General features: G+C 27.1%; 199 protein-coding genes, 3 tRNA genes, 3 pseudogenes and 1 riboswitch (1 of these 206 only partly in view). Of the genes and pseudogenes, 134 read left to right on the top strand and 71 right to left on the bottom strand.

The genetic code is table 11. The annotated features are described in order from the left end of the window. Positions 1–118, top strand: the end of a protein-coding gene (gene rsmH, locus BHYOB78_RS04680; RefSeq protein ID WP_020064368.1) for a 16S rRNA (cytosine(1402)-N(4))-methyltransferase RsmH. 785 nt of this gene lie to the left of the window's left edge; only the last 118 of its 903 coding nucleotides appear in the window; its start codon lies off the left edge, out of view; its stop codon occupies positions 116–118. A gap of 14 nt (positions 119–132) precedes the next feature. After that, the gene (locus tag BHYOB78_RS04685) at positions 133–474 is read left to right on the top strand and encodes a LapA family protein (protein ID WP_020064369.1); all 342 of its coding nucleotides are present in this window, start codon (positions 133–135) and stop codon (positions 472–474) included. On the opposite strand, the gene hprK is transcribed toward BHYOB78_RS04685, so the two are convergent. From hprK to mutL, 12 genes are all read right to left on the bottom strand, one after another. Further along, positions 468–1,433 (bottom strand): HPr(Ser) kinase/phosphatase, encoded by a 966-nt coding sequence (hprK, locus tag BHYOB78_RS04690; RefSeq protein WP_012669654.1) that lies wholly within the window; start codon positions 1,431–1,433, stop codon positions 468–470. The genes BHYOB78_RS04685 and hprK overlap by 7 nt on opposite strands. Next, entirely contained in the window at positions 1,433–1,897 is a 465-nt protein-coding gene (locus tag BHYOB78_RS04695; protein WP_020064370.1) for a PTS sugar transporter subunit IIA, read from the bottom strand. Before BHYOB78_RS04695 ends, hprK begins: the two co-directional genes overlap by 1 nt. 37 nt (positions 1,898–1,934) lie before the next feature. Next, positions 1,935–2,711: a ribosome hibernation-promoting factor, HPF/YfiA family gene (gene hpf / locus BHYOB78_RS04700; protein ID WP_020064371.1), complete on the bottom strand. Its 777-nt coding sequence runs from the start codon at positions 2,709–2,711 to the stop codon at positions 1,935–1,937. A gap of 16 nt (positions 2,712–2,727) precedes the next feature. Continuing rightward, the gene (gene rpoN / locus BHYOB78_RS04705; RefSeq protein WP_020064372.1) at positions 2,728–4,032 is read right to left on the bottom strand and encodes an RNA polymerase factor sigma-54; all 1,305 of its coding nucleotides are present in this window, start codon (positions 4,030–4,032) and stop codon (positions 2,728–2,730) included. Continuing rightward, positions 4,025–7,315 carry a DUF4132 domain-containing protein gene (locus tag BHYOB78_RS04710; protein WP_012669658.1) on the bottom strand — a complete coding sequence of 1,097 codons (3,291 nt, stop codon included), beginning with the start codon at positions 7,313–7,315 and terminating at the stop codon, positions 4,025–4,027. Before BHYOB78_RS04710 ends, rpoN begins: the two co-directional genes overlap by 8 nt. Positions 7,316–7,390: 75 nt before the next feature. Then, positions 7,391–8,227: a TP0624 family protein gene (locus tag BHYOB78_RS04715; protein WP_020064373.1), complete on the bottom strand. Its 837-nt coding sequence runs from the start codon at positions 8,225–8,227 to the stop codon at positions 7,391–7,393. A 67-nt stretch (positions 8,228–8,294) separates the two neighbouring features. Further along, positions 8,295–9,053 (bottom strand): ankyrin repeat domain-containing protein, encoded by a 759-nt coding sequence (locus tag BHYOB78_RS04720; RefSeq protein WP_028331322.1) that lies wholly within the window; start codon positions 9,051–9,053, stop codon positions 8,295–8,297. A 76-nt stretch (positions 9,054–9,129) separates the two neighbouring features. Further along, positions 9,130–9,879 (bottom strand): uracil-DNA glycosylase, encoded by a 750-nt coding sequence (locus BHYOB78_RS04725; protein ID WP_020064375.1) that lies wholly within the window; start codon positions 9,877–9,879, stop codon positions 9,130–9,132. A 311-nt stretch (positions 9,880–10,190) separates the two neighbouring features. Further along, positions 10,191–11,054, bottom strand: a complete 864-nt coding sequence (locus BHYOB78_RS04730; protein ID WP_012669662.1) for an Rpn family recombination-promoting nuclease/putative transposase — start codon at positions 11,052–11,054, stop codon at positions 10,191–10,193. Between the two features lie 57 nt (positions 11,055–11,111). Beyond that, complete coding sequence (locus BHYOB78_RS04735) at positions 11,112–12,617, bottom strand: ankyrin repeat domain-containing protein (RefSeq protein ID WP_012669663.1); 1,506 nt, start codon at positions 12,615–12,617, stop codon at positions 11,112–11,114. Positions 12,618–12,865: 248 nt separating this feature from the next. Next, complete coding sequence (locus BHYOB78_RS04740) at positions 12,866–13,771, bottom strand: Rpn family recombination-promoting nuclease/putative transposase (RefSeq protein ID WP_012669664.1); 906 nt, start codon at positions 13,769–13,771, stop codon at positions 12,866–12,868. Positions 13,772–13,875: 104 nt separating this feature from the next. Further along, complete coding sequence (gene mutL, locus BHYOB78_RS04745; protein WP_020064376.1) at positions 13,876–15,723, bottom strand: DNA mismatch repair endonuclease MutL; 1,848 nt, start codon at positions 15,721–15,723, stop codon at positions 13,876–13,878. Positions 15,724–16,003: 280 nt separating this feature from the next. Between mutL and BHYOB78_RS04750 the strand changes: the two genes are divergently transcribed. The 4 genes from BHYOB78_RS04750 (at position 16,004) to BHYOB78_RS04765 (ending at position 19,752) form a co-directional block, all read left to right on the top strand. Further along, positions 16,004–17,191, top strand: coding sequence for a thiolase family protein (locus tag BHYOB78_RS04750; RefSeq protein ID WP_020064377.1), 1,188 nt, complete (start codon positions 16,004–16,006; stop codon positions 17,189–17,191). Between the two features lie 176 nt (positions 17,192–17,367). Continuing rightward, positions 17,368–18,144 carry an enoyl-CoA hydratase-related protein gene (locus BHYOB78_RS04755; protein ID WP_012669667.1) on the top strand — a complete coding sequence of 259 codons (777 nt, stop codon included), beginning with the start codon at positions 17,368–17,370 and terminating at the stop codon, positions 18,142–18,144. 87 nt (positions 18,145–18,231) lie between these two features. Then, on the top strand, positions 18,232–19,074 hold the full coding sequence (locus tag BHYOB78_RS04760) for a 3-hydroxyacyl-CoA dehydrogenase family protein (RefSeq protein ID WP_012669668.1): 843 nt from the start codon (positions 18,232–18,234) through the stop codon (positions 19,072–19,074). Between the two features lie 303 nt (positions 19,075–19,377). Further along, entirely contained in the window at positions 19,378–19,752 is a 375-nt protein-coding gene (locus BHYOB78_RS04765; protein WP_020064378.1) for a group III truncated hemoglobin, read from the top strand. A gap of 51 nt (positions 19,753–19,803) precedes the next feature. Here the strand turns inward: BHYOB78_RS04765 and BHYOB78_RS04770 are convergent, their stop codons facing one another. Further along, a complete protein-coding gene (locus BHYOB78_RS04770) occupies positions 19,804–20,220 on the bottom strand; it encodes a MarR family winged helix-turn-helix transcriptional regulator (protein ID WP_313900606.1) in 417 nt (138 codons plus the stop codon). An 86-nt stretch (positions 20,221–20,306) separates the two neighbouring features. Continuing rightward, a complete protein-coding gene (locus tag BHYOB78_RS04775; RefSeq protein ID WP_020064379.1) occupies positions 20,307–21,149 on the bottom strand; it encodes an MBL fold metallo-hydrolase in 843 nt (280 codons plus the stop codon). Between the two features lie 170 nt (positions 21,150–21,319). On the opposite strand from BHYOB78_RS04775, the gene BHYOB78_RS04780 reads away from it, so the two are divergent. The 9 genes from BHYOB78_RS04780 to uvrC all read left to right on the top strand — a co-directional run bounded on the left by BHYOB78_RS04780 (position 21,320) and on the right by uvrC (position 33,130). Continuing rightward, entirely contained in the window at positions 21,320–22,468 is a 1,149-nt protein-coding gene (locus BHYOB78_RS04780) for an ankyrin repeat domain-containing protein (protein ID WP_020064380.1), read from the top strand. A 240-nt stretch (positions 22,469–22,708) separates the two neighbouring features. Beyond that, positions 22,709–23,596 (top strand): DUF58 domain-containing protein, encoded by an 888-nt coding sequence (locus tag BHYOB78_RS04785; protein ID WP_012669673.1) that lies wholly within the window; start codon positions 22,709–22,711, stop codon positions 23,594–23,596. Positions 23,597–23,611: 15 nt separating this feature from the next. Next, positions 23,612–24,952 carry an MATE family efflux transporter gene (locus tag BHYOB78_RS04790; protein ID WP_020064381.1) on the top strand — a complete coding sequence of 447 codons (1,341 nt, stop codon included), beginning with the start codon at positions 23,612–23,614 and terminating at the stop codon, positions 24,950–24,952. Between the two features lie 140 nt (positions 24,953–25,092). After that, positions 25,093–26,022, top strand: a complete 930-nt coding sequence (locus BHYOB78_RS04795) for an Rpn family recombination-promoting nuclease/putative transposase (RefSeq protein WP_020064382.1) — start codon at positions 25,093–25,095, stop codon at positions 26,020–26,022. Positions 26,023–26,162: 140 nt separating this feature from the next. Continuing rightward, on the top strand, positions 26,163–26,975 hold the full coding sequence (locus tag BHYOB78_RS04800; RefSeq protein ID WP_020064383.1) for a DUF4037 domain-containing protein: 813 nt from the start codon (positions 26,163–26,165) through the stop codon (positions 26,973–26,975). A gap of 112 nt (positions 26,976–27,087) precedes the next feature. Continuing rightward, on the top strand, positions 27,088–28,107 hold the full coding sequence (pheS, locus tag BHYOB78_RS04805) for a phenylalanine--tRNA ligase subunit alpha (protein ID WP_012669677.1): 1,020 nt from the start codon (positions 27,088–27,090) through the stop codon (positions 28,105–28,107). A gap of 172 nt (positions 28,108–28,279) precedes the next feature. Further along, positions 28,280–30,703: a phenylalanine--tRNA ligase subunit beta gene (pheT, locus tag BHYOB78_RS04810; protein WP_020064384.1), complete on the top strand. Its 2,424-nt coding sequence runs from the start codon at positions 28,280–28,282 to the stop codon at positions 30,701–30,703. Positions 30,704–30,729: 26 nt separating this feature from the next. Next, on the top strand, positions 30,730–31,128 hold the full coding sequence (locus tag BHYOB78_RS04815) for a phosphoribosyltransferase (RefSeq protein WP_012669679.1): 399 nt from the start codon (positions 30,730–30,732) through the stop codon (positions 31,126–31,128). Between the two features lie 160 nt (positions 31,129–31,288). Beyond that, entirely contained in the window at positions 31,289–33,130 is a 1,842-nt protein-coding gene (uvrC, locus tag BHYOB78_RS04820; protein ID WP_020064385.1) for an excinuclease ABC subunit UvrC, read from the top strand. An 18-nt stretch (positions 33,131–33,148) separates the two neighbouring features. Here uvrC and BHYOB78_RS04825 read toward each other — a convergent pair whose 3' ends face one another. Then, entirely contained in the window at positions 33,149–34,267 is a 1,119-nt protein-coding gene (locus tag BHYOB78_RS04825; RefSeq protein ID WP_012669681.1) for a radical SAM/SPASM domain-containing protein, read from the bottom strand. A 196-nt stretch (positions 34,268–34,463) separates the two neighbouring features. Here BHYOB78_RS04825 and BHYOB78_RS04830 point away from each other — a divergent pair, with 196 nt between their 5' ends. The 5 genes from BHYOB78_RS04830 to thiM all read left to right on the top strand — a co-directional run bounded on the left by BHYOB78_RS04830 (position 34,464) and on the right by thiM (position 39,777). Then, positions 34,464–35,357 (top strand): Rpn family recombination-promoting nuclease/putative transposase, encoded by an 894-nt coding sequence (locus BHYOB78_RS04830; RefSeq protein WP_020064386.1) that lies wholly within the window; start codon positions 34,464–34,466, stop codon positions 35,355–35,357. A 239-nt stretch (positions 35,358–35,596) separates the two neighbouring features. Then, on the top strand, positions 35,597–36,523 hold the full coding sequence (locus BHYOB78_RS04835; protein ID WP_020064387.1) for a helix-turn-helix domain-containing protein: 927 nt from the start codon (positions 35,597–35,599) through the stop codon (positions 36,521–36,523). Positions 36,524–36,589: 66 nt separating this feature from the next. Continuing rightward, a riboswitch (TPP riboswitch) is annotated at positions 36,590–36,692 on the top strand. Between the two features lie 96 nt (positions 36,693–36,788). After that, positions 36,789–38,141 (top strand): YjiH family protein, encoded by a 1,353-nt coding sequence (locus tag BHYOB78_RS04840; protein WP_020064388.1) that lies wholly within the window; start codon positions 36,789–36,791, stop codon positions 38,139–38,141. Between the two features lie 31 nt (positions 38,142–38,172). After that, the gene (locus tag BHYOB78_RS04845) at positions 38,173–38,964 is read left to right on the top strand and encodes a PhzF family phenazine biosynthesis protein (protein ID WP_020064389.1); all 792 of its coding nucleotides are present in this window, start codon (positions 38,173–38,175) and stop codon (positions 38,962–38,964) included. A gap of 18 nt (positions 38,965–38,982) precedes the next feature. Continuing rightward, the gene (gene thiM / locus BHYOB78_RS04850) at positions 38,983–39,777 is read left to right on the top strand and encodes a hydroxyethylthiazole kinase (RefSeq protein WP_020064390.1); all 795 of its coding nucleotides are present in this window, start codon (positions 38,983–38,985) and stop codon (positions 39,775–39,777) included. A 181-nt stretch (positions 39,778–39,958) separates the two neighbouring features. Here thiM and BHYOB78_RS04855 read toward each other — a convergent pair whose 3' ends face one another. The 3 genes from BHYOB78_RS04855 to ilvD all read right to left on the bottom strand — a co-directional run bounded on the left by BHYOB78_RS04855 (position 39,959) and on the right by ilvD (position 44,035). Further along, positions 39,959–40,897, bottom strand: coding sequence for a bile acid:sodium symporter family protein (locus tag BHYOB78_RS04855; RefSeq protein ID WP_028331323.1), 939 nt, complete (start codon positions 40,895–40,897; stop codon positions 39,959–39,961). Between the two features lie 31 nt (positions 40,898–40,928). Then, positions 40,929–42,017 carry an iron-containing alcohol dehydrogenase family protein gene (locus tag BHYOB78_RS04860; RefSeq protein ID WP_012669689.1) on the bottom strand — a complete coding sequence of 363 codons (1,089 nt, stop codon included), beginning with the start codon at positions 42,015–42,017 and terminating at the stop codon, positions 40,929–40,931. Between the two features lie 335 nt (positions 42,018–42,352). Continuing rightward, positions 42,353–44,035: a dihydroxy-acid dehydratase gene (ilvD, locus tag BHYOB78_RS04865; protein WP_012669690.1), complete on the bottom strand. Its 1,683-nt coding sequence runs from the start codon at positions 44,033–44,035 to the stop codon at positions 42,353–42,355. A 241-nt stretch (positions 44,036–44,276) separates the two neighbouring features. Between ilvD and BHYOB78_RS04870 the strand changes: the two are divergent. The 5 genes and pseudogenes from BHYOB78_RS04870 (at position 44,277) to BHYOB78_RS04890 (ending at position 49,607) form a co-directional block, all read left to right on the top strand. After that, positions 44,277–46,211, top strand: a pseudogene (locus BHYOB78_RS04870) (methyl-accepting chemotaxis protein). A gap of 149 nt (positions 46,212–46,360) precedes the next feature. After that, entirely contained in the window at positions 46,361–46,876 is a 516-nt protein-coding gene (locus BHYOB78_RS04875) for a ferritin (protein ID WP_012669692.1), read from the top strand. 267 nt (positions 46,877–47,143) lie between these two features. Continuing rightward, complete coding sequence (locus BHYOB78_RS04880) at positions 47,144–47,491, top strand: immunity 51 family protein (protein ID WP_020064392.1); 348 nt, start codon at positions 47,144–47,146, stop codon at positions 47,489–47,491. 24 nt (positions 47,492–47,515) lie between these two features. Beyond that, entirely contained in the window at positions 47,516–48,961 is a 1,446-nt protein-coding gene (locus tag BHYOB78_RS04885) for a tetratricopeptide repeat protein (protein ID WP_028331324.1), read from the top strand. A gap of 142 nt (positions 48,962–49,103) precedes the next feature. Next, a complete protein-coding gene (locus BHYOB78_RS04890) occupies positions 49,104–49,607 on the top strand; it encodes a flavin reductase family protein (protein WP_020064393.1) in 504 nt (167 codons plus the stop codon). Between the two features lie 152 nt (positions 49,608–49,759). Here BHYOB78_RS04890 and gdhA read toward each other — a convergent pair whose 3' ends face one another. Next, positions 49,760–51,112: an NADP-specific glutamate dehydrogenase gene (gdhA, locus tag BHYOB78_RS04895; RefSeq protein WP_020064394.1), complete on the bottom strand. Its 1,353-nt coding sequence runs from the start codon at positions 51,110–51,112 to the stop codon at positions 49,760–49,762. A gap of 292 nt (positions 51,113–51,404) precedes the next feature. Between gdhA and BHYOB78_RS04900 the strand changes: the two genes are divergently transcribed. From BHYOB78_RS04900 to BHYOB78_RS04920, 5 genes are all read left to right on the top strand, one after another. Next, positions 51,405–52,046, top strand: coding sequence for a GNAT family N-acetyltransferase (locus tag BHYOB78_RS04900; RefSeq protein ID WP_020064395.1), 642 nt, complete (start codon positions 51,405–51,407; stop codon positions 52,044–52,046). Positions 52,047–52,284: 238 nt separating this feature from the next. Further along, a complete protein-coding gene (locus tag BHYOB78_RS04905; protein ID WP_020064396.1) occupies positions 52,285–53,955 on the top strand; it encodes a Na/Pi cotransporter family protein in 1,671 nt (556 codons plus the stop codon). A gap of 21 nt (positions 53,956–53,976) precedes the next feature. Next, positions 53,977–54,909: a GDP-L-fucose synthase family protein gene (locus tag BHYOB78_RS04910; protein WP_020064397.1), complete on the top strand. Its 933-nt coding sequence runs from the start codon at positions 53,977–53,979 to the stop codon at positions 54,907–54,909. 15 nt (positions 54,910–54,924) lie between these two features. Further along, positions 54,925–55,926 (top strand): GDP-mannose 4,6-dehydratase, encoded by a 1,002-nt coding sequence (gene gmd / locus BHYOB78_RS04915; RefSeq protein WP_020064398.1) that lies wholly within the window; start codon positions 54,925–54,927, stop codon positions 55,924–55,926. A gap of 6 nt (positions 55,927–55,932) precedes the next feature. Then, the gene (locus BHYOB78_RS04920) at positions 55,933–57,033 is read left to right on the top strand and encodes a glycosyltransferase family 10 domain-containing protein (RefSeq protein WP_020064399.1); all 1,101 of its coding nucleotides are present in this window, start codon (positions 55,933–55,935) and stop codon (positions 57,031–57,033) included. A gap of 2 nt (positions 57,034–57,035) precedes the next feature. Here BHYOB78_RS04920 and BHYOB78_RS04925 read toward each other — a convergent pair whose 3' ends face one another. The 4 genes from BHYOB78_RS04925 to BHYOB78_RS04940 form a co-directional block, all read right to left on the bottom strand. Further along, complete coding sequence (locus tag BHYOB78_RS04925; protein ID WP_020064400.1) at positions 57,036–58,379, bottom strand: lytic transglycosylase domain-containing protein; 1,344 nt, start codon at positions 58,377–58,379, stop codon at positions 57,036–57,038. A 315-nt stretch (positions 58,380–58,694) separates the two neighbouring features. Continuing rightward, a complete protein-coding gene (locus BHYOB78_RS04930; protein ID WP_020064401.1) occupies positions 58,695–59,330 on the bottom strand; it encodes an NAD(P)-dependent oxidoreductase in 636 nt (211 codons plus the stop codon). 114 nt (positions 59,331–59,444) lie between these two features. Beyond that, entirely contained in the window at positions 59,445–60,296 is an 852-nt protein-coding gene (locus BHYOB78_RS04935) for an SIR2 family NAD-dependent protein deacylase (protein ID WP_020064402.1), read from the bottom strand. 14 nt (positions 60,297–60,310) lie between these two features. After that, positions 60,311–61,084 carry a protein-ADP-ribose hydrolase gene (locus BHYOB78_RS04940; RefSeq protein ID WP_020064403.1) on the bottom strand — a complete coding sequence of 258 codons (774 nt, stop codon included), beginning with the start codon at positions 61,082–61,084 and terminating at the stop codon, positions 60,311–60,313. A 145-nt stretch (positions 61,085–61,229) separates the two neighbouring features. Here BHYOB78_RS04940 and BHYOB78_RS04945 point away from each other — a divergent pair, with 145 nt between their 5' ends. The 5 genes from BHYOB78_RS04945 (at position 61,230) to BHYOB78_RS04965 (ending at position 65,280) form a co-directional block, all read left to right on the top strand. Beyond that, positions 61,230–61,649 (top strand): Rrf2 family transcriptional regulator, encoded by a 420-nt coding sequence (locus tag BHYOB78_RS04945; RefSeq protein ID WP_020064404.1) that lies wholly within the window; start codon positions 61,230–61,232, stop codon positions 61,647–61,649. A gap of 54 nt (positions 61,650–61,703) precedes the next feature. Continuing rightward, on the top strand, positions 61,704–63,269 hold the full coding sequence (locus BHYOB78_RS04950) for an AbgT family transporter (RefSeq protein ID WP_020064405.1): 1,566 nt from the start codon (positions 61,704–61,706) through the stop codon (positions 63,267–63,269). Between the two features lie 26 nt (positions 63,270–63,295). Further along, complete coding sequence (gene pepT / locus BHYOB78_RS04955; RefSeq protein WP_020064406.1) at positions 63,296–64,537, top strand: peptidase T; 1,242 nt, start codon at positions 63,296–63,298, stop codon at positions 64,535–64,537. Between the two features lie 205 nt (positions 64,538–64,742). Continuing rightward, positions 64,743–65,021, top strand: coding sequence for a type II toxin-antitoxin system RelB/DinJ family antitoxin (locus tag BHYOB78_RS04960; protein WP_012669707.1), 279 nt, complete (start codon positions 64,743–64,745; stop codon positions 65,019–65,021). Next, positions 65,014–65,280, top strand: a complete 267-nt coding sequence (locus BHYOB78_RS04965; protein ID WP_020064407.1) for a Txe/YoeB family addiction module toxin — start codon at positions 65,014–65,016, stop codon at positions 65,278–65,280. The genes BHYOB78_RS04960 and BHYOB78_RS04965 overlap by 8 nt, the downstream gene beginning before the upstream one ends. Positions 65,281–65,737: 457 nt before the next feature. On the opposite strand, the gene BHYOB78_RS04970 is transcribed toward BHYOB78_RS04965, so the two are convergent. Together BHYOB78_RS04970 and BHYOB78_RS04975 are read right to left on the bottom strand one after the other, a co-directional pair. Beyond that, positions 65,738–68,392, bottom strand: a complete 2,655-nt coding sequence (locus BHYOB78_RS04970) for a valine--tRNA ligase (RefSeq protein ID WP_020064408.1) — start codon at positions 68,390–68,392, stop codon at positions 65,738–65,740. A gap of 235 nt (positions 68,393–68,627) precedes the next feature. Further along, on the bottom strand, positions 68,628–69,602 hold the full coding sequence (locus BHYOB78_RS04975) for a class I SAM-dependent methyltransferase (protein ID WP_020064409.1): 975 nt from the start codon (positions 69,600–69,602) through the stop codon (positions 68,628–68,630). A gap of 412 nt (positions 69,603–70,014) precedes the next feature. Here BHYOB78_RS04975 and BHYOB78_RS04980 point away from each other — a divergent pair, with 412 nt between their 5' ends. Further along, positions 70,015–71,325, top strand: a complete 1,311-nt coding sequence (locus BHYOB78_RS04980; RefSeq protein WP_020064410.1) for a bifunctional folylpolyglutamate synthase/dihydrofolate synthase — start codon at positions 70,015–70,017, stop codon at positions 71,323–71,325. A 48-nt stretch (positions 71,326–71,373) separates the two neighbouring features. Here the strand turns inward: BHYOB78_RS04980 and BHYOB78_RS04985 are convergent, their stop codons facing one another. The 6 genes from BHYOB78_RS04985 to BHYOB78_RS05010 all read right to left on the bottom strand — a co-directional run bounded on the left by BHYOB78_RS04985 (position 71,374) and on the right by BHYOB78_RS05010 (position 77,187). Next, positions 71,374–72,078 carry a hypothetical protein gene (locus BHYOB78_RS04985; RefSeq protein ID WP_012669711.1) on the bottom strand — a complete coding sequence of 235 codons (705 nt, stop codon included), beginning with the start codon at positions 72,076–72,078 and terminating at the stop codon, positions 71,374–71,376. A 378-nt stretch (positions 72,079–72,456) separates the two neighbouring features. Beyond that, a complete protein-coding gene (locus tag BHYOB78_RS04990; protein WP_020064411.1) occupies positions 72,457–73,134 on the bottom strand; it encodes a hypothetical protein in 678 nt (225 codons plus the stop codon). A gap of 244 nt (positions 73,135–73,378) precedes the next feature. Then, positions 73,379–74,641, bottom strand: coding sequence for a 3-deoxy-D-manno-octulosonic acid transferase (locus tag BHYOB78_RS04995; protein WP_020064412.1), 1,263 nt, complete (start codon positions 74,639–74,641; stop codon positions 73,379–73,381). A gap of 17 nt (positions 74,642–74,658) precedes the next feature. After that, positions 74,659–74,943 (bottom strand): hypothetical protein, encoded by a 285-nt coding sequence (locus tag BHYOB78_RS05000; protein WP_012669714.1) that lies wholly within the window; start codon positions 74,941–74,943, stop codon positions 74,659–74,661. Between the two features lie 62 nt (positions 74,944–75,005). Next, positions 75,006–76,640, bottom strand: a complete 1,635-nt coding sequence (locus tag BHYOB78_RS05005) for a ComEC/Rec2 family competence protein (RefSeq protein WP_012669715.1) — start codon at positions 76,638–76,640, stop codon at positions 75,006–75,008. Beyond that, on the bottom strand, positions 76,618–77,187 hold the full coding sequence (locus tag BHYOB78_RS05010) for a TetR/AcrR family transcriptional regulator (RefSeq protein ID WP_012669716.1): 570 nt from the start codon (positions 77,185–77,187) through the stop codon (positions 76,618–76,620). Before BHYOB78_RS05010 ends, BHYOB78_RS05005 begins: the two co-directional genes overlap by 23 nt. A gap of 262 nt (positions 77,188–77,449) precedes the next feature. On the opposite strand from BHYOB78_RS05010, the gene BHYOB78_RS05015 reads away from it, so the two are divergent. The 5 genes from BHYOB78_RS05015 (at position 77,450) to groL (ending at position 80,649) form a co-directional block, all read left to right on the top strand. Further along, a complete protein-coding gene (locus BHYOB78_RS05015; RefSeq protein ID WP_390891805.1) occupies positions 77,450–78,361 on the top strand; it encodes a hypothetical protein in 912 nt (303 codons plus the stop codon). 59 nt (positions 78,362–78,420) lie between these two features. Continuing rightward, positions 78,421–78,493 (top strand) — tRNA-Met (locus tag BHYOB78_RS05020). Positions 78,494–78,522: 29 nt separating this feature from the next. Continuing rightward, a tRNA-Met gene (locus BHYOB78_RS05025) sits at positions 78,523–78,596 on the top strand. Positions 78,597–78,616: 20 nt separating this feature from the next. Continuing rightward, positions 78,617–78,835, top strand: coding sequence for a 30S ribosomal protein S21 (rpsU, locus tag BHYOB78_RS05030; RefSeq protein WP_012669718.1), 219 nt, complete (start codon positions 78,617–78,619; stop codon positions 78,833–78,835). Positions 78,836–79,017: 182 nt separating this feature from the next. After that, positions 79,018–80,649: a chaperonin GroEL gene (groL, locus tag BHYOB78_RS05035; protein ID WP_012669719.1), complete on the top strand. Its 1,632-nt coding sequence runs from the start codon at positions 79,018–79,020 to the stop codon at positions 80,647–80,649. Positions 80,650–80,743: 94 nt separating this feature from the next. On the opposite strand, the gene BHYOB78_RS05040 is transcribed toward groL, so the two are convergent. Beyond that, a complete protein-coding gene (locus BHYOB78_RS05040) occupies positions 80,744–82,573 on the bottom strand; it encodes a methyl-accepting chemotaxis protein (protein WP_020064414.1) in 1,830 nt (609 codons plus the stop codon). Positions 82,574–82,659: 86 nt separating this feature from the next. Then, complete coding sequence (locus BHYOB78_RS05045) at positions 82,660–84,429, bottom strand: YhjD/YihY/BrkB family envelope integrity protein (protein WP_020064415.1); 1,770 nt, start codon at positions 84,427–84,429, stop codon at positions 82,660–82,662. A 51-nt stretch (positions 84,430–84,480) separates the two neighbouring features. Between BHYOB78_RS05045 and BHYOB78_RS05050 the strand changes: the two genes are divergently transcribed. Further along, positions 84,481–84,561: transfer RNA gene (locus BHYOB78_RS05050), tRNA-Leu, on the top strand. A gap of 4 nt (positions 84,562–84,565) precedes the next feature. On the opposite strand, the gene BHYOB78_RS05055 is transcribed toward BHYOB78_RS05050, so the two are convergent. Together BHYOB78_RS05055 and BHYOB78_RS05060 are read right to left on the bottom strand one after the other, a co-directional pair. Then, on the bottom strand, positions 84,566–84,832 hold the full coding sequence (locus BHYOB78_RS05055; RefSeq protein WP_020064416.1) for a hypothetical protein: 267 nt from the start codon (positions 84,830–84,832) through the stop codon (positions 84,566–84,568). 36 nt (positions 84,833–84,868) lie between these two features. After that, positions 84,869–85,225: a hypothetical protein gene (locus tag BHYOB78_RS05060; protein WP_012669723.1), complete on the bottom strand. Its 357-nt coding sequence runs from the start codon at positions 85,223–85,225 to the stop codon at positions 84,869–84,871. 165 nt (positions 85,226–85,390) lie between these two features. Here BHYOB78_RS05060 and BHYOB78_RS05065 point away from each other — a divergent pair, with 165 nt between their 5' ends. The 6 genes from BHYOB78_RS05065 to BHYOB78_RS05090 all read left to right on the top strand — a co-directional run bounded on the left by BHYOB78_RS05065 (position 85,391) and on the right by BHYOB78_RS05090 (position 92,053). Beyond that, the gene (locus BHYOB78_RS05065; RefSeq protein ID WP_012669724.1) at positions 85,391–86,191 is read left to right on the top strand and encodes a thymidylate synthase; all 801 of its coding nucleotides are present in this window, start codon (positions 85,391–85,393) and stop codon (positions 86,189–86,191) included. Continuing rightward, the gene (locus BHYOB78_RS05070; RefSeq protein WP_012669725.1) at positions 86,188–86,688 is read left to right on the top strand and encodes a dihydrofolate reductase; all 501 of its coding nucleotides are present in this window, start codon (positions 86,188–86,190) and stop codon (positions 86,686–86,688) included. The genes BHYOB78_RS05065 and BHYOB78_RS05070 overlap by 4 nt, the downstream gene beginning before the upstream one ends. A 160-nt stretch (positions 86,689–86,848) precedes the next feature. Continuing rightward, entirely contained in the window at positions 86,849–87,922 is a 1,074-nt protein-coding gene (locus BHYOB78_RS05075) for a tetratricopeptide repeat protein (RefSeq protein ID WP_020064417.1), read from the top strand. 156 nt (positions 87,923–88,078) lie between these two features. Continuing rightward, the gene (locus BHYOB78_RS05080) at positions 88,079–89,371 is read left to right on the top strand and encodes an ABC transporter permease (RefSeq protein ID WP_012669727.1); all 1,293 of its coding nucleotides are present in this window, start codon (positions 88,079–88,081) and stop codon (positions 89,369–89,371) included. Next, on the top strand, positions 89,364–90,053 hold the full coding sequence (locus BHYOB78_RS05085) for an ABC transporter ATP-binding protein (protein ID WP_012669728.1): 690 nt from the start codon (positions 89,364–89,366) through the stop codon (positions 90,051–90,053). Before BHYOB78_RS05080 ends, BHYOB78_RS05085 begins: the two co-directional genes overlap by 8 nt. A 53-nt stretch (positions 90,054–90,106) precedes the next feature. Next, complete coding sequence (locus BHYOB78_RS05090; protein ID WP_012669729.1) at positions 90,107–92,053, top strand: ABC transporter ATP-binding protein; 1,947 nt, start codon at positions 90,107–90,109, stop codon at positions 92,051–92,053. A gap of 95 nt (positions 92,054–92,148) precedes the next feature. On the opposite strand, the gene BHYOB78_RS05095 is transcribed toward BHYOB78_RS05090, so the two are convergent. Then, complete coding sequence (locus BHYOB78_RS05095) at positions 92,149–92,559, bottom strand: ExbD/TolR family protein (protein WP_012669730.1); 411 nt, start codon at positions 92,557–92,559, stop codon at positions 92,149–92,151. A 23-nt stretch (positions 92,560–92,582) separates the two neighbouring features. Beyond that, entirely contained in the window at positions 92,583–93,356 is a 774-nt protein-coding gene (locus BHYOB78_RS05100; protein ID WP_012669731.1) for a CAP domain-containing protein, read from the bottom strand. A gap of 531 nt (positions 93,357–93,887) precedes the next feature. Here BHYOB78_RS05100 and BHYOB78_RS05105 point away from each other — a divergent pair. Then, on the top strand, positions 93,888–95,075 hold the full coding sequence (locus BHYOB78_RS05105; protein WP_012669733.1) for an acetate/propionate family kinase: 1,188 nt from the start codon (positions 93,888–93,890) through the stop codon (positions 95,073–95,075). Between the two features lie 146 nt (positions 95,076–95,221). Then, on the top strand, positions 95,222–96,847 hold the full coding sequence (locus BHYOB78_RS05110) for a peptide ABC transporter substrate-binding protein (protein WP_020064419.1): 1,626 nt from the start codon (positions 95,222–95,224) through the stop codon (positions 96,845–96,847). Positions 96,848–96,850: 3 nt separating this feature from the next. Here the strand turns inward: BHYOB78_RS05110 and BHYOB78_RS05115 are convergent, their stop codons facing one another. Continuing rightward, complete coding sequence (locus tag BHYOB78_RS05115; protein WP_028331325.1) at positions 96,851–97,363, bottom strand: DUF2147 domain-containing protein; 513 nt, start codon at positions 97,361–97,363, stop codon at positions 96,851–96,853. Positions 97,364–97,510: 147 nt separating this feature from the next. On the opposite strand from BHYOB78_RS05115, the gene BHYOB78_RS05120 reads away from it, so the two are divergent. The 6 genes from BHYOB78_RS05120 to ahpC all read left to right on the top strand — a co-directional run bounded on the left by BHYOB78_RS05120 (position 97,511) and on the right by ahpC (position 102,853). Next, positions 97,511–98,635 (top strand): aminopeptidase, encoded by a 1,125-nt coding sequence (locus BHYOB78_RS05120; protein ID WP_020064420.1) that lies wholly within the window; start codon positions 97,511–97,513, stop codon positions 98,633–98,635. A 16-nt stretch (positions 98,636–98,651) separates the two neighbouring features. Next, complete coding sequence (locus BHYOB78_RS05125) at positions 98,652–99,137, top strand: GNAT family N-acetyltransferase (protein WP_020064421.1); 486 nt, start codon at positions 98,652–98,654, stop codon at positions 99,135–99,137. Between the two features lie 43 nt (positions 99,138–99,180). Further along, positions 99,181–99,666 (top strand): GNAT family N-acetyltransferase, encoded by a 486-nt coding sequence (locus tag BHYOB78_RS05130; RefSeq protein ID WP_020064422.1) that lies wholly within the window; start codon positions 99,181–99,183, stop codon positions 99,664–99,666. A gap of 529 nt (positions 99,667–100,195) precedes the next feature. Then, positions 100,196–100,900 (top strand): UMP kinase, encoded by a 705-nt coding sequence (gene pyrH, locus BHYOB78_RS05135; protein ID WP_020064423.1) that lies wholly within the window; start codon positions 100,196–100,198, stop codon positions 100,898–100,900. Positions 100,901–100,920: 20 nt separating this feature from the next. After that, positions 100,921–101,940 carry a flotillin-like protein FloA gene (gene floA, locus BHYOB78_RS05140; RefSeq protein WP_020064424.1) on the top strand — a complete coding sequence of 340 codons (1,020 nt, stop codon included), beginning with the start codon at positions 100,921–100,923 and terminating at the stop codon, positions 101,938–101,940. Positions 101,941–102,289: 349 nt separating this feature from the next. Further along, positions 102,290–102,853 (top strand): alkyl hydroperoxide reductase subunit C, encoded by a 564-nt coding sequence (gene ahpC / locus BHYOB78_RS05145; protein ID WP_012669741.1) that lies wholly within the window; start codon positions 102,290–102,292, stop codon positions 102,851–102,853. 140 nt (positions 102,854–102,993) lie between these two features. Here ahpC and fabD read toward each other — a convergent pair whose 3' ends face one another. Beyond that, positions 102,994–103,908, bottom strand: a complete 915-nt coding sequence (gene fabD, locus BHYOB78_RS05150) for an ACP S-malonyltransferase (RefSeq protein ID WP_012669742.1) — start codon at positions 103,906–103,908, stop codon at positions 102,994–102,996. A 251-nt stretch (positions 103,909–104,159) separates the two neighbouring features. Here fabD and BHYOB78_RS05155 point away from each other — a divergent pair, with 251 nt between their 5' ends. From BHYOB78_RS05155 to BHYOB78_RS05180, 6 genes are all read left to right on the top strand, one after another. Further along, entirely contained in the window at positions 104,160–105,038 is an 879-nt protein-coding gene (locus BHYOB78_RS05155; RefSeq protein ID WP_020064425.1) for a cation diffusion facilitator family transporter, read from the top strand. 88 nt (positions 105,039–105,126) lie between these two features. Then, a complete protein-coding gene (locus BHYOB78_RS13725) occupies positions 105,127–105,381 on the top strand; it encodes a hypothetical protein (RefSeq protein ID WP_020064426.1) in 255 nt (84 codons plus the stop codon). Positions 105,382–105,595: 214 nt separating this feature from the next. After that, positions 105,596–106,387, top strand: coding sequence for a PhzF family phenazine biosynthesis protein (locus BHYOB78_RS05165; RefSeq protein WP_020064427.1), 792 nt, complete (start codon positions 105,596–105,598; stop codon positions 106,385–106,387). A 77-nt stretch (positions 106,388–106,464) separates the two neighbouring features. Beyond that, entirely contained in the window at positions 106,465–107,880 is a 1,416-nt protein-coding gene (murD, locus tag BHYOB78_RS05170; protein ID WP_020064428.1) for a UDP-N-acetylmuramoyl-L-alanine--D-glutamate ligase, read from the top strand. Positions 107,881–107,987: 107 nt separating this feature from the next. Further along, entirely contained in the window at positions 107,988–109,805 is a 1,818-nt protein-coding gene (locus tag BHYOB78_RS05175) for an ABC-F family ATP-binding cassette domain-containing protein (RefSeq protein WP_020064429.1), read from the top strand. A 19-nt stretch (positions 109,806–109,824) separates the two neighbouring features. Next, positions 109,825–111,405, top strand: coding sequence for an amidohydrolase (locus BHYOB78_RS05180; RefSeq protein ID WP_020064430.1), 1,581 nt, complete (start codon positions 109,825–109,827; stop codon positions 111,403–111,405). 203 nt (positions 111,406–111,608) lie between these two features. Here BHYOB78_RS05180 and BHYOB78_RS05185 read toward each other — a convergent pair whose 3' ends face one another. Genes BHYOB78_RS05185 through frr form a run of 3 tightly spaced genes read right to left on the bottom strand, consistent with a single transcriptional unit; the run spans position 111,609 to position 113,788 of the window. Beyond that, entirely contained in the window at positions 111,609–112,514 is a 906-nt protein-coding gene (locus BHYOB78_RS05185) for a phosphatidate cytidylyltransferase (RefSeq protein ID WP_012669749.1), read from the bottom strand. A 6-nt stretch (positions 112,515–112,520) separates the two neighbouring features. Beyond that, positions 112,521–113,243, bottom strand: a complete 723-nt coding sequence (gene uppS / locus BHYOB78_RS05190) for an undecaprenyl pyrophosphate synthase (protein ID WP_012669750.1) — start codon at positions 113,241–113,243, stop codon at positions 112,521–112,523. Continuing rightward, complete coding sequence (frr, locus tag BHYOB78_RS05195) at positions 113,240–113,788, bottom strand: ribosome recycling factor (protein WP_012669751.1); 549 nt, start codon at positions 113,786–113,788, stop codon at positions 113,240–113,242. The genes uppS and frr overlap by 4 nt, the downstream gene beginning before the upstream one ends. A 562-nt stretch (positions 113,789–114,350) precedes the next feature. Between frr and BHYOB78_RS05200 the strand changes: the two genes are divergently transcribed. The 10 genes and pseudogenes from BHYOB78_RS05200 to BHYOB78_RS05245 all read left to right on the top strand — a co-directional run bounded on the left by BHYOB78_RS05200 (position 114,351) and on the right by BHYOB78_RS05245 (position 129,987). Further along, a complete protein-coding gene (locus tag BHYOB78_RS05200; protein ID WP_020064431.1) occupies positions 114,351–115,328 on the top strand; it encodes a type I phosphomannose isomerase catalytic subunit in 978 nt (325 codons plus the stop codon). Between the two features lies 1 nt (position 115,329). After that, entirely contained in the window at positions 115,330–116,109 is a 780-nt protein-coding gene (locus tag BHYOB78_RS05205) for an ABC transporter ATP-binding protein (RefSeq protein ID WP_020064432.1), read from the top strand. A 58-nt stretch (positions 116,110–116,167) separates the two neighbouring features. Continuing rightward, on the top strand, positions 116,168–116,950 hold the full coding sequence (locus BHYOB78_RS05210) for an MlaD family protein (RefSeq protein ID WP_012669754.1): 783 nt from the start codon (positions 116,168–116,170) through the stop codon (positions 116,948–116,950). A 26-nt stretch (positions 116,951–116,976) separates the two neighbouring features. After that, complete coding sequence (locus tag BHYOB78_RS05215) at positions 116,977–117,870, top strand: inositol monophosphatase family protein (protein WP_012669755.1); 894 nt, start codon at positions 116,977–116,979, stop codon at positions 117,868–117,870. Between the two features lie 47 nt (positions 117,871–117,917). Further along, positions 117,918–119,330, top strand: a complete 1,413-nt coding sequence (gene atpD, locus BHYOB78_RS05220) for a F0F1 ATP synthase subunit beta (RefSeq protein WP_012669756.1) — start codon at positions 117,918–117,920, stop codon at positions 119,328–119,330. Positions 119,331–119,407: 77 nt separating this feature from the next. After that, positions 119,408–122,264, top strand: a pseudogene (locus tag BHYOB78_RS05225) (methyl-accepting chemotaxis protein). Between the two features lie 196 nt (positions 122,265–122,460). Next, a complete protein-coding gene (locus tag BHYOB78_RS05230; protein WP_012669758.1) occupies positions 122,461–125,316 on the top strand; it encodes a methyl-accepting chemotaxis protein in 2,856 nt (951 codons plus the stop codon). Between the two features lie 20 nt (positions 125,317–125,336). Next, positions 125,337–126,548, top strand: coding sequence for an OmpA family protein (locus BHYOB78_RS05235; RefSeq protein WP_020063417.1), 1,212 nt, complete (start codon positions 125,337–125,339; stop codon positions 126,546–126,548). Between the two features lie 534 nt (positions 126,549–127,082). Beyond that, positions 127,083–129,125 (top strand): GTPase ObgE, encoded by a 2,043-nt coding sequence (gene obgE, locus BHYOB78_RS05240; protein ID WP_020063418.1) that lies wholly within the window; start codon positions 127,083–127,085, stop codon positions 129,123–129,125. A 115-nt stretch (positions 129,126–129,240) separates the two neighbouring features. Next, positions 129,241–129,987 (top strand): ankyrin repeat domain-containing protein, encoded by a 747-nt coding sequence (locus tag BHYOB78_RS05245; protein ID WP_020063419.1) that lies wholly within the window; start codon positions 129,241–129,243, stop codon positions 129,985–129,987. 11 nt (positions 129,988–129,998) lie between these two features. Here BHYOB78_RS05245 and BHYOB78_RS05250 read toward each other — a convergent pair whose 3' ends face one another. After that, a complete protein-coding gene (locus BHYOB78_RS05250) occupies positions 129,999–131,279 on the bottom strand; it encodes an ankyrin repeat domain-containing protein (protein WP_020063420.1) in 1,281 nt (426 codons plus the stop codon). 176 nt (positions 131,280–131,455) lie between these two features. Between BHYOB78_RS05250 and BHYOB78_RS05255 the strand changes: the two genes are divergently transcribed. The 16 genes from BHYOB78_RS05255 to dnaJ all read left to right on the top strand — a co-directional run bounded on the left by BHYOB78_RS05255 (position 131,456) and on the right by dnaJ (position 144,539). After that, positions 131,456–132,028, top strand: coding sequence for an HD domain-containing protein (locus BHYOB78_RS05255; protein WP_012669763.1), 573 nt, complete (start codon positions 131,456–131,458; stop codon positions 132,026–132,028). A 25-nt stretch (positions 132,029–132,053) separates the two neighbouring features. Further along, positions 132,054–132,695: an isochorismatase family protein gene (locus BHYOB78_RS05260; RefSeq protein ID WP_012669764.1), complete on the top strand. Its 642-nt coding sequence runs from the start codon at positions 132,054–132,056 to the stop codon at positions 132,693–132,695. Further along, positions 132,692–133,228 carry a methylated-DNA--[protein]-cysteine S-methyltransferase gene (locus BHYOB78_RS05265; RefSeq protein WP_020063421.1) on the top strand — a complete coding sequence of 179 codons (537 nt, stop codon included), beginning with the start codon at positions 132,692–132,694 and terminating at the stop codon, positions 133,226–133,228. The genes BHYOB78_RS05260 and BHYOB78_RS05265 overlap by 4 nt, the downstream gene beginning before the upstream one ends. Positions 133,229–133,240: 12 nt before the next feature. Next, positions 133,241–133,795: a GNAT family N-acetyltransferase gene (locus BHYOB78_RS05270; RefSeq protein ID WP_012669766.1), complete on the top strand. Its 555-nt coding sequence runs from the start codon at positions 133,241–133,243 to the stop codon at positions 133,793–133,795. Positions 133,796–133,949: 154 nt separating this feature from the next. Then, complete coding sequence (locus BHYOB78_RS05275; protein WP_012669767.1) at positions 133,950–134,240, top strand: hypothetical protein; 291 nt, start codon at positions 133,950–133,952, stop codon at positions 134,238–134,240. Next, the gene (locus tag BHYOB78_RS05280) at positions 134,237–134,554 is read left to right on the top strand and encodes a hypothetical protein (protein WP_020063422.1); all 318 of its coding nucleotides are present in this window, start codon (positions 134,237–134,239) and stop codon (positions 134,552–134,554) included. The genes BHYOB78_RS05275 and BHYOB78_RS05280 overlap by 4 nt, the downstream gene beginning before the upstream one ends. 76 nt (positions 134,555–134,630) lie before the next feature. Then, positions 134,631–135,011 carry a YkvA family protein gene (locus BHYOB78_RS05285; RefSeq protein ID WP_012669769.1) on the top strand — a complete coding sequence of 127 codons (381 nt, stop codon included), beginning with the start codon at positions 134,631–134,633 and terminating at the stop codon, positions 135,009–135,011. A 91-nt stretch (positions 135,012–135,102) separates the two neighbouring features. After that, complete coding sequence (gene dnaA, locus BHYOB78_RS05290) at positions 135,103–136,488, top strand: chromosomal replication initiator protein DnaA (protein ID WP_012669770.1); 1,386 nt, start codon at positions 135,103–135,105, stop codon at positions 136,486–136,488. A 516-nt stretch (positions 136,489–137,004) separates the two neighbouring features. After that, on the top strand, positions 137,005–137,607 hold the full coding sequence (locus tag BHYOB78_RS05295; protein WP_012669771.1) for a nucleotide exchange factor GrpE: 603 nt from the start codon (positions 137,005–137,007) through the stop codon (positions 137,605–137,607). Between the two features lie 21 nt (positions 137,608–137,628). Next, the gene (locus BHYOB78_RS05300; RefSeq protein ID WP_020063423.1) at positions 137,629–137,838 is read left to right on the top strand and encodes a hypothetical protein; all 210 of its coding nucleotides are present in this window, start codon (positions 137,629–137,631) and stop codon (positions 137,836–137,838) included. A gap of 92 nt (positions 137,839–137,930) precedes the next feature. Beyond that, positions 137,931–139,853: a molecular chaperone DnaK gene (dnaK, locus tag BHYOB78_RS05305; RefSeq protein ID WP_020063424.1), complete on the top strand. Its 1,923-nt coding sequence runs from the start codon at positions 137,931–137,933 to the stop codon at positions 139,851–139,853. Between the two features lie 115 nt (positions 139,854–139,968). Beyond that, entirely contained in the window at positions 139,969–140,658 is a 690-nt protein-coding gene (locus BHYOB78_RS13410) for an ankyrin repeat domain-containing protein (protein WP_020063425.1), read from the top strand. A 238-nt stretch (positions 140,659–140,896) separates the two neighbouring features. Further along, positions 140,897–142,150 (top strand): ankyrin repeat domain-containing protein, encoded by a 1,254-nt coding sequence (locus BHYOB78_RS05315; protein ID WP_028331236.1) that lies wholly within the window; start codon positions 140,897–140,899, stop codon positions 142,148–142,150. 190 nt (positions 142,151–142,340) lie between these two features. Further along, positions 142,341–143,033, top strand: a complete 693-nt coding sequence (locus tag BHYOB78_RS05320) for a YoaK family protein (RefSeq protein WP_020063426.1) — start codon at positions 142,341–142,343, stop codon at positions 143,031–143,033. 39 nt (positions 143,034–143,072) lie between these two features. Further along, positions 143,073–143,363, top strand: coding sequence for a DnaJ domain-containing protein (locus tag BHYOB78_RS05325; protein ID WP_020063427.1), 291 nt, complete (start codon positions 143,073–143,075; stop codon positions 143,361–143,363). 45 nt (positions 143,364–143,408) lie between these two features. Beyond that, positions 143,409–144,539, top strand: a complete 1,131-nt coding sequence (dnaJ, locus tag BHYOB78_RS05330) for a molecular chaperone DnaJ (protein ID WP_012669777.1) — start codon at positions 143,409–143,411, stop codon at positions 144,537–144,539. A 44-nt stretch (positions 144,540–144,583) separates the two neighbouring features. On the opposite strand, the gene BHYOB78_RS05335 is transcribed toward dnaJ, so the two are convergent. Beyond that, a complete protein-coding gene (locus BHYOB78_RS05335; protein WP_020063428.1) occupies positions 144,584–145,663 on the bottom strand; it encodes a glycosyltransferase in 1,080 nt (359 codons plus the stop codon). A 70-nt stretch (positions 145,664–145,733) separates the two neighbouring features. Between BHYOB78_RS05335 and BHYOB78_RS05340 the strand changes: the two genes are divergently transcribed. Further along, positions 145,734–148,487 (top strand): tetratricopeptide repeat protein, encoded by a 2,754-nt coding sequence (locus BHYOB78_RS05340; protein WP_020063429.1) that lies wholly within the window; start codon positions 145,734–145,736, stop codon positions 148,485–148,487. Positions 148,488–148,871: 384 nt separating this feature from the next. Here the strand turns inward: BHYOB78_RS05340 and BHYOB78_RS05345 are convergent, their stop codons facing one another. The 4 genes from BHYOB78_RS05345 to BHYOB78_RS05360 form a co-directional block, all read right to left on the bottom strand. Beyond that, complete coding sequence (locus tag BHYOB78_RS05345; protein ID WP_020063430.1) at positions 148,872–149,681, bottom strand: pyridoxamine kinase; 810 nt, start codon at positions 149,679–149,681, stop codon at positions 148,872–148,874. 3 nt (positions 149,682–149,684) lie between these two features. Beyond that, a complete protein-coding gene (locus BHYOB78_RS05350) occupies positions 149,685–149,909 on the bottom strand; it encodes a hypothetical protein (RefSeq protein ID WP_012669781.1) in 225 nt (74 codons plus the stop codon). A 162-nt stretch (positions 149,910–150,071) separates the two neighbouring features. Beyond that, the gene (locus BHYOB78_RS05355; RefSeq protein WP_020063431.1) at positions 150,072–151,073 is read right to left on the bottom strand and encodes a hypothetical protein; all 1,002 of its coding nucleotides are present in this window, start codon (positions 151,071–151,073) and stop codon (positions 150,072–150,074) included. A 147-nt stretch (positions 151,074–151,220) separates the two neighbouring features. Next, positions 151,221–152,276 (bottom strand): hypothetical protein, encoded by a 1,056-nt coding sequence (locus tag BHYOB78_RS05360; protein WP_020063432.1) that lies wholly within the window; start codon positions 152,274–152,276, stop codon positions 151,221–151,223. Positions 152,277–152,821: 545 nt separating this feature from the next. Here BHYOB78_RS05360 and BHYOB78_RS05365 point away from each other — a divergent pair. From BHYOB78_RS05365 to BHYOB78_RS05385, 5 genes are all read left to right on the top strand, one after another. After that, the gene (locus BHYOB78_RS05365; RefSeq protein ID WP_020063433.1) at positions 152,822–155,458 is read left to right on the top strand and encodes a calcium-translocating P-type ATPase, PMCA-type; all 2,637 of its coding nucleotides are present in this window, start codon (positions 152,822–152,824) and stop codon (positions 155,456–155,458) included. Positions 155,459–155,557: 99 nt separating this feature from the next. Continuing rightward, on the top strand, positions 155,558–156,961 hold the full coding sequence (locus BHYOB78_RS05370) for a tetratricopeptide repeat protein (protein WP_012669785.1): 1,404 nt from the start codon (positions 155,558–155,560) through the stop codon (positions 156,959–156,961). A gap of 150 nt (positions 156,962–157,111) precedes the next feature. Beyond that, positions 157,112–157,693, top strand: coding sequence for an SAM-dependent methyltransferase (locus BHYOB78_RS05375; protein WP_020063434.1), 582 nt, complete (start codon positions 157,112–157,114; stop codon positions 157,691–157,693). A gap of 17 nt (positions 157,694–157,710) precedes the next feature. Further along, positions 157,711–158,133 carry a SoxR reducing system RseC family protein gene (locus tag BHYOB78_RS05380; protein ID WP_012669787.1) on the top strand — a complete coding sequence of 141 codons (423 nt, stop codon included), beginning with the start codon at positions 157,711–157,713 and terminating at the stop codon, positions 158,131–158,133. A gap of 11 nt (positions 158,134–158,144) precedes the next feature. Further along, positions 158,145–158,645 (top strand): hypothetical protein, encoded by a 501-nt coding sequence (locus tag BHYOB78_RS05385; RefSeq protein WP_020063435.1) that lies wholly within the window; start codon positions 158,145–158,147, stop codon positions 158,643–158,645. A 78-nt stretch (positions 158,646–158,723) separates the two neighbouring features. On the opposite strand, the gene BHYOB78_RS05390 is transcribed toward BHYOB78_RS05385, so the two are convergent. Continuing rightward, entirely contained in the window at positions 158,724–161,021 is a 2,298-nt protein-coding gene (locus BHYOB78_RS05390; protein ID WP_012669789.1) for a DUF3536 domain-containing protein, read from the bottom strand. Positions 161,022–161,218: 197 nt separating this feature from the next. Here BHYOB78_RS05390 and BHYOB78_RS05395 point away from each other — a divergent pair, with 197 nt between their 5' ends. Both BHYOB78_RS05395 and BHYOB78_RS05400 read left to right on the top strand, forming a co-directional pair. Continuing rightward, positions 161,219–162,730, top strand: coding sequence for a hypothetical protein (locus BHYOB78_RS05395; protein WP_020063436.1), 1,512 nt, complete (start codon positions 161,219–161,221; stop codon positions 162,728–162,730). A gap of 11 nt (positions 162,731–162,741) precedes the next feature. Beyond that, positions 162,742–163,464 carry a TlyA family RNA methyltransferase gene (locus BHYOB78_RS05400; RefSeq protein WP_012669791.1) on the top strand — a complete coding sequence of 241 codons (723 nt, stop codon included), beginning with the start codon at positions 162,742–162,744 and terminating at the stop codon, positions 163,462–163,464. Here BHYOB78_RS05400 and BHYOB78_RS05405 read toward each other — a convergent pair. The 7 genes from BHYOB78_RS05405 to BHYOB78_RS05435 all read right to left on the bottom strand — a co-directional run bounded on the left by BHYOB78_RS05405 (position 163,461) and on the right by BHYOB78_RS05435 (position 172,012). Then, on the bottom strand, positions 163,461–164,663 hold the full coding sequence (locus BHYOB78_RS05405) for a cyclic nucleotide-binding domain-containing protein (protein ID WP_012669792.1): 1,203 nt from the start codon (positions 164,661–164,663) through the stop codon (positions 163,461–163,463). The genes BHYOB78_RS05400 and BHYOB78_RS05405 overlap by 4 nt on opposite strands. A 50-nt stretch (positions 164,664–164,713) precedes the next feature. Continuing rightward, on the bottom strand, positions 164,714–165,871 hold the full coding sequence (locus tag BHYOB78_RS05410) for a Crp/Fnr family transcriptional regulator (protein WP_012669793.1): 1,158 nt from the start codon (positions 165,869–165,871) through the stop codon (positions 164,714–164,716). Between the two features lie 37 nt (positions 165,872–165,908). After that, on the bottom strand, positions 165,909–167,063 hold the full coding sequence (locus BHYOB78_RS05415; protein WP_012669794.1) for a cyclic nucleotide-binding domain-containing protein: 1,155 nt from the start codon (positions 167,061–167,063) through the stop codon (positions 165,909–165,911). Positions 167,064–167,129: 66 nt separating this feature from the next. Further along, positions 167,130–168,284, bottom strand: a complete 1,155-nt coding sequence (locus tag BHYOB78_RS05420) for a cyclic nucleotide-binding domain-containing protein (protein ID WP_012669795.1) — start codon at positions 168,282–168,284, stop codon at positions 167,130–167,132. Between the two features lie 33 nt (positions 168,285–168,317). Continuing rightward, entirely contained in the window at positions 168,318–169,478 is a 1,161-nt protein-coding gene (locus tag BHYOB78_RS05425; RefSeq protein ID WP_012669796.1) for a cyclic nucleotide-binding domain-containing protein, read from the bottom strand. A gap of 71 nt (positions 169,479–169,549) precedes the next feature. Next, a complete protein-coding gene (locus BHYOB78_RS05430; RefSeq protein WP_012669797.1) occupies positions 169,550–170,716 on the bottom strand; it encodes a cyclic nucleotide-binding domain-containing protein in 1,167 nt (388 codons plus the stop codon). A 108-nt stretch (positions 170,717–170,824) separates the two neighbouring features. Further along, the gene (locus BHYOB78_RS05435; protein ID WP_012669798.1) at positions 170,825–172,012 is read right to left on the bottom strand and encodes a cyclic nucleotide-binding domain-containing protein; all 1,188 of its coding nucleotides are present in this window, start codon (positions 172,010–172,012) and stop codon (positions 170,825–170,827) included. A gap of 308 nt (positions 172,013–172,320) precedes the next feature. Between BHYOB78_RS05435 and tyrS the strand changes: the two genes are divergently transcribed. The 10 genes from tyrS to BHYOB78_RS05485 all read left to right on the top strand — a co-directional run bounded on the left by tyrS (position 172,321) and on the right by BHYOB78_RS05485 (position 186,906). Then, positions 172,321–173,517: a tyrosine--tRNA ligase gene (gene tyrS / locus BHYOB78_RS05440; protein WP_012669799.1), complete on the top strand. Its 1,197-nt coding sequence runs from the start codon at positions 172,321–172,323 to the stop codon at positions 173,515–173,517. A gap of 27 nt (positions 173,518–173,544) precedes the next feature. Further along, entirely contained in the window at positions 173,545–176,487 is a 2,943-nt protein-coding gene (locus tag BHYOB78_RS05445; RefSeq protein ID WP_038369801.1) for an LPS-assembly protein LptD, read from the top strand. 33 nt (positions 176,488–176,520) lie between these two features. Further along, positions 176,521–177,903 carry an ankyrin repeat domain-containing protein gene (locus BHYOB78_RS05450; protein ID WP_020063438.1) on the top strand — a complete coding sequence of 461 codons (1,383 nt, stop codon included), beginning with the start codon at positions 176,521–176,523 and terminating at the stop codon, positions 177,901–177,903. A gap of 80 nt (positions 177,904–177,983) precedes the next feature. Continuing rightward, on the top strand, positions 177,984–180,620 hold the full coding sequence (locus BHYOB78_RS05455) for an ankyrin repeat domain-containing protein (RefSeq protein WP_020063439.1): 2,637 nt from the start codon (positions 177,984–177,986) through the stop codon (positions 180,618–180,620). A 167-nt stretch (positions 180,621–180,787) separates the two neighbouring features. After that, entirely contained in the window at positions 180,788–181,822 is a 1,035-nt protein-coding gene (locus BHYOB78_RS05460; protein ID WP_012669803.1) for an NADH:flavin oxidoreductase/NADH oxidase, read from the top strand. Between the two features lie 159 nt (positions 181,823–181,981). Then, positions 181,982–182,539 (top strand): flavodoxin domain-containing protein, encoded by a 558-nt coding sequence (locus tag BHYOB78_RS05465; RefSeq protein WP_012669804.1) that lies wholly within the window; start codon positions 181,982–181,984, stop codon positions 182,537–182,539. Positions 182,540–182,964: 425 nt separating this feature from the next. After that, positions 182,965–184,617, top strand: coding sequence for a phytoene desaturase family protein (locus BHYOB78_RS05470; RefSeq protein ID WP_145945201.1), 1,653 nt, complete (start codon positions 182,965–182,967; stop codon positions 184,615–184,617). Positions 184,618–184,733: 116 nt separating this feature from the next. Next, on the top strand, positions 184,734–185,234 hold the full coding sequence (locus tag BHYOB78_RS05475; protein WP_020063441.1) for a DUF2147 domain-containing protein: 501 nt from the start codon (positions 184,734–184,736) through the stop codon (positions 185,232–185,234). 121 nt (positions 185,235–185,355) lie between these two features. Next, complete coding sequence (locus tag BHYOB78_RS05480) at positions 185,356–186,264, top strand: hypothetical protein (RefSeq protein WP_020063442.1); 909 nt, start codon at positions 185,356–185,358, stop codon at positions 186,262–186,264. A gap of 132 nt (positions 186,265–186,396) precedes the next feature. Beyond that, positions 186,397–186,906 carry a DUF2147 domain-containing protein gene (locus BHYOB78_RS05485; RefSeq protein WP_020063443.1) on the top strand — a complete coding sequence of 170 codons (510 nt, stop codon included), beginning with the start codon at positions 186,397–186,399 and terminating at the stop codon, positions 186,904–186,906. A 68-nt stretch (positions 186,907–186,974) separates the two neighbouring features. Here BHYOB78_RS05485 and BHYOB78_RS05490 read toward each other — a convergent pair whose 3' ends face one another. The 3 genes from BHYOB78_RS05490 to BHYOB78_RS05500 all read right to left on the bottom strand — a co-directional run bounded on the left by BHYOB78_RS05490 (position 186,975) and on the right by BHYOB78_RS05500 (position 189,965). After that, the gene (locus BHYOB78_RS05490; protein ID WP_020063444.1) at positions 186,975–187,901 is read right to left on the bottom strand and encodes a DMT family transporter; all 927 of its coding nucleotides are present in this window, start codon (positions 187,899–187,901) and stop codon (positions 186,975–186,977) included. 67 nt (positions 187,902–187,968) lie between these two features. Continuing rightward, on the bottom strand, positions 187,969–189,114 hold the full coding sequence (locus tag BHYOB78_RS05495) for an MFS transporter (protein ID WP_020063445.1): 1,146 nt from the start codon (positions 189,112–189,114) through the stop codon (positions 187,969–187,971). An 80-nt stretch (positions 189,115–189,194) separates the two neighbouring features. Then, positions 189,195–189,965, bottom strand: a complete 771-nt coding sequence (locus tag BHYOB78_RS05500; RefSeq protein ID WP_020063446.1) for an HAD-IIA family hydrolase — start codon at positions 189,963–189,965, stop codon at positions 189,195–189,197. A gap of 250 nt (positions 189,966–190,215) precedes the next feature. Here BHYOB78_RS05500 and BHYOB78_RS05505 point away from each other — a divergent pair, with 250 nt between their 5' ends. Further along, complete coding sequence (locus BHYOB78_RS05505; RefSeq protein ID WP_020063447.1) at positions 190,216–192,171, top strand: hypothetical protein; 1,956 nt, start codon at positions 190,216–190,218, stop codon at positions 192,169–192,171. A 193-nt stretch (positions 192,172–192,364) separates the two neighbouring features. Here BHYOB78_RS05505 and BHYOB78_RS13905 read toward each other — a convergent pair whose 3' ends face one another. Next, positions 192,365–192,490 carry a hypothetical protein gene (locus tag BHYOB78_RS13905; protein ID WP_260846910.1) on the bottom strand — a complete coding sequence of 42 codons (126 nt, stop codon included), beginning with the start codon at positions 192,488–192,490 and terminating at the stop codon, positions 192,365–192,367. 898 nt (positions 192,491–193,388) lie between these two features. Here BHYOB78_RS13905 and BHYOB78_RS05515 point away from each other — a divergent pair. Both BHYOB78_RS05515 and BHYOB78_RS05520 read left to right on the top strand, forming a co-directional pair. Further along, positions 193,389–194,075 (top strand): hypothetical protein, encoded by a 687-nt coding sequence (locus BHYOB78_RS05515; protein WP_020063449.1) that lies wholly within the window; start codon positions 193,389–193,391, stop codon positions 194,073–194,075. Between the two features lie 8 nt (positions 194,076–194,083). Then, a complete protein-coding gene (locus BHYOB78_RS05520) occupies positions 194,084–194,761 on the top strand; it encodes a hypothetical protein (RefSeq protein WP_020063450.1) in 678 nt (225 codons plus the stop codon). Between the two features lie 94 nt (positions 194,762–194,855). On the opposite strand, the gene BHYOB78_RS05525 is transcribed toward BHYOB78_RS05520, so the two are convergent. Both BHYOB78_RS05525 and BHYOB78_RS05530 read right to left on the bottom strand, forming a co-directional pair. Next, positions 194,856–195,860: an aldose epimerase family protein gene (locus BHYOB78_RS05525; protein WP_020063451.1), complete on the bottom strand. Its 1,005-nt coding sequence runs from the start codon at positions 195,858–195,860 to the stop codon at positions 194,856–194,858. Positions 195,861–196,139: 279 nt separating this feature from the next. After that, a complete protein-coding gene (locus BHYOB78_RS05530; RefSeq protein ID WP_012669818.1) occupies positions 196,140–196,535 on the bottom strand; it encodes a secondary thiamine-phosphate synthase enzyme YjbQ in 396 nt (131 codons plus the stop codon). A gap of 95 nt (positions 196,536–196,630) precedes the next feature. On the opposite strand from BHYOB78_RS05530, the gene BHYOB78_RS05535 reads away from it, so the two are divergent. Genes BHYOB78_RS05535 through BHYOB78_RS05555 form a run of 5 tightly spaced genes read left to right on the top strand, consistent with a single transcriptional unit; the run spans position 196,631 to position 202,484 of the window. Then, positions 196,631–197,134, top strand: coding sequence for a pyridoxamine 5'-phosphate oxidase family protein (locus BHYOB78_RS05535; protein WP_038369804.1), 504 nt, complete (start codon positions 196,631–196,633; stop codon positions 197,132–197,134). 10 nt (positions 197,135–197,144) lie between these two features. Next, a complete protein-coding gene (locus BHYOB78_RS05540; RefSeq protein WP_020063453.1) occupies positions 197,145–198,533 on the top strand; it encodes a TldD/PmbA family protein in 1,389 nt (462 codons plus the stop codon). Then, the gene (locus BHYOB78_RS05545; protein WP_020063454.1) at positions 198,534–199,898 is read left to right on the top strand and encodes a TldD/PmbA family protein; all 1,365 of its coding nucleotides are present in this window, start codon (positions 198,534–198,536) and stop codon (positions 199,896–199,898) included. Between the two features lie 51 nt (positions 199,899–199,949). Beyond that, positions 199,950–201,131 carry a two-component system sensor histidine kinase NtrB gene (locus BHYOB78_RS05550; protein WP_012669822.1) on the top strand — a complete coding sequence of 394 codons (1,182 nt, stop codon included), beginning with the start codon at positions 199,950–199,952 and terminating at the stop codon, positions 201,129–201,131. A gap of 3 nt (positions 201,132–201,134) precedes the next feature. Further along, entirely contained in the window at positions 201,135–202,484 is a 1,350-nt protein-coding gene (locus tag BHYOB78_RS05555; RefSeq protein WP_012669823.1) for a sigma-54-dependent transcriptional regulator, read from the top strand. Between the two features lie 66 nt (positions 202,485–202,550). On the opposite strand, the gene BHYOB78_RS05560 is transcribed toward BHYOB78_RS05555, so the two are convergent. After that, positions 202,551–203,015 carry a PTS sugar transporter subunit IIA gene (locus BHYOB78_RS05560; RefSeq protein ID WP_012669824.1) on the bottom strand — a complete coding sequence of 155 codons (465 nt, stop codon included), beginning with the start codon at positions 203,013–203,015 and terminating at the stop codon, positions 202,551–202,553. 276 nt (positions 203,016–203,291) lie between these two features. On the opposite strand from BHYOB78_RS05560, the pseudogene nagE reads away from it, so the two are divergent. Then, positions 203,292–204,752 (top strand): annotated as a pseudogene (gene nagE, locus BHYOB78_RS13880) (N-acetylglucosamine-specific PTS transporter subunit IIBC). Between the two features lie 123 nt (positions 204,753–204,875). Further along, a complete protein-coding gene (locus BHYOB78_RS05570) occupies positions 204,876–205,862 on the top strand; it encodes a PTS sugar transporter subunit IIB (protein ID WP_012669826.1) in 987 nt (328 codons plus the stop codon). Positions 205,863–205,933: 71 nt separating this feature from the next. Here the strand turns inward: BHYOB78_RS05570 and BHYOB78_RS05575 are convergent, their stop codons facing one another. Next, a complete protein-coding gene (locus BHYOB78_RS05575; RefSeq protein ID WP_020063455.1) occupies positions 205,934–206,911 on the bottom strand; it encodes a tRNA dihydrouridine synthase in 978 nt (325 codons plus the stop codon). 155 nt (positions 206,912–207,066) lie between these two features. On the opposite strand from BHYOB78_RS05575, the gene BHYOB78_RS05580 reads away from it, so the two are divergent. The 3 genes from BHYOB78_RS05580 (at position 207,067) to BHYOB78_RS05590 (ending at position 211,570) form a co-directional block, all read left to right on the top strand. After that, entirely contained in the window at positions 207,067–208,842 is a 1,776-nt protein-coding gene (locus BHYOB78_RS05580; RefSeq protein WP_020063456.1) for a GAF domain-containing SpoIIE family protein phosphatase, read from the top strand. Between the two features lie 93 nt (positions 208,843–208,935). Further along, positions 208,936–209,934 carry a hypothetical protein gene (locus BHYOB78_RS05585; protein ID WP_020063457.1) on the top strand — a complete coding sequence of 333 codons (999 nt, stop codon included), beginning with the start codon at positions 208,936–208,938 and terminating at the stop codon, positions 209,932–209,934. Positions 209,935–210,079: 145 nt separating this feature from the next. After that, on the top strand, positions 210,080–211,570 hold the full coding sequence (locus BHYOB78_RS05590) for a hypothetical protein (RefSeq protein WP_020063458.1): 1,491 nt from the start codon (positions 210,080–210,082) through the stop codon (positions 211,568–211,570). Between the two features lie 101 nt (positions 211,571–211,671). Here BHYOB78_RS05590 and BHYOB78_RS05595 read toward each other — a convergent pair whose 3' ends face one another. The 6 genes from BHYOB78_RS05595 to BHYOB78_RS05620 all read right to left on the bottom strand — a co-directional run bounded on the left by BHYOB78_RS05595 (position 211,672) and on the right by BHYOB78_RS05620 (position 215,815). Beyond that, positions 211,672–212,118: a (R)-mandelonitrile lyase gene (locus tag BHYOB78_RS05595; RefSeq protein WP_020063459.1), complete on the bottom strand. Its 447-nt coding sequence runs from the start codon at positions 212,116–212,118 to the stop codon at positions 211,672–211,674. A gap of 30 nt (positions 212,119–212,148) precedes the next feature. Then, positions 212,149–212,652: a flavodoxin gene (locus BHYOB78_RS05600; protein ID WP_020063460.1), complete on the bottom strand. Its 504-nt coding sequence runs from the start codon at positions 212,650–212,652 to the stop codon at positions 212,149–212,151. A gap of 36 nt (positions 212,653–212,688) precedes the next feature. Beyond that, complete coding sequence (locus tag BHYOB78_RS05605; RefSeq protein ID WP_020063461.1) at positions 212,689–213,588, bottom strand: aldo/keto reductase; 900 nt, start codon at positions 213,586–213,588, stop codon at positions 212,689–212,691. Between the two features lie 404 nt (positions 213,589–213,992). After that, positions 213,993–214,838, bottom strand: a complete 846-nt coding sequence (locus tag BHYOB78_RS05610; protein WP_020063462.1) for an aldo/keto reductase — start codon at positions 214,836–214,838, stop codon at positions 213,993–213,995. 121 nt (positions 214,839–214,959) lie between these two features. Beyond that, positions 214,960–215,412 carry a cyclophilin-like fold protein gene (locus BHYOB78_RS05615; RefSeq protein WP_226989561.1) on the bottom strand — a complete coding sequence of 151 codons (453 nt, stop codon included), beginning with the start codon at positions 215,410–215,412 and terminating at the stop codon, positions 214,960–214,962. Positions 215,413–215,431: 19 nt separating this feature from the next. Then, on the bottom strand, positions 215,432–215,815 hold the full coding sequence (locus BHYOB78_RS05620; protein ID WP_012669836.1) for a MerR family transcriptional regulator: 384 nt from the start codon (positions 215,813–215,815) through the stop codon (positions 215,432–215,434). 252 nt (positions 215,816–216,067) lie between these two features. On the opposite strand from BHYOB78_RS05620, the gene BHYOB78_RS05625 reads away from it, so the two are divergent. The 13 genes from BHYOB78_RS05625 to BHYOB78_RS05685 all read left to right on the top strand — a co-directional run bounded on the left by BHYOB78_RS05625 (position 216,068) and on the right by BHYOB78_RS05685 (position 227,508). Further along, complete coding sequence (locus BHYOB78_RS05625; RefSeq protein WP_012669837.1) at positions 216,068–216,772, top strand: beta-ketoacyl synthase chain length factor; 705 nt, start codon at positions 216,068–216,070, stop codon at positions 216,770–216,772. A 49-nt stretch (positions 216,773–216,821) separates the two neighbouring features. After that, complete coding sequence (locus BHYOB78_RS05630) at positions 216,822–217,082, top strand: phosphopantetheine-binding protein (protein ID WP_012669838.1); 261 nt, start codon at positions 216,822–216,824, stop codon at positions 217,080–217,082. Between the two features lie 8 nt (positions 217,083–217,090). Continuing rightward, positions 217,091–218,437, top strand: a complete 1,347-nt coding sequence (locus BHYOB78_RS05635; protein WP_012669839.1) for an AMP-binding protein — start codon at positions 217,091–217,093, stop codon at positions 218,435–218,437. Between the two features lies 1 nt (position 218,438). After that, positions 218,439–218,771 (top strand): ApeI family dehydratase, encoded by a 333-nt coding sequence (locus BHYOB78_RS05640; RefSeq protein ID WP_020063464.1) that lies wholly within the window; start codon positions 218,439–218,441, stop codon positions 218,769–218,771. Positions 218,772–218,783: 12 nt separating this feature from the next. Further along, the gene (locus BHYOB78_RS05645) at positions 218,784–219,746 is read left to right on the top strand and encodes a lysophospholipid acyltransferase family protein (protein WP_012669841.1); all 963 of its coding nucleotides are present in this window, start codon (positions 218,784–218,786) and stop codon (positions 219,744–219,746) included. A gap of 3 nt (positions 219,747–219,749) precedes the next feature. After that, positions 219,750–220,175 (top strand): acyl-CoA thioesterase, encoded by a 426-nt coding sequence (locus BHYOB78_RS05650; protein WP_020063465.1) that lies wholly within the window; start codon positions 219,750–219,752, stop codon positions 220,173–220,175. A gap of 532 nt (positions 220,176–220,707) precedes the next feature. Continuing rightward, on the top strand, positions 220,708–221,277 hold the full coding sequence (locus BHYOB78_RS05655; RefSeq protein ID WP_020063466.1) for a LolA family protein: 570 nt from the start codon (positions 220,708–220,710) through the stop codon (positions 221,275–221,277). Then, complete coding sequence (locus tag BHYOB78_RS05660; RefSeq protein ID WP_020063467.1) at positions 221,270–223,579, top strand: MMPL family transporter; 2,310 nt, start codon at positions 221,270–221,272, stop codon at positions 223,577–223,579. Before BHYOB78_RS05655 ends, BHYOB78_RS05660 begins: the two co-directional genes overlap by 8 nt. Positions 223,580–223,630: 51 nt before the next feature. Then, the gene (locus BHYOB78_RS05665; RefSeq protein WP_012669845.1) at positions 223,631–224,803 is read left to right on the top strand and encodes a beta-ketoacyl synthase N-terminal-like domain-containing protein; all 1,173 of its coding nucleotides are present in this window, start codon (positions 223,631–223,633) and stop codon (positions 224,801–224,803) included. A gap of 18 nt (positions 224,804–224,821) precedes the next feature. Beyond that, a complete protein-coding gene (locus BHYOB78_RS05670) occupies positions 224,822–225,310 on the top strand; it encodes an ApeP family dehydratase (protein ID WP_020063468.1) in 489 nt (162 codons plus the stop codon). Between the two features lie 25 nt (positions 225,311–225,335). Next, on the top strand, positions 225,336–226,064 hold the full coding sequence (gene fabG / locus BHYOB78_RS05675; protein WP_020063469.1) for a 3-oxoacyl-ACP reductase FabG: 729 nt from the start codon (positions 225,336–225,338) through the stop codon (positions 226,062–226,064). 88 nt (positions 226,065–226,152) lie between these two features. Continuing rightward, the gene (locus tag BHYOB78_RS05680; RefSeq protein WP_020063470.1) at positions 226,153–226,821 is read left to right on the top strand and encodes an ankyrin repeat domain-containing protein; all 669 of its coding nucleotides are present in this window, start codon (positions 226,153–226,155) and stop codon (positions 226,819–226,821) included. 60 nt (positions 226,822–226,881) lie between these two features. Beyond that, positions 226,882–227,508, top strand: a complete 627-nt coding sequence (locus BHYOB78_RS05685) for a D-sedoheptulose-7-phosphate isomerase (protein WP_020063471.1) — start codon at positions 226,882–226,884, stop codon at positions 227,506–227,508. A 94-nt stretch (positions 227,509–227,602) separates the two neighbouring features. Here the strand turns inward: BHYOB78_RS05685 and BHYOB78_RS05690 are convergent, their stop codons facing one another. Next, positions 227,603–228,586: an ABC transporter substrate-binding protein gene (locus BHYOB78_RS05690; protein ID WP_020063472.1), complete on the bottom strand. Its 984-nt coding sequence runs from the start codon at positions 228,584–228,586 to the stop codon at positions 227,603–227,605. A 183-nt stretch (positions 228,587–228,769) separates the two neighbouring features. Here BHYOB78_RS05690 and BHYOB78_RS05695 point away from each other — a divergent pair, with 183 nt between their 5' ends. Together BHYOB78_RS05695 and BHYOB78_RS05700 are read left to right on the top strand one after the other, a co-directional pair. Further along, positions 228,770–229,813: a glycosyltransferase family 9 protein gene (locus BHYOB78_RS05695; protein WP_012669852.1), complete on the top strand. Its 1,044-nt coding sequence runs from the start codon at positions 228,770–228,772 to the stop codon at positions 229,811–229,813. A gap of 51 nt (positions 229,814–229,864) precedes the next feature. Then, positions 229,865–230,623: an MBL fold metallo-hydrolase gene (locus BHYOB78_RS05700; protein WP_012669853.1), complete on the top strand. Its 759-nt coding sequence runs from the start codon at positions 229,865–229,867 to the stop codon at positions 230,621–230,623. Positions 230,624–230,686: the final 63 nt, after the last annotated feature.

Consider the following 230,686-nt stretch of genomic DNA (forward strand, 5'->3'; position numbering starts at 1 on the left):
GAATAAAGATGGTATATTTAAACTTCTAAATAATAAAGTTAAACTTCCGACAAATGAAGAAATAAAATCTAATCCTGCTAGCAGAAGTGCTAAGATGAGAATAGCTCAAAAGGTATAATTTTGGAGATAAATATGCATGATAATAAGCAAAATATAGATAAAAAAGAAAAGAAAACTTACTCTATAGGTTCACTTTTTATAGCTATGATATTATTTGTAATAGTGATAAGTATTTTTACATTTGCAAGGAATGTTAAAGCTAATGAAATACTTATGGAATTATCAAAATTAGATAATGAAATAGAGCGTTTAGAAAAAGAAGTAAAAGTTCTTAGTGCTGAGGAAGCAGAATATTCATCTCCTAATAGATTTATAGAAACAGCTATAATAAATGGATTTACTTCTGTAAGCGGCGATAATAATGATATATTTTATTTAAAAATAGAAGATCAAAATAATAACAATGATCAATAACTATTTGCAGAATCAGTTTTCTTCTTTTCTATTTGTGCTATTAATGCTTTATCTAATTCTTTAGCACTATTATATCCCATCTGCTTCAATCTGTAATTTTTAGCAGCGGTTTCTATAAGTATGCATACATTTCTTCCGGAACGAACAGGAATTTTTTGATAAGGCACTTCAGTATTTAATATACTATAAGTTTTATCAAATAAGCCCATTCTGTCATATTGTTCATCATCTTTCCAGTGTTCAAGTTCTATTATTAAATCAAGCCTTTTTTTATCTCTAATAGCACTCATACCTGAAAGTCTGCTTATATCAACAACTCCTATTCCCCGTACTTCCATATTATGCTTTATATATTCATTTTTTCTTCCGATTATTCTGCCGTCTTTTAATTTTTTAAATTCAACTATGTCATCAGATATAAGTCTATGCCCTTTTGATATTAACTCTAGAGTAGCTTCACTCTTTCCAACACCGCTTTTACCTAAAATTAAAACTCCTACACCGAAAACTTCTACTAGTCCGCCATGTATAGTGAAAGATTCAACAAATTCTTCTTCTATTAATCCTTCTATACCTCTAATCATATCAGATGTTTTTAATTCGCTTATTATTACGCATATATTATTTTTTTTAGCAATTTCTATAAACGATTCAGGAGGATTTATATTGTAAGTGAATATGCATATTGGTATTTTATAACTAAGCATTTCTTCAAATACATCTATTTTATTTTCTTCATTTAAAGTGATGATATAATTAGCTTCTCCCTTTCCTAGTATTTGTATTCTTTGATATGCAAAATCCTTAAAATATTTAAACAATGCCATACCAGGCCTGTTTATATCATAGCCTATTATTTCATTTTCCATTCCTATGAGACCTGTTAAACGTCTTATTTTTAGGGTATTATTTTTCGCTTCATTAAGTTCTAAGAATTTAGATACGGTTATTTTAGGCATTATATTTTCATTTCCTCTTTAGCAATGAGTTCCATAATCTCTTCAGGTTTTTCAACATTTATCAGTTTTTCTAAGAAATGAAGATTGTCTCTTAATATTTTAGCTATTGCTGTAAGTACTTTTAAATTCTCGCTTGCTGAAGTTTTTGGAGCTAGAAGCATAAAAACGGCAAATACTTTTTTCTTATCAACAGATTTGTAATTAATTCCGTTTTTAATGGTTGCCACGCTAAGTACAATATTTTTTACAGCATCGGTTTTAGCATGAGGTATTGCAATACCATTGCCTACACCTGTACTCATTAATTGCTCTCTAGCCATTATAGCATGTTCAGCATCATTTTTATTGAGTAGTAATTTACATTCATCTAATCGCTCAACCATTTTAGAGAGAAGACGCTCTTTCTCTGTTTCCTGAACATCTATCATTATAGAATCTTTATTTATGTAATCTATCAAACTCATTATTACCCTCCAAAATGGTTAATTATAAATATATAAATTAAATATCAAACATTCTTATTAGAACAAATGAATTATCAGATTCTTTATACAAAGCTTCTGCTTGTTCTGTTATGCTGCTGATATAAACTACAAATTTTTTATCAGTGTTTTCTGTAAGATAATTTACAGCTTCACTTACATTGTATTCTTTTATTAAATAATTTTCACTTTTACTAGCATCTATATTGTTGTCGGGAGTTACGCTCACCTCATCAATATTCCAGTATTCTTCATTATTGTTATATACTTCAAATACTTTGTTATCATTACCTTTAAATAAGAATACAGGAAATTTTCCTATTTTTATACTGAATAAATCTGCTCCCTGTTTAATAGGTAAATAAGCCATATAAGGTTTTTTATCGCTATTAAAGTGTAATACAGCATCAAGCTCATCTAAAGGTTTTTCATATATTCCAACAGAGTTAATAGAATAAGCATTATCCTCCTCCTCTGCTTGTACAGATTTATCTACAACAGCTCTTTGACTTCTATCTATATTTCTTTCTTTTGATTTTCTTATTTCTCTTTCTATCTTTTGAAACATAGTATCTATTGCTACATATAGATCTTTTTCTTTTTCTTTATCATGAAATACTTTTTTACCGAAAGCTATAGTTCCTTGTACAGTATATTCACCATGCATATAGTCGCAAATAATATTGGCGTCTATTATTCTGTCAGCATGTATTTTGATATTTTGCATCTTATTTGCTATATGTTCTCTAACATTTTTAGTGATTCTAACGTTCTTTCCAATGATATTTTGATGCATAAAATCTCCTTTTGTTTTATCTGTTTCTTGATGAAAAAATATTCATACTTTTTCTGTATTTAGCTACGGTTCTTCTTGATATATCTATACCTTCGCTTTTTAGTATAAGTCTGATCTTTTCATCGCTTAATTTTGCCGGAGAGTTTTCTATAATTCTTTTTATAATTTCTTTAACGCCTCTAGAACCAAGCCCGCCATTAACAGCTCTAGAGAAAAAGTATTTTATAGAAAATGTACCCCAAACAGTGTTAAGATACTTACCATTAGCTATTCTGCTTATAGTGGATTCGCTTAAATTCACCTCCAAAGACATATCTTTTAAAGTTAATGGCTTCATAAACTCTTTTCCGTACTCAAAGAAATTTATCTGAAATTTAAGCAAAGCTTCGCCTATTTTTAATAAAGTTTTTTTTCTGTCATTAGATGCATTTATAAGGCTTTCAGCTTCTTTCTTTTTTTCTTTTAAAAAGTTTATGCTATCTTTACTTTCCTCTCTATCTAATAGTTTAATATATTTTTTGCTAATTTTCAAGTGGGGGATAAAAGTTTCATCTGTTTTTACAAACCAATTATCATTTTCCTTAAAAATAAATAATTCAGGAACTATATATTTTACAGAGGATGTATCATATTCTCTTGCTGGATAGGGTTCTAATGTTTGTATTAATTTTAAAGCTTTTAATACTGTATTAACTTCTATGTTTAAATTTAAAGCTATTTTATCATAATTCTTTTTTGATAATTCATCTAAATAATTTTCTACAATATTTATTGCTGTATCATATATTTTTTTTTCATCTGCTTCTTTTTTTTTCATCTTTAATTGTATAGAGAGGCATTCATTAATATTTTTTGCTCCAACTCCGTAAGGATCAAATGTTTTTATTATAGAAATTATTTTTTCTATTTGCTTTATATCAGCATTCAATATATTTGAAATCTCATCACTTTCAATGGTTAAATATCCGTCTTCATTTATAAAACTGCATATCTGTTCTGCAAGCTCTATTTCTTTTTTATCATTAAAAGTAATATCTATCTGACTTTTCAAATGAGAAAATAAACTTTCTTTATTATTTTCTACTGTGTTTTCTATTATAGAATTGATATCGCTTCCCGCTGATGATGGTTTTGAATAATTATCATTAAAATCATATTCTAAGAATGGATTTTCTTCCATTGCTTTTTCTATCTTTTCTTTAAGTTCTATGGCAGGCAATGCTATAACATCAAGCCATACTCTAGTTTGATAATTGAGTCTTAAATCATTTTTTATTGCAGTTCGTATTGAAGTATTTGCTGATAAAGAATTATTAATCATAAAAACCTATGGATAAATAATGAATCATTGTGCTGATAAATCTTTTTTCTATATCAAAAGGAGAAATTATTTTACCGAATTTATTATGCTTTTCTAATTCATAGAATTTTATACTTTCAATTACTATATCCTCATCATATGTATGACAGTTAATTTCGCATATAATTTTTAATACATTATCTGCCATATAGTAAGATACATATTCATCAAAATACTCTGTTTTCATATCTAATTCTTTAGATAAGTTTTCCATATATTCAAATGATAAATTTTGACCGTTAAAAGAAATTATAGCATCATTCTCTACATCATTATCTTTTAATTCATATCTTTTTATTTTTATTTGTTCAACAGGCTGATTTATTTCATAAAGCTCTAATTGATAAGTCCAAACTTTTTGATAGTCTTCATCATTATCAATAGGATGATATAAACTTATATAATATTTTATATTTTTAGGAAGTTCATATAAATCCTCATCTATTGAAATTAAAGATCCGTCTTCCATATATCTGAAGCACTCTATTAAATTATTGTCTTCATCATATACTCCCCAAACGAATGCAAGAGTGAAATACTGCATAACAGGGTTTTCTACAAACACTTCAAAAAAAGTTTCATAATCCCATTTTCTTGCATTAAACATTACCTTTTTTAGTTTATATTTTTGATATAAAATAATGGCTTTTAATGCATTTCTTATATATATTAAATCCTTTTTTGCTTCTATAACTTTTGCTTCATCATCGCCTTCTTCAGCATCTGGAAGCTCTTTTAATATTTTATGATTTTCATTATCTATTATTTCCAAATAAGAATCGCTTAATAATTGAAGCGTGAATTTTTGTTTGCCGTAATTTATAACTTTATTTCTTTCTACATTAAACCCTAAATTAGGAAGAACTTTATCAAATAAATTATCAATAGGTATATCTAAACATTCTGCTGCTTTTTCAAAAGAACCTATTGCAGCATTTTTTAAAATCTTATTTTTAGACATATAAATAATATTATTTATTATCATTAAAGCAAATTTCTCGCCGTTCATTGCTATAGCAGGTATTATATATGCCGCTAAAGATGATTGAAAATTATCATGCCAATATTCTATCTTATCATACAAATTAACTAACTGACTATAATCAGCATAAATACAGTAAGGCAGAATAATATTTTTTTTTCTTTCATCACAATTATTATCAGTCCAATATTTATATATATTTTCAAAAGTATTTCTAACAGAATCCATATCAAATAAATCTATCATTCTGTCTATGTCTTTTATTCTATATGGCTCTTTGAGAAGCATATATTCCAATAGTATATACTTTATGACTTTTACAGGAACTTTAGTGTTTTTATCATTTCTCAAAACAACATCAGATATTAAAGATTCATCTATAAAATCAATTAAAGATTCATAACTTTCTTCATAATAATCATCAATATACTGATTTATATCGTCCAAAGTTTTGAATTTAAATCCTTTTCTTCTGTAATTCCATTTTTTTATTATCTTTTTTAATTCAAACTGCACATCTTCTCTATAGGCATGTATGCTGTTTTCTACATAAGCTCTGGAATTATATTCATCTTCTTCTATTAAATCTAAAGCACATTTTATTATTTCTTTATTTTTTAAATGCAGCACATAACAGATAGCAGAATAATTTTTTAATGCTGCTTTATCTTTTTTATATAGAAGTTCTAAAAAATCTATTAGAGCATAGCTTTTATATGAGGCTGCTTTCAAAAATGTTTTGTCATGAAACATTTCTACTGTATAATCAGCGTTTTTGTTAACAAGCTTTAATATGTATTTTGTGCTGAAAATATAAATAGGGTAGGTGTATAGATATGTTATAATTAAATCTTTTAAATCTAAATCATACCCTTGCAAATAATCTAATATCTCTTTTAATTTTATATTATAAAATTCTTTTCTGTCTTTAATCATTAATGGTATAGTCAAATTATATGGTAATGATTTTAATAAAGCTCGAACAACCTTTCTTGCCTTTTCATTATAATCATACATAAGAACTATAATTTTTGTTGTAAATATTAATTCATTGCTGAGATTAACAGACAAATCGTATTTATCTATAATTTTATTTTCTAATAATTCAAATATATTTTCAGATTTTATATCATATATTTTTTCTAATTCTTTTTTTATATTTTCTATGAAATAATCTATACTATTGTCAAGTATAGATGAATCGGCATTATCATCTTTAGCATTTAAAAGAACACAATTTAATACTGCTTTTACTTCTATAATATATGGTATATCAACTTCTTTTAATATATTATAAAGTTTATAAAATGATTCTTTATCTTTGCTGTATAGATTTTTTATTCCTTCAAATACTTTATTTGAATTTATTGATAAATTTGTATCCAAATATTTTATAAGAAATATAAAATACTTTGGTATATTAAAATCAACAAGATCATGTATAAATTCATCGAAACTTTTATTTTCAAATTTTTCACTGTAATTCTTTCTTGTTAAGAAAAATAGTCTTATCATATATGCTAAGTTTATAAATAAATATTTATTTTCATTAAGCATATTATTTTCTATTAATTCTACGAATCTATTTGATATACTATTATCTATATTCAAAATAAGAAAAAGAGAAAGTATTGAATCCAAGTAATTTACTTTTTTTGAATATTCTAATATAGCAGATATTTTACTGTAATCTCCAAAATATATCTTTACAGTCAAAGCCATTAAAGCTATTAATGTATTATCACCATATTCTTCAATGATATCATCTATATTTGATGAGCATATATTTTCTATATATTCTTCCGTTTCTTTTGGAAAGTATTTTTTAGCATAATAATAATATATTAGTATATTAATTTTAGCATTCATTATTTCATTTGAAATATGATTTATATTGTATGAATACTTTTTGTATTCTTTATTCCAATCATTAATTTTTTTCATGGATATGCATTTCAATAATGCTTCTTTAATATTCATACCAGATATTATATTTATGACAAGCATTTCGAAAATGTATATATTTTCTATTTTTTGCATAGATATGATTTTAAATAATCTGATTAAACTATCATTTTGCTTATCATTCATATATAGATCTAACAGATTTGAATATATTGTATGGTTATTTGAAATAGGGTGATTTATTTCTTCGGTATCAAAATTTATATTATCAATTTCATTATTGACATACTTTTTTATATTATCTATATACGGATGATTTTTAAAAATATCATCTATATAACTTTCTATAATACTCATAAGAAATAACCCTAAAAATATAATAGATACTATATCATATTTTGAAAAAAAAATGAATAATAAAAGTATAATAAATTAGTCTATTATAAATACAACCTTACAGTTTTTTATAGCATTTTTAAGATTTGGGCTGCTCATAATTATACTAGCATCTTCATTTCCTATAACTAAATCGCTTGCAAATCTTCCTCTTGATCTCCATGCTACAATATTATAAGGTTTTTTTCCTATTGTATTTGTAATATTCTGATTTGTAAGGAAAGAATTTGTAGAATATGTAATATATCCATTTGTAGAAGCAATGGATTTATTTATATATGCTAAACTATATATTTCATTACCATCTTCATCATATACTGTAGGAAATAATGAAGGTATAAAACCTATATTTCTTGCATCTATAACAAGACTGTCGTAATCTGTACCAGCATCAAAATAAGTTACTATAGGTTCAGGTTTATACATATGTATATTATTTATTAAATCTGACATAAGATTATTTGTTATTATATCCAATGCCATAAGAACTTTAACGCTTGTTCTTGTAGGATATGATATACCTACTAATCTGGCATTATTTATAGAATTTACTACTTTTTCTTTCAAAAATCTATTTTCTTCTATTATGCTGTAAATATTATCTTCACTGTCTATAGGTATATTTCCCAATGTATCATATAATGTTTTCATTGTTTCTTCTTCAGCCTGCTGCTGTAATATTAATAATGCTTCAGGGTGTAAACGAGTATCTGTAACAAAATCGGCTGTTGCATCTGCATATATCGTATATGTAGTATAATCAACTCTTCCTTCACCTATATTAACTAATATGTTATTATTAGTCAAAGATAGATACTGAGGAAAAAGAAGCATATTTATAGTAATAAATAGTAAAATAACCTTGATATTCATATAAACTCCAATATACTGTAAATATTCTCGGTTTATAAAAAAAATACTTAAAGGTATTTTTTGTAAGTTATCTCCTTTTTTCTAACTTTTGCAAATAATTTGATACATTTATATAACCATTGTATTTCATAACTTCATAAGGTTTTAATCCTATTGAGTTAACATCTATATAATTTGCATCATTATAAATTAAATACCTTGCTATATCTATTTTTGTAGCATAAAACATAGCATTCTGACCCCAATCATCTTTTTCATTAATATCAACTTTCAAATCCTCTACCAAATATTTTATTAATAAAAGATGTTCATTTTCAACGGCATACATAAGAATAGTTTTTCCTAATATATCTTTTTTATTAATATCAGCGCCGCTCTTTATTAGAAGTTTTACTGAATATAAATCTCCGTACTCGCATGCATAATGAAGTGCTGTTTTGCCATTATTATCAGCAATGTTTATATCAGCATTATTGTTTATAAGAAGATTCATTATATAAGGATAATGTGCGGAAAGTATTAAAGCATTTTCTCCATTATTATTAGTTATAGATATATCTGCATTTTTTTCTACCAAATAATCGGCCAAATCATAATATCCTATGGCTACAGCTTCCATAAGAAGAGTATTGCCATTTTTATTTACAGCATTAATATCTCCATTATTGTCTAAATATTTATCTATTCTTTCTATAATATCAGATAATTCATTTTTATGATTTATATAATCAAATATAGTAGGTTTTTTTGGGATATTGGAATACTCTATATTTTCATAAGTTTCATATTCTGAGGCATCTACTATATTATCGAATGAATTAGGCATCAGACATTTGCATATTATTAACATTAAAATAAAATATTTCTTCAATAGCAAACTCCTATTATTAATAAAAATTATTTTAATTATTTTCAATTTTTTCTAATTCACTGAGCATAAACTCCAAATCGGCTATAACTTTATCTTCCTCTTTTTGATTTCTCAAAATATAAGCAGGATGATAAGTTGCTATTACAGGTACATCTTTTCCATTATTATTGTAGTAATGCACTTTATTTCTAGCTTTTCCGAAAGGAGTTTTCAAATCAAAATCTATTAAATTACCAAAACCATGACGTCCTAATGCACATATTATTTTAGGATTAAGTATTTTTAACTGATTTACAAAATAATCTCTGCAATTAGACTTTTCTTCAGGTAAAGGATCTCTGTTTTCAGGAGGACGGCATTTCAAAGCATTCATTATATAATATTTTTTATTATTGATATTCATTCTTTCAATCCATTTATCCAATAATTTTCCGCCTCTGCCTACAAATGGAAGTCCTTGTTTATCCTCATCAGCTCCCGGTGCCTCTCCGACAAATACTATATCAGGTTCTTCGTCTCCTCTTCCGAATACTACATTTAATCTGCTATTACATAGAGCCTCACATTTCATGCATTTTTCTACTTCACTATATATCTTTTTCAATTCTTCATTCTTTATTTCTTTCATTGATTCTATGCCTTTATCATTAATATCTTTTTCTTCTTTTTTTACTGCTTTTTTTGGATTTCTTAATATTATTTTTTTATCATGCTGAGAGCAAACTACATTTGAGAATTTTATTTTATTCTGCTGTAAAAAATAGCTTTCTATTTTGTTCATATTAATAAATCCTAAATATCATTTTTAAAACATTATTTGTATTATACAATAAAATGGAATTTATTAAAAATTTTTTATTTATTAATTAATTAACTTATAAACTGATTATGTATATATACTAAAGATTTTTTATTTTTAATAATTTTATGAATTTCTATATTAGACTTCAAATTTAACTATGCATATTGACTAATAGATAATATAAAAAATATTATGTATTTTTTATTTTTATTATAGGTTTTCTATTTCTTATTTATATTCATAAAAAAATTATTCGCTCAAAGGCTATGCTAAATAAATTTAGCATACGCTCATAATTTTTTTATTTCTTCTATACTCAAGCCTGTGTTTTCGCTTATAATTTTTATATCTATACCTGCATTTTTTAAGTTTTTAGCTATAGATATTGCTTTATTTTTTTCACCTTGTTCTAGACCTTGTTTAATTCCTTCTTCAATTCCTAATCTTCTTTCTTCTTCAAGTATTATTTGATTACCATATAGATATGCTTCTCTTTTATCGTACTCATTCATCATTAATCTATCTTTAATAAAGTTATTGTATCTTTTCTGTACTTCTTCCATTATAGGCTTTTCTTTTACTAAATCTGACATAATTTCCCCCTTATTATCTTTCTCTTTCATTGTGAAAAATTTTAGCCAGCAATTTAAATCTGGCTGCAATAAATCATATTTAAATTTTTTCAATTCTAATATGTGTATTTGAAGATGGTCGGTAAGTAATCTTTTGTTATTGGTATCATAAATCATATAACAGGAATGTACAGAGTCATTATCATCTAAATTGAAATTAAGTAAGTTAATACTTATGACAGGAGTTAAAGCATCATACTTTTCACCATGTTTCAAAAGTTTGCTATAATTTGAAGCCCAATAATATAATATGCGTTCTGGGAATCTTGAATTACCTTGTAACTGTATTTCTATAATGACAACTGTTCCATTTTGTGTAATACATTTAACATCAACTATAGTTTCTTTATCTTGATAATTTTCTTTGCAATTAAAAGGATTTAGAATTTCTACATCTCTAAATGTCTTCATATTAGAATCAAGCATTATAGAATTAATAAAGTCAAGCAGTATTAAATTACTGTCTGGTGATGAGAATAAATATCTCACAAAATAGTCATTCAAAACATTAATATTTCTCATAACTTTATTATACTAAATTAACTATAAATGTAAAGTTACAAGTTTAATCATCAAAATTTACTTTCTATTTCTTTGAGCTTTTTTTAGAATACCGGCAATTTTTCTAAGTTTAAGATTATTTGCTATATCTAAAGCAGTATCTCCATGTTCATCTTCTATATTTACATCGGCTCCTTTTTCTACTAGAAATTTAACATATGGTTCAGCAAACCTTGATCCTGATGATGCACAAGCCCAAATTAAAGAAGTGTATCCTTCATAATCTTGAGCATTAATATCTGCACCTTTTTCTAATAAAACCTCAGCTAATTTTATACGATATTCCTGAAAACTTTTATTGTTAAAATTACCTTCACCCATACCAAGATATATCAAAGGAGTATATTCTCGTTTATTCTTTATGTTTACATCAGCACCTTGCTCTATTAAAAAATGAGCTATTTCAAAGTCTAGTATATCAATACTTCCTTCATCTGAAGTATCAAGAGTTTTATTTAAAGCTGTGTCTCCTTTATTATCTTGTGCATTTATATTGGCTTTTTTTGAAACTAAATATTTTATTACATCTATATTTCTTTCATGACTATACTCACATGCTGATATTAAAGCAGTACTTCCTCCTTTATAAAAGTTTACATCTGCACCATTTTCCACTAATAATTTTACTGTTTCTAAATTATTTACACCATATATTAAGGCTGTATTTCCATAATTATTGAAAGCATTTATATCAGCCCCTTTTTGTATTAGAAGTTCTACCACTTTTATATTATGAAGTTTGGAAGCATACATTAAAGGTGTCTCTCCATGATTATTTTTTACATTTATATCAGCACCATTATTTATTAAAAATTCTGCAACAGATGAATTTTCATCATATCTAGATTCAATATGTTCATAATCTAATGAGAGTAATAGGGGAGTTACTACTGAGCTATATTCAGAATGTGTTTTGGCATTTACATCGGCACCTTTTTCAACTAAAAATTGAACCATATCATAGTCATTTCTTAAAGCTGCTATCATTAAAGGAGTATAATCATAATCTTCAGGATAATGCTCCCCAGCCTTTATTCTTGATTCTAAGTCAAAACCATTTTCTACTAATACTTTAAACATTTCTCTATTTTGTGCCAATGCTGTTGAAGCTCTATAAGATTTATTAAGAAGTGATGCTCCATCATTGTCTTTAGTATTTACATCAGCACCGTATTTTATTAATAAATTAAATATTTTTTTAGCATTTTCTAGTTTTTCTTCTTCTCCATAATGATCATAGTAAATATTATAATATAATACAGTGTTTCCATCATTGTCTTTAGTATTTATATTGGCACCATTTTCTAATAAAAATTTAACCATTTCATAATTTCCGCTTACAGCAGCGTACATTAATACTGTAATACCGTATTCATCTCGAGCATTTAGATTTGCTCCTTTAGATAAATATGATTTAACTTCTTCTATGTTATTATTTTCTACAGCTAAAAATAACGATTCATCTAAAGTCTGAGAATACAAAAGAATATTAAACAAGAATAATATAATAAATACTTTTTTCATATATACCCCCTAAGCATATACTGGATTATATATTAATTATTATACTTTGTCAATTAAAATAGGATTTATGAAATATGAAATTAATGAATTTGTTTTATGCTTTTTAATGATGTTTATTATAATAATAAATTTTTATTATAGTTTTATTTCTTATCTGTATTCATAAAAAATTATTCGCTCGCTATGCGTACCTTCGGTATAGTATATGATGCCTTAGGGGAATTCGTCATATGCTCATAATTTTTTTGTTATAGTTTTTCTACTTCTTCTATGCTCAATCCTGTGTTTTCGCTTATAATTTTTATATCTATTCCTGCATTTTTGAAGCTTTTAGCTATAGATATTGCTTTATTTTTTTCGCCTTGTTCTATTCCTTCTTCCTTAGCTTTCTTTAAATCCAATTCTATGCTTTTATCAAAGAAATATGCATCTACTTCGCGTTTTTTATATTTATCCATTACAGGAGTATTATTTACAAAAGTACGGCATTTCTTTTCAACTTCTTCAAATATAGTATTTTCTTTCATTAAAATAGACATATCTTCCCCCTTAAAAAATTTAACCCAAGAAATGAATTCTTTATGTATATTATCTAAACTTTCTATTGCAGAAATATTTTTTAAATTGAATTTAGGTAATTCTAGAAAATGTAATTGACAATGATCTGTAAGAATTTTATTATTATTCAATTCTTTTAATACATAACAGCTATGTACTTTATCTTCATTTGTTAGTATAAAGTTTGTAATATTAATACTTACAGTTGGTTTTAATTCATCATAAAAAGAACCTCTGTTTAAACTACTGCTGTAATTATAAGCCCAATAATATAAAGCTCTTTTTATAAAATCTTCATTACCTCTAGCCTGAATCTCTATTAATACAGTTATTCCGCTTTCTGTGATAGCCTTGATATCAACTATAGATTCTTTTTCATCATAATTTTCTGCTATGTTAAATGGATTTAATATTTCTATTTTCTTAAAAGTTTCAAAGCCTAAATCTTTAAATACAGCATTAATGAAATTTAATGCTATGTTTTCATTGCCTTCATGTGAAAATAAATAGCGTATAAAATAGTCATTAATTCTATTTAAATTGTTTATTGTAACTGTTTCATTTAATATTTGCTTTAATTTTTCTAAATCTTTCATAACTTTATTATACTAAAATAACTATAAATGTAAAGTTAGAGTTTTAATCATAAATTAACAAGATATTTTTTTATAAGTTTATTAGTAGTAAAATAAAAATCGTATTATCTAAAGAATTTTTTATCTAAATATTCTTTTGAGAGCCTTAATACAAAAGGTCTTCCATGAGGGCAGTTTGTAAGTATATTTTCTTCTTCAAGCAAATCAAGTAATGTCTGCATATCGCTGTTTGAGAGTTTATCTCCAGCCTTTGGAGAATATTTGCATGATATAGTAGAGCAGGTATGTTTTATAACTTTTTCTAAATTATTATTGTCTCCCTTTGAAATGTATATATCCAAAATGTCTTTTATGATTTTTTCAATTTTTTGATTTCTAGGAATGTATATTGGTATATCTTCTATTATAATGCTATGTTTTGAATTAGCTTCAAATTTTATTCCTAATGATTCTATTGATTCTTTTGATGCATTTAAAATATCAATTTCATAATCTCTGTACTCAATTTCGCAAGGTATAAGGAGTTTTTCATATTCTATTTTTTTTGACATAAGAGTTTTGTATATTCTTTCATAATTTAGTCTTTCATAAGCGGCATGCTGATCTATTATATACATTTCTCCTCCGCGTTCAGCTACTATATATGATGAAAATACCTGTCCTATAGCCCTTGTATACTCTCCGAATTCTATATTATTAGAGCTAAAATTATTGTTATTTAAATTTATTTCTTTATTAAGATTATTTTCTTCTATTATATTGCTATTTTCTAAATTTAAATCATCTTTATCATAATTATTATTTGAATAGCTTGTATTATCATATTTTATTTCATTTGATGATTGAGTATTATAATTTGAGGTATTATATGTATTATAATTATTATTCTGCTGTATAGGAAAAGTAGGGGTAATATCCTTATCAAGATCAACTTCTATATTAACAGAATCTAAATTGTTTCCAGAATTTATATTGTTTACTATAGTGTTATACAGTATTCCTGAAATCTCTCTTTCATTTTTTATTCTTACTTCTTTTTTACTAGGGTGAACATTTACATCTATTTTACTGCTGTCAATATTTATGTATAGGAAAAAGAAAGGGTATCTCTCTTTAGGTATGGCATTTGAATATGCATTTTTTATAGCATAAGCAAGAACTCTATTCTCTATAGGACGGTTATTTAAAAATATAAAATTATTCTTTCTCATAGATTGGCTTATTTTAGAATTTGAAAATAAACCGTATATTAATACATCATCTTTTTCTATTTCAACTTCTATCAAGTTTCTAAATATATTGCTGTCAGATATGTAATTTTCAATTCTTTCTTTCAGAGTATCAACTTTTATATATGAACTTACAACCTTGCCATTATTTTTAAGTTTCATAGATATTTTAGGCTGCACTAATGCTTCCATATCAAAAACTTCTTTAACTAAGAAAAACTCTCTTGAAATATGTTTTAAGAATTTATATCTGGCTGGAATATTAAAGAATAGATTTTTGGCTATGATTTTTGTACCTTGTGAAGCAGCAGCAGGTTTATGTTCTATTATTTTACCGCCTTCTACTACTATTTTTCCTCCATTGCTTTCTTCTACGCTTTTTGAAACTATTTCTAAATTTGTAACATCGGATATAGAAGCCAAAGCCTCACCCCTGAAGCCAAGAGTATATATTGAGTCTAAATCTTCTATAGAATGTATTTTACTTGTGGCATGATGAGTTATAGCTAAAGGAAGTTCATCAAAACGAATACCATTGCCGTCATCTTCTACTATCATAGATTTAATGCCTGCTTCTTCCACAGAAACTTCTATATTTGAAGCCCCTGAATCTATTGCATTTTCTAGTAATTCTTTTAGCATAGATGCCGGTCTTTCTATAACTTCTCCTGCAGCTATACGATTAGCTACTGATTGCGGTAATTTCATAATATTTTTAATCATAGTTATTATATTTTAACATAAAAATTAATAAAAAGATATAAATTATATAGCATATATATGTGTTAGTTTATAAATAGCAGTATTATTTTTTTTCATAATTATGTACTAGTTAGGTATTTATTTTGATTATTTTATGAACTAAATTTAATGGATAATATACTGTAGTTAGGTATTATAAAAAAAATATAAAGATTTAATTGAAATTGATAAAAAAATGTACTATACTAAAGGCAACACATGAATAGAAATGTGGAATTTAATAATTCTTTGGAGATTAAAAATGTCTAGAAAAATAGTAATAGCTAGTGCTTGCCGTACTGCAATAGGAAGTATGGGCGGATCTTTAAGTACAGTTCCAGCTGCAGAGTTGGGTGCAATAGTAATAAAAGAAGCATTGAACAGAGCTAAAGTAGCTCCTAATCAAGTTGATATGGTATATATGGGTTGTGTTATACAAGCATCACAAGGTCAGAACGTTGCTCGTCAAAGTTCTATAAAAGCAGGATTACCAGTAGAAGTACCTGCTATGACAATAAATGTTGTTTGCGGTTCAGGACTTGATGCTGTAAACATTGCTGCTAATATGATAGCTGCTGGAAATGCTGATATCGTGGTAGCAGGCGGTACTGAAAATATGTCATTAGCACCATATGCTCTTAAAAAAGCTCGTTATGGTTACAGACTTGGTAATGATACAGTAATAGATACTATGGTTAATGATGCTTTAACAGATGCATTCAATAATTACCATATGGGTATTACAGCAGAAAACGTTTGTGATGATTGGAAACTTACTCGTGAAGAATTAGATGCATTTGCTGCTAATTCTCAGCAGAAAGCAATTAAAGCTCAGGAAGCTGGTGCTTTCAAAAAAGAAATAGTACCTGTAACTATCAAAACTAAAAAAGGCGATATCGTATTTGATAAAGATGAAGGCCCTAGAGCTGGAACTACAGTAGAAAGCTTGGCTAAATTAAAACCAGCATTCAAACCAGATGGTGGAAGAGTAACAGCAGGTAACTCTTCTAGTATTAATGACGGAGCTGCTGCAGTAGTAGTAATGAGCGAAGAAAAAGCTAAAGAATTAGGTATTAAACCTATGGCTACTTGGATTGCAGGCGGTTTAGGCGGTGTTGAACCTAGAATTATGGGTATCGGACCAGTTGCAGCTACTAAAAAATTAATGGCTAAAACAGGATTAACTATTAAAGATTTCGATATCATTGAATCTAATGAAGCTTTCGCTGCTCAGTCAGTTGCAGTTGGTAAAGAATTAGGTATCGATGTAGAAAAACAACTTAACCCTAATGGCGGTGCTATAGCTTTAGGACACCCAGTAGGTGCTTCTGGATGTAGAATCCTTGTTACTTTACTTCATGAAATGGAAGCTAAAAATGCTAAGAGAGGACTTGCTACTCTTTGTATTGGCGGCGGTATGGGTTGTGCTACTATAGTGGAAAGAGAATAGTAGAATAGTACTTTTTAATAATAGATAGTGTTTAAGTCTGATTTATTTAATGAAATAACTTTTAACTAAGAAGGTTATTAAATACTAGCCTTTGTATTATTAAAATATAAAGGCTAGTATATAAAATATTAAAATTATGGTTAATAATAACAATTTTAATGTGATAAGGAGACAAAATGGAATTCATTAAATATGAAGAAAAAGGTATGATTGGTATTATCACTATAAGCAGAGAAAAAGCTCTTAATGCTCTTAATTCTCAGGTTTTAGATGAAATCGAAAAAACTTTTGATTCTGTAGATGTTAATAATATAAGATGTTTAATTTTAACAGGCGCAGGCGATAAATCTTTTGTTGCAGGTGCTGATATATCTCAAATGAGTACATCCAGCAAAGCAGAGGGAGAGGCTTTTGGTAAAAAAGGAAACGATGTATTTAGAAAAATAGAAACTTTCCCTATTCCTGTAATAGCAGCTATTAATGGATTCGCTTTAGGCGGAGGATGTGAAATAGCTATGAGCTGCGATATTCGTATTTGTTCTGACAATGCTGTATTCGGTCAGCCTGAAGTAGGATTAGGAATCACTCCTGGTTTCGGAGGTACTCAAAGACTTCCTAGAATCGTTGGTATGGGTATGGCTAAACAAATGATTTATGCCGGTAAAAATATTAAAGCTGATGAAGCATTAAGAATAGGACTTGTTAATGCAATTTATCCTCAGGCAGAACTTATGGGAGCTGCTGAAAAATTAGCTAATTCTATAGCTGCTGCTGCCCCTATAGCTGTACGTAATTGTAAAAAAGCTATTAATGAAGGCTTACAAGTAGATATGGATAAAGCTATTGTTATAGAAGAAAAATTATTCGGTGCTTGTTTTGAAACTGAAGATCAAAAAGAGGGCATGAAAGCTTTCTTAGAAAAAAGAAAAGTTGAAAAATTTGTTAATAAATAATAAAATATTTAAAGTTGTAAACTAGCTATTATTAATATAATAGCAGTTTATAACAAGTAATAATAATAAATTTTAAGGAGTTATAAAATGAAAGTAGGTGTAATTGGTGCAGGTGCTATGGGTTCTGGTATAGCACAAGCTTTTGCTCAAACAGAAGGCTATGAAGTTTATTTATGCGATATAAAAGAAGAATTTGCAGCAGGCGGTAAAGAGAAAATTGCTAAAGGTTTTGCTGGAAGAGTAGCTAAAGGTAAAATGCAGCAGGCTGATGCTGATAAAATTTTAGCTAAAATTACTACTGGTTTAAAAGAGATTTGTAAAGATGCAGATTTGATTATTGAAGCTGCTTTTGAAAATTTAGAAGTTAAAAAAACAACATTCTCTGAATTACATAAAATTTGTAAACCTGATTGTATATTCTCTTCTAACACTTCTTCTCTTTCTATTACAGAAATAAGTGCTGGTGTAGGCAGACCTGTTGTAGGTATGCACTTCTTTAACCCAGCTCCTGTTATGAAATTGGTTGAAGTTATTTCTGGACTTAACACTCCTAGAGATATCGTTGATAAAATTATTAAAATATCTGAAGAAATAGGAAAAACTCCTGTAGAAGTTAAAGAAACAGCTGGTTTCGTAGTTAACCGTATACTTGTTCCTATGATCAATGAAGCTATTGACTTATATGCTATGGGTATTGCTTCAGCTGAAGGTATTGACAATGCTATGAAATTAGGTGCTAATCACCCAATGGGACCTTTAGCTTTAGGAGACTTAATAGGACTTGATATCGTTCTTGCTATTATGGAAGTTCTACAAAAAGAAACTGGAGATCCTAAATACAGACCTAGCGCTTTACTTAGAAAAATGGTTAGAGGCGGTTTACTAGGACAAAAAACTGGAAAAGGTTTCTACGATTATACTAAGAAATAATATTATTTTTACTCATTTATATCTATAATAAAATGCGGGTAAGATATGTAAATTATCTTCCCGTATTTTTTTATAAAATATTGCAGAAATAAAAAAATAAAACATTTTTTATTATATATAATAAATTATTACAGTTCTATGGTATTATTATATATTGTGTAATTTTATGTCGTTTGTAAGTATTTTTTAATTTTTTTAATAAAATGATAAAAAATTTTATTATAAAAACTATAGAGTTTGATCATATTTAAATTTTTTATTATATTATATAACAAAATTATATTATAAAAGCGGGGATAAAATATGAAATACAATGAAATAAACAATGAAGGTGTAGAAAAATTAATGGATATATTCTATGCCAAAATTAGAACACATGAACAATTAGGTCCTATATTTAATGGGGCAGTTGGTATTGATGATGCTTCTTGGGAAAGACATAAAGAAAAAATAGCTAAATTTTGGAAAACTATGCTTTTGAATGAAAATTTATATATGGGAAATCCTGTACAGCCTCATATTAATTTACTTCCTTTCGATATTAAACTATTTGATATTTGGCTTGATTTATTTAAAGAATGTTTAGATCAAGTATTTGAAGAAAAAGCATCTGAACATTTTTATGAAGTTGCTTGTAATATTGCTAAAAATTTCAAAGCAGTATTATTTCAGCAATAAATAATATTTTAAGGCGGAGGATATTTTATAGTTATGAATTATCCTTTGCCTCTATAGATCTGATATATTTTTTCTAATTTTTTCTAATATTGATGCAAATTTATCTGTATCTTCTTCGCTTAATTCTTTTACTATATTTTCTAAAACTTTACTTTCATAAGTTTCCATAATTGGAAGCTTTTCTTTTGCTTTATCTGTTAGAAATAATGAAAAGGCTCTTTTATCAAGTTTATTTTCTTTTCTAATTATAAAAGATTTTAATTCCAATTTGTCTATCATGGCTTTTACTGTATTTTGATCTTTATCGAGTCTGAATGATAATTCTTTTTGGGATATACCTTCTTCTTTAGCAAGTTCTTTTAATACTATTAATTGTTCTGGGGTAATATCAAATTCATTTATTTGTTTTCCTATATACTGATATATTTTTCTAGCAGTATAACAAACATCATATCCTATATTTTTAATATTAAACTCCTAATAAAAAAATGCTATCATAAACTGTTATTATGATAGCATATATTTTATTTTTTGTTAATAATTGCTTTTGTTTTTTATTTATTTAATTCTTTTTCAGCTCTTTCTATTAAAGAGTTTAAATATTTCTCCATATTTTCTTTTGACATAATAAATGGATTTTGTTCATTTGCTTTTAGATTGCCTGCTTTTTCTAAATTAGCATATCCATTGTCAGCGAATAAATGTGCTGTTAATGATATAGATGCATTTCTTGATATAGCTTCTTTTTTAAAGTATTCAGCTGATTTTTTATATTTTGATACTAAATCTCTATCTTTTGGAAGTCCTGTTCCTCCCCAAAGTACAGCAGTATATTCTTTTCCTCTGAATTTAACAGGGAATATAAAAGAAGTACATCCTGCAGTATGTCCAGGAGTTTCTAATATAGTTATGCTTGTATCTCCTAGTTTTATTATATCTTTATCTTTTGAATATATATCAACTTTTGTTTTTGGAGAACGAGGAGAATTTGCTCCTGTATTTAGATTGTATATTAAATCAGTGTCTGTTTTTGTGAGTATAACTTTAGCTCCATATTTTTCTCTCAAATATTTAGCTCCGCCGTAATGATCTCCATGCCCATGGCTTAATATTATATATTTTAAATTTTTTGGGTCCAATCCGAAACCTTTAATACCATCCTCTATGAGTTTTGCATCTCTGTCATCCCACATAGAATCTATTAATATTAATCCGTCTGATGTAGTTATTACCCAAGCGACAACACTCACAGAACCTATACAATATACATTATCAAATACTTTAGTTGGTTTTAGAGGAGTATTATCGTTTAGGTAATCCATTGGAGTTTTTTCAGCTGCAAATACTGAAAAAGTTACTAAAAAATAAATGAAAAAAGTTTTTTGCCAAAATAACATCAATTCTAAACCTCCTTATTCAATTTACTTATAAATAATAATACGTATACGTACTATTGTCAATATGAATAATTCTTTTTTATTAAAAAAATTAAAAAATTACATATTAATGATTATAATAATATTTCATATATGTTATAATAACATAATACTATAATTTGGAAGTTATTATGTTAAGAAAGTTATCAATTGTAATTTTTCTTTTATCAGCATTTATTTTATACTCTCAGGAATCTCAGGAGCCTCCTGTAAGTATACCAATAATAAAAGCTATAGCTAATAATGATATTAAGACTTTACAAAAATTAATAAGAGATGGGGCAGATGTAAATGTTAAAGATGCAGAAGGCAATACACCTCTTATATGGGCTTCTCTTCTTGGTTTTGATAAAATAGTGGAGGAATTATTGTCAAATGGGGCTGATATTAATATGGGCAATAGTTTTGGCAATACTCCTGTTATGGCTGCGGTATTGGAGGGAAAAACTAGCACTATAAGGATTTTAATATCAAAAGGAGCTGATTTAAATTTAAAAAATAAAGACGGCTGGACTGCTGTAATGTGGGCTTGCGTCAATGGAAATTTGTCTGTTCTTAAAATGCTTGTAAATGCTAGAGCTGAAGTGAATATAAAAGATGTTAATGGAAGTACTCCTTTAATGGTAGCATCAGACAGCGGATATACTGATATTGTAAGAGAGCTTATAAAATTAGAAGTTAATGTTAATGAGAAAAATAATTATGGTGATACAGCAATAATGATGGGAGCTATTATTGGAGATGTAGGTATTGTTAAAGAATTAATAAAAGCCGGTGCAAATATAAATGAAAAAGGTTCTAATGGAGGATGTGCTTTAATATATGCAGCAAGATTTGGAAGAACAGATGTTGTAAGAGAATTATTAAAGAATAATGCTGATATTAATATAACAGCTGATGATGGTACTTCTCCTATATTAGCTGCTTGTATAGATGGCTACAGCGATATTGTGAAAGAATTAATAAAGAATAATGCTGATATTAATAAGCCTGATAATGTGGGATATCGTCCATTGATAGTTTCAGCTATAGAGGATCATATAGTAATAGTTGAAGCTTTATTAAATGCAGGTGCTGATATTGGAGCTACTACTAATGAAGGATATACTGCATTAATGGGAGCTGCTATTAAAGGAAATTTGGAAATGGCTCAGGTTTTACTAGATGCAGGAGCCGATATAAATCATAAAGCAGATAATGGAAAAACAGCATTGAGCATGGCAAAAGAAAAAGATCAGGAAGAAATGGTTAATTTTCTTAAAGCCAATGGTGCAAAATAGAAAAATACTTGAAACTCAAATATAAAAAATTTGATTAATGGCTATATAAAAAATAAAAATCGAGTTAGCTTATTGTAGCTATAATAATAACATATAGTCAATAATTTATTTGATGTTTATATATGATCCTTGCAGCAATAAAAATAATAATTTTTAATTATTCATTATGATTGATGGGTATTGTTTTTTTACTGATTAATAATATAATATTATTCACAATAAAAAATAATTAGGGTATTAATGTTTAAAGACAGCAATATAACAACTCAGGATTTACTTAGATCCGTAAGACAGATAGAGATAAAAACTTCAAGAATAGTTAACTCTTATTTTGCAGGACAGTATCATTCTGCTTTCAAAGGTCAAGGTATAGAGTTTGATGAAGTAAGAAAATATACTGTAGGCGATGATGTAAGGGCTATGGACTGGAAGGTTAGTGCTAGATATAATGAGCCTTTCATTAAACGATTCAGAGAGGAGAGAGAACTTAGCGTTGTAATACTTGCGGATTTTTCAGCCTCTACTGATTTCGGATTCACTAAAACAAAACATAATCTAATAGTAGAGCTTAGTGCATTGCTTAGCTTTTCTGCTTTAAAAAATAATGATAAAGTAGGGCTTTTAATATTTACTGATACAGTAGAGAAATTTATTCCTTTAAACAAGGGTAAAAATCATGTACTTAGAATAATAAGAGAGCTTATAGAATTTGATCCTAAAAGTACTCAGACTAATGTAGCTAATGCTTTAGAATATTTTAATAGAATACAAAAAAGAGACAGCATTACTTTTTTAATTACAGATGCCTGTTCTGAACTTCCAAAAAAAGAAATAGATATTACAAGAAAACGTCATGATTTTATAGTATGTTTGGTTAATGATAAACTAGAGTATCATCTTCCTAGTTTGGGAGGTACTTTAGTATTGTCTGATTTAGAAAATAATGATTATGTTTATTTTGATATGTCTAATAAAAAAATAAGAGAAGAATATTTTAATGAGCAGAATAGAATCATGGAAGAAAGACTTGATTTTTTGAAAAGAAATTCTATTGAGCGTATAATTCTTGATACTTCCAGTGATTATGTTAATGATGTAATGAAGTTTTTTGTCAAAAGAAGAAGATAAATTTTAGGATTTATTATGACAAAAGATATGACTGTCGGAAGTCCATTTAAAACTATAATATATTTCTCTATACCAATGCTTATAGGAGGAATATTTCAGCAGTTTTACGGCGTTGCAGATACTATTATCATAGGAAAATTTGCAGGTTCCAGAGCTTTAGCTTCTATAGGGGCAACAACTTCAACTATGTTTTTCTTTTTATCATTTGCAGTAGGTTTTACTAATGCTTTTTCTATAGTTATGGGACAGTTCTTCGGTGCTAAAAATGATAATATGCTTAGAAGAACTTTTTTAAACTCTATTTATGTAACATTAGGAAGTTCTTTAATACTTTTGATATTCGGTTTATTTTTTTCAAAGCCTTTGATGATTCTTTTGAAGACTCCTGATGATATAATAGAAAATTCTATAATTTATTTGAAAATATGTGTAGGCTTATCATTCGGACAGCTTTTTTATAATGGGGCAGCTAGTATATTAAGAGCATTGGGAGACAGTAAAACTCCTTTATATTTTTTGATACTTACAACTATACTTAATATTATATTGGATTTAATTTTTGTAGTTTTATTAAATATGAATGTTACCGGTGTCGCAATAGCCACTGTAATATCTCAAGTAATTTCAGCTTTTTTAAGCATACTCTATATTATAAAGAAATTTCCTATTTTGAAATTGAGTAAAAGTGATATGGTATTTGACTCTGATAATTTACTTATGATAATAAAAATAGGTGTTTCTATGAGTGTGCAGGCTATATTCTTATCAATAGGCGAGATGATTATAAGCGGTGTAGTTAATACTTTCGGTACTAATGTTGTGGCATCATACACTACAGGAAACAGAATAAATCAATTTGCTTCTATGGCATTTTTTGTTATTTCTGAGGCTTTTGCCGTATACACAGCACAAAATTTCGGAGCTGGTAAGATTGATAGAATAAAAGAAGGTTTTAAAAGCATAATATTACTTTCTTTATCATTGAGTATATTGGCCGCTGCTATAATATTTTTATTTGGTGATCATTTGGTGAGAATATTCATATCAAGTAAAGATGAATATATAGATATAATATCAGAAATATGTAAGGGTTATTTGAGAATATCTTCTGTATTCTATCCATTTTTAGGTATAATAGTTTTATATAATAATTCTGTAAGAGCCATAGGAAAGGCATTGATTCCATTAATTTCTGGTATAACTGAACTTGTTATAAAGGTAGGAGGTTCTGTATTTTTATCTATACCTTTTGGATATATAGGAGTATGGTTTGCAAATCCTGTAGGCTGGGCTATAGGTATAATTCCAACATGTATATATTTTCATAAATATGCTTTCAAAATTAAAAATAATTGAATATTGTTAAGATGATTATAAAAAATGTTGTTTTTTCAGAAATTTATATATTTCATTGATAATGTTATATTAGTTAGTATGTAAATTTTATTTTGTAGCTTTATTTTGACAAATTAAAATGTTTTTAGTATAATAAAAGTATGAAAGAGATTAACAGACTTAATGATTTATTTGTACGATATCTAATAGGTAAACAAGGCGATGAGGATATATTAGAAAATATTGTTAACGCTGTTCTAAATGATGCTGGTTTTGAGTCTGTAAGTAATCTTGAAATTATAAATCCTTATAACTTACCTGAAAATGAAAATTTAAAAGAGTCTATTCTTGACGTTAAAGCAAAAACTAAAGATGGTAAGAAGATACTTATTGAAATACAATTAGTTGGAAATAACAATTTTATAAAAAGAATATTATACTACATAGCTAAAAATATAGCTTCTGAATTAAAAGAAAGTAATTTATATATTAATATAAGTAAAATGATTAGTATTAGTTTCATAAATTTTAATTTAGATATAGGAAGTGAAACTGATATAAGAAAAGAACATAAATGTTTTACATTTGCAGATATTTATAATCCTACTCTTAGATTGGACGATTTTCAGATACATTTTATAGAGATTAAAAGATTTGCAGAAATATTAAAAAATACTAGTATAGATGACTATAATAAAAATAAACTTTTGTCTTGGATTGATTTTTTTACTACAAAAGATTTAGAAAAAGATATTGATAAACTTATAGGAGGTAATGATATAATGCCTAAAGTTATAGATAAATATAAAAGATTTGTAGCTGATGATAAGGAGATGTCAGCCTATAATGAAAGAGATACTTTTCTTTATGGACAGGCTGCCATGTTGCAATATGAAAGAGAAGCAGGAAAAAAAGAAGGTATAGAGATAGGATTTCAGAAAGGTATAGAACAAGGCATAGAACAAGGCATAGAACAAGGTGAAATAAACAGAGCAAAAATTATAGCATTGAATTTGAAAAATATGAATATGAATAATGAAGATATAAGCAGAATTACAGGTTTAACTATAGAAGAAATAAATAAACTATAATAAAAAATCTTATATAAGTATTTGGAAGTGTGTATATATTGTAAGTATAATATAACTGTTAGATCATGTTAATTATTTTAAATATAATAATTAATTCTTAAATATACAAATTATAAAGATATAAAAATTAGGATAAATTTATGAATTTAAATGATGTTAGTTATATTATAGATGATTATATAAAGATAATGACTAAGAATAATAATATTGATTCTATAGTTTTGTCTGGTTCAAGAAGCAGTTTAATTAATGATGATATGTCTGATTATGATATTTATGTTTATTCTAAAGGATTAACAAAGAATAAAGAAGATATAGAATCAAGAAAAGAATTTGCTTTGAAGTATGCATCTTACTCTGAAATAGGAAATGATTATTTTGAATATGGTGATGAGATTATACTTAAAGAAAGCGGTATATGTTTGGATTTTATGTATAGGGATTTATCTTGGATTGAAGGAGAGCTGGAATATGTATGGAGAGGATGCAATTCAAAGATAGGCTATACTACTGCTTTTTTATACAATATTAAGAACTCTAATATACTTTATGATAAAGAAGGAAAATTTAAAAAATTTCAAGATGAATTAAATTTGGAATATCCTGAAAAATTAAAAAACAATATAATAGAAAAGAATTTTAATGTTATGTATGGTAAAAAAACAGCATCTTTCTATGAACAATTAGAGAAAGCAGTAAAAAGAGGTGATATTGTTAGTATTAATCATAGAATAACTGCTATATTATCATCGTATTTTGATATTTTATTTGCTTTGAATAAAGAGCTTCATGTTGGAGAAAAGAAACTTGTGCAGTATGTATTAAAATTATGCAGTAAAATACCTGATAATTTTGAAAAAGATATAAAAAATGTTATATTTTATGAGCAGAATGATAAAAATATTTTAGAAAAAGTAAAAATTCTTATTGAAAATATTGAAAAAATTTTGTAAATTATTATTCATAAATTTCATTAATATATTATATCTTTTTTTTATTGTATTGAATATAATTTCATGATATAATATTGTGGTATTTTAATTTTGTATTTAATAGGAAAAATCAATGGAGAATCTAGAGGAGCTTCATAGCTTTTTAAAAAACAGCATAGAAAATGCTAATACTCAGTCAGAAATAGATGATATAAGAATTCGTTATTTAGGAAGAAAGGGAAAGATTACAGAACTTTTGAAAAGTTTATCTTCTATAGATAATATTGAGGAGAAGAAAGAGTTCGGAAAAAAAATTAATGAGATAAAGAATTACTGTGAGAATGCCTTATCAGAAAAGAAAAACTCAATATCCGAACAAGAATTTTTATCTTCTTTAGAAAAAAACAAAATAGATATAACAATGCCTGGAAGAAGGCCTAAATCTGCATCAATTAATCTTCTTACTAGAGTAGAAGAGGAAATAGTTTCTATTTTAACAGAAATAGGTTTCAGAGTTGTGGAAGGTAATGAAATAGAAGATGATTTCCATAATTTTGAGGCATTAAATATACCTTATTATCACCCTTCAAGAGACAGTCATGATTCTTTCTTTATATCTAAGGAGCATGTACTTAGAACACATACATCAGGTATGCAGATAAGAACTATGCTTGAAACTCCTCCGCCTATAGCTGTTGTTTCTCCTGGTAAATGTGCTAGAAGAGATGCTATAGATTCAAAACATTCTCCTGTATTCCATCAAGTTGAAGGACTTATGGTTGATAAAGGAATAAGTTTTAATGATTTGAAAGGTATATTAGAATTATTCTGCAAAAGAATGTTTGGAGATAAGACACAGATAAGATTAAGACCTGATTTTTTCCCATTCGTAGAGCCTGGTGCTGATTTGAGTGCTACTTGTGTAATATGCGGCGGAAGCGGATGTAAAACTTGCGGAGGCGAAGGCTGGCTTGAGCTTATGGGAGCCGGTATGATTCACCCTAATGTATTTAAACATGTAGGATATGATATAACTAAATATACAGGTTTTGCCTTTGGAATGGGTATAGAACGTGTAGCTATGATTAAGTATGGTATTACTGATATAAGAATGTTCTATGAAAATGATATAGATTTCTTAAAGCAATGGTAAAAGTAAGCCTAATAAGTAATATGTAATATATAGTGATAATAAAAAAATGAGCCTAGGCCAGCAAATAAAATTTATTTGCTTATTATAGGCAGTTAAGTAGGCACCCTTTAGGGTTGGCGAGCATATAGATAATAAAATATTTTTATAAGTGAATTAAATTAAGGATATAATAATGAGAGTTCCATTAAGTTGGCTAAAAGAATTTGTTAATTTAGACGGATTTAGTGTAGAGGAAATTGCCAAACAGATAACACTAGCAGGAAGTGAAATTTCATCAATAGAGACTACCGGAGGAGATATACCAGGAGTCATTATTGGTAAAATAATATCTGTTCATAAACACCCAGATGCAGATAAATTAAGTGTATGTAAGGTTGATGTTGGTGATGGAGATACACTCTCAATAGTATGCGGCGCTCCTAATGTAAAAGAAGGCATATATGTACCTATAGCAATGATTGGTTCTAAACTTCCAAACGGATTAACAATAAAAAAAGCTTCTATAAGAGGTTTTGAAAGTAATGGTATGATATGTTCAAGAACTGAATTGGGCTATGAAGAAGCTGAAGGCGTTTACGGAATTTGGATATTAGATGAAGATATAGAAAAAGTACATGCAGATAAAGACAGTATATTAGGTAATTCTCTTTCAACTATAGTAGGAAGTACAGATCATATATTCAATGTTGAAATCACAGCAAACAGAGGAGATTTAGTAAGTATTATAGGTTTTGCCAGAGAATGTTCTTTGGTTTTAGAAAGAAGAGTAAGCATACCTTCTGTTAATACTTATGATGCTGCAGGCGGTAATATAGATATAACTGTTGAAAATCAGGAAAGCTGTTATAAATATGTAGGAAGGCTTATAAAAGATATAACTGTAGGACCTTCTCCTGATTGGATGCAGAAAAGATTAAAAATGTGCGGAATCAATCCTATAAATAATATAGTAGATGTTACAAACTATGTTATGCTTGAATATGGACAGCCTTTGCATGCTTATGATTTCGATAAAATAAAAGATGGTAAAATAATAGTTAGAAATGCCAGAAGCGGAGAAAAAATTACTTTACTTGACGGCAGAGAAATAGATCTTACAGATGATGTTTTAGTTATAGCAGACAGTGAAAAGCCTATAGGTGTTGCTGGAGTTATGGGCGGTGATTCTACTAAAATTGAAAATGAAACTAAAAATATTTTAATAGAAAGTGCTTATTTCGATCATATAGCTGTAAAAAAATCTACAATAGCAACTAATACAAAAACAGATGCTTCATACAGATTTGAAAGAGATATAGACCATACTCTTACTCTTGCAGCTTTAAATAGAGTTGTTGATTTAATAGTTACATTAGATAATTCATGCAAAATAGCTTCAAGATCTAAAGAGGTTAATGTTAAACAGTTTGATGCTAATATAATAGTATTTGACTGCGGACTTGTAAAAAGATATTTAGGTCTTAATATGAATAAGATGGAAATATCTTCTATATTCAAAAGATACGGATTTAAAGCTGTAGCACTTGGAGAGAATAACCTAAAAGTAGAAATACCTTATTACAGACATGATTTATCTATAGCAGAGGATTTGATAGAGGAAATAGCTAGAGTTTACGGATATAATAATATAGATTCTAATGTACCTCATATCAAATGTAATCCTATAAATACAGACTATTCTGAAGTAAGCTTTGTTAAGCATAGAATGGCTTCTTACGGACTTTATGAAACTAAACAGTATTCTATGGGAGACAGTAATGTATTTAAGTCTTTAGGAATAGAAGAAGAAAAACTTATAAAAGTAGTAAATCCATTAACTAATGATATGGATGTTTTAAGACCTACAACTTTAGCTTCTCTTCTTAATAGTGTAGCTTATAATCAGAATCATAGACATAAAAACGGTGCTTTATTTGAAGTTGGAAATATTTTCTATAAAGAAAATGATAACTTTGTAGAAGAAAAGCATTTATCTGCTGTTATGTTCGGACTTTATCAGGAAAAGTTATGGAATAAGGATGCTAGAGCTTATGACTTCTTTGATATGAGCGGAGTTATTGAAGAGCTTTTAATAAAAGATTTAAAATGTACTGATTATAATTTGATACCTAAAGAACATAAATGGCTTATACCTACTATGTCTGGTGAGATTGTTATATTCGGGGAGAAAATAGGTATCATTGGAAGACTTCATCCTAAACTTCTTAAACTTTTTGATATAAGCGGTGAAGTTTATTTCTTGGATATTGATATTAGAAAGACTTTGAAATTAGTTAAAGAGAGAGTTAAAAAGCAGAAATTAAAAGATATAGGTAAATATCCTGCTGTATTTAGAGATTTAGCTTTGGTTTGCTCTAATAATATAGAGTTCAGCAAGGTTATTAAATCTATAAGTAAATTTAATAATATCATACAGAATGTTAATGTAGTTGATAGATATGTAGGTGAACAGGTTGAAGATGGAAAACAATCAATAGCAATATCTATAACATATTATGATCCTAATAAAACTTTAAGAGAAGAAGATATTAATAATGTGGAAAAATCTTTGCTTGAAATGCTTAAAACAAGATTTGATATAAATTTACGTGTTTAATTTATTAGTATTAAAGAGGTTTTATAATGGAATACGATATAATCACTTGGGAAAATATAGATGAAGCTATAGAAGTATTAGCAAAACAAATAGAAGATTCAAAGATTCATTATGAGGTTATTTATGGATTGGCAAGAGGAGGATTAGTTCCTGCTGTTATGCTTTCTCATAGACTTAAAATTCCTATGGTATTAAATATGGAAGAAGTTTGGAGATTGAAAGTAAAGAATAAAGCTGCTTTGATTGTTGATGATATATCTGATACAGGAGAAACTCTAAAATATTTTGATGATCAGAAATTTGATATTGCTACTTTATTTGTAAGAGAGCATACAAGCAAAATAAAGCCTAGATATAGTTATAAAAATATTAATCATGATAATTGGCTTTTATTTCCTTGGGAGACTAAAGCTTCTAGTAAATAATTGTAAGTATTTTACTTTAATAAATATAAAACAAACATTTTCTTATATTTTTATAGGATTATGTTTGTTTTTTTATATTTAAATACAAAGTAATATATAGTATACTTTTGCTTTGACAAAGTTTTTTATTTTATGTATAATTGATAAAAAGTTGATAATTATGAATCAGGACGTTAAAAGTTATATACATGATAAATTAAAACGTATTCCGGATAAGTCCGGAGTATATTTTATGAAGGATTCCAAATCCGAAATAATTTATATAGGTAAGGCAAAATCTCTAAAGAAAAGAGTATCATCATATTTTAATAATTCAAATAAAGATGCTAAGACAACAGCATTAGTTGAGCATATAAGAGATATTGAATATATACTTACAGAAAATGAAGTTGAGGCTTTGATATTAGAAGCTGAGATGATAAGAAAGCATAAGCCTCATTATAATATACTTCTTAAAGATCAGAAATCATTTCCATTTATAGCAATTACAAATGAGCATTTTCCAAGAGTTATAAAGGCTAGAAATGTAATAGATAAAGATAATGCCAGAAAATATAAAAAGTATTACGGACCTTATGTCGCTGCGGAAAGGGCGGATAATATAGTAAAGTTTATAATTGATAATTTCAAATTAAGAAGATGTAAATATGATTTTCCGCTTAAAAGAGCTATAAGACCATGCCTTTATCATCATATAGGAAAATGTACAGCTCCTTGTGCCGATTTAATCACTGAAGAAGAGTATGATAAAACTATAGATGATGCTGTAATGGTGCTTGAGGGCAATGTTGATGAATTGGTGGCTAGATTAAAACAGGAAATGTTTGTTCATGCTGAAAAGCTGGAGTTTGAAGCGGCTAAAGATTTGAGAGATAAAATTGATTTGCTTAAATATATAACAGTAGAGCAGAGTATTTATATTCCAGAAAGCGATGATATTGATATAATAGGAGCTTATGGAGAGAATGGCAATTATACTATAGTAATTTTATCGGTTAAAGGAGGCAAACTTGCAGACAGAAAAACTTTCAGTATGCAGTCTCCTAATGATGAAGATTATTATAATGAAAATGGTATGTCAAAATATTCTGAAATACTATCTGCATTCTTTACTCAATATTATACTCATGCCAATTTGATACCGGCTTCTATATCTACAGATTTTCCTCTTAATGATGTTGATATAATAAAGGATTATTTAAAGCAGGTTTCAGGAAGAGATGTTGATATAAAATTAGATAAAAGCAGAAAAGGTTTAATGGCAATAGCAAATGAAAATGCCAAACATTTATTCAAAGAAAAAGCATTGATAAGAGAAGTACCTTTAGGAATAACAAGACTTCAGGAAATATTCAAATTGAAAAAAGCTCCTAGCATAATAGAGTCTTTCGATATAGCACATATTCAGGGAAGCTATACTATGGCTGGAATGGTGAGATTTGTTAATGGAGTTTCTGACAATAAGAATTATAGAATATTCAATATGAAAACAGTTACAGGAATAGATGACTTCGCTTCAATAAAAGAGGCAGTTTACAGAAGATACAAAAGATTAAGAGATGAGAACCTTACTTTCCCAGACTTAATACTTATAGACGGAGGTAAAGGACAGCTTAATTCAGCTATAGAGGCATTGAAGGAACTTGATATAAAAGGTCAGCCTATAATGGCATTAGCTAAAAAGTTTGAGGAGATATATTTGCCAAATAGAAATGAACCTGTACAGCTTAGCGATAATGAGCCTGCAAGATTATTTTTACAGAAGGTAAGAGATGAAACTCACAGATGGGTTAACAGCAGTCATGGTAAGAAAAGAAGCAGAGAGATGGTCAGAAGCGAACTTGAAAGCATAGAGGGAATAGGTAAGAAAACTATAGAGAAATTATATTCTCATTTTATAAATATAGACAATATAAAAAATGCATCATTTGAAAGCATTAGAAATATACCTGGAATAAGCTATAAAGCAGCAAATAATATATATGATCATTTTCATAAATGAGTTATTTATTATAAAAAATTATCTTGATACCATCTTCCATACTATAGCCATATCATTTATAGCATAGTCAAGAAAATCTTTAAATCCGCAAAACTCTCCGCTTTCATCTATATACATATTGTTTTCCATTCTCTTGCATCCAGAGCTGCATACTCTTTGATATTTACAAGAACGGCATAATGCATATTTATCATCATTTATTCTGTTTGATTTTTCATTTATAAAGTCTTTTGCTTTGCTGCTTGAATAAATCTGCACTAAATCATCTTCAGCTATATTTCCTATTTTATAATCATCTAAACAATAAAAGTCGCAAGGAAAAACATCTCCATTGCTTTCTATTATTATTTGATTTGTGCATTTTCCGTTTATACCGCAAGTCATAGGAGGATAGCCTCCGAAAAATAATGGAATGATATTGTCAAAGAACTGTATGCTGTAATAATTATTATTAAAAAAATCTTCTTTCCATAATGAAAATATTTCTTTATAGAAGTTTGAAAATTCTTTAGGTTTTATAGAATATTCTGTACTATATGAATTCATTTCAGATAGGCAAGGTATGAACTGAGTATATTTTATATCAAGTTTTTTTATTTCCTCATATATGTCTTTAGGATATTTTGATAATTCGGATGTGAGAACTGTAAGTATATTGTATTCTACATTAAACGCATCGAATAGCTTTTTAGTTTCTAATACTCTGTTGTAAGTATCATTATTACTTTTATCTACTCTGTAATCATCATGTATATCTTTTATTATGTCGAAAGAAAGTCCTACCAAAAAATTATTTTCTTTGAATAATTCGCACCATTTATCATCTATCAATAAACCGTTAGTTTGTATGCTGTAATTTATATTGATATTTTTTTTATTGCTGATATTCACATAATCTACAAACGATTTAAAATATTCAAAACCGGTTACTGTAGGCTCTCCGCCCTGAAATGAAAACAATGCATTTTTATCAGCATTTTGAAGAACTTTATCTATTATAGCTTTCATAACTTTTTCAGTCATAATGCCGTTATTTTCTATTTTTCTGTTTTTGGCTTCATCTATATAAAAGCAGTATTTACAATTTATATTGCATAAAGATGATGATGGTTTGATTAGCACTGATACATTATTCATAAATTTTATCTTAATACATAATTTTATAAATTTCAATATTTATAATGGTTATATATTATATAAAAAATATAAGAGATTATAAGAGAATATACGCTATAATCTTTATATAGTGTCAAAAAATATATCTTTAATAATAAATCTTTAAACTAAATTATATACAACTTTACATTTATAATTAATTTAGTATAATAAAGCTATGAGTGAAATAAAAAATATTAATGTTTTAAATGATTATTTTATGCGTTATATGTTTGCCAAAGAAGGACATGAGCGTATTTTACTTAATTTAATTAATGCAGTAAGAACAGATTACAATCAAGAGCCTTTTGAGGAAGTGAAAGTACTTAATACTTTTAATTTAAAAGAAACTATTAATGATAAACAATCTATTGTAGATGTAAGGGCAGTTACAAAAAGCGGAGAAACTGTTTTAGTAGAAATACAGAGGATAGGAAATCAGTCATTTGTTTATAGAAGTTTATATTATTGGGCTAAATGTTATGTATCTAATTTAAGGAATAATGAAAAATATAATGATTTAAAACAGGTAATAGTGATTAATATTTTAGACTTTAATTTGTTAAAAGATATTGACAAAGAGCATAGCTGTTATGTAATAAAAGAGCTTGAAACCAATCATATACTTACTAATCATTTTGAAATGCATTTTCTTGAATTACAGAAATATTTATCTAGTAATTCAAATCTTAAAGAAGAATTAGATACTTGGTTTTATTTTTTGACAATTAAAGAAAAAATAGAAAAAATGGAGGAAATTATGGATATATTAGTTAAAAAAAATCCTATAATGAAAGAAGTTTATGATGAGTATAATAAGTTTGCAGATACAAAAGATTTATTTGAAAATTATGCAGAATATGAGAAGAATTATTTTGACATACTTGCATTAAGTGAAGAGAGAATAAGAGGAAGAGAAGAAGGAAGAGAAGAAGGTATAAAAGAAGGTATAAAAGAAGGTATAAAAGAAACGCAAATATCAATGGCTAGAAATATGAAAAATAAGAATATGGATATAAAGCTTATTAGTGAATTAACAGGATTAACTACAGAAGAAATAGAGAAGTTATAATAAAATTATTGAATTAAATTACTAATTATTGCTAGCGATAAACTTGCTTAAATGTAGCTTACAACTAAAGTTATCATCTGATCGTTTATCACTTCAAAAATTAATAACATAATTGGTATATAATTTTTATTGATAAAATATTATTAATAAAATCAAAAAGGCGTTAATATAAACTTATAATTCATTATATTTTTTGTATATAGTATAAAGTTTTTTTGTAGGATTAAATAGGATTAAATATGAAAGAAAGTAAAAACTATTATACTATAATACCTTCGGCTGTAAGATATGATAAGAGATTAAAGCCATTATCAAAATTAATTTACGGTGAAATTACAGCACTCACCAACGATAAAGGTTACTGCTGGGCTAATAATAATTACTTCGCTGAAATTTATTCTGTGAGTAAGGATACAATTTCAAGAGCCGTAAGACAGTTAGAAGAGTATGGTTATATAAAATGCATTTATGATAAGAGTAAGCAGAATAATGAAAAAAGAAAAATATATATAAAAAAATCTGTATCATCAAAAAAGTCTATACGGTATAGTAAAAATTCTACAGACGGCATAGACAAAAAAGTCGAAGATAATAATAAAAATAATAACTTAAATAATAAAGAAAGTGAATCAGATAATAAAAAAGATTCGCATAAAATAAATAAAACAGATAAAAAAATAAATTCTCCCTCTCATAGTTTTGATTCATTTGTTAATGAGCTTATTGATACTTTTAATTTTATTACAGGAAGCAAAGCGACTAAATTATATCAAGTACATTCTTTTAAAACTAAATACAAGCAGGAAGAAATAAAATCTATTTTCGATGATAGGAAATTTGATTGGAAGGATTGTATTAATTTAGCTAGGCAAAAAGTTAAGGATAAAGATAACTTATCGGGTATATGGCTTGATTTTTTGTCTTATTTAAAAATTTATTTGATTAAAGGCGACAGAGAAAACACTATTAAAAGATATTATACTAAAGAAGAACTGATAAAAAGAGAAGAGAAGCTTAAAGAAATAGAGTTAATTAAAATAAAAAGAGAGAAGGAGGAAAAATTAAAATTGCTTGAAGAAGAAAAAAGACTAGGTTTTGATAAGATGACTGAAGATGAGATTATAGAACTTACCAAAAGAAATTTGATGTTTTTGAAGCGTGCTTGATTATAATAAAATCTAAAAAATATCGTTAATAGTAATTGAAATAATTTTATTTTGTTATATAATATTATAAAAAATTAGGGGAGCTTAAAAGGCTGAGAGTAAGTTTAATAACTTAGACCCTTATAACCTGTTGGATAATGCCAGTGTAGGGAAATATTTTATTATCGAATAAGTTTTCTAAAATTATTTTCTTTTTAATTCTTATACACTCATTATTTTCATTAAGGTTTCTCTAAATTATGAATTTATATTTAAGGAAATTTTTATGGATAATGTTTCAAATTCTGAAAGTGTTTTAAGCAGTAATGATTTAGCTAATATTAAATATAGTAAATCAATTTATTTAAAATTTATTGTACTTAGTTTTATCGGCATATTTATGTTATTTATACCAATTAAGATAGGCGATGTTAAATCAATACCTATAGATCATTTAGTAAGTTTTATAAGAAAAATTCCTTTTGTAGATCCTTATTATGGTATTCTTATAACTATGTTCGGAGGTATATATCCTTTTATAAATAAGTCTTGGAATAAAAATAAAACTGAAATAGTATTTTCATTTATTAAACTTACATCGATACCATTTATAATAATGGCTTATTTTGGATTAGGACCTGATGATTTTCATAAACCTAATATGCTTCTTTTTTCTTATAATCTGCTCACTCAAATAGCATTGATTAATAGTATAGGTTTTATATTCTTATCATTTTTGGTAGATTACGGACTTATGTCATTTGCCGGTATATTTATGCGATGTATAATGAAGCCTATATGGAAAACTTCTGGAAGATCATCTTTGGATGCTATAGCCTCATTTGTAGGAAGTTATTCTATTGCTCTTTTGATGACAAGTAAAGTTTATAAGAAAGGTTTTTATTCTAAAAAAGAAGCCTGTATAATAGCTACAGGATTTTCTACAGTTTCGACTACTTTTATGATAGTTGTTGCTAAGATGTTTAATGTTATAGATAAATGGAATATATATTTTTTTGGTACTATGTTAATAACTTTTATAGTAACTGCTATAACTGTAAGACTTTATCCATTAAGAAATAAACCTAGCGACGGATATATGGATAAAGAAGTTGCTGAAGAGCCTATATATAGAGGCGGAAATATTTTTAAGCTGGCATTAAATGAAGCTGCTGAAGTTGCTAGTCATTCTGATAGTGTGCTAAATAGTGTTGTTAAGAATCTTAAAGAAGGACTTGTTGTTTCTATTTCAGTAATGCCTAACTTTATGGCTATAACATTTATAGGACTTTTAATAGTTAATTATACTCCTTTATTTGATGTTATAAGCTATATATTTTTACCTGTTACTAAATTACTTGGGCTTGGAGATGAGGCTTATATAGTGGCAAAGGCTTGTTCTGTTACATTAGTTGAAATGTCATGTTCTTCAAGTATTGTAATGTATGCTAGTCAATTTGCTAAGTCTGTAGTTGCTGTGGTATGCGTTACTGAGATTTTATATTTTGCTGCTCCTATACCTGTAATATTGGCTGTAGGAATACCTATAAAGATAAGAGATATGATGATAATATGGGTTGAGAGAATAATACTTTCATTGTTATTCGCTGTGCCTTTTGCATATTTCTTTCTTAGTTGATAATTAGTATATAATAAGTGGGAGATTAATTATGAAATACTATATTATAGATTCTTTTGCTGATGAGGTTTTCAAAGGTAATCCTACAGCCGTTTGTATATTAGAAAAAAATATTTCTCATGAACTTATGCAGAATATTGCTATGGAGAATAATATTTCAGAAACTGTTTTCACTATAAAGAATGGAAATAATTATGATGTGTATTGGTTTACTCCTAAATGCGAAATAGATTTCTGCGGACATGCTGTACTTGCTGTAGCTTATGCTATATTAAATTTCGCTGAAAAAGAATCTAATGAGGTGAGTTTAAATACTAAAGAGGGTATATTAACCATTAGAAAAAAAGATGATCTTTATGAAATGGATACTCCTAATTATGATTTAAAGCCTATAGAAATTACATCTGATATAATAGAAGCTATAGGAGGAATAAAACCTTTAGAAGCTTATATAGGAAGAGATATTGTATGTGTATTGGAAGATGAAAATCAGGTTATAAATGCAAAACCAAATTTAGAAACTATAAAAAAATTAGACGGGCTTTTATTTCATATAACATCTGATGTAAAAGATAAACAGAATAATCAATATGACAGCATTACTAGAACTTTCGGTCCGAAATTGGACGCAGATGAAGTTGATGTATGCGGTTCTGGGCATTGTCATATTATACCTTTGCTTTCCAAGAAATTGAATAAAGATTATTTTACTGCATTTCAGGCTTCTCCAAGAACAGGAGTACTATACTGCGATATTAAAAATAATAAATTAAAAATAGCCGGAAAGGCATGTTTATATTGTATTTCTGAGATTTTTATTTAAATTATAAGGAGTTATAAAATGAGTACATTACAAGAAGAAATATTTAATTCAATAAAAGAAATGAAAAGTAAAAGTCCATTAGTTCATAATATTACTAATTTTGTAGTTATGCAAATTACAGCTAATGCTTTGCTTGCAGTTGGAGCTTCTCCTGTGATGACATTCGAGAAAGAGGAGTTTGAAGATATGCTTTCTATTGCTTCATCGCTTGTTGTTAATATTGGAACATTGACTACAGTTTCTATTGAGGCTATGCATAAAGCTTGCGAGATAGCAAATAAAAAAAATGTTCCTTTTGTACTTGATCCAGTAGGAGCAGGTGCTACAAAATTGAGAACTAAAACAGCTATTGATTTGATAAAAAATTATAATCCGAAAGTTGTAAGAGGAAATGCTTCTGAGATAATGGTGCTTGCCGGAGAGAGCATAAAAACTAAAGGAGTAGACAGCACTGCTAATGTTAATATGGCGCTTGAGGCAGGTAAGCATTTAGCCAAGGAATATAATACAGTTGTAAGTATAAGCGGTGAAACTGATATTATAACAGATGGTAATAAAGTTTTATATGTTAGCGGAGGTTCTCCTTTAATGCCTGTTAATACAGGTATGGGCTGTACATCTACTGCTATAACAGGTGCTATGCTTGCTGTATCTAGTCCTTTAATAGCTGCTGCCTCTGCTATGTGTATAATGGCTTCAGCTGGAGAGAAAGCTTCAAAGAAATCTGAAGGTCCTGCTAGTTTTGCTGTTGCTTTTATAGATGAGCTTTATAAACTTGATATTAACGATGCTGCCAATAGGGTAAAGGAATAAATATAAATAATAGTGGGAGTTTTTTGATTAAGCAATGGGCTTGAATATTTATTTAAGTTCATTGCTTTTTCTTTTATAATTTATTTCAGTATATATAAATATTTAGAAATTATCATTATTAATGTATGAATATTATTTAAACAATGGAATTAATAAAATAACTCCATTGTTTATTTTTTATTTAGTCTTTAATTTTGGATGCCATTATATTGGCTACTATTGAACCTGATATATTATGCCATACACTAAATATTGCTCCAGGTACTGTTGCTAATGCCATTGATGCAAAATGAGTTGCTGCAAGTGAAGTAGCTAGTCCAGAGTTTTGCATTCCAACTTCTATTGATACAGCTTTACATTTAGCATTATTTAATCTGAATAATTTACCTAATAAATAACCAAGCAAATAACCCAAACAATTATGAAGTACAACTACTATTATAACTAAATAACCAACCTGCATTAATCTTTGTGAGTTTGCAGATACAACGGCTGCTACTATCGCCACAATAGCAAGTACTGATATTAAAGGCAGTATTTCTTTTATGCTGTTTGTAAACTTATAAAAGAATTTATTTATTATGAAACCCAAAGCTATAGGAAGTATAACAACCTGAACTATTGATACAAACATACTCACAGCATTAACATCAACCTTTTGTCCTGCATATAGTAAAGTGAGTAGGGGAGTAGCAAAAGGAGCAAGTATTGTTGATACAGAAGTCATACCCACAGATAAAGCTACATCTCCATTAGCTAAATATGTCATGACATTTGATGAAGTGCCTCCCGGACAAGTACCTACAAGTATCACTCCTACAGCAAGTTCAGGAGGAAGTTTAAAAGCTATGGAAAGTAAGAATGCAAGTAAAGGCATTATAGTGAATTGTGCTATAGCCCCTATTATTATGTCTTTAGGTCTTGTGAATACCACTTTAAAATCTTCTAATTTTAATGTAAGTCCCATACCGAACATTACTATCATTAAAAGATAGTTAACATAACTTGTTTTAATAAAGCTTACTGTTTTTGGAAAGAATAATGATACGGCTGCTACTATTAATACTATTACAGCCATATACTTACCAAAGAAATTACTTATTTGTTTTAATGTTTTCATTTTTATCATCCTTTTTATAAATTATTTTTTATCATTGTTTATTATTAAAATCTTCTAAATCTATTATAGCTTTTAATATCATTTCTTTATCAACTTTATACGGACTTATATTTAAGTCTTTACCGGCAAGGGCTACTTCCAAGGCATTATTAAGTTCTTCATCTTCTAAACTTGCTTTGTTTATTCCTATATCTTTTAAGCATGTTGGAAGAGATATAGATTTATTGAATCTGAAAATATTTTCTCTTTCTTCATATTGTTTATCCATAGTGAGAAGTAATAATATGCCATAAGATACCAATTCACCATGAAGCAAATTATCTCCTATTCTTTTTACTTTTGTAAGTCCATGATGCATGCCATGTGCTAAAGATATATGATAATCATCTTTTGCCATTACTGATGTTAAGCCTGTTGTATATATTATATGAAGTATTACTCTATTTAAAACATCAGTTACTTTCTTATTTTGAAAATCATTTATAGCTTCTGAATAATGTTTTAATATATCATTAGAACAGTTTTTTATTATCTCTACTGCTAAGAAATTTTTATAATTTAGATTTTCATTTCTTGTTGAAAATAATGCTTCATACTGTTTAGAAACTGCATTACCTATACCGGCTCTGAAATAATTTTCAGGTGAATTTAATATTATATCAGTATTTATAAAAGTATGCAAAGGAGGTCTTTTATCACTGAACATTTTTTTGAAGCTTCCATCATCATTATAAACAACAGAAATGCTAGTTACAGCGGCACAATTTGAAGCTAATGTTGGGAAAGTAAATATAGGCTTATTTATTGTATGTGCTAAAACTTTTGATGTGTCTAATGATTTTCCTCCTCCTACAGCAAATATCATATCAGCTTCCATTACAGCTTTTTTGTTTTTAAGTAAATCAACATTTTCAAAAGTTGATTTATTGCCGTAATGAAACATTCCTGTTATTGTTATATCTTTTGTATTATTTAATATTGATTCTATTGATGCCTGAAGAGATTTTTTACCGGATATTATAACAGCTTTTTTTCCATAATTTGAACATACATCATATATATCTTTATATGCATCGCTTCCTATACTAAAGTTAGGCAGAAATAAATTTTCTAAACTCATTTTTTTATCCTTTAATTAATATTATTTTTTTATTATTGTTGTTTGCTTTTTATTTAGTTTATATATTTATTATGTAAACACTTGAAACAAGTTTATTTTCAGAAATTAATTTTTAATAATCATACTTTTCTCCTTTAAAAAATTTTATTTAAACTAAATTTAGTCCAAGCTTATATCAGCTATAAACTAAACGATTTTTATCATGGCTTAAAAGATAGGTATTCAAGCAGTCTGTAATATTAATTTTTTATAATGACTTTTAGATTAATAGTGCTTATATGATGTTATATATATTATCATTAATTCTATAACATCAATTTATTTTTTAATTATAATTATTTCAATACAGCACCAGTATTAGCAGACTGAACAAGTTTTCTATATCTTCCAAGCCAGCCTCTAATTTCTTCTAAAGGTTTAATAGCAATCTCTTTTCTTCTTTTTTCCATTTCTTCATCAGAGATTTCTAAATTGATTTTATGATTAGGTATATCTATACTTATGATGTCATTTTCTTTTATGAAAGCTATTTCTCCGCCGCTTGCAGCTTCAGGTGAAACGTGTCCTATAGATGCACCTCTTGAAGCTCCTGAGAATCTTCCGTCAGTTATCAAAGCAACATCTTTATCTAATTTCATACCGGCAAGTGCAGAAGTAGGGTTTAACATCTCACGCATACCAGGTCCGCCTTTTGGTCCTTCATATCTTATAACAACAACATCGCCTTTATTTATTTTACCGGCATATATAGCAGCTATTGCAGATTCTTCAGAGTCAAATACTCTAGCAGGTCCTTTATGTACAAGCATTTCATCAGCAACGGCAGAACGTTTAACAACGCATCCGTCTTTAGCTATATTTCCCCAAAGTATTGCTATACCGCCTGTTTTACTATAAGGGTTTTCTATATTTCTTAAAACATTATTGTTTTTGTTAACAGCATCTTTTATATTTTCAGCTATTGTTTTACCTGTAGCAGTTAAAAGAGAAGTGTTTATAAATCCGCCTTTATCAAGCTCTTTCATAACAGCAGGTATTCCGCCAGCTTTGTATAAATCTTCTATATAGTTATGTCCTGCAGGTGCTAAATGACAAAGATTAGGAGTACGGTCGCTTACTTCATTTATTATTTTTAAATCTAATTCTATTCCTGCCTCATTAGCTATAGCAAGTAAGTGAAGTACGCTATTTGTAGAACATCCCAAAGCCATATCAACAGCAAGAGCATTTTTAAAAGATTCAGGAGTTATTATATCTAAAGGTTTTATATCTTTTTTTAATAATTCCATAACCTGCATACCGGCTTTTTTAGCAAGTAATGTTCTAGCAGAATAAACAGCAGGTATTGTTCCATTTCCTGGCAAAGCTATACCTAATGCCTCAGAAAGACAGTTCATACTATTAGCAGTGTACATACCGGCACAAGAACCGCAGCTAGGACAAGTGTTTTGAGCAAAATCTTCTAATTCAGCATCATTTATAAGATTAGCTTTTTTAGCTCCTACAGCCTCGAATATATTTGATAAGCTTACTCTGTCGTCTCCATGATCACCAGGAAGCATAGCTCCTCCGCTTATAACTATTCCAGGTATATTCATTCTTAAAAGTCCCATTATCATACCAGGAACTATTTTATCGCAGTTAGGTACAAGTACAACTCCGTCTAAACCATGAGCTATAACCATACTTTCAACAGAATCAGCTATTAATTCTCTTGAAGGAAGTGAATATTTCATTCCTAAATGTCCCATAGCTATTCCGTCGCAAACTCCTATTGCTGGTATAAGTATAGGAGTACCTCCTCCTATTAATACGCCGGCTTTAACAGCCTGAGAAAGTTTATCAAGATGTATATGTCCAGGTACAATTTCACTATATGCAGAAATAATTCCAATCAGAGGTCTTTTTAATTCTTCATCTGTATATCCCATAGAGTAGAATAATGATCTGTTTGGCGCTCTTTCATCGCCTTTTAATACTCTGTCGCTTCTTAAAGAACTATTTTCTCTGAAACTCATAATTATTTCTCCATTTAATAAAATTGTTTAAATAAATTTCTAAAAAATATACTTATGCATTCTATTAGTAGAATGATAAAAAATCAAGTATTTTTTTTATTTTTATAATAAATTTTTATATTGCTTGTATTTTTTATTTTTTATTATATATTAGTAGATGGTAGGGTTTAATTTTTTTATCCCTATTAAAATATCTTTATAAAATTTTTTTTTATATAAAGAATTTTAGTTGGAGTTGTTAATGTTTAAAAAAGTAGGTTTGAAATTTCAGATTACAGCCATTATATTAGTTCCTATTATGATAATTGTCATAGCGTCAAATACCATAGTTATGTTATATGTAGGTAAAATAACGAAAAATTTATCTTATAAAATTTTACAAGAAACCTCACATAAAGAAGCTAACAATATAAAATTCAATATAGAAAAACATTTATATAATGTCATGGGACTTAAAGTTAATATAGAAAATATCTATAACAGAGGAATAAGAGACAGAGCAACATATAAACAATTAACTTCAGTATTTTTTAATAGCCTTCCTGATGATATAAATGGTTTATCAATAGCCTTTGAACCTAATGCACTTGATAATGATGCAGATTATACAAATACAGAGTATAGACCTTCTAATGGAAGATTTAATTATTATATATCCCGTAATGGAGAATCTTATTTGGGAATAGACACTTTCAATATAGATTATTATACAGAACCTAAAAGAACAGGAGCTGTATATGTATCCGGAGTTTATAATTCTACAGTTAATGCTGATACAGTACTATTTACTTTATGTATACCTATAATGCCTCAAAATAAATTTTTAGGTGTTATTTATGTTGATATATTTGTTGATTCTGTTGTTGCTCTATTGGGAAATATTAATATATTTGAGGATACAACTGTTGCTTTATATGATCAAAATGGGCTTGTAGTGTATGATAGTTATAATATGGATAATGTATCTAAAAATATTTATGAAGTATATCCACATTATAAAAATTATAATGTTTTAGAGAATATTAAAAGCGGTAAATCATTGCTAGTAGAGGGATATAGTGGTGTTTCTAAGGAAAATCTTTTATATGCATTTACATCAATAGAAATATCCAAAGGAGTTTATTGGTGTTTATAATTAGCTTCTCCAAAAGATATAGTATTGAAAGACAGTAATGTTATGAGAAATGTTCTTCTTATAATTTTGCTTGTTATAATTATTATTCTTTTCTTAACTATACCAAATATAATAGGATCAAAGGTATCAAATATAATAAATGAATTATCAAAAGATATCTTAGCTATGGCTGAAGGTGATTTAACTAGAGAAATACCTAAAGGATTTGAAAAGAGAACTGATGAATGGGGAGATATAGCAAGAGGCTGGGATAAAGCTATGAAGAATTTTAACAATGTAATAAATACTGTTAAAAATTCTGCAGAGCAGGTTTCTACAGCAGCAAATGAAGTTTTGATTGGAAATAACGATTTATCTCAAAGAACAGAATCTCAAGCTTCTAGTTTGGAAGAAACAGCAGCATCAATGAATCAGATGGCTAGTGCTATTAAAGAATCTGCTGAAAATGTATCTACTAGTACAGGTATGGTATCAGAAGCTAAAGAACATTTAGTTAAAGCTGGTAATATAGTAGAAGAAAGTGTAAGTAAAATGAATGATGTTTATGAGTCTAGTAATAAAATTATGGATATTACTAAACTTATAGAAGGCATCGCATTCCAAACAAATATACTTGCTTTGAATGCCTCTGTAGAAGCAGCACGTGCCGGAGATCAGGGAAGAGGATTTGCGGTTGTTGCAAGTGAAGTAAGAAATCTAGCTCAGACTACTCAGGAATCAGTAAAAAATATTACTTCTTTAATAACAGACAGTAATGAAAAAATCAATTTAGCTGCTAAGAGTGTTAGAGAATCTAAAGAAATATTCGATGAAATTTCTGATAAGATGGATAAGGCTTCTTCTTTGATGGACAGAATAAATATAGCTGCTCAGGAACAAGAAAGAGGTATAGAACAAATCAATATAGCTATAAATAATATGGATAATGCTGTTCAGAAAAATGCCGCTTTAGTTACTGAGGCTACTTCTGCTTCTGAGTCATTACTCAGTGAGGCTAATGAGTTGGTTAAATCTATAGAGTATTTCAAATTAAAATTCTAATTTAAATATAATTGTTATATATGTTTCATAATATCCTAATGCTATATTAAAAAATATAACATTAGGATATTTTTATAATATAAATATATTGTTAAAAATGTTAGAGTGTTATAAAATAATGTTAGTTAAATCTAAAAAAGGAGTTTATTATGCCTATAATAAAAGAAGAAACAGTAAAATTATTAAATGATCATTTAAATGAGGAGCATTATTCAGCAAATCTTTATTTTAATATGGCGGGTTGGTGCGAGAAACAGGGACTTAAAGGATGCAGCAGATTTTTATATAATCATTCAGCAGAAGAGCATACACATTTGGAAAAATTTAGAGAGTATATTAATAAAGCAGGAGGACAGGCTATAATGGGAGAGATGAAAGCTCCTGAATGTAATTTTAATTCTGTGGCAGAGTTATTTGAGAAAGTAATTAAGCATGAAGAGTACATCACTAATTGTATTAATAAATTAGTCGGCATAGCAATGGATAGTAAGGATTATGTTACATTGAAATTTTTGGAATGGTTCGTTGAAGAGCAGCTTGAAGAAGAAGAGCTATTTAATGATATTATTAAAAAAATAAAGATTTTAGGAAATTTAGAAGGAAGAAATCTTTATACTTTTGATAAGTTTGTAGGCAATTTGGATGCACAAGAACATAACTCATGAGCTCTAATTAATATAGTACCTATTTCATGATTTATTATTATGAAATAGGTTTTTTTATTATATATTATAAGAGTCAACATGAATTATCAATACACTAATTTTTTTATTTTATAATAGTATATATTATTTTCTTCTAAAATATTTTTTATCAATAAAAGTCTTAATATTTATATTTTCTATAAACTCTAATATGATACTATCTTGTTTTAGGAAAAAAAGTTTATATAATTATAATATATCTAATAATTTAACCAAAAGGAAATGATAATGAGTAACAGCTTTGATGAAAAAATAAAACCTTTCTTTTTTGTAGAACATGAAAATACTGCTTCTCTTTGTCTTAATGTAGGAGAGTATAAAGCAGAAGTATTTGAAGAAAGAGAAGACGAAGGTTTTGAAGGCTGCGGTTATGATTGGCAGTCATTAGCTTTGGTATTTTTAAATGAAAAAGTTCCTGAATTAAAAGATGTTATCGATTTTGATTCTGAAGCAAGTATGTTTTGTGCTTACAGCAGTGATATTGAAGCATTAAAGAAATTTGCTTTATCTTTTAAAGATGCATGCGAGGATGATAAATTAATAAGAAATCTATTTTCAAGAGCTGAACTTGATTAATATATAGTTTTTAGAGGGGGTATTATGAGTATAATAGAAGAAATAAATAGATTGCATGAAGATGATGAGCATGAAAAAATTATTGAAATTATAACTTCAATCCCGGAAGATGAAAGAGATATAGAACTTTTTAGTTTACTTGCGAGAGCTTATAATAATACAGAAAACTATGATAAAGCATTAGATAATTTGATGTATATAAGAGAAGAAGGAATTGATGATGCTTTATGGAATTATAGGGTAGGTTATGCTTATTATTACAAAGGCGATAAAGAAAATGCAGAAATGTATTTTAAAAAAGCTTATGATTTAAATAATGAAGATGCAGATGCTTATAATTTTTATATGCTATGCTCTGAAGATAAAGATAATGGAATCAATTTTGAAGAGAGAGTAAATAGATTTTGGAAATGGTTTGAAGAAAATGAGAAAGTTATATCAGATTTTATAGATAAAAAATCTAATATGTCATCAGAAGAAATAATCGAATTTGTTTCTAATGGTGTATCTTTAATATCTAATGATTTGCAGTTTAATTTCGGCGGTGATTATGAGTTTACATTCACTATAGAGGGTAAGGAATATTTATTTTATCTTACTCCTAGAATAACAGCTGCTATGCCTGATAAATTAAAAAGTAAATGGAAATTTTCTCCTTATATGCAAAAACAAGATATAGAAGATTCTAATTTCAGAATGTATAATGAAGATTTGAGCTTTAAAGATATTTTAGTATACTCTGAATATGATGAAGATACTAATTTATTTAATTTTAAATTCTATAATAAAATCTTAAATCAATTAGATGAAAATTATGCATATAATGCTTTTTATATAATGCTTGAGCATGCTATAGGTGAGAATATATCAAGATTATATTTAGGAAACGTTGAAAAAAGCGATAAAAAACTTGATAGCATGATAGAGCTTACAAAACTTTATGACTTTATCATGAATATACTAAAAAGTAAAAATAAGGATATTATTTTAGATCCTATAAATAGATATACAGTTTATGAATGTAAACCTACAGATAATTTTTTCAGAGAAGATATATTTATTGGTAATACATGCTATATGGAACTTATTGATGATTATGCCAATTACAATATAGATGCTATTGTTAATATTTCAAAAATGGGAGCAAGGGCTGTATATTTGGCTTATGCATTTTCAGATAATAAAGATAATGATTTTAATGTTGAAGATATAAATAAAAAACTTCTTGAAGAGAGAAATAATATTACAGATGAGCTTGAAAGCGTAATGGGTGAGAGAGGAAGCGGTAAGGAAATAGGTGTAGTATTAGGCAGTGCTTTTGGTATGATAGGAGGATATATAGATTTACTTTTATACAATCAATATGATTTTATAAAGAGAGCTGAAGAAGTTCTTAAAAAATATAATTATAAATTTAGATTATTAAGATTCAGACAGTATTCTGAAATTATAAAAAGTTTTAATGATTAATTAAAAAATATAGTAATGTGATTTTTAGTGCATTGCTATTATTTTTAATAATTAATTGTATATTAGTTTATTACTTATAGTATGCACTTGTTTTTTTATATAAATTAATTATCATATTAAATATTTTTTATAGGAGTATTTCATGGAAAAAATAAATTTAGCAAAAGTATCAACAATCACTTCTCCAAATCCTGTGGCATTAGTATGCATTAAGAAGCCTGATGGAGATACTAATATTACCGCAGTATCTTGGTATACTTATTTATCTTATAATCCAAGTATGATAGCTTATGCAATGACTAAAGATTCATACGGTGGAGAGTTAGTTCGTGAAAATAAAAAAGTTATAATTACAATTCCTGGTGAGAATATTAAAGAAATTGTAATAGGATGCGGTATGTATAGCGGAAGAGATATTGATAAAATAAGAAACTTGGGTATAAAAATGCAGAGTATTCCTACAAGTGATATAAAAATTCCTTGTCATAGTGCTGCTGCTATTCAATGTAGTTTAAAAGAATTTATTGAAACAGGAGATCATAATTTATATATATGCGATGTTGAAGAAGTATATGCTGATTATAAAGAAAAAGCTGTATTTGCTTGGGAAGGTTATGCTAAAATAGCATCAGCTAAAGAGGTATAATAGATTATTTTGTTTGTATATTATTATGAAGTTATATAAATTTTATTATTATGTTATTAATGAAGCAATTATTTAATTAAAGCAATAATAAAGCCGTTAGCATATATGTAAATATGCTAGCGGCCTTTTTACTATAAAATGAGTATTGTATATTAAATCAAACCATAAGGAATCATTATATCAGCAACTTTAACAAATCCTGCTATATTAGCACCTTTCAAGTAATCGCCTTTACATCCGTACTCTTCAGCTGTATGATAGCAAGTATCATGGATATTAGTCATAATATTTTTAAGTTTACCGTCAGTATAATCAAAATCCCATTTATCCATAGAAGCATTTTGCTGCATCTCTAAAGCAGAAGTAGCAACACCTCCAGCATTTGTAGCTTTACCAGGAGCATAAAGAATACCAGCTTTTTGGAACACTTCAACAGCCTCAGGAGTAGCAGGCATATTAGCTCCTTCAGTAACAGATATACATCCGTTTTTAACTAATGTTTCAGCACTTTTAGCATCAAGTTCATTTTGAGTAGCACAAGGCAAAGCAATATCGCAGGCAATATCCCAAATATTTCCATTTTCCATATATTTAGCAGAAGAATGAGTATTAACATACTCTTTAATTCTTTTTCTTTCTACTTCTTTTAATCTTTTAACAGTGTCTAAATTGATACCGTTTTCATCGTAAACAACACCATTAGAGTCAGAACAAGCAACAACTTTAGCACCTAATTGAGTAGCTTTCTGCATAGCATATATAGCAACGTTACCAGAACCTGAAACTATTACTTTTTTACCTTCAAAACCATTTTTGCCGTTAGTTTTAAGCATAAGGTCAGTGAAGTATACAAGTCCGTAACCAGTAGCTTCAGTACGAGCTAAAGAACCGCCGTAGCCTAAGCCTTTACCTGTTAATACACCTGGTTCAAATCTATTTTTTAGTCTTTTATATTGACCGAATAAATATCCTATCTCTCTAGCACCAACTCCTATATCACCAGCAGGAACATCTATATCATATCCTATATGTCTTTGAAGTTCTGTCATAAAGCTTTGGCAGAAACGCATAACTTCATTATCACTTTTTCCTTTAGGATCGAAGTCAGAACCTCCTTTACCACCGCCTATAGGTAAGCCTGTTAAAGCATTTTTGAATATTTGTTCAAAACTTAAGAATTTGATAATACCTAAATAAACAGATGGGTGAAAACGAAGTCCGCCTTTGTATGGTCCTATAACGCTTGAGAACTGTACACGGAAACCTCTGTTTACATGTATTTCTCCTTTATCATCCATCCAAGGAACTCTGAACATAATTTGTCTTTCAGGTTCGCATATTCTTTCTATTATCTTCTGTTCAATATAATGAGGCTTTTTCTTCAATACAACTTCTAAGGTGCTTAACACTTCTTTCACTGCTTGGTGAAATTCTGCTTCACCAGGATTTCTTTTTACTATTTTGTTGTAAATGGCTTCTAATTGTTCGTTCATTTGAGAAGACATAAATTAATCTCCTTTTTTATTTTTTTTATTTGCTGAAAGCATTATATACTAAATAGTATTATTGTCAATAGTAATGTAACCGGTTTTTTGTTAATATTATTATTTTTTTTAATAAATTTATAATTTTTATATAAAAAATTGAAATATAGTTCAAAATGTTGTATTTTATAAAAAATAATTAAGTATATATTATGTATAAAGAAAAATATAAACCATAAGAAAAAGATGAATTAATATATTTAATAGAAAAAAGATAAAATTTAATATAATAGATATGGTCTAATAATAGATAATGAGTATAAAACTAGAAGATAGTAATTTATTTATGATGTGCAAATCAATTAATAAAAATGCATTATCAGATATTCCTAATGGTTATCATATAAGAAATTGTAAAAGAGATGAATTAAACTTATGGTTTGAATTTCCATTTGATAATGAAGAAGATAAGAAGAACTATAGAAGTTTTATGGAGCAATATTTTAAAGATGTATATGGAAGTAATGAAGGATTATTTTTTGAAAAATGCTTATTTATTTGTGATGAAAATGATACTCCTGTAGGAACATGCTTTGCTTGGAAGGCTTATAATCTTATAACTACAATACATTGGTTTAAAGTTAAAAAAGAATATGAAGGGCAGGGTATAGGAAGGGCTTTAATCTCTTATGTTATTAATTCTATAGATGAAAAAGACTTTCCAATATTTCTGCATACTCAGGCTGGAAGTTTTAGGGCTATTAAACTATATACTTATTTAGGATTTGTTTTGCTTACTGATGAAAAAATAGGATATAGAGAAAATCATTTAAATATTGCCTTGCCTTATTTGAAAAAACAAATGCCTTTAAAAGAATATAATAAATTAAAATTTGATAAAGCCAATAAAGAATTTTTGTATGTCGTAGAAACTTCTGAAATAAATCAATTTTAATTATCTACAATTCCATTAATTTTCAATATTCATAAAAATAAATAAGAAAACTTAAATATGCATATTTCTGCTATTTTATATTAAATATCATTAATTTGTAAATATATTGTATATTATTTTTATATAAAATGATATAAATGTTACAATTTGTTAACATAATAAATTATTTTGATTGACTTTTTAGCTATTTATGATATTCTAAGCACTCCTAGTTTTATAAAATTTATAGGATACAAATATGCTTCTAACATTATCTTTTTATTTAGTCGGCGGATTCGGACTTTTTATGTACGGTCTTAAAGTTTTTTCAGATGGTCTTCAGGAAAGTACAGAAAACGCATTAAAAGATATACTTCATAAAGTTACTCAAAATAAAATATTAGGAATATCTTTAGGTTTTCTTATAACTGCTATAGTTCAGTCTAGTAGTGCGGTTACAGTAATGACAGTAAGTTTCGTAAATGCTAATTTGCTTACTTTATCGCAGGCTATTAATATAATATTAGGTGCTAATATAGGTACTACAGTTACAGGTTGGATAATATCATTAAATATAGATGTTCTGGCATTACCTTCTCTTGGTATAGGTTCCATAATTGTAATATTCGGTTCAGAGAATAGAAAGCTAAGATTTTTCGGTGAAATACTGATGGGATTCGGTATGATATTCTACGGACTTATACTTATGAAAACAGCATTTGAAGGTGTAAGAGGTTCTGAAGATTTTGAAAAAGTGTTTTTAATGGCTAATGCTGACACAATGTATGGAAGATTCCTATGCGTAGTGATAGGTATGGTTGTAACAGCCATAATACAGTCTAGTAGTGCTGCTTTGGGTGTAACTATATCATTAGCTTCTGTTGGATTGATAGATTATCCTACAGGAGTGGCATTAATATTAGGACAAAACATAGGTACAACAATAACTGCTGTTTTAGCTACTCTTGGAGCTTCAACTAATGCTAAAAGAGCAGCTTTGGTACACTGTTTATTCAATATATTCGGTGTTGTTTATATGTTCTTCCTATTCCCATACTATATAAAATTAGTTGATGTGATTGTTGGTTTTATGAATATAGGTGACCCTAATCTTGTAGTAAACAATAAATATGTCAATATATCATTCTATATAGCAGCCGCACATACTATGTTTAATATTATAAACGTTATAGTATTTTACTTCTTAACAGAAAAATTAGAAAAAGTAGTTTGTATAATTATTAAAGATAAAGAAGATGAAAAACATGTTAGTGTTCTTTCTGATAAACTTCTTAATATGCCTGTTTCTGCTGAAATAGAAGTAAGAAAAGAAGTTACATATATGGGCGATATTGCTAAGAAGATGCTTTCTAGAATAGAACAATTATTTGATAATCCAAGTGAGAAACTTCTTACAAAGATAAGAGATCATGAAAAAATGCTGGATAATACGGATCAGGAAATTCATGCCTTTTTATTGAAGTTGCTAGGTAAGAATACTTTGAACTCAGCTAATATTGCTTCTCTTATAAATATAAGCACATATTATGAAAATTTAGGTGATAATTTAAAGGACTTGGGAAAAGCTATTATTAAAGGAAATGAAAAGAAAACATTATTTAGTGAAACTCAAAAAGAAGATATAATAAAAATGCTTCATAATAATAAAGATTTTATAGATTATTTATCAGGATTAATACTTCAATATTATTCTTTAAATAAAGAAAAAACTTATGATGAGGCTATGGAAAAATATCATCAGATTAAAGGTTTTTATTATGAAGCTAGAGAAAGACATTATGATAATGTTGATAAATCATTAATACCTGCTTTAAATGCTCACTTATACGGAGATGTATTAGTATATTTTAACCGTTCTATTGCCAATTTAGTTAATATAGTAGAGGCAATAACAGGAAAAGATAAATAAGATTTTTTTGGGGGCAGCATTGTGAAGAAGGTATATATAGCAGGACATAAAGGTTTGGTAGGAAGTGCTATAGACAGAGTTCTTACTAAAAATGGATATAATAATATATTAAGAAAAACACATTCAGAATTAGATTTAAGAAACAGAGAAGAAGTATTTAATTTCTTTGAACAAGAAAGGCCACAGTGGGTATTTTTATCAGCAGCTAAAGTAGGCGGAATATATGCGAATAATACCTATCCTGTTGATTTTTTATTATATAATTTGCAAATACAAAATAACATCATAGAAGCATCATATAAATATAATGTTGAAAAGTTAATGTTTTTAGGTTCTAGCTGTATATATCCTAAGGAATGTCCTCAGCCTATAAAAGAAGAATATTTGCTTTCAGGATATTTAGAAAGTACAAATAGGCCTTATGCCTTAGCTAAAATTGCAGGTATAGAATTATGCGATGCTTATAACAGACAATATAATACAGATTATATAGCCGTAATGCCATGTAATCTTTATGGTATAAATGATAATTATCATCCTGAAAATGCTCATGTTATACCAATGCTTATTAGAAGATTTCATGAGGCTAAGATAAATAATCTTAAAGAAACAACTATTTGGGGAAGCGGTACTCCTTTAAGAGAATTTATGTTTTCTGATGATTTAGCTGAAGCATGTCTTTATTTGATGGAAAATAAGAGTCATAAAGATATAGGAAAGTTTATAAACATAGGTTCAGGAAAAGAAGTTACTATAAAAGAATTAGCAGAGTTAATAAAAAAAGTAATAGGCTTTGAAGGAAATATAATATTGGATAGTTCTAAACCGGATGGTACTATGAGAAAATTGCTTGATGTATCAAAAATTAATTCATTAGGCTGGAAATATAGAATAGAACTTGAAGAAGGATTAAAAATAGCTTATAACGATTTTTTGAAAAATTATAATCAATAACATAGGAATACAAATATGAAGAAAGCACTTATCACAGGAATAACAGGACAGGATGGTTCTTATTTAACAGAACTTTTATTAGAAAAAGGTTATGAAGTACATGGAATTATTAGAAGAAGTTCATCTTTTAATACGGAAAGAATAGATCATCTTTATAGTGATCCGCATATTAATGATGTAAGAATGTTTCTTCATTATGGAGATTTATCAGACAGTTCTAATTTATCTAGAATATTAGAAAAGATACAGCCTGATGAAATATATAATTTGGCAGCGCAAAGCCATGTAAGAGTAAGTTTTGATATGCCTGAATATACTGCTGATGTTACAGGACTTGGTACAATAAGATTATTAGATGCTATTAAAGAAACTCAGATAAAAACAAAATTTTATCAAGCATCAACTAGTGAATTGTATGGAAAAGTTGTAGAAACACCTCAGACAGAAAAAACTCCTTTTTATCCTAGAAGTCCTTATGCTTGTGCTAAAGTGTATTCATATTGGATTACTGTTAATTATAGAGAAAGTTATGATATGTATGCTTGTAATGGTATACTATTTAATCATGAAAGTCCTAGAAGAGGAGAGACTTTTGTTACTAAAAAAATTACGCATGCCATTGCTAGAATACTAAATAAAGAACAAGATAAATTATATTTAGGTAATTTAGATTCTAAAAGAGACTGGGGATATGCTAAGGATTATGTTGAAGCTATGTGGCTTATGCTTCAGCAGGAAAAGGCTGATGATTATGTTATAGCTACAGGAGAGACACATTCTGTTAGAGAATTTTTAGATGAAGCTTTCGGACTTGTTGGGCTTGATTGGAAAAAATATGTAGAAATAGATCCTAGATATTACAGACCTGCAGAGGTTGATCTTTTATTAGGAGATCCTACAAAAGCAAAAGAAAAATTAGGATGGAAACCAAAAACTACATTTAAAGAATTAGTTAAAATAATGCTTGAATATGATTTGAAAACTGTAGGTTTAAGTTTAGATAAATTTAAAAATTAATTATTCATGAATAATAAATTATTTTTAAAAAAAAATTTGATTGAATATTTGGTATGGGCTATTCCTTTTAAAAAAATTAGAAATAGCATAAGAATCAATTCTGTATATTTAAAAGATTTAGGTTATAAAATAAATTATAATCATTATAAAAATAATATAGGAAATAAAATAACTTTTTTTGTAAGAAATGATTGGTCTGTAAATGAGAATGAGTTTACTAATAATTATTTTTATAATTTAATAAAAAATAATTATATTGATGATTTAGAAATAAGCTACAATCCTGATATAGAATTTTTTGCTCCTGTAGGTAAAAGATATTTTTTAGAAAACTCTAAAGCAAAAATTAAAATATTCTATACAGGAGAGTGCGTTTCAAAAGATGCAATAGATAAATCTTGGAGACAATATTATGATAATTGTGTTAATGATGTAGATTTATCTCTTGGTTTTGATAGGGTAGATGAGGATAAATATAAAAATTATGTACGATTTCCTATTTGGATATTTTATAATTTTCATGGACTTTTAGATAATAAAAACTACACTAAAGATAATATCAAGAAAATTATAGATGATATTAATAATGCTAAATCTAAAAAAAATAGATTTGCTTCATTGGTTGCTAGTCATGATGCCACTAATATAAGAACTCAAATGTATAATCAAATAAAAAAAATAGATTCTATAAGCTGTCCAAGTAAATTATTTCATAATGATGATACATTAAAACAAAACTTTAATGATGTAAAAACGGAATATTTAAAAGATTTTAAATTTAATATATGTCCTGAAAATACAATCAGTGACGGATATATCACAGAAAAACTTTTTGATGCTTTTAAATCAGGATGCATACCAATATACAATGGAGATGATAATATAGAACTTGATTTAGTTAATAAAAATGCATTATTATTCTTTAAAAAAGATGAAGATAATACAGAACTTATAAAAGAAATAGAAAAACTTCATAAAGATGATAAATTATTCGATGCTTTTCAAGAACAAATAAAAATATACGACTCTATGGTTGATTATCTTTGGGAGAGAAGAGTAAAAATATTAAATAGATTAGAAACTCTAATAAATGAGAGACTTAAATAATATTATTTATTTACAGGTATTCTTAAGAATATTTCTGTACCTATAGAAAGTACATTACTATTTAATTTATTCCAAGCTTTTATTTCTGCTATATCAATATGAAATCTTCTTGCAATAATCCAAAGCGTATCACCAGCTCTAACATGATACATTATATCTTTATACTCATAATCAGGAGGAGGCAAAGATTCAAAATAAACAAATTTACCTTCTCTTATTCTTTGCTGTTCTTCTTCATATTGAGCCAAATCAACCTGTTTAGCATTATCAAGACCTTGTATAGGAATCATTACCTGCTGACCTATATTAAGACTTCTTGATTTTAATTTATTAATTTCTACTATAGCATTTATAGGAACACCATAAAATTTAGAAAGGTGAGAAAGAGTTTCATTCATTTTTACTTCATGTCTTCTGAAAGTAACTCTTTCCGAAGCAGGTATTTTAGCGAAGGTTTCATTGAATTTATCTCCTAATCCTTCAGGAACTCTTAAAGGATATCTAACCATACCAGGAGGAGTTACTCCTCTTGCTAAATGAGGATTTAAAGCTTTCAAATCTTCAGTATCAACATCTATCATTTTAGCAATAACAGATAAATCAGCAGCATCATCAACATAAACTAAATCACCCTGAGGAAATACTACCTTAGGTTTATTCACTTTAAATCCAAATTTTTCAGGATTTTTTGCTATTATAACAGCAGCAACATATTTTGGTATATATTCTTCAGTTTCTTTAGGAAGAACTCCTGCCTTTAATAGATCCTCAAAATCATTACTTTTTACTTCTCTTATAGCTCTTGATATCCTTCCTCCTCCGGCATTATAAGCTATTAGAGCAATAACCCAAGATTTAAAATTTTTATCAAGTCTTACTAAGTGATCAGCAGCAGCTTTTGTTGATCTTTCAGGATCGAATCTGTCATCAGACCAATAATTAACTTTAAGATTGTATATAGCACCTGTCATAGGCATAAATTGCCAAAGTCCGGCAGCACCTGCATGAGAAACTGCCTGAGGATTGAAATCGCTTTCTATTATAGGTAGGTAAACTAAATCTTCAGGTACTCCTTTTTCAGCAAATACTTCCTTTATATAGGGTAGATATATTTGAGATCTGTCTATAATTTTCTGCATGTAAGGCTTCCAGCTTCCCTGATATCTATTTATATAGTAGGAAACTCTATCGCTTCTAAAGTTATTTACATCAAAACCTCTTAGCTCTACAACTTTTATATCGCGTCCAAGAGATTCTCCGAAAACACTAAGTTCATATAAATTTACACCATCTAATGCCTTTCTTATATACATATCGAAAGTATCGCAAGAGTTTGCAAATAACATTATTATTATGAGGAAAATAATTACTATATATTTTTTTATATTTTTAATAATAAACCTGCCTTAAAATTATTGATATATTTAACATTATTATTGAAAGATTTTCAAGTTATTTTTACATTTTAAAATCGGATATATTGCAAATAAATTTAATTTTATAAATATAGTGATATTTTTATATTTTTGTTATGATGCGTAACGTTTTATTATGATGTTGTTGTATAGTTTTTTACCATACTGTTTTATAATATAGAGTTATAGGAAGTTAATAGAGAATATAATTTTCTCTATTAACTCCACTAACTCCACTATTAATTATTATTTTGAGCAGAATGTTATTTGTTGATTTAAATATTTTTTATTCTGTATTTCATCAACAAAAGCTATGGCATAATCAGCATAACTAATAGCACTTTCACCTTTTGAGTTGAAAAGTAATTCATCATGTCCTATATTATATTGTCCTGTTTTTTCTCCGTCAGCTTGGAAATCAGCAGAAGGTGATATGTAAGTCCATAAAACATCTTTTTTACTTTTTAATATATCAAATGCCTTAATAGAACTTACAGCTACACCCATAAAAATATCTGGAAAATCAGGTGTATCTTTTAATATCATAGTATGCTCTTTATTTACATATAAACTTCCTGCACCTCCTATTACCATTAATCTAATATTGGTATTGGCAAGTATTTTACATAAATGCTCTATAACTAATGAATGCTTATCAAGCTCTTTTTCTTCCCATACTCCGAATGCACTTACTACAGTATCGAATTCTTTCAAATCATCTTTTGTCAAATCGAATAAATCTTTTTCTATAACTTTTGCTTTTGAATTATTTATTTTTGTTTTATCTCTTACTATGGCTGTAACATCTATCCCTCTTTCTAATGCCTCATTCATGATTAATTTTCCGGCTCTTCCGTTTGCTGCTATTATTGCAATTTTCATTTTAATTCTCCTTTTTATATAAAATATTTTCTTTAATTAAAGAGTTGTAATAGCTATTGTTACAATCATAATAACATGGTTTAGTTGTAATGTCAAGTATTACAACTAAAATTTTTAACTTTTTATATATTTTAAAACTTTAGATATATCATCATCTATACATATAGAACGATTTTCCAAACCAGATATAGCTAAACAGTTATTTAAATTAATAGAGGCATAAATTGAATTTTTATTTTTTAATGCCATTTCCCAAAAAGAATATTTTATGATACCCGGAGTATTAAATCCTACACCCAATTCTAAAAATAATATATTTTTGTTTTGGGAATTATTCAAAAAAGATTTATATTTATCTTTGGCTTTATACCAATTTTCATCTTGAACGAATGTATTATCGCTTCTTAAATTCATCGACATATTAGCACCGCAATGAGGACATTTAGGTATAAGTTCTGAAGGTATTTTCATGTTTTTTCTAGATTTAACCATTTCTCTGATATATTTTTCATTGTAAAAAGTTTCCTGTTTGCATGGTACAGAGCATTGAAAAAGAGAATAATCTCCTTGAACTTTAAATAGTCTTTCTTTATCAAAATTAGCTTCTTCAAATCTTCCATCAACATTTGTTGTAATGACAAAATAATTTTTATTTTTTACTATGTTTAAAAGGTTTAAATGTGTTTCATCTGCTTTTAAATCATATCTGTTAATATAAACAAATAGAGAGAAATATCCCCAAAATTCTTCTAAGCTAGGGTAGTTATAGAATCCGGCACTGTACATATCTGTTAAGCCATATTTTTCTTTGTATTCTTTGAAGTTATCATCAAATCTTTTTCCATCATACAGAAATCCGGCAGAAGATGAAAGTCCTGCACCAGCTCCTATTAATATATAATCTGATTTTTCTATAGCTGATTTTAACTTTTCTGTTGATTTAATATCATTTAGTTTTTCATTCATATTATTGCTCCTGATTAATTTAAAATATTATTATAAAGTTTGTAATCTAAATCTTTAAATACATTGAATACAATTTTGATATCATATTTAGTATTATTTAAAAAGTTGTTTACGGCTTTAACTGCTATATAGGCAGCTAATTCATTTGGAAATCTAAACTCTCCTGTAGATATGCAGCAAAATGCAATACTTTTTATATTATTATTTTTAGCTGTTTCCAAACATGATTTATAACATTTAGATAAAAGCTCTTCATCTTTTTTTGAAACTTCATTTTGTATTATTGGACCTACTGTATGTAAAATGTATTTACTAGGCAAATTAAATGCAGGTGTTATTATGCAGTTTCCGGTTTTTTCAAAATTTCCTTTCATAATTTCATTGCAGTAAAGTCTTAATCTAGTTCCTGATGCACTATGTATTGCATTATCTATACATTTATGAAGTGGCATAAAACATCCAAGCATAGCAGAATTAGCAGCATTTACTATTGCATCTATTTTTAAAGTTGTTATATCTCCCTGCCATATACATAAATTATTATTCATTGGTTTTATATCATCTATATTTGTTATTGTTTTATTTTTCAGTAGTTCTTGTAAATATTCATCTTCTATATTTAAATATTCTTCGCTTATACTGTTTGGACTTCTTATATTCATTAAATATCTGAAATAATTATGCAATACTGCTTCATTCTTTTCTTTTATGGCATTATTCAAATTTTCATCATATTTGTAATTACCTTCTTTCATTAAAAAATCTATTAAGAATAATAGTTTATTCATGAGTTTACTCCTTGTTGTAATGATAATTGTTACAATAATAGTATAATTTTATTGTAATGTCAAGTATTACAACTAAATCATGCTTTTATATTTGCATTAATAGTATAAATATATTATAATTTTAAATGATTTTGAGGATGAATGTATGAAAATTAGTTCGAGATTTACAATAGCAATTCACACATTACTTTGCATATTAAAATTTAAAGATGAGAAAATGACATCAAGTCTTATATCGGATAGTGTCAATGTTAATCCTGTAATAATAAGAAATATTTTAATACAGCTTCAAAAGGCAGATATTATTACTGTTAAAAGAGGAACAGGAGGAATTTCTTTAAATAGAAAAATAGAAAATATAAATTTACTTGATATATTCAATGCAGTAGAAAGTTTAGATAATAATAAACTTTTCAGCTTTCATGAAAATCCGAATAAAAAATGTCCTGTTGGAAGCAGGATTAATGATATACTTCAGCCTAAACTAGATGATGTGCAGAATGCTATGGAAAAAGAGCTTAAAAAAACTACATTAAAAGATATTTATGAAAAATTAAAAAATTAATATATTTTAGTATTTATTATATAATATTTAAAGTCTATATTGAGGATATATTTTATGAAGAAAGAAGAGATTAAATTAGAAAATACTACTAACAAATTTGAACATTTTCTAAAAGCAGTTGAATTTTTAGGTAATAAACTTCCTGATATAACTATTTTGTTTCTTATAGCTTTTTTTATAATGGTTATACTTTCATGGATATTATCACATTTTACATTTAATTATTTTCATCCTACAACAGGAGAACAAATAAAAATTATAAATATGCTTGCTCCTAATGAATTAGCAAAATTTATAACAAAAATGATAAGCAATTTTGTGAGCTTCCCTCCTCTTGGAATAACACTTGTTGGAACATTGGGTATAGGTGTAGCCAATGGCAGCGGATTTATTAGAATGATTATAATTAAAATATCAAGTGTTATACCGGAAAAAGCTGTAACTCCTGCTGTTATGTTTATATCTATATTAAGCCATATAAGTTCAGATTCTGCTTATGTTATATTAATGCCGGTAGCTGCTATGATGTTTTTTTCTTTTGGAAAGCATCCATTAGCAGGAATTGCTGCTTCATTTGCTGGTCTTGCAGGAGGACATTCTGCAAGTTATACTCCTTCAATAATAGATCCAATAATGCAGGGATTTACTCAAAATGCAGCAAGAATGATAGATCCAACTTACACTGTTAATGTTTTATGCAATTATTTCTTAAGTTTTTCATCAACATTTGCTGTAATTTTAGTAGGATGGTTTGTAACTGATAGAATAGTAGAGCCTTTTTTATGGAGAACTATGCCTATTGATAAAGATGCGGTAGTAGAAAATACTGATATATCTCTGGTAAGTAAAAAAGAAAATAAGGCTTTCAATATTGCTATATTAGTTTTAATATCTATGATTATTATTTTAATAGCCTTGCTTGTACCTAAAAACTCTTTATTAAGAGCTCCTGACGGACAGTTAACTACACCTGATGCACCTATTATGCAGGCAATAGTGCCAGTTATATTTTTGTTTTTGGTAATACCTGGATTTGTATATGGAAAATTAACTAATAAATTCAAAACATCAAGAGATTTCAGCGGTGCTATGGCTGATAGTATAAAAAATCTAGCATCATTTTTAACATTTGCTTTTTTCTGTTCTCAGTTTTTATATATGTTTGGAACTTCAAATGTAGGTACATTGATGGCTATATCAGGCGCTGAGTTTTTGAAATCTTTGAATATGCCTCCTCAGGTAACCATAGCTGGTATTATACTGCTTACAGGAGTATTAGATATATTAATAAGTTCTGCTTCATCTAAATGGGCTATAATGGCTCCGGTTCTTGTACCTATGCTTATGGCTGTTGGTATATCTCCGGAATTGACTCAAGCATCATACAGAGTAAGCGATTCTGCTATGAACATTGTAACTCCTATGTTTTCATTTTATCCTTTGATTATTTCTTACTGTCAAAAATATTGTAAGAAAACAGGAGTAGGCACATTATCTTCAATGATGATACCTTATAGTATAGGAATATTTATTGCATTGCTTATAATGCTTTATGGTTTCTGGGCATTGAATATACCTATAGGTTTTAATAGCGGATATGTTTATCCTCCTGTTCATTAATATGTTTTTATTATAAAGGTTTATAAATGATTAGTAATGAAGATATTAAAAAAATTCAAATAGATAGTTTTTTTAAATATGTAAAAATAGCAAGTCAGAGCAAGGGAGGTTCAAACACTATACCAAGTTCTGAAGGACAAATGAAACTTGCTGGTATTCTTGCTGACGATTTAAAAACTTTGGGATTAAAAAATATTGTATTGAATAATAATGCCATAGTTACAGCATTGCTTCCTAAAAATAAAGATAATGTATATTCTGTTGGCTTTGTGGCTCATCTTGATACTGTTGATATAGGACTTGATGGAAATGTTAATCCTCAAATATTAAATTTCAAAGGTGATGATTTTTATTTGAATAAAGAAAAAAATATAATATTCAAAGTATCAGAACATAATGAAATAAATAATTATATAGGTGAGGATATTATATTTTCAGATGGAACTAGCGTACTTGGTGCAGATAATAAAGCGGCAATAGCGACTATTATGTCGGCATTAAAATATATCATAGAAAATAATATAGAACATGGTGATATATACATAGCATTTGTACCTGATGAGGAGATTGGACTATTAGGTTCTAAGGAATTGGATTTGAATGTGTTTAAACCTGATTTTGCATACACAATAGATTCATGCGAAATAGGGGAGATTGTGTATGAAACATTTAATGCTGCTACTGCAATTATAAATATAGAAGGCGTAACTGCTCATCCTATGAGTGCAAAAAATGTATTGGTTAATCCTATATTAATAGCCATAGATATAGCCAATGAATTTGACAGAAAAGAAACTCCTGAATGTACAGAAAAAAAGGAAGGTTATATTTGGGTTCAGGGTATAAGCGGAAATCAGAGAAATGCATCTTTAAGATTGAGCATAAGAGATCATAATAAATCTCTTTATGAAAATAAAAAACTAAAGGTAAAAGAGGCTGTTGAAAAATATACAAAGTTAAACCCTAGAGCTAATATAGAATTAAATCTTCAAGATGTGTACAGCAATATATCAGACTCTATAAAAGATGATAGATTTGCAATAGATGTTATGTATGAGTCTATGAAAAATCTTAATATAGAGCCTAAAACTTTATCTATGAGAGGCGGCACTGATGGTTCTGTTTTATCATCGAAAGGTCTTCTTACTCCTAATTATTTCACCGGTGCTCATAATTTTCATTCTATATATGAGTTTCTGCCTATATCTTCATTTTATAAGAGTTTACAAACTACCATTGAAATAATAAAAATTATATCTTCTAAATGATTATGATTTCAAAATTTAATGTATTATTCTCTATCTAAAAAAGGAGCATTGATGTTTTAATTAGAGATTAATTATTTTTTAAGTCTATATAAACATATTTTGTATATACTTAATTTTTTAATTTGATAAACTAACAAAATAATATTGTATTTAATTAGTTTATAGATATAATAACATTATAATAAATATCTATGGGGCAATATAAATGTCAGAAATAACTATTAAAATTGATGATAAATTAAAAAATGAAGCTGATAAACTTTTTAATGATCTTGGCTTGGATTTTAATACAGCTATTAATATATTTTTGAGAACCTCTATAAATACTCAGTCTATTCCATTCAAAATAGAAAAAACTAAACAATTAGATATAAATAATGATGAAGATAATTTTTACAACGAAGAAAATATAAAATTTTTAAAAGAAGGATATTTGGAATTAAAATCTGGATTAGGGCATAAAAGAGAGTTATTAAATGAATAAAATTTTTTATGATAAAGCTTGGGAAGATTATCTTTATTTTCAAAAGAATGACAAAAAAATATTACAGAAAATTAATGATCTTATAAAAGATATAGAAAGAAATGGCTTATTAATTGGTATAGGAAAACCAGAGAGGTTAAAGGGTGAATTAAATGGATTGTATTCAAGGAGAATAAATTATGAGCATAGATTAGTATATTATATTGAAGATAATAATTTATTTATAGTTGGATGTAAAACTCATTATAAAAATAATTAAAATATTTAATAATTTCGATAATAAATTTCCATAACATTAAGTACTTTATAAAAAGCTTAGAAATTTCCTAATAAAAAACTCATTATAAAATTTGTATGATTAGTATTTGACTTTTTTGTCAATGGTTAATTAGTTAAAATAAAAAACTTGACTTACATTAATAAATATAAGCCAAGTTTTTATATTTAAATAATTATATTAGTAATTTTTTTATTGTTCTTTTTCCCGCCGCGGACTTCGTCAAAGAACCCTATATCCTCGATAAACTCAAATACGTTTCGCAAAAGTGCAAGTATAAAATTAGTACCAAATAATACTAAAATCGTTTTATATGTAAGATAATTTATTAAATTAAAGCCAAAATATAGCCTTTTTGCTTCTTTGTGGCAACAAAAGAAGTAGGGGGTTCGGGGACTAGTCCCCGAAAATAATAAAATATAAATTTAACAAACTAACATTATAGAGAAGATAAAACTTCTTCTATACCTTTTAATTTATCTTCAAACTCTTTTTTCTTTCTGTTTTCAGTGTCAATAGCTTCCTGTTTAGCTTTCTTCATAAAGTTTTCATTAGAAAGTTTTTTGTTTACAGCTTCTAAATCTTTTTTGTATCCTGCTGCTTCTTTTTCTAATCTTTTCTTCTCTGCTTCTAAATCTATTATGCCTACAAGATTAACATTTATCTCACCGCCTTCAAATACTTTAACGAATGAACCTTTATTTCTCTCGCTCTCTGCTGAAGAAACTATATTCAATGATTCTGTAAGTGAAAGTGCTGATATAATATCCTTATAGCTTTCTGCAGTATTTTTGAAATAGTCTGAAGTATAGCGAATTATTACATCAAGTTTTTTATTTGGAGGCAAATTAAATGATGAACGTGAATTTCTTATTCCTGAAACTATATCTTGAATCAAGTTGAAATCTTTTTCTATATCTTCAAATATATATTTAGCATTAGCTTTTGGATACTCTCTAATCATTAATGCTTTTGAATCAATATTATGCTTTGGTAAATTAGAATAAATTTCTTCTGTGATGAATGGCATAAATGGGTGAATCATAGCCATTGATTCTTCAAGTACATATAAAAGAACGGCAATAGTTTTTTCTTTCTTGCTTTCGTCTTTCAAATCGAATTTACTTATTTCTATGTACCAATCACAGAATTCATTCCAGTAGAATTTATAAATTGTTTGAGAAGCCTCATCAAATCTATACTCTTTTAATTTCTGAGTAGTTGATTCAATAGCTTTCTGAAGTCTTGATAATATCCATTTGTCTTTATTTTCAAGAGTGTAAGTATCTAAATCTTTTATATTAGCATTATCATCGATGTTACCAAAAATATATTTAGCACTGTTGTAGATTTTATTAGCAAACTTTCCTCCCATTTTGAAAAGTTCTCTGTCAAGCCAAATATCCTGACCGCCTAATGAAGTTATGAATGATAAAGTGAATCTGAATGCATCAGCTCCATGCTCATCAATTATTTCTATAGGGTCAATGCCGTTTCCTAAACTCTTAGACATTTTTCTTCCGATTTTATCTCTTATAAGTCCGTTAAGATAAACATCTTTGAAAGGCACATCATTCATAAAATGAGTTCCTGCCATAATCATTCTAGCAACCCAGAAAAATAATATATCATAACCTGTAACAAGTGCAGTAGTAGGGTAGAAGTATTTTAATTCTTCATTAACTTCAGGCCATCCGAAAGTAGAGAAAGGCCATAACCAAGAAGAAAACCAAGTATCAAGTACATCTTCATCCTGATGAATATTTTTAGATTTACACTTAGTACATTCTGTAATATCTGTTTTTGAAACCATCATCTCGCCGCAGTCATCACAGTACCAAACAGGAATTCTATGTCCCCACCATAATTGTCTGCTTATACACCAATCTCTGATATCAGTCATCCAGTGATTATAAGTGTTAATCCATCTTTCTGGATATATTTTTGTATTGCCGTCATTAACAGCCTTGTAAGCTTTTTCTGCTAAAGGCTTCATTTTTACAAACCATTGATCGCTGTAATAAGGCTCTACAACATTATGACATCTGTAACAGTGTCCTACTTGGTGTTTAATATTATCTTTTCCAACGAAAGCACCTATTTTTTCAAGTTCATGTATTATTAAAGCCCTTGCCTCTTTAACTATTTTACCCTGATAATTGGCAGGTGTATTTTCATTGAATGTACCATCTGCATTAAGTATATTTATTATTTCTAGATTATGTCTTTGAGCTATAGCAAAGTCATTAGGGTCATGGGCTGGAGTGATTTTTAAAGCTCCTGTACCAAACTCTTTATCAACATAAGTATCTTTTACTAATCTTAATTTTCTGCCTACTATAGGAAGTATTAAAATATCTTGTTCTGTAAGATGTGCATATCTTTCATCATCTGGGTGAACAGCAATAGCAACGTCAGCCAAAATAGTTTCAGGTCTTGTAGTGGCTATTTCAATATATTCATCTTTTCCTTCTATTTGGTATTTAACATGATATAAAGCACCAGCAACTTCTTCATGTTCTACTTCATCATTAGCCAAAGCAGTACCGCAGCTAGGACAATAGTTAATAAGATATTTTCCTCTATATATTAAACCTTGATTATAAAGCTCAACGAATACCTCTCTTACAGCATTGCTAAGTCCTTCATCAAGTGTAAATCTCTCTCTGTCCCAATCGCATGAACATCCTATTTTTTCTAACTGTTTTACTATTATAGAGTGATGTTCATTAGCAACTTCCCAAGTTTTTTTAACGAATGCCTCTCTTCCTAAATCATGTTTATTTTTTCCTTCAGCCTTTAATCTTCTTTCAACAACATTTTGAGTGGCAATACCTGCATGGTCGGTTCCCGGCATCCATAAAGTACATTTTCCAAGCATTCTATGGAATCTTATAAGTATATCCTGAAGCGTATTATTAAGGCCATGTCCCATATGAAGAACGCCTGTAACATTTGGAGGAGGTATGACTATAGAATATGGTTCTTTATTTTTATCCATAACAGCATGGAAAAATCCATTCTCTTTCCAGAAATTATATAATTTGTCCTCAATATTTTTAGGGGTGTATGCCCCTTCTAAAGTATGTTTCATATTCTTTTCCTCCAATCAGTCAATAATAATATTAAAAATTGATAATATATTTTATACTATATAGAATATTTTTCAATTATTAAAATAATGTTAATAAAGAAAAAACTATACAATTTAATTATAAAATTAGTGTATAGAATAATAAAATAATTTTAAATAAAATTTTATTTTATGATATATCTTTATTTTTAATTTATTGATAATATTATTTGCTATTAATCATTTTTGATTAAAATTATAGAAAAGTTTTATTATATATATCATCTTTTGTATTAAAAGAATCTTTATAAGATAATTCACTAATTAATGACAATTTCTTTACTCTAAAATCATTTCTTATTTTTTTTATTGGTATCCACCAAGCCTTTTTATTTACATTATCAATATAACTTTTTATAAAATTTTCTTTTTCTTCTTTAACTTTGAAATTAATATAATTTTTTACAGCAATTTTATTAAAAGTATCAACTATATTGCTATTATAATTTTTTTTGAAAATTTCAATTGCATATTTGATATCTATATCATTAGGCATATAATTCCAATTTTTTATCAATAATAGAATACAATTTTCTATAATGTCATTTATATTATCGTTTAATACTACAGCTCCTATTCCAGCATAATTAATGGCTTCTAGTTTATTACCTATATTAGGAGTAAATTTTTCTCCTTGTAATGTTTCAAATAATGATGAACAAGTATATGATATGAATATATCATGTATAATAATAACAGCATTTTTCTTTAGATAAGGTAAAACCATTAAAAAATCTAATATTTCTCCAGGATTTGAATGCATAGCATCTAAAATACAAACATCTATATCACCGCCTATATTATCTATAAATTTACCAACTACACCACCAGTATATAAATGACGTTTATAATTTAAATGGCTAAATTTTTCATCTATTATGAATCCAACTTTTTTATTGGCATCTCTGTAAAACATATCTAAATAATCTACAGAATATAAATTAGCATTATTAATATCTTTTATAGCATTTAAAATAATAGCTGAACTTCCTCCAGCAGCAACACCAATTTCTAAAATTTTTTTAGGTTTTAATTTTCTAATAATACCATTTAGAAACTTTCTTTCTATATAAAACATTTCACTAATTTTATTTCCATTTGTATCAATATCCAAAATATTATTTATTTCGTCTAAAATTTCAATGTCAAAATTTTCTATATTTACAAACATATATACTCCATTAAAATAATAAAAAAAATCCTATAAAGATATAGGACAATATATAATATGAAATTAATCTTATTGATTTAGATTGATTTGATTTATTTAACTTATATTGATAAGTCTTGTCTTGTCTTGTCTTGTCTTGTCTTGTCTTGTCTTGTCTTGTCATTTATTCACCTAATATAGTGATATACATTTTTATCTATATTATATATTATATAATTATAAATTCAAGTTATTTAACTATATAGAATATTTTTCAATTATTAATTTTTATTAACATTGATTTATTGATATTAAAATTAAATTATATTATTTATAAAAATGTAATAGATTTTTTACTTTTATATTGCAGTCTTTTTTAAAATATGATATTCTTATGCTTTTAAGAAACTATGTTAGATAATGGAAACAAATTATGGATAATATGAATGAAGCCTTAGACTATATATACTCATTTATGGGTAAAAAAACACTGCATAAAAATAGTTTTAATCATATAAACAATGTAAAAGGTATATTAAAAATTTTGGGATATAAACAGATTTTTAAAGTTATACATGTTACAGGAACAAAAGGAAAAGGATCTACTACATTAGTATTATCTAAAATGCTTTCATCTATAGGTTATAAGGCTGGAGCTTTCATATCCCCTCATATAATAAATGAAAGAGAAAGAATATCTATAAATGAAGAATGGATAAGTGAAGAAGATTTTATCAATATAACTAAAAAAATAAAGAATATTATAGATAATAATGAAATATATAGTAATACAACAGTATTTGAAATATTTACAATAATGGGTCTGTATTACTTTTTTATAAAGGGTGTTGATTATGCATGTATTGAAGTTGGTATAGGAGGAAAATTGGATTGTACTAATATAGTAGAATCTTATATAAGCATTCTCACATCAATATCTTATGATCATATGGAAATATTAGGATATACTATAGAAGAAATAACTACCCAAAAAGCAGGTATTATAAAACCTAATTCTGTTGTAATATCAGCATATCAGGAAAAAAATTCTATAAAGATAATAGAAGATATATCAAAAGAAAATAATAGCAAATTATATGTTTTTAAAAGAGATTTTGATGCAGAAATAATACTCAACAGCAATGAAAAATTAGAATTTAATTATTTGGAGAATGATAAAAAATATAATTTTTCAACTGTATTGCTTGGGGAACATCAGTCTGAAAATATATCTCTAGCTTTTAAAGCATTAAATATACTTCTTAAAGCAGATAATAATCACACGGAAAAAAATATTAATAAGGCAGTAAAGTCTTTAAAAGATTTTAGTATCAATGCAAGACTTACTTTTATGCATAAAAATCCTGATATAATAGTAGATGGTGCTCATAATTCAAAATCATTAGAAAGGATACTAAATACTATATATAAATGGTATGATGATATTATAATATTGTTTGCTCCTTTGAGTCAAAAAGATATAAAAAATATGTCTGATGTATTAAAAAGACATGCTTCATTGATAATACTAAGTTCACCGGATAATATATCGTATAAAGAAACAGACAGCTATAAAACTTATCAGTATTTTAAAGATAATACTAATGTTAAGCATATACCAAATTTTCATGATGCAGTTGAAAATTTAAAATCTATTAATAAAACCAATAAGCCAGTACTTGTAATAGGTTCACTATATGCTGCAAGTGAATTTATAAGTTTATATAAAAATAGGGATATATAAAAATATATCCCCAATATGTTATAAAACTTTTTCTATTATGATGATTTCTTAATATAAATATCTTTCTTCTTCTTCGTCTTCTTCTTCTCCGAATTTGTATATGTCTAAATGAATACCTAGCTGAACACCTATATCAACAGATCCTAATTTTCCAGGATAACTGTATCCTTCACCTAATGAAGCTAAATTATCTTTTATTTGATAATATGGTATATCAAAATTAACATATAAAGATAAACTTACAAGGAATAAATCTATACCAGTATAAAGTCTTACATAAGGTATAACAGTATTATTAAATCTAGCCGAGAAATTACCTGCGCTTAATGCTATGTTATTATTACCTTCCCAATATTTACCAGTGAAAGGAATTTTAACGCCTCCTCCTATACCTAATACAAATAGCATAGGGTTCCATCTGAAATTAATACCTGTCATAACAGTATCAAATTCATGTGTAAAGTTTTTTGAATCAGTTTGAAATTTAAATGTATCTCTATACCAACCAACATCTATACCTATAGATACATTATTAAGTTTATTTACATTAAAAGTAACTCTAGGGTTAAATATAACACCTACTTCAAATGATGTTTGAGGACTTATTGATGCAGTAGGATTTAAATTGTCTGTTTGATATAGGCTAGGAATACTTCCTCCTAATGGGATATAAAGTCCTACACCTAAAGCATGAGAGTAGGCTAATGCCGACACCATAGTAAATAAGCTGATAAGTATAATAATTTTTTTCATATTTTTCTCCTTAAAACTATTATGATATATATGATAGCAATATGAAATAATTTATAATATTTATTTTGCATTGAAGAATATAATAAAAGAATAAACGAATGTTTAAAATTTGAAAAGCTAAACAGGTAATTTTTGAAATATAAATTTAAATACTGCATAAATTAATTCCATAAAACTCCATAAACCTATTTTTAATGTAAATGTTTTTTATATAAAAGTCAATATGAAAATATGATATTTTACAATACTGTACCTTAGTATTCTTTTATCAAATTATAGTTATTTTATCAGTTTATATATAAATTAGGGATATATATAAATATATCCCCACTTGTTACAAAACTTTTTTATTATACTTATTCTTTAAGAGAATTCTGATTATTCATTTTCTCCAAATTTGAATATATCGAGATGTAAACCTATCTGAACACCTATATCAACAGATCCTAATTTTCCAGGATAACTGTATCCTTCACCTAATGAAGCTAAATTATCTTTTATTTGCATGTTTGGTATATCAAAATTAACATATAATGCTAAACTTATAAGAGATACATCTATACCTGTATAAAGTCTTATATAAGGTATAACAGTATTATTAAATCTAGCCGAGAAATTACCTGCACTCAATGCTATATTATTATTTCCTTCCCAATATTTACCTGTGAAAGGAAATTTAACACCACCTCCTATACCTAATACAAATAGAGAAGGACTCCATCTAAAATTAATACCTGTCATAACAGTATCAAATTCATGTGTGAAGTTTTTAGAACTTGTTTGGAATTTAAATGTGTCTCTATACCAGCCAACATCTACACCTATAGATATATCATTATATTTATCTATATTAAGTGTAACTCTAGGGTTAAATATAACACCTACTTCAAATGATGATTTTGGACTTAATGATAAATTAGGATTTAAATTGTCGGTTTGATATAGGCTAGGAATACTTCCTCCTAATGGGATATAAAGTCCCACACCTAAAGAGTGAGAGTAGGCTAATGCCGTTGTAATCAGAAATAAACTGATTAGTATAATACTTTTTTTCATATTTTCTCCTTAAAACGAATAAAAATGTTTAGGGATATGATAGAAACATGAAATAATTTAGAATATTCTCTTTAGATAAAAAATTGTGAAAGAATAAACGAACGTTTAACATTTGAGAACACAAACGTAGAATTTTTAAATATAGAAATTTAAATATTGCATAAATTAATTCCATAAAACTTTCATAAACCTATTATTAATGTAAATGTTTTTTATATAAAAGTCAATATGAAACTATATAATGCTATAGTATACCTTGGTATTTGTTGATAATATCTATGGTTTTTTTGGAAGCACCGTTATTTTGTATGAGTAAATTATATGCTTTATCTGCTAAACTATTTCTAAGCTCTTCATTTTGATATGCTTCTTTTATTGTATCAGCTAATTTTTCTTTATCATCGCATGTGAGTACAGCTTCTTTCATATACTCATATATTTCAATAAAATTATACATATACTTTCCAACTATAACAGGCTTTTTAAAATAAATAGCTTCTAATATATTATGTCCGCCCATAGTTCCCATAAAAGTACCGCCCATTATAACTAAGTCAGAAAGTTTATACCAATTTAATAATTCACCTATTGTATTAATAATTATTCCGTCTTCAGATGTTTTATCATAATCTGTATAAAGAGGCATCTCATAACCTAATTTGTTAGCTAGTTTCTGTATATCTTCTCCTCTATTTATATCTCTAGGTACTATAACCACATATACTTTATCTTTAATTCCTAGATCATTTATAGCTTTTAATATAAGCTCTTCCTCGCCTGCATGTGTACTTCCTGCTGTTATAACAAATTTATTTACAGGTATCATATTTTCTAAATCATCTATCTTTTTTTCATCTATATAATAATTTATATCATATTTCAAATTTCCTGTAACAGTTATAAGAGATTCCGGCATTCCTATATATATCATATTTTCTTTATCAACATTGCTTTGAGCTAATATTTTTGTATACATATTGAAATAAGGCTTAAAGAAGAATTTAAAATTTTTGTATCCTTTTATTTCTTTTTTACCTATTCTTCCATTAATCATATATAGAGGTATAAGTTTTTTATGAAGCGAATATATAAGAGTAGGCCATATTTCTATTTCTGCTATCATTACATATTCAGGTGAAATTAAATTTATAAGCTTATTAATCATATGAGGATAATCTAAAGTAAGATAGAATAGTTCTACTTTATCTCCGTAATTCTTTTTAGCTATATCATATCCACCTACTGTAGTAGTTGATAAATAAATTGTGTAGCCTTTTTCTATTAAAGTAAATACTATTTCTCTAACTGCTACTATTTCACCTACACTTACAGCATGTATCCATACAGCATTTTTATTATTTTCTTTAGGATATATAAAACCTAATCTTGATAAAGCACCTTTTCTAATGGATTTATTAAATATCATCATAATGGAAAAAACTATAAATATTACAGGATAAAAAACATATCCGAATATCGTATATACAGACATCAAAAATTTCTGCATTATTTATTTCCTCTAAATTATAAAATAGCTGCTATAGTCATTATAATAATAATTAAATATACAATAAAAGAAATTCCAGCCTTTACTAAAGCATGATGTTTTCTTGTTCCCCATTCACATTTGAAATACACTATTGTAAATGCAATAAATAATAATATTTCAATAGCATTCACCGTAATAAAAATAGCTTCATATATACCTGTTTTTATATTATTATGCTCTATTATATAGAAAGCTGCTATGGGGAAAAGCATAAATATAGAAGCATTAACTATTCTATGTATTAAAATATATTTATTCATGACTTAGATTATACTAAAATATATATAATTGTCAAAGTAAATTTTTAGTTTTATATTAATTTTTAAATTCTTGTTAAATCTTTTGTTAATAAAGTATTTGATTTATTAATTTTTATTCTTATTATGATTCCTATAAACACTATTATAAACGTTATAAATACTGCAAAATATAAGTTAAAATTTAATTCATATTTAAGAAAATTAATACTGCTGAATTTATTTGACAAATTTATTAAAAGTTCTGAGAAAAATTCGGCTGATGCTGATGGAAAAATTGATAATGGTTCATATATTTGATATGTTATTATTGTTATTAGAGATGATGATAGTATCATAAAAGATAGAGGTACAGCAAATATATTGGATATTATAGAAGTGATATTTATTATATGAAAATGATATACGCTTAATGGAAAAACAGTTATAAGTGCAAATATATTTATTGATAAAAATGCCAATAGTTTTATAGAAATATTTTTTACTAAGTTTGTAATTTTATTATTTGTATTTATTTTTATTATATTTTTTATTATATAGAAATTGAATATAGGATAATAAATAATTATTCCTAAAGTTGCTAAAAATGAAAATTGAAAACTTATATCTTTAATTGAATTTGGATTTAACAGTAATATAATTAATCCTGATAGAAATAATGCATTTATAGCATTTCTGTTTCTGTCAAAATAATATGATATAAGAAGACAAAATGCCATTATACTTGCTCTTATTATAGAAACTGAAAATAATGTCATAGGAGGATATATAATTATTGTAATTATTGTAGATATTAATATTCTGTTATAAAAGTTTATAGGAAAGAACGATAGTATTAAAAATAAAATTGAAAGTATCATTGAAATATGAAGTCCTGATATAGAAAGTATATGGGATATTCCAGCATCTATAAAGTATTGTCTTATATGATATGGTATTATATTTTTATCGCCTATCATTATTCCTTGTGCTATAGAGTAGGGTATAGCTTCCATATTTGAGCCTAATGATTTTTTTATTATGTTTCTTATTTTTATAGAATGGGCATTTATATAATTAATAATAGAAAATCCGTTTTTTTGAATTACAAAATTATTATATCTGTATATGCTTGCTGCGCCGTAAAGCATTCTGTCTGATAAAACTTCTATTATTATTTTAGAATTATAAATGTCATCGTTAGTTAATATATTTTTGTATAAATTTATTTTTGATGATACTGTTATTTCATCATTAATAAATAATGTTTTTGATGAATCATTATATAGTCTTATATTTCCTGCATAATTATACCAATTAGTGCCGTCATAAACTTTATCTACATAAGCAATATATCTTTCTCTGAAACCTATAACTCCATCATATGATAATATTTTTGCATTGTATGCTTCTATTGGTTTGTCAAAATTACTAAGCGGATTTTTTAATATATCATAATACCTTATAATTGTATAACTGTATCCAATGAATGAACATGAAAATATTAGCATTATTATAGAAATATTTAATTTATTTTTTAATGCTAATATTATTGATAAAACTATAAGTACTAAAGAAATTATAATTGAAATATAAAGAAAGTTATTAGTTTTGAATGCTAAAGCTATGCCAATTGAAAATGATAATGTAATGTATATTATATATGTAAGCGGATATAGAAAAAAAATGTTATTATTTTTAATTTCTTTTAACGATTCCATAGAAAATAATATTTATAATAGTATCCAAATCTTTTTCATAAACCTCTGAATTTTTATTTTTAGCCCATTCCAATTCAAAACCCTTTATTATGGCAAGAATAGCTTCAGTGGCAAGTCTTAAATCTATATTGAATAGCCCTTTTTTAACTCCGCTTCTTAATATCATTTTTATTGTATTATATTCTTCTTTATGATATTGTGCCCTCATATGTTCTATAAGAGTGAAGTCTTCAAATATTTCACTATGAAGTGCTTCATAAAGATTTGCAAGTTTTATATAACCTTTCTGTCTTGTAAGAATATATGCTCTTAATTTAGTTTCTGCTGTATCTTCTTTTTTTATCGCTTCATATAACTCTTTTTTTAGATCATTAGCTTCATTTTCTGCTATGGCAAAAAATATTTCTTCTTTACTATTGAAATAATGATAAATGCTGCTTTTTGATTTATGTACCATCAATGCTATATCACTCATAGATGCTTTTTTGAATCCGTACTTTTTAAATAGTCTTTTTCCAGCATTTACTATCTGTTCCCGAGGAGTCATTATGCCAACCTTTAACCCATATTTAATTATATTATATACTCTATTTTTTATTTGTCAAAGTTTATTAAAAATTAAAGAACATTAATAGTATGTATATATGAAAAATATTTGTGATTATAGTATTTTATTAAATAAATTTTTATTATAAAATGTTATATTATTAATATTATAATTAAGTATTTTTTTAATTATATAAATTAATATTGCTGTATAAATCTTTTTATGTTAATATAAAAATATGTGTAACAAGTTTGATACAAATATGTTTGATGATATTGATGTTTTAAAAGAACTTGCAAAGACTTGGCATGCTTATTATAATTTTAGAATGTCTTGTATTTCACTGAAAAATTCAGAGTATCTTTTAAGTATATTATCATTGATATTAAATCCTGCCAATCATTATGAATATAAGGATATAGGTATGATATCATATGGTATTTTAGAGGAATATCATTCTAAACATAAAGAATTTAGTATATTAAAAGAATTTTTAAACTCTGATTATAATTCTGCAGTTCTATCAAAGATAGTAAGTTTATTGGAAGGAAATGATATTATTATTGATAAAACTTATGATGAAGATATTAATTATATAGATGGTTTAGATTTAGATCCTATTTTAAAATTATTAGTTTATCAAAAAATATCTTATGAATATGTTAAAGATTATCATAGCAGTTTTATAATATGCCGTGTTATATTTAATATATATTCATATAAATTAAAATTGTTGGATACTCCAATATTGTATCCATATCAATTTTTTGAAGCTAGTATGAATAGCACATCAGATAAAGAATCTATAATAAGATATTTAAAGTTTTTAAGAGGAATATGTTTATATGCGGTAGATACTATTAGTTTTGTTCATAAGAATTTATTAGTATTAAAAAATAAATTACTGCTTAATAAAAATTTTAAGAAATTAACAGATTCTAATGTATTTTCTATTATATTTATTACTCCTTATGTAAGGATAGTTGATTTAATGGAGATGTTTGGATGGAAAAGAGATAAAGCTGCTAGATTATTATCAAAGTTAAGGGAAGAAGGATTATTTAGCGAAACTAAAGTAAAAAAAGAGAAAATATTTGTAAATAAATATATAATAGGGTTATTTGAGTCAGGAGAAAATGAAAAACCAGAAGAGTTTTTGGATAAGTTTATATAAAAGTGCTTGACATTTTTCTAAAAACATGTAAAATGCTTTAATATTTAATAATTAGACATCGCGGGGTGGAGCAGTTGGTAGCTCGTTGGGCTCATAACCCAAAGGCCGTAGGTTCAAGTCCTGCCCCCGCTAATAGCCAATAATAAAGGCTTATTTATTCTGGCGGCGTGGCTCAGGTGGTTAGAGCATGCGGCTCATATCCGCAGTGTCAGGGGTTCAAGTCCCTTCGCCGCTAATAATTTTATAAAAAGGCAGGTGAGTGAATTGGTAAGAGTATTCGCTAATGAAGGCGAACCAGTAGAAAGCGTTATTAAAAGATTCCGCAGAGCTTGTGAAAATGAAGGCATCTTACAGGATCTTAAAGAAAAACAATTCTATAAAAAACCTTCTCTTGAGAAAAAACTTCAAAGAGAAAAAGCTCTTAAGAGAATGAAGAGAAAAATCAAAAAAGAACGCAGACTTGGTTTGTTATGATTAATCTGTTTTTTTATTCAAAGCATTGATATTATGTATCAATGCTTTTTTTAATCTAATTAACATACACACTTGAAAATATTTATTATTTAATGTATAATGCTCACAATTTTAAAATGAAATAATTTTAAAATATTAATTAATGCTAATAATTTAATTTAATAATACTAAGGAGAAAATATATGGCAGCAAAACAGCTATTATTTGATGAAGAAGCTAGACGTGCCCTTATGAGAGGTGTAGATGCTTTAGCTAATGCCGTAAAGGTAACTTTAGGACCGCGTGGACGTAATGTTGTAATAGACAAAAAATTCGGTCCTCCTACTATAATAAATGATGGTGTAACTATCGCTAAAGAAATAGAATTAGAAGATCCATTTGAAAATATGGGTGCTCAAATAGTTAAAGAAGTAGCTACTAAAACTAATGATGTTGCTGGTGACGGTACTACTACTGCTACAGTTTTAGCTCAAGCTATGGTAAAAGAAGGTTTGAAAAATGTAACTAGCGGTGCTAATCCTATGCTTATTAAAAGAGGTATAGAAAAAGCTGTTAGTGAAATAGTTGCTCATATCAAATCTGAAGCTAAACAAATCAAAGGTAAAGAAGAGATCGCTCAAGTTGCTACTATTTCTGCTAATAATGATAAAGAAATTGGTTCTTTAATCAGTGATGCTATGGAAAAAGTTGGTAAAGAAGGTGTTATCACTGTTGAAGAAGCTAAATCTTTAGAAACTAGCCTTTCTTTAGTTGAAGGTATGCAGTTTGACAGAGGTTATATTTCTCCATATTTCGTAACTAATGGAGACAGCATGACTGCTGAATTAGAAGATGCTTTACTTCTTATTTATGACAAAAAAATCTCTAATATGAAAGAACTTCTTCCTATACTTGAGAAAATTGCTCAAACAGGAAAACCTTTCATTATTATTGCTGAAGATATTGAAAATGAAGCTTTAGCTACTTTAGTACTTAACAAAATGAGAGGAGTATTAAATGTATGTGCAGTTAAAGCTCCTGGTTTTGGTGATAGAAGAAAAGCTATGTTAGAAGATATAGCTATTCTTACTGGCGGTCAAGTTATCAGCGAAGATTTAGGTATGAAACTTGAAAATGCTGCTATCGAACAATTAGGAAGAGCTAAAAAAATCACTGTAGATAAAGAAAATACTACTATTGTTGAAGGTGCTGGAAGCAAAGAAGATGTTAAAAATAGAGTAGCTACTATTAAAAAACAAATAGAAGAAACTGACAGCGATTATGACAGAGAAAAATTACAAGAAAGATTAGCTAAACTTTCTGGCGGTGTTGCTGTTATCAATATAGGTGCTGCTACTGAAGTAGAAATGAAAGAGAAAAAAGCTAGAGTAGAAGATGCTTTATCTGCAACTCGTGCTGCTGTTGAAGAAGGTGTAATTCCTGGCGGCGGTATCACTTACTTACATGCTCAGCATAAATTAGAATCTTTAACTGTAGAAAACCCTGATGAACAAGTTGGTGTTAATATCGTTAAAAGAGCTATTGAAGAGCCTATAAGAATGATAGCTACAAATGCTGGTTTAGACGGTTCTGTTGTTGCTATTGAAGCTAAAAAACAAAAAGGCAATATGGGTTTCAATGCTCTTACTAATGAGTGGGTTGATATGTTAAAAGCTGGTATTATTGATCCTGCTAAAGTTTCAAGAAGTGCTTTACAAAATGCTGCTTCTATTGCTAGCCAAGTATTAACTGCTGAAGTTATTATTACTGATATACCTGAACCTGAAAAACCAATGCCTCCAATGCCTGGCGGTGGAATGGGCGGTATGTATTAATAAATAGCCTATAAAAATTATAATAATTAAGTTTATAATAAAAAAGCCTCAGTATTTTTTACTGGGGCTTTTATTTTATTAGGTTAATCTAATTTTATTTTAATGAAAAATATTCTAAATCTTTTACCATAGCTTCAGTTTTTTCTGAAACATTTTTACTGAGATTAGCACTTTCTTGAGCCATATAGGAATTCTCTTGAGTAATATCATTTAAAGAATTGACAGCCATTTTTATTTGTGTAATATTATCATCTTCTTCTATTATAGCATTTGTTATATTTGATAAATCTTCAGATACTTCAAATACAAAATTTTCTATATCACTTAATAGTTTAGCAGATAATTCTACAGCCTCATTTCCAACATTTATTTTATTTATTGTATCGGATGTAATATTTGTTATTTCATTTGCAGCATCATTAACATTTTGTGCCAATGTTCTTATTTCAGAAGCAACAACTGCAAATCCTCTTCCCTGTTCTCCAGCCCTTGCTGCTTCTACTGCGGCATTAAGTGCTAATATATTAGTTTGAAATGCTATAGATTGTATCATCTTTGTTATATCAGATATTTTTTTACTTGCTTCAGAAATATCCTGCATATCTTTTAATGTTCTGTTTGAAGCCTCCACTCCATTTTTTGTAGCCTCTGCTGCTTTAGCACTAACTTCTTTAGCCTTTGATGAGTTTATAGAGGTATCTCTTAAAGAATTTGATAATGCCTCTATTGAACTTGCTAATTCCTCCAAAGAAGCTGCCTGAGATGAAGTTCTATCCGATAAATGTATGCTTCCATTAGAAATTGTAGCTGCATCATTATTTATATTGTTAATCTCTTCTTTAAAATTTGATATTACTTCTGATATATGAGCTTGCATATCATTTATTGAGTTTACAACTCTTCCCATCTCATCTTTTCTTTTATTATATTTTTCATCAAATTTTATATGGAAATTACCTTCAGCCATTTTGGTCATATTGACTGCTACCAAATTTAAACTGTTTGATATAGGTCTTGCTATTAGCATAACTAATACAGTTTCTAAAAGTATTAGAAACAATATAACTAACAATAGTGAAATTTTAAAAAATCCTAATGATTTATTTAATTTTGTATTTTCACCGTAACTAGTACATATCCATGATACAGAAGGAATTTTCATACTTATTATCCAGTTCTTATTTTCTAAATTATAAAAAATTTCTTTTCCTGTAACATCATTAATATATTTTGAGAATAAATTATTTTTTAATAATGTATTTTCTTCACTAAGTAAATAGTTTTTATCTTTATGATTCAAGTATATTCCTTTATCTGTAACAACGTTAATAGTGGCATTATTTTCACTGCCATATTGATCAGATATAGTTTGCAAATTTTTTAATGATATATCCATACCTATAACACCTTTTAAAGCATTATTTGTATAAACAGCCTTAGCAAATGTTACAACAACTTCTCCTGTAGTTGCTGCTATGTATGGAGCACTTACATAAAAATTTGTAGTTTTTAATGCACCTTGAAACCATTCCCTTGTAGTTTGATCATAATCAGGAGGTAAGCTTGACTCTAAAAGATTTATGAATGAACCTCCATTTTTGAAAGGTATATCATTAGCAAAATATAAATCTACCATTCCAGGATCTTTTAGTATTTCTCCGAATGCTATTAACATATCCTCTTTAGATATTGGAGCAGTATTGTATGATTTGATAACTTCTATTTTAGAATTAAAATATAATAGCCAATTTGCTATATCCATCTGAACATTATTCATGAAATTTATATTTTCTCTCATAAACCTTTCTTTATATATAGGTTCATATATTAATATTATAATTATATATACTGTAAATAAAAAAGCAGAAAATGGAAATAAAAATTTAAACATTAAATTATTAATATGTTTTAAAATATTTTTCATAAATCTACCCTCAATAATTTATATAACTATTATAGTAATATAAATTATTCAAGTCAAATAATATTAGATTTTTTATAAGGTATTTTTTATTTATTATCTCTATAATGCAGTAGATTAAGGAAATTAGTATTATAATCTTTTCTAGAAATTTCTTTGTTTTTATATAATAAATTTTTATATTTATCGTCTGTCTTTATAGTTTTATTTCTAAATCCTCCTTCCATTCTAAGTGAGTATAAAACATCTCCTATAGTAATTGATTCGGGAGGACAGCCTAAAGAATATGATATATTTGGTCCATTAGATATTTTTATAACATACATTGATTTTTCTAATGGTTCAGATATTTCTGTAATAATTGTAGGTGCTGTTCTAAGCTCTTTAGCCAATTCATACATGGTTATAGCTTTTTTTCTCTTTATAAATCTATATGATATTATATGCATAAATTCTAATGCTATAAGTTCTTTTTCGGCAAATGATAATTTAATACTGTTTTTATCCACTCCATAAGATCTGAAATATTGTATAGAGTAGGTGAGTTCTGCTCCGAATAATATTATAAGCCATACTATATATAACAATAATAATAAAACAGGTATTTGAGCAAAAGAACTTGCAGAAGACAATTCTGCAGGCATTATACTTGTAAGCATATTATTTTCGCTGCTTATAGTAACTATATCATCTATTTGAAAATTATATTTTAATAATTGTTCTGTTACATTTGGGGAAAAAGTTAAAAATTCAAGCATATTAGTTTCTATAGGTTCTTTTTTATATGTAGTTCCCCCTAAGCCTGTTCCAGTATTTTGTATAATAATGTAGCTTATTCTTTCTATTTTTATGCTGGATATATTATCAACATCAATTTTTTGATTTTTTTGAAGCATATTTTTATTAGTATTTAGATAATCATTATTACTAATTGTTTCTACATTGTAATTTGTTTCTAAATTATTATTATTGTTATTTGTTATTATTGATTCTATTATATTATTTTGTTTGTCTGTAGTATTTATTTCTTTTACTAAGTATTCTATTTTATATTTATCATTATCAAATATTTGCTTATAATTTTTTACATCTATATTAAGTTTAAAATATACACTAAATAGAGTTATTATAGCCATTGCAACCAATACTGAAGATATAGTGGCATTAGACCAATTTACTTTAGTTTGAGGTACTAATACATACAAGAATAATACTAATAAAGAAGTAGATATTATAGGTGTAACCCAAGATAATAATATTTTAATTAATGCAGGAAGACTATGCAAACTTATAGATGTATATGTAATTAGAGTAAATGATATACCAATAAGTATGGGTATTAAAAATAATAATGCTATATAATTAGCTGCTACCCTTGGTATAGAAGTTTTTATTTTTACGCGCCATATTTTTATTAATGATCTTTGTATGCTATGAAGTATCAACGCAACACTTACTACAGTTGATATGATACCTATTATTCCAAAACTAGCCAAATCTGTGTTATCAGCTATATTAAGTATTTGCCTTACCATAGGTTCATAGAATGGAGCATTTTTTTCCATCCAATCGAATATAAATACAAATATATTCTGATATATATTAAATATTCTTAATATAAAAAGTCCTACTATTAATGTTGGTATGAAAGATAATGTTACAAGATATGTTAAAGCTGCTGCTCTTATTGTACAGTCATCTTTAAAGAAGTCTGTTACAGCAAAGACTATTATTCTATAAGAATTCAAAAAAAACTTTTGTATGGGATTGAATAATTTAGGATCTGTATAATATATCTCTTCATTGAAAAAAATCTTCAATTTTTTGAAAAAATTTTTAATTTTTTGAATTTTAGTCATATAACACTTCTTGCAAAAAAAATTATATAATGTATAATATATAAACATTAAGCGAGGGTGGCGGAACTGGCAGACGCACTAGACTTAGGATCTAGCGCCCTAGGCATGAGGGTTCGATTCCCTCCCCTCGTAATCTTTATACATTATCATCATTCTTTTTATCATTATCAACTTCTATAGAAAATTTACATTTATTACAAACTTTCTTGTATCCGGAAGATGTTTTTATAATTCTCATAGAATTTTTACAATTACAAAATGGACAATCCTCATGATTTCTAAATACTATCATTGATATGAAATCTATTATTTTACCTATACCTGACACAAAAAATAGTATTCCGAACATTAATATAAATATAAATATAATAGCTATAAAAAATATAATAACCAATAAATCCACTTTTATATATCCATTACTAGTTTTGCATATTATATCTTAAATATAAGATTTTTTAAAGAAGTCTGAGTATATTTTTATTGTATTTGTATTAATATACTTTATAGGAAAATTTGACCAGCTATCTAGAGCATTATTCCATAATCTATAATAATAACTGCTTCCTTCTTTTTTCCATTCATAAGTATAAACTTTTTTTTCCTGACCGTCATTATTTATATATTCTATTTTATTATTATTAAAAAAAGTATATATTTCATTGCCATTATTTAGTTGCCAGCTTCCAGTGAATCTATGGTCAACAACTCCTTTTTCTACACTTATAATTTCTTTTTTCTCACAAGAACCTATAATTATTGAAAAAGATAATATAATCATAATAAATATTTTATACATTGACAGTCCTTTAATTTAATCTAGTATCATATATAGTATCGTAATAATTATCATAAAATAAAAATTGTATATTACTAATTATACATATCAATATTGATAAAATATTTTAAACATATATAATAATGATTCTGTAACAATATAGATAAAATAATATTAGGATTATTTATGCAGAACTATTTAGACTTATTAAAGAAAGTATTAGAAGAAGGCGAAGAGACTAAAGATAGAACCGGAGTAGGTACAAGAAGGATATTTGGTCCGCAATTAAGATTTAAATTTGAAGGAAATAAAATACCAATAATAACAACAAAAAGAGTTTTTATGAAAGGTGTTATTATAGAATTACTTTGGTTTTTGCAAGGATCTACAAATATAAAATTCTTATTAGAAAATAATGTTCATATATGGGATGAGTGGGCTGATGATATGGGAGAGCTTGGACCTGTATATGGAAAACAGTGGAGAGCTTGGGAAACTAAAGAAGGAAATAAAATAGATCAAATATCAAATATAGTGAATACATTAAGAAATAATCCTGCAAGCAGAAGAATTATTTTAAATGCATGGAATGTGGGAGAGATTGATCAAATGCATCTTCCTCCATGCCATATGATGTGTCAGTTTTCAGTTAATAGCAAAGGAGGAATCATTACTCATTTATATCAAAGATCTGCCGATTTATTTTTGGGAGTTCCTTTTAATATAAGTTCTTATGCTATACTTACAAGGCTTTTAGCTATGCATAGCGGACTTCATGCTTCAGAATTAATAATGACATTCGGAGATGCACATATTTATAATAATCATATAGAGCAGGTTAAACTTCAGCTTTCAAGAGAGCCTTTAGAGCAGACAACAGAATTATTTATAGATAATCGTCCTAATATTTTTAGTCATGTTTATGAGGATTTCAAATTAGAAGGTTATAAATACTACCCAACTATAAAAGCGGAGGTAGCAGTTTGATAGTTTCATTAATTGCAGCAGTGGATTCTAAAAACGGCATAGGACTTAATGGTGTTATGCCTTGGGGACATATAAAAGAGGATATGCAGTTTTTTAGAAGCACAACTACAGGATATGCTGTTATTATGGGCAGAGTAACATTCGAGTCTTTAGGCTCTAAACCTCTTCCTAATAGAAAAAATATTGTTATATCTTCTAATGTAAATACAGAACTTTTGAATAAATATGATAATCTTTTTTATGAAAAATCTTTTGAAGATTCAATTTCAAAATTGCTTTTGGAAAAAAATAAGCAGATATTTATTATAGGAGGAGAATCTATTTATAAAAAGGCATTAGATTATGCAGATATGATATATCTTACTCATATAGATAAAGATTATCATTGCGATAGATTTTTTCCTGAAATAGATACTAATTTATTTCAATCTGATGAATTAAAAACATTTTTCTATAATGATATAAGCGTAAATATAATTAAATATACTAGAATTTAGATTAAATATAATTTAATAAAATAGTTGAAAAATATAAAAACTATTATACAATTTTTGCAGATATATATCTCTATTAAAAACCAATTCTTTCCGGCATTTATATATCTTTTTATTTATTAAGCTATGAACTATTTTGTAGCTTTAATATTTGGGGTTATTTATGAATAGTATAGATAATTTGTTGGAATTAGCCAATAAAGCTTTTAATAGTGCTGATTATAAGAAATCTTTAGAATATTTTGATCAATTAATTTTTTATTATGGAGATAGTGTTGAACTTTATAATAATAGAGGATTAGCTAAGAGCAGTTTGGGAATGTATGAAGAGTCCATTGATGATTTTCAAAAGGTTATTCATATTAATCCTCATTATGTAAATGCTTACAATAATATAGGTTTAGTTAAGCATAATTTAGGAATGTATGAGGAAGCTATTAATTTTTATAAAAAGGCTTTGGATATAGATAATAATTGTATTCAAGCTTGCAATAATATAGGATTAGCTAATCATAATTTAGGAATGTACGAGGAAGCTATTAAATATTATATAAAGGCTATAGAAATTTCTCCTAATGTTCATACCTATAATAATATAGGATTGATAAAAAATGATTTGGGAATGTATGAAGAAGCTATTGAATATTTTAATAAAGTTATACGATTAGATGATCATTATATAAAAGCATATTATAATATAGGACTTTCAAAATATAATCTAAAAAATTATGATGAAGCATTAGATTATTTTAATAAGGTTTTAGAATTAGATTCTAAAAATGTACATGCATATAATAATATTGGTATAATAAAGCAGGATTTGAAATTGCATAATGAAGCATTGGAATATTTTAATAGAGCTTTATTATTAGATAAAAATTATTCTAAAGCGTATTATAATAGAGGACTTTCATTATTAGAATTAGAATTATATGAATGTGCTTTAGCTGATTTTAATGGATGTTTAGAATTGGAGCCTAATTATTATCCTGCATACTGCAAAAGAGGCGAAGTTAAGTTAAAATTAAAAAATTATGAGGAAGCAGTTGAAGATTTTAATAAATATATAGAATATGGAAATCCTGATAGTAAAATATATTTCTATAGAGGTTATGCTGAATATAAATTGAAAGATTATAATAATGCTCTTAAAGATTTCAATATGTGTGATAATAATATAAAAACATTTATATTAAAAATTATATCGAAATTCAAACTTCTATTTGTAAAAAAATAATCATAAATTATTGTTCGTAATGTGATTTTAATATTATAAAAGTTTTATTACATTTAAATAAAATAGGTTTAAATTTATTGTATATAATATATAATATCTCAAACTGTATATTATATGATTTGTTTATTTTAAGGAGATAATTTGAGATTAGAATTAATGCTTGGCGTCAGATATTTAAGAGCCAAAAAGAAATTTTCATTTGTTTCAATAATAACTATTATATGTGTTCTTGGAATATTAGTTGGGGATATGGTAATGATTACTGTACTTTCAGTTATGAATGGCTTCCAAGATGATATAAGAGATAAAATACTTGGAATGAGGGCACATATAAATATCAGTGCTTATAGTGATCAGCCGCTTACAGATTATAAATATGTTGTTGATAACATAATGAACAATAAAGAAATAACAAGTGCTTATCCTTATATAGTTTTACCTTGTATAATGCGTTCATATGGTTTTACTACTCTTATAACAGTGCGTTCTTTTGAAGATAATATATTCACAACCGATAAAGACTTCATAAAATATTTTAATTTTGTTGAAGGCAATAATAAAGATATGAATACTAATGATGCTTTAATAGGATCTGAAATGGCAAAAGATTATGCTTTGTCTATTGGCGATACTATAGATATAATTTCAGCTTCAGGAAGTTTTGAAAGAGGATTTAAACCTCAGAAAACTACTTTCACTATTAAAGGTATTTATAAAACAGGGTATTATGAATATGACAGCAGAATGGTAATAGTTCCTCTTACTACAGGTCAGAAAATGGTTGGATATGATAATGCTGTTACAGGCGTTGCTGTTAAGGTGAGAAATTTTTTTGATGCTGATAAAGTTGCCAAAAAAATTGATACTGATTTAAAAGAGTTTTATAATGTTATGCCTTGGATGTTATTCGATAGAAATTTCTTTCAGGCTTTGCATACAGAAAAATTGATGCTTGCATTGATACTTTCTTTTATTATATTGATAGCAGCTTTAAATATAGCTTCAAGTCAGATAATATTTGTTAAAGATAAAAGGCGTGATATTGCTATAATAAAGACATTAGGTTTAAGGCCTTCAAATGTAGCTAAAGTTTTCTTTTTGGAAGGAGCTATAATTGGTTTAATAGGTACTGTGCTTGGTGTAATATTTGGCATATTACTTGCTAATTATGTAAATGAGGCATTAGACGGCATTAGAATAATACTTCAGGTAATAGTTAATATTATATGGTTTATACCTTCTAAAATAGGAGGATTATCAATACCTATAGTACCTGATTTCTTTCCTTCAGATATATATTATGTAAGCGGAGGACTTCCTTCTATAATACATGCTTCTCAGGTTATAATGGTTGCTAGTATTTCATTCTTGCTTTCAGTTTTATTTGCTATAATACCTGCTTATATAGCAAGCAGATATAAACCTGCGGAGGTATTGAGATATGAGTGATAATAAAGAGGTTTTAATTAATATAGAAAATTTAAAAAAGACTTATGCAGGACCTCCTAAAGTAGAAGTTTTAAAATCAATAAATTTAAAAGTTTATAAAAATGAAATACTTGCCATAACAGGAGAATCCGGCAGCGGAAAAACTACTCTTTTAAATTTAATTGGCGGTATAGATGATATTACAGAAGGCAGTATAGATATATTAGGTAATAACATTGGAAAAATGAATGAAGGTCAATTAGCTCATTTTAGAAATAGTTCTCTAGGTTATGTATTTCAGTTTCATAATTTGCTTGGCGAGTTTAGTGCTTTAGAAAATGTTATGATACCGTCTTTAATGCTTAAATATAATAAAAAGGAAGCCAGACAAAAAGCTGAGGTTTTGCTTGAAACAGTTGGTTTAAAAGATAGAATGGAGCATAGAATAGGAGAACTTTCAGGAGGTGAGGCACAGAGAGTTGCTATAGCCAGAGCTTTGATAAACAGACCTAGTGTAGTATTGGCTGATGAGCCTACTGGGAATTTGGATAAAAAAAATGCTGAAATGGTTAGAGAATTATTATGGAATATGACAAAACAAAGTAATGCTTCTCTGATAATAGTTACGCATTCTGTTTCTATTGCTAACATGGCTGATAGAAAATTGCGTTTGGAATATGGTGAGAATTTAATAGAATATTGAAATATAGTGTGTTTTACTATAAAATAAAAAAAATAATAATTTAGGTTTTTTAAATGATTAAACAAATAAAAGAATTTTTCAAAAAAAAAGAAGAACATAAAAAACTTCATGAAACTGCAAGAAGCGATATTCATATAGATAAATATTATTCTTCTGATGAAAAACATGTATATAGAAGAATGTTTAAATATGCATGGAAGCAAAAAGGATTATATTTTATACCATTTATACTTAGTTTATTATATACCGTAATAAATATACTTCCTCCTTTTTTCGGTCAAATGGCTATAGCACTTACAGGTGGAAAATCTGCACAGCTTGTAGATAGAATACCTTTTTTGAAAAAACTATTTGAAATAGATGCTAAATCAATACTTGGAGATGCTTTCAGTTCAGGAAATATTTTCAATGCTAATTTGCTTTTGCAATTTACTGCTGTAATAATAATAGGTATTGTTTATGTTATTTTAAGAGTTGGATTGGATTATTTTAAATCATTTTTATTCGGTTTTTGTTCTCAGGCAATAAACAGAGATGTTCAGGCTGATATGCTCAAGGCTGTATTAAATACTGATATTGGATATTTTAAGCAGGAAAGAGAAGGTACAATATTGGCTCGTATAGGTGAGGGAGGAGTGATATCAGGATTTGTTACAGGTACTTTTCCTAATATGATTACAATACCTTTAACTTTAATACTTACATTAGCAGTACTTTTCTTTTTGAATGTTAAGCTTACATTAGTTTGTTTGATAGCAAGTCCATTAATAGCTATAGGAACAGATAAAATATCAAAACTTATAAGACCTAGAATTTCTAAATCTCAGGAAATGAATGCTAATATGAGCGGTATAATGCAGGAGAATATGAGAGGTATAGAAGTTATAAAGATATTCTCTAAAGAAGATGTAGAAGTTAATAGATATATAAATTATAATAATGAAATAATAGATTATACAAGAAAGATGACTATGGTTTCAGCATTGAACAGACCATTAGTAGAACTCATTATGATAGTTGCTATGCTGCTTATATTGGCTTATGGCGGATATTTAGTATTTAATGGAGAAATGCCTTTTGAGTTTTTATGGGGATTTTTGCTTTATATGCTTAATATTTCTACTCCTGTAAGAGATTTATCAGGACTTTTTGTAGGTTTGCAGTCTACAAAAGTTATAGGTAAAAGAGTATTTCAAATAATGGATTTGCCTCAGGAAAAAGTTGATGATAAGTCAAAAATGGAGATGAAGCCTATAGAAAATTCTATAGAATTTAAAGATGTTGAATTCGAGTATCCTAGAAGAGGTAATGAAGAACCTTTCAAATTGGGACCTATTAATTTTAAAGTGAAAAAAGGTGATATTGTTGCTTTTGTAGGTAATTCAGGCGGAGGTAAAACTACACTTGTAACTTTAATACCTAAATTATTTTTACCTTCATCCGGACAAATTTTATTTGATGGAATAGATGCAAATGAAATAAATACTAGAAGTTTAAGGCAGCATATAGGAGTTGTATCACAGGAAAATATTTTATTTTATGGAAGCGTAAGAGATAATATTTTGTATGGCGATACTGAAGCTACAGATGATGATATGTTTAGAGCAGCAAAAATAGCACATGCTGATGAGTTTATATTGAAATTACCTAATGGTTATGATACACATATAGGTCCTAGAGGAATTATGCTTTCTGGCGGACAGCGTCAGAGAATAGCATTAGCTAGAGCTGTTTTAAGAAAGCCGTCAATACTTATTTTAGATGAGGCTACAAGTGCTTTAGATACCGAAAGTGAAATGTATGTTCAAAAAGCATTAAATGAAATTATTAATCTTCAAACTACATTTGTTATAGCTCACAGACTTTCAACTATTAAAAATGCTACTTATATATGTGTAGTAGAAGATGGTAAAATAATAGAATCTGGTACTCATGAAGAATTAATGAAGAAAGGCGGAAAGTATCAATATTTATATTCATTACAGTTTAGAGATAATTAATAGATTATTAAAATAATAAAAATAGCTGCTATAATTATTATTAGCAGCTATTTTTTTATATTTAAGTTTTTAATAAGTATAAATTAATATGAAAATTAATTATCATTTGATGTTTCAGTAGCTATGCTTAGTCTTGTAAATCCTGCATTTTTGACACTGTCTATAACAGATATTAAAGTTTGAGTTTTTACATCTTGATCTGAACGTATTTCCACAGGCTTTTCCAATTCTCCTTCTGTATCAGCTAATTTTTTTAGATCTGCATCAATATCTTCTGATATGTATCCATTTATATATTTTTGTCCGTCTTTTGATATGCTTATTACTACGGTTTCATTTTTATCGGATCCTACTGCTGATGTTGATTTTGGCAAACTAATTTCTATTTGAGGCGTAACTATAATTGTTGAACCCACCATGAAGAATATAAGCAAATTAAATACTATATCTATCATGGGGGTTAAATCTATTCCGCTTTTTATATTGAATCTTCTTCTAAACTTCATATGCGCACACTGCATTATTAAAGTTATTCTACTGTTATAGTTCTTACATTACTTAAGAAATGCTGACCTTTATATAGAATAGAAATTTTATAATCTCCTTTTCCATATTCAGCCTTGAAAGTTCTTCCTAATATAGAGTTGCCCATATCTTTAACATCATATATTACTTTTCCTATGTATGTTTTTCCATCATCTCCTGTGATTCTAGCTTCAGGATCAGCCATTTCTACAGCCAATTTAAAATCAGTAAAAGCAGCCCCATTTAGTATTCTATATTTTACAGTTATTTCACTGCCTTCTTTAGCTTTAGGTGAGAAGTCAACAGATTCAGCAACTATGTTGGCAAATGTTACTGTAGTATAAACACCAACACCTCTTTTTACAGCACCAACTCCTATAGCATTATATTCCTTGCTTAATATGTTCTTTTTGCTGTCAGGAGTTTTCATCAAATCTTTAACAATGCTTTCAGCAGCTTTTTTATCAGTAAAAGGAACAACGTCTAATTTATGCAAACTTTCACTTATATTTCCAACCATTTCAGGATATAATTTTACTTGTCTTGCTTTAGAGTCTAATCCGTCTAAATCTGTATTGCTGAAGAATTTATTTTTAGCCATATTATCAGCATGATATAATGCTAATGAATGAAGTCTTTGATTATTAGGAAGAGGAGGTAAAGATACCTTACTTCTTTCTAAATTTATTAATCTAAATACTTCGTCTTCTATAGTATTAGCACTAAGTATTAAAGTTGATAAAAAGATAAATATTATTATGAAATTTAACTTTTTCATTTTTAATCTCCAAAATTTTTTAAAATTATATAATTATAAATCTAATTCTATAATGATTTTGTAAAAAATAAAAGAAAATAAATGTAAAAATAATATTATTTTTTTATGTTAGTTTTTTTCTTTATGCTTTTTACTAAGAAACAGTAGATTACAGGTACTATTATAATAGTAGGTACATCTATATTTACAAATATAGTTATAACTACAGAGGAGAGAGATTCTTATTTCAATAAGAAATTTTTCGATGAATATGCTAAGTATTTGGGACAGAATATAACTATAAAAGCTAAAGTAAAGAAAGATACTATATGGCTTTCCTACAGAAGCAAATCATTTTAGAGATATACTATTATGTGGATAGAAAATAAAGAATAAGAAAAATATCATATATTCATAAAAAGGTTTTAGATATTTATGTATTTAAATCCTTTTTTATTTATTAAGTTATTTATTAATGAAATAAAAATTCATTGATAAATATACGGAGTATGGTATAATGAATAAAAATAATCAAAACTATGGAGTCATTTTATGAATGTATTGGTAATAAATTCAGGAAGTTCAAGTATTAAATATCAATTATTCGCTATGCCTGAAGCAAAAGTTTTAGCTAAAGGACTTTTAGAAAAAATCGGCGAAGAAATAAGTGCTTTAAAACACACAGCTGTAGAAAAGGGAAAAGAGAAAAAAATAGAACAGAAAGTTGCTGATCATAAAGCAGGTATGTCTTTAATTTTCTCTCTTTTAACAGACAAAGAAGTTGGCGTTATAGCTGATATGAATGAAATATCTGCTGTAGGTCATAGAGTTGTTCATGGCGGTGAAGCATTCAATAAAAGTATATTAATTACTGATGAAGCTATAAAAGCCATTGAAGCTTGCTGCGATATAGCTCCTTTACATAACCCAGCTGGTTTACAAGGTATAAGTGCTTGTAAAGAAATATTAAAAGATGTAAAAATGGTAGGTGTTTTTGATACTAGTTTCCACCAAACAATACCTGATTATGCTTATATGTATGCTGTTCCACATGAATGGTATGATAAATATAAAATACGTCGTTATGGTTTCCATGGTACTTCTCATAAATATGTTTATGGTGAGTTCTGTAAAGTAACTAACAAACCTAATGCTAATGTTATAGTATGCCACTTAGGAAATGGTGCTAGTGTTACAGCTGTTAAAAATGGAGAGTCTATTGATACTAGTATGGGTTTAACTCCTTTAGAAGGTTTAGTAATGGGTACTAGATCAGGAGATATGGATCCTGCTGTTCCTACTTTTGTTATGGCTAAAGAAAATTTATCTGCAAAAGAAATGGATAATATTTTAAATAAAAAAAGCGGTCTTTTAGGTGTTTCTGGTGTTAGTAATGATATGAGAAACTTGGAAGAAGCTGCTAAAACTAATCCTAAGGCTGAACTTGCCATTACTATGTTCTGCTATAGAGTTAAAAAATATATAGGAGCTTATATGGCTGCTTTAGGACATCTTGATGGTATAGTATTTACAGGCGGTATAGGTGAAAATAGTGCTTATATCAGAGGAAGAATACTTGAAGGTTTAGATGAGCTTGGTATTAAATGCGATGCTGATAAAAACTCTAAAGCTAGAGGCTGTGCTAATTTTGAAAAAGATGGCGCTGCTATCAAACTTTATGTTATAGCTACTGATGAAGAAAAAGCTATAGCTATGGATACTTATAATCTTGCAAAATAAGAATAAAAAATAATTTGTTATATAACATTTTTATAGTAGGGTGTCTTAATTATTAAGATGCCCTATTTTTTTAATTTTTAAGTTAGATAATTATAATTTATTTCGATACTATAAAGTATTAATATTATATTAGGAAATATTATTTTATGAAAAAGAATATATTAATTAAATTATTTTGTTTATTATCTGTTATTTTTATTTTATCATGCCATAAAGAGCCAAAAAATATTTTGAATGAATTAACGGTATCTGTTGGCCCTGAGCCTCAAACTATAGACCCTACTAAAAATTCTGCAGTAGATGCTATGATATATACAACACATTTATTTGAAAATTTAACTATTAGAGATGAAAATAATAATATAATACCTGGTGCTGCTGAAAGCTGGACTTCATCTAATAACAATACAATATATATTTTTAATATTAGAAGCAATGCAAAATGGTCCGACGGAATGGATTTAAAAGCTAATGATTTTGTATATGCTTGGAAACGTATAGTTGATCCTAAAAATGGAGCTTCATATTCAATACTTTTAGATGTTATAAAAAATGCAAGCGATATAATGATGGGGAAAAAAGATAAAGAAACATTAGGAGTTAAAGCATTAGATGATAAAACTTTATATGTAGAATTAGAATATCCTGTGCCTTATTTTGCGGAGATGGTAGCTCATACTGCTTATACGCCTTTGAGAGAGGATATTGTCAGTCAAAATGAGGATGGCTGGACTTTAGATGTTAATACTATGGTTGGAAACGGTGCTTTTCAAATTGTACGTTGGGATCATAATTCAAGATTAGTTGTAAGAAAAAATACAGACTATTGGAATTATAAAGAAATAAAACCGGATATTATTAATTTTGAATTTATAGATAATGATAATACAGCAATGTCAGCAATAATTAATGAAGAAATATATTTTTATCATAATACACCTATAAATGACAGAGAAAAACTTTTAAAAGAAGGCATAGCAAGACCAGTACCTAATATATCACTTTATTTTTATGAAGTTGATAATAGAAAAGAACCTTTTAATGATGCTAGAGTAAGAAAGGCAATTTCTTTAGCTATAGATAGAGAATATATAGTGAATAATATTATGAAAGGAGGAGAGAAGCCTGCTGCTGGTATTGTTCCTTATAATATAAAAGATGTTGATAGTACAAATAATTTTAGGGATAAGAAAGACGGATATTTTTCTACAAAGACTGAAGATTATCAAAAGAATGTAGAAGAGGCTAGAGCTTTACTTGCAGAGGCCGGTTATCCTAATGGAGAAAATTTCCCTGTATTTGAATTTATAACAAATCCTGGTTTTCATGTTACCATTGCAGAAAGCATACAAGCTATGTTAAAAGAAGCATTAAATATAAATATGGTGATAAGGCAGGAGGAATGGGCTGTACTTTTACAAACTAGAAGAGATGGAAATTTTGATATGGCAAGACAGGGCTGGATTGGCGGATATAATAGTCCTGCTGCATTTTTAGCTTTAGTAAAAACAGGATATGTATTGAATGAGGGTAGATATACTAATCCTGGATTTGATAAGGCTTTATTAGACGCTTCCATTGCTGAAAGTGATTCAGACAGAAGTATGTATTTGCATAAAGCTGAAGATATTGCTATGAATGATATGGCTATTATTCCAATATATTATTATGCCGGAACTGTAATGCAGAATAAAAAATTAACTAATGTTGTTTATGATATATTCGGTATATATAATTTTAGTAGGGCTGAGATTATAGAAGAAACTAATTAATATTTATATTCCTTTTCCTTCTATTGTTCTTAATTGATTTACAGGAATATCTGAATATTTATTAGATTCTTCTTTTGAGAGTCTTGTCCATTCTACGGTTGCTCCTACTATGCCTTTTTTATCTAATGATGCTTTTAGATATAATGTTTTCTTATCATCTGATAAACTTATTTTGGCATAGTATGTGCTTCCCTGATCTGTATGATATATTCTTCCTGTTTGCCACTCACCATCTTTGAATTCTATATCATATATAAATATTAATCCTTTTAAATCTTTATCTCTAAGTGATTTATTAGGATTATGTATGTCTAATGTACTTTTTACATCATTATGCAATGCTATTCCATAAGCATATACTTTATTATCAATAACTATTATCTTTGCTACTTTCATTCTTCCTTTAGGTTTTTCAGGCATACCCCAGAAACCTTCAACATCTTTTGCATTGTTTTGACCGTATAATAAAGAACTAAATATAATTATAAATATTATAGACAATATATTATTTCTCATTTTATAATCCAAATTCATTTTTTATAAATTATATATCTAAATAATATTTTTTCTATAGCGTTTTATAATTTATATATTGATTATTATTTTTTATTATGTAAAATGAATCAATCTAAAATAAATGATATAAAATTAAGGAAACATTTTATGAAAGATTCTAGAATAGAAAAATTAGCGAAAAATATAGTTACTTATTCATGTAAATTAAAAAAAGGTGAAAAAATATTAATAAAATCTTACGGTGAAGGCGAGGAAAGAAATTTAGTAAATGCTATTATTAAAGAAGTTTATAAGGTAGGTGCAAGTCCTTTTGTTTGGAATCATGATCCTCATATACTTAGAGAATTATTGAAGCAATGTAATGAAGAGCAGATGAAAATTTGGGCTAAATCTGATTTAATGCTTATGAAAGAGATGGATGCTTATGTTGGAATATGGGGCGGATTAAATAGTTCAGAAAGTTCTTCTGTAAAAATGGAAAATCATGCTATATATGAAAAGTTTTATCTTGATCCTGTTCATATGAAAGAGAGAGTAAAAAATACTAAATGGGTTGTTATGAATTATCCTACACCAGCTATGGCACAGCAGGCTTCTATGAGTACAGATGAATTTGAAGATTTTTATTTTAAAGTTTGTAATTTGGATTATTCTAAAATGTCTAAGGCTATGGATAATTTAGTAAAACTTATGAATAAAACTGATAAAGTTAGAATAGTTGGAAAGGGAACTGATTTAACTTTCTCTATAAAAGATATACCTGCTATAAAATGTGCTGGTGAACTTAATATACCTGACGGGGAAGTATATACTGCCCCTGTGAAAAATTCTGTTAATGGTGTTTTATCTTATAATACACCTTCTTTATATAGTGACGGATTTACTTATGAGAATATTAAATTCGAATTTAAAAATGGAAAGATAATAAATGCAACTTGTAATGATACAAACAGAATAAATAAAATATTAGACAGTGATGCTGGTTCTAGATATATAGGAGAGTTTGCTATAGGAGTTAATCCGTATATTACAGAGCCTATGAAAGATATATTATTCGACGAAAAAATCATGGGAAGTTTCCATTTTACTCCCGGTGCTTGCTATGATGATGCTAGTAATGGAAACAGCTCTAAAATACATTGGGATTTGGTATGTATACAGACTAAAAAATACGGCGGAGGAGAAATTTATTTTGATGATAAATTGATAAGAAAAGACGGATTATTTGTTGCTGATAGTTTAAAATGCTTGAATCCTAATAATTTAAAATAATATAAAAGGTTTGTAAATGAGTGATAAGAAATTTGATGTTAGATTTGCTGCTGTAGAAGATTGTTCTTTAATATTAAAATTTATAAAAGAGCTTGCCCGTTATGAAAAATTAGAGCATGAGGTTACTGCTACCGAAGAGATACTTAAAGAGTGGATATTTGAAAAGAAGAAATGCGAGGTTTTAATAGCTTCAGAGAATAATATTGAAATAGGATATGCATTATTCTTTCATAATTTTTCTACATTTTTGGGAAAGGCGGGAGTATATTTAGAAGATTTATATATTAATCCTGATTATAGAGGATTAGGTTACGGAAAGAAGCTTTTGAAAGAGGTTGCAAAGATTGCAGTAGAAAGAGGGTGCGAGAGATTGGATTGGCAGTGTTTGGATTGGAATAAACCTAGCATTGATTTCTATTTATCTTTAAATGCGATACGAATGGAAGATTGGACTACATATAGATTGAGTCATGATGTTTTAAAAAGTTTTGCTAAAGAATAATTTGTAAAAGAATAATTATTATAAAATTTGAAGGTTTGTATAGATGAGTGATAAAAAATTTAGTATTAGATTTGCAACTGTTGAAGATATACCAACTATAATGAGATTCATAAAAGAGCTTGCTGTTTATGAGAGTTTGGAGCATGAACTTAATCTTACAGAGGAAAGTTTAAAAGAAAATATTTTTGATAAGAAAAAGGCAGAGGTTGTCATTGCTTTTGAAGATGATGTTCCAGTTGGGCATGCTGTATTTTTTGAAACTTTTTCTACTTTTGTTGGAAGGCATGGGCTTTATTTAGATGATTTATATGTCAATGAAAAATACAGAGGCTTTGGATACGGTAAGAAACTATTTGAAGAAGTTGCAAAAATAGCTCTTAGTAGAAACTGCGGAAGGCTTGAATGGCAATGTTTGGATTGGAATAAATCTAGTATAGATTTTTATTTATCAACCGGAGCTGAAATGGTTAAGGATGCCAGAGTTTACAGACTTACCAATGATGCTTTAAAAAAATTTTTAGATTTTTAATATACAGGTACAATTACAGTTGTCAATTTTTGCTTTTTTATTAATATAAATTATTAATTTTGTACAATAATGAGTAATCATCCGCACGTATAGAGGATATTCGTTAAGGATAAGTGATACCGTGTGGGAAGGTACCGCAGCTCGCGGTTGACAAACTTAGAAATTTTCAGTATATACTAAAAATTTTTAAGTTTGTCAACTGATCCACTTTATATAATTTTATCTACTTTTTTGCCGCACAAAAAAGTAGCAAAAAACGCAAATGCTAGAACTTTATATTAAAAACATGTCTATTAAATATAGGGTATAGCCTATAAAAATGCAGTCTTTTTGATTCTTTGTGCCAACAAAAGAACTGGGAGGGGGGCTAGTCCCCATAAATAATAAAACTAAGAAAATAATTTTTGACAAAATATAGTTGTTTAGGTATATACTAAAATATTTTTATTTAATGATATGATATTAAATCTTGATTATATATGAAAAAAATAGTATAATTCAAAAAATTAACTTTACAAAGAGGTCAATAATGAAAAAAAGAGTATTGCTCAAAATATCAGGCGAAGCTTTACTTGGTCAAAAAGAATATGGTATAGATAATAATGTTGTTGATAGAATAGCATTAGAGATGAAAGAAGCTGGAAGTGATACAGAAATAGCTGTTGTTGTAGGCGGAGGAAACATTTTTAGAGGAATGCAGTTATCTGATAAAACAGGTATGGTGAGAGCTACTGCAGATTCTATGGGTATGCTTGCCACTATTATGAATGCTATAGCTTTGAAAGATAGATTTATGGCAGCAGGCACTCCTACTCAAATACTTTCTGCTTTTAATATTGAAGGTATGATAGAAGGTTTTGAAAGAGACAAAGCAATTCGTATATTGGAAAGAGGAAATGTTTTGATAATAGCCGGAGGTACTTCTAATCCTTATTTTACAACTGATAGTACTGCAATACTTAGAGCTTTAGAGATTGGTGCTTCTATAGTATTAAAAGGCACTAATGTTGATGGTGTTTATGATAAAGACCCTAAAAAGAATCCAGATGCTAAAATGTATAATGAAGTAACATTTAAAGAAGCTATTAATCAAAATTTAAGAGTTATGGATATGACAGCTTTCGCTATGGCTAATGATAATAATATGCCTATAAGAGTATTTAATATGCATACAAATGGAAACATTACAAAGGCTATTTTAGGTGAGTCTATAGGAACTTATGTACATAATTAATTGATATTTTGGAGGTTTTTATGTTTGATTATGGTTATATACCTGTTATTCCAATGTTTATTGGTATTGTTATAATATTAATATTTATCATTATTTTCTTACGCTTCTTCCCAATAGGTTTATGGGTTACTGCTTTATTTTCTGGTGTAAGAATAAATATGATAACATTAATAACTATGCGTTTAAGGAGAGTTAATCCTTCACTTATAGTATTGAATCAGATAAAATTATGGAAGGCTGGTTTAAAAATAGGAAGCAATGAACTTGAGGCACATTATTTAGCAGGCGGAAATCCAACTGCTGTTGCTGATGCTTTGATTGCTGCTGATAAAGCTTCTTTAGATTTAAATTTTGAAAGAGCGGCCGCTATTGATTTGGCTGGAAGAGATTTAGTTGATGCTATAAGAACTTCTGTTTCCCCTAGAGTTATTGCTACACCTTTAATTGCTGCTGTTGCTAAAGACGGTATACAAGTTAAAGCTACTGCAAGAGTTACTGTTAGAACTAATATTAACAGACTTGTTGGAGGTGCAGGAGAAGAAACGATAATTGCAAGAGTAGGTGAGGGTATAGTTACTACTATAGGTAGTTCTGCTTCACATAAAGAAGTTTTAGAAAATCCTGATAGAATATCTCAAGTTGTTCTTGCTAAGGGATTAGATTCAGGTACTGCTTTTGAGATACTTTCTATTGATATAGCTGATGTTGATGTTGGAAGCAATATTGGTGCTTTCTTACAGATTGACCAAGCTGAAGCTGATAAAAAGATTGCTCAGGCTAAGGCTGAAGAGAGAAGAGTTATGGCTATAGCTAGAGAGCAGGAAATGCGTGCTCAGGTTGAAGAGATGAAAGCTAAAGTTGTTGAAGCTGAATCTCAATTACCTCTTGCTATTGCTGAAGCACTTAAAAAAGGTAATATCGGAGTACTCGATTATTACAATATGAAAAATGTTATGGCTGATACTGAAATGCGTTATAGCATATCCGGTATGGATTCAATGAGCAAAAATAGTAATTCTTCCGGTAATGTGAAACAGTAAATCATTATTATAAATAGATTATTTTATAGGCTGTGTATTTTTATATGCAGCCTATTTTTATATTATAAAAAATTATAGCTTAAAAAATTTATATTTTTTAGTTTATGCCATAATAATGACAATATAATTTGATTTTGAATAATGTTTTTATTAAGATTATAAAAAATTTAGATATAATGTCATTTATATATAATGAATAAAATTAATTCTTTTTTATAGTCAAAATAAAAATTATAAAAAACTATATTTTTTAGTAATTTTTACTAATATAGATATTTTTTCACTTGACAAAAAATATTATTTGATGTATTGTTAGAGTATACAAACAATAAATAAAAGGAGTTATAATATGAGTTTAATTAATAAAAAACTAATAGATTTCAAGGTTGAAGCTTATCAAAACGGTGAATTCAAAACAGTTGAAACTAAAGACGTTTTAGGAAAATGGAGTGTATTTTTCTTCTATCCAGCAGACTTTACATTTGTATGTCCTACAGAGTTAGCTGATTTAGGTACAGTATACGATGAATTAAAGAAAATTAATTGTGAAGTATATTCAGTTTCTGAAGATACTCATTTTGTACATAAAGCTTGGGCAGATGCTACACCAACTATTAAAAATCTTAAATATACAATGCTAGGAGATCCAACAGGAGTATTAGCTAAATTCTTTGAAGTATATGTAGAAGAAGAAGGTAAAGCATTACGCGGAAGCTTTATTGTAAACCCACAAGGCGAAATCAAAGCTTATGAAGTACATGATATGGGAATAGGTAGAGATGCTAATGAATTATTACGTAAAGTTCAAGCTGCTCAATATGTAGCTGAACATGGCGGTGAAGTTTGTCCTGCTAAATGGAAACCAGGTGCTAGCACTTTAAAACCAGGAATTGATCTAGTTGGTAAGCTATAATATATTAACTATATAAATATAATAGGACATATAATTAATTTTATATGTCCTTTTTTATTTTCATAATTTTTTGCAAAATAAAAGACAAGAAATATTTAATAAAATAAATCTTGTCTTTTTTTATTTTTTAGTTAACTATATTATTGAATAGCAGCATTTAAAGAATCAATATCAAATACAGGTAATGCTGTTATATCAGGAGTGATTTTTTTAGTCATTCCAACTAAAACTTTTCCAGGTCCGCATTCAAATATTTTTGTTATTCCTTGTTTTTGCATATTAAGCATGCTGTCATACCATCTTACAGTTGAGAACATTTGCTTATATAAATTTTCTTTAATAGAATTAAAATCATGAACTTCAGCTGTAACATTTGATAATACTTTATTGTCATTGTTATGTAATTCTATTTTTTCTAAGAATTCTTTTAAGCTGTCAGCAGCAGGTTTCATAAACGGAGAATGGAAAGCTCCAGATACTTTTAAAGGAAGTACTCTTTTAGCACCAGCCTCCTGAAGTTTAGGAGTAACTGCTTCTATTGCACTAAGTAATCCTGATATAACTATCTGATCTTTTAAATTATAATTAGCAGCAACAACTTCTTTATTTTCAGGCATACATTTAGAAACTGCATCATAATCTAATCCCATAACTGCAGCCATACCATAAGGTGCATCAGCTCCAGCCTTAGCCATTAACAAACCTCTAGTTCTAGCAATTTTTACAGCATCTTCAAATGATATATATCCTGCAGCTGAAAGAGCCGTAATTTCACCCAAGCTATGACCTGCAAATAAATTTCCTTTAACGCCTTTAGCTTTTAAAGCTTCATAAACAGCCATACCTACTGTAACTAAAGCAGGCTGAGTATTTTCTGTTTTTTTAAGATCGTCTTCGCTTCCTTCAAAACATAATGCTTTGATATCAACATCATCTAAAATATTAGCTGCCTTATCGAATATTGCTTTAGATTCAGCAACATTATCATACAAAGATTTTCCCATACCAGCACATTGAGAACCTTGACCAGGAAATAGAAATGCTATATTTGACATATTTTATTCTCCTTTTCTTATTATAAATATTTTATTTTCTTAAATTGATAATCTATAAAATATTAACAAAAAATTTAACTTTTATCAAGACATTAATTTGATTTTGATAATTCTTATATTAGTTATACTATTTTAATTAAAGTTAAAACATTCGAATCTGTAAACAACAATTTATATTTGAATAATTGACATTTTATATTAAATTGAGTATCTTTAATACAATACTTAAAATTAATTTGGGGTTATAAAATATGAATACGAGTAATGAGAAGAAATCTAAATACATGATAATAGAGGGTATAGTATCTGTAATTATTAATATATTATTATTTGCTTTTAAGTATGCTGTAGGTTTATTAACAGGTTCTCTTTCAATTATGGCAGATGCTTGGCATTCATTAAGTGATTGCATAAGCAGTATAATTGTTATAATAGGCGGAATATTTTCAAAAAGACCTCCAGATGAAGAGCATCCTTTCGGACATGGAAGAATTGAGCTTATAACAAGTTTTGTAGTTGGAATAATGCTTGTATTTATAGGATATACTTTTTTCTCTGAAGCTATTCAAAACATTATGGATAAAAAATCAGCTTCATTTACAACTATGGCTATAGTTGCTATGATAGTTTCAATACTTGTAAAGGAATTATTAGCACAGTATTCTTTTTGGGGATACAGAAAATCTGGTTCTAAATCATTGTATGCAGATGCTTGGCATCATAGAAGTGATAGTGTTACTTCTATAATTATATTAGTTGGTATTTTATTTGGTAAAAGTTTTTGGTGGTTAGACAGTGTATTAAGTATATTAGTTTCGCTTGTTATATTTTATGCTGCTTTTGATGTTATTAAATCTAGCATAAAACCTTTGATAGGTGAGTATCCTTCTGAAGAAACAATTGATAGTATAAAAAAAATAGCTGAAGAAATGAATATAGATAACACTGATTTGAATTTACATCATTTTCATATACATACTTATGGAGATCATAGTGAAATAACTTTCCATATGCGTTTTCCTAAAGATATGACTGTTTTTGATGCTCATTCAAAGGCTACATTATTTGAAAATGCCATAAGAGAAAGATTGAGTATAGAACCTACTATACATATAGAAGCATACAAATAAAATGCTAATCTAATAAAAAATAGGGGCGGGTGGGTGGGCTGAGTAGATTCTCATTGATATTTTTCATTTTTATTTTATCATAAACACTATGATAGAGAGTGCCGTTTTAAATGATAAAAATTTAGAAGAATATTTTTTATTTACTGATGATTCTAAATTAATAAAGTATAATAAAAAATATAATTCATATAAATATTTAATAAAAATAGAAAATATAAATTCCAAAGAAGAAGTTACGGTTTTAAAATTAATGTATCCTTATATATGTATAACTGAGGAGAAAGGATTAAATTCTGCTGTTATCAATATAGAAACATTGGAAGTAATTTATTTAAAAAGATAAGATTATCATTCTGAAGTATCAAGCTATTCTAATGAATTTTGTATTATTAATAATGAAATACATATTATCACTCAAACTAAATGGAATACTCTTAATATAATGAATTTAAAAACTAAAGATATTTATGTAAATATATAGATTTATTATTGTTATATTTTAAAAAAGCGATAAAATAATTTAAAGTTATCATAATAATTTTTTATAGAGGCATACAATGGAAAATTATTCACTTAAACAGTATATTGTTGATGCATTTACAGACAAAGTTTTTAGCGGAAATCCTGCTGCTATTTGTTTATTAGATAAATGGCTTTCAGATGATATGATGCTTAATATTGCAAAAGAGAATAATCTTTCTGAAACTGCATTCATATTAAAAAACTATAATGATTATGAACTTAGATGGTTTACTCCTGGCGGTGAAATAGATTTATGCGGACATGCAACTTTGGCATCAGCATTCGTATTAATGAATATAATTGATAAAAAGTTAAAGAATATATCCTTCAAAACTAAAAGCGGAATTTTAAATGTTGTAAAAAATAATGATTTGTATGAAATGGATTTTCCGTCTTATGAATTAAAAAAAATAGATGTTACAGATGAAATGAAAGAGGCTATAGGATTTAAACCATTAGAAGCATATATGGGCAGAGATTTGTTATGCGTACTTGAAAATGAAAAGCAAGTAATTGAAGCTAATATTGATATTGAAAAAGTAAAGAATCTTCAAGGACTTTTATTGCATATTACTTCTAAAGGCAGCGAATATGATTGTATTACAAGAAGTTTTGCACCGAAATTAAACGTTTATGAAGATCCTGTTTGCGGTTCAGGACATTGTCATGTTGTGCCTTTATGGGCGGATAAATTGGGTAAAAAAGATATTATAGCATTTCAGGCTTCTAAAAGGGGCGGTATATTATATTGCAGCTTTAATGGTAATCGTGTAAAATTGTCAGGAAAGGCCGCATTATACTCAAGTGCTGAAATATATATACAATAAATTTAAAAATATATTATTTAAATTTATCATTATTTTGTTATAATTAGTTTTTATAAAAATAATTGTTTGGTGTTAAAATGATTTTAGATTTGAATAAAACTTATATAAAAGTATTAAAAAAACAGAATATATTAATTTTAGGAGCTACTGTAAGAAGCGGAGTAAGTATTGCTAATATTTTATATGATATTAACAGAGCTTTTAATACTAATATTAAATATGCTTTGAGTGACAGCAAGACAGAAGAAGAACTTAAAGACAGTATAGAAGCATTAAAAGATAAAGATGTCAAATTATTTTTTGGTAATCAGGATATATCTATTTTAGATAATATTACTCTTATAATAATTTCTCCTGGAATTCCCCATACAATACCTATAGTTGAAGAAGCTAAAAGAAGAAATATAAAAATTATAGGGGAAATTGAATTTGCATACAATTTTCTTCCTAATAGAAATTATATCGCAGTAACAGGAACAGATGGAAAAACTACTACTGTTACATTAGTGCATGATATAATAAAATCATATAAAAAAGCAAGACTTCTAGGTAATGTCGGTAACACTTTTTCAAAAGATATTGAAACAATAGAGGAGGATGAAGATGTAATATTAGAGCTTTCAAGTTTTCAATTAGAGACAGTTGAAAAATTTCATGCTCATATAGCTGCAGTATTAAATATTGCTGAAGATCATCTTGATAGATATAAAGATATTGAAGATTATTTTAATACAAAAAAGAATATAACTATTAATCAAAATAAAAATGATTTTCTTATACTCAATTATGATAATATATATACTAATATTTGGTATAATGAGCTTAATGGTAATTGTAAAATGAAACTTCTTACATTTTCTTTAAAAAGTAAATTTGCTACAATTTACTACAATGAAGAAGATGAATATATATATTATGAGAATGAAAAATTATTTTCTATAGCTAATAGAAAAGTGATAGGTAAACATAATATAGCCAACATATTGGCAGCTGTTTTGATATGTTTGAAAGATGATATACCTGTTGAATATATAGAAAAAGCTGTGAATAATTTTAAGGGTATAGAGCATAGAGTAGAGTTAGTTGCCACAATTAACGGAGTAAAATATGTCAATGATTCAAAAGCCACATCAATGAATTCTGTAATGAGTGCTTTAAAATCTTTTGATAAGGATATCATTCTCATAATGGGCGGAAGAAATAAAAATATAGATTTTACTCATTTAAATAATATTATAAATGCTAGAGTAAAAAAACTTATACTTATAGGAGAAGCAGCAGAGGCTCTTTCAGAGATGCTTCATTTTGAAAATAAAATTATAGTCAGAGATTTGACAGATGCTTTCAATTATGCTTCGGCTATATCAATAAATGGAGATACAGTTTTATTATCACCAGGCTGTACTAGCTTTGATATGTTTAAAAATTATGAGGAGAGAGGAAAATATTTCAAAAGTTTGGTGTATAAACTCAGTGAAATTTCTAAAGAATAATTTAATAATTTAATATAATTATTTTATTTTTATATTTGAATATTTTTTAAAATTATTATAGAATTAATGCTTAATAAAAATAAAAATATTTAAATTAAAAATAAAATATGGCTAAAAGTATTATAAATATAGTTAATATATCCAAAAGATTTGTTCATAAAGTATTGCTTGATAATGTAAATCTTCTTATAGAAGAGAAATCTAAAATAGGAATGATTGGAAGAAACGGAGCAGGAAAAACCACACTTTTAAAGATTCTTATGGGACTTGAAGAGGCTGATGATGGGGAAGTAATATTTTCTGATGATGTAAAAATAGGATATCTTCGTCAGCAGGGTGATTTCGATGATAATGAAAAGGTAATAGATTATCTTACTAGAGTTACAGGCAGAGAATCTTGGAAATGCTCAAAAATTGCAAGCAGATTTGGAATAGATCATATAAAAGTTAATAATAATTTGGGAAGTTTATCAAGCGGATATAGAATGCGTGTTAAACTTGCCGAGATGATGCTTTATGAACCTAATTTTTTAATATTAGACGAACCTTCAAACTTTTTGGATTTGAATACATTGATAGATTTAGAAAATTTTTTAACAGATTATAATGGAGGTTTTTTAATAGTTTCACATGATAGGGAATTTTTAAAAACAACATGCGAAAAAACTATTGAAATGGAAAATTCTAAAATAACATATTTTCCTGGAAATATAGAAGATTATTTTGAATATAAAGAAGAAAAAGAATATACAATAAAAAAATATAATAAGAATATAGAGGAGAGAAAGGCTCATTTAGAGAGATTTGTAGAAAGATTCAGATATAAAGCCACTAAGGCAAAAGCTGTACAATCTCGTATAAAACAGATAGAAAAATTAAAAACTATAGAAATTAATCACCCAGCAAAGAATGTTAGAATAAAACTTCCAGAGGTTCCTGAAAAGAAAGGTTTTGCTCTTATATCTGATGATTTGGCAGTTGGATATGGAGATAAAATAGTTGCTAAAAGCGGAAGAATAGAAATAGCAAGAGGAAGCAGAGTAGCAGTGCTTGGTCAGAATGGTGAAGGTAAAACTACTTTTTTAAGAACTATAGCAGGAAGACTTGATCCTATATCTGGTACTTATAATTATTCTTATGGTATAAAGATAGCATATTTCGGAGAGGATACTTATAAAAATGTGACTTCTAATGATACTGTATTATCTTATTTAAAGAAGAATGCCAAACAGGGATTATTAACTCAGGAGCTTTTAACACTTTTAGGAAGTTTCTTATTTTCAGGCGATGATGTTAATAAAGATATAAAAGTATTAAGCGGAGGAGAGATGGCAAGATTATCACTTCTTGCTGCTATTACTCAATGTGCTGATGTACTTATATTGGACGAGCCTACTAACCATTTGGACTTTGAAACAGTTGAGGCACTTGCTAATTCTTTGAGAGATTATGGCGGAACAATATTCTTTACTTCGCATGATAGAACTTTTGCTAGTTTGCTTGCTGATACAATTATAGAAGTTAAAGATAAAAAGCTTTCTCTTTATTCTGGAGATTATGAGGCTTATGTTTATAGGGTAAGGCTTGATGCTTTAGAAGAGGAAGAAAAAGAATTAGAATATCAAAATAAAAATAATGCTAAAGAAAGCAGCGGTAATGATGAAAAAAACACCAATAATTATGAAGAGAGAAAAAAAATTAGAAACAGACTTTCAAGATGCGAGTCTTTGCTTAAAAAATATGAAAAGCAAATAGAGGACTATAAGAAAGAAGAGGCTGAGATATTAAAATTTTTTGAAACATCTGTGAATTATGATGATGAAAAAAGTAAAAGGCTTTTGGAAGTTAAAAAACTAATAGAAGAAACAGAAAATGAATGGCTTTTAGTTAATGAAGAGATAGATAATATAAAGGCTATGTTATAATTTTTATTGGAGGAAATAAATGAGGATTTTTAAAAATGCTAAAATTTATTCAATGGACAGAAATGATAATATTTATGAATCTTTAGCGGTTGAAAATGGAAGAATAGCTTTTGCTGGAACTAATGAAGAAGTAGCAAAAAAATTTCCAAATGTTGAAGATATAATTGATTTAGAAGGAAAAACAGTTATTCCTGGATTTAATGACAGCTGTGTTAATTTTGTTGAATATGCTCGTTTTAATACAATGCTTGATTTAAGTAAATGTATGTCTATAAAAGAAGTATTGGATTTAGCGCAAAATGCAAAAAAACATGAAGGCTGGATTATAGGCTGGGGATGGAATCAGGATTATTTTGAAGAAAAAAGAATGCTTACAAAAAATGATTTGGATAATATATCTAATGAATGTCCTGTTGCATTTAGAAGATGCTGCGGAGAGATGATAGTTGCAAACAGCAAAGCACTTGAAATATGCGGTATTACAGAGGATATGAAATCTGATAGTATAGATTTTGAAAATGGACTTATAAGTTCTAAAGATATGATATTAATATTATCAAAAATCAAATCATTAGAAATAGATACTCTTAAATCAATAATATTGGATACTCAGGAAGCATTTTTCAAAATGGGTATAACTTCTGTTCAAACAGATGATTTAAGAAGTTTGCCTGATTTCGATTATAGAAAAATTATAGATGCTTATCAGAAATTGCATAGAGAGAAAAAATTAAAAATAAGAGTATGCGAACAGGCACAGTTTATCAATAAAAAAGATATAGATGATTTTAGAGATTATTATTATTATCAATATATTAATGATGAAAGATTTAAAGTAGCTCGTATAAAACTTGTTATAGATGGTGCTATAGGTTCTAGAACTGCATTATTAAGAGATGATTATAATGATGCTCAGGGTTTCAGAGGCGTTTCTCAATATACTCAGGAAGATCTTGATGAATTAGTTGCTTATGCTAATAGTTTAGATTATTCTTTAGCAATACAGGCTACAGGAGATGGTGCTATAGATATGGCATTGAATTCAATAGAAAAAATAAAAAATACAAAAGATTTCAAATATAGAAGAAATGGTTTAATATATGCCCAAATAACAGATAAAAAATTATTTGAAAGAATGAAAGAATTGAATGTAGGTATATATTATCAGCCTATATTCCTACATTATGATATGCATATAGTTGAAGAGAGAATAGGTAAAGAAAAGGCTTCTACTTGCTATGCTTATAAAACAGCAAAAGATATGGGAGTTCATATGGGATTCGGATCATCAGGCCCTGTTGATGGTATTAGTGTTATGGAAGGTATACATTGTGCTGTTAATAGACAGGATTTAAATGGATGGCCTGAAAATGGATGGATGCCTCAGGAAAAACTTACAGTTAAAGATGCAGTTTATTTGTATACTATGGGAAGTGCATATATGTCTTCTGAAGATAATATCAAAGGAAGTATTGAAGAAGATAAATTAGCTGATTTTATAGTTTTAGATAGAGATATATTCGAAGTTGATACTAAAGAAATAAAGGATATAAAAATATTAAAAACTATAATTGACGGAGATATAGTTTATAGTGCTTGATATTATTATTTAATATTTGATAGTAAAAATAAAAAGGATTTAGCATTTAGTTGTTAAATCCTTTTTTTATATATTTATAAAATATAAAAATCTATACAAAAAACAAATAATTGTATTTACTAAAAATATAATAAAATAATATTTTAATTATATAATGATAAACTAAAAACATATGATGATAATTTTTTATCAGCTATAATATGTTATTGTAATAATAAGAATACATAATATGATATTGGAGCAGTAAGTATTACGCTATCAAATATATCGAATACTCCTCCATGACCTGGAAATAACTTGCTTGAATCCTTAGTATCATACATTCTTTTTATAAGGCTTTCTCCCATATCTCCTAAGAAACCTGTAAATGTAAATATTACAGTTAATAACATAATTTGAGGAAAAGAGAAATTAGGTATATTATTTCCTAGTAAATAGGATAAATAACCATTTGAATATAAGAAATAATATAATATTGAAAATGGTATTGTAAATATAAACATACCTACTAAACCTTCATAACTTTTATTGGGTGAAGCACTATTTGATAATTTATGCTTGCCTAATTTTCTTCCTACAATATATCCGCCTGTATCACTTAACCAAGCACATAGCAAAATAAATACTATATAATATTTTCCGCTTGGCATAAAACGCATAAGTGATATATGCCATACTCCTAAACCTACATATATAAAACAAAAAACAGCTGTTAATATTGCTCTTCCTTTTTCTTCAAATGTTGATACATGCACTTTGAACATATTAATGATAAATAGTATAGCTATTAATGCAAAAACCATTACCAATGACAAATCCATAGAGGGATGTTTAGTTTCTACTATTTTATAAAGATTGGAGAAATCTCCTCTGAACACATTTACATCACATATAGTTATAATATATCCCAATACCATAGCTATCATAGTTGTTATTACAGTTCTTAAATTTTTTTGTCTATGAACTTTAGCCATATAAAATATTTCTGATGCACTTAAAATAGATATTGCTAATATTGCTAAATGAAATAAATATATAACTTTATCATAAAACATTATTATGAGAAATAATGGCAATGTTAAACATACAGATATAAGCCTTTTCTTCATAAATCTTTACAGACCTCCATATCTTCTATTTCTGTTTGAATATTCTTCTATAGCTTTTTTAAAATCTTCTTTAGAAAAATCCGGCCATAATATATCTGTAAAATATAATTCGCTGTATGAAGCCTGATACATTAGGAAATTACTCAATCTTGATTCTCCTGATGTTCTTATTATGAAATCTGGATCCGGTATTCCTTTTGTGTATAGATAATTTTGAATAAAATTTTCATCAATATTTTCTATATCTATTTTATTATTTATAGTATCATGGCATATATTTTTTATAGCATTTTTCAATTCATCTCTAAAGCCATAATTTAAAGCTAATATGACAGTGAGTATAGGATTTTTACATTTTTCAAGAGTTTCTTTTTCTGTTTCTTCTATTGTTTCTATAGTGTCTTTTGGAAATGCTGAAATATCTCCTATATGTTTTACTAAAATATTATTTGAAATAAGTCTTTTAATTTCTTTTTTATAGAATTCTTTTAACAATTTGAATAATGCTTTTTTCTCTTCTTCGGGTCTTTTCCAATTTTCTGTGGAGAATGCATATAGTGTTAAGTATTTTATATTAAGCTCGCAGCTGGCTTCTACTATATTAATTACATTTTCACTTCCAGCTCTATGCCCAAGACTTCTACTTTTATTATGCGACTTAGCCCATCTTCCGTTGCCATCCATGATTATAGCTACATGTGCAGGTATATTCAGCTCATCAGTAATCATATAGTATCTAATTCTTTTTCTTTTGTATTAATCATATCATCTATTTTTTTTATGTATGAATCTGTATCATTCTGTATTTTTTTCTCTTGAGATTTTGATTCATCTTCAGTGATAGTTTTATCTTTTAATTCTTTTTTTATTTTATCGTTTTCATCTCTTCTTATATTTCTTACAGCAATTTTAGCTTCTTCGCCTCTATGTCTAACACCTTTTTTTAATTCCTCTCTTCTTTCTTTAGTGAGTTCAGGAACTACTATTCTTATATTTCCGCCGTCATTGAAAGGGTTAAATCCTAAATCAGCTTTTAATATAGCTTTTTCTATGTCACTAACTAAACCTTTATCGAATGGCTGTATCATAATAGTTCTAGAATCTGGTGTTGAAACGTTACCTACTTGTTTTAGAGGCATACTGCTTCCATAAGCCTCTACCTTTACTCCGTCCAATATAGAAGCATTAGCTCTTCCTGTTCTTATACCTTTTAAATCATTTTGTAAACTTGAAATAGCTTTTTCCATTCTATCTTTATATGATTCTTTTGACATAGATAAAAAACCTCTTTATTTAAAATAATTTATTTTAATAGATTATAATTTAATATAATACTATTGTCAAGTTAATTTATTTGTTTATATAATTAACAAGTTTTATAATAAAATGTATTATAAAATTATAATTTTTTTACATTATATTTTTTTAGCAGTATTAATAAAATTATTTTTAGTATATAATACCGCAATAAACTATGAGGAATAATTTATAAGTTCCTGTTTATTTGGATTAAAATGCAGATATGATGTTAATGATAATAAGTCAGATGAACTTTTAAAGGTTATATCTATTGGTATAATTTAATTCCTGTATGTCCGGGGACTTTCTGCTATTAGAAAATCTGCTGAAATTATTGACAGTAAACTTATAAATATAGATAATAAAGATGTAACAGATAATTTTGTTAATGTAGCTAATAGGTTTTGAAAAAAGTAATGTAATATGTTCTGATTTGCTTTTTAATAATAAAGTAAAAATTATAGGAGAAAGCAGGATAAAAAAATATTTTGGATTATAATATATTGAATTATTTATTTTATCTTATATAATTAAACTATGTATTTATTAGAATTTAATGAAATAGCAAAAGAAGTTATTTGGGGCGGAAATTCTCTGAGTTCACTATATTCAAAACCTTTTGATAAAAATAAAACTATAGGTGAGAGTTGGGAAATTTGTGATTTGCCTAATGATAATAGTATAGTTTCTAATGGTGAGTTTAAAGGTAAAACTTTATCTTATTTAGTAAATGAATATGGTGAAAAACTGTTAGGTACGAAAACTAAAGAAAAACATTTTCCATTGCTTATAAAAATTATAGATTCAAAAGATAAATTATCCATTCAAGTTCATCCAGATGAAGAATATGCTAATAAAAGACATAACAAACATGGTAAAAATGAAATGTGGTATGTTATGGAAACTTATGGTGATGCTAAACTTCTTATAGGTATTAAAGAAGGTTTTTCAAAAGAAGATTTAAAAAAAAAATTATCTAATAATGAAAATATAGAAAATATGTTCAATTATTTTGATATAAAAAAGGGTGATGCTTTTTATATACCAAGCGGATGTATACATGCAATACTAGGTAATGCTGTTATAACTGAGATACAAACACCTAGTGATGTAACTTATAGGCTTTATGATTGGAATAGAGTTGATAAAAATGGTAAATCTAGAGAACTTCATATAGAAGATGCTTTTAATGTTGTAAAAGATATTAATGCTTTCGATTTAAAATCTAACAAACAAAACCGTTTTAAAAATGAAAAATTGGAAATTAATACAGTATTTTCTAATGATTGTTTTACGGTAGAGGAATACACTATAAATGAATACTATTCTTCAAAAACTAATAATGAAACTTTTGAAATAATTATGGTTTTAGAAGGAAAAGGGCATATAGAATCAAATATTACTGATAATATTATAAAACTTAATGCTGGAAAGACAGTTTTGATTCCAGCTGCTTTAGGTGATTATTTTATAAAAACATATGATATTATAAAAATGTTGAGGGTAACTTTATAATATGAGCGATATTATAGAATTAAAAGATGTACATAAGAGTTTTGGTACTCAAAAGGTGCTTAATGGTGTTAATCTTAAGGTTAACAAAGGAGAAACTCTATCTGTTATAGGAAATTCAGGATGCGGTAAAAGTGTTCTTATCAAACATTTGATGGGATTGCTTCAGCCTGACAGCGGTACTATAATAGTAGATGGGCATGATATTAATAAAATATCTGATAATGAACTTACAGAAGTAAGAAAAAAATTTGCTATGGTATTTCAGGGAGCTGCTTTATTTGACTCTTTGAATGTATATGAAAATGTAAGTTTCGGACTTAGAAGAATAAAGAAAGATATGCCGGAAGAAAGAATAAAAGCAAAAGTGGCTGAAGTTCTTGAAATGGTAGGAATGCCTAATATAGAACATAAAATGCCTTCAGAACTTTCCGGAGGTATGAAAAAACGTGTCGGATTGGCTAGAGCTATAGCAATGGACCCTGAGATATTGCTTTATGATGAACCTACAACGGGTTTGGATCCGGTTATGTCTAGGGTTATAGATGATTTAATAGTAAAAATGCAGTCTATTCTTAATGTTACTAGTATAGTTATTACACATGATATGACTAGTGTATTTAGAATGTCTGACAGAGTTGTTATGCTGTACAAAGGACAAATTATTGAGGGAGGAGATCCTGATCATTTGGCAGAAACAGAAAATCCTCATTTGAAATTTTTCTTTATGAGCAGTATAGCTAAAAAAGGCGAAGATATAGAAAGTATTAGACCAAAAGATTAAATATCTTTTCTTTTATAATAATATAAATTAAAATATAATTTTAGGATAAGGAAAAATCATGAAAAATAAAATTAAATTAGGTATATTTTTTATTGTTACATTTGTTATATTTGTAGGAGCTATAGTATTATTGGGTAAGATAAAGGTTAGGGGTGATGGATATAGAATATATGTAGATTATGTTTTTATAGGTGATTTACAAGAAAATGGTAAAGTTTCATATAGAGGAGGCGGAATTCAAATAGGTTTTATTGAAAAAATAGCCATAAATCCTGACGGTACCATAAGAGTAACTTTATTTATTACTGATAAGAATGTTATAATTCCTGACGGAACTAAATTCTCTATACAGACAGTTGGTTTGGGACTTGGAGAAAAATATATAATGGTATCTCCTCCTGCTATAAATACTACAGGTATGAAAAGCATGGCCCCTAATACAATAGTAAAGGGTGTTGAACCATTTAGTATAGAAACAACATTAGGTTCTATAGGAGATATAGGTAAAGATTTAAATTTCCAGGAATTATCAGTGGTTGTAAGTAATCTTTCACAAACTATTAATTTGATATCTGGTGTTATAGTTAGTAATGAAGCTAACATTAATAATTCAATATCAAATGCAAGTGCAACTTTAGGATATATAAATAATATTGCTAGAGATTTATCTTATGTTATAAATGATGTAGAGAAAGGACAAGGTACAATAGGTGCTATAATGAAAGATCCTAAAGTACATACTAATTTTAATGAAATTGTTGATAATTTAAGAGTATTTACTGAAAAAATAAAAGATAATCCTTCTCTTTTGCTTTTCAGAGAAACAGATACTAAAAAATAAATTTAATAATTGATTGGAGGGTTAATATGTTAAATGATATTATAGAAATGCTTACAAATGGTTTTTCCAGAAAGAATAAAAATTCAAATTCTTCTGAATATAATACTATATTAGATGAAATAAAAGATCTTCCAAAATCTAAATTAAATAAATGTTTGAAAGATGCTGAGAAAATAGCTATTAAGGCAGGTAAATATTCATTAAAATATTTTGGCTGTCCAAAAAAAGTATCAAAGAAGGGTAAGGCAGATTTATTTACGGAAGTTGATTTAAAAAATGAAAAAAAGATAAAAGAATATTTGTTAAAATGCTATCCTAAATTTGGGTTTTATGGAGAGGAATCTAAAGATAATACAAGTAAAAAATTCACTTGGATAGTGGATCCCATAGATGGAACCAGTAATTTTATACATGGATATCCTTTTTATTGTATATCTATAGGACTTGCTTATAAAGGAATACCTATATTAGGTGTTGTATATGCTCCTCTTACAGATACAGTTTATAAAGCTCATATAAAATCTAAAGCCTATAAAAATAATAAAGTTATAAAGGTAAGCAGCAGTAATAAATTAGTAGAATCTATTATAATAACAGGATTTTATTATAATGCCAATGTTGATGATGATTTTCTTCATGACAGAATGGTAGATTTTGCTAATATGGTAAAAAGTACTTTAGCTTTAAGAAGAGATGGTTCAGCTGCTCTTGATATATGTATGGTGGCAGAAGGTGTTGCAGACGGATTTTTTGAATATGGCCTTTCACCTTGGGATATATGTGCCGGAACTATTATATTAAAACAGGCAGGCGGTATGGTAACTGATATAAATATGGGAGAATATGATATTTTCTCTAAGGAACAGTATATAGCAAGCAATAAAAAAATTCACAAAGAAATGGTTAAAGTACTTGAATAAGTTTTCAATAGGTAATAAAATATATAAAAAAAATTAAGGAATGTTTTATGGTAGAAGGAAAAAGAGGAAAAGTTATTCAGGTTGTAGGTTCTACCTTAGATGCTGAATTTGAAGAAGGACATCTTCCAGCCATATTGAATGCTCTTTATATAGACAAAGAAATAGAGGGTGTTCAAAGACATATTATTTGTGAAGTACAGCAGCATTTAGGCGGCGGCAGAGTAAGAGCCATAGCCTTAGAATCTACAGACGGTATATCAAGAGGAGATGATATATTTGATACAGGTAATCATATAATGGTACCTGTTGGAACAGAAACTATAGGAAGAATATTCAATGTATTGGGACAGACTGTAGATAAAGGTGAGCCTATAGTTGCTAAAGAATACAGATCAATACATGCATCGCCTCCAAAGTTTGAAAATTTAGAGCCTAAACTTGAAATATTTGAAACAGGTATTAAAGTTATAGACTTGCTAGCTCCTTACATTAAAGGTGGTAAAACAGGTCTTTTCGGAGGTGCCGGAGTAGGAAAAACAGTTCTTATAATGGAGCTTATACATAATATAGCAAGCGAGCATGGCGGTTATTCTGTATTTGCAGGTGTAGGTGAGAGAACAAGAGAAGGAAATGACTTATGGTCAGAGATGAAGGAGTCTGGAGTTATTAATAAAACTTGCCTTGTTTATGGTCAGATGAATGAGCCTCCTGGAGCAAGACTTAGAGTAGCTTTATCTGCTTTAACTATGGCAGAATATTTTAGAGATTCTGCTGGTTTAGATGTATTATTGTTTATAGACAATATATTCAGATTTACTCAGGCAGGAAGTGAAGTATCTGCATTACTTGGACGTATGCCTTCAGCTGTTGGTTATCAGCCTACTTTGGCAACAGAGATGGGTGCTTTACAGGAGAGAATAACATCTACTAAAAATGGATCTATTACTTCAATACAGGCAGTTTATGTACCTGCAGACGACCTTACAGACCCAGCGCCTGCTACAGCATTTACTCACCTTGATGCCACTACTGTATTATCAAGGGAAGTTAGTGAAAAAGGAATTTATCCGGCAGTGGATCCTTTGGCTTCAACAAGCAGAATATTAGATCCTAATATACTTGGTCAGGAACATTATGATGTAGCAAGAAAAGTACAGCATATACTACAAAGATACAGAGATTTACAGGATATTATTGCTATACTTGGTGCTGATGAACTTTCAGAAGATGATAAATTAATAGTATCAAGAGCTAGAAAAATAGAACAGTTCTTAAGTCAGCCTTTCTTTGTAGGTGAGCAGTTTACAGGATTACAGGGAAGATATGTAAAATTAGAAGATACTATAAGAAGTTTTAAAGGTATTTGTAATGGTGATTATGATGATTTACCAGATCAGGCATTTAGATTTGTTGGTTCTATAGAAGAGGCTGTTGCCAAAGCTAAAACTGTATCAAATTAATTATATTATTGTTGCTAAATAAATAATAATATTTACCGACTATATTTTAGTAGTATATAAATTGTAGGTTTCAAGTTATGATTTTTAAAATGGATGATGATGTACTAAAAAGAAGGTTAAAATTTTATATGCCTGCACTTTTTGTTTTTGCAGGAATTGTTTCGGTAAGCATTTTTTCCATTTTATTGAAAACAGTTTATCAATTATCAAGTTCGTTAATAAGTTATTTGTATATATTTATTTTTATATTGATTGCTGTTTTCTGTGTGAGTATTTACTTTGATTGTTTAAAATTAGAGAAAGGAAAATATGTTGCTATAGGCAAGATTTATGTAATAAAAGCGGGAATAGCAGTAGTTTTGGTAGCTATTTTTTCATACAGCCTTCATATATATCTTGGCAAAATTTCTATATTTGAAATGCTTAATATACGTCTTATAATGGTTATATTTTTGATTAGTGTTGCTATGTCTATTGCTTCTACTAGTTTTAATATTTTAGTAAGACCATTATATAAAAAAACAGGTAAGAAAGAATATCATCTGCCTATAGCATATAATTTCATTCCAATTTCTATAGCTACTGTAATATTTATTGTTACTTTCGTTAATGGTATGCATTACAGATCTGAAATAGTTTATGACAGACAGTATGACATTATTATAAAAAAAGGTTATGCTAATGACTTCATTAATAGTATTTCAGATTCTTTAGAAAAATATGTTACAGTGTCTGATAATATAACAGGCTATATGAATATGATATATAGAAATAATTATACTTTGGATAATTATGTTGATATATTATCAAGATATTTAAGTACAAGATATACCAATGATAGTAATATTTCATCTGTAAGTGTATATTTTGGAGATTTAGAAAATGTTAATATTATTAATATTAACACTAATGAAATTAATAAATTATCTATAGATTGGAAATATGATATTAGTGATTTAGTTGAGATTAAGACTAATTTAAGACCTAATATAGGAGTTAATTATACTACTAGGTTGGCTACAGAAACTAATGCTTTAATAGATATAACATCAAATGCAGAAACTTTTTATATATATAATCCTATTATTCTTAATAATAGACATGTAGGTTTTGTTAGTATAGAGGTAAGAAGTTCTGTATATTTAGATGTATTATCAAATGATATGTTTAAAAGTCAACTTAATATATTTTTAACAGATGATACATATAATATTAAGGCTTCTAATAATCCTTCATTGATAGGTAATACTCAGAGAGATTTAGACAATACTGCCATTGGTTTGGAAATAAAAAAGAATCAGCATAACAATTACAGAAATAATATCACTGATGTAAATGTTATTTCTGTTGAAGATTCTAATGTATTAGCTATTAAATACTCTTTGTTTAATAATTTATATATTATAAACATATGGCAGCATAAAAGTGCTTATCAGAATCAATTATTTAGAAATACTATAATAAGATCTTCTGTAGCAATATATTTAGGTTTATTGGCATTTTTATTAGTTATATTGGCTTTAATACTTTCACTTAGAAAAACTTTGGTATTTGCTAAGAATGTATCAGAATCATTGAGTGAAGGAGAAGGTGATTTAACAATAAGACTTCCTGTTATTAGTAATAATGAATCAGGAGAGTTGGTTCACTCTTTTAATAAGTTTCTAGATAAGGTAAGAAATATTATAGTTAGTGTAAAAAACAATGCTTATACTTTAACAGGTAATATTCAGAATATGAGAGCTTCTATTAGTATAAGTATCAGTGATTTTAATACAATATATAAAGAGTTCGAAACAGAATTAGCTAATTCTAATAAGATAGCAGAGTCTTCAGCGAATGCTGCTAGAGTAAGCTTTATGCAGCGTACTAGATTTACAGCAGTTAATGAAACAGTTCAGTTATTATTAGATAATATTAATGATATTAATGATAAGATGAAGCAGCAATCAGAGGCTGTAGCTAAAACTAGTAGTTCAGTACAGCAGATGATGGCTAATATAGTAACAGTAAGCCATGGAGCAACTAAAGCTAATGACTATGCTAAGATTTTATACACTGAAGCTCAAGATGGAAGTAATATAGGTGAGTCAGTAGTAGGTTCTATACAAAGCATTAAAGAATATTCTAAACAGATAACTAACATTACACAGGTAATACATAATATAGCAGAACAGACAAACCTTTTAGCAATGAATGCGGCAATAGAGGCAGCTCATGCAGGAGACCATGGCAGAGGTTTTACAGTAGTAGCAGATAAGATAAGAAAATTAGCAGAGGATACAGGAGAGAACTCTAAAATCATTAATGAGATAATTGAAGAGACAACACAGGCTATAGATCATACAGTATCTTTGGCTTTCAAGAGTTCAGAATCAATGGGAAAGATCTTGGAAGGATCTAATACTTTAGCAGATTTGATAGCTACAATTTCTGGTGCCAATGATGAATTAGATATAGGCAGAAGAGAAATCTTGATGAATATCAGCAACTTAAATAATATTACAGAAGATGTACAGGAATTGTCATTGAAGCAGATGCAGATGAGTTCGGCTGTTAGTCAGAATATTTCTAGTGTAGATAAGTTAGCGGAAGATGTAGTAAATGTAGTTAATACAGCAGAAACTGAAATGAAGGAATTAGTACATTCAATAGAAAATGTATCTAATTTATCAAGTACAAGCAGTAATAATATGGAGACAATGGATAAGAGAATTAAGGAATTGCAGTATATATTCCTTCAGTTATATAAATTAGTAATTTCTTTCAAAACAGAGAAGACAGAGGAAGATATAGAAAAAGAGAAGAAAAAATTAACAGCAGCAGATAAAAAAAGAATTAAATTGCAGCGTAAGGCAGAGAAAGAAAAAAATAAGAGAAGAAAAGAGAAAATTGAAAGAGCTAAAAAAAGAAAGTGCTAAAGTAAAAAAATAAAAGTATTATATTTTAGTATATTGAAGCATAATTTTTTTAGTAATTAAATACAGTTTTTAACTAGTAAATTTTATTAAAAAATGGTATATTAATGAATAAAAGTAGTTTGTAAAATTAAGTAGGCTATTTTTCTAAATGTTGATATTATTATGCCGAGAATTAAAATAATAAACCAGTATTTTATAGGTTGAATAATATGTTTTTTCAGGTAAATGAAGATAGATTAAAAAAAAGATTAAAGTTTTATATACCAGTAGCATTTTTGATTATGGCTGCTATTTCAGTTGGTTCATATTCTATACTATTAAAAACAATTTATCAGCAGTCAAGTTCATTAAGAGGATACGTATATATATTCATACTTTTTTTGGCTTTGTTTACAGCAGTAAGTATGTTTTTCGACTGTTTAAAAGTAGAGAAGGGAAAATCTATACCTTTAGGAAAAATATATGTAGTTAAATCTGGTATAGCGGTAGTTTTAGTAGCTATTGTATCTTATACGGTTTATATATTAGATGGAAGTATAACATTATTTGAAATACTTAATATACGTCTTATAATGGTTATATTCCTGATTAGTATAGCTATGGCCGTTTCATCTATATTCTTTAACATTTTAGTAAGACCATTATATAAAAAGACAGGCGGAAAAGAATATTATTTGCCTATGGTATATAATTTTTTACCTGTATCAATGGCAACTGTAATATTTATTGTTACTTTAATTAATGGTATGCATTACAGATCTGAAATAATTTATGACAGACAGTATGATATGATAGTGAAAAAAGGTTATGCTAATGACTTTATTAATAATATTTCAGATTCTTTAGCAAAATATATTGGTATATCTGATAATATAGTAGCATATATGAATATACTATATAGAAATAATTATACTTTGAATAATTATGTTGATATATTATCAAGATATTTAAGTACAAGATATGCCAATAATAATAATATATCATCTGTATCTATGTATCTATCAGATATTGAAAATGTTAATATTGATATTAATACTAATGGTATAGATAATTTATTAATAAATTGGAGATATAATGATATTAATAATTTAGCTGAGATTAAAACTAATTCAAGACCTAATATGGCAGGTAATTATACCACTAAATTATTAACAGAAACTAATTCTTTAATAGATATAACACCAAATGCAGAAACTTTTTATATATATAATCCTATTATTCTTAATAATAGAAATGTAGGTTTTGTTAGTTTAGAGGTAAGAAGTTCTGTATATTTGGATGTATTATCAGATAATGTATTTAAGAGTCAGCTAAATATATTTTTAACAGATGATACATATAATATTAAGGCTTCCAATAATCCTTCATTGATAGGTAATACCCAGAGAGATTTAGATAACACTGCTATTGGTATAGAAATAAAAAATAGTAAGTATAATAACCATAAGAATGGTATAATAGATGTAAATGTTATTTCCATTGAAGATTCTAATGTATTAGCTATTAAATACTCTTTGTTTAATAATTTATATATTATAAATGTATGGGAGCATAGTAATGCTTATCAGAATCAATTATTTAGAAATACTATAATAAAGGCTTCTGTAGCAATATATTTAGGTTTATTGGCATTTTTATTAGTTATATTGGCTTTAATACTTTCACTTAGAAAAACTTTGGTATTTGCTAAGAACGTATCAGAATCATTAAGTGAAGGAGAAGGTGATTTAACAATCAGACTTCCTGTTATTAGTAATAATGAATCAGGAGAGTTGGTTCACTCTTTTAATAAGTTTCTAGATAAGGTAAGAAATATTATAGTTAGTGTAAAAAACAATGCTTATACTTTAACAGGTAATATTCAAAATATGAGAGCCTCTATTAGTATAAGTATTAGTGATTTTAATACAATTTATAAAGAATTCGAAACAGAGCTTATTAATTCTAATAAAATAGCAGAGTCTTCAGCGAATGCTGCTAGAGTAAGCTTTATGCAGCGTACTAGATTTACAGCAGTTAATGAAACAGTTCAGTTATTATTAGAAAATATTAATGATATTAATGATAAGATGAAGCAGCAATCAGAGGCTGTAGCTAAAACTAGTAGTTCAGTACAGCAGATGATGGCTAATATAGTAACAGTAAGCCATGGAGCAACTAAAGCTAATGACTATGCTAAGATTTTATACACTGAAGCTCAAGATGGAAGTAATATAGGTGAGTCAGTAGTAGATTCTATACAAAGCATTAAAGAATATTCTAAACAGATAACTAACATTACACAGGTAATACATAATATAGCAGAACAGACAAACCTTTTAGCAATGAATGCGGCAATAGAGGCAGCTCATGCCGGAGAACATGGTAGGGGTTTTACAGTAGTAGCAGATAAGATAAGAAAATTAGCAGAGGATACAGGAGAGAACTCTAAGATCATTAATGAGATAATTGAAGAGACAACACAGGCTATAGATCATACAGTATCTTTGGCTTTCAAGAGTTCAGAATCAATGGAGAAGATCTTGGAAGGTTCCAATACTTTAGCAGATTTGATAGCTACAATTTCTGGTGCTAATGATGAATTAGATATAGGCAGAAGAGAAATCTTGATGAATATCAGCAACTTAAATAATATTACAGAAGATGTACAGGAATTGTCATTGAAGCAGATGCAGATGAGTTCGGCTGTTAGTCAGAATATTTCTAGTGTAGATAAGTTAGCGGAAGATGTAGTAAATGTAGTTAATACAGCAGAAACTGAAATGAAGGAATTAGTACATTCAATAGAAAATGTGGCTAATTTATCAAGTACAAGCAGCCATAATATGGAGACAATGGATAAGAGAATTAAGGAATTGCAGTATATATTCCTTCAGTTATATAAATTAGTAATTTCTTTCAAAACAGAGAAGACAGAGGAAGATATAGAAAAAGAGAAGAAAAAAACAATAGCTGTAGATAAGAAAAGAATGAAATTGGAACGTAAGGCAGAGAAAGAAAGAATAAGAGAAGAAAAGAAAAGATTGAAAGAGTTAAAAAAAGAAAGTGCTAAAGTAAAAAAATAATTTATTATAATATTTATCTTATGAAAAAAATTAGTTTATTTGTTTTTATATTTTCTACTTTGCTTTTTAGTATTTTACATTCAGAAATAACACATAGATTCTATTGGAATTTAGAAAAAGGAAAAAGAATAGAATCTGTAAAAACTGCTGATGTAGAGTATTATGAAAATGGTATATTAACAAGCACATACAAAGAAAGAAATATTGTTGATTTAACTGTTATTGCTATAGCTCCAAAAGGCGGTTATAGAGTAAGCGGAGTATTCAAAATTTTTAGAATGATGAAAGGTGAGAAAGTTTTTCATCTTGATGAAGAATATACAAGCGATTTTATTATTCATACTAATGGAAAATTTGAAGTTCCTTATAATTATTTTATGCCTAATGTAAGACATGTTCCTACTTTTCCTGATAATGAGGTAAAACTTACTGAATCTTGGAATAGAGAATCTATTGAAATAGTTAAAGTAAATAATGCCCCTAATTTAACAATGGCATTGTCATCTGATTATCTATTCGCCAATATTGAAACTAATAGTGACGGAAGCAGAAATGCTGTTATACAATATCATATTATGACTGATAAAGATTTACTTCAGGCAGGACTTTCAAGAAAAGGTTATCCTGAAAGAATATATGGCTTTAATTATGGTACATTTCTTTGGGATATGGAAAAAAATATTCCTGTATCTCAGCAGGAGAGATATCAAATATTATTTGGTTATGGAAAAGAATTATCTTATGCTAGTTTGCAGTATAAGATGAATATTATCAGTACTTATAAAATTTATGATACAATAACAAAAGAAGAAGAAGATTATAATAGAAAAAAACTTGAAGATAATCTCTACAATGATGATAATGTTACTATAGATACAGTACCGGAAGGTTTGGTATTAAGACTTGGAGAGATTCTTTTTGATACTGATTCTTATACTTTAAAACCTGAAGCAAAAAATACTATAGATAATGTTATTAAGGCAATAAAAGAAACTTATCCTGATAGAGAAATTATAGTAGAGGGACATACTGATAATACAGGAAGAAAAGAATATAATCAGGACTTATCAGAAAAAAGAGCAAAATCAGTTGCAGATTATATCTTGCCTAATCTTGATCATGATAAATTATCTTATAAAGGTTTTGCAGATGATGAACCTATAGCTTCTAACGATACTCCAGACGGAAGAAGAAAAAATAGAAGAGTTGATATCATAATCAAATTAAGATAATGCATTTATATTTAATCAAATATATGTATAAAAAGTTTTGGCATATAGATTGTTTGTAATAGTCTGGCAATATTAAAAAAATCATTTTTTATAAACTAAACTTTTAGTATATACTAAAAATTTTTAACTTTGTCAATTTTTGTTATTCTTTTTACCGCCGCACGCCACAGGCGGACAGCGTCAAAGAACCATACGAAGTACGCCTACGGCGAAAGTGCAAGTATAAAATTAGTACTAAATAATACTAATTTTGTCTTACATGTAAGATAAAATATTAAATTTAAGTTAAAATATAGTCTTTTTGCTTCTTTGTGGCAATACAACAGGCACTTCCTTCAGTCGCAAAAGAAGTGGGGTGCGGGGCAAAGCCCTGCAAATATTTTAAATTTAAAAAATTTATTTTTGACAAAATATAGTTGTTTAGGTATATATAAGATTATTTATTCAATATTTATAGCATTGATAAAATATGTTTTTATAATATAATTAATATTCAATAAATCAAAAATAATTAATTAGCAAGGTAATAATAAAATGGATCAATTTATAGATGTAGTAAGTTTTGAGATAGAAGCAGGACATGGAGGAGCTGGAAGCGTAAGTTTCAGAAGAGAAGCTCATGTACCTATGGGAGGACCTGATGGAGGAAATGGCGGAGACGGCGGAGATGTTATAGTTAGAGTGGATGCAAGAATAAATAGTTTCGGTAAGATAAAAAGCAGAAAAAGATTCAGAGCGAGAGACGGAGAACCTGGAAGAGCTAGATTAAGCGATGGTAAAAGGGGAGATGATGTTGTTATAAGAGTTCCTATTGGTACTGTTGTTTATGATGAAGATACAAATAATATATTGGCCGATTTACTTGAAGACGGACAAAGATATACTGTTGCTAGAGGCGGAAAAGGCGGAAAAGGAAATAAATTCTACGCTACAGCTACAAATCAGGCACCGGATTATGCACAGCATGGTTTAGATGGTGAGAAATTAAATATAAGATTAGAAGTTAAACTTATTGCTGATATTGGACTTGTAGGAATGCCTAATGCCGGTAAATCAAGTTTGCTTGCAAGACTTACAAGAGCTAATCCAAAAATTGCATCATATCCATTTACTACACTTACTCCAAATTTGGGAGTTTGTTATTTAGATTATGAGAGAAGTTTTGTTATTGCCGATATTCCGGGAATCATAGAAGGTGCCAGCGAAGGTGCAGGACTTGGACTTACTTTCTTAAGACATATAGAAAGAACAGGTGCTTTATGTTTTGTTATAGATTTAACCGATGAAGATGTGGCCGATACTTATAAAAAACTTAGAAATGAATTGAAGCAGTATAGTAAAGAATTAATAAAGAAAAAGTCTATTATCGTACTAAATAAAACTGATATGCTTGAAAAAGATGAGATAAAAGAAAAAGTAAAAGCTATAGAAAAAGCAGTAAAAAAAGAATATAAAAATAATAAAGAAACTCATTATGAAGAGCCTGAAATATTCGCTTTATCCGTATTTAGTTTAGACGGTGAACTTCTTGATAAAGTAACAAATGCATTTTATAAAGCAAATGAAGAAAGATATGATAATACTAAAAAAGAAACTAAAGAACCTTTACTTCTTAATCAGAATAAATCTAAATCAAAGTTAAAAACAAAAAGAGTATTCGGGCCTGTAGTTTCAAAAAGGTTGGGTAATTCTTTGGGAATAGATGTTATACCTCATAAAACTTGCAGTTATAATTGCATATACTGTCAATTAGGTTCTGAGGAAAATACTAAAACTAATCTTGCTAATTATTATTCTGTTGATGAAATAATATATGAACTAAAAGAGGCTTTGCTTAATAATAAAAATATTGATTATATAACATTTGCAGGTTCAGGGGAGCCTACCTTATATAAGGATTTGAAAAAACTTATTTATGAAATAAAGCAGATAACTGATATTCCTGTATGCATTATAACAAATGGTTCTTTGCTTTATAAACAGGAAATGCGTTCTGATTTGCTTATTGCCGATTTGGTTATACCTTCTCTTGATGCTGGTAATATGGATACATTTAAACTTATAGATCAGCCTAATAAAGAAATTGATTTTGATAAAATGGTTAATGGACTTATAGAGTTTAGGAGAGTTTTTAAAGGCGAGTATTGGCTTGAGGTATTTTTACTTAAAGATATAAATGACAGTAAAGAAGAGCTTGATGATATAATAAAAATAGTAAATAAAATAAAACCTGATAGAGTACAGCTTGTTACAGCTACAAGAAGAACTTCAAATGAAAAGGCTAAGGCATTGAATGATGAAGAAATGGAAAAGGCAAAGAAATATTTTGAAGCAAACTGCAGTATTGAAATAGATGTGCCAAGTGTATCCGATAAGGCAAAAGGAAATACCAAAAAAATAACAGAAGAAGATATAATAAATTTTTTAATAAGACAGCCTGATACAGTTCATATGATAGCTATTAGTTTCAATGAAGATGAAAGCAGGGTAAGTGAATTATTAAAAAAATTAGTTGAAAGCGGAAAGGTGAGAGAAGAAATAGTTAATGGCGTATTGTCTTATGCAGTTAATATTTGATATTGTATTTTATATAAATAGATCTAGTTTAAATATTGATTAATTTTATAATTTACTTCTTGATATATTTTTATTTAATAATAGAATTATATAATATTAATATAGAATGTAAATTATGAGAACCGTATTTATTATAATTTTTATAAGTATATGCTGCAATATTATATATTCATTTACCCAAAAAGAAAATGATTTAATTATGGCAGCTGAAAAGTCCGATATTATGTCAATTAGGAATATACTCAATAGCAAAGATGTTAATATTAATGTTCAGGACAGATACGGTGTTACTCCTTTGATGCATGCGGTATTCAATAAAGATATTTATATATTAGAATTATTATTAAAAAACAATGCAAATCCTAATATGCAAAATGATAGCGGTAAAACAGCTTTAATATATGCATGCAATACTTGTGATTTTGATATGATACAAATGCTTATATGGTATAAAGCTGATGTTAATCTCAGTGATAATTATAAATCTACAGCTTTAATGTACGCTTCAAGCAGAGATACTAATATTATAAAATTACTTGCTGAATCAGGCGCTGATATTAATGCTCAGAATTTAGATGGTAAAACAGCTTTAATGTATAATATTTTAAATAAGGCCGATGCTGAAACTATTAAAACTTTTATTAGTTTAGGTGCGGATATTAATATTCAAGATATTCATGGCTATAGTGCTTTGATGTATGCTGCCATATTAGATTATAGAGAATTTGTTGAAATATTAATAGAAAATGGAGCTGATGTAAATAAAAGAAATAATTATAATAAAACAGCTTTAACTATGTCTGAAGAAAATAAAAATTATAAAATGGCTGAGATTTTAATTAAATACGGTGCAGTAAGATAATTAATTATTTTTTAATTTATAGCTTCAAGTCCAAGTAATTTTCTTATTTCTTTATTATTATTTTTTTTAACTAATTCTATTGCTTTACTGTCTACTGTAGCATTGTTTCTTATAAGTTTTCTGCACATTTCTAAATTATTGTTTTCTACAGCTATAGCTAATGGACTATATCCTCTTTTATCTTTTACATCTACATTAGCACCATTTAATAATAAATTATCAGTTATAGACATATTATTATTTTTTACTGCTGTATGTATAGGAGCGTATCCGTTATACATATTATTTAATTCAGATTTGGCATTTATTAAAATATTGGATATTTCAGTATCATTATTTGAAACTGCTATATTTAATGCTAATTGATTTTTATCATTCAATATGTTTACATTTGCATTATATTTTATTAAAGCATTTATAACTTCTATATATTCATTTTTTGATTTATGAGCATTCATTACAGCTAAATGCAAGGCAGTATTTCCATTTTTATCTTTTATATTTGGATTTGCATTTTTTGATAAAAGCAAATTGACACTTTCAAGCAATTTATTAGAATTATTTTCTATAACATAATGCAATGATGTTTTGAAATTTGCATTTGTGTTATCAATATTAGCACCTAATTTTATAAGTTCGCTTGCTGCCTCTACAGAACCATGTCCAACAGCATAATGAAGCATGGTATTAGTATCTTTAGTATCAACATCTATTCCTAAATTCTTTACTAAGTAATTTATATTTTCTGTATTATTTCCAATACTTGCTGATTTTATTAAAGATATAACATCTTCGCTATTCATAAGCAGATATATATTTTTATTAAGATAAAGTTCTAATATTTGAGGATTAGCATATTCTGAAGCTAAAAACTCACTTCTTGGTTTTTCTTTCATTTGGAAATTAATATTAGCTCCGGAATCTATTAATAATTTAACACTTTCAAAATTTTTGTTTATAGTTGCAATATCCATAGCCGAATAGTATGAACCGTCTATATATTTATTATTATTTGTTATTTTAGTATTATTATCCAAAAGAATATTTAAATCAGTATACGGAGAATTTTTAAGTACATTTATAGAAACTGTTTGATTATTTTCAGCAGCTATATGTATTAGTGAGTATCCTCTTTCATCTTTAATATTAGGGCTTATATTTTGCGATAATAGAGTTTGTATAGTTCTGATATCTCCTGTTTTTACTGCATTAATCATTTTATTTTCATTTTCTGTTAATGCATACAGACTAATAATATTTATGAATAATGTTATTATTATAATTTTTTTCATATTATTTCCATTTATTATTAAGTTAATATTATGTATACTAATACATTATAATCATCGTTTTTATATTTATTTTTATTATAACTTTTTTGTTATTAAAATATTATATAAATAAGAATAAAATATTGAAAAATAGAAAAATATAATATATACTTATGATAATATTTGGAGGTTTTTAAATGGCCAGCATAGAAAGAGATAAAGCTGTTGAATTATTTAAAAAATATAATGATGAGCATTCATTATTTAAGCATGCATTATCAGTAGAAGCAGTTATGAGATATTTTGCTAGAAAAAACGGTGAAGATGAAGATGAATGGGGTATGGTAGGATTTTTACATGATATGGATTATGAAAAATATCCTGATGAACATTGCATTAAAGTTAAAGAAATACTAGAAGCTGAGGGACTTCCTGAAAGTTTTATAAGAGCAATTCAAAGTCATGGCTACGGGCTATGTACAGATATTGAACCTTTAAGCAATATGGAAAAAACTTTATATGCTGTTGATGAACTTGCCGGTTTTATTACTGCATGTGCTTTAGTTAGACCTTCAAAGAGTTTAGATGATATGGAAGTTAAATCCGTTAAGAAGAAACTCAAAGATAAAGCATTTGCCGCCAAAGTAGACAGAACAGTTATAAATAAAGGTGCTGAAATGTTAGGCGTTAATATAGATGAATTAATAAAAGAAACTATAGAAGCTCTTATTCCTGTGCAAGAGAGTATAGGGCTTAAGAAAATTTCCTAAATATTAATATTTACGGACTTGGGTTATGAGTAAAATAAAGATACTTACAATAGTAGATATGCAAAATGATTATATGGAAGGTGGCCCTATGGCTGTTAAAGGTGCTGCTAAATTAGTACCTGTTATAAATGATCTTATAAAAAATGGAGAGTATGATGCTATAATTGCAACTCAGGATTGGCATCCTTCAAATCATATATCTTTTGCTTCAACTCATGAAAAAGAGCCTTTTTCAAAAATTAAAGTTATAGATCAAGATACAGGGGATGAAGAGATTCTTACTTTATGGCCTCGTCATTGCGTTGCTAGGACTTATGGTTCTGCTATAGTTGACGGACTTAGAAAGAAAAGAGATTATATATATGTTCAAAAGGGAGTTGATCCTGATGATGAAGGTAACTCCGGATTTTCTTATATGCATAAAGAGTTTATAGATGCTGCAAGAGAAAATAAAGAAACTTTAGTTCTTGATTTTGTTGGGGTTGCTCTTGATTACTGTGTATTTTTTACAGCAAGAGACACTGCTGAATATGTGGCTTCTATAGATGCAGAATATTTAGTAAGTGTAAATGTACTTGAATACGCTTCTGCGGCTGTTAATCCAGAATCTATTGAGGGGTTATATACTTCTTGTCCTCTTATCAATCTTAAAAAGGTTAAATTGTGAAAATTATTAGGCTTGAAAAAAAATCTAATTTTAGTAAAGCCTATATTCATAAAAGCCCTATTGGGGATTTAATACTAACAGCAGATGAAACTTATAAGTATATCACATCATTGGAATTTAATTTAAATAATATTAAAGTATCATCAAATGATGAAGAACCATCTATAATAAAGCAAGCAAAAAAAGAATTAGATGATTATTTTTCAAATGGTTTAAAAAAATTCTCTCTTCCTTTAGCTATATATGGTACTGACTTTCAATATAATGTTTGGATGGAAACTTCAAAGATACCTTTTGGAAAAGTTGTTACCTATTCCGATATAGCAAGAAATATTTCAGATAAAAAGGGAAGCATATCTAGAGCAGTAGGAACAGCCGAAGGAAAAAATAAAATAGCTATTATAATACCTTGTCATAGAGTTGTAGGAGTAAATAAAAAGTTAACAGGATATGCAGGAGGACTTGATAAAAAAGAATATTTACTCAAGCTTGAAGGTTTTAATATAGTTAATTCTAAAATTATAATTGAGTAGGGTTAATTTTATATGCTTAAAAAAACTTATAAAACGAATAGGCTTTTTCTAGTTCAGCCTAATGTTAATATGGCTTCAGAGATAGTTGATTTTTATAGTAGGAATAAAGAGTTTTTTGAAGAGTTTGATCCTCAAAGACCTGATGTATTTTATAAGATTAATACTCATAAAGATATAATAAAAAGAGAGCTTGAAGAAGTTAAACAAAAAAGAATGCTTAAATTTTGGATTTATAAAATTGAAGATAAAAAAAGAATTATAGGAATGATTAATTTTAGTAATATTGTTATGGGTGTTTTTTTATCTTGTACTGTTGGTTATAAATTAGATGAATTTGAACAGAATAAGGGGTATATGACAGAGGCTTTACATGCTGCCATTATAATAGCATTTAAAGAACTTAGATTACATAGAATAGAAGCAAATATAATGCCTCATAATAAGCCTTCATTAGAATTGGCTAAAAGATTAGGCTTTGAATATGAAGGACTTGCCAAAAAATATTTAAAGATTAACGGCAAATGGGAAGACCATGTTCATATGACTATAATAAATGATGAAGTATAAAAATACTTGTTTTAATATGAAAAAAAATTTGAAACTATAGAATTATGTTTATTAATTTCTATAAAAATATATAAAATTATATCTTTAAAATCTTTACAAATTAAATATTATCTGTATAATATACGGCGAAAAATAAATTATAAGAGGTGTATAAATGTCTGTAAAATGTGTTTGGTGCGGTAAAAATGTAGAAGAAATACAAGGGCAGGCTACTATGGATACATGCGATGATTGTGAGGATTTTTTTGAAGAACATATTGATGATATAGCAGAATCTTTAAATGAGCTTCTTAAAAAGAATGAATCTTCATCATCTAAACCTACAGAAAAAAAGGCTTGGGTTAGCTATTCTCTTATAACAGCTATACATATGCTTAGTTCCAAACCTTATATAGAATTTAAAGACTCTAAATATAAAGATTTAATTTCAGGTGATAAAAAATGAGAACATTATATATAATAACTTTTGTATTTTTTTGTTTTACTGCTAGCTTAAGGCCTAAAGCTCAGGAAAATTTTTATTGCGAATACTGCGGAAATAAGTTTAGTTCAGTAAAATTATTAACTTCTCAAAATTGTATGCGTTATCCTGAAGGAAATTATAAAGGTAAGCATAAACTTTATGAAGGTATAGAAAAAGATGAATATACTTGCAAATACTGCGGTAATCAATATAAAACTATAAAACAATTAACTTCAGCAAAATGTATTCGTTATCCAAATGGTAATTATAAGGGATATCATTCACCTGCTTTATAATATTAATAGTAATGAATCAGGTCATAAAAATATTGATTTATTATATAGAATATAATTGATTGTTTTGGGGAAATATATGTCTGATAATGAAAATAATTATAATGAAAAAGAAGAAGAAAAGGTATTTGAACCGGAAATAGTTAATAATGATGATACTGATAAAAATAAATCTCTAAATTCTATACTTTCTTGGATTCCGTTTATATTAGCTTTGATATATACAATTTCTCCTGTTGATTTTATTCCAGATGTCATACCTGTTGCCGGTTGGGGAGAAGATGCTCTATTTTTAATAGCATCAGCTTTGCATGGCATTCAAAATACTGTTTTAGATAAAAATACATCTATATATAAAATTGTTAAATATATAAAATGGGCTGCATTTATATTTACTATTATATTTATACTTATATTGGTTCTTCTTATAGTATTAGTTTTCAAAGTTTCATCTAATTAGTAATTATATATATACTGTAATTTTCTATATTTAATTTAAAAATATAAATTCCGATTATAAAATAGTTAGAATATATTTTAAAGATAGAAAGATGGAAGAGATACAAAAATATTGGAATGAATTTTTAGATATTATAAGTGAAGATGATGAGTTTGCGGGTATTGCCCTATTGAAAGGAAGTGTTTTAATAGCTGATAATGAGAATAAAGCTGATATAGTATGTTCTGGAGATTTTACAGCGGCACATATAAAAAAAGATTTTTTAGAAAGAATAAAAGATTTTTTTGAAGATAGACTAGGGCATAATATAGATATAGATGTAAAAGTAGATGCTGAATTAGTTAATAAATATCTACATATAGAAGAAGCTGAAGAATCTATTGATAATAATAAAGAAAATAATTCTAATAAAAATACATTAGAAGCATCAAAAAAAGAAAATTTTTATAGTAAAAGCAATTTAAATGATTATTTCAGATTCGATAATTTTATACAAGGTAATAATAATAGATATGTATTTGAAGCTGCTAAATATGTATCATCCAATCCAGGTAAAGAATATAATCCTCTCTATATATATGGAAGTGTAGGCATAGGAAAGACACATTTACTTCAGGCTATAGGTAATAGTTATATGCAAAATAATCCTAATGCTAAAGTTCTTTATATAGATGGAAGCGGTTTCAGAGATGAATATGTATCAGGACTTCAGAGCAAAAAACCTGAAATTTTTAAGAGAAGATATAAGTCTTTGGATATGCTTTTATTAGATGATTTGCAGCTTCTTGAAAGTGCCCAGGAAACATCTAAAGAGTTATTTGAGATATTTCAGGCTTTGGATAATGCCTCAAAACAGATGGTATTTGTAAGCGATAAGCCGCCTAAAGAGTTGAGAAATATAGAAGCAAGATTAAAAAATAGATTTGAAAAGAGTCTTATTCTTTCAATAGAACCTCCTCAATATGAAACAAGACTTGCAATAATAGAGAGAAAGTTATTCGATTTGCATACTAGCATAGATGAAGAAGTTATGAAATATATGGCAGAAAATATTACTACCGATGTTAGGAAAATTGAAGGTGCAATAAGGGCTTATTTATCCATAAGAGATTTAATGAAAATAACACCAAATATAGAGCAATGTGAAAAACTTGATATATTCAAAGATTATTTTACTAACAAGCCTAAATTAAAAAATGCTACAATAAAAGAGATAAAAAAGATAGTGGCAGACTATTACGGCATAGAAATATCATCTTTTGAGAGCAAAGATAGAACAAAGTTTATATCTAAAGCTAGGCATGTTGCTATATATTTAGCTTGCGAATATTCTAAGAAATCGGTTACAGAAATAGGACTTGATTTTAACAGAGATCATGCCTCTGTAATACATGCCAGAGATAAAGTGAAAGATGAATTGAAAACAGGCTCCCATTTATACTCAGAAATTAATGATATAATAGCAGGAATATCATAAAATTATTAAATAAAATCTAAAAAATCATTGACTTTTATATGATTTTATATATAATTACAACGTATTGTTAAATTAATACAATTTTTCATAAACCTCCTTATCACCCTGATGTCTTTATCCAGGGTGATACTTTTTTAACCCCAATTTTTATTGTTCAATATTATCATCATTATACTTTTATTATATTTATATGTATAAAAATAATACATAACTTAATATTTTTTATGTATAAAAATAATACATTTTACATTATGCATCTATATATTCTATTATAATTAAAAATTACATATATATTTTAATATGTTTTTGTATTATACTAAATGGTATATTATAGTATATTGGCATATTATAATTAGTTTTGATTATTGATATGTTTTATATGTAGTGTATTAGTATGTTTTTTTTATGAAATATATTTTTATAACTTTATATATTGGCACATTTATTGCATATAATAGTAGTATAAAGTTGAGAATATTAAAAGTCATAAAATAACAGTTAATTAAAGGAGAATAAATGGAAGAGGAAATAAAAGAAACAAGTGAAGATAAAGAGGAAGAAAATACAGAGGCAGAGGCTGTTGAAAATAATGAGAAATCAGAAGAGAATGCTGGAAATGTTGAGGAAGATGAAATAACTGCTTTGAAAAAAAGAATAGAAGAATTAGAAAATGAATCTGCTGATATGAAAAATAAATATATGTACGCTATGGCAGAGGCAGAAAATATAAGAAAAAGAACTGCTAAAGAAAAAGCTGACAGCATAAAAAGAGCAAATAAAGGTTTATTATTATCTCTTTTAACTTTTATGGATAATTTTGAAAGAGCATTAAAAGCAGGAGAGCAGGATTCTAATGTTCAAGGCAGTGAATATTATAAAGGAATAGAATTAATACATAAACAGTTTATAGACTTTATGCATGACAACGGAGTTTCTGAAATAGAATCTTTAGGTGAGGAATTTGATCCTAATGTACATGAAGCATTGACTATGATAGAAGTTCCGGATATAGACAAAGAAAAGGTTGTTGAGGTTTATGCTAAAGGTTATAAATTGAATGATGAACTTTTGAGAACAGCTAAAGTGGTAGTTGGAAAGCCGGCTGCTGCTAAAGAATAAATAAATTAATTAGGAGATTTTATGGCACATATTCAACTTTTTAGAGCTTATTACGAGCCGAAAGCAGACAAAAAAGAAAACATACAGCATATAAACAGAGTTCTTCAGGATTTAAGTGATGCTATAAACAATCATATTAAAGACAAAGAAGTAATCAATGTTGACCTTACTACTTCACATTTAGGTAATGGTCATACTGAATATGTTGTTAGTGTTCTGACGAAGGACTAATAACAAATAATATATAAACAATTTTAAGATATATTAATATTAATTTTAATATTAAAAGATTTAGTAATATTTGAACAAAGGAGAAATTTATTATGAGTAAAATAATTGGAATAGATTTAGGAACAACAAATTCATGTGTATCAGTAATGGAAGGCGGTAAGCCTGTAGTAATAACAAATGCTGAAGGAAACAGAACAACTCCTTCTGTAGTAGCATTTACAAATAAAGGCGAGGTATTAGTAGGACAGCCTGCTAAAAACCAAATGGTAACTAACCCAGAAAATACAATATTCTCTATTAAAAGATTTATGGGTAACACTTATGCTGAAGTAACAGAAGAACGTTCAAGAATGCCTTATACAGTTATAGAAGAAGGCGGAAAAGTAAAAATTAAAACTTTAGAAGGAAACTTCACTCCTCAGGAAATAAGTGCAAGAATACTTCAAAAGATGAAACAAACAGCAGAAGAATATCTAGGCGAAACAGTAACAGATGCAATCATTACAGTACCTGCATACTTCAATGACAGCCAAAGACAATCTACTAAAGATGCTGGCCGTATTGCTGGACTTAATGTATTAAGAATAATAAACGAGCCTACTGCTGCAGCTTTAGCTTATGGTATGGAGAAAAAGAAAGATGAGAAAATCGCAGTTTATGACTTGGGCGGCGGTACTTTCGATATATCTATACTTGAATTAGCTGATGGTGTATTTGAAGTAAAAAGTACAAACGGTGATACTCACTTGGGCGGTGATGACTTCGACCAAGCTATAATTGACTGGTTAATAGATGAGTTTAAGAAAGATACAGGCGTTGACTTGAATAATGATAAAATGGCTTTACAGAGATTAAAAGAAGCTGCTGAAAAAGCTAAGAAAGAAGTTTCAAGTTCATTACAAACTGATATTAACTTGCCATACTTGACAGCAGATGCTTCAGGTCCTAAACACTTGAATGTATCTTTATCAAGAGCAAAATTTGAGGACTTAGTAAGAGATTTAGTAGAAAAAACTCGTATCCCATGTGAAAAAGCATTGAAAGATGCAGGACTTTCTACTAGCGATATAGATGAAGTTATACTTGTTGGAGGTTCTACAAGAGTACCTTTAGTACAGGAAACAGTTAAAAACATATTTGGAAAAGAGCCAAATAAAAGCGTAAACCCAGACGAAGCAGTAGCAATGGGTGCTGCAGTACAAGGCGGTATCATTAAAGGTGATGTTAAAGATGTTCTTCTTCTTGACGTTACTCCGCTTTCACTTGGTATTGAAACAGAAGGTTCAGTAATGACTGTTTTAATCAACAGAAACACTACTATACCTACAAACAAAAAACAAGTATTCTCTACAGCAGCAGACAATCAATCATCTGTAACTATCAGAGTATTACAAGGTGAAAGAAAAATGGCTAATGACAACAGAGAGCTTGGAAGATTTGACTTGGTAGGAATACCTCCTGCACCAAGAGGCGTACCACAAATCGAAGTTTCATTCGATATTGATGCTAACGGTATCGTACATGTTACAGCTAAAGATCTAGGTACTGGTAAAGAGCAGAAAATAACAATAGCTTCTTCAAGCGGACTTAGCGAAGATGAAATAAACAAAATGGTTCAGGACGCTGAAAAACATGCTGAAGAAGATAAGAAGAAAAAAGAGGAAGTTGAAGCTAAAAACAATGCTGACCATATGATTTATCAGACAGAAAAATTATTGAAAGAAAACGGCGATAAATTACAGCCATCAGATAAGTCTGAAATTGAATCAAAAATGAGTGCATTAAAATCAGCAGTAGATTCTAATAATACAGACAGTATTAAAAGAGCTACAGACGATTTACAAGCAGCATGGAGCAAAGCTTCAGAGGCACTTTATAAACAAGCAGGAGCTCAGCAGCAAGCACAGCCTGATGCTGGACAACAACAAGCACAGCAAAATAACAGCCAAGATTCAGGCAGAAAAGATGACGGTGTAGTTGATGCTGATTATGAAGTTGTTGATGACAATAAATAATAAAATAGATAAAAAGTAAAAGTTGAATATATAAAGTCTAATGGGCGGTTGGAAGTTAATTTTTAATGTTTGATTTTCAGCCGCCTATATTTTTAATATTTATATGGAATTATTAATGAAAAGAAATATAGAATTAGTAAAAGCATCCAGACTCGGAGATTTAGAGAAAGTAAAAAATATATTAGAAACAACAGAAGAGTTTGAACATAATGAACTTAATATAGCGTTAGAATATGCATTATTAAAAGGTCATAGAGATATAGTAAAAGAGCTTGTTATAGCTGGTGCTTCTAATACAGAAACTAAATTAAGATTAAATTATAATAATGTTTCATTTTATTATATCGTAAACGTAAATTATGTAGAATGCATATATGAATTAATGCTAATTTATTATTCTTATATTGGAGATTTTGAAATGGCTGAGCTATTAATAGACTCAGGAGTTAATGATTTAAATAGAGCTTTGATGTCTGCTTCTGAAAAAGGGCATTTAGAGATAGTAAAACTTTTAATAGACTCAGGAGCTAATGATTTAAATGGAGCTTTGATGTCTGCTTCTGAAAATGGGCATTTGGAAGTAGTAAAATATTTATTAGACTCAGGGGCTGATGTAAATGCTAAATATAATGATACCTGGCATAGTAAAACAGCTTTGATGTTTGCTTCAGAAAAAGGACATTTGGAAGTAGTAAAATATTTAATAGATAAAGGAGCTGATGATTTAAATATTGCTTTGACGTCTGCTGCAAAAAATGGGCATTCAGAAGTAGCCGAATTTTTAAAATCAAAAGGGGCTAAATAATAAAATATATTTAAAATTTTTGTTCTTTGACAATTTAATATAATTGTATTTTTTATTTTATTAACTGTAACAATTTTATTAGATCCATATTTTACGATAAAATAATTGAAATTATTTTAATATTTCTTTTTTATGTGTAAAAAATCATGTAAAAATGAAAAAATAATTTTACAAACTTAAAGATTTTGATATTTACTATACATAAAAAATAGTAAAATTTATAGGAGTATTAAGTACAATGGAATTATTAGAAGCTGTAAAAAATAATGATTTAGAAAAAGTGAAATCTTTAATAGAAAATGGTGCTAATATAAATACCAAAGATACAGCCGGAGAAACTGTTTTGACTATTGCTGCTAAAGGCGGAAATTTGGAAATGGTAAAATATTTGATATATGAAGGATCAAATGATTTAAATAATGCTTTAACTTATGCAGCAGAAAACGGACATTTAGAAGTTGTAAAATATTTAGTTGATAAAGGTGCTAATGTAAATGTGAAAAGCGGTTTTTATACTGTTTTGAGTTCTGCTTCAATCGGAGGACATTTGGAAGTAGTAGAATACTTGCTTGATAAAGGTGCTAATGATTTAAATAGTGCTTTAACTTATGCTGCAGATAATGGGCATTTAGAAGTTGTAAAATATTTAATAGAAAGAGGCTCTAATTATTTAAATTGTGCTTTAGGTAGTGCTTCAGAAAGCGGACATTTAGAAATAGTAAAATATTTGCTTGATAAAGGCGCCGATATAAATGCAAAATGCGGATTTAATACTGCTTTGAGTTCTGCTTCAGACGGAGGACATTTAGAAATAGTAAAATATTTGATAGATAAAGGTGCTGATGTAAATGCAAAATGCGGATTTGATACTGCTTTAGGATATGCTTCAGATGGCGGATATTTAGAAATAGTAAAATATTTGATAGATAAAGGTGCCAGTGATTTAAATTGGGCTTTGAGTTATGCTTCAGAGAGCGGACACCTAGAGGTAGTAAGATATTTAATAGATAAGGGTGTAAATATAAATGCCAAAGATGATTTTACTAGAACAGCTTTAAGTTATGCTTCAGAAAAAGGACATTTAGAAATAGTAAAATTACTTATAGATTCAGGAGCAAATATAAATGATGAAGACGGATTTCATGGAACAGCTTTAAGTTTTGCTGCTGGAGGCGGACATTTAGAAATAGTAAAATATTTGATAGATAAAGGTGCTAATGATTTAAATAATGCTTTAATGACAGCTTCAAGCAGAGGACATTTAGATATAGTAAAATATTTGATAGATAAAGGTGCTAATGATTTAAATAGTGCTTTAATGGCGGCATCTGACAATTTTCATTTTGAACATTTAGAAGTTGTAAAATATTTAGTAGATAAAGGTGCTGATGTAAATATAAAAGATAAATCTGGTAAATCAGCTTTGAATTATGCTTTAGAAAAAGGGCATTTAGAAATAGCTGAATTATTAAAGGCTAATGGTGCTGTATAAAATATATTTAATTAATTGTTAAATTACTAAAAAATATATATTAAATAATTGAGAATATTTTTATTCTTTTAAAATTTGTATTAGTTTTATATATAATAAAAATTTATGTATAAAAAATTATTAAATTATAACTTATTTAAAAAATATTTTTTTGTGTTATAATATTTGGCAATAAAAATAAGGCAGATAAGTGAAAAATAAAATTATAGCTTTTATTAAAAGAAAGAATGAATCTATTCATACAACAGAAACTATATATATAGCATCCATACTTACTATGGTTGGCGGTTTTGTGGATGCTTATACTTATATTACTAGAGGCGGAGTTTTTGCTTATGCTCAGACAGGTAATATAATATTTTTTGCTATGGGGTTGGTAAAAAAACAATTTAAAGATACTCTGCATTATTTTATATCTATTATAATTTTTGTTATTGGAATTTTTTTTGCTTTGTATATAAAGAAAATTTTGAATAAAAGGAATATAATTGAATTTGAATATGTTATTATATTAATACATTCTATTGTATTATTTATAGTAGGTATATTGCCTGAAACATTTTCTGACACTGTGATTGTGGGAAGTATATCATTTATGTCAGCAATATTTATGATAACATTTAATAAAGTTGAAGGACTTTCTTATGTTACAAATATGTGTACGGGTAATTTAAGATCTGCTTCAGAGAATTTATTTAAATTTTTATTTAATAAAGATAAAACAGGATTAAAAAAAAGCTTAATGTATATTACAATATTATGTTCTTTTGCTTTAGGTGCTTTTTTAGGAACATTATTTACAAATATGATTGGAACTAGATCTATATGGATTTCTTCTGTTTTATTATTGATAGTTGAAAGTTTAATGTTTTTTGAAAAATAATAACTTGGTGAATTTTTTTATATATAAAGGATATTTATTATGGATAAAGATTATTATAAAATACTTAATGTTAATATGTTTTCAAGCAATGAAAAAATAAAGAAATCTTATAGAGAATTGGCTATGAAATTTCATCCTGATAGAAACCCAGGTAATGAAGAAGCTAATAGAAGATTTATAGATATAAATGAAGCTTATGAAATTTTATCTAATAAAGAGACTCGTATGCAGTATAACATTAAATATTTATCTTCCAATAAATATGTTGTAGGAGGTTTAGCTGCGGCAGGTGTAGGATTGGGTTTAATATTAAGCAGAAGAAAAAAATAATTTTTAATATTTAGAATAGATAATTTTATTAAGAGGATATGATAAATGGCAGACAAAAGAGACTATTATGAAGTATTAGGAGTGGCAAAGACTGCTACTAATGATGAAATAAAAAAAGCATACAGAAAATTAGCTATGCAGTATCACCCGGATAGGAATCCTGGTAATAAAGAGGCTGAAGATAAATTTAAAGAAGCTACAGAGGCTTATGAAATTTTATCTGATGAGAAAAAACGTGCTCAATATGATCAATTTGGATTTCAGGGAGTACATAGTGATTTTGCTGATGCTTATGGCAGAGGCGGTTTTGACTTCTCATCAATGTTTGGAGGAGCAGGCGGTTTTGGTGATTTAGATGATATATTCAGTTCTTTCTTTGGGGGCGGATTTTCAGGCAGAGGATCAAGATCTCAAAGACGCGGTAATGATATAAGACATGATGTTACTTTATCTTTGGAAGATGCTGTTTTTGGTAAAAAAATGGAAATCAAATTAGATAAAAATGATATTTGTGATGTTTGTCATGGTACAGGAGCAGAACCTGGAACAAAGACTCAGACTTGTCCTACTTGCGGAGGAAGCGGAGAAGTTAGAATGGCCCAGGGATTTTTCAGTGTAAGAAGAACATGCAGCAGATGTAATGGAAGCGGTTCTATAGTAACAACACCTTGTAAAAATTGCCGAGGAACTGGAACAGTTAAGAAAACTAAAACTATTTCTGTTAATATTCCTAAAGGTATTGAGGATAATACTCAGCTTAGAGTAAGCGGAGAAGGTGAGGCTATAGGAGGAGGAATAGCAGGAGATTTATATTTATATATACATGTAACTCCTCATCCTAACTTTGTAAGAGAAGGTATAGATTTAATAACCGAGGTTGGAATTAATATTGCTCAGGCTACATTAGGTGCTGATATTTATATACAAACTTTGGATAAAAAGAAGGTGAAAATAAAAATTCCTGCAGGAACTAATAGCGGACAAAAATTCAGATTAAAAGGAAGCGGTGCATCTCATATTAATAGATCTGGAAGAGGGGACTTATTAGTTATAGTTAATATAGATGTTTCATCTAAATTATCTTCTGAGGAAAAAAGATTATTTAATGAACTTAAAAAGGTTATGCCTTCTAATGATGAGCCTGCTTTAAGAAAGCCTAGTAAGTCTAACTGGTAAATAGAAATGAATAATTATAAAAGGAGGAAATTATCCTCCTTTTTTTAATTAGGATTGAAATTAGAAATTAATTCTAATATTTCATTTGTATTTTGCATTTCATCTATTGAAGACATAAATAATTCATAAGATTTTTTATTTTCAGTCATTTTTTTTATTTTTGATATTATTGATATTGGATTTTTAGAATTATATATTAAGGCATTTTTATCATCAGAAGCTATTTCAGCAGATGAGCTTTTAGCATCTATTATAGGTAATGTTTTATAATGCCAAGCTGCTATTAATTGTGTATAGAAAGAATCTTTTATATTATGTATTATCATAGCATTTGAAGTTTCTATTTCTTTTCCAATTCTTGAATTATCATCTTCATCTATAAATTCCACATATTGTTCTATAGCTAATTTGTGAATATTCTCTTTTAATTCTTTATCATATCCTATAATTTTTAATTTATATATATCATCATTTTCTTTAAGATACTGCGCATAAGCTGCTGTACATTTGAATATACTGTCTTCTTTATTATAAAATATCACTATAGATTTATCTTTTTCTTTTTTATCGTTATTAATGAATATATACGGAGAAAAATACGGCTGTATTATTTCTATATTTTTGATATCTTTATGTAAATATAATAATCTTTCCTTTGTTTTTTTACTTCCGCATATTATTATATCAATATTATCAGTATGCTCATAATCTAATTTCATAAGTCTTTTATCTATTAATTTTGTTTTACTGTCTTTTTTTTCTTGAAAATACAGATGATTTTGGAAATTTAAAGTATACCATACTATTACAGGTAATTTGTTAATTCTTTTTTTTATTAAAATATTTTTTGTCATAGATGCTATTATATTCATAGGGAAATCTATAGCTATAATTGCATCAGCATTTTCAGCAATATTTGCTATATTATTTGCAGATTTTTTTAAGAATAATAAAGACAAATGTTTTCTTGCAATATAAGCAGGAAAATTCTTTGGAAATGATTTTGAAAATACTGTTATTCTTATAGAGGATTTATAAAAATGTTCAACCATATTAAGCATGAATTGATTTGATTTATCTTTCATATTATTTGCATTAGATATTAGTACAATAATTTCTTTCATTTTTTATCCGTCATAATTAAAATATACCAAATCCCATTCCGATATTTGAAATGATAAATAAGGACTTGTTATGAAAATAAATAAAATTTTATTTTTAGTTTTTACGATATATATTTCGGCATATTCCAGAGATATTTTACAATATCATACTGTAATGAGTGATAGAAATGCAAATATTACTTTAGAAAGCGTATCTATAAATTCTGATAAAGTTACTTTAGATGAAAATACACAAAATAATTTAAATAGAGAATTAGATAAAGTTAGAAAATTTATACAAGACGGTAAGTTTTTTGAAGCAATTAATTTATGTAATTCATTAGAAATTAATTATAAAGATTATTATGAAATATATTATTTTAGAGGGCTTTCATATTATAGAAGGGCTGATTTTTATTATGCTTCTTTAGATTTTAAGAGACTTTTATCATTATATATAGAAGAAAAAGATTATGATAAAGTTTATGGTTTGATTATTGAGTTTTTTGATAATATTAATGAATATGAAGAAACTTTAAGGTCATGTATTATTGCCTACAAGATGACTAATAATCCTTATTGGCTTTTTTTAGCAGGTAATTCTTCTTTAAAAAACGGAGATATTAAAAGTGCGGATTATTATTTTAATGCCTGTATGAAGCAAAATAATTCATATGCTAATGAAGGATTGGGAGATATAAATTATTTAAATAGTCAATATGATATGGCTATAGATAATTATAGAAAGGCAAGGTATTCTAATAATGAAGAAAAAATTAGAATTCAAACTAAAATAAGTAATGCTACTGTGAAGAGAGAAATATATGCTTGGAATGCAAGTTTAACTTCTCAAAATTACACAAATGCTTTAAATATATTAAATAATATATCTTCATATTCTAAAGATTATCCGGAAATAACAGTTGCATTAGCTAAAACATATTTTGCTTTGGAAAATTATAATAATGCTAAAAGTATATTATTAAGACTTATTACATCTGTAAAAGATTTTGATGAGGCTTATGCTATATTGGCTCAAATATATTTATATGAAAACAATGAAACTGAGGCTATAAAAATATTAGAAAGAGGATTGGAATATACATATAATAAGCCTAGATTATATGAGACTTTTGCATCTATGTTATATGGTTTGGGGTATAGTTATTATCCTGATAAAATAATATCTCAGATTATTAACTTGTATAATATTTCTGATGAAAATAAAATTGATTATAGTAAAAGTTTAATAAGACAAAAAAAATATGATGAGGCTTATAAATTATTAAATTCAGTTTCTTCATATAAGGATATTGCAAATAACTTATTGAATAATATAGAATACAATAAAATATTAGATAAGGCTGAACAATTAAAACAGAAAAAATATTATGTTGATATAAGGCAGCTTCTTTCTAAATATAAATTTGATGGAAATGAAGAGCAGCTTAGAATAGGATATATTGCTGATGCATATAATAATTTAGGTTCTATAGATGAAGCTATAAATATATTAAAAGAGAATTTTAATGCTAATACGATAAGTGTTAATAATGTTTTTTTACTTAGAAAGTTATTAGGTATTAGAGCTTCAAACAATGATACTTCAGCATATCAAAAAGAGAGAGATGCTATAGATATAAGAGCAACTGAATATTGGGAAGAAGAATTAAAATTGAATTTGAATTTAGTTACGGATAGAGTATTCGAATTTATTAGATATAATAAATTTGATGAGGCTTTAGCTTATATATCTGATTTAAGAAATAAAAATTATGATGTAGCATATATAAAAAAAATAGAATCAACAACATACGGACTTTATGCAGCATACTTATATGAGAATAAAAGATATGAAAATGCAACTAAGACTGCTGCTTTGGCTGTAAGAAGAAATAGAAGTAATTATGATGCTATTGCTGTTCAAAATGAAATGTATATAGATTCATATTTAAGCTCTATTGGTTATTATGATAATATAAATGCTTATGTAAGTTTATCATCTACTATGAAAGAAATTTTAAGAATTTCACCTGCATATATAGATAATAGAATAAAGCTTGCTGAAGCATATATCTACGAATATAACATAGAAGGAATTAACATAATTAATAAGATCACTGAATATATTAATGTTAATGGAGGAAAAGATTCATTATTAGGAAGAGTATATAATAAAGCTTATTTATATGAATATTCTCTCTTATGCTATAATAGAGCTTCTAAATATGTTAATGTTAATCCTATATATGTAGCTGAAAGTGCTGTTAATATTCAAAATTATAATCCTTCTTCTGAGGATCTTCAAAATTTAATTACTGAAAATATTAATAATCCTGATAGACTTTATGCAGTTTCAAAGATTTATACTAAAATGGGAAATTATAATGAGGCTTTGAATATTATTAATAAAGCTTTATCATTTGATAGTAGAAATATTAATTATATATATCAAAGAGGATATATTAATGAACTTATGGGTAATGCTAAATCAGCATTAGCAGATTATGAGAGTATAATAAGAATGAGAAAGAATTATGCTGCCGCTAATTATAGAGCTGCTTTAGTTTATCTAAATAATTTAAAAAATGATATGAATGCTGAAACTTATGCTTTAAATTATTTAGCATTAGTTCCTGATGATTACAGCGGCTATAAACTTTTAGCAGATATTTATAAATTTAGAGCAGAAAAATATATAGACCGTAATACAAAAACTTTACTCAAGGAGGCTTTGAATAATTATCAAACTGCATTAAGCAAAGCTGTATGGGGAAGAAATTTAGAAGTTAGAAATACAATATTAACTGACATTGATTATGTACAAAAGAAAATAATAGAATAAGCTTATTATTGTCGCTAATAAAAACTAATAAAGCATAAATGGCATATTTCAATCCCGCCCTTTATGCTTTTTTATTTTTTACTGAAAATAAAAAGCTTAACTACCTTTTTTGCTTAATTTATAAAAGCACGCCCGCCCAAATTTTATTATATTTATTATTTTATTTCACGCACGCTAAGCGAAACTTTATTGATAATTTTATTTGCAATTACTATATATTTAATATTTATAATTTTGTTTACCGTGCGGTAATAATAGTTATAAATTCTTAGTATACTGGGTGGGGAGTAGAAATAACAGTGTGAAATAAAAAAAATATAAAAGCAGAAATTACAAGTGTGATAGAAAAACTATAGGGTGGGATTTTTAAATTATTTTTTTTAATTAAAGTAAATTGAGTCTTTTTTCTATAGCTATTCCATAAACTCTGTCATCATTATCTTTTATAGATGCTTCAACGCAGTCATATATAAACTTTGTAGACTTTTTCAAAGCATTTTCTATACTATCTCCCTTTAGTATATATCCTAATAATGAAGAACCAAAAGCATCTCCTGTTCCAGGTATACTTATATTGATTTTTGGATAATAGCTTGTTATTATATTATTATCTTGATAGCATAGGCATCCTATATTTTCATCTTTTGAAACACTTGTAACTATTACAGTTTTAGGTCCCATTTCAGAAAGTTCTTTAGCCATATTTGTAACTTCTTCTTCTTTGTATCTTATTGAAGGATCTCTTCCCAATAAGATAGCTAATTCTGTAATATTAGGAGTTGCTATATCAGCATATTTTATTATTTCCTTCATAGAGTTTACATGTTCATCAGACATAGAAGGATATAGCTTTCCATTATCTCCAAGTATGGGATCTATAAGAACAGTTTTAATATTAAAATGTTTTATTATATCAACAACAATAGAAGGCTGTTTTCCAGAAGCTATCCAACCTACATAAAAAGCATCAAAAATAGGTTTTCTTATTTTTAATTCTTCCACAATCTTTTCTAATTGCTCTGTTAAATCAAAAGCACAAAAAGATTCGAAAGCAGTGTGATTTGAAAGTATAACACTAACTAGAGGAGAAACCTTTATACCAAAATGAGATAGTACAGGTATATTAACTGTTAGAGATGCTTTACCATAAGAACATAAATCATTTAAGAGCAGCACATTAAAATTATTATTCATAAATTATTTAAATATTATAAGAGATTTACTGTCGGCTAGAACTTTATATCCGGATATTTGTGCAAAATATGCAAATTGCTCAAGACTTATATCATATCTATCTTCTATTTCTTCTTTAGTAACTTTCATTTTTTTCCCGCCGGATAAAAATGAATTAAGTTCAAATCCGCTAGTTCCAAATTTTCTTTCAACTTCTTTTTGAAATGGATTTTTTTTACCTTTTCTCATTTATTGCTCCAATGATATATTTTTATATGTTATCATATAACACTTTTTTTTTCAATAAATTTTACTAAAAAAGCTAATTTATAAACTTTATGAATATAAAAAAATCCTATTCATAAATAAATATGAATAGGATTTTTTATTTTCTATCTTTATTAAGATTATTTATTGTTTAATTAATTCTATAGTTGTTCCATCTGGTTTAATATAACTAGCTTTTGTTTTATCATCGCTGAATATTATTTTATGTTCTTTTATTTCTATTGGATTTTCATTATTTTCAAAGAATATTTCTGATATTGTTAAATCATTTCCATTTATTATAGAAGAATGATAATCTCCTTTAGATGTATTAATGCTAGCATTATTTTCTTCTACTTTTACAATGATATCTCCTGATGAATATGTTCCCAAATAAGGTGTAAATATATCTGATTTCATTAATTCATATGAATATTCTTTTCCATATATGAAATTTATTTGATAAATTATTCTATCTTTTTCTAATTCATAAGACATTATAACTTTTTCATTATTCTTATCATTATGTTCTGATTGTAACATATTACCATTTAATGTGAATGTCATTCCCACATTTGTCATTCCTTTGTATCCGTATATATTACCTTCTTTATCTATAAGTATAGTGTAATTTTTTACTTTAATCTGACCATTGCTGTCATATGTTGGTATATAATAATTACCAGCATAATTACCTAATTCCTTGAATTGCTTTATTACTATATAGTCTTCATCAGGAATGTTAAAATCTTCTTTATCAAAAATATTCTTACCACTAAATTTTAGATGATCATCAAAAAGATTAACTTCTATTATTGAATATATTTGATTATATGTATTACTTAACTGAGTATTTCCATTAACATTTAGTTCCAATGAATTTCCTGATAAGTATAATTCACTTGCTGGAGTTTTATCTTCACCTATATACATGTTTCCATTTTCAATTCTAAAGGCAACATGAGTATAACTTCCGTTTGTAAATTCATGCTGATGGTAATATCTTCCATCATATTTTTTTAGGAAATTAGATATTTCTGAAGCATTTGTTATTATTGAATTTGATGCTGTCTGATTTGAATTATTTCCTGAGCAGCTTACAGCAAATATAATAAATGCTGAAATTAATAAGAATTTTTTAATCATTTTTTTCTCCCAAATTAAAGAATTATTATTTTTTAAATAAATATAATATTTACATATTATAATAATCTAATCAAATAATATTTTAAACGAATAAAAAAGTCAATATTATATTATTATATATAAAAAATAAACTATTAAAATTATTTATTATTGTCTTATTAAATCTATAGTACCGCCGTTATTTGGTTTAGTATAAGATGCTTTTGTTTTATCATCACTGAATACTATTTTATATTCTTTAGTAGGAGTTCTAGATGAATATTTATATATAGTCAAAGTATTTACAACCATAACAGGTGTATATGTATCGCGTATACCAAGTCCATCAGTAATTAGTTCTACTTTTTCAGCTTTAACAGTTAAAGTTGTAGTACCATCTGAAGACTTATATACTCCTATATAAGGACTGAATGAATCATATCTTTTTAAAGCTTCATATTGCAATTGATTATTAATCCAAGTATTACCAAATATCAATCTTTCATTATAAAAATGAAGTTCCTGTTTTCTTGTTGTTCCTCCGACTTTATTATATTTTAATGTTAAAAGTTTATTTTGCAAATATGCACTTGAATAGGTTACATTTAAATGTTCATCAATATATATTTGTCCTGTTGTTGATATAAGAATATAATATTTTTTAGTATCATCATAATCATAGTAATAGTAATTTCCGGCTTCTATTTGCAATTCTGGTATAGGCTCTCCCATTTTATCATCATATCCTTTCTGCAAAGAATATGTTTCTTTATGAAATATAGCGTTGGCAAAAAGATATATATTTCTATTTGTAGCAAAATTAAAAGTATACATTTCATCATTCATATCATAACCGGAAACAACACTTGAAGTTTTTCCTTTTATGTATATTTGCAATTTATTACCAGATAAAGTTTTAGTTGTAGCTATAACTTCTGTACCATATCCATTATATATTTTATCACCATCTATTATATACCTCATATCAAGGCTTCCGTCTTCATATTTTGAATAATAGACTCCATTATGTTTTTTTATAAATTCTGATATCATACTCTGATCTACTATAATTGGTTCTGCAGCACTGCCATTAGGATCTATAAAGCTTCCATCTCCAATATCCTCTTCTAAAGAATATGTTGAATTAGTTATTGATGCTGAGCAAGTTATTATAAATATGATTGCAATTATGCATACGGCAGTTATTATAATTTTTTTTAACATATATAATCTCCTAAACAAATTATTAAAAATATAAAATGAATTTATATAGCATTTACTAAATTTTTAAGAAAATAAATATTATCAAGATATAGCAACATTATCATAAACATAATTACCTTACTGTAATCTATGTAAAATGATATAGTAAGTATATTAAAAGTCAATATTTACTGTTTGTTTTTTATGAACTATAGTAGGTGTATTTTATTATTTGTATATTTTTATATTACTTTGTATAATGTAAATATATTAGAAAATATATTTTTTTTATTTACAATATATTGACATTGTTTTTTTATCTGGTATAATATACTCATACATAATCAAATACTCATGAGGGAGTAATTGGCGTAATTTTACGCGGCAAAGTCAACATCGCAGCTCTTAAATTGTAGAGTTTGGCAAGCCTTAATTAATGAGACTCAGGTATAAATAAATCTTTAAGGATGAATTTATTGTTCTTTAATGATTTATTTATGCATGAGTCTTTTTTTATGCATTTTTTCTTTTATTAAAATTAAAATAATTAAATGAGAGGTTAGTTTATGGATAGTTTTTTAGGGAGTAAAAATGATATTTTAACGGCTCTGAATGTTGATCCAAAAATAGGTTTAACAGAGGAAGGCAGAAAGAAAAGCTTAGAAAAATATGGAGCCAACAGCTTCACAAAAGAAAAAGGCGCAACTTTGATTCAGAAAATATTAGAATCATTGAAAGAGCCTATGATACTCATGCTTATTTTTGCAGGTATTATAGCAATAAGCGTTAATACAGTTGCATATTTCAATGGAGGGCATGCTGATTTTTTAGAATGCTTGGGTATATTTTTGGCTATAAGTTTATCTATTACTATTACTATAGTTATGGAAGGTAAAAGTGCCAAAGCATTCGAGGCTTTAAATAGTATAAATGAAGATATAAGAGTAAAAGTGATAAGAGATGGAAATATAGAAATAATAAATCAGAAAGATTTGCTAGTAGGGGATATCGCTTTTATAGAAACAGGAAATAAACTGCCTGCTGATGGAAGACTTATTGAAAGTGTATCTTTAAATATTGATGAATCTGCTTTAACAGGAGAAAGTGAACCTGTAGAAAAAGATGCAGAAGCATTATTATCTGATACAAAAACTCCTGTAGCTGAGAGAATAAATATGGCTTATTCTGGTTCATTTGTTACTACAGGTAATGGTAAGATGATTGTTACTTCTGTAGGAGATGCAACAGAGTTCGGTAAAATAGCTAGAGAATTATCAAAAACTCAGAAAACTTCTACACCTTTACAAGAGAAACTTGCTCAGTTGGGTAAAAGAATAGCTATGTTCGGTATAACAGCTGCTGTAATAGTTTTTATTATTCAGGTAGTTAATTTTATTAGAACAGGTAATGCTAGTTTTGATACTATATCAGAAGCATTCATTACAAGTATAGTATTGATTGTAGCATCAGTTCCAGAAGGACTTCCTACAATAGTTGCTGTTTCATTATCTATTAATATTATAAAAATGGCTAGACAGAATGCATTAGTTAAAAAAATGGTTGCTTGTGAAACTATAGGAAGCGTTAATGTTATTTGTTCAGATAAAACAGGTACTCTTACAGAGAATAAAATGACATTAAATAAATTATTTGCTAATGGTGAATATATAGAACCTGAAAATATTAAGAATGAAAAGATTATAAAAAACTTTGCTATAAACTCTACTGCTGACGTTGATTATAAAGACGGAATTGCTAAGTTTTTAGGTAATCCGACAGAATGTGCTTTATTAGTTGCTGCTAGTAAATCAGGATTTAATTATAAAGAGATAAGAGAGAAATCAAAAATCATATATGAATATCCTTTCTCATCAGAAACTAAAAATATGACAACGGTTGCTAAAGTTGAGAATGAAACTATTGTATTTACTAAAGGAAGCCCTGAAAAAATAATGGCTATGTGCAGCATTAGCGATGATGAGAAAAAAGGTATTGAAGAGGCGATAGAAAAATTCCAAAATGAGGCAAAAAGAGTAATAGCATTCGCCCATAAAATAGTAGATGATGATATAGAAAATATAAGAGAAAAGCTTGAAAACAATATGGTATATGACGGATTTGTTGCTATATCAGACCCTGTAAGAAAAGAGGTTTACGATGCTGTTGAGCAATGCAGAAGTGCAGGAATAAATATAAAAATGCTTACAGGTGATAATATAGTTACTGCTACTGCGATTGCAAGAGAATTAAAAATACTTAATGAAAATAGTATTGTTCTTGAGGCAAAAGATATTGATGCTATGGATGACAGCACATTAAAACAGAATTTAAGCAAGATATCAGTTATAGCTAGAAGTACTCCTACTGTAAAAATGCGTGTTGTTAATGCTATAAAAGAAATGGGTAATGTTGTTGCTGTTACAGGCGATGGTATTAATGATGCTCCTGCTATTAAGAATGCCGATGTTGGTGTTGCTATGGGTATAACAGGAACTGAAGTATCTAAAGAGGCTAGCGATATAGTTCTTCTTGATGACTCATTTGCTACTATCGTTAAGGCTGTTCAATGGGGAAGAGGAATATACGATAATTTCCAAAGATTTATACAGTTTCAGCTTACTGTTAACTTGGCTTCTGTTGTAGTTGTTCTTATCTCTACATTAACAGGATTTAAATCTCCGTTTTCTGCTATACAGTTATTATGGATAAACATTATTATGGACGGACCTCCTGCTATTGCTTTGGGACTTGAACCTATAAGAGATAATTTGATGAAAAGAATGCCTACAAAAAGAAATGCAAGCATTGTAACTAAAAAAATGATATTCAAAATAGTATTTTCAGCTACTGTTATGATTATATTATTTATGCTTCAAAGTAAGATGAATATATTAAAAGTTGCTGAAGCTGAGCAGTCTACAGTGTTATTTGCTATGTTTGTAATGTTCCAAATATTTAATTCTTTCAACAGTAGAGAATTAGGTTTTGATAGTGTATTTAAATACTTTTTTAATAATAAATTAATGCTTTTAAGTATGGGTATCACTTTTGTATTACAGATATTAGCAACTCAGTATGCCGGAGGATTCTTTAATACAGTACCTTTAAGTTTAAATACTTGGTTAAAAATCGTAGGAATTTCATTTATAGTTATTCTAGCTGCTGAAATTTTTAAAATATTTGCTAGAATGGTTAAGAGATAAATTTTTTACAATAAAAATTGGAATTATTTTTTAAAATAATATATAATAATTCCGAATTTATATATAGTATAAATTTAAAATATAGAGTAGATTTGAAGTATGAATAATATTGCTATTATAGTATTTGTATGTGTATTCATTACACTTTTGCTTATAGTAAAAAAATTTTTATTTGGGAAATCAATAGATAAGATTTCTGATATTGATAAGGTAAATAAGCTTATTAGCGAAGGAAAAAATGATGTTGCCTTATTAAAACTTAAAGAGATTTTAGCTAAAGATAAACCTGGTACAAAAAGGGCAAAAATACATGCCATGATAGGTGATTGCTATGCCAACATGGAAGAATATTCTTTTGCAATAGTAGAATACAGACATGCTATAGATGACGGAGATAAAAATCCGGAAACTATTTTATCATTGGCTAGAGCTTTAAATAAAATTGATAGAAAAGAAGAAGCATTAGCTCAATATCTTACACTTTTTACAATAGACGACTATAAACTTATAGTTTCTTTGGAAATAGGCATAATATACTATGAAAATAAACAATATGATACAGCTATAAAATATTTTGATGAAGCATTAGATGTACAGCCTAATAATTCTGAAGCTTTAAAATATAAGGCTTTTTGTTTTGTTAATATTGGCAATTTCAATGATGCTATATCTGGTATGAATAATATTTATAAGAAGTTTCCTGATGATCCTTTATTAAATTATAATATGGGAAGAGCTTATAGGGGAAGAGAAGATTATAAAACTGCTATAAGATATTATTCTAATTCTTATAAAGATAAAGAATATTCTGTCAGATCATTATATGAAATGGGGCTTTGTTATATAAAATTAGAAAATATTGAATCTGCTATAAAAACTTTGGAAAAAGCTATAAGTTATGACAGCTATGATAAAGAATTAAATTTGGCTATACTTTATACTCTTTCTGAATGTTATGATATAGTTGGTAATATCAATAAATCAATGGAGATATTAGAAAGTGTAATCGTAATGGATCCTAATTATAGAGATGCCAATGAAAAACTTAACAATTATAAAGATTCTAGATATAGTGAAAATATTAAAAAGTTCTTTAAATTAGAGGGTGATGATTTCATTGATATGGCTTTAAAAGTTGTAGCAAGCATAGGACTTATTCCATACTCTTCTAAGATAACTGATAAAAAATATTTAATAGTTTTTGCTAAAGAGAGTAATAGTCCTCATTCTCCTAAAAAGATAATCTATTTTAGGACTTCTTATAGCCCTATATTTAATGATGAGCTTGTACATTTATATGATTATGCTGTTAATGCTAATATTGCTAATACTATGCTTATAACTTGTGCTATGGTTAGTCCTGATGCTATAAGATATGCTGCTATGTCAAGAATTGATATTGTTGGAATAAAGAGACTTGAAAATTTGCTTGATAAATCACAGCTTACAAATTTGCCTGTTGGAGTAACTAGAAGCGAAGAAAAACTAAATTGGATATTGTAAATAAGATAAATTGGTTATAGATATAAACAGCGATAGATGTTATTCATTCTATTGCTGTTTTTATTTTAAATGTTATATTTTAGTAGTTGATTTTTATTTAAAATTAATTCAAAATGATAGAAAATTGTTTATGGGATAGTTGATTGTTAAATGAAAAAGGTACAGGATTTTTATTTTAAAAAGGCAAAAGAAGAAAATTATAAGGCTAGAAGTGTATTTAAACTAGAAGAAGCTCAAAATAAATTTAAATTTATAAAGGCATCAGATAATGTTCTTGATGTAGGCTGTTCTCCAGGATCTTTCAGTCAGTATATGCTCAATAAAATATTGAAAAGCGGTTCTGTAGTGGGTGTTGATATACTTCCTAATTCATTTGCTCATCAAAGATTTACTTTTATATTGGGAGATATAAAGGATATGGATGTTACAACATTCAATAATACTTTATTCGATGTTGTAGTAAGCGATGCTATGCCGAATACTACATCAGACAGAGAAACTAATCATTTCCGTTCTATTTCTTTATGCAGATCTATATTTGATTTAGCTAAAGAAGTATTAAAAGAAAATGGGAATTTTTTTATAAAGGTTTTTGACGGTAAAGATTTGCAGGATTTTAAGAAAGAACTATCTGAATACTTTGATTCTGTAAATGTATTCAAGCCCAAAAGTTCAAGAGATGAGAGCAGGGAAATATTTTTATTTTGTAAAAACTTTAAAAAGTTACGATAATATAAAGGGGGATAATAATGAAAAGAGAATTTGCTTTAGTATTGGAAACTTATGATAATAATGTAGCTAAAGTTGAATTGCAAAGAAGCGCAAGCTGTGATGGATGTACTATATGTAATTCTGGTAAACCTGTTGTTCTTAGAGCATTCAATAATATTAATGCTAATAAAGGGGACAGTGTTGTTATAGAAGTAGAAGAACTAAAAAGGGGTACTAACTTTTTTGTTTATGTAATACCTTTGATTTGTCTTATAGCAGGGTATTTCATTGGAGAGTATATATCTAAATTATCAAATATAGAACATAATTTAGGCCCTATATTTGCTTTTATTGTGTTTTTTATTTATGTTATTTTGGGATTAAGAAAATTAAAAAAGGATAATAAAATAATAGCTAATATAATTTGTAAAAATCAAGTTATAGAAAATTTTAATGAATAATAAGGCTTTATATGAAAAAAATAATATCAACTATAATAGCAATAATAGCAGCATCAATAATAACATATTTGTTCATTTCCAAGGATAAACCTTATGAGGAATTATATACAATAGGAAATGATGCTGTATCGTCTGTTAATAAAGTTACAGGATTAAAAATACATCCTAAGATAGATGATATAGAAGAGGGTGATATAAAAATATTAAATTTTTATGATGTTGATGATGTTCTTAGTTATAGTGTGAAGTACGCAAATTATTTATGGAAAAATGAAGGATATTATATCACAACAAATTATTATTTTGGAAAACAGCCTGATGGAAAAATAGAACTTGCTAAAAACTCAACTGAAAATGGCAGAGTTATAAGAATAAATGTAGAATGCAATACTAATAATTCATTTACAGTTATATTAAGCTTACTTAATGGCAGTTTAATAATGAGAAACACTAATGAAATGAATACTAATAATACTACTAATGAAGTAAATACAGTAAATACAAATAATTAAAAAAATAATGTATATACAAAAAAAGCTGATAACTTAATTAATAAAGTTATCAGCTTTTATTTATAATTAATATTATTATTATATATTATCCATATTGAAATTAAGCCAATATCCTAACTCTTTAAATGATGCTTTTTCTTCATCATTAAATTTTATGTCTGTGTTTTTATATTTTAAAATTATTTTATAAAATATATTTTCAAATGTATTTCTATCTATAGGCATATCATTATTTGATAAAAATTTAATATCTTTAAGTGCATCATATATTGTTTCAGTATTTCCTGTTTCATATAATGTATTCAAAGCATTTTTTATATTATCTCCAATTAGACTTGATATTCCGCTATTTGATATAAATATACCTGCACTTCTTGCATCTTTTAAATCACCGGATACTTCATCATAAGCGTCTCTTCCTCTTTCTATGATTTTTTCTCTTAGTATTGGAGAAGCCATAGCACCCATTATTCTTCTATAGTCATAATCAGGAGTAACGCTGTTTAAATTGAAATATGTGAAAAGTTTTCTATATTCAGGATATATTTCATGCATCAAATGATCTAATTTTTTTATGTCATTTTCAAATAAACTGTCAGCTAATTTATCTCTTATATCTGAATTTAAATCTTTCAAATACATTGTATAAACAGAGCATTTATCTAGTTCATCATAATTTTCTGATATTTGTATTTGATTTTTAAATTCATGATTTTCATTAGATGTATTAACTCTAAAATATATATCTGCTGCTATATTATCTATTAATACACCTTCTATAATATTTTTTTCTATTTTAGTTGATTTTATTTCATGTTTGAAAATATTGATATGAACATCTCTGTATTCACTTGCTATGAGATTAAATATAAAGTAATTAATAACATAAAGTTTTGCAAATACATCAACTTTTGCTTCTTTTTCATAGAAATATTTTGCACTATGATGTTCAGGTTTATTGCTTATTGATTTTTCAAGCATTTTCAAAAATTCTTTTTGAGCTTCATCAACAAAATCAACATTTTTATCTTTTACTAATAATCTAGCATAATGGAAAGATTGTTCAGCATACTGCATATTTTTTATAGGTTCTAGTCTCGATACATCTTCAAAGAACCAGCCGCATGATGTATATGAAAATAAAGAGTATTTATAAGATTCCATTAAAAATACAAATTCTTTAAATGATATATATTTGCTGCATATTTCGTATAGATCTCTTGCATCTAAATCATTATATATAGCTCTTACATATTCTTCTCTTAAAGAATTTCTAGTTTCATCTGTGAAGTCTAGGAAAGTTTTGAATAATTTATCTTGCATTTTTCTCAAAATATCGAAAGCATCTCTTAAAGGACCTCTCCAAGATAAATCACATCCGTCCCAGCCTCCGCATCCGCAGTTGCTTCTCCATCTTTCTACTCCATGCGAACAGCTCCAAGAAGTCCCTCTTCCACCGGTTCCGCTATGAAGTATTACTTCTTCTGTAGGCGGATGTATATTTAAATAATGTTCATAATTAGTTGGAGTGATATTATCATAATGAACATTCTCTTTAAAATATCTTGCCAAACACATATCAGCAAAAGGTTCATGGTGTCCGTAACTTTCGCCGTCAGTAGCTATATTTACAAGTTTTCTTTCTCCATAAGCATTTCTTATTCTTTCTGCAAGTTTATCAGATGAAGTAAGTAAATGTTCAAAGGCTATTGCCTGAGATATATATGGATCATAAAAAAATACAATTATTCTTTTTCCATTGTGTCCGTAAAGCCAATAAGGTTTTGAAGTATCTATTTTTCCGCCTGATACATCTAATGTTGTTATGTTTTTTACATAATGTGCTTGATATGGAGAGAGTATTGTAAATTTAACACCGCAATCATATAAAGCATCAACTACATCTAAATTTATTGCAGTTTCTGAAAGCCAGATTCCGCTTGATTTTCTTCCAAAATATTTCTCAAAATTATATAATCCCCATTTTATCTGCACTCTCATATCTTCTTTTTTGGCTAGAGGCAATATTATATGATTATAAACCTGAGCAATTGCATTTCCATATCCAAGTCTTTCTATACTTCTTTTATCTGCTTCCAATATACGTTTTAATAGATCTTCTCTTGTCTTTGCTATATAATCAAGTAGGGTAGGACCAAAATTGAAACTCATATATTCATAATTATTAGACATATCATTTATTCTTCCATAACCGTCTAATATTCTTGAATAAGCATTAGGACTATAACATTCATTCGTTATTCTTTCATTCCAGTCATGTGCGGGGGCTGCACTTGCTTCCTTTTGTATTTCGCCTAAAAATGGATTTTCTCTTGGAGGCTGGTAGAAATGACCGTGCAGTATCAAATATCTCATATTATATCCTAATATTATGAAGTAGCATATTTTATGATTATAAGTATTTTATATATTATTGCAAGATTTTTTTACTTGAAATTATATTATTTTTTTAATATAAAATATTGTATACAAATAAATACTTGACTTTTAATTATAGTCTAATATAATATAAAATATATTCTTTTTTGTAACTCATTTTAAGGAGATAGTTAATGAACAGAGTAGTATCCTTGATCTTATTATTTTTATTGACATTAAGCACTTTAACTTATGCTGTAGATAAAAAATATATACCAAATAATGTTGATAGTGTTTTCTCTATTAATGCTGGAACTATGGCTGAAAAAGGAGAAATTAATTTACAAGACATTTTCAATAAATTTTTTATGCAGCAATATGCTGATAGATATTTAGAATACAGAGATGATGATTTCGTTGCTGAAGTTATGACAAATAGATTAAATGATTATATAGATTTTTCTAAAACATCAAGAATAGTTTTCTTTAATGGATATCAGCAAATGACATTACTTTTTGATGTTAAGGATATTACCGAATTAGATAAGCTTATGATAAAAATGGCAAGTCAGGAAGATAAATTAGTTTCTGTTGCTGAAAATGCTGCTTATAGATATTTGGCATTAGATGAATATAATTTGATTTCATGGAATAAAGAAATATTTTCTGTTACATTGAAACTTAAAGACAATTATTGGTATAATGAAGAATTAAATAAAGAAGATATTACTAATATAGCTAATTATGTATTTATTAATAATACTCCTTTAGAAGATGAAAAGTTCTTAACTTTAGAAAATGAAACTAATGATTCTTATGTTTGGGCTAATTTATCATTATTGGCTGATGAGAATTCTGATTTTGCTAAATTTTTATTCGGCAGAAGTTATGATGGAATATCTAAAGAGGCATATAAAGATGCCGTTATCACTACAAAAATAAATTTCAATAATGGAGATGCTCAGGTACTTCTTGACAGCTATACTCCTAATTATCCTTATGACAGTTTATTACTAAAGAAAGAATTAGCTGATAATATATATTCATTTGTTAATGGTGAAAATAATTATGGTTTCTTATCTTTAGCATTCAATAGTAAAGAATTATCTAACTATCTTAAAAATATTATAGGAGATATGAGCAGCCTTCCTCTTAAAGAAGAATTAAAAGCTCTTGAAGAGAATGGAATAGATGCTTATAAATTTATAGAACTTTTGGGCGGAGACATATTTGTATCTGTTTGGGATGATCCTAATGCTGATACTGATGAATCTCCTGCTTTATTGATTTCTGCTTCTATAACTGATACTGATACAGTTAAAGTAATATTACAGGCATTTGCTGAAGATGTTACTGATGATATTTATACAATTGGCGGTAATTTATGCTATATAAAAGATTCTATATTATATATTTCTGATAATTCTAATGTTATAGATTCTATAATTAATGGTGAAAAGCCAGCAACAGCATTATCTGCTGATAAAGTTGAAATAGCTAAAAATAATACTATGGCTTTATATTTAGAGTTTAATTCTAATTTATCATTATATGGTATTGGAGATGAATATACTGAAACTTTTGAATCAGTTTATATAACTTCAAATATATTAGAAAGCAATCATACTCAAATGCTTTTAAAAGTAAATATGAGAGATAAAGAAAGAAATTCTCTTTCTATAATAAAATCTTTCCTTGGATTATAATACTAATATAAATGCGATTAGATGAATATGTGCATAGTGAAGGCTATACAGAAAGCAGATCTAAAGCACAGGATATAATACTAGCCGGTTGTGTTTTTGTTAATGGAGTAAAGGTAACTTCTAAGGCTCATAAAATAAAAGATACTGATAATATAGAAGTTGTTCAGAATATAAAATATGTATCAAGAGCTGGAGAAAAATTAGAAAAGGCGTTTGTAGAATTTGGAATATCTGTAGAAAATAAAATATGTTTAGATATAGGAGCTTCTACAGGAGGATTTACAGATTGTCTGCTTAAGCATGGTGCTAAAAAAGTTTATGCTCTTGATGTAGGACATAATCAGCTAGTTTATAAACTTCGTAATGATAATAGGGTAGTGTCAATAGAAGATTTCAATGCCAAAGATATAAATAAAGAAATGTTCAATGATGAAATCCCATCTGTAATAGTAAGTGACGTATCATTTATATCAATAACAAAAATAGCACCAATCATATTTAAAGAATTAAATAATTTAGAGTTTTGGGTAACTTTAATAAAACCACAATTTGAAGCTGAAAGAGGTGATGTTTCAAAAGGCGGTATAATACGAGATGATATACTTAGAGAAAAAATATTAAATAATGCTATTTCAAAGATAATAGACTGCGGATTTAAAGAAGTTAATAGAACCATCTCTCCTATAAAAGGTGCTAAAGGTAATATAGAATATTTAGCTCATTTTATTATTTAATCATTTTCTATTTTATGTGTATTTCTCTGTTTATATATTTCATATTCTTTATAGAAGCCTTCTACATCATTTACCATTAAATATCCTTCTTCTGATATATCTAATGATTTTATTTTTAATATTTCATTTTCTACATTACTTTTATATTCTATGCCTATCATAGAACAAATATCATTTATATTATATTGAAATTTTATTTTGTTTATATTTTTGAATAAAAGTTCAGTTTTTATTAACGCTTCTATTATTATCACGAATTTGCTTACTACTTTATTAGCATTAAAAGACCTTATTCTAGAAATAGTACTGTATATTCTCATACTCATCATTTTTACAAAGTATAGTCTAAGAGTTCTATCAGACTGCACTAAATTCATAGCATCTTCTTTTTTTATTAATTGTATAATAGAGTCTTCCAAAACTACAGCAGTAGTTGAAAGATATTTACTATTTTTAGAAATAGGGCTATATCCGTTAAGTACATCATCGGTAGTTAATACTCTTCTTGTTACCTGTTTGGAATCAAATATATTATATACTCCAACTTTTCCATATTTTATTATATACAAATTATCTTTGCTTTGAAGTTCTGTATATAAACAATATCCTTTTTTATATTTGTATATGTTTGCTTCTATATTTTCAGGTTCTTCAACAGGTTTTATACTATTATATAAATTATCAAGTTCTTCTTTTTTCTCTTCATCATTAGGATTCATTTCTACATATTTTTTATATAGTTTATATGCAGCATCTGTAAATCCATTATTAATGTATATTTTGCACATTTCCAGAATATCAAAATTTTTAGATTTAGTATGTCTGTTATAATATGGGGTATTTTCTTTATGCAAAAAGTAATAGTATCTGTTAAGCCATCTTTCTATATTAAGCAGAAGATAATCATATATTTTATTTATAAGGCTTATAGTATTTATTTTTTCTATTTCATTGATATTCATTTCTATTACTTCTGTATCTTCTAAGGCTTTTACTGTTGAGAAATAAGGTTCATTTAAAACGGCATTGAATAATCCTATAATTTCACCTTCTTTATATTCTACGGTATAATTATCAGCAAAATAACTATATACTAGAACTCTTCCTTTTTTTATTATATAAAATGTATATTTAGGCTCCTGACCTTCTATAAATATTGTTGCAGATTTATTAAAATTTATGGTTTTGTAATTTAACATAAATAATCCCTATATAATTTGTAAATATTTTAATACATTTATATAGGATGTCAATAATTATTTTTTTGATATTCATGATATTCTATAAAAAAATCATTAATATTTATGATTCTTATGTATTTATCATTCATTATTTCTAATGATTTGATTTTTTTTAAATTATTAAGAATATCATTTATATCTAATTTTATAGAGTTTTCTATATCATAAATAGTATAACTTAATACAGTTGTATTTATTTCTTCAAATAAAGTTTCTGTTTTTAGCAGGGCAGAAATTATTATAAATAATTTTGAAAGAGTATTATTTTCTTCTAATGCTTTTATTTTAGATAATATATTTATTACTTTTATTGACATCATTTTCACATGATAGCTTCTAAGATGTTTATCTTTTATTATCATTTCTATAAATTCTTCTTTAGTTACTACTTTTATATAAGAAGTTTCCAAAGCAACAGCTGAAGTTAATAAAGGTTTATATTCTAATTTTGGTTCATATCCGTCAAGAACATAATTTTTTTTGTATATATCTTTTAGAAAAAGTTTTCCATTTATTACATTGTATATTCCTATTCTTCCGGATAATATTATATATAAATGATTACTTGCTTTGAATTCTGTATATAAACAGCATCCTTTTTTATACAATAATATATTTGAAGTAAATGTGCTTGGATTATTAGGAGGAGTAAGTTTTAATAGTTCTTTTTTGGCATATTCTATATCATTTTTATCTTCTAATGTTTCTATATAGTCTTCATATAATTTATGGGCTACATCAGGAAGATCATTTTTTAGGTATATTTCTGCCATTGTGAAAATATTTTCTTTATAATACAAGTCAACTTTATTTTTTACTAAAATTATATAATAGCGGGATAGCCAAGTTTCTAATGTAGTATTAAGATAATTATATATTGTTTTTATTAAATCATTATTTGTAATATTGCCTATATCAGATAGGGTCAATTCCAAAACCTCAACATCTTCTACAGCTTCCATGGTAACAGAATAGGGTTCTGATGCTGCCAGATTAACTAGCCCTATAATATGCCCCACATTATATTCTCTATCATAGTTATTAGAATTTATTGCATAGCATCTAGCTTTGCCTTTTGTTATTATATAAAATGAATCCTTTGGAAAATTGCCTTCCTCGTATATAAAAGAGGACTTTTGGAATGTAATAGTGTTGTAATTATTCATGTTATTATAAAACTAATTTTTTATTATATTGTAATAATTATCTTGTATAATTTTCGTATTCTTCTAGAAAATATTCAGTATTATTAACTATAATATTTTTGAATGTGTCTAGTTCTACATATTTTATATTTTCAAATTCTGCACATATTTCTTTTACATCATTATCCAAATCTATCATATCGATAATATCTTTTATTTTATAAGGTAATTTAATTTTTTCTTCTTTTTTAAATAAAATTTCTATTTTTATGATAGCATATAATATAATAATTAATTTATTTTTTAGTTCTTTTTCTTTAACAGCCTTTATTTTTAAAGTTACATTATTAACCTTTACTGCTGTTACAAGTATCAAAGCAATTCTTAATTGTTCATTCTTATTTGCAGCATTTATAAGTTCTTCTTTTTTTAATATTTGTATTATAGAATCTTCAAGTACTATAGCAGTTGTCAATAGAGGTTTATATTCTAAAGATGGAGGATATCCATTTATTATGTATCCCTCAGGATATATTAATCTTACAGTTTGTTTTTGATTAATAATATTATATATTCCGACTCTCCCTGATTTTATTATATAAACATAATTACTAGAATCTATTTCTGTATATAAACAATATCCTTTTTTTACTTTATATGTATTTTCAGATATGAGTTCAGGTTTTTGGGTAGGTTTGAGATATTTTAGGAATTCTTCTACTTTTTCTGTATTACATTCATTTTTACATAGTTCTAAATATTGAATGCATATTTTATAACTAGCATCTATAAAATTATTATTCTTATATATGCTAGCCATAATTAATATGTCTTCTTTGTTGTATAAATCAACTTTATTTTTTATAACCAAACTATAATATTTACTAAGCCAAGTTTCAAGTATATAAGATAAATAATTTGATACTCTATTAACTAATTCCTTACTTGTAATTTGAACAATATTATTTATATTTATTTTTAATACTTCTACATCTTCTAAAGCTTCAGTAGTTACACAGTATGGTTCTTTTATTATAGCAGATACCAAACCTATTATACCGCCTTCTTTTAACGATATTTTGTAGTTTTCATAAAAATTATTATAGGATATAACTCTTCCTTTGGTAATTATATAAAAGTAATCTTTAGGTGATTCACCATTGTTAAATAAAATTGAAGATTTATCAAATCTTTCTGTGATATTATTGGACATATACTATTTCTAACACTATTAATAGACGAATTATACTATATATAATAATTATGTCAACAAAAAAGATTACATTATATAGTTTTCATATTCTTTGAAAAAATTTGCATAATTATGTACTATAATGTTTTGTGAATTATCTATTCTTATATGTTTAATTTGTCTTAAAACTTGAAGTACATTATCATTTGTTTCTTCTATGTTTAGAATATTTTTTATATCATCTATAGAATAGTATAATCGTACATTTTTATTTTTTTCAAATAGAGTATCCATTTTGATAAATGAATATATTAGTATTATTAATTTTTCATTTAATTCTTTTGCAGATAATGCTTTAATCTTTAATATTATGTTATTAATTTTTGCTGCTGTAGCTTTTATATAACTATTAATGAATTTATTATCTTTATTTATAATATTTTCAATAAGGTCTTTTTCTATGATTTCTATTATAGAATCCTCTAATACTACGGCAGTTGTAAAAAGGGGTTTATAGTCCAAAACAGGTTTATAATAATTTATAATATAATTAGATGAGTAAATTGATCTTACTACAGCTTTAGAGTCTATTATACTATAAATACCTACTTTTCCTGATCTTATTATATATGCGTAACTGCTAGGTTCTATTTCTGTATACAAACAATATCCTTTTTTTACACTGTAAACGTTTTCTTCTATACATGTTGGTTTTGCTATTGGTCTTGTATTTATGATTAGTTTCTTGGCTTCATTTATATGAATATCATCTTTAAATAATTTTATACATCCATTACATATTTTATAGCTTGCATCTGTAAAGCCTCTATTTTTATAAATATTTGCCATTGTTACTATATCTTCTTTATTGTATAAATTAACTTTATTGTTTGTAATTAATGAATAGTATTTACTAAGCCAAGTTTCAAATATTGAAGACAAATAATTTGATATTTTATCTATAAGTTTATAATTATCTATTTTTGATAAATCTTGTACATATATTTTTAGTACTTCTATATCTTCAAGACTTTCTATTGTAGAGTAATATGGTTCATTTATTATAGAGGAGATAAGTCCTATAATATCTCCTTCTTTATAATGTATATCATAATTTTGGTAAAATACATTATGGGCTATAACTTTTCCTTTTAATATTATATAAAAATAGTCCTTGGCTTCTTCTTTATAATTAAAAATTATTGTTGATTTTTTTATTGTTATTTTATTATATTGTTCCATAGTACATTTTCTATTAAAATATTTTTTTATTTTTTATATAGTGTAACTTTCATATTCTTTAAAATATTTATCTGAATCTGTTACTATAATATTATCAAAACTATCAAATTCTAAATAATCTATATCTTTTAGAGTTTCCTGTATATCATTAACATCTATATCATCATGAATCATATTTTTTATATCTTTTATAGTATAATATAGTTTTATATATTTTATTTCAGAAAATAAAGTTTCTATTTTCAGAATAGAATATATTAAAACTATCAATTTATCTTTTAATTCAGTTTTTTTTATGGATTTAATTTTTAATATTGTACTTATAACTTTCATAGCAGTCATTTTGAATATTTTGAATCTTAATTCAGCATTATTATATACCATTTTTATTAATTCTTCTTTTGTAATAATATCTATAATAGAATCTTCTAAAACTACAGCAGTTGTAAATAAGGTTTTATACTCAAGATTTGGAGCATATGCATCTATAATGCATTGTTCAGGATATATCATTCTAGTAATATAATCAGAATCCGCTATATTATATATTCCGACTTTTCCAGATTTTATATAATAAATACGATTAGTAGCTTCTAATTCAGTATATATACAATATCCTTTATACATTTTATAAGAATTATTTTCTATACATTCCGGTTCTTTTGATTTAGTTAAGGTTTTCATGAAATTTTTTACATTATTAAAATGATCAATATCATAATAATCGTTGAATAAGTTTATATATGATAAGCATAATTTATAACTTGCATCAATAAATCCGTTTTCCTTATATATAGATGCCATAGTTAAGATATCTTCTTTATTATATAAATCTACTTTGTTTCTTATTATTAAGCTATAATATTTACCGAGCCAGATTTCTAATATAGATGATAAATGATTAGATATTCTATTTATCAAATGTTTATTATTAATTCTATTTATATTTTCTATTTTTATTTCCCATAATTCTGTATCTTCTATTGTTTCTATAGTTGAATAATAAGGTTCTTCTGTTATAGATGCTATTAAACCTACAATATGTCCCATTTTATATTTAGAAGAAGTATCATAAAAATCATTATTAACGACAACACTACCTTTTGAAATTATATAAAAACAATCTTTGGCATTTTGGGAATATTTTAATATAACACTACCTTTTTTATATTTTACTAATCTATATTTTTCCATAGATATATATTCTTTAATATTATTTACTTAAAAATTATAATACTTAGAAAAATTATGTCAACAAGAAAAGGTTATATTATATAATTTTTATATTTTTTAAAATAATTTTCGATGTTTGTTATTTTGATATTGGAGTTACTATCTAATTCTACATATTGTATATTTTTCAATTCATTACATATTTCTTTATTATCAGCATCGATATTAAGCATATTTTTTATATCTTCTATAGTATACAATAATGTTAATTTTGTGATATCTTTATTATACAAAGTTTCCATTTTAAGTACAGAATATATAATAATTATTAATTTAGTACTTAATTCATCTTTTTTCATAGCTTTAACTTTTAAAACGGCATTATTTACTTTAATTGCTACCATTTTTATGAAATTAATTCTTAATGATTTATTATTATATATCATATCTATTAATTGATTTTTAGTCATTATATTTATAATAGAATCTTCAAGTACTATAGCTGTTGTTAATAATGGCTGATACTCTAGTGTAGGATTATATCCGTTTATAATATACCCATCTGTATAAATATTTCTAACTATCTGTTTTGAATTAACTATACTATATATTCCAACTTTACCGGATTGTATTATATATATATTATCGCTTGAATATATTTCCGTATATATGCAATATCCTTTTGGGAATTTATATATATTATTTTCTATATGTTCTAATTCTTTAGTATATTTTATATTTTCTATGTCATTTATGAATTTTTTGACTTTAGTTATATCATTGCTTTCAGGAAAAAGTTCAATATATTTTAAACATAATTTATAACTTGCATCTATATATCCATTATTTTTATAAATATTTGCCATAGTTATAGTATCATCTTTATTATACAAATCTACTTTATTTACAGCTAATATAGTATAATATTTGCTTAGCCAAGTTTCCAATATGAAATATAAATAGTTATACATTTTTATAAGCAGATTTTCATCTTTTATATTTATAATGCTTTCAATGTTTATTTTTATAAGCTCTGAAGTTTCTTCTACTTCTACTGTTGAAAAATATGGTTCTTCTATGATAGCTGATATTAATCCTATTATGCTTCCTTTTACATTTTTATGTTTATATTCTTTGTAAAAGTCATAATATGATGTAGCTTTACCATCCATTAATATGTAAAAATATTTGGGAGGATTTTCACCGGATTTAATAATAATGTCATTTTTATTGAAGTTTACTGTATCATATTTATCCATAAAAATCCTATTATTTTTGATAACTAATATAAATCAAGACCGTTTATTATATTATAAAATAGTATTATGTCAATATTTTACTTTTAAAAATGCTTGTATATAATAAAATTACTGTGATATATTTGGATTGGAATTTCTTTTTCTATACATATCATACTCTTTGAAAAAGCTTTGTATATTTGGTATTATTATTTTTTCATTACTAGAGAATAATATTACTTTTACTTTATTTATTTCTGATTTTATATAATTAACATTTTCTATACCAACCATACTGCATATATCATGAGCAGTGTATGGCAGTTCTAAAAAATCTATGTTTTTATCAAAAAGCAATTCTGTTTTAATAAATGAGTATACCATATTATAAAATTTTCCTATAGGGTTTTTTATGGTAATACTGTAGCTTTTTATTATAGTATTATATGTTCTTCTTGCCATTATATTAACAAGATGATATTGCAATTTAGTATTATTAGATGCTAGTCTTAAAAAATCTTCTTTATTTATAACTTGTAATATTGTATCTTCTAGTACTATACAAGTTGTAAGTAATAGTTTGTTTCCTAATATTGGTTTATATCCTATAATATTTCCGCTTTTAAATATTATTCTGGTAATAATTTTTCCGTCAAATACACTGTATACACCAACTTTTCCATCTCTTATTACATATAGCTCTGTATTGTTTTCAAATTCAGAAAATATACATGTGCCGTTTTTATATTCATATAGATTATAACTTATTTCCAAAGGAGGTTTTATATTGTAATTGCTTTCTATATCATGTATTTTTTCATTTATTTCTGTATGATCTTCATTAGGGAAAATTTCTATTATTTTTTTATACATATAAAGAGCAGTAGATTTATATCCATTATCATTATAAATATTTGCTATTTCAAGTGCATTATTTTCTTTATAGCTTCCAATATTTAAAGATTCAGACAATTTATAAAAATATTTACCCAACCATATTTCCATAAATTTTATTAAATACTTATATATTTTTTCTATTATCTTTGTATCTTCTATATTGTATATATCTTTAACATGTATTTCTACTAACTGTACATCTGTTGCTGCTATTGCTGTTGAATAATAAGGTTCTGAAAGTATAGCAGAAACCATACCTATTATATCTCCAGCTACAAATTCAAAATTAGTATTTTCTATAACATAATTTTTCTCTACTATTGTACCTTCTTTGATTATATAAAATACTTCTCTTGCATTTTCTCCAGCAACAAATATTGCAGAATCTTTTTTAAATTCAATTATATTAAAATCAATCATAATTAATATCCATAATTTTATATATAGATATTATACTTTATAATTGGCATATAACAAGATATTAATTATTTTTATTAATAAAATAATTAATGATATTATAGTGTAATAATGATTACTAGTATACTAACTTTACTTTATAAATTATTAATTTATATTAAAAAAATAAGTATTTTATACAATATTATATTTGTATACTTAACATAATCAAAATTCTTTATTTGACTTTAATTGAAATTTACATTATTATTAATATCCTACTATAATTATATTTTTGTTATAATAATTTTTTTATTAAAGGGATATTAAAAATGGAAGATAAAAAATACAGTGTTGAAGAATCTATAGAATTAATTACAAGAGGAATCAGCGAAGTTATTGGATTAGATGAAATAAAAGAAAAATTAAAAAGCGGAAAACAATTAACTGTAAAAGCAGGATTCGATCCTACAGCACCTGATATACATTTAGGTCATACTGTACTTTTAAGAAAAATGAGACATTTTCAATTATTGGGTCATAAAGTAATATTCTTGATAGGGGACTTTACCGGAAGAATAGGGGATCCTTCAGGAAAAACTAAAACCAGACCAAGACTTACATTAGAAGATGTTTTGAAAAATGCAGAAACCTATAAGCAGCAGGTTTTTAAAATATTAGATCCTGAAAAAACAATAGTAGAGTTTAATTCTAAATGGCTTGAAAAAATGAGTTTTGCAGATGTATTAGGATTAACTTCAAGATATACAGTGGCACAGATGATAGAGAGAGATGATTTTTCTAAAAGATATAAAAACGGACAGCCTATTAGTATTATGGAATTTTTATATCCTCTGGCACAAGGATACGATTCTGTTGCTTTAGAATGCGATGTTGAGCTTGGAGGTAATGATCAGAAATTTAATTTGCTTGTTGGAAGAACTTTAATGAAGGAATACGGATTATCTCCTCAGGCAGTTATTACTGTACCATTGTTAGAAGGTTTAGATGGTGTTGAGAAGATGAGTAAATCTTTAGGAAATTATATTGGTATATATGACAGTGCTAAAGATATGTATGGTAAGGCAATGAGTATACCAGATAGTTTAATATCAAAGTATATGGAACTTCTTACAGATATACCTATAGATGATATAAAAAATTATGTTAAAGCTATGGAAAATGGAGAAAATCCTAGAAACATAAAAGGAATATTGGCAAAAGAGATAGTAAAAATATATCATGGAGAAGAAGAGGCTTTGAATGCTGAAGAAGAGTTTAAAAGAATATTTAGCTCTAAAGGACTTCCAGATGAAATAGAAGAAGTTACTATCAATAAAGATGAGAATATTTTGAATGTATTAGCTACATGTATGTCATCAGAAAGTAAGTCAAATTTAAAAAGACTTGTTTCTCAAGGCAGCGTAACATTAGATAATGAAAAGATAAATGATATAAACGCATTGGTTTCAAAAGAGGGTATTTTAAAAGTAGGTAAACGCAATTTCTTTAAAATTAAATTTTCTTAAATTAATTATTGAGTTTTAGAGGATATAATGCGAATCTTTATCTTGTTATTATTTACATTGATTTTTAATGTATGTTTATATGCTCAGGATACTAATGTAAATAATACAGCAGCAACAAATAATACTACTGCAGCAACCAATAATGTAGGCGAAAGTGCAATAATGCAGATAAATAGATTTGATGCTAAAAGAAATCCTGTATCATTTATTAATTTAGTTAATTTTACACCATATTATGTATTGCAGGAATATGCTAGGGTTAATAATATAGAAATTTATCCCTATGATACTGAAAGTACATTAAGAGCAAGAATCATTGAAAGACAAGTAAATATAAAACAGGAAGTTATTAATAATAAAGATGAAATACGCGAAGTAGCAAGAACAACTATAAATAGAGGCGGTGCTCAGGTAGAACTTATAGGTGCAGATTTTGCTGAAAGATATACCATAGATGAAGCAGGTGAAGAGCTTATATCATTATATGGTAATGTTACCATGAAAATGTATAATAATACATTAGTTGCTGATAAGGTTGTTTATAGCTTAAAAACAGGAGAAGTTTTTGCTTCAGGAAATTTAACTGTAGCATCTGAAGGAAGTACTTTCAAAGGTGAATGGTTTATGCTTAATAGAGAAAGTAAAAGAGGCATACTATTCGGCGGAAATACGAAATTCATGAGTTTTACAGTTGAAGGGCGTATAATTAAATTTAATGACCAAGATTTTTTTGCTGAAAACAGCAGTGTGAGTTTTTCACGTCTTACTCCTATAGCGCATGATTTTTTAGCGAGCAGAGTTTATCTTTGGGATACTAAAAAGATGATGGTTTTCAATAGTATCTATAGGGTAGGAAGACAGCCTGTATTTTATTTTCCATTATTTATACAGAATAATTTTGGTACTGGTATAATATCTTCTTTTGGGCAGTCTTTGAGAGAAGGTGTTTATATTCAAAATTATAAGATATTTAATTTATATGGTGTGCAGCATAAGATAAGATTCGATGCCTATCAGAAATTAGGTTTTTTATTAGGAGATGAAATAAGGTATACAAGTCAGTATCAGGATTTAGCACTTGATGCTATGTTTGCTTTTGGAAGGCAGTATTATTTATTTGATTCCTATATTACTTCAAGTGTAGGATTTGGTACAAGGTATGTTAACTATTTTGGATCAGGTGAAGGCGGAAAGTTTGTACCAAGATATAAATTTCAATATGATCATACCATTCAATTATATAATAGCCAAAATATAAATAGTTATATTACAGGAAAGTTAAATTTAAATAGCGACTTATATTTCAGATCTGATTTTTACAATCAAAGAGGACAGTTTGATATATTAACATTTTTTACATCACTTACAGGAAATTTGCAGGACATAGGAGATTCTTATCCTGAAAATTATATTGAAAATTCTGTTTATCTTAATAATAATATTTACGGACTTAATTTAAAAGTTGGTGCAGAATGGGATTTAGAATCTGTTAGAAATATATCGGTTGATGTTAATACTAATTTCGACTATTATATGCCTAAACCATATAAACTTGTACTTCCTTCTGTAGAAGCTAGTTACAATTCTATATTTGGAAATGAGACATCTTATTACTTTCCAAATCTTAACATTAACTATAATTTAAGAGCTAATTATAATCATACTATAAATTATAAGACTTCTGAAGGTATTGCTTTTTATAACAATCCTATGCTTGACTCACAATTAAATGATAAACTTGCTGAAAGAGATAATCTTAATTTACATGGTGATATATCAAGAGCTTTTACTAATGATTTTTTAAGATTTGTACCTAGCTTTAATATGGAATACTCATATCAAAATAGTATAGATCCTAAAGCAGAAGATTTGATTTATGATAAAGATAATACTTACTTTGGTATAGGCACAGGAATGAATTTTTCTATGTTTTTACCTTACAGTATATTGCCATATGATTTCACAAGATATTTTGAACCTACTGTTAGATGGGATACAACATATACATTGGGATATAGATTTAAAGAAAAATACATTGATACAGATTATAAAGATTCTCAATTCGGTGAATTTAATAATCATAGCTTTACAACTAGATTTTCTATGGGCGGAACCGGATACAGCTTATTTTATTTGCCTGATTTGAATCTCAATATGGAAACATTTATAACTACAGGTTATGATTTTATACCTAGTTATAATTCAGAAACAAGAACTTATCAAGTTGAATTTTCTACAAATAAAATGCTTACAACTGAAGTAGGTGCTTCAGCAAGACTTTTATATAATCAATCTTATGTTTCTTATGATATAACTAGAAATTTATTAGGAACTAATTTAACAGCAAATAGAATAAATGCATATTTTCACTTTCCTATACCTTTAGGTAAAATTACAGATTGGATTTTAATAAAAAACAATAAAAGACCTTTCTTTGATGGTATAGTTAATGATTTTAATTTATATTTTGGTTTTGCCTTTACTCATGATTTTATAAATTATAGATATAATACTACCGCATTTACATTTGGTATAGAGCTTCAGGTTTTGGAACAATGGAAATTTAGAATAGCAACTACTAGTGCAAATGAGAATGCATATAGATATATAAAATCTTATGCAGAAAAAGAAAATCAAACTTGGGTTAATCCTTTTTGGGATATCATAAATTCATTCAATTTCTCTGACAGTAAAAAAAGAACTGAAAGTTTATTTAAATTAAAATCTATAGAAGCTAGTGTTTGGCATGAATTAGACGGATGGCAGATTCAGGCTACATTTGCTGTAAGACCTTCTACTCTCCCTTCTGATATTACTTCAGGTTCAGTAAAAGGAGTTTATTGGAACAAGGAGTTTTGGATTGAATTTACTCTTACAGACTTTCCTAATGTTGGATTGCCTAAGAAAGAATATAATCTTAATAGTACTATTACCGATTTACAAGATAGTGCTGCTGTTACTACTCCATGATTATATTAGTATTTTTATAGAGAGTTATTTTTTATGAAAAAAATTTTTATTATTATGTTATATTTCAGTGTATTTCTATTTGCTGAAGATTTTACTGAGATATTAACTAATGAAGTATCAGAAGAAAATTTAATTGTAAGCTATGAAAGTATATATGATGCTATAGATAATTATGATGCTGAATATATAAGAACAGCTATAAGTAATGGAAATATAAATATCAATTCAAAACTGCCTGATGATTACACAAATAATTTAGGAGGAGCTACTCCTTTACTTTATTCTATATATAAAAATGCCGGGGAAATAACTGAAATATTAATAGAGAATGGAGCTAATTTAAAAGCCAGAGATTTTAAAACTTGGAATAGTATTATGTATGCTGCTGCTTTCTCTGACTTGAATACTATATCATTACTTGCTGAAAAAGACAGTACTTTGCTTGATACTAAGACAGAGTTTAATGTAACGCCTTTACATATAGCTTGCGATTATAATAATCTTGAAACAGTAATGTATTTATGCACTAATTCTAATATTGATATTAATGCAAGAGATATAGACGGTTGGACTGCTCTTTATCATGCGGCGCATTCTAAAAGTATGGAAACTTATAATTTGCTCATTATATTAGGAGCAGATACTAATATTGCGGATAATAATAATGTGCTTCCTGAGACTGTGCTTACTAGGAAAATTGAAGATGAAGTTAATGAATTAAGAGATATTGATATTGAATTATTTAAAGCTATAGAAAAAGATGATTATAGAAACATTAGAGCTTTAATAAATAGAGGTGCTAATATTAATGCTAAAGATGGTTATGGATTAAGTGCTTTACATTTGGCCATAAAAAATAATAGTTTTAAATCTGTTGATGTTCTTCTTGCAAATAAAAATATTGATTTAGAATCTAAACTTCCTGAAGGTTATTTCACTCATTTAGGAGATGATTCTACTGATGCTGTTTATATAGGTAAGGCAACTCCTCTGATATATGCTATATTTAAAAGTAAAGGCGATTCGAGAATATTTAATGAGCTTATGAAAAAAGGTGCAAATGTAAATGCTACTGATGAAGAAGGTTGGACTACTTTTTTATATGCTGCTGCTTTTGGAAATACTTCTATGCTGAGAAGTATTGCATATAAAAATAGAAAACTTGTTAATTCTAAAACTAAAAATAATGTAACTCCTTTGCATATGGCTGTTGTTTATGACAATATAGATAATATAAAATATTTAGTTAGAAATTTAAAAGTTGATATTAATGCTAAAGATGATGATGGATGGACTGCTCTTTATTATGCTGCCGCCAACAACAAAAAAGAAGCGTATAAATTGCTTTTAAGATTGGGTGCTGACAAGGATATAGCCAATAATGAAGGATTAAAGCCTGCCGATGTTTTACGATAAATTATAGATTTTGTTATATTGCATTAATTAATTATTATTATATAATTTTTTATATTATGTTTACTGGGGAATTATTTTTTATGATTAGAAACGGATTTTTATTAATTATATTGCTTTTTACTATTAGTTTCAATATATTTGCATTAACTCAAAAAGAGCAGGAATTTTTTGATGCTATAAAAGAAAATAAATATGAATCACAATTAAAAAATCTTTTAAGATATAAAATGGATTTGAATGCTACAAATGAAAAAGGATTAACTCCGCTTTTGTATGCTATTGAATGCGGTAATGAAAAAGCTGTAAGAGTATTGCTTGAATATAATGATGTTAATATAGAAGCTAAACTTCCAGATGATTTTGCAGATTATCCGTATATAAATAAATTTGAAGGAGATAGCTTTAATATAGGAGGATCTACTCCTTTAATGTTTGCTATATTCAAAAATAATTCTAGAATAGTTAAACAGTTAATAGATAAAAATGCTGATGTTAAAGCTAGAGATAATGAAGGAACTCCTGTTTTTTTATATGCATGCGGTTTTGGAAACGGTAATATTATAAGAATGCTTCTTGTAAAAGATAGAACATTAGCTAATGATAAAACATCTAATGGTAATATTAATGGACTTCATTATGCTGCTTCTCTTAATAATTTAGAAAATATAAATTTTTTAGTGAAAAATGTTAATATGAATATAAATGATAGAGATTCAAACGGATGCACTGCTTTATATTATGCTGCTTATTATAAAAAAAGAGAGTCGTATAATCTTCTTATTAAACTTGGTGCTAATAAAGATATAGGTGATAATTATGGAGTAAAGCCTGAATATGTTTTATCAGGAGGAAGTTCATCTATTGATTTAGGTGATAATTCTACTAACAATGAAGATAATTTACTTACAAATACTGATGATGAAAATATGTTAATTGCAAGAACCATTCAAACATCAGACACTAATGCTTTAAGAAATATAATGATGTATTCTAACTTTAATATGAATTCTATAATTATATCTTATGAAACTCCTCTTACTTATGCTATACATCTTAGCAAAGATGATATGGTTAATGAGCTTCTTAAGTATAGAATGAATAATACAAATATTATTAATATAGAAACTTCTTTTTTACCAGCAGAAGAAGTGTATTTTGATGAAAGCACTAATGGAATAGAAGCTGTAGGCAATGTATATTTGGGTGATGCTAGTCCTTTGCAGTATGCTATATTTAACGGTAATACTAATATAATAAATACTCTTTTAAGACTTGGAGCAGATATAAATAGAAAAGACAGTTTAGGAAATAATGCTTTGATGTATGCAGCAAGCTATGGAAGTGCAGAAATTATTGATACGATTTTAAATTATTCAAGTAATGCTTATAGAGTTGTTGATATATATGGGGATACTCCTTTGCATAATGCAGCTGCATTAGGAAATACTAATACTTTGATTGCTCTTATGAATAGAACTCCTATTAATATAAATGCACAAAATATAGATGGTAATACACCTTTGCATTTTGCAGTAAAAAATCATAATAGTAATACATATAGATTCTTATTATTAAAAGGTGCTGATTATACTATAAAAAATTATGATGGAAAAACTGCTTCTGATTTACTTTATGGTGATGGAGTTGAGAGTATAGAAAATATTATAGGTAATAATACATATACAAATAACATTATGACAAATGGTGTTATTGATACAAATAATGGTTATTATAGTGATTTTTATACCAATGAAAGATTAAATAATAGTAAAGCAAATAATGATTTATATGGAAATACAAATTTAAATAATATAGATACAAACTATAATACAGTAGTTACTAATTCATATTATAACATGCAGTACGATAATAATGATATGATTGATGATGTTAAAATTGTACAGGCTAATACTTTTGCTGATGATTTAATATATGAGTATAGTGATGATAAAACTCTTGATGATGCGAATGATGATTATGTAGAGCCTGATACAAGTGATGATTATTCAGATATATATGAAGCAAGCAAGCCTTTATTTGATGCTATATATAATGGTAACATTCAAGATATAATGAAAGCTGTTTCAAGCGGTATAGATATAAATTCAAGAAATGCAGAAGGTTTCACTCCATTACTTTATGCTATTAATTATGATAAATTAGAAGCTATGAAAGCGCTTTTAAGTTATAGTAATGCTATAGATATAGAGATGCCTCTTAACAATTACACTAATACTTATTCTGTAAAAGGAGGCAATTTTAGCGGAGAAGTATTATTTAACGGCACAACTCCTTTACAATATGCAATATTCAAAGGCAATACTAATGCTGTGAATCTGCTTATAGAAAATGGTGCTGATATGAGAAAAAAAGATTATAATGGTTACTGCAGTTTATTTTATGCATCAGCATTTTCTACTCCGGATATGATATATTTTTTACTCACAAAAGATTCATCTTTAACTAGAGAAAAATCTTTAAGCGGAAGAACTGTTATTCATTTTGCTACGATTTATGGTAATGACAGTGCCATATCATATTATTTATCAAACACTTTTTTAAGTATTAATGCTCAGGATAATGAAGGAAATACTCCTTTGCATTATGCCAATGAAAAAGGATATGCTTCAACTATAAAACTTCTTATAGAAAGAGGGGCAAGAACTGATATAAAAAATAATGCAGGGCTTATAGCTTCCGATCTATTAAAAAAATAAATGTATGAAATGTATGTTAAATACTTTATTCTGGTAATCACATTTAATTAAAGATAATATAACTATGAATTAATTATATTGTGAAATTGAAATATAATGAAAATTATTATATACTATATACTACTATATGATGAAAAATATTCAATATTTTAATTAGGAGTTATTTTATGAAACCAGAAAAAAGTAATCTTTTTACACCTTTGAAAATAGGAAGCCTTGAAATAAAAAACCGTGTAGTAATGCCTCCAATGTGTATGTATTCTGCTGAGGATGGATATGTTAATGATTGGTATATTCAGCATTATGCTACAAGAGCTATAGGCGGAACAGGTTTAATCATTGTTGAAGCTACAGGAGTACTTCCTTATGTAAGTTCTATTACTGACGGAGATTTAGGTATATGGGACGATAAATATATTGATGGTTTATCTAAATTGGTAAACGCTATTAAAAGCAATGGCGCTGCTGCCGGCATACAAATAAACCATGCTGGAAGAAAGTGTGAATCTGTAAAAGTTGATAAAATTTATGCTCCTACAGCTGAAGCATTCAATGATAAATATAGAACACCTGTTGAAATGACTAAAGATGATATTAACGAGGTTGTTGATGCATTTGTTAAAGCTTTTGTAAGAGCTAAAAAAGCAGGTTTTGATATGGTAGAAGTTCATGCTGCTCATGGATATTTAATTTCTACATTCTTATCACCATTATCAAATAAGAGAACTGATGAATATGGTAAAAACAGAGCTAAAATTTTAGAAGAGATTTTAAGAAAAGGTAAAGAGGCAGTAGGTAAAGATTATCCTATACAAATAAGAATATCTTCTTACGATTGGAGAGAGGGCGGAAACACAGTAAAAGATTTTGCTGATATGTTAAAACCATTAGAAGCAGAAGGTTTATTCGATTCTATAAATGTTAGTACAGGTGCTGTTACTGCTGACGGAAAAATTATTCCTTATGAAGGATATCAAATTCCTTTCTGCCGTGAATTAAAACAATATATGAAAGTTCCTTGTATTGGCGGAGGACTTATATATGATCCTAAAATGGCTAATATGATGGTAAGAAACGGAGCTGCTGATGCTATCTATATCGGAAGAGAATTATTAAGAAATCCATATTGGGCATTGCAGGCTGCTAGAACTTTAGGTATTGATGTACCATTCCCTAAACAATATGAACAAGCTAAAAGATAATAATCATTAATATTTTTTATTTAGTTTTAAGTCTGATTATGTTTTATACATAGTCAGACTTTTTTATTAAATATAAACTGACTATCATTATCTTTGACAAAATTGTTTATTTTTATTATAATGTTATATTATATAATTAATTTTTTACAGGGTTAATTTATGTCAAATAAAATTGCTGTGCTTTATAAAAGTAAATATGGAACTACAAGAACTTATGCTAAGTGGATAGCTGATAAAGTTCATGGGGATCTTTATAGTATTGATAATGTAACTTTTCAAAATTTAGATACTTATGATTTTATTGTTTTTGCCGGGGCCTTGTATGCGGGTAAGCTTTCATCAGCTAAAGGTATAAAAAAATTCTATAAAAAATTAAAAGGCAGAAAGAATTTATATTGTGTGATAGTTGGACTTACCAATCCTGAAGATAAAGAAACATATAATAATGCAATTAATCAAAATTTTAAATCAGATGAAAAAGAATATATGAAATTTTATTTTTTGCGTGGAAGTATAGATTTTGATAAATTGAAACTTCATCATGCATTGATGATGTATATGCTTAAAAGAATAATATCTGCCAAATCAATAAAAACAGAAGATGAAAAAGCATTATTAGAAAATTATGGAAAAAAAATAGATTTTCTCAATAAAACTTCTGTTGAAGAAATAGTGTTGGATATAAAAAATAAAAATAAAGAACTTCAAAATAAATAATATTTTTCTATAAAGTTAAAAATATATCTTTTATAATAAAAATTTATTTCAAATAATAAAAATACATATTTTATTAGTATTATGATTTATAAAAAGTATTATTAAATATAATATGATATTTATTTACTGTATTATTTTTATATAAATTTATTTCTATCTTTATTAATTTGAGTAAATATATTTTATTTTTTTTATTATTATGTCATTTTTATGTAATTAGAATGTAAAAAAATAATATAAAACATAAAATTTATTATACATTTTATACTGTTATGTCAATAAATGGTAATTTTTTAAAAAAAATGAACTATATATACGCATTTTTTATAAAAAACGCTTGTATTTATATTGGTATTTGTTATATTATAGATATAAGCAAAAACAAATAAAAACGCTTATAACTAAAAATAAAAACAATTATTAAAATGATAAAGGAGTATATAAATATGACTAACAATAACAAATACGATATAGTAATAATAGGTTCAGGATTAGGAGGATTAACTTCAGGAGCTTATTTAGCAAAAAAAGGAAAGAAAGTTTTAGTTTTAGAAAGCCACAATATAGTTGGCGGATGTGCTACAGTATATAAAAGAAAAAATGTTAAGTTTGAAGTAGGTCTTCATGAAATGGATATGGCTAAAAAAAGCAGAGATGGAAAATATCCTATATTAAAACAATTAGGTATTTATGACAGAGTTGATTTTGTTAAATTGCCTCAAACTTGGAGAATAAAAACAGAGTCTACAGATTTAGTTATACCTGAAGGTTATCAGAATGTTATGAATACATTAGAAAAAGAATTCCCAGAGGAGAAAGGCGGTATAAGAAAATATTTCGGCGGGCTTTCAAGAATTATGTATATGATAAGAAGACTTCCTTATGACTTGAAGTTTTTTGATTTCCTATTTTATCCTATAACAACATTCCCAATGAATTTATACCATTTATTTACTCAAAAGAAACTTGGAAATGTTTTGGATTCAATCATAAAAAGTGATAAGTTAAAAAGGATATTAAATATTAATATAACTTACTATCATGATAATCCTTATGAATTTACTTGGTATTATCATGCTTGTGCTCAAGGCGGATACTATAACCAAGCTTGTTTCATCAAAGGCGGAAGTCAAAACTTATCAAATGCTTTAGCTGATATAATAAGAGAAAACGGCGGAGAGGTGAGAGTTTCTTCAGAAGTTAAGAAAATAAATGTAAAAGGAAATATTGCTGAAGGTGTTACTTACTTTGACAAAAGAGCAAAAGAGGAAGTTACAGTGAATGCTGATTATGTAATAGCTAATGCTGCACCTAAAGTAGTATATGATGAGCTTCTTCCAAAAGGATATGAGGATAAGAGAATAAATAAACTTAAAAACTCTGTATCATTATACACAGTTTACATAATATTTAAGAAGAAATTTACAGAGCTTTATCCTAACAATGCATACTCTACTTTTATAAGTACAGAAAAAATGTTGAATACTCCATTTAAAGAAGATGCTAAAGGACAAAGAAACATACCAGTAGAAGATAGAAACTTTGTATTTGTTGATTATTCTACAATAGACAGTGGACTTGTAGAAGAAGGTGATGAACGTTCATTTGCTGTATTGACAGGGCCTTCATATTTAGATGAATGGAAAGATTTAAGCGATGAAGATTATAAAGCTAAAAAGAAAGAATTAGCAGAAAAATTGATAGACAGAGCAGAAAAGCATTATCCGGGATTCAGAGATAATATTGAGTACTATGAAGTTGCTACACCAAAAACAATAAAGAGATATATTAAAACTCCAGAGGGCACAGCTTATGGATTTGTTCAGGATGCTTATTTGAAAAAGAGCCGTTCTGTGAGAGTATCTCCTACAGTTAAGAATTTACATTTTGCTAGTGCTTGGGGATTTCCTGGCGGAGGATTTACAGGTGCTATAATGAGCGGATATTTGGCAGCAAGAAATATATTATTCCCTATAAAACCTTATATAGTGTTGAGAATACTTCTTTGTTCAGCATTCGGAACTGCTGTGGGTACTGCTCATCATTGGATTCCTGCTTTGATGAACTTGTTTAAGTAATAAATGAATCTTCACAGTTTTATTTAATATTGATTATGGTAAGACTGTGAATTTTGAAAACATATTATAAAAAATGAAAACATATAAACATAAAAACATAGAAAGGAGAAATATAAATGAAAAATAAAATCATAACAATACTAATTCTTACAATGATATCAAGTATAATGGCTTTTGGACAAAATGCTGATGATATAGTTGGATTATGGTACAGTCAGGCTGATGCTAAAAATAGAGTTTCTGTAGTTCAAATTTATAAAGAGAATAATAAATACTATGCCTATTCATTTGCCTATCAGAATTCTACTGATACTGTGAATGATGTTAATAATCCTAAAGCAGAATTAAGAAACTTGCCTTTAAAAGGACTTGTATATTTATATGATTTAGAGTTTTCAAAAGGCGAATGGAAAGGCGGTAAAATATATAATCCTGAACAGGGCAAAATATATAATGCCAAAGCAAGCCTTTCAGATAATAAACAAGAGTTAAAAATAAAAGCTACTATAGACGGAGCCGGACTTTTTGGTAAAACTCTTACTTGGAAGAAAGTGCCTAGCAATGAAGTTTCTAAATATACGCCATTAAATAAAAGTGAATTAAGAAAACTTAATTAAAAGACTCAATTAAAAATATATTAAGTCAGTGTATAGTAATTGCTGTACACTGACAGTAAAGAATGCAGAAGGAATATAGAAGAAATTATAAAGTTTACTGAATAAAAAATAGGAGAATATTATGAAAAAAATATTAGCAATTATACTCATTACAATTATAAATATACCGTTATTAGCACAAGAAGATGTAAAGCCTCAAAGGGATTTAACTGACAAGTCTGATGAAGGTTGGTATTTTTCAAATCACTTCTTAGGCAGGTGGAATCATTTTGGGGCTCTATATCAAGGTCAAGTATTTTATAAAAAGGCTTTGTTTAGAGAGATGAATAATTTCTTCTTTGCTGATTCTTATGTACTTGCCGGAATAGAGCAGGAATTCAGCAGCTTTTCAAGAACTTCTGCTTATGTGGAATTTCAGCCTTTAATAGCATTGAAAATGTTATTTAAGTTTACTTATGAAGCAGGACTTGCTGATCCGGGTAGACCTGTTTTAGTTGATAGTGATACTAAAGAATTCAATCATGCACTTCCTCCATTTACAGGACTTAATCCTATGAATAAAAAACCTCAGTATGTTGGAGGAAATACTATATATGTTCAGTTTGCTCCTACACTTACAATGGGAGGACCTGTTGGACCTGGACTTATAGCACTTATATATACTCCTTATATAAATTATGTAAGAGCATTTGGTGTTGATAAAAATGAATATGTTTATTTAGCAAGAGAGTCTATAGTTGTAAAGGCTGAAGATGTATATTTCAATCATGATATAAAATTAGGATACAGCATGAAAGAATGGGGTATGGCTTTTGCTATTAATACAACAATAGAGCATATGCTTTCTTCTAGTAAAGATTTATATAGAGTTGGATTATTTGCTGCATATTCTTATAAAAAGGCTTTAAATAGTGTACCTAGTCTTTCTCCATTCGTTAGTACTAAAATAGGTACATGGCTTGTTGAGAAACATGCACAATATAAATTTGCTATACAGTTGGATGCTGGTTTAGAATGGAAATTTTATTAATATATTTAATATTGTAAAACTTGCAGAGAGTTATATTTCTTTGCAAGTTTTTATAAAAATAATAAATATTTTACTAAAAGCAAAAACTTATGTTTTAGTATGCAAATAATATTTAATAAATTAAGGAAAATTATGAAGAAAAAATTTTTGTTTGTTTCAGCATTATTAATGTTTTCAGTATTAGCTTTGAATGCTCAAGATGTCAAAGCTAATGATATAGTAGGATTATGGTATGCTGAAAAAGATTCTCTAGGAAGAATTCCTGTTGTAGAGATTTATGAAGAGGGCGGAAAGTATTATGGTTATTCTTTTGCTTATAAGGAATCTTATTATGGACCAGATAGTTTGGATGAAAAAAATCCTAATCCTCAGCTTAGAAAACTTCCATTAAAAGGATTAGTGTATATTATGGGATTATCTTTTGATAAAAAAGAATGGAATGGAGGAAAAATATATAATCCTTATGACGGTAAAACTTACAATGGTAAAATATCTATAGACAAAGAAGGAAGACTTATTTTAAGAGGATCTATTGATAAGTCCGGAGTTTTTGGAAAATCTATGAAATGGACTAGAGTTCCTTATTCTGACAAATCAAGATTTACACCGCTTAAAAGATCAGAATTAAGAAAACTTAATTAATATTTCATAAATTATATAAACTATTTTTTATAACAGTAGTAGGGAGGCTTTAATAAAGTTTCCCTTTTTTATTTTCTATTTTTTATTTGATCTGTTATCTTGTCGCCTATGCTGCTGTATATTATGCCAAGAAGTATTAATATTCCTCCTAATACCTGAGATAATAATAATTTTTCATTGAGAAGTATAACAGCTTCCAAAGATGAAAAGAAAGGAACAGAATCATATATTATAGCTCCTTTTATTGCTCCTATTCTTGCAATGGCTATATTCCAAAATATAAATCCTAATGCAGATGGAAAAACACCTACATATAAAAGTATTAATCCTGTTTGCATATTTAAAGTATGGGCATTATTAGAAATATACAAATATATCATTGCTGCCATTAAAGGTATAAATCCTATAATAACCATAAGATAAAAGAAAATATGATGAGGCATTTCTTTAGGTTTTATTCTTAAAATTAAAGTATATATTGAAAATATTATAACAGCTATAAGCATATAAAAATCACCTATAGCAAATTGCAGTTTCATAAGAATTTCTATGCTTCCTTTAGTAATTAAAATAACAACTCCTACTATTACAGCTAATAATCCTATTTTCTGATATATAGTCAATTTTGTTTTCCATACAATTCTGCTAATTAATGCTATTACTATAGGAGATAAAGTAGCAAGCAAAGACATATTTGTTGCATTACTTGTATGTGCAGCCATGTATACAAATGTATTGAATAAAGTAACACTAAGTATTGATAATATTATAACTTGTATCCATATTCCTTTTATATATTTTATAGTATCTAACAGCTTTTTTATACAAAATGGAGTCAATACTAAAAGAGTAACAAGCCATCTGTAAAATGAAATTTCTATTGGTGTTAAATTCACAAGAAATCTAGCTGCTACAAAATTTCCACTCCATATAATAACTGCTAGTATTGCAAATATATAACCTGTATTATTATTTGTTTTATTGTTTTCTGACATAAAAAAATCCGTAAAAATTTAATGCAAATATACTATTATAAATTTTATTTTTTGCAATTATTTTTTATCATTTTATTATTTTTTCATATCTATTTTTTATATAATAAATAATTGCTGTTGCAGCAGATAAAAAAGAAATTAAAGCAAGTACAATATAGGCTATATTTATAGAATATATATCTATTAATTTACCTGTTATTATAGGAAATATAAAAATACCAAAAGAGTATGTGGATTGAAAAAATCCCATAGCTGATGATTTCTTTTCTATATCTATTTCTTTTATTGATTCACTAGTAAGCAAAGAAGCTAATATTCCTGAAGAAAATCCTCCAAAAATTTGAGAACCTATTATAATAAATACATTGCTGCTTGATATAACAGCTATGCAGTATAAAGCCATAATTACAAAAAATATTGGTATATACTTTCTTATATTATCTTCATTTTTTATTCTGCTTGGTGCAAAAGCTCCCAATATAGCAAAAAACATACTTACTATTGATGCCATACCGACATTTTGATCAGTTCCGCCAAGTTCTTTTATTCTATTTAATGTGAATGATATAACTGCAGCCATTTGTATTCCCTGCATTACTATAGCAAGCAATGAAAATACTATTAATCTTTTATTTTTTATTACTGAGAATAACCCTTTTATTGATAATTTTTTACTATTTTTTTTATCCTGAAGAAAAATACCCAATATAAAAACTAATGCTCCTGAAACAGCACTAACATAAAGAAGAAACTTCATTCCAAATTTATTATAAGAAAAAGCAGCTATTAAAAAAGCCAAGAACATGCCTGTAACGCTTGCTACTAGAGATTTACTTGTTGCTTTATATTCTTCACTTTTATCGAAGTAAGAAGCATATAGAACCATAAATACCGTCCAAATAGATGCAGATATTCCGCATAAAATTCCGCCGATCAAGAATCCTGAAGCATTTAAATTAAATAATCTTATTACAGCGCCAATAGATGTAAGAAGCCCTGCTAATAGTATAAATATTTTGCATTTTCCTACATAATCATTAAGAAGTCCGAATGGAAATTTCAAAAACATTTGTGCTGCACCATAAAGTCCTATAATGATTCCTATCATAGATGAATTTATATTAATAGATGATAAATAAGGAACTTGATATGGTATATAAACATATAATGAAAGCCATAATAATGTCATTATGATAAATAATAGATTAGACATGAAATTATCCCCAATTTTATAAAAATAAAGCTGTCTAATAAAATTAAACAGCTTTAATAATTAAATACTAAAATAATAAATTAAAATTTATCTACGTCTATATCAGCGACAGAATTAAATATATAATTTGGTCTGTATGGAAACTCTTCCATCATTGCTTTTGTAGTAACTCCAGAAAGTACTAAAGCAGTTTTCATACCGGCGCCAAGTCCGCCCAATATATCTGTATCCATTCTGTCACCAACCATTAATGTATTTTCACTATGGGCATTAATTTGGTTTTTAGCTATTGACATCATAATAGGATTTGGTTTTCCTACTATATAAGGTTTTTTACCTGTAGCTGTTTCTATTGCTGCCAATATAGGTCCTACTGCTGGTATTAATTCCCCATTAGGAGCTGGGTCTACTATATCCGGATTACAGCCTATAAATTTTGCACCTTTATTTATTAGATGCACTGCCTTTTGAAGCATATCAAAATTAAAAGCATTAGTTTTACCAACTACTACATAATCAGGATTAACATCATTGATACTATATCCTACATTATATAATTCACTTACAAGTCCTCCTGTTCCTATAACATAGGCTGTACCATTTGCAAGCTGTCTTTGCAAAAATATAGCTGTTGCTTGTGCTGCTGTGAAAAAATGTTTTTCATCTAATCCGCTTACACCCAATGACTCTAATTTTCTTTTTAAATCTCTAGGAGTTTGTTCGGCATTGTTTGTTAAAAATAGAAATGGTACATTTTTATACAATAGCATTTTTATAAAATCTTCTGCACCTTCTATTAGATTATTGCCTCTGTATATAACTCCGTCCATATCTGATATTATACTAATCATTTATTACCTCTATTATTGTTTATAAAAATTGTTCTCTCTCTTTGCAAAATATATTACAAGTAATCTTTACATTTTTATTTATTAATTTTAATTTATAAATTGTATAAATATAAAACAAAAAGTCAATTACAATTTTTTATTTTATTTTGTTTTAAATGTAGTTTAAAGTATAGTGCTTGTAAAAAAAAGATATTTTATATATAATATAGCTAAGTAAACATATTTTGTTGGAATGGATTATGGGGGTATTATGTTTAACAAAACAATTTATATTATTATATTAATCTATATGCTAATTTTTTCGAGCTGCAGTAAAAATGAAACAGCAAATAATAATTTAAATACAAATAATCAAGATAATTATTCTAGTAATATTAAAAAAAATGATAATAATTTTTTTGATATGAAATATGTTTATAAATCAATCAGAGTGGATAAAGAAAGCTTCAGTAATGCTTTACTCAGTTATTATCAAGATGCCAATTTCAGCAATATAATAAATAGAAATAAAGATTTCCTTAGTAAAAAACTAGTAGGAGATAATGACATAAAAAAATATGCTATAGATTATATATCTAATACATATCATAATCATTACAGCGATAATTTATCAGAAAATCATTTGCAAGATCAAAAACTAATTTTTTCTTATGCTTCAGAATATAATTATGTTGAACAAAATTTAGCTTTAAAAAAGGCTAGAGAACTTCTTTTGAGTATAAAGAATAAAGATGCTGATATTTATTTAGCTTTATTTTTATCTCATATGGCTACAGATTCTTTGTATTATTTTAATGATATGCAGAATTATTTAAAAGAGTGGAAAAAATTAGGTTCTACAAATATAGATATGATGATAGGTATAGTAGCTGAAGGTAATAATGTAAATAATATTTATTCAAATAAAATGAAATTAATAAATTATATAATAGAAGCTCCAAGTGATTTAGGTGTTGAAAAACTTATAGCTGATGCTTATGAAAATGGATTTTTAACTGATATATCAAAGAATACAGGTTATTTAGATATTTATAATGAGAATAATTATAATTTATCTTCTGTTATTTATAATAATACTTCTAATATATCATACTTTACTGTTTCAAAAGATATTGTAAATACAAACATTATAGACAAGTATATTAGAACTTATACAGGTAAAACTTTAAGCAGAGATAAAATGACTTCTCCTGTATATTATGAAAATTTTTATTATATATATAATCCATCCTTAGATGAGAAGTATGAGGATTTTGCAGATATATATTTTTTAGAGTTTAATAAAAATACATTTATTTATTCAATTAAAGGGAATAAACTTCAAGGTGTATATTATTTAAATCCTATGTTTATTGGAAATATTAAATATGCTGACTATAAAATAAAAGAAATATTTAATTTCCATCTTGGAGATGATTCAAAGTTGGATAGTGCAAAAATATCTGTTATTAAAACAACTGAGTTAAAAAACATATCCACAAATTCTCAATTTATATTAGATGGAAAATTTGATAAGAATAAATATGCTGAATATTTAGATGATATACTTTCTTTCCCAATATATAATCCTGAATTTTTCTTATGCGATATAAACAATGACGGAAAAGATGAAATAATGGTAAGAGGAACTTATAAACATTCAGGTGAAAGGAGTGGTATAGCTTCATATACTTTACTTTTAAAAGATAATTTGGAATTAAATTTAGAGAGTACCATTGGAAAATCTATAAATGGAAGCAGTAAGCAGGGACTTAATAATTTTCAAAAAATGTATTCAGAAGACGGTAAAAATAAAATACTTCTAGTAGATCCTTCAGCCAATACAGCACAAGATATATTTGCTGAGAATGGTGTTGTAAATGTATATGAGTTTACATACAAAACATATAAATATGAACCTAGATTAGTTTGGAAAGGAAAAATATTAAATGGAGTACCTGACGGAGTTTTAAAAACAGATGCTGGTTTTGATATGTACAAAGCAGAAAGCGACTCGGATAAAGCAATAGTATCTGACAAAACTTTAAGAATAGCGGATAAACTTATAACAGATGAATATTATAAAGAAGCTGAAAAATCAGATAAAGATAAGCAAGAAGAGCTTTTAGAAAAAAGACGTTCAGATATGAAAGCCATTCAAGATAAATATGGCGATGTAGTTCAGATAGAAAATGAAATGATGAAAATATTGGGTATAGATAAATAATAGTGAAAAGTGATAATATAAATACAGATGCTTATAAAAATATAATTAGGAATTTTAATATTGTTATAGGTATTGCTTTTATACTGTTTGTTTCTGCAATATACATTACTTATATATTTAATATTAATATTCCTAAATTAGATTCCAATACAGATTTAGCGGCATTGGAGATAATTGCATCAGAAAGTTTTATTTATAATATAAGAGTATTTTTTTCTTTTTTAATTCCATTATCATTTTTTATATTTTTATTTCTTTTTGTGCTTAATCCTATTAGTGTCAAATCTATATTGATATCTTTTGTATTTATTTTTCTCATTGCATTTTATTTGTATAAACTTCCTTATGAAGTATTAATTAATCCTTTTGAAAATTTATATGTATTTATTAAATTGATAATAAATATTATATCTGCAAATTTAATTTTGCTTTTTATAGTCGGTTTGTCATTTATTAGATATGATATAAAAAAGTTTTCTGCTTTATATGATTTTTATACTATGATTACTGAAATTATAATATGGAGTTTTTTGATACTATTTATAATTTTATTAATAATATCTTCTATATCTGCTTTATTATATTTCAATGATAAAATAGAAGTCAAAAAAATTTTAAAATTTCTAGTGATAAATGATATGAAAAATTTTAAAATACTTTTATCTATTTTTTCTGTATTAAATATTTCTATAATTTATTTTTCATATTTATTATATAATAAAATGATTAATACGAAATTATCAATAAGTGTTTCTAGGGTAATTACTCCTATTATATCTATTTCATCTGTTATGATTATAGCAGCAACTTTGAAATATAATATTATAAGCAATCATTATTTTAAATTTTTATTATTATTATATTTTTTATTTATGATAATTTTTGTATTGAATATTTTTCTATTTAGAATAGACAAAGAACATAACAAGATAGAATATTATATATATGTAATTTCAAATATATTTGGCATTATATTTTCAGTATTTTTATTTTATATATATTTAATAGAAAATATGCATAGTTGTTTTATCATATTTAATGTAATAGTTATTATTAATTTTTTATATAATATATATATGTCTATTATAAAAAATAATAGAAAATTGGTATTTTTATATAATTTTTCATATATAATATTTTTTATTATTTTATTATTTGTTGACTTTATATAATATTTTGCTATACTATATATATGTATAAAATACTTTGGAGGGAATTTGAAAAATAGAGTATTTTTAACAATTATTTTAATTTTTGTTATTGCTTTTAACTTGCAAGCAGTCAATTTATCTATTGGAATTATAAGCCAGTTTGGTATGAGCGGTGCCAATACAAATGCTTCTAAAATATTTCCGTCTGGTTTCAGGGATTTTGACACTGGATTTTTATTTTCAATAGGTGCTAATCAGCCTATATCGTCTTCTATGTCTTTTTCTGTACTCCTTGATTTAGGATATTATTATGATTCTTATGATTTTAAATATATTATAGATGGAAATAGAGTAACTGAAAATTATCAATTTAACAGTTTTTTAATAGGCGGATATGCCAGATTTAATTTTGGATTTTTATCATTAGGAGCAGGTGGAGGTGCAAAAATACCTGGTTCGGCTACATATAGAATAAGCGGATATGAAATGGTTGGAAGATATAGATTTTCTTTTGGCGATTTGAGTGATATATTTGAAAGTGCAATTATTCCTTATTTAAGGTTTTCTATAGACTTTAGTATATTTAATTATTTGCTTATTGGAGTATATGCTAATTATGATTTCCCTTTGTATTTCCAGCATAATAATTATATGAGTGATGTATTAGTTAATAAAGATTCTATAAGTGCTTTTGATATAGGAATTCAATTTGGATATTATCTCAATATAAATTTTGATAGAAATTATTATTAGGAGATACTATGAAAAAAATATTTATATTATTTATTTTGTTTTTATCTTTTAATGCTCTTTATTCTGCTGACTTTGTTATGGGCTTTGTAGGAAGAGTTGGAGCCAGCAGTGCTACCACTGATAGAAATAAGATATTTTCATCAGATTTCAGAGATTTTGATAATTCTTTTTCTTTTCAGCCTGGAATATTTTGGGGATATGATGATCTATTATCAACTGCATTTCTTTTTGATATAGGATACAGTAAAGATAGATACGAAATCAAATATACTATAGATGGAAAAAGAGTATTAGAGAATTATAGTTTTGGAAGTTTTTCTATAGGATTATTTCCTAGACTTAATATAGGATTCTTCTCTATAGGTGTAGGTGGAGGAATTAAATTACCTATATCTTTAAAGTATACTATAGAGGGAGCTGAATTTAGCAGAGAAAGATATTCATTAGATTTTGGAGATATACAAGATGCCTTTACAACTTCATATATCCCTTATGTTAAACTTTCAGCAGATTTTCTTCTTAAAATCAGCAAAAAATTTATGATGTCATTTGGTTTATATGCTAATTATGATTTTCCTATTAATATAGATAAAAATGGTATATTCAAAGACTTTACAATCAATCAGGATTCTTTAGCTTCATTTGATATAGGTTTCCAAATGGGTATGTATTTCCTAAGTAGATAATGATAATATTATTTTATAATTAAACATATATAAAAAAATGAGGGCTTTATATTAAATATTGCCCTCATTTTTTTATTGAATAAAATTTAATTTATTATATTAAACTAAATTTGTATATTGTTCTATGATTATATTCTCTGTCAGGATAAAGTATAATGCTTGGGAAATGATTAAAATTCAAAGAACATGATAAATATTGAGTTTCTAAACAGAATGCTTCATGTTTGTTTAATATTTGATTTCTCACTTTAAAATTATTGAAATGATTAGCCGTATAGAATAATACAGAAGGTTTAGTAGTAAATACTTCTAAAGCTATATTTGTTTTTCTTGATAATATTTTAACTCTTCGTTTATTTATATTATTATCATCAAAAATAAAGCAATTATCGCATCCGTCTTTTGCTTTTATTATTTCATCAACTTTTTTTAATGAAGTGAAATCATATGGAGTATCTTTTGTTTTTAATATTTCACCTGAAGTTATACCGTTTTCATCTGCAAGATAGTATTTAGAATCTATAAACATTTCATGATCTTTAATACTTCCTCCGCCATTTAAATTAAAATATGAATGATTCATTATGTTTAAAGGAGTTGCTTTATCAGTAGTGGCAATATAGTCTATTATTATTTCATTTTCATCTGTAATTGTATATTTTACTATTAAATTAATATTTCCAGGATATCCTTCTTCTCCGTCTTTGGAAACATAAGAAAATAATACTTCATTGTCTTTTTTCTGTATTGATTTATACATCACATAAGATAGGCCGTTTATTCCTCCATGAGTATGATCAGGGGATTTATTTGCTGTTATATTATATTCTTTATCATCTATTGTGAATTTAGCACCTATAGTTCTTCCTGCAACTCTTCCTACTGTGGCACCCATATGACCATTTTTAGCTTCAGGCGTATAAAACTCTATATCATCAGAACCGAATGCAACTTCTACTTCTTTTCCATCCTTATCTTTGAAAAATATTCCTGTTATACTTGCTCCTACTTCTGCCAATTTTACTTTTAAGCCCTTATCATTTTCCAATGTATAGATATAAGAATTTTTTCCAAAATCTTCTTTTTTTGATCTAAACATAATAATATCCTTATAGTAATTTATATATATATTATACATTATTTTTATTTTTTTATATATAAATATTTTTAAAATTAATTTGTTTTTAATACATATATAGGGTATATTGACAATTTGTTTTTTATTTATATACTTTAAAATAAATATTTAAACTTACGGAGTAAATATGTGAATAATAATAGAGCTAATTGGTTCAATTGCTAACTTTATAAAAAGAAAATTTTTTACTAGTAAAGCCAAAAATACTAGAGAGGAATAAAATTATAGTATTAAGTATTTTTATTTTGATATAATCTGTACATAAACTTTTCTGTTTCTAGATCCATCGAATTCAAAAAAATATATATCCTGCCAAGTACCTAATACTATTTTTTTATTTTCTATTATTACTGTTAAACTAGGAGCTACCAAAGATGATAATACATGAGCTTGAGAGTTTCCTTCTCTATGTTCATAATTATCATGCTGAGGTACTAATTTATTAAAAGCATTCTTCATATCAAAAACAACATCAGGATCAGCATTTTCATTTATTCCAACTGCAGCAGTTGTATGCGGTACAAATATAACAGCTATTCCATTTTCTATATTTTCATCATCTATGCATTTTTGAACTTCAGCTGTTATATCAACTATATCGAATCTGGCTTTAGTTTTTACATTAATAGTATGCATTATAATATCCTTTTTATTATTTATGTAATATATTATATGATAATAAAATACTTGTCAATTTGATTATTTTTTTATTAATGTATATAATATTTAATATGTTTAGAGAGATGAGAAGAAAAAATCAATTATTATCAAATTCACAAAGCATTTCAATATTAGAAAAATGCAGTTCTGGAGTACTTGCTGTTTCAGGTGATGATGATTATCCTTATGCTGTTCCTTTAAGTTATGTTTATTATGATAATAAAATATTTTTTCATGTTGCTAAAAGCGGATATAAATTAGATGCTATAAAAAACAATAATAAAGTATCTTTCTGTGTTATAGAAAAAGATGATATAAAGCCTGAAGAGTATACAACTTATTATAGAAGCGTAATCGTTTTTGGTAAGGCTTTTATATTAGAAGATGATAATCAAAAAAGAGAAGCTATTGAAAAACTTGCATTAAAGTATTATCCTAATGATACGCAGTTAAATAGAAACACTGTAATTAATAGAGAATATAATGCCTTTTATATTATGGAGATACATATTGAATATATGACAGGAAAAGAGGCTATAGAGTTAGTTAATAATAGGTTAAATTATAATAAATAAAGGAGAAGAAATGAAATATTTTAATTTTGATGAAAATTTTTTGCATACTGTTTTAGAAGAAGCTTTAAAAAATGGCGGGGAGTATGCTGATTTATTTTTTGAAGATACTAAAGTTAATTCTATAAGTTATTTAGATTCAAAAGTTGATGATATGAGTCTTGGCAATAATTATGGTGTTGGATTAAGAATTATAGTTAATAAAAAAACAATATATTTATATTCTAATGATACAAGCAATAACAGTTTGATTAATTTGGCAAAATCAGCTGCTTCTATTGTAAATGATAAAAAGTATATAGTTAAAGATTTTATTCAGTCAAAAGAAAAAGATAATCACCCATTACATATAAATCCTTTCGATATAAATTTTGATGAGAAGATAGAAGTTCTTTCGTATTTAGATAAAACATCAAGAGGAGTATCAGATAAAATAAAACAAGTTAATGCTATGTATTCAGAAAAGCAAAGAAATATTTTAGTATGTGCAAGTAATGGAATATTGAAAGAAGATTCTCAAACATATATAAGACTTATTATGATGGCTATGGCTAGCGATGGAACAAATACTCAAACAGCACGCAGAACAAAAGGAGCATTAGACGGATTTCAAGTGATAAAAGATATTAATTTAGAAGATATGGCAATAGATACTGCTAATTCAGCTATAAAGATGCTCAATTCCAAATATCCTAAATCCGGAAAATATCCTGTTGTAATAGATAATGCATTCGGCGGAGTAATATTCCATGAAGCTTGCGGACATGCTTTGGAAGCTACATCAGTTGCGGATAATGCCAGCGTATTCTGCAATAAATTGGGAGAGAAAATTGCTTCCGATGTTGTTACCGCTGTAGATGATGGAACTATTAAAAATGCTTGGGGCAGCTACAATATTGATGATGAAGGTAATGAGGCACAAAGAACAGTTTTAATAGAGAATGGTATATTAAAAAGCTATTTAGTTGATGAGCTTGGTTCTATGAAGATGAATCAGAAAATAACAGGAAGTGCCAGAAGAGAAAATTATAAATATCCTCCTACTTCAAGAATGAGAAACACATTTATAGATAAAGGCAATGCTAGTTTTGATGAGCTTATATCGGGAATAGAATATGGACTTTATGCTAAAAAAATGGGAGGCGGTTCAGTTGATCCTGCTACAACAGATTATAACTTTGCCGTTTCTGAAGGTTATTTAATAGAGAATGGAAAAATTACTGAACCTGTAAGAGGTGCTACACTTATAGGACGCGGAGATGAAACACTTATGAATATTGAGGCTGTTTCATCAAATTTAGAATTGGCTGATGGTCTGTGCGGAAGTATTTCAGGTTCTGTTCCTACTACCGTTGGGCAGCCTGCTATTAAAGTTAAAGAGCTTACTGTGGGAGGAAGATAAATGTCAGAAAATAGTTTTATGAATAGAATGGATAGAATAAAAGAAATATATAATGATGTAAAAAATAAGGCAAAAGATATTGATGAAATAGAAATTTATATGTCAGTAAGCGGAGAAGAGGAGTTTACTGTAAGAGAAAAAGATTTAGATAAATATACTTATGCTGAATCTGGAGGAATAGGTTTAAGATTAATTAAAGATGGCAAAGTTGGAATAAGTTTTACAGAGAAAATAAGCTCTGATATAAATATAGATGATCTTATTAATAATGCAAAAACTTCATTACATTATGCTGACTCTGAACCTGAATATAATAAACTTATAGATAAAGATGATGATGAAAAAAGTTATGATATGATTAATAAAGATATAGTTAATCTGTCTAATGATAAACTTAAAGAAATTTCATTATCAATAGAAGATAAATTATATTCTCTTGATAATAGAATTGTAAATGTACCATCTGCAGGATTAGCCAGATATAATTTTACTAAATGTATAGTTAATAGTAATGGTATATGCAAAGAAGAGAAGAAAAATAGCATAGCATATTATGGTGAAGTAATAGCAAAAGAAAATGATATAGTAAAAACTTTTTTTGATGTTTATTCTTCAACAGATGCTGTTTTTGATATTGATTCTTTTACCAAAAATATAGTTGATAATGTTGTAAATAAATTATCTGCAAAGCCTATAGAAAGCGGAAAATATAAAACTGTATTTACAAATAAAGCTATGAGAATAATTATAGGCGCTTATTTAGGTTTATTTTCTTCAGAAGCAGTTCAGAAAAAATTATCACTTCTTCAGGGAAAATTGAATCAGAAAATAGCAAGCAGTATTATAAACATTAAAGATGTTCCTATTTATGATAAAGGATTAGCAAATACAAATTTTGACGGAGAAGGTTCTAAAACTAAAGATTTAAATATAATAACTAACGGAGTTTTAAATAGCTATCTTTATAATAATTATACAGCCAAAAAAGACGGTATAAAAACAACTTCTCATGCTTCAAGAGGATTCAAAACTTCAATAGGAATATCTTGTCATAATTTTATTTTGGAGAATGGAAATAATACTCAGGAAGAATTGATTTCCCAAATTCAAAATGGAGTATTAGTAAATTCTCTAACCGGAACTCATGCAGGAGTAAATGCTATAAGCGGAGATTTTTCTTTACAGGCAGAAGGCATAAAAATAGAAAATGGAAAATTATCATATACAGCAAATCCTTTCATTGTTTCAGGTAATATATTAGATCTTTTAAGCAATGTAGAAATGCTTGCCAATGATACTGATTATCATCATTCATCTATATATGCACCTAGTGCTTTGATTAAAGAACTTTCATTTGCTTCATAATTTTTATTTATAGTATTGAAGTTTTTTTTTATTTTTAATATACTTTATAAAATGAATAGAAGAAATCAGTTTTTTGATAAAATTTTGCAGAATTTCGATAAAGTTTCTGATAATGAAAAGAAGAAAGTTTTTAAAAGGCTGTCTACTCTTTGGTATTCTCAAAATATTATTATAGAAAATCTTGAAGAGGGTATAATAGCAATAGATGAAAAAAATGCTATACAAGGAATAAATAAAAAAGCCTGCTTTCTCTTTTCAATACCTAGAAACTCTGAAGGAAAAGCTCTTTCAAAATATATGTCATCAACTGATATAGGAAGATCTATATTAGAACTTATAAGGGATAATATTTCAGATACAAAATTATTAAAAGACGATGAAAATGAAAGGATACTTCAGATAAATATACTTCCTATAGGAGACAGCGGAAGAATAATAGGAACGCTCATAAAAGCATTCGATATCACTAAAACCTATGAAAGTGCTCAGAAACTTAAAAGAGCCGAACAATTAGCTTCTCTTACAACTCTTGCTGCAGGAGTAGCTCATGAAATAAAAAATCCTTTAGGTTCTATTTCTATATATGTACAGCTTATAGATAAGATAATAAAAAAGAATATGGATAATGAATGCCAATGCTATAAAGATTTTAAAGAGTATTCTGATATTATCAAAGAAGAAATAAGCAGGCTTGAAGAGACTATTAATTCATTTTTATTTTCTGTTCGTAAATTGGAACTTAATATTGAAGATGTTAATATTAATGAGCTTATTTTATCTACTATAGCATTTTTGAAATATGAGATAGAAAAAAATAATGTTAATATTGATATTAAATTTGACAAAGATAATCTTATATTAAAATTAGATGAGAAATATATAAAGCAGTCTTTAATTAACATAATACAGAATGCTATAGATGCTATGAGTGATAATGCAGATGATAAAAAGAAAGAAATTTTTATAAAACTTAAAACCGTTGATAATTATGCAGTGATAAGTATAAAAGACACGGGTAGTGGAATAAAAGAAGAATCTCTTGGCAAAATATTCGAGCCTTATTTTACAACTAAAAGACATGGAACAGGACTCGGACTTACAAATGTAGTTCGTATAGTAGAAGCACATAATGGAAATGTAACTATAGAAAGCGAATATGGAAAGGGAAGTGAGTTTATCATAAAACTGCCTTTACAGCAGGAAAATCAAAAATTTTTAGAAACGGATTTATAAATTATGCCTAAGATATTAGTAATAGATGATGAAAAAAACATAAGAGATGGTATTAAAAAGTCATTGGAATTTGAGGGTTATGAAGTTGTAACTGCAGAGAATGGAGAAAAGGGTATAGAAGCTGTTTATAAAGGCGGAATTGATTTAGTTATAACTGATTTAAAAATGCCTGAAAAAACAGGAGAGGAATTTTTAAAAGATATTTTAGATTTTGATAAGCATATACCTGTTATAGTGTTAACGGGGCATGGGAATGTTGAGACTGCAGTTGAAATGATGAGGCTTGGTGCTTATGATTTTATGACAAAACCTTTCAATCTTGATAAAATGCTCCTTATAATAGCAAGGGCTTTAGAAAGTAAAAATATAAAGAAAGCTAATGAAACACTTGAAAGCAGAGTGGATTATCATGAAAGTTTTTATGGTATGATAGGGCATAGTCCTAAAATATTAAAAGTGTATGAGGCAATAAAGCAGGTGGCAAGAACTAAAGCTACAGTATTGATAGAAGGTGAGAGCGGAACAGGTAAGGAATTAGTTGCAAGTGCTATTCATCAAATATCCGACAGAGCTAAGCAGCCTTATATAACTGTAAACTGTGCGGCACTTTCAGAGGGTGTTTTGGAAAGCGAATTATTCGGACATGAGAAAGGTTCTTTTACAGGAGCTATTGATAAAAAAATTGGAAGATTTGAAGCTGCTAATAAAGGTACTATATTTTTAGATGAGATAGGTGAGATTAATCAGATTGTACAAGTTAAGTTATTGAGAGTATTAGAAGAAAGGGTCATAGAAAGGGTAGGTTCTAATACTCCTATTGATGTTGATATAAGAGTAATTGCTGCCACAAACAAGAAATTATCAGAGGAAATAAAAGAAGGTAAATTCAGAGAAGATTTATATTATAGACTTAATGTAATAAAAATAGAAATGCCTCCTCTTAGAGAGAGAAGAGAAGATATACCTCTTTTGATAGATAATTTTATAAAAGAGTTTTCTAAAGTTCATTCTATAGAAATAAAATCAGTTGATAAGAAAGTGTATAAAATATTATCTTCATTGCAATGGGAAGGAAATGTAAGAGAACTTAGAAACACTATAGAAACTATGGTGGTTATGTGTAAAGACGGTAAAATTGATGAGAGCAATATACCTGATTGGGCTTTGAAAAATAGCGAAAGTAATTTTGTAGTTGAAAATGATGTTACATTAGAAGAACTTGAAAGAATGTATATTAATCATTTGCTTAGCAATAATAATTTCAATAAGGCTCAGGTTGCTAAAATACTTGGAATTGAAAGAGCTACTCTTTATAGAAAATTGAAAGAGGATAATAAAGATATTAAAGAATAAAAAAGAGGAGCTTTTTATTTCTCCTCTAATATTTATTATATATTCAAAATAAATATATTTTATTCGTTATTTTACAACAGTCATTATAGTATCTTCTAAAGAAACTTCCCTAGGAGCTGTTTTAGTTAACGATTTTAATTCAGAAAAATTAGGTATTATAACAGGAGAAGTAATATCATATTCTTTTTCTACCTCTTCTTTATCAAATTCTATAAGCAATGTACCTACTTTAACTTTATCACCTTCTTTAACATGTGCTTTGAAATGTTTACCTTTTAATTTTACAGTATCCATTCCAATGTGTATAAGTATTTCTATACCTTTAGAAGACAAGCCTATAGCATGATTGCTATCAACCATTGTTATAACTTCTCCGTCAATAGGAGAGTACACTTTTCCTTCATCTGGTATAATAGCCATTCCGTCACCAAGTGCTTTTGTAGAGAAAGCTTCATCTTTTACTTCTGTAACATCCACTAATTTACCTTTTATAGGGCTTTTTACTTCAATTTTCTTAGAGAATAATCCCATATAAATACCTCCGCTAAATAACTTTGTTTTTATTTTATCACAAATGTTTATAAAGTAAATAACTTTATTCTAAAAAATATTATAATAGTTTTTATGTGTGATTATTGTAATATTATACGTATAAATTTTAGTTTTTATTTCCATAAACTGTAAAAAGCAGTAAAAAAAGAATGAATAAATTGTATAATACTTGATAATATAATAAATAAGTATTATACTATGTAATATAAGTAAAAAATATAATTTTTTTATTTTTTTAATTTTTATGGAGGATATATGTTTAATTATCTACAAAGAATAGGTAAGTCCCTAATGGTTCCGGTTGCTGTATTACCTGCAGCAGCTATTCTATTGGGTATCGGTTATTGGATTGACCCAAATGGATGGGGCGGCGGAAGTCCTGTTGCAGCTTTCTTCATTAAAGCTGGAGGATCTATTATAGACAATATGCCTATACTTTTCGCTATTGGTGTTGCTTTCGGTATGTCCAAAGATAGAAATGGTTCTGCTGCTTTAGCTGGTCTTGTTGCTTTTCTTGTTGTAACAACTCTTTTAGCTCCTGCTACAGTTGGTATGATTCAAAGCAAAGCTGTTGAAGATGTTCCTGCTGGTTTTGCTAAAATCAATAACCAATTTATAGGTATATTATGAGGAGTTATTGCAGGAGGTTTATATAATAAATTTTCTGAAATAAAATTGCCTGAATTTTTGGCATTCTTCAGCGGAAGAAGATTCGTACCAATAATTACATCTGTAGTTATGATGGTGGTATCTTTTATTTTAATGGTTATTTGGCCTGCAATTTATGGCGGTTTAGTAGCATTTGGTGAAGCTATAATAGGTCTTGGTCCTATAGGAGCAGGTATTTATGGTTTCTTCAATAGATTATTAATCCCTGTTGGTTTACACCATGCACTTAACTCAGTATTCTGGTTCGACGTTGCTGGTATTAATGATATACCTAATTTCTTAGGCGGTCAGGCTTCTATAGATGCCGGCACAGCTACAATAGGTGTTACTGGTATGTATCAGGCTGGTTTCTTCCCTATTATGATGTTCGGACTTTTAGGTGCTTGTTTAGCATTCATTAAAAATGCTAAGCCTCAAAATAGAAACAAAATTAAATCTATAATGTTAGCTGCTGGTTTTGCTAGCTTCTTTACTGGCGTTACTGAACCTATAGAATTCTCATTTATGTTCGTAGCTCCTGTATTATATGTAATACATGCATTATTAACTTGTATTTCTTTAATCATTTCTGCTAGCTTTAAATGGATGGCTGGATTCGGATTCTCTGCTGGTTTAATAGACTTACTTCTTTCTACTAAAAACCCATTAGCTTGTAATTGGTATATGCTTATTATACAAGGTTTAGTATTCTTTGTATTATATTTTGTTATATTCAATTTTGCTATACAGAAATTCAATCTTAAAACTCCTGGTAGAGAAGATGATGATGAGGCAGAAGTAGAAATTACTGTTTCAGGCGATGCTTCTTATGCAGAAAAAGCATTAATGCTTCTTCCTTTGCTTGGCGGTATAGAAAATATAGTTGATATTGATAACTGCGCAACTAGATTAAGATTAGAAGTAAAAGATAATACAATAATACAGGCTGCTGAAATTAAAAAAATATTCCCTGGTGTATTAACTCCTGGAAAAACTTCTGTACAAGTAATTGTAGGACCTAAAGTACAATTCTTAGCAGATGAATTTAAGAAAGTAGCTAAAAAATAATTATTTATATAATTTATGATATGATAGCCTGCAATACTATTAAATATTGCAGGCTATTTTTGTAGAAATAAAATAAATATTATGTTAGTATTTATGTATATACTAGCATAATGAGGTTTAATAATGGAATCAAATAAAAAAGATGTTAAATTTATACTTCCTTTAAGTTTATTAGGAGGAAGGGAAAATATAGTAAAAGTAAATAATTGTGCAACTAGATTAAGATTGGAAGTAAAAGATACTAGTAAAGTGAATATTGATGAAATAAAAAAGTATTATCCTGCTGTGCAAAAAATAAGTGATACAGAGATTCATATAGTAGTAGGTACAGATGCAAGCGAACTTGCTGAATCTTTAAAAAGAATAATAGCTTTTGATTATGATCCTTCTAGTATGGCTATGACTCTTATTCCTTTGCTTGGAGGCAGAGAAAATATAGTAAAAGTAAATAATTGTGCTACTAGAGTTAGACTTGAAGTTGTGAATGCTGATAAAGTTAATGAAGAGAAATATTATCCTGTAATACAGAAAATAAGTGTTACAGAGGTTCATGTATTAGTAGGCACTAAGGCTTCTGAGGTTGCTAATGAATTATCAAAGATTTTAAATATCTCTGATAATAATACAAATACAAACTATTCTTATAGAGCTTGGCTTCTTTTTCCTATGCTTGGAGGAATAGAAAATGTTGTAAAAATAAATAATTGTGCTACTAGATTAAGACTTGAATTAAAAGATGTTAATAAAGTAAATATTGAAGAAATAAAGAAATATTATCCTGCTGTACAGAAAATAAGTGATACAGAGCTTCATATAGTAATTGGTACGGATGCAAGTTTATTTGCTGATGCTTTTAGAAATATATTTGAAAGTCATAAATTGAAAACTGCTTTAATTCTTCCATTGGTTGGGGGTATAGATAATATAACTAAAGTAAATAATTGTGCTACTAGATTAAGATTAGAAATAAAAGATATTAATAAAGTTGATGTTGAAAGTATAAAGAAATATTATCCTGCTGTTGAAAAAATAGATGATAAGGAGCTGCATATAGTTGTTGGTATTGATGCTAATGAACTTGCTAATGAATTCAAAAAATTTGTAATTTAAAATAAAATAATAATAAGAGGGTATTAATAAATACTCTCTTATTATTTATTAATATAAAAAATCATTTTTTATTATTCTGTTATAATATTATCCAATATTTTAAATAGTTCTTCTTTATTTTCGCATTTCATAAGTTCTATTTTATTTTCCATTCTATAGCCTGTTAAATATTTCATAATAAATTTACGCATAAAATGAATTCCGCTTACTTCTCCGTAAAGTTCGCAGCATCCGTTAATATGTTCTTTTATTATGTTTTTTAAATTGTCTTTTTCATCTATTTTATTATTATATTCATCATTATCTTCAAATATAGTATTAAGTTCTGTAAATATCCAAGGATTTCCAATAGCACCTCTTCCTACCATTATTCCATCTACTTTAGATATATCAAATGCCTTTACAGCATCTTCTTTACTTTTTATATCACCATTTCCTATTAAAATATAATCTTCACCTAATGCTTCTTTTATTTTTGCTATTGCTTCCCAATCTGCAGTTCCTCTATACATATCGCTTGCATATCTGCCATGCAAAGTTAAAAAGCATGCTCCGTTTTCTTTCATAGCCAAAGCTCTTTCTATTTCACTGCCTTCGCCTCTTTTTAGTCCCAATCTTATTTTTACACTTACAGGTAAAGGAGACACGCTTTTTACAGCATTTAATACGGAAATCATTTTATCAGTATCTTCTAAAAGTCCGGCACCCCCATTATTTTTTACTACTTTTTTAGTAGGGCATCCCATATTAATATCTATAAAAGAAAAACCGCTTAAATCTGTTATTTCTATAGCCCTTTTATAATCATCTTCATTTGCTCCGAATAACTGAAGTGATATAGGATATTCATCTTCTTTATGTTCCATATATCTATAAGTTTTTTTTACTTGTCTTGCCAAAGCAGCGGCACTTACTAATTCTGTTACTAAGAGTCCGGCTCCAAATTTTCTTGATAATCTTCTAAATACATAATCAGTATATCCTGCCATAGGGGCTAAGAAGAACCTTGAGGGTATATTTACGCCTTCTATTAATATATTTCTTTTCATATTTTCCTTAAATTATATGCATTAAAATTTTGATATAATATAAACAATTAATTAAAAAACTTCAAGGGTATAAAAAGATTAAATATATGTTGACTATAAAATACTCTATGATATAATAAAATAGTGTATACTAACTAATATATTAGAGGTACTTTGTGGATATATATGATATAGTCGATGATCCGGAAAAACAATTAGAAGTATTTTCTGGAATTATTAAAAGAATGAATGCTAGTAATGATCATGATGAAACTTTAATTACTATTATATCTGAAATAAAAACTATAATGTATACAGATTCTATACTATTATATTTAGTAGATCAAGAATTATATAATTTGCATTATGAAATGTCCATAGGACCTCTAGGAAGCAAATTTTTTGGAAATATTATAGACTGTGAAAAACCTTTGGCTGTAAGAGCATATACTACATCATGCTCTTTATATTCTAATGATCCTCAGGAAGATTCTGCTTTCATACCTATGAAAGAGGTTTTGGGAGAGGATTTAAAAAATATATTATTTGTGCCTTTAAAAGTAAGAAAGAAAAATATAGGTTCTTTATTCTTAATTAATAAGAAGAATGGTAAATTTATAGAAAAAGATACTGTTGTAATGTCATTATTTGCTAATATTGTTTCTTTAGCTTTAGTTAATAAAATGGTATATGACAGAGCTCAATCTAGAGCTTATGAGGTTGGAGCCTTATATCAGATGTCAATATCTATTAATAAATGCGAAACTATTGAAGAAATACTTAATGATAATATTAGTATAGTCTGCGAGGCATTTGAAGTACATAGAGTTTCTGTAATATTGAAAGAGAATGGAGTTTTCAAATTTAAAGCAGGAATTGGTATTGATGAAAATGTACTTAAATATGGTGTTGTAACAGTTGATGATAATGTTCTTGCTGAAGTTCTTCGTACTGGTAAGCCTGTTTATTCTATTGATGTAGACAGAGATATTAGATTCAGACCTAATAAAAATCTTAGATATACTAGAAATAGTTTTATGGTTGCTCCTATAGTTGGAAAAGATGAGATTATAGGATTCCTTTCTGCAACTGAGAGAAATATAAATAAAGCATTTAATTTAAGCAATTTATCTCTTTTAGAAATGCTTGCTCAGCAGATAGGTGAAAACTATATGCATGTACTTTTATCTGAGGAGTCAAAAATAAAAGAATCTTTAACAGAGGAAATTAACTTTACAGAACAGCTTCAAAAAAGCGTACTTCCTAAAGAATTCCCTAGTAATGGATTATTTGATATTGCTGCTGTAAGTATACCTAGTAAGAATGTAGGCGGTGATTTTTACGATTACATAAAAATAAGTGATACTAAATACGGACTTGTTATTGCTGATGTATCAGGTAAAGGATTAGGGGCAGGATTCTTTATGACTATGACTCGTTCTATACTTAGAGTATATTTCTCTGAGATGGACGATCCTTCTAAAATATTAGAATCTACTAATAAGCATATATATAAAGATTCTAATAATGGTATGTTTGTTACTTGTTTCTTGCTTGTTATTGACACAGAAAATAAAACTATTACATATTCTAATGCAGGTCATTTGCCTCAGTTCTTAATAAAGAAATATTCAATTAGCACTTTAGATTCTATACATGAAATGCATACTCATGGAAAGCCTTTAGGATTTATTGAAAATGCTACTTATCAAAATAAACAAATTTCTTATTCTAGTTCTGATACTATTATATTATTTACAGACGGAATAACAGAAACATTCAATAAATCTGAAGAAGAATACGGAGAGGAAAGATTAAAATCTCTTCTTAAGAATGATTATGACAACGCTAAAGAATTAGTTGATGATATAGTAAATGAAACAGTTTCATTTAGAGGAAAAACTCCTCAATTTGATGATATTACTCTTTTAGTTGCAAGATTATTAAATTGATTGTTATTACATTTTTATAAATTTAATATGTTTTTCTTGAAATAAATACGGCTTTATGGTATATTGGATTAATATTCTATAAAGGATTTTCTTATGAAAAAAATATTTTTATTAATCACGATTATGTCTTTAATTATAATTCAATGCGGTAATAAAACAGATACTCAAACTACTTCTGCTAATACAAATGAAGCAGTACAGTCAAATAATACTATACCAGCAACAAAAATATTATCTCAAGCAGATACAGCATTTTTAGAGAAAGTAAAAAATAAAATAGTAATAGACAGAAATTCTCAATATACTTTCAAAGAGAATGGAGATATAGAATATGTATTTGAGAGCGGAGATTATAGAGAAGATAAAAATTATATATTTGAATCTTCAAAAGACGGAACTAATGCTTATTATTATGAAACTTATAATATACAGGATAAATACAAAGAAGGACCAAGCAATATAGCTACAAATTATGAAGGCTTTTCTGTAATAAATGGAATTCTTTATGAGGATAATTATGAAGGTTATGAAGGCGATCCTATTGAAACTATAATGGTTAAATGGGAAAAAGAAAATTATTATTCTAATTACTATTACAGAGAAGTAAAAGAAAATCCTAACTTCGATAATTTCCCTTATGAGAATAAAGCCGATGTAACTTTCGATAACTATAATAGAATATCAAGAGGTGTATTAATATCAAAATCAGATTATAAACTTGAAGAAGTAGGGGATATTAGCATGTATAATTTTGATAATGTATATACAAATGGTTATAATGCATCTATTGAATTAAAGAAAAATGATGACGGAACATTCTATTTCTATGCTATTAATATAACTACAGATGAAAACGGACAAACAGTAACTAATATTCAAAGCACAGATGTTAGTAAAATGGTATTATCAGAAAATCAGTATGTTGAGCCTTATTGTGAAATATTTGACGATTCTATTCAGTATGGAGAAGTTTACGGTGCTGATGGTACATATATAATAGATATAACTCCTATAAGTTCTGATGCTTTAATTTTAGTTGAAAATAATGGAAGCTATGGATTTAGCGGAGTTTTTAAAAAGCAGTCTAATTAATTTTTATTTAGTTTTAAATTTTAAGGCTTTATCAATGACTATATTGATAGAGCCTTTTTATTTTATATAAAGAATCAATAATACTTATATTGAAATAAATACATCTATATAGTATACTTATTTTAATAATATAAAAGGAAAAACTATGAAGAAAATATTTGCACTCATTACAATAATGTCTTTAATAATAATTCAATGCGGTAATAAAACTGATAATCAAACTACTTCTAATAACAATGTTAATACAAATGAAACAGTACAGTCAAATGAAACTATACCAGTAACAAAAATATTATCACAGGAAGATGCTGCATTTTTGGATAAGGTAAAGAATAAAATAATTATAAGCGGTATGGCTAAATACACTTTCAAAGATAACGGGGATATAGAATATGTATATGATTCTGGAAGTTATAGAGAAGATAAAAATTATATTTTTGAATCTTCAAAAGACGGAACTAATGCTTATTATTATGAACTTTATAATATACAAGATAAGTACGAAGAAGGACCAAGTAATATAGCTACAAATTATAAAGGCTTTTCTGTAAAAAATGGAATTCTTTATGAGGATAATTATCAAGGTTATGAAAGTGATCCTAATGAAACTATAATAACTAAATGGGAAAAAGAAAATTATTATTCTAATTATTATTACAGAGAAGTAAAAGAAAATCCTAACTTCGATAATTTCCCTTATGAGAATAAGGCTGATGTAACTTTTGAAGCGTATAATGAAAGACAAGAAGGTATATTAATATTAGAATCAGAGTATAGACCAGAAGAAGTAGGTAATATTAATACTTATAATTTTAACGGTATATATTCAAATAATAATTCTTCTATAGAATTAAATAAAAATAATGATGAAACTTTCTATTTATATGCTATTAACATAACTACAGATGAAAACGGACAAACAGTAACTAATATTCAAAGTACAGATGTTAGTAAAATGATATTACAAGAAAATCAGTATGTTGAGCCTCATTGCGGTATAGGTTCTCATACTTTAGATTATGAAGAGACTGTAGGAATGGATGGAGGTTATATTATATCTATTCATCCTATAAATGCTGATACTATTATGGTAACAGAGCCTAACGGAAGCTATGGATTTACCGGCATATATAAAAAAGCTTCTGAAATAGCGGATGCTGTAGATGCCAATGATAAAAGCACTAAAGAAAAAGCATATTATAATGCTTGCAGATGGTATGCTGAAAATTACAGTGAATTAAGTGATATTTTTAATAAAATTGTAGATTTTGATTTTGAGGGCGGCGGATATTATGAGATTAATATGGAGAATGTATATCTCTATATAGCTAAATTTAAAAATTCTGGATATTTTTCTGACAATTATATTAAAAATTTAGAAAATAGTTTTGAAGAAATAAAAAATAATTTGGAAGAAAATAAACAAAATGATGGATCTGTTGAGGGTATGGAAGCAGACTGGTTTTTAGCTACACAGGAAATTGATTATTATCTTAATATTATAACTAATGAAATGAATCTTGAAGATATAGTACCTTATGGAGATGAAGGAGATTCTTTATGCATAAGTAATGAAGCAGGAGAGTCTGTTATTTTAGAGGTTAAAAAATATGGTAATGAATGGTTAATTGAATAATAAATATTGTATAGAAAGTTATTTACTATAAATATGCAGTAAAATTATTATGAGTGTCTTATTTATAAAAGGCACTCATAATTTTTTAACACTTTTATTAATTACTTATTCTTTTTATAAGCATTATACTCTTCATCAGTAACATGTTCTAACCAAGTAACATTGTTTCCGTCTTTATCTCCTGTAATAGCAATATGCTTCATTCTGCAGTCAGGCGAAGCACCATGCCAATGTTTTTTATCTTTAGGACAGTAAAGAGCCTCTCCAGCATGAAACTCTAAAACTTCTCCGCCTTCTTCCTGAGTAAGTCCTATACCTTCAACTACAATTAAATGCTGTCCGCAAGGATGAGTATGCCATGCAGTTCTTGCACCTGCTTCAAATGTTACATAAGCTACAGAGAAATGAGAATCTTCATTAGGCTCTGTAATAATTTCTACTTCAACATCTCCTGTAAAATATTCTTTTGCTCCTTTAAATTTTTTTCCTTCTCCGTTTTTTATAAATACAGTTTTTTCTGGTGATTTTGGATATTGATAATCTGACATTTTATTTCTCCTTTTTATTATTTTATTACATCATTTTATTTTTACAAATATATCTTTAATCCATTTCTTTATTTCATTTTCAGCACTTGAAGCAGAACTTCCATATACACTCAATATTTTAGCTACTTGTTTAGATTTTGATTCCTTTTCTATATCCCTTTTAATGCTTCCAGAACCTCCGCCTCCGTGCGTACAGAAAGGCATTATTATTTTATTAGAAAAGTCAAAACTATTCAAGAATGTATTTACCGGAGGTGCCATAGTATTCCACCAATTTGGGCTTCCTACAAATATAACATCATAATCATCTATGCTTTTTATATTGTTTTTTAATTTTGGTTTATGATTACTGTTTATATCTTTTTTAGCCTCATTTAAAACTGTGTTGTAACTTGATGAATACGGCTTTTCTGGTTCTGTATAAAAAAAGTCTGTTTCAGCATTTGGAAATTCTGATTTTATAACTTTTCCTATAAACTCCGCAAGTTTTTTAGTGTTTGATGAATGTGAATAATATGCTATCAATGCTTTCATTCTAAACTCCTATTATATATTAACTAAAATTATTATTTAATACCAATCATGTTTTTCATTACGATTTAATTCTGATATTCTTTTCATATCATCATCGCTCAATTCAAATTCATATATTTCAGTATTTTCTATTATATGTTCTCTGTTGCTTGATCCTGGTATTACAATTACACCTCTTTGTAAATTCCATCTTAATATTATTTGAGCAACTGATTTATTATATTTTGTTGCTATATCTTTTAATACTTTATCATTTAAAAGTTCTTTTTGATGTCCTCTGCCTCCTAACGGATACCATCCTTGAACAGCTATACCTAAACTTTGAATATATTCTATTACTTCAGTATCTTGATAATATGGATGTATTTCATTTTGTACTAAAGCAGGCATTATATTTATCTTTGGAAGAAATTCTTTTAATTCTTTTATATACCAATTAGAAAGACCTACAGAGCGTATTTTTCCTTCTTTAATAGCTTTCTCTATAGCTTTATATGCCTCAACATCATTATTTCCCGGGTGATGAAGAAGCATCATATCAATATATTCTACATTTAATTTTTTTAATGCATCATTTATAGCTTTTTTTGCATTATTATATTGATTAGGATATAATTTTGTAATGATAAAAATATCTTTTCTGTTTATTTTAGAATCTCTTACGGCCTTTCCAACTTCTTCCTCATTATTGTATATGTATGCGGTGTCTATCAATCTTACTCCGTTTTGTAAGGCATAAAGAATAGAATTATAGCAAACATCATTTAATAGACTATATGTTCCTATTCCATTTAAAGGTATTTCGTATCCGCTGTTTAATTTAACAGTTTTTGTATTGAAATTAAAATTGCCTTTCATATTATTTGCCTCTGCTTTATTATTAAAAATTAGTACTATCATATAAATCAATAAAAAACTTATAAAAATATTTTTCATAATTTTCCTTTTATAAATTAAAACCTATTTTGTATTATTAAAACAATGCTGTAATTTTCAAAGATGAAATAATACTAAAAAAATTATATTCTCCAATTTTAGTTGTTATTTTTCTCTCAGCATACGCTCTTCGGACTTCGTCAAAGTTGCTGCCTACGGCACGCAGAGCGAAAAACGCACAAACGACAGTTTAATATTTTAAGAATATGTATTAAATATTGTGTAATACCATAATTTTAGTTTACACCCTTAAAGGTGTACTTCGTTAAATGCAGTCTTTTTGGTTCTCGCCGCAGGCGGGCTTTGCCTGTGCCAACAAAAGAACTTGGGGTGTTACGAAGTACGCAGAGCGGTGGGACTAGTCCCCACAAATAATCTAAATTTAAAATTGCATTTTTTACTTATTATATTTTATAATTACATAAATATTTTACAGTTTCAACATCAGTATGCGATAAGAATAAACTATGTTTAGTATCAAGTTTAGAAATTTCTTTCATATCATTATCATCTAATTCAAAATCAAATACATTGAAATTTTCTATTATTCTTTCTTTGTGTACACTTTTTGGTATAACAACAACATTTCTTTTTATAAGCCAATTTAATATAACTTGAGCAACTGTTTTATTATACTTTTTTGCTATAGATTGTAATATTTCATTAGTAAACATATTATTTCTGCCTTCAGCAAATGGTCCCCAAGATTCTATTTGAATATTATACTCTTTCATAAGTTTATTATCTTCTTCCCTTTGGAAAAATGGATGAGTTTCAATCTGATTGACCATAGGAGCTATTTTATTGTGCATAACAAAATCTAATAATCTGTCAGGATAAAAATTGCATACGCCTATAGCTTTGATTTTTCCTTCATTATATAAATCTTCCATAGCTCTCCAAGATCCATAATAATCACCGAAAGGCTGATGTATTAAATATAAATCTGAATAATCTAAACCTAATTTATTCATAGAAGTTTCAAAAGCCTTTTTAGCATTATCATATCCAGCATCGCTTATCCATAATTTAGTAGTTATGAATAATTCTTTTCTATCGATTCCGCTTTCTTTTATGGCATCACCCACAGCTTTTTCATTATTATATGCAGAGGCTGTATCTATTAATCTGTAACCTGCTTCAATGGCGTTTAATACAGATTTTTTACATTCTTCATAATCAGGTATTTGAAAAACTCCGAAGCCTAATATGGGCATTTCAAGTCCGTTATTTAATTTTACTTGTTTCATTGTTTCTCCATTGTTGCTATTAATAAACTCGCTTATTATAATTTATTAAGTTTACTAATAAATTATTTTCAAATTATAGCATTAGAGTGCACTCCAATGTCAATAGTCTTTTTATAATTTTTTAATTATTAACACTGAAAGTTATTTGTACGCTTCCTCTGCCAAGTGAATCTTTAAGTCCTGATACATTTTCTATATATCCTATTTTTGTATAGCTATATGATGTAGAAAAACTTTCATAAAAAAGAACTAAACAATTACTGCCGTAAAGCATAAAGTCGCCTGTTTTTATGCTTCCAACTCTTGATGATTGTGTTGTAAGGTTTTTACTCAAATTATGATATTTTTCATTAGCATTCAAATCATTCATAGTTATTGTTAAAGGCATCATAGCTAAAAAATCTTTCGCTGTTTGATTATCATAAAGTATCAATTTATAATCTTTATTATTTATTTTTAAATTAATAGATGTATTTAATGTATTCATAGTTGTATTATCTCCATATACTGAATTGCATGCTGTCATTATAAAAAGAAAAAAAGTTAATAATATTTTTATATTTAATCCTTTCATTTTTAATCCTTTCATTATATTAATTATTTTTAGATAGTCTTTTTTCACATTCTCTCATCTTTGTATCATAGTTCTGTATTTTAAAATCTAATTTTTCCAATGTTTCTTTAAGTTCATTTATTCTATTGACTATTGTTTCTCTTTGATCTATTAGTAATTGTTTTCTTGCTTCTAAAGTGGCATCTCCTTTATTGTATAGTTTTATATATTCTATTAATGACTCTATTCCCATTCCGGCACTTCTCATATATTTGGCAAATTCTATCCAAACTAAATCATGATCAGTATAATTTCTTATTCCGCTTTCGCTTCTTTCTACTTCAGGTATTATTCCTATTCTTTCATAGTATCTCAATGTATCAGTGGATAATTCTGTTTTTTTACTAACTTCTGCTATAGTCATTATATGTTTACCTCCTTTTTGTGTAATTATATCATTGGAGTGCACTCCAATGTCAATATTATTTAGTTTAATTTATTATATAATTATATCAAATACTTATATATTATAGTTATATATACTTAAAAGGTATGATACATTAAATTTTATTACTTGTTCTATTGATTTATTAAACAAGTATATTATAGTTGACTTTATAATATAATTTTGTATAATGAAAAATAATGAAATTATGATTTTTGTTTTAGGAAGTTTATGACAGGTTTAAGTTTTAGAGTATTGGATTGGGATTTTTTTGCCCCAAATATGGATAAGAATTTTATATTAGAGAATATAAACAATGATATAAAAATTACTTACGGCGATTCTAATCCGGATTTAGACTTTATACCTAGAGCACAAAAAAGAAGATTAAGCCAAATAACTAAATTTTCTTTTGAATCCATTAAAAATATTTTAAAAGAAAATGAACAAATACCAATTTTTTTCGTATCTAAATATGGTGAAATAAAACAGCAGTATAATATGTCTAAAAAGATAGTAACAGAACATGAAGTTTCTCCTGCTCTTTTTAGTTTTTCTGTTTTTAATACAGCAGTGGCACAGCTTACTATATTTTATCAAAATCATGAAAGAGCTATTGCAATTACATGCTATAATAATTTTATAGATACAGCACTTATTCAGGCTATGGCTTTTTTAAAAACTTCTGAAAGCGATAAAGCTCTTATATTAATAGCTGATGAAAAGTTGCCTGAAAGTTATGAGGAAATATCAAAAGACGGTAATTATTCATTTGCATTTTCTTGTCTTATTTCTAAAAAAGACCCAAATATTGATATTGATGTTATTGACAGCGATCTTGATAAAGATGAAAATTCTATTATAGATTTTATAAAATTTATATCAACAGATACTGCCGATTTAGAATTAGGAAAAATTAAATTAATAAAAAAATAATATATTTTATTGATAGATTTATGTAAAATTATAATAAGGAGAATTGTATATGAGTATTGAAGATCAAATAAAGCAAATTGTAATAGAGTCAGCAAATTTAGAAGGTGTATCTATAGAAGATATAGACACAGATGCTCCTTTATTCGGAGATGAATTAGGACTTGATTCTATAGATGCATTAGAGATAGGTGTTGCAATAAGAAAAAAATTTAATATAACTTTTTCTGATGTAGAAGAAAACAATAAGCAGTATTTTTATTCTGTTGCAACATTAGCAAAATATATAAGAGAAAATTCAGATAATAAATAAAAAATATTATGAGAAAATTAAGCAATACAAATTTTTATTCATTAAAAGATTCAGAAGATATTTTTCTTATTCATAAAGAGAATAAGAATTTTATAAAATATAAAGAGTTTGTTTCTGATATAGTAAAAAGTTTAGAATATATTTCTAAATTTGAAGAGGATACTATTACTGTATTTATTGAAAATGCATATAGATTTATTGTTATTATTACTGCGGGGTTCATTCTTAAAAAAAGAGTGAATGTCTTAAATAATAATAGTCCTAAATATGTTGAAAGCATAATAGATAATACTATGGTTTATATATCCGACACAGAAAATTCGGCTTTAAATTTAGATGAAGTTTTTGAAAGCAGCTGCAATGATAAATGGTTTGATGTACTTAAAGAAACAATAATAGATGAAAATGTATATGTGAATTTTTATACTTCAGGATCAACAGGATATCCTAAACTTATAGAAAAAACTCTAAAACAGTTTGAAGCTGAGGCTACTAAAATAGTTAATCAATTCACTGAAAATATTAAAGATTCTTTATTTTTGTATACAGTACCTCATTATCATAGCTATGGTTTTGTATTTGCTGTTTTAGTACCTTTTATGCTTGAGGCTAAATGTATAAATAATAGAATAAATTATTTAGAAACTGTTAATAATTTTGCAGATTATGAAAAAATTACTATAGTTACTACACCTGCATTTTTAAAGAGAATAGATAAATCTTCTTTAAAAATAAAGTCTAATTGGTATTTATTTTCATCTACAGGAATGCTTGAAGAGAAAGTTAATGATCTTTGTAAAGAGATATTTGGTACTGACGTTACAGAAATTTATGGAAGTACTGAAGCTGGTGCTATGGCTTATAGAAGAAGAAGTGAAAATCAATTATGGACTAGATTAAGTGTTGTAAAACTTAAAGTTGATGAAAATGGAAGTATAGAATGCTGTTCCGGTTATACAGGTGAAAATGTTTGGATACATGTAGGCGATGTTGTGAATATGAAAAATGAAGATGAGTTTGAACTTTTGGGAAGGGAAGATTCAATAGTAAAAATAGAAGGCAAGAGAATAAGTGTTCAGCAGATAGACAGACAAATATTGATGGATAAGCATTTTAAAGACAGCTACACTATATATTGTAAATCTGATAAAAGAGAATATATTGTTTCCTTTATAGTAATGAATAATAAAAATAGAAATTCAGAAGATATGAAAAAGTATGTTATTGATTATTTAAAAGGTTATTTTGAAACTGTTGTATTGCCTAAAAAAATATATTTTGTTGATTCTATACCTAGAAGTGAAATCGGTAAAATAGACAGAAAAGCACTTGATGCCATAATGGAAGGAAATTAAATTGTCTAGTATAGATTATTCTATAGAAGAACATAATTCTGATATGTTTAAAGTTAAAGTCTTTATAGGCGAAGATTTAATTTATTTTAATGGACATTTTGAAAAATTTAAGCTTCTTCCTGCTATAGCTCAGATAAAAATTATTACTGATATATCTAAAGATATTTTTCATAAAGAGTTAGTAGTAAATAAATTATTAAAATTAAAATTTACCGATATGATTCTTCCAAATACAAATATTTTTATAGAATGTCATTTATCTGACAATATTATTTCTTTTAAGATATATGATGATAATAAAAAATATTCAGACGGTAAAGTTTATTTTTCTTAAAGGTTTTTTGTTATGGCTCATTGGACGGAAGAAAAAGAAATAGGCAAGAGATGGAAAGCATTATTTTCCGTATTTGTATATAAAATTTTGGGAAGAACTTTTATAATTCTTTATCTTATTCCTATAAGTATAGTTTATTTCTTTTATTCAAAAACTAGAATGCAGGCTTCCAGAGAATATTTAAAAAAGATGTCTAAATATAATAAAAAAATTAAATCGAATTTTATTTGTTCTTATAGGCATTTACTTTCATTTGTTGTCTCCATTGCAGAGAAATTTTCAGCTTGGAATGGAGATATACCTATTACAGATTTAGTGGTTAAAACTAAGGATAGCTATAATGAAGTAATTGATTTGCTTAATAAAAAAAAAGGTATGATAATATTATTTTCTCATATAGGAAATATCGAACTTCTAAAAGGGTTAGCTGCTATTAATGAAGGCAATCCTATTAAAGATTATAAGATAAATATAATAATAGATCCTAAAGTAAATAAAAATGTTAATATAGTTCTTGAAGAGGGTAAAAATAATTCTTGTATAGATTTTATAGATGCTTCTAATATAGGACCTCATACCATAATAAGTATTGAAGATAAATTGAATAATGGTGAGATAGTAGCAATAGCAGGTGATAGAACTACAAATAAAACGGATAAAGTAAATTATATAAACTTTTTAGGTGAAGATGCACCTTTTCCATGCGGAGCTTTTTTGATACCTATTTTGCTCAGATATCCTGTTTATTATTTCTTTGCTTTAAGAGAAAATGATAAAATACTTTCAAAGAAATATAATTTTTATATATATCCTTCAGAAATAAAATTAAATGATGAAGAATTAAAAAATAGAAAAAAGAAAAATGAAGTTATATTAGAATTAACAAAAGAATTTGCTTCCATTATAGAACAAAAAGCTATAGAATATCCTTATCAATGGTATAATTTCCATGATTTTTGGTACAAAGGAGATTAATTTATGGCGGATAAAAAATGTTATTTAGAAAATGATTATTATATAAAGCCTTCTTTTTATGATTTGGATCCTATGGGAGTTGTTTGGCATGGTAATTATATTAAGTTTATGGAGCAGGCTAGAGAGGCTATGCTTGAAATTATAGATTATAACTATGATATTATGACTGCTAAAGGCGTTATGTGGCCTATAGTAAAATTGGAAATTAAATATATAAACTCTATAAAATTAAATCAGAAGGTTAGAATACATACGGCAATTACTGAATATTTGAATGGTATGAGAGTAGAATATACTTTTTATGATGAAAATAATAAAATCATATCAAAATCAAGTACATTGCAAATGCCTATTGATAGTGAAACTAGAAAAGGTTTTTTGAATAGTCCTAAAGATTTTATAGAGAGAATAGAAAGAATTAATAATTAAGTATAAAGTTTTTTTACAATTTGTATTTTTATTGTATTTTATAATTTATAAAATAAAATTAGTATGATTTATTACTAATTTATTTGCACTTTAGCTGCAGGAGTATTTTGTATGTTTATTTATGAAGTATGCATAATGTATGAGGTGTTAAAAAGAACAATATAAAATTTTTAGTATATACTAAGAATTTTTAACTTTGTCAACTGATGCACTTTATATAGAATTATCAACTTTTTTGCCGCACACGCCACAGGCGGGCTTCGCCAAAGTTGCTGCCGTAGGCACGCTTCGCGAAAACGCAACTGCTAGAACTTTATATTAAAAACATTCCTATTAAATATAGGATATGCAGCCTTTTTGCTTCTCGCCGCAGGCGTACTTCGTATGTGGCAACACCGAGTAGGTGCCTATTCGGCAAAAGAAGTTGGGTGCGGGGCAAAGCCCTGCATATATTTAAAATTTTAAAAAATTATTTTTGACCAAATATAGTTGTTTGGGCATATACTATATAAATAATATTAGGAAATGTAAAATGAGAAAAATTTTTATAATATTTATGGCAATGGCTTCTATTTTATTATGCCAAATTAAAGACGAATATAAAAATGCTAAACTTTTAAAAGGAAGCTATACACAAATAGTAAGTCAGAAAGGAAGAAGTTTTGAATCTTCAGGTGATTTTATTGTAGTTAGCGGTTATGGTATATGCTGGTTTACTAAAAGTCCAAAAGAGTCTATAACTGTGATGGGTGAAAAAAATGTCGTTCAGATAATGCCTGACGGAAAAAAGAAAGTTATGGCTGATTCTAATAATGCTATGTTTGCTCAAATAGCTAATATAATAAAGTCAATTTTTACCTATGATGAAAAGACTATAAATGAATCATTTGATCAAAGTATAAATGGGAATATTATAGTTTATACTCCTAAAACAAATGAGCTTAAAAAAATAATAGAGAAGATAGAAGTAAGTTTTGCTAATGCGGGATATATAGAAAAAATAAAAATGTATTCTTCTAATAACAGCACTACTGAATATATAATGAAAGTTTTATCTAAATCTAATAGAATAACCTCTGAGGAGACAAAATATTTTGAATAAAAGTATTTTAAATAATAATAGAAGAAAAATTTTTATATATATTTGGATAATTTTTCATTTATTTGCGGTGATATTATTTTTATCAAGATTTGGAAAAACAGCCAGAATAGATACTAATTTTTTGTCTATAACTCCTAAGTTTTTGGAAGATAAAGATTTTCAAAAGCCTTTAGAAGATTTCTTTTTTAAAAATTCAAGCAGCGTAAAAATATTTATAGAAAGTGAAGATTTTGATAATGCTAAAAGTAATGCATTAAAATTAGATGAACATATAAAACAGTCTTATAGTAATGTATTAGTTAATTTATATTCGAGAAATTATGATGATATTTTAAATACTATGGTGAAGTATAAATATCAGCTTCTTTCAAAGGAGATAAGAAATTATTTATTGAATGATGAGGCGGATATTGTGGCTGAAAATGCACTTGCTAATTTTTATTCTCCTTTTTTTATACCTATAGTTGATAATATTGAAGATGATCCTTTTTTGACTGTTAATTCAAAAATAAATGAGATTCTCACTTCAGAAAATAATTTGCAGTCAAGAGATTCAATACAATTTATAAATTATAATGATAAATATAATATTCTTGTAAATATTGATATGCCTAAAAATATTGATAATGAAAAGTTTTTTGATGATATCACAGAGTATTTAAAAATATTAGAAAATGAAGGAAATATAAAGACATATATTTCAGGTGTGCCAATACATACTTATTATAGTCAGAAAAGTGCAAAGTTTGAAATTACTATTATATCTATAGTATCGTTTATTGTTATTTGTTTGATATTCGTTTTTATATTCAAATCTTTGAAGCCTTATATTATTTCAATGTGCACTATACTGATATCAGGTTTATCAGCATTTTTATATTCATCAGTATTTTTTGATTCGATTCATATATTTACATTTGTATTTGGTACAAGCCTTATAGGTATATCAATAGATCATTCAATACATTTTATAACTGAATGGTATAATGAAGAAGATAAAAAAGAAGTACTGAAAAAAATATTTCCTAGCATGCTTTTAGGATTTGTAACTACAATAGTAAGTTATTTATCATTATCTTTAACATCTCTTATATTATTAAAGCAAATAGCATTATTTTCTATATTCGGACTTTTAAGCTCATTTCTTACAGTAAACATAATATATCCTGTATTATTTAAAAATGATAAAAGCGTAATAAAAAAATCTATACTTGATAAAAGCAAGAATATATTAAATGATTATGTTAAAGTGATAAGTATAAAGAATGTGTTAATTATATTTGTAGCAGTTATAATAATTTCTATAATATTTGTACCAAGAATAAAAGTAAATTTCTCTGCTAATCAGTTATATAATACACCGGATTTTTTGCTTAATAGTGAAAAAGAAGTTTATAACAGATTAAATACATCTCTTGCAAAAAATATTATAATTTCAAAAGGAGATACTCTTTCAAAGGCATTATCAGCAGAGGAGAGCATAGCGAATAATTTCAGCAATAATAATTATACTGCTATATCAAAGATATTATATTCAGAGGAAAGACAGAAAGATAATGTGAAGCTAGTAAATGATAAATTAATGCCTATATTAAGAAAACAGACTGAGGCTTTGAATTTAGATGATGGCTCTTATCAGAGAATAAAATCAGAATTTGAAAACACTAAAAATGAAATTATTGATATAAATAAAATACTTGAAAATACTAATTTCAATGATTTGAATAAAATTATAGTTGCTAATAATAATAAATATTTTATTATAGCAACTAGTGATTATGATACAAACAATATAATAAAATCGGATAATAACGATGTGAAAATATTTAATATAAATGAAGAAATTAATAATGCTTTAGACGGAACTGCTAAAACCGCTGTAAAAATGGCTGTAATAGCTTATATTATAATATTTATAGCCATGATAATATTCTTTGATACAAGTAAGGCCATAGCTATAATAATTGTACAGTTAATGTCTGTATTAATAAATTTATCACTACATTCAATATTTGGTATTAATATAAATATATTTTCTATATTTGCTTTGATACTTTCAATAGGAATATCAATAGATTATTCAATATTTTTCTCAAATAGTGCTGCAGATAAAGAAATTACATTTTTGGCTGTATTTTTATCTATGATGACAACCGTATTATCATTTGGTACATTGGCATTCAGCAGTTTTATACCTGTTAAATCTTTCGGATTATTCTTATTTATTGGAATTTTATCATCATTTATAATTTCTCCTGTATTGTTTAATTTTAATAAATTGATAAAAAAGAATAATGATTAAATAATTTGACATTTTTGTTATAGAATTATATACTCGATCCTGAGGTGTTTTATGAGTAACGTATTATTAGATTTCGGAATTATTAATTGTTTAGCTAGAAATAAGGAAGAATTGTATAATAAATATTTTTTGAATGGCGAATATGGTTTAAAAGAGAATAATGATTATGTAAAAAAATTCTTTTTAGGCAAAATAGATAATGATTTTTTTAATTTTGAACTTGATAACCCTTATAATAATAAAATAAATAAAATGGCTTTGCATGCTGTTAATCAATTAAAGCCTATAATCGATGAAGCGAAAAAGAGATACGGAAAAAATAGAATATCAGTTATAGTGGGTACTTGCGAAAACGGAAGCGATGAAACTAAAGACTATATATTAAAGGGAAGCGTAATCGATGAGAAAAAAATATTGATTATGCAAAGTCTTAATATATGCTGTGATTTTTTACAGAAGTATTTCGATGTTTCAGGTATTTCATTTACTATATCTACTGCATGTACTTCTAGTGCTAATGCTATAATAGCAGCCGATGAACTTATAAGAAGCGGAGTAATAGATGCAGCTATAGTAGGCGGTGCTGATGTTGTAACTGATACCGTTGTTTACGGATTCGATTCTCTTGAAGTTGTTGATTATAATAAAACTAATTCTTTTTCAAAAAACAGAAAAGGTATTAATTTAGGAGAAGGTGCTGCATTTACAGTGCTTGCAAAAGATAATTTAATTGATTCAAAAAATGCATTATATCTTAAAGGCTATAACAGCAATTCAGATTCTCATCATATGACTAGTCCGGATATAGACGGTACTACTACAAGCAAATGTATAAATGATGCTTTAAAACATGCTGATATGAATATAAATGATATAGATTATATTAATCTTCATGGTACAGGAACTTCAATAAATGATAAAATGGAAAGTACAACACTAAATATAGTTAATGCTTCTAATATATACTGCAGTTCTAGTAAAACATCATTCGGTCATACTATAGGTGCAGCTGCAGCTATGGAGCTTGGAGTTTGCTATATTACACTTTCTGATATTAATAAAGAAAAAATACTTCCTCCGCATTTATATGACGGCGAGTATGATGATACATTAGCTAAAATAAATTTGGTTACAGGTAAAGTTAAATCTGAAAGACTTGAAAATTGTATGAGCGTATCATTTGGTTTCGGCGGAAGCAATACTTGTTTGATAGTTGGAAAATAATTTCGGATTAATGATTTTATGGAAAATAAATATAAATTGAATATACCTCATAAAGGAAAAATGTTATTGATAGAAGGTATATCCGATATTAATTTTGATAATAAAGAGATACTTTCTTTTGCGGATATTAAAAAAGATAATATTTTTTATGATGTTTCAGAACCTGAAGGTATAGACTCTTATATATTTACAGAGTATGCAGCACAGACTGCAGCAGCCTATAACGGGGCTTTATCAAATAATAGCGATGATAAAAGAATAGGCTTTATTTTAAATATAAAGAAAGTTAATTGCTATATAAATAAAATAAAATCTGATAATAGAGTTTATATATTTGTGAAAGAAACTTTTAATGATAAAAAAATAGCCTATTATGACGGAGAAGCTATTGTTTATAATGATGATATAAATACTTTAGATGAATACAAAAAAATAATTAATGATGATAATAAAATCATGGACTGTTCTATAATGGTTATGGAAAGTTCAGCAGATGTTTTTAATTAATAATAATGATATAAACGGATAAAAGATGAAAAATAAATCTATTTTAATAACAGGTGCTTCAGGCAGTATAGGATTTGCTATATCAAAAAAGATAATAGAAAATGGATACGATGCTGTAATGTGCTATAACAAAAATGATTCTTTTATAGAGAAAATAAAAGATTTTGCAAAAGATTATGATGTTAACATAAGATTTTTAAAAATTAATGTTACAGACAGAGAAGAAGTTAAAAATATTCTTATTAAAGATATAGAAGAAAACGGAGCTTATTATGGCATAGTGCTTTCATCTGGAATCACTATGGATAATGCTTTTCCAGCTATGACCGGAGATGAATGGGACAATGTCATAGATGTTAATCTTAAAAGTTTTTATAATATAGTTAATCCTCTCATAATGCCTATGATAAGAAATAAAAAAGGCGGAAGAATTATAGCTATAAGTTCAATAACAGGAATTATTGGAAATAGGGGGCAGGTTAATTATGCAGCTTCTAAGGCTGGATTAATAGGTGCTGTTAAATCTTTAGCTATAGAATTGGGTAAAAGAAATATTACTGTAAACTGTATTGCTCCTGGTATTATTGAAAGCGAAATGATAAATGAAGAAATAATAGAGCATGCCAAGAATATGATAGCTTTAAAAAGAATAGGAAAGCCAGAAGATGTGGCAAATGCTGTAAATTTTTTATTGTCTGATGAGGCTAATTATATTACTAAGCAGGTTATAAGTGTTGACGGCGGAATGAATTAGATATTTTTAATATAATTATACAAAAAATGTTTTACAAATATAGTTTTAATTATATTATATATAATAGTTATATATATATGGGTTGTTTATGAAAAAATTAATAAATATTATTTTTATTTTTACCATATTTGTTAATGCATCTTATGCCTTGACAGATACTGAAAGCAAGTTTTTAAAATCCTGTGAAGAAGGTAAATATGATGCCGTGGTTGCTTTTATAAATAGAAAGATTAATGTTAATGCTGTATCTGATGATGGCGTTACAGGATTAATGTTGGCATCTCATCATGGACATACTGCTATTGTAAGGCTTTTGGTTAATTCCAAAGCAGATGTAAATGTTTCTGATAAAGTAGGTTATACTGCTTTATTAATGGCTACGGCAGGCGGATATCATGATATTGTTAAGATTTTATTAAAGGCAAAAGCAGATGTTAATGCTGCTAATAGTTATGGAGAAACTGCTTTGCATATTGCTTCGTATAGATTGTATGCCGATATAGTTAAGACTTTGATTGATTATAAAGTAAACATAAATGCTGTCAATAAGGACGGAGATAATGCTTTAATAATGGTTTTTATGTCAGCTGATAAAAGTGAAAATATGCTTCCTGTAGCGAAATTGCTTTGCGATAATGGCATAGATGTTAATGCAAAAGATAAACATGGAAGAACAGCATTAACTTATGTTAAAGATAATTATAAAAAACCTGATACTTTAATAGCATTTTTAACTGAATATGGTGCATCCGAATAATATTTCATAATTTTCTAAAAACATATATAATTAATCATAATTTATTTTAAGGAATGTTTAATGATAGAAGAATTGATAAATAGAATTCCTAAATTGGAAAATATAAAAGATGATATTGAATCTGCTATAAATGAAACTATAAAATGTTATGAGAGAGGAAATAAAGTTTTAATAGCAGGAAACGGAGGAAGTGCCTGCGATAGTGAACATATAGCAGGTGAATTATTAAAAAGTTTTTTGAAGAAGCGTCCTATTAAAGAAGAAATAAGAAAAGAGCTTTTACAATTTGATGACGGAGAGTATATTGCTGATAATTTAGAATCTCCTTTGAGAGCTGTTGCTTTAACTTCGCATTTAGGACTTTCAAGTGCTTATCTCAATGATAAAGAACCTTATTTAGTATTTGCTCAGCAGTTATTAGGTTTCGGAGATAAGGGAGATATTTTCTTCGCTATAAGCACATCTGGTAATGCAAAAAATATTATTTATGCTACTAAACTTGCTAAAGCTATGGGAATAAAAGTTGTTTCATTTACTAATGAAAATGGAGGTAAACTTGCTGAGATGGCTGATATTGCTATCAAGGCTCCTGCAAAAGAAACTCATATATCTCAGGAATTTCATGAGGCAATATATCATGAAATTTGTATAAGAGTAGAAGAACATTTTTTTAAGGAAAACAGATAATAATTAAAAATTAGAGGCTTGTAATTAAATAATAATTACAAGCCTTATCTATGTAGTAATCTAAATACGGAACTATTCTATTTTTATTATAGTATTAATTATTATAAATATCATTTGGTATGCTTAGTCCTAATTTATTAATCATATTAGCATTAACAACAAAGTTATAATTCTCTGAAGGCTCTAATGGTATGTTTTTTATATCATTTATACCTTCTAATACTTCTATTGTCTTTTTAGCAGTAGCAACTCCCATATCATAATAATCAACGGAATAAGTAACAGTGCCACCTATCTTTGTCATACTGGCATCAGCACATACAACAGGTATTTTTGTGCTTTCTTCTATCATAGCAACATTAGCCATGCTGTTTGCTATTATATTATCAGTAGGTGAGAATATAGCATCTACTTTATTTGCCGCACTTAACATAATTTGCTGAATTTCATTGGCGTTTGCTACGGTTAAATCAATATATTCAAGTCCCAAAGAATCTAATTTCTCTTTTGCTAATTTAATTTGATATGCAGAATTAATTTCACTTGAACAATATAAAAGTCCTATTTTCTTAGCATTTGGAAGAAGTGTATGCATAAGTTCTATCTGCTTTGATATAGGAGGAAGATTAATAATTCCTGTTACATTTACATTAGGTTTATTTAAATTCGTTACAAGCCTTGCCCCTATAGGATCTCCTATACCTGAAACTATTATTGGTATATCCTTGGTTAAATTGACGGCTGACTGTGCCGAAGGCGTGCCTATCGCTATTATAATATTCTTTTTATCATTAACAAACTTTTGTGCTATTGTATTGCAGTTTGCCTGTTCTCCTTGAGCATTTTGATAATCTATATTTATTTTTTTATTGCTGTCTTTATAATATTTATTTAATTCATCTGTTATGCCTTTATAAATCAAATCTAATGCATCATGCTCTATCATTTGACTTATTCCTATTGTTATAACTTTATCAGCATCATTTTTTGGATACATATATTTTTTACTTATAGTGAATGATGATACTAGTACAAATATTATTATTAATACAAAAATTATAGTTTTATTATTTTTCATTTTTTAATCCTTTTATATTTAATTTATTATTTTTAGTTAATTACTTTATGTAGTAATATTACTATATAAAGTAATTTTGTCAATACTATTTGTAGTAATTTTTATATATTTTTATTATTTTTTATTGATTATTATAAAAAAATATATATCATTATATTATTATTTAATAAGGTGTATTTAGTAATGAAGATACTTTTAATAAAACAAACTTCTTTAGGTGATGTTTTGCATATGACTCCCGTTATAAGGGCTTTAAAAAAATGGAAGCCAGATTGTACTATAGATGTTGTTACAGATAAAAGAGCCTTAGGAATATTAGAAAATAATCCTTATATAAATAAATTGTATGTTTTGGATATATACAGATATGAAACAGAAATATTTAAATCTCCATTATTGTTTTTTTCAACTATAAGAGAATTTTTTTCACATATAAAAGATGTAAGAAAAGAGCATTATGATATAGCTATGGATTTGCAGGGACTTGAAAGGAGTGTTATATTTTTGTATTTATGTCATTCAAAAAAGAAATATGCTAAGGGAAAATGGCTAGGACTTAAAAGCAATTATTATAAAGATATAAATGCAATAGAGGGATTATTGTCTTTTTTGAAGTTTATAGATTGTCCGGATGACGGTACAGATTTAGACTATTTTTTACCTAATAATATAGATATAGATTTTGCTGAAAGAATAGAAAAGATAAAATATTCTATAAACAGCAATTTTGATATAAATAGTGAGTATATAGTATTTTCTCCTTTTTCAAGATGGGATACTAAAGATTTGTCTGTTAATAAATCAAGAGAGATAATAAAAGAAATACAAAAATTAAAAGATATACAAATAATAGTTTCAGCTACATCTGATTATGACAAAGAATGTTCTGAAATAGTGAAAGGTTTTGATAATGTATTAAATACTTCAGGACTTTTTAATCTTCCGCAATTAGCATATCTTATAAGAAATTCGAAAGGAATGATTACAGTAGATTCTTTTCCTATGCATACAGGATGTGCATTTCAAAAACCGCTTATAGCAATATTCGGACCGACTAGTGAGGTTAGGGTAGGTCCAATTGCAAAAAATTCTGAAACTATAAGAGTAGAAAATTTAGAATGTGCCAGATGTTATAAGAGAAAGAATTGCCCTAATAATCATATATGCATAGAAAATATAGATGCTGAAAAATTAGCAAAAAGATTCATCGAAAAACTTCAGTATTGATATAAAAAATATAAATTATATAATATGTATACATAAAAAAGGAGGTATATTATGAGAATAACTTTTTTAGGAACAGGTACTTCCGACGGCGTCCCTATGATAGGATGCAAATGTAAGGTATGCACAAGTAAAGATAAAAGAGATAAAAGAACTCGTTCATCAATACTCATAAGACATAATAATAAAAATTATGTGGTTGATACTTCTGCTGATTTCAGAGCTCAGATGTTAAGAGAGAAAGTGGATAGTCTTGAAGCTGTATTTTATACGCATTCACATGCAGATCATACTTCAGGAATTGTGGATTTAAGATCATTAAATTTTATAATGCATACATCAATAGATTGTTATGGTAATAAAGACACTATGGATAATTTAAGGGAAAAGTATGATTTCTTTTTTAATCCGGTTCAGATAGGAGGAGGACTTCCTCAAGTTGTTTTTCATCATATAGAAAATGAAATGATGTTTGATGATATAAAAGTTACTCCTATTGCTGTAAAACATGGAGTGCTCAATATATTAGGATATAGATTTAATAATTTTACATATATTACAGATGCAAGTCATATAAGCGATGAAAGTTTGAAATTAATTGAAGGAACTGAAATTTTAGTTTTGAATGGATTAAGATATAGACAGCATCATACACATTTATCTTTGCAGGAATCTGTAAATATAGCTGATAAATTAGGAGTAAAAAAGGCTTATTTTACTCATATGACTCATGATGTTTTGCATAGAAATTTAGAAAAAGAACTTCCTCCAAATATGTATCCTGCTTATGACGGACTTAGTATAGAATTTTAATGATTTGACATTATATTGTTTTTTTTATATTATAATAATATATACATAATTTGAGAGAGAACA

Origin of the sequence: Brachyspira hyodysenteriae ATCC 27164 (assembly GCF_001676785.2) — a bacterium.
GTDB classification, from domain to species: Bacteria; Spirochaetota; Brachyspiria; order Brachyspirales; family Brachyspiraceae; genus Brachyspira; species Brachyspira hyodysenteriae.

Excerpts from the sequence above, each read along its gene's own strand:
- BHYOB78_RS04925 (WP_020064400.1), bottom strand. The coding sequence starts at position 58,379 with ATGTTATTTGCAAACTCTTGCGATACTTTCGATATGTATATAAGAAAG.
- BHYOB78_RS05410 (WP_012669793.1), bottom strand. The coding sequence starts at position 165,871 with ATGAATAATTACAACACTATTACATTCCAAAAGTCCTCTTTTATATAC.
- floA (WP_020064424.1), top strand. The coding sequence starts at position 100,921 with ATGTTTGATTATGGTTATATACCTGTTATTCCAATGTTTATTGGTATT.
- BHYOB78_RS04800 (WP_020064383.1), top strand. The coding sequence starts at position 26,163 with ATGAATTTAAATGATGTTAGTTATATTATAGATGATTATATAAAGATA.
- BHYOB78_RS05475 (WP_020063441.1), top strand. The coding sequence starts at position 184,734 with ATGAAAAATAAAATCATAACAATACTAATTCTTACAATGATATCAAGT.
- BHYOB78_RS05615 (WP_226989561.1), bottom strand. The coding sequence starts at position 215,412 with ATGAAAGGATTAAATATAAAAATATTATTAACTTTTTTTCTTTTTATA.
- frr (WP_012669751.1), bottom strand. The coding sequence starts at position 113,788 with ATGTCAAAAGAATCATATAAAGATAGAATGGAAAAAGCTATTTCAAGT.
- BHYOB78_RS04830 (WP_020064386.1), top strand. The coding sequence starts at position 34,464 with ATGAGTGAAATAAAAAATATTAATGTTTTAAATGATTATTTTATGCGT.
- BHYOB78_RS05360 (WP_020063432.1), bottom strand. The coding sequence starts at position 152,276 with ATGTTAAAAAAAATTATAATAACTGCCGTATGCATAATTGCAATCATA.
- fabG (WP_020063469.1), top strand. The coding sequence starts at position 225,336 with ATGAAAAATAAATCTATTTTAATAACAGGTGCTTCAGGCAGTATAGGA.
- BHYOB78_RS04795 (WP_020064382.1), top strand. The coding sequence starts at position 25,093 with ATGAAAGAGATTAACAGACTTAATGATTTATTTGTACGATATCTAATA.
- BHYOB78_RS04760 (WP_012669668.1), top strand. The coding sequence starts at position 18,232 with ATGAAAGTAGGTGTAATTGGTGCAGGTGCTATGGGTTCTGGTATAGCA.
- BHYOB78_RS05390 (WP_012669789.1), bottom strand. The coding sequence starts at position 161,021 with ATGAGATATTTGATACTGCACGGTCATTTCTACCAGCCTCCAAGAGAA.
- BHYOB78_RS05370 (WP_012669785.1), top strand. The coding sequence starts at position 155,558 with ATGAATAATATTGCTATTATAGTATTTGTATGTGTATTCATTACACTT.
- BHYOB78_RS04765 (WP_020064378.1), top strand. The coding sequence starts at position 19,378 with ATGAAATACAATGAAATAAACAATGAAGGTGTAGAAAAATTAATGGAT.
- BHYOB78_RS04715 (WP_020064373.1), bottom strand. The coding sequence starts at position 8,227 with ATGAATATCAAGGTTATTTTACTATTTATTACTATAAATATGCTTCTT.
- BHYOB78_RS05120 (WP_020064420.1), top strand. The coding sequence starts at position 97,511 with ATGAAAGATTCTAGAATAGAAAAATTAGCGAAAAATATAGTTACTTAT.
- BHYOB78_RS05115 (WP_028331325.1), bottom strand. The coding sequence starts at position 97,363 with ATGAGAAATAATATATTGTCTATAATATTTATAATTATATTTAGTTCT.
- BHYOB78_RS05480 (WP_020063442.1), top strand. The coding sequence starts at position 185,356 with ATGAAAAAAATATTAGCAATTATACTCATTACAATTATAAATATACCG.
- BHYOB78_RS05610 (WP_020063462.1), bottom strand. The coding sequence starts at position 214,838 with ATGAAACAAGTAAAATTAAATAACGGACTTGAAATGCCCATATTAGGC.
- BHYOB78_RS04835 (WP_020064387.1), top strand. The coding sequence starts at position 35,597 with ATGAAAGAAAGTAAAAACTATTATACTATAATACCTTCGGCTGTAAGA.
- BHYOB78_RS04945 (WP_020064404.1), top strand. The coding sequence starts at position 61,230 with ATGAAAATTAGTTCGAGATTTACAATAGCAATTCACACATTACTTTGC.
- BHYOB78_RS05215 (WP_012669755.1), top strand. The coding sequence starts at position 116,977 with ATGTTAAATGATATTATAGAAATGCTTACAAATGGTTTTTCCAGAAAG.
- BHYOB78_RS04845 (WP_020064389.1), top strand. The coding sequence starts at position 38,173 with ATGAAATACTATATTATAGATTCTTTTGCTGATGAGGTTTTCAAAGGT.
- BHYOB78_RS05175 (WP_020064429.1), top strand. The coding sequence starts at position 107,988 with ATGGCTAAAAGTATTATAAATATAGTTAATATATCCAAAAGATTTGTT.
- BHYOB78_RS05350 (WP_012669781.1), bottom strand. The coding sequence starts at position 149,909 with ATGAGAAAAGGTAAAAAAAATCCATTTCAAAAAGAAGTTGAAAGAAAA.
- ilvD (WP_012669690.1), bottom strand. The coding sequence starts at position 44,035 with ATGAGTTTCAGAGAAAATAGTTCTTTAAGAAGCGACAGAGTATTAAAA.
- BHYOB78_RS05430 (WP_012669797.1), bottom strand. The coding sequence starts at position 170,716 with ATGGATAAATATGATACAGTAAACTTCAATAAAAATGACATTATTATT.
- BHYOB78_RS05670 (WP_020063468.1), top strand. The coding sequence starts at position 224,822 with ATGGAAAATAAATATAAATTGAATATACCTCATAAAGGAAAAATGTTA.
- BHYOB78_RS05255 (WP_012669763.1), top strand. The coding sequence starts at position 131,456 with ATGGCCAGCATAGAAAGAGATAAAGCTGTTGAATTATTTAAAAAATAT.
- BHYOB78_RS04975 (WP_020064409.1), bottom strand. The coding sequence starts at position 69,602 with ATGTTTGTAAATATAGAAAATTTTGACATTGAAATTTTAGACGAAATA.
- BHYOB78_RS05275 (WP_012669767.1), top strand. The coding sequence starts at position 133,950 with ATGTCTGTAAAATGTGTTTGGTGCGGTAAAAATGTAGAAGAAATACAA.
- BHYOB78_RS05590 (WP_020063458.1), top strand. The coding sequence starts at position 210,080 with ATGAAGAAAATATTTGCACTCATTACAATAATGTCTTTAATAATAATT.
- BHYOB78_RS05405 (WP_012669792.1), bottom strand. The coding sequence starts at position 164,663 with ATGTTAAATTACAAAACCATAAATTTTAATAAATCTGCAACAATATTT.
- tyrS (WP_012669799.1), top strand. The coding sequence starts at position 172,321 with ATGGAAGATAAAAAATACAGTGTTGAAGAATCTATAGAATTAATTACA.
- BHYOB78_RS13410 (WP_020063425.1), top strand. The coding sequence starts at position 139,969 with ATGAAAAGAAATATAGAATTAGTAAAAGCATCCAGACTCGGAGATTTA.
- BHYOB78_RS05645 (WP_012669841.1), top strand. The coding sequence starts at position 218,784 with ATGGCTCATTGGACGGAAGAAAAAGAAATAGGCAAGAGATGGAAAGCA.
- BHYOB78_RS05180 (WP_020064430.1), top strand. The coding sequence starts at position 109,825 with ATGAGGATTTTTAAAAATGCTAAAATTTATTCAATGGACAGAAATGAT.
- BHYOB78_RS05630 (WP_012669838.1), top strand. The coding sequence starts at position 216,822 with ATGAGTATTGAAGATCAAATAAAGCAAATTGTAATAGAGTCAGCAAAT.
- BHYOB78_RS05530 (WP_012669818.1), bottom strand. The coding sequence starts at position 196,535 with ATGCATACTATTAATGTAAAAACTAAAGCCAGATTCGATATAGTTGAT.
- BHYOB78_RS05300 (WP_020063423.1), top strand. The coding sequence starts at position 137,629 with ATGGCACATATTCAACTTTTTAGAGCTTATTACGAGCCGAAAGCAGAC.
- BHYOB78_RS04725 (WP_020064375.1), bottom strand. The coding sequence starts at position 9,879 with ATGAACAAAATAGAAAGCTATTTTTTACAGCAGAATAAAATAAAATTC.
- BHYOB78_RS05260 (WP_012669764.1), top strand. The coding sequence starts at position 132,054 with ATGAGTAAAATAAAGATACTTACAATAGTAGATATGCAAAATGATTAT.
- BHYOB78_RS04740 (WP_012669664.1), bottom strand. The coding sequence starts at position 13,771 with ATGAAAGATTTAGAAAAATTAAAGCAAATATTAAATGAAACAGTTACA.
- BHYOB78_RS05525 (WP_020063451.1), bottom strand. The coding sequence starts at position 195,860 with ATGTTTAGATCAAAAAAAGAAGATTTTGGAAAAAATTCTTATATCTAT.
- BHYOB78_RS05205 (WP_020064432.1), top strand. The coding sequence starts at position 115,330 with ATGAGCGATATTATAGAATTAAAAGATGTACATAAGAGTTTTGGTACT.
- BHYOB78_RS05100 (WP_012669731.1), bottom strand. The coding sequence starts at position 93,356 with ATGAAAAAGTTAAATTTCATAATAATATTTATCTTTTTATCAACTTTA.
- BHYOB78_RS05560 (WP_012669824.1), bottom strand. The coding sequence starts at position 203,015 with ATGGGATTATTCTCTAAGAAAATTGAAGTAAAAAGCCCTATAAAAGGT.
- BHYOB78_RS05340 (WP_020063429.1), top strand. The coding sequence starts at position 145,734 with ATGAAAATAAATAAAATTTTATTTTTAGTTTTTACGATATATATTTCG.
- BHYOB78_RS05460 (WP_012669803.1), top strand. The coding sequence starts at position 180,788 with ATGAAACCAGAAAAAAGTAATCTTTTTACACCTTTGAAAATAGGAAGC.
- BHYOB78_RS04780 (WP_020064380.1), top strand. The coding sequence starts at position 21,320 with ATGTTAAGAAAGTTATCAATTGTAATTTTTCTTTTATCAGCATTTATT.
- BHYOB78_RS05680 (WP_020063470.1), top strand. The coding sequence starts at position 226,153 with ATGAAAAAATTAATAAATATTATTTTTATTTTTACCATATTTGTTAAT.
- BHYOB78_RS05325 (WP_020063427.1), top strand. The coding sequence starts at position 143,073 with ATGGATAAAGATTATTATAAAATACTTAATGTTAATATGTTTTCAAGC.
- BHYOB78_RS05380 (WP_012669787.1), top strand. The coding sequence starts at position 157,711 with ATGAAAAGAGAATTTGCTTTAGTATTGGAAACTTATGATAATAATGTA.
- BHYOB78_RS05595 (WP_020063459.1), bottom strand. The coding sequence starts at position 212,118 with ATGTCAGATTATCAATATCCAAAATCACCAGAAAAAACTGTATTTATA.
- BHYOB78_RS05490 (WP_020063444.1), bottom strand. The coding sequence starts at position 187,901 with ATGTCAGAAAACAATAAAACAAATAATAATACAGGTTATATATTTGCA.
- BHYOB78_RS04990 (WP_020064411.1), bottom strand. The coding sequence starts at position 73,134 with ATGAAAAAAAGTATTATACTAATCAGTTTATTTCTGATTACAACGGCA.
- BHYOB78_RS05700 (WP_012669853.1), top strand. The coding sequence starts at position 229,865 with ATGAGAATAACTTTTTTAGGAACAGGTACTTCCGACGGCGTCCCTATG.
- BHYOB78_RS04995 (WP_020064412.1), bottom strand. The coding sequence starts at position 74,641 with ATGCAGAAATTTTTGATGTCTGTATATACGATATTCGGATATGTTTTT.
- BHYOB78_RS04890 (WP_020064393.1), top strand. The coding sequence starts at position 49,104 with ATGGAAAAAATAAATTTAGCAAAAGTATCAACAATCACTTCTCCAAAT.
- BHYOB78_RS04930 (WP_020064401.1), bottom strand. The coding sequence starts at position 59,330 with ATGAAAATTGCAATAATAGCAGCAAACGGAAGAGCCGGAAAATTAATC.
- BHYOB78_RS04695 (WP_020064370.1), bottom strand. The coding sequence starts at position 1,897 with ATGAGTTTGATAGATTACATAAATAAAGATTCTATAATGATAGATGTT.
- BHYOB78_RS04840 (WP_020064388.1), top strand. The coding sequence starts at position 36,789 with ATGGATAATGTTTCAAATTCTGAAAGTGTTTTAAGCAGTAATGATTTA.
- gdhA (WP_020064394.1), bottom strand. The coding sequence starts at position 51,112 with ATGTCTTCTCAAATGAACGAACAATTAGAAGCCATTTACAACAAAATA.
- BHYOB78_RS04920 (WP_020064399.1), top strand. The coding sequence starts at position 55,933 with ATGAATAATAAATTATTTTTAAAAAAAAATTTGATTGAATATTTGGTA.
- BHYOB78_RS05105 (WP_012669733.1), top strand. The coding sequence starts at position 93,888 with ATGAATGTATTGGTAATAAATTCAGGAAGTTCAAGTATTAAATATCAA.
- BHYOB78_RS04905 (WP_020064396.1), top strand. The coding sequence starts at position 52,285 with ATGCTTCTAACATTATCTTTTTATTTAGTCGGCGGATTCGGACTTTTT.
- BHYOB78_RS04985 (WP_012669711.1), bottom strand. The coding sequence starts at position 72,078 with ATGAAAAAAATTATTATACTTATCAGCTTATTTACTATGGTGTCGGCA.
- BHYOB78_RS04815 (WP_012669679.1), top strand. The coding sequence starts at position 30,730 with ATGGAATACGATATAATCACTTGGGAAAATATAGATGAAGCTATAGAA.
- BHYOB78_RS05075 (WP_020064417.1), top strand. The coding sequence starts at position 86,849 with ATGAATAGTATAGATAATTTGTTGGAATTAGCCAATAAAGCTTTTAAT.
- uvrC (WP_020064385.1), top strand. The coding sequence starts at position 31,289 with ATGAATCAGGACGTTAAAAGTTATATACATGATAAATTAAAACGTATT.
- BHYOB78_RS05455 (WP_020063439.1), top strand. The coding sequence starts at position 177,984 with ATGATTAGAAACGGATTTTTATTAATTATATTGCTTTTTACTATTAGT.
- BHYOB78_RS05095 (WP_012669730.1), bottom strand. The coding sequence starts at position 92,559 with ATGAAGTTTAGAAGAAGATTCAATATAAAAAGCGGAATAGATTTAACC.
- BHYOB78_RS05570 (WP_012669826.1), top strand. The coding sequence starts at position 204,876 with ATGGAATCAAATAAAAAAGATGTTAAATTTATACTTCCTTTAAGTTTA.
- BHYOB78_RS04880 (WP_020064392.1), top strand. The coding sequence starts at position 47,144 with ATGAGTAACAGCTTTGATGAAAAAATAAAACCTTTCTTTTTTGTAGAA.
- BHYOB78_RS05230 (WP_012669758.1), top strand. The coding sequence starts at position 122,461 with ATGTTTTTTCAGGTAAATGAAGATAGATTAAAAAAAAGATTAAAGTTT.
- BHYOB78_RS05505 (WP_020063447.1), top strand. The coding sequence starts at position 190,216 with ATGTTTAACAAAACAATTTATATTATTATATTAATCTATATGCTAATT.
- BHYOB78_RS05550 (WP_012669822.1), top strand. The coding sequence starts at position 199,950 with ATGAATAGAAGAAATCAGTTTTTTGATAAAATTTTGCAGAATTTCGAT.
- BHYOB78_RS05385 (WP_020063435.1), top strand. The coding sequence starts at position 158,145 with ATGAAAAAAATAATATCAACTATAATAGCAATAATAGCAGCATCAATA.
- BHYOB78_RS04775 (WP_020064379.1), bottom strand. The coding sequence starts at position 21,149 with ATGTTATTTTGGCAAAAAACTTTTTTCATTTATTTTTTAGTAACTTTT.
- BHYOB78_RS05210 (WP_012669754.1), top strand. The coding sequence starts at position 116,168 with ATGAAAAATAAAATTAAATTAGGTATATTTTTTATTGTTACATTTGTT.
- BHYOB78_RS05540 (WP_020063453.1), top strand. The coding sequence starts at position 197,145 with ATGAAATATTTTAATTTTGATGAAAATTTTTTGCATACTGTTTTAGAA.
- BHYOB78_RS04940 (WP_020064403.1), bottom strand. The coding sequence starts at position 61,084 with ATGAATAAACTATTATTCTTAATAGATTTTTTAATGAAAGAAGGTAAT.
- BHYOB78_RS05315 (WP_028331236.1), top strand. The coding sequence starts at position 140,897 with ATGGAATTATTAGAAGCTGTAAAAAATAATGATTTAGAAAAAGTGAAA.
- BHYOB78_RS04710 (WP_012669658.1), bottom strand. The coding sequence starts at position 7,315 with ATGAGTATTATAGAAAGTTATATAGATGATATTTTTAAAAATCATCCG.
- ahpC (WP_012669741.1), top strand. The coding sequence starts at position 102,290 with ATGAGTTTAATTAATAAAAAACTAATAGATTTCAAGGTTGAAGCTTAT.
- BHYOB78_RS05040 (WP_020064414.1), bottom strand. The coding sequence starts at position 82,573 with ATGAAAAATATTTTAAAACATATTAATAATTTAATGTTTAAATTTTTA.
- BHYOB78_RS05280 (WP_020063422.1), top strand. The coding sequence starts at position 134,237 with ATGAGAACATTATATATAATAACTTTTGTATTTTTTTGTTTTACTGCT.
- pheS (WP_012669677.1), top strand. The coding sequence starts at position 27,088 with ATGGAGAATCTAGAGGAGCTTCATAGCTTTTTAAAAAACAGCATAGAA.
- dnaA (WP_012669770.1), top strand. The coding sequence starts at position 135,103 with ATGGAAGAGATACAAAAATATTGGAATGAATTTTTAGATATTATAAGT.
- BHYOB78_RS05335 (WP_020063428.1), bottom strand. The coding sequence starts at position 145,663 with ATGAAAGAAATTATTGTACTAATATCTAATGCAAATAATATGAAAGAT.
- BHYOB78_RS05470 (WP_145945201.1), top strand. The coding sequence starts at position 182,965 with ATGATAAAGGAGTATATAAATATGACTAACAATAACAAATACGATATA.
- BHYOB78_RS05355 (WP_020063431.1), bottom strand. The coding sequence starts at position 151,073 with ATGATTAAAAAATTCTTATTAATTTCAGCATTTATTATATTTGCTGTA.
- BHYOB78_RS04970 (WP_020064408.1), bottom strand. The coding sequence starts at position 68,392 with ATGAAACATACTTTAGAAGGGGCATACACCCCTAAAAATATTGAGGAC.
- BHYOB78_RS05685 (WP_020063471.1), top strand. The coding sequence starts at position 226,882 with ATGATAGAAGAATTGATAAATAGAATTCCTAAATTGGAAAATATAAAA.
- BHYOB78_RS04875 (WP_012669692.1), top strand. The coding sequence starts at position 46,361 with ATGCCTATAATAAAAGAAGAAACAGTAAAATTATTAAATGATCATTTA.
- BHYOB78_RS05625 (WP_012669837.1), top strand. The coding sequence starts at position 216,068 with ATGACAGGTTTAAGTTTTAGAGTATTGGATTGGGATTTTTTTGCCCCA.
- BHYOB78_RS05165 (WP_020064427.1), top strand. The coding sequence starts at position 105,596 with ATGGAAAATTATTCACTTAAACAGTATATTGTTGATGCATTTACAGAC.
- obgE (WP_020063418.1), top strand. The coding sequence starts at position 127,083 with ATGGATCAATTTATAGATGTAGTAAGTTTTGAGATAGAAGCAGGACAT.
- hprK (WP_012669654.1), bottom strand. The coding sequence starts at position 1,433 with ATGCCTAAAATAACCGTATCTAAATTCTTAGAACTTAATGAAGCGAAA.
- BHYOB78_RS05555 (WP_012669823.1), top strand. The coding sequence starts at position 201,135 with ATGCCTAAGATATTAGTAATAGATGATGAAAAAAACATAAGAGATGGT.
- BHYOB78_RS05200 (WP_020064431.1), top strand. The coding sequence starts at position 114,351 with ATGTATTTATTAGAATTTAATGAAATAGCAAAAGAAGTTATTTGGGGC.
- BHYOB78_RS05435 (WP_012669798.1), bottom strand. The coding sequence starts at position 172,012 with ATGATTGATTTTAATATAATTGAATTTAAAAAAGATTCTGCAATATTT.
- BHYOB78_RS05375 (WP_020063434.1), top strand. The coding sequence starts at position 157,112 with ATGAAAAAGGTACAGGATTTTTATTTTAAAAAGGCAAAAGAAGAAAAT.
- groL (WP_012669719.1), top strand. The coding sequence starts at position 79,018 with ATGGCAGCAAAACAGCTATTATTTGATGAAGAAGCTAGACGTGCCCTT.
- BHYOB78_RS04860 (WP_012669689.1), bottom strand. The coding sequence starts at position 42,017 with ATGAGTTTAGAAAATTTATTTCTGCCTAACTTTAGTATAGGAAGCGAT.
- BHYOB78_RS05245 (WP_020063419.1), top strand. The coding sequence starts at position 129,241 with ATGAGAACCGTATTTATTATAATTTTTATAAGTATATGCTGCAATATT.
- BHYOB78_RS05270 (WP_012669766.1), top strand. The coding sequence starts at position 133,241 with ATGCTTAAAAAAACTTATAAAACGAATAGGCTTTTTCTAGTTCAGCCT.
- BHYOB78_RS04720 (WP_028331322.1), bottom strand. The coding sequence starts at position 9,053 with ATGCCTAATTCATTCGATAATATAGTAGATGCCTCAGAATATGAAACT.
- BHYOB78_RS05000 (WP_012669714.1), bottom strand. The coding sequence starts at position 74,943 with ATGAATAAATATATTTTAATACATAGAATAGTTAATGCTTCTATATTT.
- thiM (WP_020064390.1), top strand. The coding sequence starts at position 38,983 with ATGAGTACATTACAAGAAGAAATATTTAATTCAATAAAAGAAATGAAA.
- BHYOB78_RS05495 (WP_020063445.1), bottom strand. The coding sequence starts at position 189,114 with ATGTCTAATCTATTATTTATCATAATGACATTATTATGGCTTTCATTA.
- mutL (WP_020064376.1), bottom strand. The coding sequence starts at position 15,723 with ATGATTAAAAATATTATGAAATTACCGCAATCAGTAGCTAATCGTATA.
- BHYOB78_RS05285 (WP_012669769.1), top strand. The coding sequence starts at position 134,631 with ATGTCTGATAATGAAAATAATTATAATGAAAAAGAAGAAGAAAAGGTA.
- BHYOB78_RS05250 (WP_020063420.1), bottom strand. The coding sequence starts at position 131,279 with ATGAAAAAAATTATAATAATAACATTATTCATAAATATTATTAGTCTG.
- BHYOB78_RS05500 (WP_020063446.1), bottom strand. The coding sequence starts at position 189,965 with ATGATTAGTATAATATCAGATATGGACGGAGTTATATACAGAGGCAAT.
- BHYOB78_RS04935 (WP_020064402.1), bottom strand. The coding sequence starts at position 60,296 with ATGAATGAAAAACTAAATGATATTAAATCAACAGAAAAGTTAAAATCA.
- BHYOB78_RS05690 (WP_020063472.1), bottom strand. The coding sequence starts at position 228,586 with ATGAAAAATAATAAAACTATAATTTTTGTATTAATAATAATATTTGTA.
- dnaJ (WP_012669777.1), top strand. The coding sequence starts at position 143,409 with ATGGCAGACAAAAGAGACTATTATGAAGTATTAGGAGTGGCAAAGACT.
- BHYOB78_RS05520 (WP_020063450.1), top strand. The coding sequence starts at position 194,084 with ATGAAAAAAATATTTATATTATTTATTTTGTTTTTATCTTTTAATGCT.
- BHYOB78_RS04755 (WP_012669667.1), top strand. The coding sequence starts at position 17,368 with ATGGAATTCATTAAATATGAAGAAAAAGGTATGATTGGTATTATCACT.
- BHYOB78_RS05365 (WP_020063433.1), top strand. The coding sequence starts at position 152,822 with ATGGATAGTTTTTTAGGGAGTAAAAATGATATTTTAACGGCTCTGAAT.
- BHYOB78_RS04885 (WP_028331324.1), top strand. The coding sequence starts at position 47,516 with ATGAGTATAATAGAAGAAATAAATAGATTGCATGAAGATGATGAGCAT.
- BHYOB78_RS05045 (WP_020064415.1), bottom strand. The coding sequence starts at position 84,429 with ATGACTAAAATTCAAAAAATTAAAAATTTTTTCAAAAAATTGAAGATT.
- hpf (WP_020064371.1), bottom strand. The coding sequence starts at position 2,711 with ATGCATCAAAATATCATTGGAAAGAACGTTAGAATCACTAAAAATGTT.
- BHYOB78_RS04960 (WP_012669707.1), top strand. The coding sequence starts at position 64,743 with ATGTCAGAAATAACTATTAAAATTGATGATAAATTAAAAAATGAAGCT.
- BHYOB78_RS05155 (WP_020064425.1), top strand. The coding sequence starts at position 104,160 with ATGAATACGAGTAATGAGAAGAAATCTAAATACATGATAATAGAGGGT.
- BHYOB78_RS05345 (WP_020063430.1), bottom strand. The coding sequence starts at position 149,681 with ATGAATAATAATTTTAATGTGCTGCTCTTAAATGATTTATGTTCTTAT.
- BHYOB78_RS05130 (WP_020064422.1), top strand. The coding sequence starts at position 99,181 with ATGAGTGATAAAAAATTTAGTATTAGATTTGCAACTGTTGAAGATATA.
- uppS (WP_012669750.1), bottom strand. The coding sequence starts at position 113,243 with ATGATTACTGATGAGCTGAATATACCTGCACATGTAGCTATAATCATG.
- BHYOB78_RS05585 (WP_020063457.1), top strand. The coding sequence starts at position 208,936 with ATGAAAAAAATATTTTTATTAATCACGATTATGTCTTTAATTATAATT.
- dnaK (WP_020063424.1), top strand. The coding sequence starts at position 137,931 with ATGAGTAAAATAATTGGAATAGATTTAGGAACAACAAATTCATGTGTA.
- BHYOB78_RS04685 (WP_020064369.1), top strand. The coding sequence starts at position 133 with ATGCATGATAATAAGCAAAATATAGATAAAAAAGAAAAGAAAACTTAC.
- fabD (WP_012669742.1), bottom strand. The coding sequence starts at position 103,908 with ATGTCAAATATAGCATTTCTATTTCCTGGTCAAGGTTCTCAATGTGCT.
- BHYOB78_RS05065 (WP_012669724.1), top strand. The coding sequence starts at position 85,391 with ATGCAGAACTATTTAGACTTATTAAAGAAAGTATTAGAAGAAGGCGAA.
- BHYOB78_RS05605 (WP_020063461.1), bottom strand. The coding sequence starts at position 213,588 with ATGAAAAATATTTTTATAAGTTTTTTATTGATTTATATGATAGTACTA.
- BHYOB78_RS05450 (WP_020063438.1), top strand. The coding sequence starts at position 176,521 with ATGAAAAAAATTTTTATTATTATGTTATATTTCAGTGTATTTCTATTT.
- BHYOB78_RS05655 (WP_020063466.1), top strand. The coding sequence starts at position 220,708 with ATGAGAAAAATTTTTATAATATTTATGGCAATGGCTTCTATTTTATTA.
- BHYOB78_RS04950 (WP_020064405.1), top strand. The coding sequence starts at position 61,704 with ATGAAGAAAGAAGAGATTAAATTAGAAAATACTACTAACAAATTTGAA.
- BHYOB78_RS05665 (WP_012669845.1), top strand. The coding sequence starts at position 223,631 with ATGAGTAACGTATTATTAGATTTCGGAATTATTAATTGTTTAGCTAGA.
- BHYOB78_RS04790 (WP_020064381.1), top strand. The coding sequence starts at position 23,612 with ATGACAAAAGATATGACTGTCGGAAGTCCATTTAAAACTATAATATAT.
- BHYOB78_RS05005 (WP_012669715.1), bottom strand. The coding sequence starts at position 76,640 with ATGGAATCGTTAAAAGAAATTAAAAATAATAACATTTTTTTTCTATAT.
- BHYOB78_RS04965 (WP_020064407.1), top strand. The coding sequence starts at position 65,014 with ATGAATAAAATTTTTTATGATAAAGCTTGGGAAGATTATCTTTATTTT.
- BHYOB78_RS04735 (WP_012669663.1), bottom strand. The coding sequence starts at position 12,617 with ATGAAAAAAGTATTTATTATATTATTCTTGTTTAATATTCTTTTGTAT.
- atpD (WP_012669756.1), top strand. The coding sequence starts at position 117,918 with ATGGTAGAAGGAAAAAGAGGAAAAGTTATTCAGGTTGTAGGTTCTACC.
- BHYOB78_RS13725 (WP_020064426.1), top strand. The coding sequence starts at position 105,127 with ATGATAGAGAGTGCCGTTTTAAATGATAAAAATTTAGAAGAATATTTT.
- BHYOB78_RS04855 (WP_028331323.1), bottom strand. The coding sequence starts at position 40,897 with ATGAAAACATTAAAACAAATAAGTAATTTCTTTGGTAAGTATATGGCT.
- BHYOB78_RS05060 (WP_012669723.1), bottom strand. The coding sequence starts at position 85,225 with ATGTATAAAATATTTATTATGATTATATTATCTTTTTCAATAATTATA.
- BHYOB78_RS05110 (WP_020064419.1), top strand. The coding sequence starts at position 95,222 with ATGAAAAAGAATATATTAATTAAATTATTTTGTTTATTATCTGTTATT.
- murD (WP_020064428.1), top strand. The coding sequence starts at position 106,465 with ATGATTTTAGATTTGAATAAAACTTATATAAAAGTATTAAAAAAACAG.
- BHYOB78_RS05650 (WP_020063465.1), top strand. The coding sequence starts at position 219,750 with ATGGCGGATAAAAAATGTTATTTAGAAAATGATTATTATATAAAGCCT.
- BHYOB78_RS04730 (WP_012669662.1), bottom strand. The coding sequence starts at position 11,054 with ATGAGAAATATTAATGTTTTGAATGACTATTTTGTGAGATATTTATTC.
- BHYOB78_RS05600 (WP_020063460.1), bottom strand. The coding sequence starts at position 212,652 with ATGAAAGCATTGATAGCATATTATTCACATTCATCAAACACTAAAAAA.
- BHYOB78_RS05420 (WP_012669795.1), bottom strand. The coding sequence starts at position 168,284 with ATGGAACAATATAATAAAATAACAATAAAAAAATCAACAATAATTTTT.
- BHYOB78_RS05235 (WP_020063417.1), top strand. The coding sequence starts at position 125,337 with ATGAAAAAAATTAGTTTATTTGTTTTTATATTTTCTACTTTGCTTTTT.
- BHYOB78_RS05425 (WP_012669796.1), bottom strand. The coding sequence starts at position 169,478 with ATGGAAAAATATAGATTAGTAAAATATAAAAAAGGTAGTGTTATATTA.
- BHYOB78_RS05395 (WP_020063436.1), top strand. The coding sequence starts at position 161,219 with ATGAACAGAGTAGTATCCTTGATCTTATTATTTTTATTGACATTAAGC.
- BHYOB78_RS05085 (WP_012669728.1), top strand. The coding sequence starts at position 89,364 with ATGAGTGATAATAAAGAGGTTTTAATTAATATAGAAAATTTAAAAAAG.
- BHYOB78_RS05010 (WP_012669716.1), bottom strand. The coding sequence starts at position 77,187 with ATGACTCCTCGGGAACAGATAGTAAATGCTGGAAAAAGACTATTTAAA.
- BHYOB78_RS05575 (WP_020063455.1), bottom strand. The coding sequence starts at position 206,911 with ATGAAAAGAAATATATTAATAGAAGGCGTAAATATACCCTCAAGGTTC.
- BHYOB78_RS05185 (WP_012669749.1), bottom strand. The coding sequence starts at position 112,514 with ATGAAGAAAAGGCTTATATCTGTATGTTTAACATTGCCATTATTTCTC.
- BHYOB78_RS05125 (WP_020064421.1), top strand. The coding sequence starts at position 98,652 with ATGAGTGATAAGAAATTTGATGTTAGATTTGCTGCTGTAGAAGATTGT.
- BHYOB78_RS05545 (WP_020063454.1), top strand. The coding sequence starts at position 198,534 with ATGTCAGAAAATAGTTTTATGAATAGAATGGATAGAATAAAAGAAATA.
- BHYOB78_RS05535 (WP_038369804.1), top strand. The coding sequence starts at position 196,631 with ATGTTTAGAGAGATGAGAAGAAAAAATCAATTATTATCAAATTCACAA.
- BHYOB78_RS05695 (WP_012669852.1), top strand. The coding sequence starts at position 228,770 with ATGAAGATACTTTTAATAAAACAAACTTCTTTAGGTGATGTTTTGCAT.
- pyrH (WP_020064423.1), top strand. The coding sequence starts at position 100,196 with ATGAAAAAAAGAGTATTGCTCAAAATATCAGGCGAAGCTTTACTTGGT.
- gmd (WP_020064398.1), top strand. The coding sequence starts at position 54,925 with ATGAAGAAAGCACTTATCACAGGAATAACAGGACAGGATGGTTCTTAT.
- BHYOB78_RS05465 (WP_012669804.1), top strand. The coding sequence starts at position 181,982 with ATGTCAAATAAAATTGCTGTGCTTTATAAAAGTAAATATGGAACTACA.
- BHYOB78_RS05635 (WP_012669839.1), top strand. The coding sequence starts at position 217,091 with ATGAGAAAATTAAGCAATACAAATTTTTATTCATTAAAAGATTCAGAA.
- BHYOB78_RS04980 (WP_020064410.1), top strand. The coding sequence starts at position 70,015 with ATGGATAATATGAATGAAGCCTTAGACTATATATACTCATTTATGGGT.
- rpoN (WP_020064372.1), bottom strand. The coding sequence starts at position 4,032 with ATGATTAATAATTCTTTATCAGCAAATACTTCAATACGAACTGCAATA.
- BHYOB78_RS05445 (WP_038369801.1), top strand. The coding sequence starts at position 173,545 with ATGCGAATCTTTATCTTGTTATTATTTACATTGATTTTTAATGTATGT.
- BHYOB78_RS04785 (WP_012669673.1), top strand. The coding sequence starts at position 22,709 with ATGTTTAAAGACAGCAATATAACAACTCAGGATTTACTTAGATCCGTA.
- BHYOB78_RS05620 (WP_012669836.1), bottom strand. The coding sequence starts at position 215,815 with ATGACTATAGCAGAAGTTAGTAAAAAAACAGAATTATCCACTGATACA.
- BHYOB78_RS04900 (WP_020064395.1), top strand. The coding sequence starts at position 51,405 with ATGAGTATAAAACTAGAAGATAGTAATTTATTTATGATGTGCAAATCA.
- BHYOB78_RS05400 (WP_012669791.1), top strand. The coding sequence starts at position 162,742 with ATGCGATTAGATGAATATGTGCATAGTGAAGGCTATACAGAAAGCAGA.
- BHYOB78_RS04750 (WP_020064377.1), top strand. The coding sequence starts at position 16,004 with ATGTCTAGAAAAATAGTAATAGCTAGTGCTTGCCGTACTGCAATAGGA.
- BHYOB78_RS13905 (WP_260846910.1), bottom strand. The coding sequence starts at position 192,490 with ATGAGAAAAATAAATACAAAAGATATCAATATAGATTTGACACTAATA.
- BHYOB78_RS05415 (WP_012669794.1), bottom strand. The coding sequence starts at position 167,063 with ATGTCCAATAATATCACAGAAAGATTTGATAAATCTTCAATTTTATTT.
- BHYOB78_RS05485 (WP_020063443.1), top strand. The coding sequence starts at position 186,397 with ATGAAGAAAAAATTTTTGTTTGTTTCAGCATTATTAATGTTTTCAGTA.
- pepT (WP_020064406.1), top strand. The coding sequence starts at position 63,296 with ATGATTAGTAATGAAGATATTAAAAAAATTCAAATAGATAGTTTTTTT.
- BHYOB78_RS05295 (WP_012669771.1), top strand. The coding sequence starts at position 137,005 with ATGGAAGAGGAAATAAAAGAAACAAGTGAAGATAAAGAGGAAGAAAAT.
- BHYOB78_RS05015 (WP_390891805.1), top strand. The coding sequence starts at position 77,450 with ATGTTTGATGATATTGATGTTTTAAAAGAACTTGCAAAGACTTGGCAT.
- BHYOB78_RS04825 (WP_012669681.1), bottom strand. The coding sequence starts at position 34,267 with ATGAATAATGTATCAGTGCTAATCAAACCATCATCATCTTTATGCAAT.
- BHYOB78_RS05080 (WP_012669727.1), top strand. The coding sequence starts at position 88,079 with ATGCTTGGCGTCAGATATTTAAGAGCCAAAAAGAAATTTTCATTTGTT.
- BHYOB78_RS05090 (WP_012669729.1), top strand. The coding sequence starts at position 90,107 with ATGATTAAACAAATAAAAGAATTTTTCAAAAAAAAAGAAGAACATAAA.
- pheT (WP_020064384.1), top strand. The coding sequence starts at position 28,280 with ATGAGAGTTCCATTAAGTTGGCTAAAAGAATTTGTTAATTTAGACGGA.